Origin of the sequence: Burkholderia sp. S-53 (assembly GCF_025560745.1) — a bacterium.
In the GTDB taxonomy this organism is placed as follows: Bacteria; Pseudomonadota; Gammaproteobacteria; order Burkholderiales; family Burkholderiaceae; genus Burkholderia; species Burkholderia pyrrocinia.
Window position 1 is genome coordinate 516,370 of the sequence record NZ_CP090482.1, and the last position, 230,686, is coordinate 747,055.

Sequence of the window (230,686 nt, forward strand, 5' to 3'; positions counted from 1 at the left end):
GTAGACGGCGCGTATCGGGAGGCGCGCCTTCTCGCGATGCGCGACCAGCAGAATGAATACGATGAAGAGCGAGATCGCCAGGTACGCGAAGATCACCTCGCCGCGCGCCGACCACTCGCGCGCGCCGGGCGACAGAGCCAACGCCGTGTATCCGCGGTACGCCGCTTCGAACAGCGTCGTGCTCAGCGCCATCGCGGCCAGTACGTGGAACACGCTGCTGCGCGAAAAGAACCCGATCAGCAGCGCGCACCATACGAGTGCGAGCAGCCCGCCGAAGAAGCCGAAGTCCCACATCGCGGCGCGCACGTCCTGCGCATGCCATGCTTCGCGGGCGAACGCGGCCGGCGCGAGCCGCATTTCCTTGCGCGACGTGACGCGGATCAGCACGCGGATGCTTTCACCGGCGCGCAGCGTGACGTCGAGTGCCGGGTACCGCGATGGCGGCCGGTTTGCATCGCCGTCGGCCTCGGCGGCGGGGAAGCGGCTGGCGAGCGTCCAGTGCCCGTCCTGGTGGATATAGAAGCCGGCATGGTCGACGCGCGCGTCGCGAATCGCCAGTACCAGCGGGCGCGCCGTGCTGTCGCGGTTGGTCAGCGTTGCGCCGACCCACCATGCCGACCGGGAAAACTCGACGTTGAACGATGGCGTGGTTGCTGCGGAGCTACCGCGTGTCGGATCGGCGAGCCGGGCGTCGACCTGATCGGCGGTCAGCGTCGTGCTGGCGTCTTCGAACACCGACACGGCTTCCAGTTGCGCCGGGTCGGGCGCCGACGCGGCCCGGGCCGTCGCGCAGGTGACGGCCATCGCCATCAGAAGCAGCAGCAACGCGCGACATCCGGCTGCCCATGCCGCGTATTGCCTACGCATCGTGACGGTGCTCCCCGGGCGCGGGCGGCGCATTGACCGCATGGCGCTGGCGGCGCCAGTCGGACGGCGTGATGCCGAAGCGTTCGCGGAACGCCGTCGCGAAATTGCCGGGCGTGGAAAAGCCGATTTCCTCGGCGATGTCGCCGATTCCCATCGACGTCTCCGCGAGAAAGTGCATCGCGGCGCGCAGGCGCGTGTCGCGCAGATACTCGAACACGGTCTGGCCGAGATGGTCGCGGAACACGCGGGACAGGCGCTTTTCGTGCGTGCCGACCTGTCTGGCGAGATCCTCGAGCGCCGGCGGATGGCGCAGGTCGCGCAGCAGCACCTCGGTCGCCGCGCGCACGAGCGCCGCATCGGGTTTGTCGGGCAGTTCGGGCAGGTGCGCAAACGGCTGGCTGCGCCCTGCGCGCTTCAGGTGATTGCGGATCCGCGCAATCACTTCGGCCGGTTCGAACGGTTTGACGATGTAGTCGATCGCGCCGGTTTCGAGCCCGGCGATGCGATCCTCGAGATCGCTCGCGGCCGTCAGGATGATCACCGGAATGGATTGCGTCGACGGCGTCGACGCCAGCAGCCGGCACGCGGCGAACCCGTCCATGCGCGGCATGCGGACGTCCATCAGGATCAGGTCGGGAGAGATGGCCTGCGCGCGGTGATAGGCCTGCAATCCGTCGAACGCGACGCTGATTCGGCACCGCGCGGCACGCAGGATCTCGGTCAGGAGCCGCAGGTCGTTCGGGCGATCGTCGACGACAAGAATATGTGCGTCAGCGAGATCCGGCGTGGAGCGAAGCGATGCCGGACTGGACAAGCGGGATGACATGGTTGCGGGCGGGTAGGGAAGTAGACCTGACAGGCTGAAAGCATCGCTATGTGCACGATTGTTGCGAAAAATTATATGTCGGCAACAGCGACGATTGTGAGGATACCGTGCGGCCCGTGTGGGCATATCCGATGGGGTGCGACGCGTTTCCGGCAGCGGCGCTCCGGGGGACGGAAAAGAAGTGGAAAAACATGCCGAATTACCTTTTAATATCGGTCTTTATTTCCGGTTTATCTGATGGCCAATCTAATTGGCCCGGGCGATGAATCCGGATGCGTTGTGTCGAGGGGGCGATGGCATCCAGAGTAAATCGGGAGTGACAACTAAAGGTTATCGCGATTAATATTTTATTGATGCGCAGTCAATATTTCTTTTGCTGATAATCCCGATTTCGTGCCGGAATGTATGAATGTAAATGCCGTCCGCTCGGGAAAAGGGTTTGTCCGCTCGGGAAAAGGTTTGTTTGGACGAATGCCCGCACACTAGCCCCGGCGCGGCTGGAATCGGTTCTTCGAGGTGACCGGTTTTGCGCAAACATCCTGTCGCCGTCGCATTCCGTGACATGCAATATTCAATGTGACATTGAATGATGGAATTCCCGAAGTATGGGAATGCGGCGGCGGACGAATCACTGGCACGAGGGTAACGCAAACTTCATAATTTTCCGAATGTGTTGATATATAAGATGAAACGGAGAATTGTGGGGTTTGTCGGGGTGTGAAGCATCTGGCAAGAAGAAATCGTCAAGAAAATTCGATCGATTAATTCGGTGCAGGGGTCGTTCGGCAAGCCATCGGCTCTTTTCCGGAAATCCGGAAAGTGCGTTTGACGACCGAACGGGTAGGGGTGAGCGGCTTCGCGTTGGCAGCCTGGCGGTTTGATTCGTCCGGGCGCGATCGTGCGCGGTGCGCTATCGAATCAGGCGGGCACGAAAAATATGAGCACGACAGGCACGACAGGCATGGCAGGCCAACGCATCGGTTCGCACGAACCGGCGGCGCATGCTTCAGACCCGGGGACTACGCAGTGTCATCCTCCACCTGAATGAACCATGACGGGCCGCCCCGAGGCTGGGGCCGGCATCCGTCCATCCGGCGTCCGAACGACGCTTTCCCATGAAATTCGAAGTCGCCGCAGGTTCGGTGCGACGGCGCACGCGCGCGGATTCGCGGTGCGCGGGGCATCGCGAATCCGCCTTTCCTGCGATGTCGGCTTTCGTGAGTCGATAACTGGCGATCGTCGCCGCGTTTCGTGCCGAAGCGCACGTGCGGCGTGCGTTCGCGCGATCGCGATGGCGATCGGGAATGTCGTGCAGTGTTGTTCGAGCATTTATTTAGCTATCCAAAGTGAAGAACGGAGCGTCGCAAGACGGGCGGGAACGCAGCAGGATGCGTCGTCGCTTGTCGATGCGTTCGCTGTTGCGTCATTCAGCACATGAGAACCGAGGGAACACGAGATGAACAAGTCGTTCAAGTCGATCTGGAACGAAGCATTGGGGGCCTGGGTGGCGGCGTCCGAGCTTGACCGTGCGCGCGGCAAGCGCGTCGCGTCGTCGCGTAGCACGGCGGAACGCGCCGCGCTCGGGGGCGCGTCGACACACGCGGGAATGCCTTCCGCTCCGTCGCTACGGCGGCTGGCCGTGCTGATGGCATCGGCGTATCTCGGCTTGTTCCATGGTGCCGCGCATGCGCAGTACGCGCAGGATGGCGGGTCGGCAACCGGCGGCATCAGTTCGATCTCGATCGGCGTCGGTTCGAGTGCCGCGCAGCAGAATTCCACCGCATTGGGCAACCTGGCGACGGCGCAGGGTGTTTCGGCCACTGCGCTCGGCCCGGGTGCTCATGCGATGGGCGACGCTTCGACGTCCGTCGGCATCAACTCGCAGGCGACCGGCGTCAATAGCTCGGCGTTCGGCGTGCAGGCGATCGGCAGCGGCGATTACTCGGTTTCCATCGGCAATCTGTCGAGCGCGACCCAAAGCGGCGCGGTGGCGATCGGCAGCGGCGCAGCCGCGACCGGCGTGTCGGCCGTCGGGCTCGGCAACAATGCGCTGGCGTCCGGCCAGTATGCGGCTGCGCTCGGTCTCGGAGCGAGCGCGGTCGGGGTCCAGAGTATCGCGCTCGGCTACGCGTCGCATGCCACCGATACGGGAACGGTCGCGATCGGCAACCAGTCGACGAGTTCGGGCGCAGCCGGCGTTGCGGTGGGCAGCGGCGCGCTGGCGTCCGGCAATTCGGCCGTCGCGATGGGCGTCAACAGCGGCGCAAAGGGCGGCACGTCGATCGCGATCGGCTGGGGTGGCACGGCCGGCGTGCCCGGATCGGGCACGCAGTCGCTCGGTACCAGCTCGATCGCGCTCGGGTCCGGCACGACGGCCGGCGCCAATCAGTCGATGGCGCTCGGCCTGAGCGCCAATGCGGCGGGCGTCAGTTCGATCGCGGCAGGCGTGCAGGCGACCGCGACGCAGCAGTTCGCGGTCGCGCTCGGCAATCTCGCGCTCGGGAGCGGCATATCGGCGACGGCCCTGGGCCCGGGTGCGACGGCGTCGGCCACGAATGCAACGGCGATCGGCATCAACAGCGTCGCGGCAGCGGGTTCCACCATCGCGATCGGCGACAGCAACTCGGTCGCCGCGGCCGCGGGAGCGGGCTCGATCGCCGGCGGCAACAGCTCGAAGGTGCTGAGCGGTCTCGGCGCCGTTGCGCTCGGCCTGGGCCAGACGGTCAGCGGCAACGGCGCGGTGGCGATCGGCGACCCGAGCACCGCGATCGGCACCGGCGCGGTCACGGCCGGTTCGAACAACACCGCGAACGGCAACGGCGCGGTCGCGATCGGCAATTCGAACAACGCGCAGGGCACCGGCTCGATCGCACTCGGCAACACGTCGACGGCCGCGGCGGCGGGCGCGCTGGCGTTCGGCGCGTCGGCGGTGGCGAACAACGCGGGCGATGTCGCACTCGGCTCGGGTTCGACGACGGCCGCGCCGAATCCGACGGCAAGCGCGGTGATCGGCGGCGTCACGTACAACTTCCAGGGCACGTCGCCGACCAGCGTCGTCAGCGTCGGCGCGGCGGGGAGCGAGCGCCAGATCACCAACGTCGCGGCCGGGCGCATCAGTTCGGCGAGCACGGACGCGATCAACGGGTCGCAGCTCGCTGCGACGAATCAGGCGGTCGATTCGCTGTCGACGTCGACCGCGTCGAGCATTACGTCGTTGTCGACGGGTGTGTCGTCGCTGTCGACCGGATTGAGCTCGACCAACAGCTCGGTGACGTCGCTGTCCACGTCGACGTCGACCGGCATCAGTTCGTTGTCGACCGGATTGAGCTCGACCAATAGTTCGGTGACGTCGCTGTCCACGTCGACGTCGACCGGTATCAGTTCGTTGTCGACGGGGCTGAGTTCGACCAATAGCTCGGTGACGTCGCTGTCTACGTCGACATCGACGGGTATCAGCTCGCTGTCGACCGGCCTGAGTTCGACCAATAGCTCGGTGACGTCGTTGTCGACTTCCACGTCGACCGGCCTGTCGTCCGCGAACAGTTCGATCACATCGCTGTCCACGTCGACATCGACGGTCGTCGGCTCGCTGTCGACGGGCTTGAGTTCGACGAACAGCTCGGTCACGTCGCTGTCGACGTCCACATCGACCGTCGTCGGCTCGCTGTCCACCGGCTTGAGTTCGACGAACAGCACGGTCACGTCGTTGTCGACCTCCACGTCGACGGGTATCAGCTCGTTGTCCACCGGCCTGTCGAGCACGAACAGCGCGGTCACGTCACTGTCGACGTCGACGTCGACGATCGTCGGTTCGCTGTCCACGGGCGTCGCCTCGCTGTCGACCGGCCTGAGCACGACGAACAGCAACGTGACGTCGCTGTCCACGGCAACGTCGACGAGCATCGGTTCGCTGTCCACCGGCCTCAGTTCGACGACGAGCTCGATCTCGTCGCTGTCGACATCCACGTCGACCACCGTCGGCTCGCTGTCCACCGGCCTGTCGAGCACCAACAGCAACCTGACGTCGCTGTCCACCGCGACGTCGACGGGCATCGGTTCGTTGTCGACCAGCCTCAGCTCGATCGGAGCGAACAACACCAATCTCGGCAACAGCACGGCCGGTGCGCTCGGCGGCGGCGCGACCTACAACCCGACGACCGGGACGATCTCGGCGCCGTCGTACGTGACGTACAACAGCGACGGTTCGACGACGATCAACAACAACGTCGGTTCGGCGATCGACAACATCAACGCGCACGGCACCAAGTATTTCCACGCGAACTCGACCGCGCCGGACAGCCAGGCGCTCGGCGTCGACAGCGTCGCGATCGGCCCGAACGCGGTCGCGAAGGTGGACGGCAGCATCGCGTTCGGCGCCGGCTCGGTGGCCGATCGCGCGACGGTGCCGGCTTCCGGCATCATCCGCAACGGCAGCGCGTCGATCCCGTTCAACACGACCGACCAGACGCTGCTGGGCGCGGTATCGGTCGGCGACGCGACGAGCAGGACGTATCGCCAGATCACCAACGTCGCGGACGGCACCGGCCAGCAGGATGCGGTGACCGTGCGGCAGCTGGCCGGCGCGCTGCAGTCGTTTGCGGTCACCACCACGAGGTATTTCCATGCGAACTCGACGGCCGTGGACTCGCTCGCGGTCGGTGCGGATTCGATCGCGGTCGGCCCGACGACGGTCGTCAACGGCGATCACGGCGTGGGCATCGGCAACGGCGCGATCGTCGACGCGACCGCACCGGGCGGCGTCGCGATCGGGCAGGCGGCGAGTTCCGCGCAGGCCGATGCGATCGCGCTCGGCAGCGGCGCGACGGCCACCGGCGCGCAGTCGGTCGCACAGGGCGCCAACGCGGTCGCGGCCAGCGTCGGCAGCGTCGCGCTCGGATCGGGCGCGCGCAGCAACGCGACCGATGCGCTCGCGCTCGGTGCCGGCGCCACGGCGACGCTGGCGAACAGCGTCGCGCTCGGCGCGGGTTCGCTGACCACGGTCGGCGCGCTGACGAACTACATCGCGTACGGGCTGAGCAGCCCGCAGTCGTCATCCGGCGAAGTGAACGTCGGCAACCGGCAGATCACCGGCCTCGCAGCCGGCAAGAGCGGCACCGACGCGGTGAACGTGTCGCAGCTCGATTCGGTCGCCAACCAGCTGACGACGCTGATCACCCAGCGCACGTCCAACCTCGGCGGGTCGTACACGACGAATCCGAGCGGCACGAACGTGACGCCGGGGTCGACCGGTGCGAACTCGTCCGCGGGCGGTTCGGGCGCGGTCGCATCGGGCTCGAACAGCACGGCGGTCGGCAACGGATCGCTGGCGTCCGGCAACGGGGCGACCGCGATCGGGGTCGGGTCGACCGCGTCGGGCAGCAATTCGGCCGCGATCGGCACGGGCAGCAACGACGGCGGGCGCTCGAACGTCGTCGCGGTCGGCTCGGCGGATTCGGCGCGCCAGGTCGTCAACGTCGCGGCCGGTACGCAGGGCACCGATGCGGTCAACGTGAACCAGCTCAACGCCAGCGTCGGCAACACGCTGTCGCAGGCGAACAGCTATACGGACGGCCAGGTCGCCAGCCTGCGCAACAGCCTCGACAGCTACCGCCGCGATGCGGATGGCGGCACGGCGACGGCGATGGCCGTGGCCGGCCTGCCGCAACCGTCCGGGCCCGGCAAGAGCATGGTCGCGCTGGCCGGCAGCGTGTATCGCGGCCAGTCGGGGCAGGCGCTGGGCATTTCGACGATTTCGGAGAACAACCACTGGATCTACAAGGCGGCCGTCTCGACCAACACGCGCGGCACGTATGGCGCGGTGGTCGGTGCCGGGTATCAGTGGTGAGCCGCGGTGCGCGCCGTTTCCCTTTCATTCAGACGATGCCAAACATGAACGCACACATTGCAAAGTTCGCGGCCGCGGCACTGTTCGCCGTCGCCGGCCTGACCGGATGCGCCACGCAGCAGGGCGATCCGCCGTTCCCGTCGCCCGAGTCGGCCACGCTGCCCGAGGGCACGTATCCGAATCTCGCGAACCTCGCGCAGGTCCAGCCGGGCGTGACGAAGAACCAGTTGTACGAACTGCTTGGGCCGCCGCATTTCCACGAGTGGATCTTTCACGTGCGGACGTGGAACTACCTGTTCCAGTTCCGCGACGCCGGAAAGGTCGCGACCTGCCAGTATCAGGTTCAGTTCGATTCGGATAATCGTGTCGTGAAGACGCGGTGGGATAAGGCGGAGTGTGAAGGCTTTGGTGGGAAGGGGGGGGTAAGGAGGGCTGACGCTGTCTGACCGGCCTTCGGGTCGGTTGCGGGCGCCGATGGGCTGAGGCCATCGAGCGCCCGCAACTGCATTGCCGCCTGGTATTGCTGCACGGAAATGGAATGGGTGGGACTGTACGGTTGCTGAATTGCCGAGACTGGCCTGACTGAAGCTGTATGCGCGAGCCCGAAGGGCGGCAACCGAGCCTGAGCGGTCCTTTGAATCCGTAGAAGAATATCGGACGCGCAAACCAACTGCCATGTAGTTGGCGCGCATCCCGGCGCTCAAAGTCTCGAACCGCCGTCGACGCGCAGCGTGTCGCCCGTCACCCAACGTGCGTCGTCCGACGCGAGGAACACCGCGGCTCCGGCGATGTCCTCAGGTTGCGCGACGCGTTTGAGCGCCTGCATACCGAGGGCGAAGTTTCGACCCGCATCGGTTTTGGCGAAGTTCGACATATCGGTTTCGACGATGCCCGGCGCGATCGCATTGACGCGTATGCCGCGCTCACCAAGCGTTGACGCGAAATGCCGCACGAGTGTGTCGATCGCGCCTTTTGTCGCAGCGTAGGCCGACAGGTTATTGACCGAGGCGCGCGCCGCGAGTGACGAAAGCAGAATCACACTGCTGTTCTCGCCGAGCACGGGGAGCAACTGTTGCACGAGGAAATAGGGAGCACGCACGTTCACGGCAAAGAGGTTGTCGAAGTCTTCGATCGTCGTCTCTTCGATGCTAGCCGCCTTCGAGATGCCGGCGTTGGCCACGAGAATGTCCAGCCGGTCTCCGACGAATTCGCAGACCTGCTTTGCGAGTTCGTGCGGACCGTGCGTGGCACGCAAGTCCGCCGCGACCTTGTCGGCATGGCCACCCGCAGCGCGGATCGCTGCAACCACTTCGTCCGCGGCGTTCCCGGCACTGCCGAAATGAATCAGCACCCTCGCGCCAGCCTCGGCGAGCGCGAGAGCGATGGCGCGGCCGATTCCGCGCGATGCGCCCGTGACCAGCGCGGTTTTTCCGTTCAGATGGGTCATGATGAAACGCCTGAAATGATGTTTGGGCGAGCGGTTTCGATTGGGCTCAGCCGCGTGCCGTGACTTCGGAAAGGAACTGCTCCACGTGCGTGACGAATCGCTCGGGGTACTGATACAGCGAGCCGTGATTCGCATCGGGATAGAGGATCAACTGAGCGTCACGAATGTGTTGCTGCAAAATCCACGAGTTGATCGAGTAAATGATCACGTCGTTGTCGCCGTTAATGACAAGTGTCGGCTGGGTAATCGCCTCCAGATAGGCATAGGGGTTCTCGCGCTGGGCGCCCCACTTGGCTAGCGCGGCCAGTTGCGCGGGTGCGACCTGGTCGTTCGCCTCGGGATCGCGGTTTTCCTTGCGCAGGCGGAACCGGTCCAGGAACGCGCGTCCCGCGGCCTGGCTCGTCGCGGAGGGCGCGAAGTGAACGCGCAGCCAGAGATGGTCGGGCTCGTCGTAGCTCGCGCTGAAAATGTCCTGCGCCTCGGGCGTCAGCGACGCCATGCCTTCGCCGGAACGCGGACCCGTACCGACGAGAATCAGCCGGCGCACGAGTTGAGGCCGCGCAATCGCGAGTTCCTGCGCGATGAGACCGCCCATCGAAAAGCCGAGCACGTCGACCTGCTTCAGCCGCAGCGCGTCAATGAACGCGGCCGCGTTGGCCGCCATTTCCTCGATCGATTCCGGAACGGTGCCCGAGCTGCTGGAAATCCCGGCGTTGTTGAAGAGGATCACTTCACGGTCTTGCGCGAGTCCGTCGGTGACGGCCGGATCCCAGTGGTCCATCGTGCCGGTGAAGTGGATGTTCATTACGAGCGGCACGCCTTGCGGGTTGCCGAAGCGGCGGTACGCAAAACGGATGCCGTTCGCTTCGACGTAGTTCGTGGGGGCGGTTTGGTGGGTATCGTGGTTCATGGCTGCAATCCTTCAAATAGAGAAAACCGAAATTCAGGCCGAGACGCGTATTGCCGTTGCGTGTGGAAGTTGCGCCAGCGTGTTGCCTGCTGGATCTCAATGTAGGTGCTGCGGAACTCGGGATAAAAGACTTTCGAGGCACCGGCCCATGCCTGACAGGCATGGTGGTGAGCGCGTGTCTGTTTGTGCGCCGACCGCCAAGCGGTCGACCGCCATGAACGGAGGGCTAGCGTTTCACGCGAGTCGCCGGCAGTTCCGCGATTGCATCCACACGCTCCGGATAAAACGCGAGATAGCCCCGGATCGGTTCGACGGCTGCATACGGGTTTTCATACATCCAGACGGCGTTCTCGCCGCGATCTCCAGCGGACGGGATGGAGAAATACGCGCAGTCCCCTTTGTACGGGCAGTAGGTCGTGTGGTCGGTACGCTCGAGCCGGGTCATGTCGACGTCCGCCTGCGGAATGTAGAACACGGCCGGATAGCGAGCTTCTCGCAACGTCAACGCATCGTGCGTATCGGCGACGACGATGCCGCCCGCCGTGACCACGACGCGCGACGGATTGCGTTCGATTGTGATGGGATGGTCGGAGTCCGGAATCTTGACGGGTTTGTCGTGGGTGAGGTCGTGGTGGGACATGAGCGTGCTCCTCAAACGAAGGGTGAAAATCAGTGAACGACGCGGTCAACCGGTCGTGGTGGCGACAGTCGGAATGCGAGGCGCCAGGCAAGCCTGTTCGCGGGACAGTTCGGCACTGCCATTGATTTGAACGATTTCACCGGTGATCCAGCGCGCAGCGTCCGATGCGAGGAACGTGACGGCACCGCCAAGGCCGTCCGGCACGGTTCTCCCCGCGTTCGCCGGTTGGCCCGTCGCCGGTGCTATCAAGAGTGCATTGACACGGATGTCGCGCTCGCCGAGCGCGAGGGCAAAGTGTCTCGCCATCGTTTGCACGGCGCCGCCGATAGCCGGGACGTTCGCTCCGCGCGTGGCAGCGGCGGGTGCGACGCAGGGCAGCAGAAACACGACGCTACTGCCGTTGCACATGATCGGAAGCAACTGCTGGAAGAGGAAATACGGCGCACGGACATTGAGCGCGAACTGCCGGGTGAAATCCTCGAAGGACGTGTCACCGGCGGCCGCGTGGGTTCGAATTCCAGCGTTTGCAACGAGAATGTCGAGACGGTCGCCCACGATCCCGCGAACGCGTCGGGCGAGCCGACGCGGACCGTCGGGCGACGCAAGGTCTGCGGCAATCGCATCGGACCGGCTGCCGATTCCCCGGATCTCGGCCACCAGCGACTGCGCGTCAATTGCGCGGTGACAATAGTGAACGATGACCTGCGCGCCCGCTTTCGCGAGCGCCAGCGCCGCAGCACGGCCGATACCGCGCGAAGCGCCTGTCACGATTGCGGTCTTTCCGGCGAGCGTATTCATCGCGCCTCCTTCCGGCTTGTGTCGGACGATTGTCAGCGCGCGATTCGCGCGTCGCTGATCGAACGGAAAGATAGTCTTTGCTTGTCGGCGCAAAAAATACTTTATAAGCTGGCCACCATACTCCCGAGGCATGACTGAAAACATGGAACTGCGACACTTGCGTTATTTCATTGCGGTAGCGGAAGAAGGCAGTTTGACGGTCGCGGCTGAACGACGGCTGCACACCTCCCAGCCTTCGCTGAGCCGTCAGATTCGCGATCTCGAGTATCAGGTCGGTGCGCAGCTGCTGGTGCGCAGCGCCCGGGGCATCGAATTGACCAATGCCGGCCGGGCATTCCTCGATCACGCGCGCCTTGCTCTGGCGCAGGTCGATGCCGCACGCGATGCAGCGCGCCGGGCCGCGCGGCCGTTTAAACCTGTGTTCGCTGTCGGCTTCCTGAGCGGCCAGGAAGTGACCTGGCTCGCCGAAGCGAGCCGCGTGCTCGCGGGCGATTTGCAGAATATCGAAATGACCGTATCGAGCGAGCACTCCCCAGAGCTCGCGGAGGGGCTCTCGACCGGCCGGCTCGACGTTGCATTCATGCGGGCCGAGCCCAACCGCCCGGACGTCGAGTACATCACGGTTGCGCGCGAGCCCTTCGTCGTCGTCATGCCGAGCGACCATCGCCTCACGGCGCACAAGAAGGTCGATGTTCATGAACTTGCCAACGAAACGTTCATCGGCGGATCGGATGTCGCCGGGCCGATGCGCCGGGCCATCGAAATGTATCTGGCTGAGAACGATCTCGACATCGAACCCTCTTACCGCGTCCACAACCTGACCATGGCGATGTCTTTGATCGCGTCGACGAGGGGCGTTGCGCTGTTGCCGGCTTATGCGGAGAACTTCCTGCCCTGGTCGGTGACGAGCCGCCCACTCAAAGGCGAAGCACCGACGATCGAACTGGTGGTCGGATATAACCGGACCAATCGCTCGCCAACGCTCGAACTCTTTCTTTCGCGTATCGACCAGATCAAAAAATAAGGTCTCGAGTCAAACCGTTCGCCTCCCACCGATGCCCGGCGTGCCGCTAGCCCTTGCTGGCGGGTATCGCACGGAAGCCATGCCTCGCAGGCATGCATCCCAGCCTGGAAAGTCTTTCAACTTTTCGCCGTGAATCGCTAGATTGCCCATCAGACGGCGTCGCGACGATGAGTCTCCTCCAACGACTGTGGGGTGTTTCGTGTCCCCCATGCCTGGGGTCGATCGTCACGAATGGCGCGTCGCTACCTCCGCAACGCTCCAGGAAAAACCATGACACACTTGTTTACCCCGAAAAAACTCGGCGCATATTCGCTCTCGCATCGCGTCGTTCTGGCACCGATGACCCGCCTGCGCACGATCCAGCCGGGCGATATTCCGAGCCTGATGATGGCCGACTTCTACGGTCAGCGCGCGTCCGCCGGCGGCCTCGAAATCGTCGAAGGCGTCAGCATTTCCATGACGGCCCGTTCGTATCTCGGCGCGGCAAGCTTCTATCACGACGGCCAGGTCGAAGGCTGGAAGGCGATCGCCAACGCGGTTCACGCCAAGGGAGGCCGGGTCTTCATGCAACTGATCCACGGAGGGCGTCAAAGCCACGTCGAAATGACGGGCGGCGTCGCGCCGGTCGCCCCGTCGGTCGTGCCGTTCGAAGGCGTTGCGCTCACCAGGGACGGCTTCGTGCCGGTCTCGCCCCATCGCGCGCTCGGGATCGACGAGATTCCAGGTGTCATCGAGGAATTCCGCGTCGCGGCGCAACGCGCGCTGGATGCCGGATTCGATGGCGTCGAGTTGCACGGCGCGAACGGGTATCTCGTCGACCAGTTCATCCAGGACGGTAGCAACAAGCGCACGGACGCTTACGGCGGCCCGATCGAAAACCGTGTCCGGTTCCTGCGCGAAGCGGTTGACGCGCTGATTTCGGTGTGGGGTGCGGACCGCGTGGGCGTGCGCATCTCGCCATCGGGAGAGTGGGGCGACATCTCCGACAGCAACCCGGAAGCGACATTCGGTTATGTCGCCCGCATGCTCGATGAGTACAAGATCGCTTATCTGCACGTGATCGAACCGCGTATCAAAGGTGACGACACGCTTCATGAAGGGCACGCGCCAGTCGCAGCGAAGTACCTTCGCGAACACTTCTCCGGGCCGATCATCGCGGCCGGCGGCTTCGATGGCGAAAGCGCGGAAACCATCATTGCGTCCGGCGATGCGGATCTCGTCGCGTTCGGCCGGTACTTTTCGTCGAACCCCGACCTGCCTTATCGGCTCCAGCACAAACTGCCGCTGACGCCCTATGTCCGCGCGGCTTTCTGGGGCGGCGACGAAAAGCACTATTCGGATTTCCCCGCTTATCAGCCGGCGCAGCAGCCCGAAACGACCGTGTAATTCGCGTGGTACTCAACGATCAATCGACGCAGGAGAACGTAATGTCTCGAACAGTCAGATTTGCAAACGCAGGTGGCCCGGACGTGCTTCAGTTCGTGGACGAACCGGCACACTCCCCGATGTCCGGTGAAGTCCGCATCAAGGTCAAAGCGATCGGTATCAATCGTGCGGAATCGATGTGGCGCAACGACCAGTACATCGAGCCCGTCAATTTTCCGGCCGGGTTGGGATACGAGGCGGCGGGCATTGTCGATACGGTGGGCGCGGATGTCACCAGCTTCGCGCCAGGCGACGAGGTGAATGTGATTCCGTCGTTCTCGATGAATCAGTACTTCACTTACGGCGAAGTCATCGTGGTGCCGGAATACGCGGTCACCCGGCATCCGAAATCACTGTCGTTCGCCGAGGCCGCGTCGGTGTGGATGATGTTCGTCACCGCGTACGGCGCGCTGATCGAGGATGCAAAGGTCACCCATGGCGATTTCGTTGTCGTGCCGGCCGCGTCGAGCAGTGTCGGGCTGGCCGCGATCCAGATTGCGAATTTCGCCGGGGCGACGTCGATCGCGGTCACGCGTCACGCTGACAAGCGGCAGCCATTGCTCGATGCAGGTGCAGCGCACGTTATCGTGACGGACGAGGCGGATCTTGTCGACGAGATCATGCGCATAACCGGTGGAAAGGGTGCGCGCGTTGCGTTCGATCCCGTTGGCGGTCCCAACTTTTCCAAACTGATCTCGGCGCTGTCTTTCCAGGGCATCGCGTATCTCTACGGCGCGCTCGACGAGCGCGTGACGACGCTGCCCGTGTTGGAGATGATCGCCAAAATGATTTCGGTGAAGGCGCACAATATCTGGCTGACGAGTGGCGACCCGGCACGCCGGAAGGCCGCAATCGAATTTGTGCGAAACGGGCTCGAAAGTGGTGCGCTCAAGCCGGTCATCGACCGTACGTTCGCATTCGACGAGATAGTCGAGGCGCACCGCTACCTTGAAACAAATGGGCAGTTTGGAAAGATCGTGGTAACGGTTTGATCGGCGAGTCGACTCCGGCTGGTGGTGAGACGGGCCCTGATGTTAGCGTCCGTTATGGTGGGAGTTGCAGACGTTCGTTTGGTCAACGATGGACGTCTGCAACTGGCCGAACCCGATCGGTTGCCGTTCCGGCCGCTCGCGACGTGCTCAACCGATTGCGGATTCAACCGGTTGATGCAATAGCGAGAGGGAATCGTTCAGCCGGTGTATCGAAGTTTAGTGTCTTGCGCGGACGTTCGTTGAGCCGCCTGACTCGCAGTGAGGAAGGAACCAACGCCGGGCGCGGCCACCCCCGGGCGTCAGGGCGACACAGGCACGTTCCCCCTTTAGCAGCCTTCCCCATGCGTCGAGTTTATGATTGGCCGTGAAAGCGGCGGTCGCTGGAATCGTCCGATTGGTTGCACAACCCGCCTATTCCCTCGGGCACCGCTTTCCTTTGGGGCGCCGCCTTCCAGGCAATCCGTGAGGAGCTCCATTTATCTTGGTTGAGATGCCTCTACGCTCGCTTGAGTGAACTGCGGATATCCGGATGGCTTCCAGTCATTCAAGAACTTCAAAAAGGTTTGATCTTTTACCTTGATACTTGCCTTCCCGTAGTCAAACGCATTCAGGCGTTCCCTCATATTATTGTTGGTTACCCCATCACCCTTGAGTTCATACCAGGTCACAATATCGGGTGTTACCCAATATCGATAATGATTTTCCGGAAGCTCATTCGGCTTCGCAAAACGGAAGCAATGTGTCAACCCGCCATCCTTGTGGTAAACAAATTTAACATTATTCCCTTGCATCGGTAATTCATTGAATGGCCTTGCGTACATGTTGCCATGACAGCTATGACTCGCATGAGTGATATTTCCATTCAGAGTCCAGATTGCCACAGTCTCCCAGTCATGTCGATGCCCACCAAATGCACCGCTTCCATGCACCACCTGATCTTTTTCAAAATACATATCGTAAACGTGCGCACAATATGTGCCACCCGACCCTGGCAAGCAAGCATATCGATGCAGTGTGTTCGCAAAATTCAGGAACCCCGCGTCGTGACAGCTACCATTAATCGCCCCCGATGTTTTCAGTCCTGGATTTTGTCTGCCATCCCTGCCGATTCCCGCCGCTGGGTAACATCCATCTCCATCAAAATCAAATACCGGCTCCAGGCCATTTATAGCCCCGTTGCTCGGCAATGCCTTATCGAGCCTGGGGAGTTTATCTGCATAAGCAGAACTCAAAACCAATCCAAAAAATATCGCAACTATAATATTTCTCATTCATAACCCCGTGCAAAAAAATCATTAATGCAATCGAATATAAATGACGATCAAACAAAAGCGACAAATATTTTGATTAGTCTATGAATTCCACCTCCTGCGGATAGCTGATTTATTGGGCTCGGCGGTCATCGATGAGGTAGCCGAGGACGTTGCAGCAGAGGCTCAAGGAACGCACCCGCGACGCTGCGGCGGCAGATCCGTTTGCGGAAGCGGAAAGCGCTCGCAAGAAGCGTGTGACGAAGCGGTAGCATTTCTTAGTGAAACTAAAGAAGCCCGTGCGATGGCCGGCGTTTGCTGGCGGCCATCAAACCGTACTACCCGAAGGACAGGCGAGGCCGGCCATCGATTGGCCTCGACGAGTTGCTGTAGCGAATATTTGCAACATCCATGACGACGGATCGACGGAAAAGTCACAATTGGAGCCGGAAATTTCCGAATCTTCGCGAGGCATGCCTGCACGCGTCACCCGGGGGCACCTCGAAAAACCGCGCGGGGCGGACAGATGATCGATGCCGGCATTGTGCCGGTGCCCAGGCAGACGCTGACCAAGGACGAGAAGGACATGGTTCAGCAGGACGCGATGCCGGCCGAGTGGTCGCCATCGAAGCGGCGGTAGAAGGACGTGCAAGCGCGCTGGACCAAGAAGCACTGCAGGAGCTACTTCGGCTGCAAGCTGCTCCAGCAGCGCGGGCCGGCGCCACAAGCTGATCCGCCGTATGCACGCGAGCACGGCAAGCGAGCACGACACCTTGCACTTCGAGCGGGCGCTTGACACCGGCAGCACCAGCCGCGATGTCTGGGCCGACAACGGGTACGTCGACGGCGAGTGCGAGCAGCGCCTGGGCAAAACGGGATGGCGACTGCATATCCAGCGCAAGGGCCAGCCCGGCAAGCCGTTGTCGGAATGCCAAGAGCGGCGCAACCGGCGCATCGCCAAGCCCCGCGCCCGTGTCGAGCATGTGTTCGCCGCCGTGGGGCAGATGGGCGGCAAGATGCTGCGCTCGATGGGCTTGGCGCGGGCGACGCTACACTTGAACTGGAAGGCCGCCGTGTACAACCTGCGGCGCCTGTGCTCGCTGATGGAGGTGGGCCACCGGCCGTTCAATCCACTATCAGTCGCCAGGTGTCTTCATCGCAAAGGCTGACGGTCTTTCGATTTTCATACCACCCGGTCACCATCGGCAGGGATGCAATGACGTCTGGAATTCCCTCTGGAAATTCCACGAGGCAAATCGTTTTCCAGCCGTGCGGCACCTCCCCAAATGGCTTGGCATATTGCTGCGTTACTGCAACGATGGCGCAGCGTGTCTTTGTCACGGACTTCGGGGCGCCCGTCGGAAAGGCAACGTTGAACACCTTGCCTATTGGAATGTCGGCGTAAGCAAACGAAATAAACAGAACCTCGCAGTTTGCGGGCCGTTCCGTTGGAAGTGCGCTCTGCACGTGAAACAGGACTGTCGGTGAGGCGCGCCCCTCAACCGCGAGCACGCGCTCGCTCAAAGGTACGTCGCTTTCCTGGCGCACGCGTGGGCTCCCTGCAGATTGGACTTTTGAGCGACATCTCGTCCGGCATTGTCAACGATTCGAACGGCTGCGTCGAACGTCTCTTCCTGGCCGACCAGAGACTGCTCCCACCTCCGTCAGACTCACGATTGCCGCGTCAAGGCCCGCGCACAGTGCGACAAAACAATAGCCAACCCTTTGATTCCTGAGCATGTCGCAGTCCCACTCCCTCAGGGTCCCTTCGCCCACCTGCCCATGCCGCCCTCAGGGCTTTCATGGAAAACTGTATGAATATACAGTATAGTACCCGTCGAAATCGAGCCGCCCAGGTGCGACCCTGGGCGGCGCGTGCGCCGCGCCTGCGGGCATCCGCCGCAGCGTTCCGGCACCGTGAACTCTGGCTAACTCATTCAGACGGGCAGGCAAATTGTCATCCAGCAATCTGATCCGCATTCGCGGAGCACGTCAGCACAACCTCAAGAATCTCGATCTCGACCTGCGCACCGGCGAAATGACGGTTGTCACCGGCCCGTCGGGCTCCGGCAAGTCGAGTCTCGTGTTCGACACGCTGTACGCGGAAGGCCAGCGGCGTTACGTCGAGACGTTCAGCGCGTACGCGCGGCAGTTCCTCGACCGGATGGACCGCCCGCAGGTCGAGCGCGTCGACGGCGTGCCGCCCGCGATCGCGATCGACCAGACCAACCCGGTGCGCAGCTCGCGCTCGACCGTCGGCACGATGACCGAGCTGAACGATCACCTGAAGCTGCTGTACGCGCGCGCGGCCGAGCTGTTCGACCGCAAGACCGCGCGGCGGGTGCGGCACGACACGCCGGAGACGATCTACGCGGAACTCGTCGCGCGCACGCAGGCGGACGATCCGCGCGTCGTCGTCACGTTCCCGGTCGAGCTGCCGGAAACCGCGTCCGACGACGAAATCACGCAGTGGCTGTCCGCGAGCGGCTACACGCGCGTGCAGGCGCGGCGCGAAGTCGAGTCGCCCACCGGGCCGCGCAAGGTGCTCGACGTGGTGGCCGACCGGTTCCGCGTGCAGCAGGCCGACAAGGTGCGGGTCGTCGAGGCGATCGAGGCGTCGCTGAAGCGCGGCGGCGGGCGCGTGAACGTCTACGTGCTCGCCGCGGAACCGGAAAACGCGGTCGGCGCGGCCGCGGAGCCGCAGGTGTGGCGCTTCTCCACCGGGCTGCATGATCCCGACAGCGACCTGCGCTACGCGGAGCCGCAGGCGGCGCTGTTCTCGTTCAACTCGGCGTATGGCGCGTGCGAAACCTGCCGCGGCTTCGGCCGCGTGATCGGCGTCGATCTCGGCCTCGTGATCCCCGACGCGCGCAAGACGCTGCGCGGCGGCGCGATCAAGCCGATGCAGACGCCCGCATGGAAGGAGTGCCAGGACGACCTGATGCGCTACGCGGCGAAGGCCGACATCCGGCGCGACGTGCCGTGGGCCGAGCTGACGGACGCCGAGCGCGACTGGGTCGTCAACGGTTCGCCGGACTGGAACGGCAAGTGGCAGAGCCAGTGGTACGGCGTGAAGCGCTTCTTCGGCTACCTCGAATCGAAAGCGTACAAGATGCATATCCGCGTGCTGCTGTCGAAATACCGCAGCTACACGCCGTGCGACGTGTGCGGCGGCGCGCGCCTGAAGACGGAATCGCTGCAATGGCGGCTCGGCTCGAAAGAGAATGCCGACGGCGTGCTCGCGCCGGCCCATCGTTTCATGCCGCGCGGCGTCGACTGGAACCGCGCGCAGCTTGAAGCGCTGCCGGGCCTGACCGTGCACGACCTGATGCTGCTGCCGATCGAGCGCATCCGCCGTTTCTTCGACGAGGTCAGCCTGCCGAGCGCGCTGCTCGACGATGCGCTGAAGCTGCTGCTCGCCGAAGTGCGCACGCGCCTGAAATACCTGTGCGACGTGGGGCTCGGCTACCTGACGCTCGACCGGCAGAGCCGCACGCTGTCGGGCGGCGAGGTGCAGCGGATCAACCTGACGACGGCGCTCGGCACGTCGCTCACGAAAACCCTGTTCGTGCTCGACGAACCGAGCATCGGGCTGCATCCGCGCGATCTCACGCGGATCGTCGAGGCGATGCAGCGGCTGCGTGACGCGGGCAATACGCTGGTCGTCGTCGAACACGATCCGTCGGTGATGCTCGCGGCCGACCGGCTGATCGACATGGGCCCCGGCCCGGGCGAGCGCGGCGGCACGATCGTCTACGACGGCACGCCGGGCGACATCCGTTCGGCGCATACGCTGACCGGCGAATACCTCGGCGGCCGCAAGCATGTCGCGCACGCATCGAACTGGGCGCGCCGGCCGGTCGATGCGGATACGCCGCGCATCGTGCTCGACGGCGCGAGCGAACACAACCTGCGCGACGTGACGGTCGAGATTCCGCTGCAGCGCCTCGTCTGCGTGACGGGCGTGTCCGGTTCCGGCAAATCCACGCTGCTGCAGGACGTGCTCTATCCGGCGATGGCGCGGCACCACGGCAAGGCGACCGAGTCGCCGGGCGCGTACCGCAGCCTGACGGGCGCCGACCAGGTGGGCGATGTCGTATTCGTCGACCAGTCGCCGATCGGCAAGACCACGCGTTCGAACCCGGCGAGCTACGTCGGCGCGTTCGACGAAATCCGCAAGCTGTTCGCGAAGGCGCCGCTCGCGCTGCAACGCGGCTATGGCGCCGGCACGTTCAGCTTCAACTCGGGCGACGGCCGTTGCCCGACCTGCGGCGGCTCGGGTTTCGAGCATATCGAGATGCAGTTCCTGAGCGACGTCTACCTGCGCTGCCCGGACTGCGACGGCAGCCGCTACCGCGCCGAGATTCTCGAAGTGCGCATCGAGCGCGACGGCCGCGCGCTGAGCATCGCCGACGTGCTCGACCTGACCGTCAGCGAAGCCGCCGCGTTCTTTGCGACCGATGCCGAGGTGCTGCGCGTGCTGCAGCCGATCGTCGACGTCGGGCTCGAATACGTGAAGCTCGGCCAGCCGGTGCCGACGCTGTCGGGCGGCGAAGCGCAGCGCCTGAAGCTGGCCGGTTTCCTCGCCGAATCCGCGGCGGCGGTCAACGGCCGCCGGGTTGTCACGGAAGAGGCGCGCGTCGCGCGTGCGAAGTTGTTCATGTTCGACGAGCCGACCACCGGGCTGCACTTCGACGACATCGCGAAGCTGATGCTGGCGTTCGGCAAGCTGCTCGCGGCCGGCCATTCGCTGATCGTGATCGAGCACAACCTCGACGTGATCCGCGCGGCCGACTGGCTGATCGATCTCGGCCCGGAAGGCGGCGACGGCGGCGGCCTCGTGCTGTGCGCGGGCACGCCCGCCGACGTGAAGGCCTGCGCCGAGTCGCATACGGGCGTGGCGTTGCTGCAATACGACCGCGCGATGGATGCCGAAGCACCGCTCGCCGACGAAGGCGTGCCGTTGCAGACCGTGCTGAACGCGGCGCGCGAGCGCCGTGCGATCGAAGGCGAGGACGTCGTGCGGATCGTCAACGCGCGCGAGCACAACCTGAAGTCGCTCGACGTCGACATCCCACACGGCAAGTTCAACGTGATCACCGGCGTGTCCGGGTCCGGCAAGTCGACGCTCGCGTTCGACATCCTGTTCCACGAAGGCCAGCGCCGCTACCTCGAATCGCTGAATGCGTATGCGCGCTCGATCGTGCAGCCGGCCGGGCGACCGGAAGTCGACGCGGTGTACGGCATTCCGCCGACCGTCGCGATCGAGCAGCGGCTGTCGCGCGGCGGCCGCAAGAGCACGGTCGCGACGACGTCCGAAGTCTGGCACTTCCTGCGGCTGCTGTACGTGAAGCTCGGCCTGCAGCATTGCATCCACGACGGCACGCCGGTCACGTCGCAATCCGTCGAATCGATCGCCGCGCAGTTGCTGCGCGATCATCGCGGCGAACATGTCGGGCTGCTCGCGCCGCTCGTCGTCAACCGCAAGGGCGTGTATACCGATCTCGCGAAGTGGGCGAAGGCGCGCGGCAGCACGCATCTGCGCGTCGACGGCGAGTTCGTCACGGTCGACCCGTGGCCGAAGCTCGACCGCTTCCGCGAGCACACGATCGAGCTGCCGGTCGCCGACATCGTCGTATCGCCGGACAACGAGGCCGAGTTGCGGCGCGTGCTCGACGAGACGCTCGAACTCGGCAAGGGCGTGATGCACCTGCTCGCGCCGCTCGACGGGCTGCACGATGCGATGCAGAACGATCATTCGACCGCGCGGGTCGGCGCGGTCAAGGTGCTGTCGGTCAAGCGTGCGTGCCCGGTGTGCGGCACGAGTTATCCGGAGCTGGACCCGCGGATGTTCTCGTACAACAGCAAGCACGGCTGGTGCACCACCTGCGTCGGCACCGGCGTCACGCTCACGCGCGAACAGCGCGCCGCGTACGACGACACGGTGCTCGCCGAGGACGGCCGCGGCCGCGAACAGACGCTGCCGTCGGACGAGCAGGAACCGGAAGGCGTCGGCAACGAGCCCTGCCCGGATTGCAACGGCACTCGGCTGAACCCGTCCGCGCGCGCGGTCACGTTCGACGCGCATCCGATCGTCGAGGTCGCGCAGTGGACGGTGTCGGACACGCGGCGCTGGATCGACCAGCTGGAACTCACCGGGCGCGACGCGCAGATCGCGCGCGACATCGTCAGCGAGATCGGCAGCCGCCTCGCGTTTCTCGAGGAGGTCGGGCTCGGCTACCTGAGCCTCGACCGCGCGGCGCCGAGCCTGTCGGGCGGCGAAGCGCAGCGCATCCGGCTCGCCGCGCAGCTCGGCAGCAACCTGCAGGGCGTCTGCTACGTGCTCGACGAGCCGACGATCGGCCTGCATCCGCGCGACAACCAGATCCTGCTGGACGCGCTGCGCAAGCTCGGCGACAAGGGCAATACGCTCGTCGTCGTCGAGCATGACGAGGACACGATCCGCCGCGCCGATCACATCATCGACGTCGGCCCGGGCGCCGGCAAGCGCGGCGGCACGCTGGTCGCGCAGGGCGCGGTCGCGGATCTGGCCGCGCAGTCCGATTCGGTGACGGGGCGCCTGCTCGCGCAGCCGATGACGCATCCGCTGCAGCCGCGCCGCAGCGTGAGCCTGCCGGGCAAGAAGGGCGGTGCCATGATGCCGGAGGCGTGGCTGACCGTGCATGGTGCACGGCTGCACAACCTGCGCGACGTGACGGTCGGCATTCCGCTCGCGCGGCTCGTCGCGGTGACGGGCGTCAGCGGGTCGGGCAAGTCGACGCTCGCGCGCGATGTGCTGATGACGAACCTGCTCGACGCGGTCGGCCGCTCGGTGCTGTCGTCGCCGGCCACGCGGCGTGCGCGCAAGGCCGCGCAGCAGGACGCGCCGGCGGCCAACCGCCGCTCGAGCGTGCTCGCGCGCAGCGCGCCGCGGCCGTCGCTGAACGTCACGCATGCGTGGCAGGGCTGCGAGTCGTTGAGCGGCTGGGAGCAGATCGATCGCGTGCTCGAAGTCGATCAGGCGCCAATCGGCAAGACGCCGCGATCGTGCCCGGCTACCTATATCGGCGTGTGGGACACGATCCGCAAGCTGTTCGCGGATACGCTGGAGGCGCGCGCCCGCGGTTATACGGCGTCGCGTTTCTCGTTCAATACCGGCGACGGGCGCTGCCCCGCGTGCGAAGGGCAAGGCGTGCGTACGATCGGCATGAGCTTCCTGCCCGACGTGAAAGTGCCGTGCGACGTGTGCCACGGGCAGCGCTTCAACCCGGAGACGCTCGCGGTTACGTGGCGCGGCCGGAACATCGGCGACGTGCTGACGATGGAGATCGACGAGGCGGTGGAGTTTTTTGCACCGATCTCGAACATCGCGCATCCGCTGCAGCTGATGAAAGATGTCGGGCTCGGCTACCTGACGCTCGGCCAGCCGTCGCCGACGTTGTCCGGCGGTGAGGCGCAGCGCATCAAGCTCGTCACCGAGCTGACGAAGGTGCGCGACGACATCACGCGGCGCGGCCAGAAGGCGCCGCACACGCTGTACGTGCTCGACGAACCGACGGTCGGCCTGCACATGGCGGACGTCGCGAAGCTGATTCGCGTGCTGCACCGGCTGGTCGATGCGGGGCATAGCGTCGTCGTGATCGAGCATGACCTCGACGTGATCGCGGAAGCCGACTGGATCATCGATCTTGGGCCGGAAGGCGGCGTGGGCGGCGGCACGATCGTCGCGGCCGCGCCACCGGAAGCACTCGTGAAGGTGAGCGCGAGCCATACGGGGCAGGCGCTGAAGCCGGTGCTCGCGCGTACGGGGGCGGATGAGGGTGAAGCCGAGCGACAGGGAGAAGCGCGGGTCGGTTGAATGCGGCGCTTTGAATGAGCGGCCCCGGTGTCGAGTGAGACACCGGGGCCGTTTTTATGTCGGGTCGTTTTCGATCAGGCGGGCGGTGCGACGGATGCGCCGGTGATGCCGTGGCGTCGCAGCGAATCTTCGACGAAGCCTGACGCCTTCATTTCCTCGACGAATTCGTTCAGCACCGCTGCAGCCGCCTCGCCGCGGCTTTTCGGCACGCCCATCGCCTGCCGGATCACCATGAACCGCTCGTCGAGCAGGCGCAAGCCTGCCGTCTTCGCGGCGTCGGCTTCGAGCTGCTGCTTCACGCCGGCCGCCACTTCCAGTTGCTGTTCGACGAACGTCTGCACGACGGCCTGCGACGTCGGCGCGCGCACGATCTGCGCGGCTTTCAGTTCGCGGGTGAGGAACAGGTCGTATGCGCTGCCCTTGCCGACGGTCACGCGGTTGTGCGGCTGGTCGACGTCGGCGTTCGTGCGGATCGGCGAAGCGTCGCGCACGAGATAGAAACCCTCGATCAACACGTACGGCGCGGTGAATGCGACCGTTTCGCCGCGCAGCGGATCGACCGCGAAGAAGCCGAAATCGGCGCGCTCTTCGGTCAGCGCCTGCACCGATTTTCCGGCGGCGTCGAATACCACGAGTTCAAGCTCGGCCGACAGGCGTTCCGCGAACGCGCGCGCCAGGTCGATCGACACACCGAACGGTTCGCCTGTTGCAGGGTCGCGGTTCGCGAGGATCGGGTTGCCGAGATTGATCGACGCGCGCAGCTTGCCGGTCGGGGTGAACGCGGAGAGGATGGCGGGGGCGAGGGGCATGAGGGGGCTCGTTGGGGCGGATTGACGGTCGGGGTTGACGGGTGCACCGACGTTGAGCTTATCACCGGGCCGTTGGGGGCAGTGTGTTGCGGTGTGTGCCTGCTCCATGTCGAGCGTCGGCTGCGCCCAGATGCCGGCTATTGAAACGCAGGTTCGATCCGCCAAGTCGTCGACCCCTGCGATCCTCCGCGCAAGCGTTAGTCCGGCATCCCGTTATGGTCCCCGAGCGGTCTGTCGGGCCAGTCTACCCAGCGGTCCGCGCGGGTAAGTTCATACGCCTGGTTGAGCGGGTAGCGAATACGGTTGTCGTCGCGCGGACGTTCGCCGATCACCATCAGCCTGACTTCGTCCTGCGTATTGTTGATGAAAGTGTGGCAGATTCCGGTGCCTGCAGGAAATGCGACAGAGTCTCCTTCGGCAATGGGGTGAAGCACGCCGTCGATCCACACATCGGGCTTGCCCTCGAGCACGTACACGAACTCCTGCTCGGTACTTTCGGCATGCGGATATGACGTCCGCCGGCCTGGCAGAAGCCTTACGTGATGGATACCAATGCGCGTAATGCCGAGCGCGGCGGAAAGCGGTGCGTCCAGCGCCATGGGCTCGGTATCGCCGCGATAACAATGCGCATCCGGTTCTTCGAGCTCGGTCCAATGCTTGATGAAATCGGGGCGGTTCATCGGTGGTTCTCCTTGGCGTGGCTTTTGCAGTTATGCCTTGTCAGGCGGGCTGCAGGTACTGCTGCATCATTGGAGTGACGCCTGTCGTGCCGGTCGCTGCCGAACTCGCAGGGCTCCGCTCCGCTGATCGAAAAGGGCTGACCCATTGCTTTGATCGATCGCCGGATCCTCCACCGAACAATCGACGACTTGGAACTATACTGGGCAACCTGGAGGATTCAATGACCGATCACGAAAGCCTGCATCCACTACGTCCGTTCCTGAAAAATTGGGTTTGGGAGCATGGTCGAATCGGGACGCGCTATCTGGACTGCGTCGATGGCGAAATCAAGTTTGACGAAGGCAAGAAATCGCATTTCGCAGCCGAGGAATATGTCTACGTGCCCCTGGGCAACGGCGCTGAAGACGATGCATCCGCGGATCGTCCTGCGATCCACGACGCAGGACTTGCCCGGTTTTTGCGGGCTGCTCAGTTGGGTAAGCCAGAGGAAGCCGGTTCCGTGGCGGATGTTCAGCGCGCCGTGCAGGATTGCGTGGAGATTGGCCTGTTCAGCGCATATCAATCGGAGGCTCGAAAGGCCTTTGCTCGCTACACGCAGGAACCGATGTTCGATGACGAGATCCGCGCCGCGGTCGTCGCCGACGTCCGGCGCATTTACGTCGGCATGCGGGAGCAACTGGCGCTGTACGATTTCAGTGTGCTTTACGGCTTGCCCATGCCGCTGCTGATCGGCGACACGCCCTTCATTGACTGGCGCGTGCGCACCAGTCCGGCACTCCCGTTTGTATCGCTACCGCTGGGGCCTTACTGCCTGCTGGTAGGCGCGCCGTCGGGCAGGAAAAGCCGAATCGCCCCGGTGGTCTGGAAGGCCGCTGCCACGATGGGCCCGTTGAAGGACCACAATCGCCAGATCGAGGAGCAGGCGCGTCTGTGGCTGGTGGCGACCACGGATGACCAACTCGTCGCTGCGCAAAGCCGCATTGCTGCGACCATGGGCGCCAGGCAAGGGGATGTGAAGCCGTGACCGAAGTCGACGGAACGCAGACCGTCGGCGGTGGCTGAGTTGTCTTGGCCTTCCGGGCACCGACAGTTGCGTTGCGACGGAGTTGGCACAGGCAGTTTCGTCAATAACAAAAAACCCGCGGCCGGCCCGGAACAGCCCCTTGCCGTGCCAGTTCGAACGTCGGTTTCTGTCGCCTCATATCCCGAACGCGATCCTGCAAAGCATCGCAGTAGCACCGCGCTACTCGATCAACGGTTGTCCGCGCGCCATCGACGAGGTGTGACGCCGGTCAGGCGCGTGAATGTCCTCGTGAAGTGGCTTGGGTCCGCGAAGCCGCACAAATCCGAGATCATGTTCAGAGGCATGGGGGACGTGCGCAGGTACTTTTTGGCCAGCTCGACGCGTTGATTGATCAGCCAGCGATGCGGGGGCAGTCCCGTGGTCTGATGAAAGGATTGGACGAAATGGCTGCGGGACATGCCACAGGCTTTCGCCACATCGACAAGCGAAATTTTTCCGTTGAGGTGTTCGAACAGCAGTCCCTTTGCCTGCCGTTCCTGCCACGGCGTGAGTTTGCCGGTCTGCTTTTCCCGCTGCTCGCCGATGCCGCCGTACCGATGCGCGATATGCGCCTGGAAAGCGAGCGCGACATGGTCGATGAAGAGTTGCGACGCATACTCGGGCTGCGCCAACGCGGGCAGCAATGATTGCCCGAGGTGATGGACGATCGGGTCGGTTGCACTCAGGTGCGGCGGCAAATAAAGCTGCGGACGTCGCCGGCCGCCGATTTCATCGGCTGTCTCCTCCAGCGTTCGGCGAGGCAGATGGAAGTGGAGGCAGTCAAACGTCCCCTTCAGATCCGCCACCCACCTGCGGTCGAGGTCGTGAATCGTCACGGTCCCGGCCTTGTAGGGGACGAAGCGAGCGGCACGTCCGTCAAGCCACAAGTCCTGTTCGCCGAAAGCGCGCAATTGCAACACGATGAGATCGGCGTCTTCGAGGTCATAGGGCGCAGTCCGCCCCATATTTCTCCGCGCCGTCTTCAGCCGGCTGATACCGATCTGCGCGAATGGCAATGTCTGGGTGATGACCGTCTGCCTCACGTCGGCCGGAATGAACTCGGAAGAGGCGTTGTCCGATTGTGCAGCAGCCATAAACTCGGCGAGAAGGTCAGGGATCAGGCCGTGCAGTCTACCAAACGGAAATTCCGCTTGCCGCGACGGTGCAAGCGCTGTGCTGGTATATAGGCAAGGCCGGGATCGGCTGGATTTCGGCGCTTGCGATCGGCCGCTGCCGGCCATAACGGACATCGGGGTAGGATCCTTGAACCGACGCTTCCGCTTCGCCAACCGACATATGCGATCGATATCGCGTCCCGCCCAACGCGTTCAATCCGCCAGCGCCTTACCGGAGGCATCCTTGATTTTCGCTTTCCATTGCTTGCGGATTTCGGACACGACCGGATCCGGAAGCGAGATGTAGTCGAGATCCGTGGCGGCCTGGTTGCCATTGCGGAAGGCCCAGTCGAAGAACTTCAGCGTTTCCTTGCCCTGGTCCGCTTTCTCCTGCTTCGCGTACAGCAGCACGAACGTCGCGCCGACGACTGGCCACGCATCCTTGCCCGGCTCGTCCGTCAGGATCTGGTAGAACGACTTCGACCAGTTCGCGCCGGCGGCAGCGGCCTTGAACGTTTCCGTCTTCGGCTCGACCACCGTGCCCGTCGAGTTCTTCAGCGCGGTGTAGGTCATGTTGTTCTTCTTCGCGTACGCCCACTCGACGTAGCCGATCGCGCCCGGCAGGCGCTGCACGAAGGCCGCGACGCCGTCGTTGCCCTTGCCGCCCGTGCCCGTCGGCCAGTTGACCGCCGTGCCTTCGCCGATCTTCGACTTCCACTCGCCGTTGACCTTCGACAGGTAGTTCGTCCAGATGAAGCTCGTGCCCGAACCGTCAGCGCGGCGAACCACGGCGATGTCCGTATCCGGCAGCTTGACCTTCGGGTTCAGCGCGGCGATCGCCGGGTCGTTCCACTTCTTGATCTTGCCGAGGTAGATGTCGCCGAGCACCGGGCCCGACAGCGTCAGTTCACCGGCCTTCACGCCCGGCACGTTGACGACCGGCACCACGCCGCCGATCACCGTCGGGAACTGGAACAGGCCCGCCTTCGCGAGTTCGTCATCCTTCAGCGGCGCATCCGAACCGGCAAAATCGATCGTCTTCGCGTTGATCTGCTTCAGGCCGCCCGACGAACCGATGCCTTGATAGTTGACCTTGCCGCCGCCCGCCTTCTTGTACGCATCGGCCCATTTTGTGTAAATCGGCGTGGCAAACGTACTCCCTGCACCGGTGATGTCGGCAGCTCGAGTGGAGAGGGCAACAAGCGCGAGGGCGCAGGGAACCAGGATCCGGATGTTCATGTATCACCTCGTGTCTACGATCGGCATGCTGGTCCACGCGCTGGTTCCGATCTAGAAATCTGATTTGTCGAGCTGGATGTGGCGACCGTCGTTCGGTAATGCATGTCGATTGACCGCGACCGTGATCTTCTCGCGATTGCTTTCAAATGCGGTGAGCAACTGCTCGGGTGTCGCCGTGTTTGCGCCGAGCTTGTCGCGAATGATGTCGGCCGGGAGCTTGATCGCAACGTAGCCCCAACCGGTGCCATACGCAGAGAACGACAGGCTCAGGTCGTCGCCGACGATCGGGCATGTCAGACAAGTGGCGGAGTCCGTCATGGCGCGCGGTGAGTGGTCTCGCATCGGAGGGTGATAGGAGTATTGCATCTGGATGTGAAAACTCAAGGAGCGTGCAACTGCCGGAAACGCTCAGTTCCCGTCACTTGCCGCGATGGAGGCCAACGCTCGATCGCCGTCGCGTTGGGCAGTGTCTTCAGCGGAAAAGATGTGCTCGCTGAACGCGATCAGTTTGAAGCCGCTTCCCGTGGAGCGAGGAACCGTGATGCCCCAATGCCAACCGCCGTCTTGTTCGAATACGTGGAGCGCGGGGAGCGTCTGATTCGGTGCTGGTGAAGAAGTCGTCATGGCGTGCTCTCCCGTCATGGGGCGACTGTGGGGCAACTGCATCGAAGGTGCGAACCCAGTCTACGGGCATTTTTGCTGCGCCGCAATATCCGATTCGCGGTAAAAAATCCGAGGCGCCAAGCGTCACAATTTTGAAATACCAATATGCGTCGTGAGAGCTTGCTGGCATATTGGTGTGACGATTGTGATTCCTCGGAGGCTTCATGGACAGCGGTTCGCTTGTTTGGGCCGGAGTGCCGCACAACAGCGATGGAGTGGTCTTTCAGGTTCGCGTGGGGCGCGGGCTTCAGCGCTTTCATATTGCGCGGACGGTTCTTGAGAGGGCGCTCGATCTCGAGCGACTGGCGTCCGATGCGCGACAGCTCGAGTGCTTTTATGAACACCTGGGGCCGATCCTGGGCGCCGCCCGGAAGACGCGCTCGAGTGCCAGGGCGGATACCGTCCCGCTGAACATTTCGGATTTCGTTCGAACGGGCAAGACGCGAGCCGGGCAGGATTCCTTGGCGGCGACGCGATGAGCGCTGTGGAGAGGTTGACGAGCCGCGAGGTCTGAAGCCCGACTATGTCAGCAGCCGACCTGGAAGCACGCCTTGTAAGCATCGCACGTCAATCGACCTGGTTCTGGCCCGCACTTGTTGCTGCCCGTAGTCTGAATCTATCCTCCTGGTGTATCGGGGCCGGGGCGATACGTAACCTCGTGTGGGATGCGCTACACGCGTTTCAGACGCCATCCACACTGTCGGACATCGACGTTGCCCACTTTGACTTGACTGATTTGTCAGCCGCACGGGATGCGAGCCTCCAGCGTCGTTTGATCGACACGCTCCCTTGCGCGCCGTGGGAGGTCACCAATCAAGCGGCCGTGCACGTCTGGTTCGAGCGGACCTTTGGCTACCCGGTCTCGCCGCTCGATTCTCTGAAAGACGCCGTCGCCTCATGGCCGGAATTCGCGACTTCAGTCGGGCTGGTGCTTCGCGACGACGACTCGGTCGGCGTTATTGCGCCGCATGGATTGGACGATCTCTTCTCGATGGTGGTTCGGCGAAACCCGCAGCGGGTTAGTGTCGACACGTATCGGAAGCGTGTTGAAGAAAAACAATACCGAAAGCGCTGGCCTCGGGTAGTCGTTGTGCCGTGCTGATTGCCCCGTGGCAAACCGGCCACGAGCGGTCATGGGTTTGGTTTGACTAGCCGGAAGGCCCCCTACAGCACATCAAAGACCGAGTTTCCGTTCGCTCATCCACTTCACGATCGCCGGATCGCGATGGGAGAAGAAACTGCTCGTGCCGGTCTCCAGCGTTGCGATGGCCTGCATGTCTTCCTCGGACAGTTCGAAGTCGAACACGGCCAGGTTTTCCAGCATCCGCTCCTTTCGCACGGACTTCGCCAGCGCGACGATTCCACGCTGAACCACCCATCGCAGCACGACTTGTCCCACGGTCTTGCCGTGGCGCTGCGCAATCGCCGCGAGTTGCGCATTGTCGAACAGGTTGTTTCGCCCTTCGGCGAAAGGCGCCCAGGCCTCCGGCTGAACGCCGAGCCCGCGCATGAAATCGATGCTTTCGTCCTGCTGGTGGAACGGGTTGATTTCGATCTGGTTCACCGCTGGCACCACTTCGTTGAAACACGTGATGTCCATCAGTGTCAACCTCGGACGTAATTTCCCCAGAAGTGTCGAAGTAAAATTCCCCACCCTGTTCGGACGGTGATCAGCCGGCGACGTGATCGAATGGGTTCCTTCGGGGGCGGCCCGGGCGCCGGCGAGCCGGTTCAGTGGGCACGGGGTTCAGGGAAGACGGACGGTTGCGCAGATGGTCCGGCAGCAAATCGGCGTGTTCTCGCAGGCGGTACGATGTGCCTTCGATCTGCACGACGATCGCGTGGTGCAGCAGCCGATCGAGCAACGCCGCGGCCACCACGCTGTCGCCGAACACTTCGCCCCATTCACCGAAGCTGCGATTGGACGTCAGGATGATCGCGCAGCGCTCGTAGCAGGCGTTGACGAGTTGGAAGAACAGGTTGCCACCGTTGGAGCCGATAGGCAGGTAGCCGATCTCGTCGACGATGAGCAGGCTGTTACGGGCAAGGAAGCGCACGCGCTGCGCCAGGTTGCCTTCCCGTTCAGCCTTGGCCATCGAGTTCACGATCTCGGCTAGCGAGCCGAAGTAGACGCTCTTGCCCGCACGTACGGCTTCCACGCCCAGCGCAATGGACAGGTGCGATTTGCCCGTGCCGGGCGGCCCCAGGAAGTGAACGGTCTGCCGTCGTTCGATGAACTCGAGTTGCGCAAGCGTCATGATGCGATCGCGATCCAGGCTCGGCTGGAAGCTGAAGTCGTAGCCGGCCAGCGTCTTGATCGTGCCGAGCCGCGCGGTCTGCAGCGCCATCCGGATGCGGCGTGTTTCGCGTGTCGTAAACTCCTCGCCCAGCAACGTTTCCAGCACTTCGAGCATTGAACTGTCGCCTTGCTCGAAGCGGTTCAGGATGGCGTCCAGCGTTTCGAGAGCGCGCGGCATGCGCAGGCCGACGAGATAGCGCCGGATGCGCTCCAGTGTCGAGGCAGGCATGCTGTTCATGCGGTCCTCCCGGCTTCTGCGAGACGTCTTGCGACCTGATCATAGAACGACAGGGGCCGGCGAGCCACGGTCGCCGTCACCGATGGCACGGGGTGCCGTGCCGGCTGCTTACGCTGGTTTGCACGCCGATGACCGGGCAGCAGCGAGGTTCGTCGTCGGCCTTCCAGCACGGGATGAGCCGCCAGCAGTTCACCGTCCTCGTAGATACGGATCTCGTGAGCCAGACTGTGAACGTCGAGCACGCGCTTGCGCGTACGATCGGGCACGCTGTAGTAATTGCCACCGACCGAGACGAGACCTTCATGGCTCACGCGCCGCTCAAGCCGGATCACTCCGTTGAAGGTGCCGGCCGGCAACGCCTGCAGCGTAGGACGCTCCTCATTGAAGTGCTGAGCGACGACGCGGTGCGTGGTGCCGTGCACGCGGACATTGGCGACCGTGTCGAGCCACTCGCGCAGTTGGCGGTTCAGGTCGGCGAGGTTCTGGAAACGGCGCGCCAGGAAGAAGTCCTGCCGGATGTAGCGATACGGGCGCTCGACCTTGTCCTTGGTCTTAGCGCGATACGCCTTGCAGGCCCGCGGCGCGAAGCCGTAGTGCTGCGCAAACGCGACCAGCTTCGCGTTGTAGACGATGTGCCTCTCGACTTCGCCGAGCACGGCCGCCTTCATTCGGTCGTACAGAATCTCGCGCGGAGCGCCGCTGACCTGAGTCGGAATTTTGTGACCAATCAAGCAGTGAGTCTCGCGTCGATATTATCGGAATTCAGCCAGGCTCGACGGACCGTGGCGGGAGGTTGATAGCGGTGCGCGCTATGAGGCCGGTGTTCGTTGTAGAACTGCCGCCAGCGTTCGATGAGCACCTTGGCCTCGGCGCGGCTGCGGAACCATTCCCGGTTCAGCAATTCGTCACGTAGCTTGCCGTTGAAGCTCTCGACGAATCCGTTTTGCCACGGACTGCCGGGCGCGATGAAGGCCGGACCGATGGCCGCATCCCGCAGCCAGCGCATGACCCTGGCAGCGGTAAATTCGGCACCGTTGTCAGACCGAACGAACGCGGGCTTGCCGTACAGGCGCATCAGTCGCGACAGCGTCAGAATCACATCCTGCGACCGCAGGCTGGCGCCGACCTCGATCGCCAGGCACTCGCGGGTGTATTCATCGATCACGCATAGCATCTTCAACGCTCGGCCATCCACCAGTTGATCGTGCACGAAGTCATAGCTCCAAACCGAATTGGGCTGCGTGGCGCCTGGCAGGCGTATGTCGTTGCCGCAACGACGTCGGCGAGGACGTCGCCGCGGAATGTTGAGCTGCAGGGCTCGCCACATTCGCCGCACGCGCGATTCGCTCAACGCCAGCCAAGCCGACATCCGGCGATAGCCGAAGCGCGGCACCTCTTGCGCGGCCGCCATCAGCCTCTCGCCCAGACTCCGATCCTTCTCCGGTTGCTTGAGCGTATAGGTCGCCACTCGGCGGCTCAGTCCCAGATAGCGACATGCCTTGCGTTGCGAGAGCCCCCGCCGAGTCAGGACTTCCAGCGCTTCGCGCCGGCCCGTCGGGGTGATCATTTTTTTCGGCTGAACTCCTTCAGGCCGTCGATGACAAGCATCTGCTCGGCGATCAGCCGCTTGAGCCGATCGTTCTCCGATTCCAACTCTTTGAGCCGACGCGCGTCAGCCACGTCCATCCCGCCGAACTTGTTGCGCCAACGATAGAACGTCTGTTCCGAAATGTTGTGGCGCTTGCACAGATCCTTCACCGGCTCGTCCCGGCTCTCGGCCTCGCGCAAGATTCGAATGACTTGCTCGTCGGTAAATCGCTTCTTCATCGAGTTCTCCTTGCCTCTAGGATAAAAGAGAACTCACTTGCCAAATGGCTACAAGAAACGTCTCAGGTCAGATAACCTGTCGCGCTCTTGAATGGGAGATAACTGACGGGAAAATGGATCGCGAAATGGCTTGACTTCCAATACCCCATAGAAGTCTTACTGTGTCAATAAATTCATGCCATTATAGGAACTTCTTCATCCATGGCGTGAGGAATGATGGACTGGGAGACGTCATTCGAGACGTATCTGGAACATTTGTGCGGGGCGCTTGGGCATAACGACCGTGAATCAGGATTGAAGGGCTATTGCCAAGGGCTAATGCTGCCGATTCGGCGCAAGAGCGTTGAGCCGCTGGCCGCACATCTGGAGCCGGAGCATGTGAGCGCGCGGCACCAGTCGCTGCATCATTTCGTGGCGAAATCGGAATGGTCCGATACGGCGCTGCTCGAGCAAGTGCGGCGTTGGGTGCTGCCGCACATGGATCCGGCGGGCGGGTTGTATTGGATCATTGACGACACGGGATTTCCGGTTCTGTCGCAGTAAGTCGGTCTGGTAAGCTTGCGTGATCGGAATTGAGGCGAAGTGAGCGATGCAGCAAGGCATGAATGCGATCCTGAAGCAGGTGTTCCAGCGACTGCATTACCCGTTCGACGTGATCCTGCTGTGCGTGCGCGGGTATGTTGCGTACCCCCTGAGCCTGCGCCACCTCGAGGAAATGATGGCCGAACGGGGCGTGTCGGTGGACCATTCGACGGTGCATCGATGGGCCATCAAGGTGCTGCCGGTGCTGGAACAGGCGTTCCGTCGGCGCAAGCGGCCGGTCGGAAAAAGCTGGCGGATGGACGTGACGTATATCAAGGTCAACGGTGCGTGGAAATATCTCTACCGGGCCGTCGACAAGGACGGCAACACTATCGATTTCCTGCTGCGGGCTCGCCGGGACAAGGCCGCCGCCCGTCGGTATTTCGAAAAATCGATCGAGCAGAACGGTGCACCCGAGACCGTGACGATCGACAAAAGCGGGGCGAACCTGGCGGCGCTCAAGGACATCAACGCTACCCGTGAACCGCCGATCAAGATTCGTCAGCAAAAATATCTGAACAATATCGTCGAGCAGGATCACCGCGCCATCAAGCGCCGAACCCGGCCGATGATGGGCTTCAAAGATTTTCACTGCGCTCGCATCCTGCTCGGTGGTATCGAAGTGATGCACATGATTGCCAAAGGGAAAATGAAGGCAGTTCGCAAGAACCAGACGGCCGCCGAGCAATTCTACTCTTTGGCTGCATAAGGAATCCTATACGTTCCCGAGTTTATGCGTCTGGACATCCTTATCGCGACAGAACCAATGATTGTCGGTAAACCGGCCATGCTGCTTGACGCTATCTAGGCCAAGTTTGATGGCAAATCGTCTGATCATTGCAAATGTTAAAGCGAACGTTTACCCTTATTGACCATATAATTAGATTATTTACGATTAATGCGAAATTCACGATCATGCGGGGCCATTCTTTACAGTTCTGAAATGTTGATTCCCAAGACAAGCATTCGGCTGCCATGCCCCTGATCTGCCACTAAATTACTTTCCGGTTCTTGAGCGATGGCCCATTTGCAAATGGAGAGGAGGTGCTTGATCGTTAGCAACGTGAATAGTTATGTATACCATTAAAAGAAATTGGCAAGGCCAATCGTGCGAGGGAATCATGATCACCAGCTCCTCCTCTGGGATATTCCCGGAAGGTCCGTTTTCTCAAGGGAAAGATTATTTCACAAAGATTCTGGCTGATGCATATCGAGGGAAATTTTTGATAGATGGCCGGATAATGTTTGAGCCAAAGGCTAATGTAATTATTTCCGTCGCGTCGGCGCATGAATTCGTGATTACACCATTGTGCGCCCGACTTCTCATTATTTTTTGTATGCACCCGGGCGAAATTCTTCGCCGAGAGTTTCTTGTGGATGCACTGTGGAATAGTCAAGGAATGGTTGTTTCTGATAACGCATTAAATAAAGCGGTTTCTCATCTTCGAGTCACGATGCTTCAGGCGGACAAGATGAGGGCATACATAAAAACAATAAACAGAATTGGATACATCTTCCTCGGTGACGCATCTTTTACATTATCAGGCCGTTGAAATACTCCTGCCGACCCGTCACGATATAACCATCCGGGTTCTGTCGCGATAAGGATGTCCAGACTACGAAGCGCGTACCTCATCTGCCGCGTCGTTGCAGATACGCCCGATATTCTGCGGCGTGAAATCGACTGGAAGCGTGTCGCCCAGGCGGGTAGCAGTCGCGAGCGGCACCAAATAGGCCGAGATGGGCGGGTGCCCGGACGATGCGGCTCTCGCGACCAATTGCGTTTTTCACGATTCGGCTTGCTGCCGCTTTGAGCGCGAATGACGCTAACTAGCCGGTATGGGTGGCTCCGCCCTCATCGCCACCATTGGTGGTCAGTGACATGTACGACACGTTGAGGGTCTTGATCTCGGAATAGCGCAATACGAAGACGTCAGGTCGAATACTTTGCACAAACAATCGGACCTTGGCCCTACCTTTTCTGTGACGCACAGGCCACAGAGCCGCCACAGAAAGCGTTGGGCGAGCGCTTTCCGCAAAAAACGCCCCGACACGGAATCCTGACGACTGCCAGCGGAATTTAGAATTTGATGCCCACGCCCGCGTAAACCCCGGATGTCTTTACGTTAAAAAGAAAGCCGGATGGCTCATACTTCTGCGTGAGTACCCGGTAACCGAGTTTCGCAACGATTGTTTTCGAAAAATTGTAGTTAAGCCCCCCGTACAGTTGCCACGAATATTTGGTGCCTCCAGTCCCGGCATCCGCATAGCCGATTACCGACCACTTATCTGAAAAAGCGTACGCGGCTCGCACGCCAAGGAAAGCGTCTGCCCAGCTCGTGCTATTGCTCCGGCTGGGGCCGTTTGGCAACAGCACACTTTGCGAGAACGAGAATTCGCCGTACAGATCGGTAATCCGAACGCCAAGTAGTACGTCCACGGGCGTTACCGGAGTATCGAGTACGCGATATGCACCTGCGAGTTGAAAGATCGTCTCATCAAGTTTCAGGTTTGCGTGGCCTAGTGCGCCGCCAAGAAGAGGACGAGAATCCTTTGAGAGCTTCACGAAGACCCCATCGAATAAGACAGCCCAACGTCCGTTGCGGGCTTCAAAGCTACCCATCGCACCGATGTCAAGGTTCCGCCAGACATCGGAAAAGTTGAAGTTGAATTTCACTGTGGGCGTATTGGCGCCGATGCGTGACCATCCGCTAATGCCGGCAGCCCATAGGTACGGCGTGAACTCGAATTGCCACGCGCTCGAGGCGGGCGTTCGTGGCTGAGCGGTTTGTGGCTGAGCGACTTGTGATTGATCTGTTTGCGCGTGAGCGAATAGCGGTGTGCAAACAATGCATGCCGAAATCGCAAGCGTTCCGCTCGGATGTTTCATCATGACGCTCCTATCGACGGGATACTATTCCGGCAACATTCACGCATCGACTCCTGGCGACTCGGGTCACCCGACGATCTGGATGATCGCCGGGCCAATTCCCGTCCTGCAGACTCATGACAACTCAATGATGGGCGACGCCACCCGCATCGTCCAGTTTCCGCATCACGGCGTCGAGATTAAACGACGCAGGCTTTTGCCGCGGGGGAAACGCCTTGAGATTCTCGATCTGCGACGCCACAACCGCTTGCGTCGCGTAGATAACACGTCGTTCCAGCCCGAGAATGGTTGGTTGCCGGTAATCAGAAGGCAAAGACCATCGCCGCTATACCGGCCAAGATGATTGTCACTGTCCACCGAGATATGTGCATATCGCGCACCGGCCAGCACATCGACAGGCACGACCGCGCTGTCGTACACGCGATATGCGCCCGCGAGTTGCAGTATTGTTTCTTTCAGACCCAGTTCGGCCGTTCCCAGGGCTCCGCCGAGCAACGGATCGGTCGTATGCGAAACCTTGATGTAGATGGAATCGAATAGGATTGCCCAACGCCCTTTGCGTGCTTCGAACGAGGCCATTGCACCAAGGTCGAGGTTTCTCCACACTTCTGAAAAGCTCGCATTCAGAGGGACGGTGGGCGTATCGGCACCGATGCGTGCCCACCCGTTGAGGCCGGCGCCCCAGAGGTACGGCGTGACCTCAAACTGCCAGCCGTTCTGAGGAGGTGCTTCCACTTGCGCAGATAGCGACTCCACGGCAACGAACGCTGAAATCGCAACCACTAGCGTCGAGTGTCTCATTTGAGGTAACCGCTCCATTTGGATTCGGCGTGCGTTCGCAATGCGGATACTGTCTCGACTTCCAGTCAATAGCGAGTACAAGTGCCGCAAAGACAACGAGTGTGAATGTGCCGTTTGATATCAATTGCTCAAATGCTAGCTTGCGGGCCGCATCGTGGCGACCGCGACCCGCGTGGGTCATGCCCGAACTGCTTGGCTTCAGAGCCTGCGGACGTTAGTTGCCCGTTGGCAACGGAATCTCAATTCCTTCCTTCTGGAGTTCCTCGCGAAGCCACTGGAACTTCTGATAGTTCGAGATTGTGATTGGCCCCGAGTACGAGGCGCTCTGCAACTTGCGCGGAGGGTACTTTACATAGCTCTTCATCAGATCCTTGATCGCTGCGCTGATTGTCACCAGCGTCCAGGTTCTCTCCGTATAGTTGTTCATGAAGATATCGTAGCGCTCCTGCGGGTCCTGCCAGAGGTCAAAGATCTGCGGAACCGTGGCAACATACTTCTCACCGCCCTTCCACCCCAGGTTGCTATCGACCGCAAGGCCTCCGGTCGCCTGCCCGTCGTCCCCGCGCAGGTTGAACACCGCCTTGTAGTTCCCCACGCGGGCCGCGCCGGGAGACAATTCGTCTTCCGTAAAATAGAACCAGGATGTGCGTGCCGACTTGCCTGTCCCGAACAGGATCGGTGACATATCATAGCTGTCGAAGATAATCGGCTGACCCTCGCGATCCTTCTGCGGTAGTTTCACGCCGGCAAGTGATGCAAACGTTGCCATGAAGTCCAGGCCGCCGACGATATCGTAATTCCTCGAGCCGGCCTTGATATTCGGCCCCAAGGCGATTGCCGGAACGCGGTTTCCGCCTTCACGCACGGTCCCCTTGGTACCGCGGAACGGCGTATAGCCGGCGTCGGGGTAAACATCCTGCCACGCGCCATTGTCAGTGGTCCAGAATATGTAGGTGTTCTTGTCGAGACGAAGCTTGCGGACCTCGTCGATTATCCTGCCGATCCGCGTGTCATTCTCCACAATCGAGTCCGCGTATTTGCTCTTGGACAACGACTTGTGGATGAAGTCAGGGTGCGGCATGTTTGGCTGGTGCACCTTCATGAAGTTGATGCTCATGAAGAAGGGCTTGTTGGACTTTGCCGCCGTATCGAGGTACTCAATCGAAGCCTTCTCGACGTACTCGTCAAAGAAAGGGATGCCAACCACCCCCTTCTCGGGAGTATTCACATATTGACCGTTAATCTTGAAATCCTCTTTCGCCTTCTCACCCGCATTTCCGGACACAGCGCCTTTGGTCACCCGGGCGAACATTGCGCGTAGTTCCGGATCCATGTCAGGGAACCACGTCGGGTCGGCGTAGGTGTAAGCGTTGAGGTGGTAAAGCCCCACATACTTCATCGCGTCGTAGCCTTGGGCGTTGGGTAAAGCGTAGTCAGCCTCGCCTAAATGCCACTTGCCGGTGAAGAAGGTTTGATAGCCCGCCAGTTTCAGCACTGAGCCCAAGGTCCACTCCGCCGCCGGCAGGCCGCCACCCTGACCCTGAAACGCCACGGTGGTCATGCCGCTGCGGTTTGGGATGCGACCCGTCTGCATCGCGGCGCGGCCCGGCGTGCAACTCGGCTGGGCATAGAATGAGAAAAAGGTCATCCCCTGGTCGGCCATACGGTCAAGATTTGGTGTTGGCATGCCGCGTCCCGGGCCTCCGCCGTAGGCACCCGCATCTCCGTAGCCGAAGTCATCAGAGACGATCAGGATGATGTTGGGTTTCTGGGTGCTCGTCTGCGGGAGCGCAGTGATCGGCATTGCGGCAGACACGGCTGCGGTAAGCGCCGCGAGGACCATCTGAAATCTCGATGAATGATTCATAGGAAGGCTTCCTAAGAAATGCGGGCGATACGCCCACGATTTAGCTCACCCCGGGGATTCCTTTGCGACGCTCCACACTTAGAGACGGTTTCAGAAAGGCCCCGTTGGGCTGTTAACTTTCGCGGCAAGCTGTTAACCTCAGGCATCGGAACAACCGAGGCCGAGGAGATGGGCAAGCCGATCATCGACGACGAACTGTGGATATTGATCGAGCCGTTATTGCCGCCACCCAAGCCGCGGCGCGAGAAGAACCCAGGCCGCCTGCCTGTTTCGAATCGCGCCGCGCTGACCGGCATCCTGTTCGTTCTCAAGACGGGATTGCGCTGGCGCGACCTGCCCGCCGAGATGGGCTGCGGCTCGGGCGTGACTTGCTGGCGACGGCTACGCGATTGGCAGGCTGCGGGCGTATGGGATCGCCTGCACGAATTGCTACTCGCGAAGCTGCGAGCAGCAGACCAAATCGACTTCTCGCGAGCCGCAGTCGATTCCTCATCGATTCGCGCCGTTGGGGCGGGCCAAAAACTGGGCCAAACCCCACCGATCGCGCGCGACCCGGTTCCAAGCAGCACATCGTCACCGACGCCAATGGCACGCCGCTCGCGGCGATCCTGACCGGCGCGAACGTTCACGATGTCACGCAGCTGCTGCCGCTGATCGACGCGATTCCGCCAATTCGTGGATTGCGCGGCCACCCACTGCAGAGACCGCGTGTGGTCCACGCCGATCGCGGTTACGACTCCGAGCGACATCGGCAGGCGTTGCGCAATCGCGGTATCGAGCCGGTTATCGCCAAGCGCCGCACCGAACATGGCAGCGGCCTTGGCAAATATCGCTGGGTCGTCGAGCGCACGCATGCCTGGCTGCATCATTTCCGTCGCCTCCGTATTCGTTTCGAGCGCCGCGCTGACATTCACTGCGCGTTCCTCAAACTCGGTTGCTGCCTGATCTGCTGGAATACCCTCCGGCGCACTGAGCTGTCTTTATGAAACCGTCTCTAAGTCACTCGTCCAGAGCGCGGTAGACTCAACTCGTGCGTACGACGCCAACCGTGATCTAAGCGAGGAGACGCGTCGTAGCGAGGGTAAGCAGCCGCCTCTCGCTTTGGAAAATTTATCGATCTGTACGGTCTGTAACGCCGGCCCGCATGAGTGGTGTTCCTTTGAAAGTGGTTCGGATCGGTGGCGACTTCAGCCAGAACCTCTCGTGTCATCCCTCCGTGCGGCGGTTCCGTGGAATGCCATCGGGTGCTCGGGTAGCTGCTGTGCCTGCTTTTGCTTCTGCCACGATTCATCTGACATCGCCAGACGAAAGCCGAGATGAGACATGCTCGTGTAGGGATCGGTCCCGCGCCGCGCGCTCGGACGGTAGCTCAGGCAATACGTTTCGTTGCAGAGGAACGATCCGCCGCGCGTCACGCGCTTCGGAGCATTCGTTGGGACGCCGGGATCGTCTGGGTCGTAGCTGTCGGCTGGACCACGCGGATCCACCGGCGGATCGCCCGCAGCCGCCTCGCGCTGAAACTGGTCGGAACGATACCAGTCTGCAACCCATTGCCAGGCGTTTCCTGTCATATCGGACAGACCATAGCCATTCGGCGGAAACGTACCAACAGGACTCGTGCCCGGTAACGTCCTCGTCTTGCCGCCCGCAACTGGAAACGGCTGCGGCTGCTGTCCTTCCCAGACGTTCGCCATCTGCTTACCGTTCGGCGCAAACTCGTCGCCCCACGCGTACGTCGCCTGCTCAAGACCGCCGCGCGCGGCGAATTCCCATTCGGCCTCGGTCGGCAGGCGCTTGCCGGCCCACTTCGCATAGGCTTCGGCGTCCTCGTACGATACCTGGACGACCGGATGGTCGTCTTTGCCTTCGATCGTGCTGTCGGGGCCAGAAGGGTGCCGCCAGCTAGCCCCGGGAACGAAGCGCCACCACTGCGCGGCATTATCGAGCGCAACCGGTCCGGCCGTGCCTACGAAGACCATGCCGCCCGGTTTAAGCGTGTTGTCTGGTGGGCGGGGCGTACCTGGTGGCAATTGCGCTTTGAGGGTTTCCCAATCGGGTTTGCGCTCGGCGGTTGTTACGTATCCCATAGCATTGACGAACTTGCGGAACTCAGCATTTGTGACGTGGTGCTGATCAATCCAGAAACCGCGTACTTTTACAGGGTGCGCAGGCCGTTCATTAGGTTGAGCTTGCCGGGCATCGCTACCCATCTTGAACGAGCCACCGGCGATCCACACCATACCAGCGGGCCCGTCTTCTCCATTTCCGGCACGGACCACGGCGTACGCTAAGTGAGGTGTAGCGTTGAATAGGTGCATGCCGCCAAGACCAGCGCCAAATCCGAGGACGGCAATCAGCGCGAACATGACCCAACGTGACTTGATGACTCGCAGCATCCTGGCTCCCGAATCTGCATACGCTGGCGCCAGCGCTTCTGCTATCCTCAACCGGCGTAGATTACGGACGGTTAAATCACCACATTGTTTGCCTTGAGCAACTTGTGGATGGCGCGCAGAGCGTTGTGAAAAACTTGAAACCGGTCCGTGTGGCCACACGCTTCACCGGCATAACCTCGATCAGGCGGGAAGATCAAGTGATTTTCACGTCCGAAATGTTATCAACGGTCAGCTGCGATGGATGCGGAAAATCAACGTGCCGAAAACGACTTCTGCAGACCTTCCTTAAACGGACGCTTTCAATTTTCTACGCGCAGACCGATTCGTCGATGTTGTCAAAGCCTAGGTCGAGATGCTTGGTTGATCTATCGGACTTTAGTCTTACTGTGTCGTTCGACGCCGCGTGCAGAATGAGAAATTGAATGGGCCTCCGTGAGCGGATTTTCCAGATCGGCGCAACGACGGTTGCGGATCTTTAGGCGAAACTCTCCGCTGCTGTATCCACCGTCGGAAGAAGGTCTGTTAGCCGAGCGAAAGCCGACGTTCGAATGTCCGCAGGGGAGTGTGGTCGAATGGCTGGAGATGGCCGTTCTGCGACACCCCGGCAGCCACTTGCATCCCGCAGCTTTCGCTGCGCCGCACAATGACAAGTCAACCGCGGAATGCGGATACCCGAATTTCGGTTGATCAAGTGTCAACAAAATCGTGCCGCTCAATGGCCGTTCAAACAGAGTTGTTGACGTTTCTCAGTGACTCGGAAACCGCGATGCCTTCAACTCCCTGTGGATAATTGGGTCAACGGCTCCATTTACGCTTGACAGGTCACCATAAGCTGCACAGGCGCGTATCCGCTTCCCGGGTTCTGTCGCAGTAAGGCGGTCTGGTAAGCTTGCGAGATCGGAATGGAAGCGAATTGAGCGATGCAGCAAGGCATGAATGCGATCCTGGAGCGGGTGTTCCAGCGACTGCACTACCCGTTCGACGTGATCCTGCTGTGCGTACGCTGGTATGTTGCGTACCCGCTGAGCCTGCGCCACCTCGAGGAAGTGATGGCCGAACGGGGCGTGTCGGTTGATCACTCGACGGTACATCGATGGGCCATCAAGCTCCTTCCGGTGCTGGAAAAGGCGTTCCGCCAGCGCAAGCGGCCGGTCGGAAAAAGCTGGCGGATGGACGAGACGTATATCAAGGTCAACGGTGCGTGGAAATACCTCTATCGGGCCGTTGCCAAGGACGGCAACACCATCGATTTCCTGCTGCGGGCTCGCCGGGACAAGGCTGCCGCCCGTCGGTATTTCGAAAGATCGATCGAGCAGAACGGTGCACCCGAGACCGTGACGATCGACAAAAGCGGGGCGAACCTGGCGGCGCTCAAGGACATCAACGCCACCCGTGAACAGCCGATCAAGATTCGCCAGCAAAAATATCTGAACAATATCGTCGAGCAGGATCACCGCGCCATCAAGCGCCGAACCCGGCCGATGATGGGCTTCAAAGATTTTCACTGCGCTCGCATCCTGCTCGGTGGTATCGAAGTGATGCACATGATTGCCAAAGGGCAAATGAAGGTAGTTCACAAGAGCCAGACGGCCGCCGAGCAATTCTACGCGCTGGCTGCATGAGGATTCCTATACATTCTAGAATCGATACGCCAGGCTTGACTTCCTTATCGCGACAGAACCGTTCCAAGCACCACATCGTCACCGACGCCAATGGCACGCCGATCGCGGTTACGACTCCGAGCGACATCGGCAGGCGTTGCGCAATCGCGGTATCGAGCCGGTTATCGCCAAGCGCCGCACCGAACATGGCAGCGGCCTTGGCAAATATCGCTGGGTCGTCGAGCGCACGCATGCCTGGCTGCATCATTTCCGTCGCCTCCGTATTCGTTTCGAGCGCCGCGCTGACATTCACTGCGCGTTCCTCAAACTCGGTTGCTGCCTGATCTGCTGGAATACCCTCCGGCGCACTGAGCTGTCTTTATGAAACCGTCTCTTAGGAAAAATGGACCGGAAATGCGCGAATTGCAATTCCCCAAGGGGCGGTCAAGAAATTTCACTAAATTTCACCTTAATTCACATTGCCGGGTGCCTAGAATTTAGAACGTTGTTTGACCGGGAACTGCCCAATCGCACCGACAGTTCCCAACCATCGAACCGGCCAGCCGTGCGGGCAATGCGCATAGCGGCCCGGTTCGGCGGTTCCATCAGGATTGGTGTGCGCGGGTGCGACACGATTGGCATCGTGAAGACGGATTGCCCCGTGCACTGAGGTCTCGACATCGACCTGAACGATACCCTCCATGAGGTGCTGCCATCATGACGACCGTTTCCGATGCGGCGACCGCGGGCCGCTGCGCGGGCACGCCCACCGTCACCGTGATCGACAACCGCGGCCTGGTCGTGCGCACCGTGCAGTACAACCGCACGGCGGGCGACGATCCGCTCGATGAGCTGATCACGCGCCAGAGCTGGTCCGCGCGCAGCCAGTTGCTCAGCCGCATCGACCCGCGCCTGTTCGACGAACGGCAGCTCGATCCGGCCGTGCCGCCCAACTTCCGCTATGTCCGCGCGCTGTCCGGCCAGCCGCTCGCGATCGCCAGTCAGGACGCCGGCAACCGTACCGCGCTGTATGACGTCGAGGGCGGCGCCGTCTGGCAGCACGACAGTCGCGACCAGCAGCTGCGCCACACCTACGACCTCCGGCACCGCCCGGTGTCGGTCACCGAGCAGGCCGGCGCCGCCACACCGCGCGTGGGCGAGCGCTTCGTGTATGGCGACGCTACCGCCTCCCCCGACGCCAACCGGCGCGGTCAGTTGCGGCAGGCCTGGTCGCCCGCCGGGATGGCCGAGACATCGTCCTATGGCCTCGCCGGCCAACCGCTGGCCACCGTTCAACAGTTCCTGCGCGACGACGTGCTCGACAGCGACTGGGTCGGCGACGATCCGGCCCGCTGGACCAATGCCCTCGCGCCCGACACGTACACCACCCGCTGGGCCTACAACGCGCTCGGTCAGGAGCTCGAGCGCACCGATGCGCGCGGTGTCACGGATCGGCGTAAAGGAGCCGGGGATGATCGGCGTAATGGCGCCAGTAGAACTGGGGTAAAGCGCGGGTTCGAACGGTTTCAAGGTTGCGGTTTTTTACCGTTTTTGGCAACTGTATTTTGGGGCAGATCAGGCATGGGTTTCGGTGCGCGTCGGCTGTCGCCTTCAAGCACGAGCCGGTAGGCGCCGTGGCGTAACCGATCCAGAGTTGCTGTGCCGAGGATGCGGTTGTCGGGGAACGCGGCGCCCCATTCATCGAAGTGCAGATTCGATGTGAGGATCGTCGCCGCGCGCTCGTAGCGGGCATCCACGAGATCGTGGAAGTCCTCATCCTGCGGGGTATGCAGAGGTTTAAGCGCGAAGTCGTCAACGATCAGCAGCGGTACCTTGGCGAACTGCTGGAACCGGCGTTCGTAGGTACCGGTCGCGCGCGCGGCGTTCAGCCGCTTGAACAGCTCGGTCTGCGAGATGAACAGCACGTCGCGCCCCTGTCGGGCCGCGCAATGTCCCAGCGCTTGCGCCAGATGGCTCTTGCCCGTGCCTGTCTGCCCGGCGATCAGGATCGAGACCTTCTCGTCGAGATAGCGGCCGGCCGCGAGATCGTAGACGTAGGCGCGGTTCAAGGCGGGCAGCAGGTCGAAGTCGAAGGACTCGAGCGTCTTGCCGATGGCGAAGCCGGCACGCGAGAGGCGGATGGCGAGCTTGCGGTTCTCGCGGCGGGCAACCTCGTCGTGCAGCAGCATCGCGAGGAACTCGGTGTAGGCAAGTTGTCCGTCGATGGCCTCGCGGTTGCGCTGTTCGAGCGAGTCGAGGATGCCGGACAGGCGAAGCTGCTTGAGGATGGAATTCAGTTCGGGACTCGGATTCATGGATTCAGTGGATCAGCAGGGATTGAAGGTCACGGCCGAAGCGGCCGCCGTCCTGGTAGGTACCGCCCGGCATCGCGGTAGCGCGCGTGGTGGCCTGGCCTTCCAGGCCCTTGTCGAGGATGCCCTTGACGGTGCGATACTTCGGGCTGCTGAAGGCGAGCGCGCGCTCGCAGGCCGCTTCCAGCCGGGCGTCGCCGACCTGCTCGCGCAGCCGGATGAGGCCCTGCGCGCCGCGCAGGTTCACGAGCACCGTGTCGTTGAACAACGCGAGGATCACGCCGTGGCACGACGGCCCGATCTCCTTCGCCCGGGCCAGACACCACTGCGGATCGTGTTCGAGCCAGGCCTGAGCTTCGGGCGGCTGATGGTCCCGGACCGTATGGCGACCACCGGCCCGTTGCCGCGGGTGGGTCGCGACGAGCTGATGCTGGTGGTACAACTGGATGACCGTGTCGGTCGCCTTCAGCCAGAGGGGCTTGCCGACCAGTGCATACGGTGCCGAGTACAGCGCGTTGCGGTAGACGATGTGGCCGTCGCGGTGGACGCTGACTTCCTTCCAGACGGAGATCACCGGCGCCACGTCCGGCAACGCCGCGAGCAGCGGCTTCTCGATCGCGAAGCGCGCGAGCGGTTGCTCGTGGGTCGTGCCGTGCGTGCGTGTGCCGGCTTCCTGCAGGACCCACTCGCGAAGCTGCCGATTCGCATCGGCCAGATCCCGGAACTCGCGCAGCGGCACGAAGGACTTCTTGACGTATTTGACGCCCGACTCGACGACGCCTTTCTTCTGGGGATCGCGTGGCGGACAGGCGTCGATCTTGAAGCCGTAGGCCTCGGCAAGCGCCGCGTAGGAGCGTTGTACGGCCGGATCGTACCGGCAGGCTCGGATGATCGCGCACTTCGCGTTGTCGATGATGATCCGGCTAGGCCGGCCGCCGAACCATTCGAAGGCGCGCCGGTGGCAAGCCAGCCACGTCTCGACGGTTTGATCCAGCACGATCTCGGCGTACTGGTGACGCGACCAGCACAACGTCATCACGAAGATCCACGTCCGAACCTCAATGCTCTCGACGCTCAGCACGGGACCGGCGCCGAAGTCGACCTGCACCGCGTCGGCCGGCGCGAACTCGAGGATCGTCGTGGCAGCCACGCCGCGCTCGGCGGCAAGATGCCCAACCATACGGCGAACTGCCGAGTAGCTACCGGTGTAGCCGTGGTTGCGGCGAAGTGCGGCGTGGATCGTGGTGCCCTGAACGCCAGCCGCGAGCCAGTTGCGAATCTGCTCGCGAAACGGCTCCACAGTCGACACACAGGTACTCGGCAGATGCGGCGTGCGGCCGAAGACCCCTGCAATAACCGTATCGTCCGGCAACGGTTGCGTGGGATCGAGCCAACCCCGCGTCTGTGCTTCGCGGCGTACGCTCGTGAGCTTCTTGCGTCCCATCAGTCCGCCGCGCGCGATGTCGCGGTCGGAGTCGCCCTGCCGCATACGGACAAGGACTTGGCGATACTCAAACAATTCGAACCTCCGATTGGCCATGGACGCTCCGTTCAAAAAGAACAGAGCGTACCGACTAGGAAAGTTCGAACCGCGCCTTTGCCCCGGCGCTGCTGGCGTCTTTACGCCGATCCTGGACTGGCGCCTATGCGCCGATCATCAGGTGGCGCCTATATGCCGATCACGGATTGGCTCCATAACGGCGATCCGTGACACGCGGCAACCGTCAGCGCCAACACTACAACGTCGCCGGCCAGCTCGCCGGCAGCGACCTGCAGCTGGCCGGCCAGTCCACCTGGCAGCCGCTGCTGCGCGCGATCAGCTACAGCGCCGCCGGCCAGGTGCTGCGCGAGGAGGCCGGCAACGGCGTCGTCACCGACTACACCTACGAGCCGCAGACCCAGCGCCTGGCCGAACTCCACACCACCCGTCCGCCCCAGGCCGGGCGCACCACGCTGCTGCAGGCGCTGTCCTATCAGTACGACCCGGTCGGCAACCTGCTGGCGATCGACGACGCGGCCAAGGCCACCCGCCACACCCGCAACCAGCGCGTCGCGCCCGCCAGCCATTACAGCTACGACGCGCTGTACCAGCTCACCCGCGCCACCGGCCGCGAGAACGCCAACGCCGGCCGCCAGAGCCAGGCGCTGCCGCCGCCGATCGTGCCGCTGTTCCAGGAAATCGGTGAGCTGACCCCCTACACGCGCACCTACCGTTACGATCGCGGCGCCAACCTCACGACCCTCCAGCATCAGGGCACCCGCTCCTCCTACACGCAGCAGATGGTGGTCGCGCGCACCTCGAATCGCGCGGTGCCACAGACCGACGGCCTCACGCCCGGCGACGTGGCCAGCTATTTCGACGCCTGCGGCAACCTCAAGGCCCTGGGCGCGAGCCAGCCGCTCGCGTGGGACAGCCGCAACCAGCTGCAGCGCACCACCCAGGTCGTGCGCCGCGGCCTCGACGACGACACCGAGGTGTACTGGTATGACGGCGCCGGCCAGCGGGCCACCAAGCTCGGCACCGCCCGCACCAGCGGCACCACCCGCACCGAGCGGGTGCGCTACCTGCCCGGACTCGAGCTGCGCCAGATCGAGCAGACCCGCACCGGCGAGACCCTGCCGACGCCTGTCGAACGCCTGCAGGTGCTCACGCTCGGCGCGGCCGGCCGCCAGTCGGTGCGTCTGCTGCATTGGGAATTGGGCCAACCCTCGACGATCGAGAACGACCAGCTGCGCGTCAGCCTCGACGACCAGATCGGCTCGTCGATGCTCGAGCTCGACGCGCAGGCGGACCTCCTGACCTGGGAGGAGTACTACCCGTATGGCGGTACCGCCGTGTGGTCCGCCCGCAGCGACACCGAGGCGAAGTACAAGTACGTGCGCTACTCGGGCCAGGAGCGCGACGCCACCGGCCTGTACTACTACGGCTTCCGCTACTACGCGCCGTGGCTTGCCCGCTGGCTCAACCCTGATCCCGCCGGGCCGGTCGACGGGCTCAACCTCTTCTGCATGGTCGGGAATAATCCAGTTTCGAACCAGGACGTAGGTGGGTTGGTATTACTCACCCGTCACGTCAGTGGCAATATGCCCGTGGATGTGCGCGCACGACTTCACGCTAGTGTCCCTCATGCCCCCCACATACCAGCACCCTCATCTGGTGCTATGCCAAGGGCGGGAAACATGGCCTTGGATATCCAATCGTCAGCATTACAAGGCGAGCATTTGTTGAATGACCCAAGTCCTTCAGGTAATTATGCTGTGACGATTGCCAATCCTCTCGTCAACCAGCCCAGTACCACGGGCTCGCCATCGCCAGCGGACCAACGATCGCCGTTCGCGAACTCAAGTGCGGAGCAACAGAGCGATACAAACCGGAAAATTCTCAAATGGAGTTCCATATCCACGGTGTCCAGTGCAAGTGAGCAAGTCAGCGAAAATGCGGGGAATTCCAAAATAATTGAAGTGAAAATGGGCGAATTTGTGGTGGAGAAGATGGGGGCGATTTTGATGACTGATGCCTTGTGGGATTGTTCTGCGCTAGCTGTATTATCAGCCTTGGTAGGCGAAATCTATACCAAACGTACGCTTATCCACTTGAGGGGGAGTAGTTTGGAATTCGGTTTAACCGATGAGGATAGGATGCCTCGCTTGCTTCTCAAGCTTAAAAAACAATTAGAGGGTGGGGGAGTGGTGATTTGGGTGGGTGGAATTAACAGCCAAAGCGATACCGGACTTGAGGCTGCAATAGGGCAGAATTATGGCTCGAATGACCAGCCAATATTAAATCTAATGAAGAACGAAGGGGTTTCGGTGGTGATTGCCGGCTCTAGCGGCATATCGATTTATCCTAACGGAACTTTTACCCTGCGCGAGGGAGTTGGTAGGGGTATTTTGAGCAAGGACGAAAAGAAGCAGCTGTTTGAGGAGCTGGGCGTTGTCTGACCATGCCTCGTTTCGGCTTTGTTCGGAAGGTTAGTCGCCCAGTTGGTTGCGTACGCGACTATACTATCTAGTGACCTTGCCCCTGTTTCACGAATCCCATAGCCGAGGCAATCAGGCCGCTTGCCCTTGCTGAGCGGCGGGGAGTTGTTGCATAAATCAGTCGCGGCGTGGTGACGTTTACGCGCAACGGTCCGGGGTGCAGCCCCTGTTAACAATTCGGGTTCCTGCGTAGATTCTCGATTTTTTCCGAGAAGATGCGCAGGGACACAAGCAAGACGCGTGAGCCGAAGGCGCGCTACCGCGTCAGGAACTGGGCGGCCTATAACGCCGGCCTGATCAACCGAGGTAACGTCACGATGTGGATCGACGAAGCCGCTCTTGCGAGCATGCCCGAGGTTGAGCCGACACGCGGCCGTCCGCGCTTGTACAGCGATGCATTGATTCAGGCGTTGCTTGGCTTGAAAACCGTGTTCCGCTTGCCGTTGCGTGCCCTGCAAGGCTTTGCGCAAAGCCTGCGCGATCTGGCTTTCGCCACCTTGCCCGTGCCGAACTACACGACGCTCTGCCGTCGGGCGCAAACTCTTGCCGTCCAACTGCCGATCTTGCGCGATGGCGCCCCGATTCATCTGGTGGTCGACAGCACGGGCGTGAAGGTCTACGGCGAAGGCGAATGGAAGGTGCGCCAACATGGCTATTCGAAGCGTCGCACGTGGCGCAAAGTGCATATCGCGCTCGACACGAATACCGGTCATGTGCGTGCCACACTGATGACGCACCAGGACGTCGCCGACGGCGACGTCCTGGCCGAATTGCTCGACCAGATTCCAGCCGACGAACGGCTCGGAACCGTGGGCGGCGATGGCGCTTACGACTCCAAGTCGTGCCATGCCGCGATTGCGGTACGCGGCGCGACACCCAGTATTCCGCCGCGCGACGGCGCCGTTCACTGGAAAGCGAGCGCGCCGGGAGCCGCATGGCGTAACGAAGCGGTCGATATGATCGCCCGAGTCGGCCGCCGGGAATGGAAGAAGGGCTGCGGCTATCACCGTCGTTCGCTCGCCGAGAACGCCATGTATCGGTTCAAGACGCTCACGGGTCCATGTTTGTGGGCTCGGCGCACCGACTCGCAAGCGGTGGAAGTCTCCGTCCGTGTAGGCGTGCTCAATCGCATGACTGAGCTCGCGCGCCCGCAGTCCGTCCGCAGCGTCTGAGATCATGAACAAAGGCATTACTTCGTCCCCGTGCCTGATTTATGCAACAACGCCGAGCGGCGGCCCAGTTCTTCTCGAACGTCATGGGGCTGACGTAGTCGGACATGCAAAACGTAGTTGGGCCAAGCCCTGCAAGGGGCAATGTCAAGTTGAGCGCGTGACCGAAGCTCATCCGCTACGTCGAAAACGGCGACTGGCCGATCAGCAACAACCCCTGTGAAAACGCGATTCACCCGTTCTGCGTCGGCCGCCGCGGATGGTTGTTCAGCGATACCGTCGACGGCGCGCACGCGAGTGCCAATCTGTACTCTCTCGTCGAGACCTGCAAGGCGAATGGCATCGACCCATATCGCTATCTCACCTGGCTGTTCCAACACCTACCGCTGGCGAAGAGCGTCGACGACTACGACGCGTTGCTGCCCTGGAAAATGCCGGCCGACCCGCGCTGACGCGCTTCGTTACCACACCTCAATCGCTCCACAGCTTCGCTCTGAAGGACGTCGTTCGTGGATCGCATACACTTAACTCCAGGTAACGACATGCCTTGCGTTGTGACAGCCCCCGCCGGATCAGGACTTCCAGCGCTTCGCGCCGGCCCGTCGGGGTGCTCATTTTTTTCGGCTGAACTCCTTCAGGCCATCGATCACCAGCAGTTGCTCGGCGATCAGGCGTTTCAGCGGTTCGTTTTCCGATTCAAGCTCTTTGAGCCGACGGGCTTCGGCCACATCCATACCGCCGAATTTGTTTCGCCAGCGGTAGAACGTCTGCTCCGTGATGTTGTGCCGCTTGCACAGGTCTTTCACCGGCTCTTCACGGCTCTCGGCTTCCCGCAGAATGCGGCTGATCTGTTCGTCGGTGTGTCGCTTCTTCATCGAGTTCTCCTTGCCTCTAGGATAAGAGAACTCACTTGCCGTTTGGCTACACGATCTGTCTCAAGTCAGGAACTACGATACCTCCGATCACGCTCCACGGGCGAACGGCCGTCCCGAGCCGCTTACAGTAGAGGCTGAACTGGCCTCGCCGCTTCAGGCTCTGATTGTAGGCGCGGGCGTTCGCGATCCGATATGTCGGTTTCGGGCGTTTGCGCGGCGCACCGGATTTCAACTTGGCTTTGTAAGGCACTGAACGTTCACGAAGTGGATAGATCAATTGCCTTTCTACTCGACCTCACGCTGCCGCGCAACTACCCCTTCCGAACAAAGCAATCAGACACCTCTTCATGGCGGCCATTCTCGCCTAAATCAGTGTCCGGATTCATTAGGCCACTACAAAGCCCGCGCATCTGGCCGCCGTAATTTTCACTTTTCGGGTGATGGGTGGAAATAGTCATACTCGTGTGATTCTCCTCCGTAGAACACACCGAACTTGATCTTGCCACGTGAAAGACTGCGAGTCATCCACCGCGCGGATTCTTCTACTTCGCTATATTCGAGAGCGGTCTTGCCTTCGGGAACTGGGCCCGGGTAGTGAGCTAACGCAAATTCGACTGAAACTAATGCCGGATCCGGAAAAGGTATTTCATCTATATCGTCCATTGGGATGTGTGGGGCAAATATTAATGGGGAGGCTCCGAATTTATAGACAATACTAACATCTGGCTCATCCTCGGCTAATTTTTGAGCATTGCTTGTTTGAATGTTGTATTCAATTGCCGTATCCGAAATTAATTCGGATCCTATCGTCTTCGCTGGGAAATGAATTCCGCCCTCAATTTTCTCCATGATGGCAGACCAAACTTCCCCAAAATAATCTGGCTTTGTTAGCGCCATTACGGTGCTTGCCATGGATTCTGGGATGTTTTCCGTTAACTGGGCATCAGTTAAGAGAACTCTATTTAAAGTAACCTGTCGTTTCTCTACTGCGGATTGGAAAGTATCGACGTCCTTTCTCTCAGATACGCTGAGATCTGGAGGGGGGAGAGGCGGAATTGTGTAGAGTCCGGATGACGGTAATCCAGGCAGTGTGATTGACTCTGTTGTAGGCGGCACTAGTTCTCGCTCTTTCAACAAGCGACGAAGCCAGTCGAGCAGTCCCATGCCGAGAGCATCGCGCTGTGTAATCGGATTGTTCTTGACCATGCAGAAGAGGTTGAGCCCGTCGACCGGCCCGGCGGGATCAGGGTTGAGCCAGCGGGCAAGCCACGGCGCGTAGTAGCGGAAGCCGTAGTAGTACAGGCCGGTGGCGTCGCGCTCCTGGCCCGAGTAGCGCACGTACTTGTACTTCGCCTCGGTGTCGCTGCGGGCGGACCACACGGCGGTACCGCCATACGGGTAGTACTCCTCCCAGGTCAGGAGGTCCGCCTGCGCGTCGAGCTCGAGCATCGACGAGCCGATCTGGTCGTCGAGGCTGACGCGCAGCTGGTCGTTCTCGATCGTCGAGGGTTGGCCCAATTCCCAATGCAGCAGACGCACCGACTGGCGGCCGGCCGCGCCGAGCGTGAGCACCTGCAGGCGTTCGACAGGCGTCGGCAGGGTCTCGCCGGTGCGGGTCTGCTCGATCTGGCGCAGCTCGAGTCCGGGCAGGTAGCGCACCCGCTCGGTGCGGGTGGTGCCGCTGGTGCGGGCGGTGCCGAGCTTGGTGGCCCGCTGGCCGGCGCCGTCATACCAGTACACCTCGGTGTCGTCGTCGAGGCCGCGGCGCACGACCTGGGTGGTGCGCTGCAGCTGGTTGCGGCTGTCCCACGCGAGCGGCTGGCTCGCGCCCAGGGCCTTGAGGTTGCCGCAGGCGTCGAAATAGCTGGCCACGTCGCCGGGCGTGAGGCCGTCGGTCTGTGGCACCGCGCGATTCGAGGTGCGCGCGACCACCATCTGCTGCGTGTAGGAGGAGCGGGTGCCCTGATGCTGGAGGGTCGTGAGGTTGGCGCCGCGATCGTAACGGTAGGTGCGCGTGTAGGGGGTCAGCTCACCGATTTCCTGGAACAGCGGCACGATCGGCGGCGGCAGCGCCTGGCTCTGGCGGCCGGCGTTGGCGTTCTCGCGGCCGGTGGCGCGGGTGAGCTGGTACAGCGCGTCGTAGCTGTAATGGCTGGCGGGCGCGACGCGCTGGTTGCGGGTGTGGCGGGTGGCCTTGGCCGCGTCGTCGATCGCCAGCAGGTTGCCGACCGGGTCGTACTGATAGGACAGCGCCTGCAGCAGCGTGGTGCGCCCGGCCTGGGGCGGACGGGTGGTGTGGAGTTCGGCCAGGCGCTGGGTCTGCGGCTCATAGGTGTAGTCGGTGACGACGCCGTTGCCGGCCTCCTCGCGCAGCACCTGGCCGGCGGCGCTGTAGGTGATCGCGCGCAGCAGCGGCTGCCAGGTGGACTGATCGGCTAGCTGCAGTTCGCTGGCGGCAAGCTGGCCGGCCACGTTGAAGTGCTGGCGCTGCCGGTTGTGGCACGCATCGACGCGCTCGAGCTCCTGACCGAGGGCGTTGTAGGCCCAGCGGGTCGTGTAGGTGTCGGGCGCGAGGTCGCGCACCCAGGCGCCCGGGTTGTCGCTGGCCCAGTCGCTGTCGAGCACGTCGTCGCGCAGGAACTGTTGAACGGTGGCCAGCGGTTGGCCGGCGAGGCTGTAGGACGGCGTCTCGGCCATCCCGGCGGGCGACCAGGCCTGCCGCAACTGGCCGCGCAGGTTGGCGTTGTCGGCGGCGGTGGCGTCGCCATAGAGGAGGCGCTCGCTGATGCGCGGTGTGGCGGCGCCGGCCTGCTCGGTGACCGACACCGGGCGGTGCCGGAGGTCGTAGGTGTGGCGCAGCTGCTGGTCGCGACTGTCGTGCTGCCAGACGGCGCCGCCCTCGACGTCATACAGCGCGGTACGGTTGCCGGCGTCCTGACTGGCGATCGCGAGCGGCTGGCCGGACAGCGCGCGGACATAGCGGAAGTTGGGCGGCACGGCCGGATCGAGCTGCCGTTCGTCGAACAGGCGCGGGTCGATGCGGCTGAGCAACTGGCTGCGCGCGGACCAGCTCTGGCGCGTGATCAGCTCATCGAGCGGATCGTCGCCCGCCGTGCGGTTGTACTGCACGGTGCGCACGACCAGGCCGCGGTTGTCGATCACGGTGACGGTGGGCGTGCCCGCGCAGCGCCGCGCGGTTGCCGCATCGGAAACGGTAGCAGCACTCATGATCCTAGTACCTCGTGCAGCGTGTCGTTCAGGTCTTCCGCCACCGTAAACCATGGATAATAGCTACTCCGCTGCACGTAGCCGAGGGACGTGACCATTTCCCGCTCACGTCCCAGCGGATCATAGTACAAGGTGTCGGCATAGCCCCACTGCTGGATCGAGGCGTCGTTCACGTAACACGGTTGGTCGACAAAGTACGGCTGGTAGCGCCGCACCGGCAGTCCCTTGTTGTTGTAGTCCACTCGGCCCGACACCAGCCACCGCGAATTTGGAGCGGTATCACGAACCAGCGGCTGGCCGGTGTCGTCCAGCACGAGTTGACCGTTGTTACCGACGACATAGGCCGGCCCCGGGACGGTCTTTTGCAGGGACTGCAGGGGTCGTCCGAATCCATCGCCATACGCCAGCACGATCTGGATCTGCTGCGTCTCGGGTGTCGACGGAAGGGCGAACTGCTGGGCGGACAGCCCGGCGCCATGCACCGGGCTGCGTGGGGCCGTGTTGAACAGCGTGCGCATTGCCGCGGGGATGCCGGGAAGGTCCGGCCCGCCGCTCGCCCAGCGGCGTCCTTTGGCTAATAGATGCCCAAACGCTGTGATCAAATGATGCGCCTGAAGCGCTTGCCAAAGCGCGGTTACGGCAGACGGGTCGACGTAGGCGTACAGTTGAGCGGCAGAAATCTGCCCCATCCAACTGTACCGATCAACAAGATTGACCGTGGCCGCCTGCTGAAGCGCGCCCACGGGATCAGCCAACGCGGTGGTGATCGAATGCAGCGGCGGGGCGGCGGCGTTAAATTCGCTCACCGGTGCGAACCCGGTGAGAACGGGGGACGAATCGTCAGGTGCCAACTGAGTGCCAAAGAACGCGGTAGCCAACACTCTGCCCAGCGCATCCAGGAGAACCTGTTGCCGGTTCTCGTTCGCATCCGTTACCTCCCAAGGCGTCAAAAAGCGGTAGTCGTAGCGGGCGGTGGTGGCCAGCCCAACGGCATCCGTCACCGACGTGACGACGCAGTAGTGGTTGTCGTAGGTGAAGCTTTGAGGCCCGACAATGAGCGTACTTTTCTGGCCCCTGGGCAGCCAGAACGGCAACGGCTGGCCGTCGGCGACATAGGTGGTGTAGCTGTGCGGGATCGCCCAGACTGTGCCGGGGCTCTCGCCGGGCACCGGCAAGACGAGCGATTGCTGTCGGTAGCCGGCACTGGTCAACTCGGTGGGAAGATCCTGAATGCCTGAGTATACCTGCAGCATTTCTTCGTCGAGTTCCGCCGTTTCGATATGGTGAACCAGTGCCAATGGGGGCGGCAATGCTCCGGCCGGAAGCGCTGCTGTGCCCGCTTCATTGAAGTAGTACGTCACCCCCTGACCGGCCAGGATGCGCGTCTGGTTGGACCCGAGCACGCCATTCGGCAGATGCAAGGCCTCGTAGTCAAGGCCGCGCGCATCGGCCGGATAGCCGGTATATCCGCTCGGATTCGTGATGACATTCTGGCGCTGCTGATACGGGAGACCCAGACGCCATACCTGTGGGTCAATCAGGTTGTACACGCTCTGGCGCGTTTCAATGAGCCGCAAGTCTTGCTGGCTGCTGTCATACGTACTCGACCATTGCTCATTCGGGACAGTGGGAGGGTACGGATTCGTCGTCGGCTGGGGTCGGCGAGCATAGCTGATCGCGACGCTCGAGAGCGGGATGCAGAATGCATCCCGTTGCATAACCACCGTTTGATGAACTTGCGGATCGGATGCAATGCGGTCGTAATTCACCGACAGCTCGGCCAGCGGGCTCGTCACCGCCACGGAATACGGATGCGTCGCGCTGGAACGCTGCACCAGCCGTACCTGATACTGGCTGGTCGTGACGAGATAGGGCACGCCCTTCTGCGGACTATCGTCCACCCCATAGACTTCCATCCGCAGCTGACGCCCTGTCAGTGCACGACATAATTGATAGCGGGTCATCGCATCCACATCCCCCAGCGCGTCGTCCTGCTGCGTTGACGCATTGAAGGTCGTAAACCGCGTCGGCCCAAGCGTGAACATGGCCGGGTCCGTATACGGCGGTGTTGCCGGGTTGACTTCCGCGTCCTCCGCGCCCGTGTGATACCAAATTTTCGTTAGGGCAGGCGCGGTGTTCGGGAGGTTCTCTGCCGTGGACGCCGCCGTATTGTCGGTATCCAACTGCTGCACGAATCCAAAGCCCCGAAATTCCCGATCGGCCCCGGCATAAACGCCTTCCCGATATTCAAAGCGCTGCGTGAGTGTGTTCCCACTGACCTCATCCAGACTGACTATCCCGCTTAACAGCGGTAAGGGAAACGGCAAATGACAGACACTCACGGGATCGGCCTGCTTCTGGTCCAACCATTCCTGCGCTGAACTTCGGTAAGACAGTGTCGTTTGTGCCCCCATGTTGTTGTTAATTTGTTCCAGCAGATAGGGCTTGGTCCGCGAAAACGAATAGCACCAGTGCGACGGAACCATATGCGAGACGGTAAGCACCAGATTCACCGTGCCCGTTCCATCCATATCGGCGAAGCTGACCTGGTCCAGCCGGTCGTAGGTAATTCCGGGGGGCATCGGCAGGATGCATGGCACGGAATCAAAACCGTTGCCGGACTGATTCAGGAAGATCAGAAAGCGGTCCGACTCGGCATAGATCAAATCCGTGGCACCGGATCCGTCGATATCCGCCAGAAACACGCGGGCTGGGTCGAAGGAGCCGGGGTCAAAGGGCAGGGTCGCCAGCACGAGCGGCACCCCGAACCGCCCCCAACCCAGATCGGGCCAGCACGTCAGACTGTCATAGCGGACGCAGACGAGATGCGACTGGCCTGAGCCCAGCACATCGCTGAAGGCAACCAGCACACCCGCATCGGCATCGAATACGGGCAAGGTGTTGTCCCCACCGTGCGCCACGTTCATCGGCGGGCCGAAGCCATCGGCCCGCCGATTGGGGTAGAGTCGCACGCTTCTCGGGCCGATCAGTGCCAGATCGGCCAGCCCGCCGCCCACCAGGTTGGCCAGTTGTGCGGACGGTTGCAGAAACTCGGTCGGGAAAGCCGCGAACGGAATAAAGTGTGACCAGCTCCGATCCGGATTCAGGGTGAAATATCCAGCCAGTCCTGGTTGAGCAATGATCCAGTCCAGGCGGCCATCGCCGGTGAGATCCATCAACCGCTTCTGCTCGGGGGACGCGGATGGGACGATCGGCAGCGATTGCCAGGTGGTGTAGCCAATCGAGTCCGGGCCGTCGTTGCCGCGTTGCGGCGCCAGATAGCGCCAGTCGCCTCCGACCTGATACAGAATACCGGACACCCCTTCACCGTAGAGATCCACCAACTGATACTGGACGCCATTGTTCCAGCCGGGAAAGGCAGGCAGGCTCTGGTAAGCGGTGGTGGAGAAAACCGGATCAAACGCGGTATAGCTCAATTCCAGGGGCGGGATCGACTGCACCGTACCATTCTGCTCGTAAGCCAAACTTTGGGCGGTGACGAGACGACTGAGCCTAGGCGTTTGCTCGTAGCGCAACAACAGTCGACTGACCAGATACTCAGGCGTGCCCAACTCTGCCGGGAAATGATGGAACATCAGCACCTGATGGCACAGCCGGTGCGTGCGGACCTCAAACCCCAGCGCGTAATCGGAAAACGAATCCTTCCGGCACGGCCAAGGTTGCTGAGGGGCGTACGGCGGGGCGATCAAGGCGTTGAGGGTCCGTTCGCCATAGTCGAAGATTAACGTGAACAGCCACGTCGGCGTGTCGGCAACCGGGACGTTTCCCCACGCATAGAGTGGAGCGTAAGGACGGGCATTGCCGTACTGAACCTGTCTCAGGTAGCGATTGGTGGTTTGCGTTCGGTCAGCCTCCTGGCCGGTCATGTCGACATTTGCTTCATTCTCGCGTTGATAGACGTAGCAGATGTGCTCACCGTTTGGCGAGCACGATTCGTCAAGCAGCCATTGGCCAATCTTCGTCGAATCCGAAGGGTCGGCGATTCTGGACAACGGCGTTTTGCCCAGACAGTGCAGTTGGCCATCCACCGAGTGGATCAGCCAGAAATCGCCGCCGTCCCCGGTTCCCTGCCAATGCTCAATGCGATCGAAGCCGCTCATGACGCAAGGAAAGTAGCGGGTAACGGTATAGGTTTGATCGAGTTGCACACCACCATATCGCGCGACTTGGGTCGAAACGACACGGTTGGCGTCATCCAGTTCGGGCGTCATCACCTCATTGTTCGGCGCCAGATAGTCGTCGTTGCCCAGATAGCGGGGCACCCCTTTGCTGGTGCGCCGCCGGATCGTGAGCAACGGCACGTCCCAGCCGACACCGAAACAACCGTTGCCTTGGCCGCTGCTGTACGTCAGTGTCAGGTTCGGCGCATAGCCACGTCCTGGCGAGATCGGCAAGGGAATGGAGAGCGAGGACTGCCCAGTCGGGCCGCCGCTACCGAGTGCTTCCCCCATGCCTTGAATGGAGCCGCCACCTTTGGGTAGGGCGGGTAAGGATATGTTGAGGGGCTCCGACTGCCCGACCATGTTCATCTGCGCTCTCCTGGTTGGCCGCTCGCTTCACCGTCTATGAATCACTCATCTTTGAGCGTATAGCGCAATTGATAGATCACATCGGTCAAGCGCTCCACCAGCGCCCTCTGCGGTTCACCGACCTTGACCTGATAGATATTCAGGATCAGCGTTCCACGCTCCGTCGACATACCTTCAAACGGAAGGTAGCGGGCGCCATTTGCGTCTGAGACGAAAATTCCCATGTCGTCCAGCCCTCGCGACACCGCGATCGTCGCCTCCGGTATCGCCGCCTGTGAATCGCTGGCCAACTCGAGCGTCGCATTCACGTCCTGATACGGGCCGAGCAGCGTAGGCAAGGTGACGCTGATGCTGTAGAAGCGACCAACACTGCCAGTGCTGTTACAGGCCTCGGCAAGTTTCAGTGACGCGATGTCAAGTTCAATGCGCAGCACACCGCTGCTTTGGAATACGACGCTTACGCCGCTGGAGTTGGGAGCGGGAGGTTGGGGTGAACCTGCTGCAGCAAGGGCTTGACTGATGGCCGATGAGAGTGAGCGTGCCGGATTCGACGCGACGAGCAACGTGTTCAAGGACGCTGTTCTCTGAATTTCCAGGCCGCGCGTGTTGAATTTGAGCCACGCATTCTCCATTCTCTGCAGTTCCAGAAGCAGTCCTTCGCCAGCAAGTAGCCCCTGGTACAGATCGTTCCACATGGGCGCGGTGAACATCTGGTCGGCATTCTTTGCACCGATCTCGCGCGCCAACGCGCGTTTTGCCGTGAGGCACAGTTCCAGCGTCACGTCATACAGTTGATAGTACAGCGCCGAAAGCCGCGCCGTCATCCAGTTGTACAGTGGCTGTCCGGTAAAACGGGTGCGAAGGAAGTTGTATACTGTGTCCTGATTGGCCCGTTCAAGGTCGTTGAGTGCGATTTGCTTTCTCGCCATCTCAATTTGTTGGGACTGTGCCGCGATTTGCGCATCGAGTTGTTCGCATTCGAGACTTGAGTTTTCCTTCTGCATCTGCCACTCCTGCGTGCGGCGATCATATGCGGCGACCTGCCCCAAATTACCCGAGGTCATTTGAAGCGATTGGGCCAATGCCTGAAATGAAAAGGCTGCATTCATCATTCCCATGCCGGGCTGCGCCCCTCCATCGGCGAGACCAAAAATAGTTGGGATGTAACAAAGGCCAGTGGCCACACCCAATAATGGTACGGACACGTAGTTTGCTGAAGTTGCGGCATAACTTAAATTAATTGAATTTCTCTCATCGGCAGTCCATCCTTCCTTCAACAGCCCATCATAGTATTCCAAGCGCTTCTGCGCCGCCTCCTTTGCCTTATTTGTAGAGGTAAGCGTGTTCTCCTGGATCGACAGATTGGTGTTCTGAATACTCTGCATTTGCGTCAACACGCTCTTTTGCTGAGTCTGAAGCAACAGCGTCATGGCTTCGTTATTGCCCTTCTCGAGGGTGCCGAGCAGGCTCGCGCCGAATTGCACGACATTGCCTGCGGCGTACTTCGCTTGGTCAAGAAGAAACTGAAACCGGAACTGGCACTCAAATGCTGCCTGCGGCATCGTGTCGACGCCTGGGCCGGTCCCCGCGCTGCTTCGCAATTGCAATTCGGTCGGCGAAAGCGGTTCGGCATACATCGGCAGCGACAACGGCCGGCCATTTATGCTCAGATTGTGGCGAAGGTTATAGAAGCGGAGCTCCAGTGTGTCCCAGCAGTGCAACAGCTCTTCGTTGTACGGTGGCAAAAAATTGCCATTTTGGCCTTCGAGCCACGCGAGCAGGGCCTGACTCATCCAGGTCGACGACGTCGCGTCTGGATCATCGGCATTGAAAACCACCAGCTGTCCCGCTTCGTCACCAATCGTCGGATCGGGCCAGCTGTCGTTGTAGTCAATCGTCGGGCGCGGCCCGAGAAGCTCCGCGGCATTCAGGTAGTACATCCTGGCTCTGGTCAGTGCCTCCCTGTCCAACTGACGGTAGTAATGGTCGCCACACTGGATCAGCATCTCCACGGTTCTGAGAAAGATCGCCATCTTGAATTGCATGGGATCGTTCATTCCGATCGCGTTGGGATCGAGCGTCGGGGGAATGACCTCGTTCCATGAGTCGTCCTGCTGCAGCGGGACCACGTTCCAGTATCGAACCTCGTTGTCGTCGCCGATGGTTTCGAGTTTGCCAGCCTCGTTTCGGTATCCGGCATTGCTGAAAATATATTGGTACCACAACGCCGCGTTATCGTAGTCCTGCTGCACAAGATAGCGATCGGCGATCAAGAAGGGCGCATAGAAAAAGAGTTCCCAGAAATACAGGCCATAGGCGCTATTGAAGTTGATCGACGCTGATGGGCCGGTTGGTCCGTCGGGCGTTTCAATGGGGAACGTTTGAGTCGCATAGCTCAATAGCCGATTGATTCCTCCATTTTCGAGGGTGGCGTAAAAAAATGGGCCCGAGTTGGTTGAGGTTTGTGCTAGTGGTGCGGCTGATGCCCCCACTTTTGGCATAAACTCAAGCAGGTAGCGCGAAAATTTAAAATACGGCGCATCAATTCCAAAATAGCTTCGAAGCCACTTGCTTCTATACGCGGTGACGTTTGGCAACTTGACCCAAATGCGATAGTCCGGGTTGTTTGATCCTGCAAAAGCGATGCCGTAGGTAGGTGGGTCGGACGAATAATCCAAAGCAAAAGAATTTGACGACGACCTCTGCGCTGTTTTGGTGATTATGTTGATAAGGTACTCATTAATCAAAGTGTAGGTCATTGACGATAGCGAAGTAATTATTGTCATAGAGAACTTATCCGGATTGTCGTTCTCCACTTCGCAAAGTGTATTATTTACAAGAAATTTTTCGCCAACTCTGAACAGTTTTGGGGTGGAGTAGCCGACATCGCGAAATATAAATCCATCCGGAATATTGGCTACGTCGCCGGTAATATCTTCCCAGTCAATCTGATCAAATGTGGCGAACAGCTTTTTTCCTGAGCCACCGGAAAGCTCGAGAAACAATGCATAGCTTCCAGCCAAATAGTTTGCGCACCATACGCGATTGGGAAGATATCCGGTCGCCAACGCAGGGATCGGGATTTGGCGATATGAAGACCAGCTTTTGTCGGAACACTGGGCGTAGATATTGATCGAATAAGCCAGCGTGGCGTCGTTCGTTGCCTTGGATTGACCATTAATGGCGCTGGAAATCCAGCAAGCGTGCGGGCGGCTGTTGAACCGCGCGCATGACACAAAGTCGTTAATGGGTGAAGCGATCGGCGCGGATATCTCTTCCCATCCCGACCACGCCGTAGATGATATTTTCTTGTTCTCGCTTCTGGATGCCATATCGCAAGATCGCATATAATATTTGCACGGCTCGCTATTCGTCCTTCCAACGAAATATATCGTATCATGACTCTCTTCCGATACATCAAATCCAGCGAGATAACCACTGATGGTTTGAAGATTGGCCAACTCCTCAAAGCCAGTTACGTAAGTGGTAAATGCTTGCTCTGTCTTTTCAAGATTCATCTTTCCCTGCGAGAGATTCTGGGAAAGGTCGTCGAACAGGGGCGTTTTGTTTTGACGCAGATCAGGGGCGATATAATTCGACGCATAATATTGAAGCCGTTCTTTGGCTGACCACGTGGAATAGGCCTGATTGTATGACTTCCAGTCGTACAGGAATCCGCCAGCTCTCGATTGATCAACCATGGTCGAACCGGGGGCGTTGTTGACCTCGGGTTCGGCGCCGGAAATGCATTCATTGATATACATTTGCAGGCTTGAAATGGTCGCCCCAATCATCGTCGTATCGACTTGAGACGTGTTCATCGGGTCAATGAGCAAATATTCGTATAGCTCGTTGACCGTTTTGATCGTGTCGTTCAGTGAAACGCCATTCACCTTGGTGTCCGGTATACAATATGTGATGTAAGCGGGCACATAGGCGTTGCGCCGCGATTCCATCAGCTGATTGTAGGTTTCGACGTAGTTGGACATGATGGTACGCCTCCTCATGCGAGCTGGAGTGGACTTTGGGTGCTGGCCAGCAGCGCGTCGGCAACCGACTTGAGCAGGGCCGCTTCGTCTTCGTCTTCGTTGTTCAAGGACATCTGGTGGAGCTGGGAGATGCAGCGACTGCCGCACTGAAGTTGCTGGTCCATTGTCATCCAGGTATCCAGCCGGTTCAGTTGCTGGAATGTGCGAGGGAAATCGTGATATATCTTCGCGTTGACAAGCTCCTCGTTCATTTGGAGCGTGGTCTCCAATTTCCAACCTTGGATTGCCGCCAGCAAGGTAAGCGCCTCGACATCGGTCCGCCCCTGCTGGTTTGCGACGCTGAAATAGGTGAAGGCCTCCGCTTCGGTGGTTTTCACGCGTTTTTGCCACGCGGTCAATCGCCGCAGCATCAGCAGGACCGGAAACGACGGCGGTGGCGCTTTCTCCAGTTTTCCATCCTTGCTATCAAAAAACCGTTCAGGCGTTTGAATGAACAGCAACAGATCCTGTTCAGTCAGGCCTGCCCATCTGCTGATCATCGCATGCTGAGCCAACGCATTGCTGTAGCGCACCAGATTGGGGGCATTGAGTGTCTCCGGTGCCGAAGGCGCCCCGGAAGAAAAGACTCGATTGATTTCCGCCCAGAAGTCGTCCAGACCATACGTGCCGTCATCAAAATACATGTCCTGCCAAATAATCAACAGTGACATGACACTAGGCGTCAAGTTAAACGATCCACCAATGATTCTGTATAGCATATCGCGCACCGAATCGCCCATCGGTTTGCCTGCGCGATAACTGATGGCCGTCGAATCGTTGCCCATTGTCGAGTAGATATTGCTTAGGAAGTTGAATATGTCCGGTGTCGGTTCGCTACTATAGACGTTGGCCACCATTGACACTGCCGAAACCATATCCATTTGATTGGCCGTCATCCATGCCAGGACCGCTTCTGTTTGCCGGATAATGGACAGCGTTTCAAGGGTTTGCGTGCGAGCAATCAACTTTGCAAGATCCTGATCGGGATCGAGCAACTGCCAAAGCGTTCTGGCGACCGGGAACGTGATGCCAAGCATTCTCGGAATGAATGCCTGTCGATACAGCTTCGCGTAATCTAGTGGCCCCATGGTTACCTTGCTGGAATCGTCGAATGCGAGCTGCGCCATGGTGTATAGCTCGTTCTGTGAGACTCCGAGCCCGCCGGCAATCAGCGCCGCATTTTTGTCCGAAGTTGTCGGGTGAAAATCTACGGTTGAAAACGAATCGTTCAACGGTGGCGCGGCCCGGGCGGCCGGTGAGACGAAAACCGACTCGAACATGCTGGTTTCGTACTTTCGGGCGTAACAATTCATCGTCCCGATAAAACAGGCAAACATATCGACTGACACCCCGCGGGACGCTTTGAGTCTGCAAAACTCGGCGATCGCGTTGAGAACGGGGGTGTCGACCCGATAGTCACTCGTTGGTCTGGACAGCGCTCGGTTTGCTGATGAAATCAACCAATCAAGCTGGCTATATTCGACAGCCGCTTGGCGTTGCAACCTGATAAATCGCTCGACGCGGTCAAGCTGGTCTACTGCCAACGGGTTATTAAGACTCATCATGTAAATAGATTCGTCATTTACGTCTGGTGTAACAAACAGCAAACCATCTAGATTTCCCTGCGATTGATATCTCAGCCCGTACTCGGTCAATTCGGCCGCCGTGAGTTTTTGATAGAAATAGTACCGACTGAGTCTCTTTGTGAAGTTGTCTTTCTCGAGGTTGAGCTGCGAAGTCATGTCAATGATTTGATTGAATGTCAAATCGGTTCGATTGGAAAACATTAAGGCTGGATGCAGATCGTCAATCCTCTTCACGTGGTACCGGTCCAAAATCATGTCTTCCGTGGCCGGTTCAGAAACGAGGAGCTTGTATGCGCCCGGCATCAGCTCAAGCTGCTCCCTGGCATATGGTGATGGGGTCGAGTCATTTGGGGATGGGTCGGGGGGGCTGTCCGTGTCTTGGTATGCAATTGGGTTAAACATATTCCACTGATAATCGGCCAGGTCGGCCCATACCCGCTGCATGGGCAGCCCGATTGCCGAAAATACGCATCGAATGGTTTGCAAGTCGTCATTGTATGGTAGATTCCATGGATAACTCACCTTATTCAGTGTGACGTTATTTAATTCCAGTCCTTTTATGAGGATGCCATTCAATACTTCAAGCTCCGGAATCGCGTGGGTAAGCGACCGCTCATTGAGCACGGTCAACCGGATATCGGGCCTGCGTTTGTCGATATTTAGTGGACTGCTTGATTTATGAAGATTTTTGGAGATCTTGTACAGCTCGGTGGCATATCGTCCCGGAGAGAATAGGGACTGAATGGAGAATGCCTCGGCATAGAGGGTTGATCGAGGGGGAAATAGCTCGCTGAAATCAGGCGCGCCGTTGATGGCTCGCTGCAGTGCCTCCGATAGGGTTTCGGGCAGAGCACTCGTCTGCAGACTGCGGATGCCTTTCAGGATCGGGGCATTGCGGACCTGAATTGCGTGATACAACTGGGTGAGGGCGCGCACACGGGATGTGGCAAGTGTGTGTATTGACTTGGCGTCCGCCCCGTTCAGGGACGACAGCTTCGTAACAAATGCGCCTCGAGCTTCGGCCGCGATGTCGAAGATGCTCCTGTACCCGAGACCGATCACATCATCGATGACGTGTTGATCGTAAGATGACAGTCCGTGAATTGCCGAATCACCGCTCATGAAATCACCTCGCGAGTTTGTTGATAACGTAGGCTATTGCACCGCCAGCCCCGTATTCGGGACAGCTGGCATCGACCGCGGTCGTCCCGCTCATCCTGCAAAAGTCTCAGCCGCACGACTTTTCCACTGAGTATTGGTGGAGTCCGCAAGCGCATCGTTTCACTGCCAGATGAATCGTCAACGCGGAAATGGCGCACGATGCATGTGCATGAACTCAGCGCAGAACAAGCGAACCGAACACATACACTGTTCAGGATCGCAGTCCTAAACTTTGGCGTGACTGCCCCGTCCATTCAAGACCACGCCTTCCTGAGTGTCGGCCGATCCATGCGCCACGCTTGGTCCGGGCAGGGGGTGCTCGGGATTGCCTCCTGGGTACGCGCCAATACGTTTTAACCTTGCAATTACCCTGACCTCACTTTCAGCGGGTTATCTTCCCGTCTCGCCGTCGACGTATCGTGTTGGCCGAGCCTATTGAAATGGGAGCGGATGCAAATTTTAAGATCCAGTGCGAGAGGAGCGTGTGGTTAGGAAAGATAGGCCGGGAATGCGCGAATCGCAATTCCAAAATAGGCGGTCAAGAAATTTCACTCAACTTCACCTTAATTCACATTACCGGGTGCATAGAATTTAGAGCGACGTTGGATTGGGAATGACCCAATCGCACTGGCATCTTCCAACCATTGAAGCGCTAGCCGCGCAGGGCAAGCGCGTGACGACGCGGTTCTGCCGCTTCACCCGGACCGGTGTGCGCGGCCGCGCCGGGATCGGTAGCGTGAAGGCGGACTGACCCGTGCACGGAAGTCTCGACCTCGAGGAGCATTGAAATGAATGAGAAGACGGGCAAGCACGGCGCGAAGAGCGCCAGGGACGCAGGTTCAAGACCACTGGAACAGCTGGCCGACAGCCCGTCGCAGATCTTCACGCAAGCGGCCGGCATGACGGGGCTGTCGTATATGACCTGAATCCGCGTACCGGCCTGCTGCAGGCGTCGATGGTGCTGGGGCAACTGTCCTACGGGATTCAGGCGCCGGTCGGTTTTGCCTATGTGGTCTATCTGGGGGCGACCAACTACTACCGCTTGTCCGCCAGTGACGCGCAGTCCCCGACGCTGGCGAGGGAGGCATTCGGATTCAACGTTCCGCTGATCAATCCATGGGGCAGCGGCAAGATGCATTTGTCGGACGGGACCGTCGACACGCTCATGAATCTGGCCGGCAATGAGCCGACCCTGCAGTATCACCGGCTCAACGACATGAAGATTCAGCGTGTGAGCGGGGCAGGGCGATCCGGGTTTCAAGTGACCTATAAGAGCGGGGCCGTTGAATATTACAATGCTGATGGGGTCATTCTCCGGCGGTGCATGCCGTCCGGGTTCTGGCTGGACTTCGAGATTGAACAGAGCCCGGCGCAGAACCGGTACCGGCTCAAGTCGGTGAAAAGCAACAACGCATCGTCCAGCGCCCTGAACATCACCCATGGCGATGTCGCCGACATCAGCGGGACGGTCAAGGAGGGGCGCAGCACGATCGATGTCGTGCAAACGCTGGACGGCCAGAGTATGGCGACGCAGTGTGTGCTGCGTCATACGCAGTGGAGTCCCGCGGACAATCAATACCTGAACGCCTACGTCGAAAAGATCAGCTTGCCCAACGATCCGGATCGCTGGATCGAGTTTGCCTATCGTGACTTCGGCAGCGAGTCGAATCGCGGGATGGTGCTGGAAAAGATCGTCGCGCCAACGGGCGAGTACCTGCGCGTCAAGGCATGGGGTACAGCGAAATACTATGACGACCCGAGTGCGACGCCGCCGGTCTCGGTGACGTATCCGGTCGTCACGACGCTGGAAGAGGGCAACCAGAAAGGGACCCAGGAAGCGGATCCGCGTACGATCACGTATACATATTCTCCGGACAGCAACTGTACCGGCTACTATCCCGGGCGCAGCGCGCCGCTGCCGGATCAGGATAACTGCATCCTGATCACGAATGGCGCATACACATACTCGTCCAAGGCCAGCTATCTGGACCGAACCATTGAAACCACCTACAACCGGTTCCATTTACCGGTCAAGCAAACGACGGTGGAAAAGAAACAAGCGGACGGTAGCTGCTACGCCATCGAGGTCAGCTACACGTACCCGCTCAAGGCGGGCGACATCTCCAGCCAGCCCGCCGAGTTTGCGTTGTGGGAGAGGATGACGACCACGTACCTCGAGTACGCCACAGACGGCACCAAGAAGAATGAACGCACGGTGCTCGACCAACGCAGCTTCGATCAGTATGGGAATCCGCTGGAGTTGACTCAGTCGTCGGGTATCCAGCAGATATTCGCCTACTACCCCATCGACTCCACCGAGGCGGTCGGGTGCCCGCCCAGTCCCCTGTTTGTGCGATTTGTGAGGCAAGTGGAGACATTCCCCAATGCGGCATCCGCGATTCAACCGCCGAAGCAGACGACCGAATCGACCTATACGCGAATCAATGGCATTCCGTACACGGATTCGATAACGGGAAACCCTGTATCCCCCTATATGGTCCTGGAGAAGGAGAGCAAGGCCAATGGCGTGGTGATGGGGCAGTATCAGTATCTATCAACCGCTCCATCAAACCCTCCATCAAACCCGATGGATCCCATGCTCATTCTGAATGGTGTGCAGTCACAGAGTTCGGTCACCTCGACGCTCGGCTCGGGGGCGGACAGCGTTACCTTGACCAATACCAGCATTTCTGCTTGGTCGGTGACTTCCCAGGCCGACGGTGGGTTGCGGGTCACCTGCGAGCAACGCTCGATGGCACAAAAAGGAAACGATCCGGTCCAAGCCGCGCTTGGCGGCACGGTTCGCTTCAATCCGTCATTGGGGCGGGTGCTGGAGGAGCGCGCGCCAACCGGCGCGATCACCCGCTATGAATATAATGGCCGGAACTGGCTGATCAAGAAGACCGCCTATGCGGATACGCCGTATCAGGAAATCGAAACCTACGATTTCAAGTATTGGGCTCCGGTTTTTGCGGATGATGCGTCGACACCGGCCGTCGACCTCGGCGTGTGGGCCAACCGGTCCGAGGTGACCTATCCCAATGGCCGCAAGGAATATCAATATCTGGATCGCGATGGCCTGTTGATCTACGTGGGCCATGCCGACAGCAACCAATACAACGAAATCTCGCAGGTGACGCGGTACAACCGGGAGGGGCCGGCGCCGGTGGTCGCGGAAAGTCTGGCGATCGATTATGTCGGCGCCCTCAAAGATCAACCAATACAAAACCGCACCCTCTTTGCATACCGGCTGTTCGGCCTGGTCCGCACGCAATATGCGGATGGTACCGCAGATGTGGTCGAGAACAACCTGGCGGCGACGCCGCCCTATCAGCAGATCCGCAAGGGTGGCCAGACGGTGGATTACAAGACGGAATACAACGACTATGGTGCTGTCAGTCGGACCAGTGTGACCTATCTGGAGGACGAGTCCAAGCCGGACTCAAAGACAACCTCGGCCACGCAGCTGAACGAATATGACGGTTTCGGTCGGCTCGTGAAGACGACACAGCCCGATGCCTATGCGGTTCCGGTCTCGTTCGAGTACGATCAGTTTGACCGGGTGACCCGACAGACCTGTGGCACCGACGTGACCACGTACACGTATAGCGCGCAGATTCCGATCATGAACGAGCTGTCGCGGATCCAGGCGAGCGCGAACGGCGTCAGCGTCATGGACGCGAGCCGTGAATTTGACGGGTTCGGTCGCATCATCCAGCAGACCGAGCCGGGGCTTGACCGGTCTAATAAACCTCAACCGATAACCAAGACGTTGCGGTATCCCGACAACGAGAATCCGCAGCCCGAATCCGTGACCTGCAATATTGGGGTCATCGATTACGAATATCAGCACCTCACCCAGATGTTGCTGGGGACGGATTATACGCGCGGGACGAATGCCGAAGCCGGCCCCACGGCGCGCACGTATTCGTACAACCCTAGCACCAAGCAAATGAGTGCCTGTAACGCGGAGGCGTATGATGCCAGCGGCGCTCAGGATCAGTCTACCGGGTACAACTGGCAATATAATGCTTACGGCGTCGAAACGGAATTCGACGCAACATATAAGGATGCGAGTGAGGGATGTGCTGCGACGATAAAATATGAATATTCAAAATTCTCCAGCTTCCAGGAGAGGGCAAGCGTGCAACGCGATCGTTTTTCTCCAGGTTATACGGGTTATAATGTGGAAAGTTTCTTTGACCCCATGTGCGGGAGAATGGAGCGTCGAATATTTGATTGTAATGCCGACCCAGGATCTGGTCGGGGATTTTATGTTGTTGTGTCTTATATGCAGGATCCGAAAAAACCTGGGGCTGGCGAGGTGGAGCGTATTACGGTCTCGTATAGTCCAGCCGGGGCAATGCTCATGGATGTTGACTTCACATATGATCAATATGGAAACGAGAAATCGAGAGAATTCTTCATTTATGGCCCGAATGGGCGCACGTCTGTCGCGAGCTTCTCAAACAAGATAAGGTTTACATCGCAGATATACAGCGCTGCAAGCAAATGGGGGGTGCCGGTCGAGGGAGGGGGGGATGAAGAACTATCCTACACTTATGAATCGCAATATCAGCAACTGATTGGAGCTAGCCATACGGGGGAAACGGGCGCCGATCATGAATATGCTTTCAGTGACTATGAAATGATTGGATTTTATCGCTTCAAGGATGTGGAATTCAAGAATGCCAATGGTCACGTTGTGCGGTCGTGTGAATACAAATACATAAACGACCAGATTGTCGACGCTTACCATAAAGGAGCTGGCAACCCCACAGATAATTATCTTTCTCGTAAGCCGATTTATGATGGAAGCGGGAACGTTTCGAGCAGCACGGGGTATACCCAAGCCCCATCCTCACTCGCGGAAAGCACGAGCGAGATGTATGCCTTCGATCTGTGCCGATACAGTCCGCTGAACCAGCTGACTGGACTAGTGATCAGCGAGGTGTTCCCTCCTCCGCAGCCATTACGTTATTATGCGTACCGTTACGATGGGTTGGGTCAACTGATTCAGACGGTACCGTCTTCCGTTAACAACCGTGGCGAGGGTACGGTCACGCGGATCTACGATCAGGGCGCGCTCCTCGGCGAATTGGGCGACCCGGCGGCGGATGACGTCGTCCAGACCCTTTACCTCCAAGTCAACGGCATCCTGTTGGGCCGGTTCCTGTTGAAGCGCGACAACCGCGGAGAACTCAGCGAAGAACTCGAGTTGTTCTGCACCGAGGAGTCGGGGACAGTGCGCGCCGTCTATCGATATGTGGCCGGCGAGCCCAGCGTGCCTCTGGCCGGCGCTCGTTACGAATATTCGGACTATGGCGCCCGGTATGTTGTTGCGGCGCTCCCGAGTAGAGATATTGCGCCGTCCGGTGCGATAGCGAACGAATCCCAGAGAGCCGTGCTACCTGCAGGCGCAGAGGTCGACCCGCCGTTGGCTGACCCCGTGTCGGCAGCGGCCAAGACCAGCCTGCTCGACGCGCCGATCGGCTTTAATGGCTACCTGCGGGATCCGGTCACCGGCTGCTATGTGCTGGGCAACGGCTACCGGTTCTATAACCCGTTGCTGCGCGCCTTCCATTCCCCAGACGGGTTGAGCCCGTTTGGCGAGGCCGGCATCAACCGCTACCAGTACTGCAATCTCGATCCGGTCAATAATTCCGATCCGTCCGGGGCGGCTCCAGCAGCTGGGGCGGAATGGCAATGGTATCACTACCTTTACTCTTCGATTGTCTACGCGGCAATGGCTACACCACTCGCTGCGATCGCCGCGCCGTACGCAGTGCGAGAATCCCTTGATATCGCGGCATGGTCGACATCCGAAAGCCATCCGAAACTTTCGAGGACCTTGACGCACACGAGCGAAGGCATTGGCTTAGCCCAGTTCTTTGTGGGAAGTATGGTCGGCGCCGCCGCGGGGCCCATGATGGGGGCGTCTCGTGCAGGTGTCGGCAGCGCTGCCAGGATTGCGATGACCTCATCCCGATCCCCTTCAATGACCTCCCTCCTTTCCCGATCCACTTCAATGACCTCCGTTTCTTCCGCGAGGTCTTCCAGAGGAAGCCCGACGCGAGTACTTGGTAGATTCTTGTCTACTTCGGCTCGCCGCAGCTCGGACTCAGATAGTTTAGTGTTTGCTGGCTATCATGGCTCGACTGCCTCGAATGCTCAATCCTTAAAGGCAGGATTACGTTTGGGACCTATGGGCACGGCCTCAGGGACTGAAAGAGGGCCAGGGTTCTATTTGTCACCAATGCGGAATATGGCTCAGGATTTTGCCGATTCGGCGGCCTACTATAGTGAAGGGGTTGCGAAGGTTTTCGGAGTTTATGTACATAACTATCGTTCTGCTATGACTGGAGTAAATATGAATTGGGGCGCGCTTGGAGGCGGTGGATTTGGGAGACCCTTGGTAATGGAGGAAATTGAGGTGGTTTTAAGGCCGTCGCTATATAGAGGCGTTTCCATCAGAAGCATTCCGGAATTTATGAGAACACGAGGTATGTTGCCAACCAAATCTGTATCGACAATCTGGTAATCTTTTTGGCGGTATTGTCGTGCATGGGCGCCCCCGGTTTGCCAAGCTTTCGGGTTCTGTCGCGATAAGGAAGTCAAGGCGCATCGATTCTAGAATGTATAGGAATCCTTATGCAGCCAGCGCGTAGAATTGCTCGGCGGCCGTCTGGTTCTTGCGAACTGCCTTCATTGGCTCTGTCGCAGTAAGACGGTCTGGTAAGCGTGCGTGATCGAAATGTAGGCGAAGTGAGCGATGCAGCAAGGCATGAATGCGATCCTGAAGCGGGTGTTCCAGCGACTGCATTACCCGTTCGACGTGATCCTGCTGTGCGTGCGCGGGTATGTTGCGTACCCCCTGAGCCTGCGCCACCTCGAGGAGATGATGGCCGAACGGGGCGTGTCGGTGGACCATTCGACGGTACATCGATGGGCCATCAAGTTGCTGCCGGTGCTGGAACAGGCGTTCCGTCGGCGCAAGCGGCCGGTCGGAAAAAGCTGGAGGATGGACGAGACGTATATCAAGGTCAACGGTGCGTGGAAATATCTCTACCGGGCCGTCGACAAGGCGGGCAACACCATCGATTTCCTGCTGCGGGCTCGCCGGGACAAGGCTGCCCGTCGGTATTTCGAAAGATCGATCGAGCAGAACGGTGCACCCGAGACCGTGACGATCGACAAAAGCGGGGCGAACCTGGCGGCGCTCAAGGACATCAACGCCACCCGTGAACAGCCGATCAAGATTCGTCAGCAAAAATATCTGAACAATATCGTCGAGCAGGATCACCGAGCATCAAGCGCCGAACCCGGCCGATGAGTAAGCGCCCGAGCAGTACCGTAGTGCAGGTTGTTGACCGCGGAGCTCTGCGACGCTATCGGATGGGCTCGACGCGAGCAGTAGTAGAGACGAGGAGGCCCGCGCGCGAGCTCTACCGGTATTAGCGGGCGCTCCCGAGCAATTCGCGGTGATTATCGCCGCACTCGAGGCGGCAGCGGACGTACTTTCAGTCGAGGAAGCAGACCGCCTGTGGACCCAATTGAAAGCGATCGCGCGCACATTGAAGCGAGCTGGGCATACGCGGCCACGGGTTGCTCGCCCCCGACCGGCAGCGCTTCCCGGTCAACGAGATTTCTTTGGTGAGATCGAAGCGATCGAGAAACGGGCAGAGCAACGAGAGTCTGCTGAGCTCGAGTAGGCACGTCAGGCAACCCTGTCGCTTGGCCGGTGAAGTCGGGCTGGTTTTTTCGGCTCAGACCCGAGCACTCCTCGGCCATCTACAGCAACGACATTTGGTTCGACAGGCCTTCGGGAACGGCGTAGTCCTTTTCCGTTGCGGTCCCGTCCCGCCGTCCATTGGGGAGCGCATTACCGCTTCGTTCTGCGTTTCCGTAGTCCGGAAGATGCTTGCACAGCCAGGCGGACCCAAGCACATCGGACGAGAACACTGACCTGCCCGGTGATATTCGGACCAGTTGAAACTTGAGAGAATGGCTTCCAACGGAGAAAGGAAGTCATGAAGAAGAGCCGGTTTACCGACGAGCAGATGGTGACGATCCTGCGTGAGGCGGACAAGGCGGTTCTGTCGCAGTAAGTCGGTCTGGTAAGCTTGCGTGATCGGAATTGAGGCGAAGTGAGCGATGCAGCAAGGCATGAATGCGATCCTGAAGCAGGTGTTCCAGCGACTGCATTACCCGTTCGACGTGATCCTGCTGTGCGTGCGCGGGTATGTTGCGTACCCCCTGAGCCTGCGCCACCTCGAGGAAATGATGGCCGAACGGGGCGTGTCGGTGGACCATTCGACGGTGCATCGATGGGCCATCAAGGTGCTGCCGGTGCTGGAACAGGCGTTCCGTCGGCGCAAGCGGCCGGTCGGAAAAAGCTGGCGGATGGACGTGACTGTCACGGATCGCCGTTATGGAGCCAATCCGTGATCGGCATATAGGCGCCACCTGATGATCGGCGCATAGGCGCCAGTCCAGGATCGGCGTAAAGACGCCAGCAGCGCCGGGGCAAAGGCGCGGTTCGAACTTTCCTAGTCGGTACGCTCTGTTCTTTTTGAACGGAGCGTCCATGGCCAATCGGAGGTTCGAATTGTTTGAGTATCGCCAAGTCCTTGTCCGTATGCGGCAGGGCGACTCCGACCGCGACATCGCGCGCGGCGGACTGATGGGACGCAAGAAGCTCACGAGCGTACGCCGCGAAGCACAGACGCGGGGTTGGCTCGATCCCACGCAACCGTTGCCGGACGATACGGTTATTGCAGGGGTCTTCGGCCGCACGCCGCATCTGCCGAGTACCTGTGTGTCGACTGTGGAGCCGTTTCGCGAGCAGATTCGCAACTGGCTCGCGGCTGGCGTTCAGGGCACCACGATCCACGCCGCACTTCGCCGCAACCACGGCTACACCGGTAGCTACTCGGCAGTTCGCCGTATGGTTGGGCATCTTGCCGCCGAGCGCGGCGTGGCTGCCACGACGATCCTCGAGTTCGCGCCGGCCGACGCGGTGCAGGTCGACTTCGGCGCCGGTCCCGTGCTGAGCGTCGAGAGCATTGAGGTTCGGACGTGGATCTTCGTGATGACGTTGTGCTGGTCGCGTCACCAGTACGCCGAGATCGTGCTGGATCAAACCGTCGAGACGTGGCTGGCTTGCCACCGGCGCGCCTTCGAATGGTTCGGCGGCCGGCCTAGCCGGATCATCATCGACAACGCGAAGTGCGCGATCATCCGAGCCTGCCGGTACGATCCGGCCGTACAACGCTCCTACGCGGCGCTTGCCGAGGCCTACGGCTTCAAGATCGACGCCTGTCCGCCACGCGATCCCCAGAAGAAAGGCGTCGTCGAGTCGGGCGTCAAATACGTCAAGAAGTCCTTCGTGCCGCTGCGCGAGTTCCGGGATCTGGCCGATGCGAATCGGCAGCTTCGCGAGTGGGTCCTGCAGGAAGCCGGCACACGCACGCACGGCACGACCCACGAGCAACCGCTCGCGCGCTTCGCGATCGAGAAGCCGCTGCTCGCGGCGTTGCCGGACGTGGCGCCGGTGATCTCCGTCTGGAAGGAAGTCAGCGTCCACCGCGACGGCCACATCGTCTACCGCAACGCGCTGTACTCGGCACCGTATGCACTGGTCGGCAAGCCCCTCTGGCTGAAGGCGACCGACACGGTCATCCAGTTGTACCACCAGCATCAGCTCGTCGCGACCCACCCGCGGCAACGGGCCGGTGGTCGCCATACGGTCCGGGACCATCAGCCGCCCGAAGCTCAGGCCTGGCTCGAACACGATCCGCAGTGGTGTCTGGCCCGGGCGAAGGAGATCGGGCCGTCGTGCCACGGCGTGATCCTCGCGTTGTTCAACGACACGGTGCTCGTGAACCTGCGCGGCGCGCAGGGCCTCATCCGGCTGCGCGAGCAGGTCGGCGACGCCCGGCTGGAAGCGGCCTGCGAGCGCGCGCTCGCCTTCAGCAGCCCGAAGTATCGCACCGTCAAGGGCATCCTCGACAAGGGCCTGGAAGGCCAGGCCACCACGCGCGCTACCGCGATGCCGGGCGGTACCTACCAGGACGGCGGCCGCTTCGGCCGTGACCTTCAATCCCTGCTGATCCACTGAATCCATGAATCCGAGTCCCGAACTGAATTCCATCCTCAAGCAGCTTCGCCTGTCCGGCATCCTCGACTCGCTCGAACAGCGCAACCGCGAGGCCATCGACGGACAACTTGCCTACACCGAGTTCCTCGCGATGCTGCTGCACGACGAGGTTGCCCGCCGCGAGAACCGCAAGCTCGCCATCCGCCTCTCGCGTGCCGGCTTCGCCATCGGCAAGACGCTCGAGTCCTTCGACTTCGACCTGCTGCCCGCCTTGAACCGCGCCTACGTCTACGATCTCGCGGCCGGCCGCTATCTCGACGAGAAGGTCTCGATCCTGATCGCCGGGCAGACAGGCACGGGCAAGAGCCATCTGGCGCAAGCGCTGGGACATTGCGCGGCCCGACAGGGGCGCGACGTGCTGTTCATCTCGCAGACCGAGCTGTTCAAGCGGCTGAACGCCGCGCGCGCGACCGGTACCTACGAACGCCGGTTCCAGCAGTTCGCCAAGGTACCGCTGCTGATCGTTGACGACTTCGCGCTTAAACCTCTGCATACCCCGCAGGATGAGGACTTCCACGATCTCGTGGATGCCCGCTACGAGCGCGCGGCGACGATCCTCACATCGAATCTGCACTTCGATGAATGGGGCGCCGCGTTCCCCGACAACCGCATCCTCGGCACAGCAACTCTGGATCGGTTACGCCACGGCGCCTACCGGCTCGTGCTTGAAGGCGACAGCCGACGCGCACCGAAACCCATGCCTGATCTGCCCCAAAATACAGTTGCCAAAAACGGTAAAAAACCGCAACCTTGAAACCGTTCGAACCCGCGCTTTACCCCAGTTCTACTGGCGCCATTACGCCGATCATCCCCGGCTCCTTTACGCCGATCCGTGACACGAGACGTATATCAAGGTCAACGGTGCGTGGAAATATCTCTACCGGGCCGTCGACAAGGACGGCAACACTATCGATTTCCTGCTGCGGGCTCGCCGGGACAAGGCCGCCGCCCGTCGGTATTTCGAAAAATCGATCGAGCAGAACGGTGCACCCGAGACCGTGACGATCGACAAAAGCGGGGCGAACCTGGCGGCGCTCAAGGACATCAACGCTACCCGTGAACCGCCGATCAAGATTCGTCAGCAAAAATATCTGAACAATATCGTCGAGCAGGATCACCGCGCCATCAAGCGCCGAACCCGGCCGATGATGGGCTTCAAAGATTTTCACTGCGCTCGCATCCTGCTCGGTGGTATCGAAGTGATGCACATGATTGCCAAAGGGAAAATGAAGGTAGTTCACAAGAGCCAGACGGCCGCCGAGCAATTCTACTCTTTGGCTGCATAAGGAATCCTATACGTTCCCGAGTTTATGCGTCTGGACATCCTTATCGCGACAGAACCCTCTCGGGTCGGCCTACCGAATCAGCATGGCTGGCGGGGAAATCCTCGGAATGGACGATGCTGAAATTTGGTCAAGCACAATGAAAAATCTGATTCCTGACAAGGAGGCACGTAAATTTGTCAAATCTCTAGCTCATCAAGGGATGCGAGAATTTGCACTCGAGCAATTTTATCAAGCAACAGGAGATACATACGAGCTTGCACACCGAACAGGAGAATCCGATTTTCTCATTCAGACAAGCGGCAGGTCCGCGAATATTTTTTATCGATATTCCGTATCCTACAGCGGCTTCACCCCTCCGGGATCCGACACCCAAATAAATGCCAGTGGGCGCTTAACGCTCCAATATGCTGTTCAGCCGAATTTCAGAGATATTGAGCATCCGCTTATAGTTGGATCTAGCCAGGAGCATTCCTATGGAATAATGACAGTGCTTACCAGACCAAATTGACGCGCAATCCTCGCAACTTAAGGATGTCTAAGGGTATTGTCAACTTGTTCGATGAACGGACGAGCAGAGGTTCTGTCGCAGTAAGGCGGTCTGGTAAGCTTGTGTGATCGGAGTTGAGGCGAAATGAGCGATGCAACAAGGCATGAATGAGATCCTGAAGCAGGTGTTCCGGCGACTGCGTTACCCGTTCGACGTGATCCTGCTGTGCGTGCGCTGGTATGTTGCGTACCCCCTGAGCCTGCGCCACCTCGAGGAAATGATGGCCGACCGGGGCGTGTCGGTGGACCATTCGACGGTGCATCGATGGGCCATCAAGGTGCTGCCGGTGCTGGAACAGGCGTTCCGTCGGCGCAAGCGGCCGGTCGGAAAAAGCTGGCGGATGGACGAGACGTATATCAAGGTCAACGGTGCGTGGAAATATCTCTACCGGGCCGTCGACAAGGACGGCAACACTATCGATTTCCTGCTGCGGGCTCGCCGGGACAAGGCCGCCGCCCGTCGGTATTTCGAAAAATCGATCGCTCAGAACTGTATGCCCGAAACGGTGACGATCGACAAAAGTGGGGCCAATCTGGCGGCCCTCAAGGACCTCAACGCGACCCGCGAACAGCCGATCAAGATTCGTCAGAGAAAATATCTGAACAACATCGTCGAGCAGGATCACCGCGCCATCAAGCGCCGAACCCGGCCGATGATGGGCTTCAAGGATTTTCACTGTGCCCGCATCCTGCTCGGCGGCATCGAAGTCATGCACATGATCGCCAAAGGGCAAATGAAGGGCGATCGCAAGAACCGGACGCCAGCCGAGCAGTTCTACTCATTGGCTGCATAAGGAATCCTACCCATCTCCGCGTCCTCGCGCCTGTACGTCCTTATTGAGAGGTGGCTGCGCGAATTCGGCGTTCCCCAGTATATTTGCCGAAGTGATCTACTTGATAGGCTTCGCGGATGTTGGTGGAGGAAATCCCGCGAGGGACTGCGATCTCCTTTGCGTATTCATAGAATCGGTAACCTCGGCCATTCCATGAACCATGTTTTCTAAGCTCTGAATTTACGTCTATGCCGGTTTGCGGGTTTTCGGTTACATACACCCATCCGCCACTCCCCATTTGATTGGCATATATCCTTGCTATTTTTTCTTCCGATGTAAATGAGACAAAGATGCTGTCGATGTTTTGTTGGACATAATCGGCGAGTTTATCGGACATTCCTCGCGCCTGAAATCCGGAAGTGAATATTTCGCACGGGGGTCTGGTGTCGCCGCGGAATATGAGCTTTCCGCCTTGCGCCTCGAGTCTTATGAGCTCCTTCGTTGATGAGTGTGCGTTGTACTCGGGGTTGCCGGGATTTTTTGTTGCTGATGGAGAAAGGTTTGCGTCGCTTAGATCCTCGTTGATATTCGTGAATTCTGGGGATTTTTCTGGCGACAAGGAGAATCTATTTTTTGCATCGAAATCAAGTTCGGAGAATTCGCTTTCCGGAATGGATGGAAATAAATCTCTTAATATACTCTTGTAAGCTTCCCATGATTCGGTCGTTTCATAGGCAAGGTGGATGTTTTCTAATGGATGGCCTTCGTTTACGAGGTCGTCCACGGTAAATAATCCGTACTCGTCTAGCATTGAAATTGGATTGTTCGCGACCATGCAGAAGAGGTTGAGCCCGTCGACGAGCCCGGCGGGGTCGGGGTTGATCCATCGGCCGAGCCAGGCCGCGTAGTAGCGCAGGCCGTAGTAGTACAGGCCGGTGGCGTCGCGCTCCTGGCCCGAGTAGCGCACGTACTTGTACTTGGCCTCGGAGTCGCTGCGGGCGGACCACACCGCGGTGCCGCCATACGGGTAGTACTCTTCCCAGGTCAGGACATCCGCCTGCGCATCGAGCTCGAGCATCGACGAACCGATCTGGTCATCGAGGCTGTAACGCTGCTGGTCGTTCTCGATGGTGGGCGGTTTGCCCCTCACCCAGTGCAAGACGCGTACCGACTGGCGGCCGGCGGCGCCGAGGGTGAGCACCTGTAGGAACTCGACGAGGAAAGGTTGCCCGCCGTCGACGTAGGTCTGCTCGGTCTGACGCAACTCCAGCCCCGGCAGGTAACGCACGCGCTCGGTGCGGGTGGTGCCGCTGGTCTTTGTGGTCGCCAGCTTGGTTGCCCGCTGGCCGGCGCCATCGTACCAGTACATCTCGGTGTCGTCGTCATCGCCGCTGCGCACGATCTGGGTGGTGCGCTGCAACTGGTTGCGGCTGTCCCAGCCGAGCAGCTGGCCGGGGCCCAGTTCCTTGAGGTTGCCGCAGGCGTCGAAATAGCCGTTCACGTCGCCGGGCGTGAGGCCATGGGTCTGCGGCACGGCGTGGTTCGAGGTGCGGGCGACCACCATCTGCTGCGTGTAGGGCGTGGCGCCCTGATGGCGCATGGTGGTGAGGTTCGCACCACGATCGTAGGCGTAGGTGCGCGTGTAGTTGGTGAGCTCGCCGATTTCCTGAAAGAGCGGCACGATCGGCGGCGGCAGCGCCTGGCTCTGGCGGCCGGCGTTGGCGTTTTCCCGTCCGGTGGCACGCGTCAGCTGGTACAGCGCATCGTAGGTGTAATGGCTCGCGGGCGCGACGCGCTGATTGCGCGTGTAGCGGGTGGCCTTGGCCGCGTCCTCAATCGCGAGCAGGTTGCCGATCGGGTCGTACTGGTACGACAGCGCCTGCAGGACCGGCGAGCGGCCGGATTGAGTGGGACGGGTAGTGCGCAACTCGGCCAGCCGCTGGGTCTGCGGCTCGTAGGTGTAATCGGTGACGACGCCGTTGCCGGCGGCTTCGTGCAGCACCTGGCCGGCGGCGCTGTAGGTGATGGTGCGCAACAGCGGCTGCCAGGTGGACTGGCCGGCCAACTGCAGGTCGCTCGTGGCGAGCTGGCCGGCGACGTCAAAGCGCTGGCGCTGGCGGTTGCCACGCGCATCGGTGCGCTCAACCACCTGGCCGAGCGCGTTGTAGGCCCAGCGGCTGGTGTAGGTGTCAGGGGCGAGGTCGCCGGCCCAGGCAGCCGGATCGTCATCGGTCCAGTCGCTGTCAAGCACGTCGTCGCGCAGGAACTGCTGGCGGGTGGTCAGCGGTTGGCTGGCGAGGTCATAGGCGGGCGTGACCGTAAGGCCGGCGGGCGACCACGCTTGCAGCAGCTTGCCGCGCAGGTTGGCGTCGGGCGAGGCGGTGGCATCGCCATACACGAAGCGTTCGCTGACGCGCGGCGCGGTGAGGCCGGCCTGCTCGGTGACCGAGACTACGCGGTGCAACTGATCGTAGGTGCGGCGCAACTGCTGGTCGCGGCTGTTGTGCTGCCAGGCGATGCCGCCCATGATGTCGTGGAGCAGGGCGCGTGCGCCGGCGTCCTGGCTGTGGACCGCGAGGGGCTGACCGGAGAGCGAGCGAACGTAGCGGAAGTTGGGCGGTACGGCCGGATCGAGGCGCTGCTCGTCAAACAGGCGGGGATCGATACTGGAATCCAGGTGGCCGCGCACGGACCAGGTCTGGCGCGAGACGAGTTCGTCGATCGGATCGTCGCCGGAGGAACGGTTGTACTGCACCGTACGCACCGTCAAGCCGCGGTTGTCGACTACGGTGACGACCGGAGTGCCCTGGCAGCGATGTGCAGTCGCAGCATCGGATACGGTCGTCATGTTACCAATGCTCCCAATAAAGCGGGCGGTGGTGGTCACGCTTGTCACATACGTGACACATGCGTGACACAAACGTCAATGCAATCCCGCCGGCCACGTTGAAAAGGTAATCATTTGTGCGCTGATGAGCAACTGTCTTACCTGGCAAGCCGTGTGGATGGACTCATTCCACGGCTTTCCCGTTTTCGCGATGGCGTTGAGGATAGTCAGCAGCTTTCGCATGCGGGAAATCAGATTTTTTCATTAAAATCAGTAAATTAGATCGCGATGCGGCGGATTTTTTGGTTCTGTCGCGATAAGGATGTCCAGACGCATAAACTCGGGAACGTATAGGATTCCTTATGCAGCCAAAGAGTAGAATTGCTCGGCGGCCGTCTGGTTCTTGCGAACTGCCTTCATTTGCCCTTTGGCAATCATGTGCATCACTTCGATACCACCGAGCAGGATGCGAGCGCAGTGAAAATCTTTGAAGCCCATCATCGGCCGGGTTCGGCACTTGATGGCGCGGTGATCCTGCTCGACGATATTGTTCAGATATTTTTGCTGGCGAATCTTGATCGGCTGCTCACGGGTGGCGTTGATGTCCTTGAGCGCCGCCAGGTTCGCCCCGCTTTTGTCGATCGTCACGGTCTCGGGTGCACCGTTCTGCTCGATCGATTTTTCGAAATACCGACGGGCGGCGGCCTTGTCCCGGCGAGCCCGCAGCAGGAAATCGATAGTGTTGCCGTCCTTGTCGACGGCCCGGTAGAGATATTTCCACGCACCGTTGACCTTGATATACGTCTCGTCCATCCGCCAGCTTTTTCCGACCGGCCGCTTGCGCCGACGGAACGCCTGTTCCAGCACCGGCAGCACCTTGATGGCCCATCGATGCACCGTCGAATGGTCCACCGACACGCCCCGTTCGGCCATCATTTCCTCGAGGTGGCGCAGGCTCAGGGGGGACACAACATACCAGCGCACGCACAGCAGGATCACGTCGAACGGGTAATGCAGTCGCTGGAACACCTGCTTCAGGATCGCATTCATGCCTGGCTGCATCGCTCACTTCGCCTCAATTCCGATCACGCAAGCTTACCAGACCGACTTACTGCGACAGAACCAGAGCACCCTAGGATAAAAGAGAACTCGCTTGCCAAATGGCTACAAGAAGCGTCTCAGGTCACCCCACGCGCGCGCGAATCGGGAACCGGCCCTGCCGAGCCGCTTATGTAAATCTTTGGGTGGTTGGTTTTTCATTTGCCGGTCAACCCCACTCTGCGCGTCACCCGATTTGACATGAATATTGCTCTTATTTGAAAGAAATTTTGAAATGGTTTCTTCGTGCTCCCCTTCCACCAAGGCAGAATCGGTCTTATTGCGTACGCGCATCGTGTCCTCAATGAACTCTACGCGGCTGCTCTTCGCCGTCTTAATGGCGTTTACGCGCTTACACATCGCGTCCTCAATGCCCCCTAGGCGCATACTCACCACGTCATCAACGATCTCAGTGGCCATGCGGATTGCGGCGCCACTGAACTCTTCTATTGCCGTCAGATAAGAGGTGGCGAGGGCGGAAATTTCACCAAAAATCGCTATCTCTTTCGAGTTATTTTCGAGCAAAATTTGGGCGTCAAGCGCGATGGTTTCTTTGTTAAATGGATAATTGATTGATTTTACTGATTTCTCTGATTCGCTAATCCTTGATTCCAATTCCCCTAGCGCGCCGAGCGTATCTGCGGTGTTTTTCTGAAGAAATTTCAATATTTTTTTGTTGTAGTGGAGCTTTTGGATAACATGGGATCTCATTGGCTTCATGTGATCCTCTGTTATTCGATCTGCGTCAATTTGGAATGCATCCGTTTGCTGATGGGGGCGCAGGCAGCTTGTTACGATATTCGCCATGTTGAGAAATCCGCTATAGTGCTCTCGGCGTTCTGTTGTCAGTTTGGATGATGTCGTGCGTGTAAGCCCCTCTGGGTCGAGTAACACGATCGGATTATTCGCGACCATGCAAAAGAGGTTGAGCCCGTCGACGGGTCCGGCGGGATCGGGGTTGAGCCATCTTCCGAGCCACGGCGCGTAGTAGCGGAACCCGTAGTAGTACAGGCCGGTGGCGTCGCGCTCCTGGCCCGAGTAGCGCACGTACTTGTACTTCGCCTCGGTGTCGCTGCGCGCCGACCACACTGACGTGCCGCCAAACGGGTAGTACTCCTCCCAGGTCAGGATATCCGCCTGCGCGTCGAGCTCGAGCATCGACGAGCCGATCTGGTCGTCGAGGCTGACGCGCAGCTGGTCGTTCTCGATCGTCGAGGGTTGGCCCAATTCCCAATGCAGCAGACGCACCGACTGGCGGCCGGCCGCGCCGAGCGTGAGCACCTGCAGGCGTTCGACAGGCGTCGGCAGGGTCTCGCCGGTGCGGGTCTGCTCGATCTGGCGCAGCTCGAGTCCGGGCAGGTAGCGCACCCGCTCGGTGCGGGTGGTGCCGCTGGTGCGGGCGGTGCCGAGCTTGGTGGCCCGCTGGCCGGCGCCGTCATACCAGTACACCTCGGTGTCGTCGTCGAGGCCGCGGCGCACGACCTGGGTGGTGCGCTGCAGCTGGTTGCGGCTGTCCCACGCGAGCGGCTGGCTCGCGCCCAGGGCCTTGAGGTTGCCGCAGGCGTCGAAATAGCTGGCCACGTCGCCGGGCGTGAGGCCGTCGGTCTGTGGCACCGCGCGATTCGAGGTGCGCGCGACCACCATCTGCTGCGTGTAGGAGGAGCGGGTGCCCTGATGCTGGAGGGTCGTGAGGTTGGCGCCGCGATCGTAACGGTAGGTGCGCGTGTAGGGGGTCAGCTCACCGATTTCCTGGAACAGCGGCACGATCGGCGCCGGCAGCGCCTGGCTCTGGCGGCCGGCGTTGGCGTTCTCGCGGCCGGTGGCGCGGGTGAGCTGGTACAGCGCGTCGTAGCTGTAATGGCTGGCGGGCGCGACGCGCTGGTTGCGGGTGTGGCGGGTGGCCTTGGCCGCGTCGTCGATCGCCAGCAGGTTGCCGACCGGGTCGTACTGATAGGACAGCGCCTGCAGCAGCGTGGTGCGCCCGGCCTGGGGCGGACGGGTGGTGTGGAGTTCGGCCAGGCGCTGGGTCTGCGGCTCGTAGGTGTAGTCGGTGACGACGCCGTTGCCGGCCTCCTCGCGCAGCACCTGGCCGGCGGCGCTGTAGCTGATCGCGCGCAGCAGCGGCTGCCAGGTGGACTGGCCGGCCAGCTGCAGGTCGCTGCCGGCGAGCTGGCCGGCGACGTTGTAGTGTTGGCGCTGACGGTTGCCGCGCGCATCGGTGCGCTCGAGCTCCTGACCGAGCGCGTTGTAGGCCCAGCGGGTGGTGTACGTGTCGGGCGCGAGGGCATTGGTCCAGCGGGCCGGATCGTCGCTGGCCCAGTCGCTGTCGAGCACGTCGTCGCGCAGGAACTGTTGAACGGTGGCCAGCGGTTGGCCGGCGAGGCTGTAGGACGGCGTCTCGGCCATCCCGGCGGGCGACCAGGCCTGCCGCAACTGGCCGCGCAGGTTGGCGTTGTCGGCGGCGGTGGCGTCGCCATAGAGGAGGCGCTCGCTGATGCGCGGTGTGGCGGGGCCGGTCTGCTCGGTGACCGAGACCAGACGATGCAGCGTGTCGTAGGTGCGGCGCAACTGCTGGTCGCGGCTGTCGTGCTGCCAGACGACGCCGCCGTCGGAATCATACAGTGCGGTCTGCTCGCCGGCGTCCTGGCTGGCGATCGTGAGCGGCTGGCCGGACAGCGAGCGCACGTAGCGGAAATTGGGCGGCACGTCCGGGTCAAGGCGTTGCTCGTCGAACAAGCGCGGGTCGATGCGCGTCATGAGGTAGCCGCGCGCGGACCAGCTCTGGCGCGTGATCAGCTCATCCAGCGGATCGTCAATCGCCGTGCGGTTGTACTGCACGGTACGCACGACCAGGCCGCGGTTGTCGATCACGGTGAGCGTCGGGGTGCCCTCGCAGCGCCGCGCGGTGGCGTCGTCGAAAACGGTGGCAGCACTCATGATCTCAGCACCTCATAGAGGCCTTGTTCTGAAGGTTTGTCACCAAATTGGTTGCGTGAGCAACTATGCTGCCTTGACGCAAACCGCTTTGCCGAAGCTGTTCCACAGGTTCGCGAGGTTCGCGATGATCACGCCCTCGCGCTGCTGCGATTCGATTTGGCGCGTCAGCAGTCGCGATCCGATGCAACGCATAATCCGCGAGATCTGCGCCTATGAAGCCGGTGATCTGGCGCATCGCCCAACCGAACAACCGATAGAACGTGTAGATCAACTCGATGTACGCCCGGGTGTAGGTCTGTGCTCGCCCCGACACGCCCCGCACATAAGGCGTGTCGTTGACGAACCGCACTTTCAGATCCCCGTGTGCGCCGTAGAGGTGAGCTGTCCGCGCCACGCGCCACTTCAGGCCGACGTTGTAGGCGCGCGTTCGTAACGCGGTACGTCGGCTTCGGGCGTTTGCACGGCGCGTCGGATTTCAGCATGATTTTGTAAGATACTGAAAGCTCACGGGTTAGATATATCGATTCGTCTTTCTACACGCCCTCAGGCAGTCGCACAAGCACCCTTGGCAAACAAATCTGAACAGCTTCGGAAAAGCGGTTTGCGCCAAGATAGCATAGTTGCGCCAGCAACTAACTTCGCGACCAACTTTCAGAACAAGGCCGCGTTGGCCGAGCCTATTGAAATGGGAGCGGATGCAAATTTTAAAATCCGGCACGAGAGGCGCGTGTGATTAGGAAAAATAGACTGGGAATGCGCGAATCGCAATTCAAAAATCGGTGGTCAGGAAATTTCACTCAACTTCACCTTAATTCACATTACCGGGTGCATAGAATTTAGAGCGACGTTGGATTGGGAATGACCCAATCGCACTGGCATCTTCCAACCATTGAAGCGCTAGCCGCGCAGGGCAAGCGCGTGACGACGCGGTTCTGCCGCTTCACCCGGACCGGTGTGCGCGGCCGCGCCGGGATCGGTAGCGTGAAGGCGGACTGACCCGTGCACGGAAGTCTCGACCTCGAGGAGCATTGAAATGAACGAGAAGACGGGCAAGCACGGCGCGAAGAGCGCCAGGGACGCAGGTTCAAGACCACTGGAACAGCTGGCCGACAGCCCGTCGCAGATCTTCACGCAAGCGGCCGGCATGACGGGGCTGTCGTATGACCTGAATCCGCGTACCGGCCTGCTGCAGGCGTCGATGGTGCTGGGGCAGCTGTCCTACGGGATTCAGGCGCCGGTCGGTTTTGCCTATGTGGTCTATCTGGGGGCGACCAACTACTACCGCTTGTCCGCCAGTGACGCGCAGTCCCCGACGCTGGCGAGGGAGGCATTCGGATTCAACGTTCCGCTGATCAATCCATGGGGCAGCGGCAAGATGCATTTGTCGGACGGGACCGTCGACACGCTCATGAATCTGGCCGGCAATGAGCCGACCCTGCAGTATCACCGGCTCAACGACATGAAGATTCAGCGTGTGAGCGGGGCAGGGCGATCCGGGTTTCAAGTGACTTATAAGAGCGGGGCCGTTGAATATTACAATGCTGATGGGGTCATTCTCCGGCGGTGCATGCCGTCCGGGTTCTGGCTGGACTTCGAGATTGAACAGAGCCCGGCGCAGAACCGGTACCGGCTCAAGTCGGTGAAAAGCAACAACGCATCGTCCAGCGCCCTGAACATCACCCATGGCGATGTCGCCGACATCAGCGGGACGGTCAAGGAGGGGCGCAGCACGATCGATGTCGTGCAAACGCTGGACGGCCAGAGTATGGCGACGCAGTGTGTGCTGCGTCATACGCAGTGGAGTCCCGCGGACAATCAATACCTGAACGCCTACGTCGAAAAGATCAGCTTGCCCAACGATCCGGATCGCTGGATCGAGTTTGCCTATCGTGACTTCGGCAGCGAGTCGAATCGCGGGATGGTGCTGGAAAAGATCGTCGCGCCAACGGGCGAGTACCTGCGCGTCAAGGCATGGGGTACAGCGAAACACTATGACGACCCGAGTGCGACGCCGCCGGTCTCGGTGACGTATCCGGTCGTCACGACGCTGGAAGAGGGCAACCAGAAAGGGACCCAGGAAGCGGATCCGCGTACGATCACGTATACATATTCTCCGGACAGCAACTGTACCGGCTACTATCCCGGGCGCAGCGCGCCGCTGCCGGATCAGGATAACTGCATCCTGATCACGAATGGCGCATACACATACTCGTCCAAGGCCAGCTATCTGGACCGAACCATTGAAACTACCTACAACCGGTTCCATTTGCCGGTCAAGCAAACGACGGTCGAGAGAGCGAGGCAAGCGGACGGAAGCTACTACGCCATCGAGGTCAGCTACACGTACCCGCTCAAGGCGGGCGACATCTCCAGCCAGCCTGCCCAGTTTGCGTTGTGGGAGAGGATGGCGACCACGTACCTCGAGTACGCCACAGACGGCACCAAGAAGAATGAACGCACGGTGCTCGACCAACGCAGCTTCGATCAGTATGGGAATCCGCTGGAGTTGACTCAGTCGTCGGGTATCCAGCAGATATTCGCCTACTACCCCATCGACTCCACCGAGGCGGTCGGGTGCCCGCCCAGTCCCCTGTTTGTGCGATTTGTGAGGCAAGTGGAGACATTCCCCAATGCGGCATCCGCGATTCAACCGCCGAAGCAGACGACCGAATCGACCTATACGCGAATCAATGGCATTCCGTACACGGATTCGATAACGGGAAACCCTGTATCCCCCTATATGGTCCTGGAGAAGGAGAGCAAGGCCAATGGCGTGGTGATGGGGCAGTATCAGTATCTATCAACCGCTCCATCAAACCCTCCATCAAACCCGATGGATCCCATGCTCATTCTGAATGGTGTGCAGTCACAGAGTTCGGTCACCTCGACGCTCGGCTCGGGGGCGGACAGCGTTACCTTGACCAATACCAGCATTTCTGCTTGGTCGGTGACTTCCCAGGCCGACGGTGGGTTGCGGGTCACCTGCGAGCAACGCTCGATGGCACAAAAAGGAAACGATCCGGTCCAAGCCGCGCTTGGCGGCACGGTTCGCTTCAATCCGTCATTGGGGCGGGTGCTGGAGGAGCGCGCGCCAACCGGCGCGATCACCCGCTATGAATATAATGGCCGGAACTGGCTGATCAAGAAGACCGCCTATGCGGATACGCCGTATCAGGAAATCGAAACCTACGATTTCAAGTATTGGGCTCCGGTTTTTGCGGATGATGCGTCGACACCGGCCGTCGACCTCGGCGTGTGGGCCAACCGGTCCGAGGTGACCTATCCCAATGGCCGCAAGGAATATCAATATCTGGATCGCGATGGCCTGTTGATCTACGTGGGCCATGCCGACAGCAACCAATACAACGAAATCTCGCAGGTGACGCGGTACAACCGGGAGGGGCCGGCGCCGGTGGTCGCGGAAAGTCTGGCGATCGATTATGTCGGCGCCCTCAAAGATCAACCAATACAAAACCGCACCCTCTTTGCATACCGGCTGTTCGGCCTGGTCCGCACGCAATATGCGGATGGTACCGCGGATGTGGTCGAGAACAACCTGGCGGCGACGCCGCCCTATCAGCAGATCCGCAAGGGTGGCCAGACGGTGGATTACAAGACGGAATACAACGACTATGGTGCTGTCAGTCGGACCAGTGTGACCTATCTGGAGGACGAGTCCAGGCCGGACTCAAAGACAACCTCGGCCACGCAACTGAACGAATACGACGGTTTCGGTCGGCTCGTGAAGACGACACAGCCCGATGCCTATGCAGTGCCGGTCTCGTTCGAGTACGATCAGTTTGACCGGGTGACCCGGCAGACCTGTGGCACCGACGTGACCACGTACACGTATAGCGCGCAGATTCCGATCATGAACGAGCTGTCGCGGATCCAGGCGAGCGCGAACGGCGTCAGCGTCATGGACGCGAGCCGTGAATTTGACGGGTTCGGTCGCATCATCCAGCAGACCGAGCCGGGGCTTGACCAGTCTAATAAACCTCAACCGATAACCAAGACGTTGCGGTATCCCGACAACGAGAATCCGCAGCCCGAATCCATGACCTGCAATATTGGGGTCGTTGATTACGAATATCAGCACCTCACCCAGATGTTGCTGGGGACGGATTATACGCGCGGGACGAATGCCGAAGCCGGCCCGACGACGCACACGTATTCGTACAACCCTAGCACCAAGCAAATGAGCACCTGTAACGCGGAGGCGTATGATGCCAGCGGCGCTCAGGATCAGTCTACCGGGTACAACTGGCAATATAATGCTTACGGCGTCGAAACGGAATTCGACGCAACATATAAGGATGCGAGTGGGGGCTGTACTGCAACGATAAAATATGAATATTCAAAATTCTCGAGCTTCCAGGAGAGGGCAAGCGTGCAGCGCGATCGTTCTTCTCCAGGTTATACGGGTTATAATGTGGAAACCTTCTTTGACCCCACGTGCGGGAGAATGGAGCGTCGAATATTTGATTGTAATGCCAACCCAGGATCTGGTCGGGGATTTTATGTTGTTGTGTCTTATATGCAGGATCCGAAAAAACCTGGGGCTGGCGAGGTGGAGCGTATTACGGTCTCGTATAGTCCAGCCGGGGCAATGCTCATGGATGTTGACTTCACATATGATCAATATGGAAACGAGAAATCGAGAGAATTTTTCATTTATGGCCCGAATGGGCGCACGTCTGTCGCGCGCTTCTCAAACAAGATATTGTTTACATCGCAGATAACCAGCGCTGCAAGCAAATGGGGGGTGCCGGTCGAAGGAGGGGGGGATGAAGAACTATTCTACATATATGAGTCGCAATATCAGCAACTGATTGGATCTAGCCATAAGGGGGAAACGGGCGCCGATCATGAATATGCTTTCAGTGACTATGAAATGATTGGATTTTATCGCTTCAAGTATGTGGCATTCAAGAATGACAATAGTCAGATTGTGCAGTCGTGTAAATACGAATACGTAAACGACCAGATTGTCGACGCTTACCATAACGGAGCTGGCAACCCCACAGATAATTATCTTTCTCGTAAGCCGATTTATGATGGAAGCGGGAACGTTTCGAGCAGCACGGGGACTTATTCCCCAGCCCCATCCTCACTCGCGGACAACACGAGCGGGATGTATACCGTCGATTGGTGCCGATATAGTCCGCTGAACCAACTGACCGCGCTAACCATCGACGATGTATTTGCGCGGCCGCCGGAAAATCAGCCTCGGCGTTATTCGTACCGTTACGATGGGTTGGGGCAACTGATTCAGACGGTACCGTCTTCCGATAACAACCGTGGCGAGGGTACGGTCACACGGCTCTATGATCAGGGCGCGCTGCTTGGCGAACTGGGCGACCCGGCGGCGGATGACGTCGTCCAGACCCTTTACCTCCAGGTCAACGGCATCCTGTTGGGTCGGTTCCTGCTGAAGCAAGGTGATCGCGAAGAACTGGAGCTGTTCTGCACCGAGGAATCGGGGACGGTGCGCGCCGTCTATCGGTATGCGGCTGGCGAGTCCAGCGTGCCTCTGGCCAGCGCTCGTTACGAATACTCGGACTATGGCGCCAGGTATGTTGTTGCGGAGCTCCCGAGTGGAGATATTGCACCGTCCGGTGCGATTGCGAATGAATCCCAGAGAGCCGCGCTACCTGCAGGCGCAGAGGTCGACCCGCCGTTGGCTGACCCCGTGTCGGCAGCGGCCAAGACCAGCCTGCTCGATGCGCCGATCGGCTTTAATGGCTACCTGCGGGATCCGGCCTCCGGCTGCTATGTGCTGGGCAACGGCTACCGGTTCTATAACCCATTGCTGCGCGCCTTCCATTCCCCAGACGGGTTGAGCCCGTTTGGCAAGGCCGGCATCAACCGCTACCAGTACTGCAATCTCGATCCGGTCAATAATTCCGATCCGTCCGGGGCCTGGTCGTGGGAGGACGTCGACCGCGCAGTTAGAGTGGGTGTTTTTCTTTGGAGTTGGGCGCAGGACCCGCTCAGAATCAATTACTACGCCAGAAATCCTGGTCAGGCATTTAAGGATGTTGGGCAGAGCATAGCGCAATCCGATCCGGCCTATCAGCCGGATCCGAACCAATCGAACTATTACATTCCGAAAGTGGCGCGAGTTTTTCAGCATTTTGGTGAAGGAATCGATTTGGCTGTGTTTTTTGGGGGGAACCTGCTGAGTGCTGGCGCGCCATTGCTGTCGGGATGGGGAGCAAAAGCCGGCGTCGGCGCGGGTCGCGCAGGTTCAATGAGGATGTTGGGAAGCAATGCTTGGCGTACGCCGAGGAATACCGTTACCATTCACCGCTTTGCTTCAGATGGTAGATACGAACGTCTTGCGCGTGAGAGTTTCGTTTACGCCAGGAATGCTTCTGGTAGACGCGTATGGATGTCACGCTTTGAAGTCAGAGGCTCTTATGTTGATGATATAGTTAGGGGCGCGTATAGAAGAGGTCGAGATGTGACAATCCTATCAGGAACTCACGGGGATGAAACTGGATTTCGTTCGGCGGCTCACGTTGAGAGGAAATTTTATCGCGACGATGTTAGAAGATTTAGACCATATCCAAATGTTAGAGTTGTGAATATGGCTGGATTGTCGGAATCTCAAATTGGAAATATCGTTAACGGTCCGGATGAGGTCATAGCATCTTTTTGCTATAGCCGGAATGATAGCGTTTTAAGGAGTTCATTGCAGCTTAATCCAACGGTTTCTTATGTGTCACCGCCTGGGTCTTTCTGAGGAAATCCGCGCAACTTAGGGAGCGGTATTGTCAGGTTGCAGTCGAGGTCGGCGAGTGCAATGGGGCATGAAGAAAGCTTCCGTCTCCGTTCTGCCGTCGGCCGAGGCGCCGGTCTCGTTCAAAGGCTACCGATTTCCGCTGGACGTGATCAGTTGCGCGGTGTGGTTGTATTACCGCTTTCCGCTGGTTCTGTCGCAGTAAGGCGGTCTGGTAAGCTTGCGAGATCGGAATGGAAGCGAATTGAGCGATGCAGCAAGGCATGAATGCGATCCTGAAGCGGGTGTTCCAGCGACTGCACTACCCGTTCGACGTGATCCTGCTGTGCGTACGCGGGTATGTTGCGTACCCGCTGAGCCTGCGCCACCTCGAGGAAGTGATGGCCGAACGGGGCGTGTCGGTTGATCACTCGACGGTACATCGATGGGCCATCAAGCTCCTTCCGGTGCTGGAAAAGGCGTTCGCCAGCGCAAGCGGCCGGTCGGAAAAAGCTGGAGGATGGACGAGACGTATATCAAGGTCAACGGTGCGTGGAAATACCTCTATCGGGCCGTTGACAAAGACGGCAACACCATCGATTTCCTGCTGCGGGCTCGCCGGGACAAGGCTGCTGCCCGTCGGTATTTCGAAAGATCGATCGAGCAGAACGGTGCACCCGAGACCGTGACGATCGACAAAAGCGGGGCGAACCTGGCGGCGCTCAAGGACATCAACGCCACCCGTGAACCGCCGATCAAGATTCGTCAGCAAAAATATCTGAACAATATCGTCGAGCAGGATCACCGCGCCATCAAGCGCCGAACCCGGCCGATGATGGGCTTCAAAGATTTTCACTGCGCTCGCATCCTGCTCGGTGGTATCGAAGTGATGCACATGATTGCCAAAGGGCAAATGAAGGTAGTTCACAAGAGCCAGACGGCCGCCGAGCAATTCTACGCGCTGGCTGCATGATGATTCCTATACATTCTAGAATCGATACGCCTTGACTTCCTTATCGCGACAGAACCGTGAAACTCGCCGCCATCGCTCAACAGCCACGCCGGAATATCGCGCTTGCCGTTGAGCACGCGCCAGACCTCGACGTGGTCCTCGCGCTCAATGTAGAAGATAAGGTGCGGGTAGCGTTCGAGCGGCCACGATCGCAGGCCCGGGATGTCCAGCTCATACCCATAGCGCGGAGACCCGATGTTGGGGTGCTGCGCGAGGCGCGCGTACGCGATTTCGATCTCGTCAATGAATCCGGACGCGGCCTGCTCCGAGCCTTCATCCACAAGGTAGTGGGTCAACTCGTCTTCTACGTCCTGCTTGGCTAACTGGGTTAGGATTACAGGCTTGCCCTTCATTTGCGCGAAGTACGCACGCGGGCGCGGAGCAATTCGAAGTAGTCGGCGTCGACCGGGGCCGTGAGACCGGACGTCGCTCCTTGCAGGATAAGCGCGCGCAAATGCTTGCGCTGCTGATCCTTGCGGATCAGTTCGCGGACGTATTCGCTGCTCGTGCCGTAGCCGCACTCACCAACCTGTTCGTCGACGTAGTCCTTCAGCGAATCGGGGAGGGAAATGTTCATCGTGGTCATGCGGACCAGTCTATCATGACTTGTCAAAATTTGCCAAGATGATGATTGCTCGGCTGCCGTATTGTTATGAGGGTAAACCCCGATAATCTTGGCTTTGTTCGACAGGGTAGGCGGTCAGTTGGTTGCGGACGCAATTAGGCTGTTTTGACGCAAAGCGCTTTGCCGAAGCTGTTCCACCGGTTCACGAGGTTGGCGATGATCACGCCCTCGCGCTGCTGCGATTCGAATCTGCGTGTCAGCAGTCGCGATCCGATGCAACGCTTGATCCGCGAGATCTGCGCCTTGACCCGCGCGCGCTTGCCATACCCGTACTTGTTGTGGAACGCATCGATGCCTTTCTCTTTGATGTAGCCGACAATCTGGTCGTGCCAGCGTGTCGTCGGCTGGTCATGAATCACTGCATTCGCCGGCGGCGGTATCACGGGCAACACGCCGCAGGCCGACCCTGCTTCGGTCTGCGCGATACTGTAGTACGCGCCGTCGGCAATCACGCAGTCGACGGGCGCATCGACCGCCAGCACGGCGTGCAGCCCTGCCGCGTCGGACACCGTGGTTTCGGTGACCGAAATCGCGTGGATGTTCATTTCCGGATCGATCGACAGATGGACCTTGCGCCACGGCGTTCGGCTCGCGGCGCGGCCGTACTTCTGGCGACGCCATTCGCTGGCCCGACCGAAGCTCATGCCGGTGCTGTCGACGATCAGGCTGATCGCTTCGCCGTTGGCCAGACGGTCGGCCACCCGCTGGCAACGCTGCTGCACCGGGACCGGCAGCGTCGCGAACCGCTCGCTGAGCTGCCCGAAGCTTGGCACGGCGATCTCGAGGGTTCTGTCGCGATAAGGAAGTCAAGGCGTATCGATTCTAGAATGTATAGGAATCATCATGCAGCCAGCGCGTAGAATTGCTCGGCGGCCGTCTGGCTCTTGTGAACTACCTTCATTTGCCCTTTGGCAATCATGTGCATCACTTCGATACCACCGAGCAGGATGCGAGCGCAGTGAAAATCTTTGAAGCCCATCATCGGCCGGGTTCGGCGCTTGATGGCGCGGTGATCCTGCTCGACGATATTGTTCAGATATTTTTGCTGACGAATCTTGATCGGCGGTTCACGGGTGGCGTTGATGTCCTTGAGCGCCGCCAGGTTCGCCCCGCTTTTGTCGATCGTCACGGTCTCGGGTGCATCGTTCTGCTCGATCGATCTTTCGAAATACCGACGGGCGGCAGCCTTGTCCCGGCGAGCCCGCAGCAGGAAATCGATGGTGTTGCCGTCCTTGGCAACGGCCCGATAGAGGTATTTCCACGCACCGTTGACCTTGATATACGTCTCGTCCATCCTCCAGCTTTTTCCGACCGGCCGCTTGCGCCGACGGAACGCCTGTTCCAGCACCGGCAGCAACTTGATGGCCCATCGATGTACCGTCGAATGGTCCACCGACACGCCCCGTTCGGCCATCATTTCCTCGAGGTGGCGCAGGCTCAGCGGGTACGCAACATACCCGCGTACGCACAGCAGGATCACGTCGAACGGGTAGTGCAGTCGCTGGAACACCTGCTTCAGGATCGCATTCATGCCTTGCTGCATCGCTCAATTCGCTTCCATTCCGATCTCGCAAGCTTACCAGACCGCCTTACTGCGACAGAACCCCGGTTTCGGGCGTTTGCGCGGCGCACCGGATTTCAGGCTGGCTTTGTATGGCACTGAACGTTCACGAGGCGGATAGATCTATGGCCCTTTCTACTCGACCTCACGCTGCCGCGCAACAACCCCTTCCGAACAAAGCCGCGTTTGATGAGTCATGGGATTTTCATTCCGAGATGAGTCGCCCTTTTTAATGCGCTGGTTTTTCTATCATAAACATTTCGATTTGCCTCGTCTGTCTTCAGATCATACATCCTGCCAGGAGCGGTATATCTTGTTTTGGGGTTGTTAATGGAAAACAGTATGTTGTAAGCAAGTTGCTTTCTATCGTTGGAGGTTACCAAATATTTCTCCAGTTTATTCCCAGGGGGTGGAACGCCTAGCTTTGAAAAAAAAGATACAATATCTTTCAGGTGGGCCGGCTCCGATGCCTCGATTTCCAATGGATCGCTTCCTGGGCTGTGCCATTCTTTTATCGTTGGCATTTCATCTATTAGTGTGTTGTCCGCATCTTTCAGGCGAAAAGCAGTTGGAAAAATAGGCCAGACATCGACAACAACTGTGTCATAGATGGGATCTCTGGGGTCCCCAATAATAACGAAAGCATGATCCTCAATGTTTGACGATGCTCTACCGATGGGTTGGCCTATTTTCTCCGCGCTGAGTAAAGAAAATGCCACATCCGCATGTCCGGAGCAATTTCCCGCTTGACAGTGGATGCTCCATTTTGCGTTTGTTGAAATAGTCCCGGCTCCTTTTGCCATGGCATAGTTTGCTCGAAGAAAACTTTCACCGCCAGACGAAAATAGGTCCGCTGCCTGATTTCCGGCTCCAAATGGAAGAAGTTCGCGTGTTTGAGAGATCGTGCGGCGAGATGCGAGCAGAGCGTTCATTGTATCTTCCGAAACGCTCACTGGATTATCTTGATGTTTGTCGAATAATTTTGCGTATGCATCTTCTTTCGTTACATTAACAATGCTATCTGCTGTTCGATGATTGTTTTTTTTGAAAGGCCAGCCCATCAATCCTTTCCTATCGTTAAACGTTAGTGGATTGTTGGCGACCATGCAAAAGAGATTGAGTCCGTCGACCGGCCCGGCGGGATCGGGGTTGATCCATCGACCGAGCCACGGCGCGTAGTAGCGGAACCCGTAGTAGTACAGGCCGGTGGCATCGCGCTCCTGGCTCGAGTAGTGCACGTACTTGTATTTCGCCTCGGCGTCGCTGCGCGCCGACCACACCGAGGTGCCACCAAACGGGTAGTACTCCTCCCAGGTCAGGATGTCCGCGTGCTGATCCACTTCGAGCGTCGACGAGCCGATCTGGTCGTCGAGACTGACACGCCACTGGTCGTTCTCGATCGTTTCCGGCTTGCCCAGTTCCCAATGCAGCACCCGCACCGACTGGCGGCCGGCCGCGCCGAGCGTGAGCACCTGCAGAATCTCGACAGGCGTCGGCGTGGTGGCGTCGGTGGGGGTCTGCTCGGTCTGGCGCAGCTCCAGTCCGGGCAGGTAGCGCACCCGCTGGGTGCGGGTGGTGCCGCTGGTGCGGGCGGTGCCGAGCTTGGTGGCCCGCTGGCCGGCGCCGTCGTACCAGTACACCTCGCAATCGTCGTCGGCGCCGCGGCGCACGACCTGCGTGGTGCGCTGCAACTGGTTGCGGCTGTCCCACGCGAGCGGCTGGCTCGCGCCCAGGGCCTTGAGGTTGCCGCAGGCGTCGAAATAGCTGGCCACGTCGCCGGGCGTGAGGCCGTCGGTCTGCGGCACCGCGCGGTTCGAGGTGGGGGCGACCACCATCTGCTGCGTGTAGGAGGAGCGGGTACCCTGATGCTGGAGGGTCGTGAGGTTGGCGCCGCGGTCGTAGCGGTAGGTGCGCGTGTAGGGGGTCAGTGCGCCGATTTCCTGGAACAGCGGCACGATCGGCGCCGGCAGCGCCTGGCTCTGGCGGCCGGCGTTGGCGTTCTCGCGGCCGGTGGCGCGGGTGAGCTGGTACAGCGCGTCGTAGCTGTAATGGCTGGCGGGCGCGACGCGCTGGTTGCGGGTGTAGCGGGTGGCCTTGGCCGCGTCGTCGATCGCCAGCAGGTTGCCGACCGGGTCGTACTGATAGGACAGCGCCTGCAGCAGCGTGGTGCGCCCGGCCTGGGGCGGACGGGTGGTGTGGAGTTCGGCCAGGCGCTGGGTCTGCGGCTCGTAGGTGTAGTCGGTGACGACGCCGTTGCCGGCCTCCTCGCGCAGCACCTGGCCGGCGGCACTGTAGCTGATCGCGCGCAGCAGCGGCTGCCAGGTGGACTGATCGGCTAGCTGCAGTTCGCTGGCGGCAAGCTGGCCGGCCACGTTGAAGTGCTGGCGCTGCCGGTTGTGGCACGCATCGACGCGCTCGAGCTCCTGACCGAGGGCGTTGTAGGCCCAGCGGGTCGTGTAGGTGTCGGGCGCGAGGTCGCGCACCCAAGCGCCCGGGTCGTCGCTGGCCCAGTCGCTGTCGAGCACGTCGTCGCGCAGGAACTGTTGAACGGTGGCCAGCGGTTGGCCGGCGAGGCTGTAGGACGGCGTCTCGGCCATCCCGGCGGGCGACCAGGCCTGCCGCAACTGGCCGCGCAGGTTGGCGTTGTCGGCGGCGGTGGCGTCGCCATAGAGGAGGCGCTCGCTGATGCGCGGTGTGGCGGGGCCGGTCTGCTCGGTGACCGAGACCAGACGATGCAGCGTGTCGTAGGTGCGGCGCAACTGCTGGTCGCGGCTGTCGTGCTGCCAGACGACGCCGCCGTCGGAATCATACAGTGCGGTCTGCTCGCCGGCGTCCTGGCTGGCGATCGTGAGCGGCTGGCCGGACAGCGAGCGCACGTAGCGGAAATTGGGCGGCACGTCCGGGTCAAGGCGTTGCTCGTCGAACAAGCGCGGGTCGATGCGCGTCATGAGGTAGCCGCGCGCGGACCAGCTCTGGCGCGTGATCAGCTCATCCAGCGGATCGTCAATCGCCGTGCGGCTGTACTGCACGGTGCGCACGACCAGGCCGCGGTTGTCGACCACGGTGACGGTCGGCGTGCCCGCGCAGCGGCGTGCCGTCGCGGCATCGGAAACAGTCGTCACGATACCAATTCTCCTAACCGAGCGGGCAAAGAGGTGGCCTCACTCGTTCGGACAGTTTTCTGAGATTTTTAAGTGGAACGTCCGAGGCAATCATGCTGCCGATTTGATCGCAGGCAGCGTCGCGAAGTATGCCTCATCCGGCGTCCGATCCGCCAGGCTCGAATGAGGCCGTTTTCGGTTGTACAACTCGATGTAGTCGCCGATGGAGCGCCGGGCATGGCTGACCGACTCGTAAGCTCGCAGGTAAATCTCTTCGTACTTGACGCTGGGTTCTGTCGCGATAAGGAAGTCAAGGCGTATCGATTCTAGAATGTATAGGAATCCTCATGCAGCCAGCGCGTAGAATTGCTCGGCGGCCGTCTGGCTCTTGTGAACTACCTTCATTTGCCCTTTGGCAATCATGTGCATCACTTCGATACCACCGAGCAGGATGCGAGCGCAGTGAAAATCTTTGAAGCCCATCATCGGCCGGGTTCGGCGCTTGATGGCGCGGTGATCCTGCTCGACGATATTGTTCAGATATTTTTGCTGGCGAATCTTGATCGGCGGTTCACGGGTGGCGTTGATGTCCTTGAGCGCCGCCAGGTTCGCCCCGCTTTTGTCGATCGTCACGGTCTCGGGTGCACCGTTCTGCTCGATCGATCTTTCGAAATACCGACGGGCGGCAGCCTTGTCCCGGCGAGCCCGCAGCAGGAAATCGATGGTGTTGCCGTCCTTGGCAACGGCCCGATAGAGGTATTTCCACGCACCGTTGACCTTGATATACGTCTCGTCCATCCTCCAGCTTTTTCCGACCGGCCGCTTGCGCTGGCGGAACGCCTTTTCCAGCACCGGAAGGAGCTTGATGGCCCATCGATGTACCGTCGAGTGATCAACCGACACGCCCCGTTCGGCCATCATCTCCTCGAGGTGGCGCAGGCTCAGGGGGTACGCAACATACCAGCGTACGCACAGCGGGATCACGTCGAACGGGTAATGCAGTCGCTGGAACACCCGCTTCAGGACCGCATTCATGCCTGGCCGCATCGCTCACTTCGCTTCCATTCCGATCTCGCAAGCTTACCAGACCGCCTTACTGCGACAGAACCAGAGTTGGAGCCTCCACAAAACTCGGGGCGGTTCAGACAGAACCAAATTTTAAAATCCGGTACGAGAGGGGCATGTGATTAGGAAAAATAGACTGGAAATTCGCGAATCGCAATTCCAAAATATGCGATCAAGAAATTTCATTAAATTTCACATTTATTCACATTTCCGAGCGCATAGAATTTGGCTCTGTCGCAGTAAGACGGTCTGGTAAGCTTGCGTGATCGAAATGTAGGCGAAGTGAGCGATGCAGCAAGGCATGAATGCGATCCTGAAGCGGGTGTTCCAGCGACTGCATTACCCGTTCGACGTGATCCTGCTGTGCGTGCGCTGGTATGTTGCGTACCCGCTGAGCCTGCGCCACCTCGAGGAGATGATGGCCGAACGGGGCGTGTCGGTTGATCACTCGACGGTACATCGATGGGCCATCAAGCTCCTTCCGGTGCTGGAAAAGGCGTTCCGCCAGCGCAAGCGGCCGGTCGGAAAAAGCTGGAGGATGGACGAGACGTATATCAAGGTCAACGGTGCGTGGAAATACCTCTATCGGGCCGTTGCCAAGGACGGCAACACCATCGATTTCCTGCTGCGGGCTCGCCGGGACAAGGCTGCCGCCCGTCGGTATTTCGAAAGATCGATCGAGCAGAACGGGGTGCCCGAGACCGTGACGATCGACAAAAGCGGAGCGAACCTGGCGGCACTCAAGGACCTCAACGCGACTCGTGAACAGCCGATCAAGATTCGTCAGCAAAAATATCTGAACAATATCGTCGAGCAGGATCACCGCGCCATCAAGCACCGAACCCGACCGATGATGGGCTCCAAAGATTTTCGCTGTGCTCGCATCCTGCTCGGTGGTATCGAAGTGATGCACATGATTGCCAAAAGGCAGTTGAAGGCAGTTCGCAAGAACCAGACGGCCGCCGAGCAATTCTACTCTTTGGCTGCATAAGGAATCCTATGCATTTCCGAATTTATGCGTCTGAACGGCCTTATCGCGACAGAACCAAATAGTCCATCCCGATACGCGCGCTCGCTTCCCAAAGCTCGCCGTGCCGGCGTAGTTGATGTCATGCCTGGCTACCTGGATTCAGGTGTGCACATGTCATCGCGTCATCCTTTGGCGCGTCCATGCCGCGTTCGTGTCGTCAATCGCCCAACTTCGGCGCGGTGGTCATTTGGCACCGCCCCCGATGGCGGATGACGCAACGTATTGATCCCCCACGACACTCGAGGGTTTTGTGCACGACGGTTACTCCATCTCCGATTGCGTAGCGCCCGATCAAACACCGCCCGGCGCCGCCCCCGGCGAAGCCGTTGTGCGGCCGCTCGTCTTGCTTTCGCGTATGCCGGACGCGTCGATCGTCGAGTATTTGCGCGAACGGCACTGGCGTGTACACGTCGCGCGTTCGACTCGCGAGGCCATGCGCAGCATGACACCGAATCAGCCACAGGCGGGCATCGTCGATTTCGACGGGTTCGAGCCGCACGAGCTGCTGGCGCTTGAAGATGTCCTGCAGCAACAGCAGGTCGGTTGGGTTGCGCTCGCCGGCGACGTGCGCCTTAATGACACAAAGGTACGCCAATGGATCCGCCAGTATTGCGCGGACTATACGAAACCCTCGGTGTCGCGCGAGACGATCGAGTATCTGGTGTGCCGCGCATATCGCATGGCCGCACTCGGTGATCTCGATCTCACGATGGATATCCCCGACGTGGCAAGCGACGCCATGCTCGGTACCTGCGACGCGATGCAGCAACTGTTCCGCAGGATTCGCAAGGTCGCGGCAACCGATGCCACCGTGTTTATCGCCGGCGAATCCGGCACGGGCAAGGAACTCACCGCACGCGCGGTCCACGCACAGTCGGCGCGTCGCAACGCGCCGCTGGTCTCGATCAACTGCGGCGCGCTGCCGCCGACCCTGTTGCAGGCCGAGTTGTTCGGCTACGAGCGCGGTGCGTTCACTGGCGCGAACCAGCGCAAGATCGGTCGCGTCGAGGCGGCCAACGGCGGCACGCTGTTTCTGGACGAGATCGGCGACACGCCGCTCGAGAGCCAGGCGAGCCTGCTGCGATTCCTGCAGGAGGGCAAGATTGAGCGGCTCGGTGCACACCAGTCGATTCCGCTCGATGTGCGGATCCTCTCCGCCACGCATGCCGATCTCAACACGATGATGCGCGCCGGCCGCTTCCGCGAGGATCTCTATCACCGACTGTGCGTGCTGAAGCTCGAGGTCCCGCCGCTGCGCGTGCGGGGCAAGGATATCGACATCCTCGCGCATCATATCCTGCGCCGCTTCCAAAGCGATGGCGCTGGCCGGATACGTGGCTTCGCGGCGAGCGCGGTCGAGGCCATGCACACCTATGCCTGGCCGGGCAACGTGCGTGAACTCATCAATCGGATCCGGCGCGCGATCGTGATGTCCAATGGCCGCCTGCTATCGGCCGCCGACCTGGACCTCCGCGCGTTCGCGGCGCATCCGGCGATCACGCTCGCCGAAGCCCGCGAGCAGGCCGAGCGGCAAGCAATCGAGGCGGCGCTGCTACGGCACCCCGATCGGATGAACGCCGTGGCGGCCGAGCTGGGGGTGTCGCGGTCCACCTTGTATCGCTTGATGATCGCGCGGGACGTGGGAGCGTGAATAGTAGAGGTGACCTGCCTGATTTCTTCGGGCCATTTCAATCTTGGAGAACGGCCTTGGTGGTTCTGTCGAGATAAGAGACGGTTTCAGAAAGGCCCCGTTGGGCTGTTAACTTGGTTCTGTCGCAGTAAGGCGGTCTGGTAAGCTTGCGAGATCGGAATGGAAGCGAATTGAGCGATGCAGCAAGGCATGAATGCGATCCTGAAGCGGGTGTTCCAGCGACTGCACTACCCGTTCGACGTGATCCTGCTGTGCGTACGCTGGGGTTCTGTCGCAGTAAGTCGGTCTGGTAAGCTTGCGTGATCGGAATTGAGGCGAAGTGAGCGATGCAGCAAGGCATGAATGCGATCCTGAAGCAGGTGTTCCAGCGACTGCATTACCCGTTCGACGTGATCCTGCTGTGCGTGCGCGGGTATGTTGCGTACCCCCTGAGCCTGCGCCACCTCGAGGAAATGATGGCCGAACGGGGCGTGTCGGTGGACCATTCGATGGTGCATCGATGGGCCATCAAGGTGCTGCCGGTGCTGGAACAGGCGTTCCGTCGGCGCAAGCGGCCGGTCGGAAAAAGCTGGCGGATGGACGAGACGTATATCAAGGTCAACGGTGCGTGGAAATATCTCTACCGGGCCGTCGACAAGGACGGCAACACCATCGATTTCCTGCTGCGGGCTCGCCGGGACAAGGCCGCCGCCCGTCGGTATTTCGAAAAATCGATCGAGCAGAACGGTGCACCCGAGACCGTGACGATCGACAAAAGCGGGGCGAACCTGGCGGCGCTCAAGGACATCAACGCTACCCGTGAACCGCCGATCAAGATTCGTCAGCAAAAATATCTGAACAATATCGTCGAGCAGGATCACCGCGCCATCAAGCGCCGAACCCGGCCGATGATGGGCTTCAAAGATTTTCACTGCGCTCGCATCCTGCTCGGTGGTATCGAAGTGATGCACATGATTGCCAAAGGGCAAATGAAGGCAGTTCGCAAGAACCAGACGGCCGCCGAGCAATTCTACTCTTTGGCTGCATAAGGAATCCTATACGTTCCCGAGTTTATGCGTCTGGACATCCTTATCGCGACAGAACCCCTTGACCAGCCGATCCTGCAGCGTCAGGTGCGCACGCTCGACACGCCCCTTGGCCGAGCTACTGTTCGCGCAGAACGTGTCGATGTTCAGCTCGTACATCGCCCGGCCAAAGTGGGTCACGCTGCTGCCGGTTTTGCTCGCGGTCGTGCTGCGAAATACGCTGGCTTTGTCGCTGTAAAACGCTACCGGCTTGCCGTGGCGCTCGATGTACGCCCGCGTCGCCTCGAAGTAGCTGAAGGTCGATTCGGTTTGCGTGAAGTGCAGCATCATCAGCCGGCTCGTCGCATCGTCAACGTACACCAGCAGCGTGCAGGCCACCGCCCGCTCCTCGAACCACCGATGGTCGCTGCCATCGATCTGGATCAGTTCGCCCAGGCAGGCCCGACGCGCTCGTGGCTGATAAACCTTCGGTGGTCGCTGTCGACGTGGAATCCACAAGCCAGCGTCCGTCATCAGCCTCCTGACCGTTTCCTTGGCCAACTGAATGCCGTGGCATTCCCAGAGCTTCTCGCAGGCCAATGTCGGTCCGAAATCGGTGTAGCGATCGCGGATGATCGTCAGCGCCCGTTGGGCCAACTCCGTATCCAGCCGCCGGTTGCCGGGACCGCCACGCTTGCGCGATGCCAGACCCGCCGCACCAGACTCGCGGTATCGAATCACCAGCCGCTCGATCTGCCGGACCGTCAAGCCCAGCCGTTCTGCCGCGCGGCCAGGCTTCAAGCCCAAATCTGCCACGGCCTGGATTACCTTCAGACGGTCGAGTTCTCGCATGTTCAATGTCACCAGAGCTGTTCGGTGCATCGCCGGCTCCATGATCTGACGGGGAGCCGGCAAGCTTACCGAGGTCCAAACGCGACATTTCTAAATGGCTAGAACACGACATTTCTAAAAAGCTACTACAGTAAAAATTTCGCTAGATTCTCTTAGAGACGGTTTCAGAAAGGCCCCGTTGGGCTGTTAACTTTCGCGGCAAGCTGTTAACCTCAGGCATCGGAACAACCGAGGCCGAGGAGATGGGCAAGCCGATCATCGACGACGAACTGTGGATATTGATCGAGCCGTTATTGCCGCCACCCAAGCCGCGGCGCGAGAAGAACCCAGGCCGCCTGCCTGTTTCGAATCGCGCCGCGCTGACCGGCATCCTGTTCGTTCTCAAGACGGGATTGCGCTGGCGCGACCTGCCCGCCGAGATGGGCTGCGGCTCGGGCGTGACTTGCTGGCGACGGCTACGCGATTGGCAGGCTGCGGGCGTATGGGATCGCCTGCACGAATTGCTGCTCGCGAAGCTGCGAGCAGCAGACCAAATCGACTTCTCGCGAGCCGCAGTCGATTCCTCATCGATTCGCGCCGTTGGGGCGGGCCAAAAACTGGGCCAAACCCCACCGATCGCGCGCGACCCGGTTCCAAGCACCACATCGTCACCGACGCCAATGGCACGCCGCTCGCGGCGATCCTGACCGGCGCGAACGTTCACGATGTCACGCAGCTGCTGCCGCTGATCGACGCGATTCCGCCAATTCGTGGATTGCGCGGCCACCCACTGCAGAGACCGCGTGTGGTCCACGCCGATCGCGGTTACGACTCCGAGCGACATCGGCAGGCGTTGCGCAATCGCGGTATCGAGCCGGTTATCGCCAAGCGCCGCACCGAACATGGCAGCGGCCTTGGCAAATATCGCTGGGTCGTCGAGCGCACGCATGCCTGGCTGCATCATTTCCGTCGCCTCCGTATTCGTTTCGAGCGCCGCGCTGACATTCACTGCGCGTTCCTCAAACTCGGTTGCTGCCTGATCTGCTGGAATACCCTCCGGCGCACTGAGCTGTCTTTATGAAACCGTCTCTTATGTCAAATATTTGAGTTCAGACAGTTTGGGGTAAGCGTTCGATTTGTGCAACATCTGGCAGTTGCCAATACGGGGGCTCGCAGGGAAGGTTCTGTCGCGATAAGGATGTCCAGACGCATAAACTCGGGAACGTATAGGATTCCTTATGCAGCCAAAGAGTAGAATTGCTCGGCGGCCGTCTGGTTCTTGCGAACTGCCTTCATTTGCCCTTTGGCAATCATGTGCATCACTTCGATACCACCGAGCAGGATGCGAGCGCAGTGAAAATCTTTGAAGCCCATCATCGGCCGGGTTCGGCGCTTGATGGCGCGGTGATCCTGCTCGACGATATTGTTCAGATATTTTTGCTGACGAATCTTGATCGGCGGTTCACGGGTAGCGTTGATGTCCTTGAGCGCCGCCAGGTTCGCCCCGCTTTTGTCGATCGTCACGGTCTCGGTGACCTTACCCCGCCGAGTACACCATTCGTAAGTTAGTGGGCTCGCCGGTTTTCGGTTGATGCAGTTGCCGGAATTGGTCCGGCGCCAGTTGCCCCAAGGCACTATGCGGACGCACCGAGTTGTAGTCCGTGCGCCACGCTTCGATACGCCTGCGTGCATCGTCGAGACTGACGAACGCATGCTGATTCAAACACTCTTCGCGCAGTCGGCCGTTGAAGCTCTCAATGTGCGCGTTTTCCACCGGCTTACCCGGACGGATGAACTGCAGTTTGACGCCATGTTCGTGCGCCCATGCATCGAGCGCCTTGCTGACGAACTCCGGCCCGTTATCAACCTGAATCAGATTTGGGCACCGTCCCTGCTGACGTAGCTGCTCAAGCACGCGCGCCACGCGAACACCCGTCAACGAGAAGTCGGCCTCGATGCGCAGACACTCACGATTCCATGCGTCGATGATGGTCAGCATCCTGACGCGCCGGCCATTCGCCAGCGCATCCGCGACTAATGGTATGGTCCACCCGCTTCTTTTATCGTAGTGGCGCTACCACCCATGGAGGTCGCCATGAACTCGGTCACGTTAGGAATCGATCTCGGCAAGCGCTGGTTCCACGTCGTCGGCTGCGACGCGGCTGGCAAAGTCGTGCTGCGCGAGAAGTTGGGGCGCAATCAACTCCTGCTGCTTATGGCACAACATCCACCGTGCCTTGTCGGCATCGAAACATGCTGTGGCTCGCAGTATCTGGCCCGCAAATTTCAGGGCTTCGGCCACGACGTCAAACTTCTACCGGCACAGTACGTCAAGCCGTTCGTCAAATCGCAGAAGAATGACTTTAACGACGCTCAGGCTATTGCCGAAGCTGTCAGACTTCCGACGATGCGGTTTGTGCCGCTCAAGTCAGAGGAGCAGATGGATGTTCAGGCGCTGCACCGCGCCCGCGAACGCATGCTCCAGCAGCGCCTGGCATTGACCAACCAGATTCGCGGACTGCTGCTCGATCGGGGTATCGAGATTGCACAGGGGTTCTATGCGCTTCGCACCGTGTTGCCCTCCCTACTCGAGAAGGAGGACTCCGGCTTAACTCCCATGATGCGCGATCTTGGACGCATGCTGCTCGACATGTGGAACCGCACGGAAGCAACCATTGAACAGATGAACGATCGGCTCAAATGTCTCGCACGCGAGAGTGACCTTTGCCGGCGCCTTCAAACTATTCCAGGTATCGGTGTCCTGCTGTCGACCGCCATCGTCTCCGCAGTCGGCAACGCATCAACGTTCAGGCGGGCACGCGATCTCGCCGCCTGGGTAGGGCTGGTGCCACAACAGCATACAACCGGCGGCAAGCCACGTTTGCTAGGTATTACAAAGAGGGGAAACAGCTATCTGCGTCGCCTGTTCGTGCAGGGCGCCCGCGCGCTATGGGTATGGAAAGACAAGCATCCCAACGATCCGATCCAGCACTGGCTAATCCAACTTGCCGAACGTCGGCATGCGCACATTGCCGTCTGCGCTCTGGCAAACAAACTCGTACGTATTGCATGGGCTGTCATGCGAAGCGGCGCGGAGTTTAACCTGCACTACCACACCTGAGGCATACCAGACCGATAGCTTCCCTCGATCGCTGCTACTTTCCGCAGCTCGCGCAGCCAATCAGCATGGCGCAAACGACCATCCGTCGCTTCCCCAAACCCGTCTGGACTTCCGGCAGACATCATGCCGCGCCACTAATTGGGACGGAAGCGTGCGACTACATCATGCAGGCCAGATCCGGCTTCGATCGGATCGCTATAGGCCGGATAGATAAACGCGAGTCGTCTATCGCCACCAGTCTGCGCTTGCGGTTTGCGGGTGGACCATAGAGAAGTCCATCGCCCAACTCTCATCGGCTGCGCTGGGTGTCGGCATCTGTCACGGATCGCCGTTATGGAGCCAATCCGTGATCGGCATATAGGCACAACCTGACGCCGGCGGAGCTTGATCGATTTCTCGTCGACCGCGCGATATCGAACACCGAGCACCTCACGATGCAGAACCTGGCGCCTGTCGATCTGTTCTCGCAGGCGGCTTGAAGCCCGACACTTTGGAACCCAACCCGGTGCGTCTGCACCGGGTTTTTCTGCCTGTCGCCTCCGTTGTTGTTGGCGATAGGACTCAGTACGTGATGCCCAGCCGTGGCTACACGCCCGCGTATTAGGCGCTTACGCGGACGTCGGCCGGTCGAGGATGGCCGCGAGACTGTCGTCTGCGAGCGTAGGAGTCGCATGCGCGGTCTGCAGGCGGGCCCGGCCGACCACCAGGTCACGGGAATTGATCGAGATGCGCTCAATATGCCGGCCACGTGCGGCCGGCTGTGCGGATCGCTCATACGGATATCCGCGATGAATGTAGTCCTCGAGATCGGCTTCGACGAAGACGATGTGATGTTGGCCGGCCTCGGTCAACGCGACGCAAAGCATGTCGAACGGGACGCCCGTCAGTTCGCGATCGGCGATTCGGTTGAGGATTCCGTCGCGGACGATGTGATCGGTGATCAGGATGTCCTTGTTACCGCCGTGGTTCTCGACCTGAATGACGAGTTGCGTCGGTTCCGGCGCGAGCGCGAGCAGCCGGTAGCGGCAGACGGCGATGCCGCCGTTGGTGGAGTAGACGAGGTCCGTGTAGCGCGATACGTAGTCCATAATGAATGCTCCAATAGCGAAAAGCCAGCGAACTTGCTGGCTTTTTCAGGCTATCGAGACGGACAGGAAGTCAAGTCTGGGGTGCAGATTGAGGCCCGGTCGGGATCGTTGCCCGAATCACAGTCCGCTGGCTCGTCAGGCCCAAGAGATGCATGACGTCGTCGTTGCTTCTGCCGGCGAGCAGCAGGCGTCTGGCGAACGTGTTTCTAAGGGTGCGCGGGCTCATATCGGGGAGCCGAACATCGATCGCGAGGAGTTCGTCTCGAACGATGCGGCCGAGCATCTCGTCGGTCATTGGGCCGCCGGCACGGGGGGACGGGAACAGCAGTGGGCTGTCTGCACCCGCAGACAGATTCCGCCATCGCGCGAGCGCGGGTTCCGCAAACTCGTCAACGTTGATGCGACGTGCTTCGCGTGGGCCGCGCTTCGGTACAAGGAGGTGCGGCCGCGCCGGCGACAGGTCGAGGTCGGCGGCGGCCGCCTGCCGGATTTCCTGCGCGGTGATGCCGGTCGAGAGCAATAAGCCAACGATGGCGCGGTTCCGTAACGCGCGATCGTCGAGCCCGTCGATGGCGCGGATCGACGCCTGCAGGCGACGATCGTCGGCCTCGAGCAGGTACACCGGGACGGGTTCGTCCTCCGGCCACGTCTGCGTCAGCGTATAGGCGGCCGCAGGATTGGTCTTGCGCACGCCGACCTCGATGAGGTGCCGGCCGAGCCGGTCGAGGAGCTTCTGGTACCGCAGGCGTGTCGTGGTGCCGGGTTTGCACCGGCGATCGAGGTCAGCAAAGAATGATTCGAGGTGGTCCGGGCCGAAGGTGGCCAGCGACCGCTGGGCGGACGTGAGGTGGCGCATGAAGCGCTCGAACATGGCTTCGTGCTGGACGATCGACCGTGGCGAGAAGGCGCGCCGATCGGCGCCGGCGGCTTCGGTGCGCTGCCACTGCTGATAGGCTTCGGTCGGTGCCGACAGCCAGAGAGTCAGTTCGTCCATTCGATCTTATATACTGAATATTGGCTGCTCCAAGCATAACGCGAATCTGCGATTCGCGTCCTTTGCCAGCAGAGGGGAGGGGTATTCCTTCCCCCGGATTTGTACATCTGTCTGCCTGGGGCCGCGCCGCGGGCGTCCGCCAGTCTCGACCCACCGGGTTTCGCCATCCCCACGCCGCTGATCGGGCACGCCGCAAATTCGCGGAAGCCTGTCGCTCACGCCACTTCCTCACCAAGCTGGGACGCGGGAGCGGCGAACAGTAACTCCCGGACACATTGGTAGACGATCGGCAGTGATGGATCCGATTGACTCCAATCGATGAGTTCGCTCAGGTCGACACCGGGCATCGTCGCCGGTCCGATGCGCGGAAGGGTAATCCCCCCGTTTTCCACGGGGTTCAGAAGTAGAAACTAAGCGGCCATGGCCAGCCGCTGCTTTGGCGTGAATCCGCCCAGGGCCATGTTCGGGCGGTCGTGGTTGTAAGTCCACATTGTGGCCCGAATATGCCGGTCGGTGACAGCACCGGCAGATGTAAAGACCCAAGCCCATGCTCGAAGACGTTCCGCTTTGCCTGGGCGAGCGGCTTGCCCGCGTCAATCGATCAAAGAGCGTCGGCAGGGCTGAGCTGGCCTCGCCGCTTCAGGCTCTGATTGTAGGCGCGGGCGTTCGCGACCCGATACGCCGGTTTCGGGCGTTTGCGCGGCGCACCGGATTTCAGGCTGGCTTTGTATGGTACTGAACGTTCACGAGGCGGATAGATCAATGGCCCTTTCTACTCGACCTCACGCTGCCGCGCAACAACCCCTTCCGAACAACGCCCGCTCGACCGTCGTACACCACATTTGACATTAGCTCACAAAAAATCACCCTTTCAAGAGGGGCGGCAAGAGTATATATATTGACGCTTGTGTCACGTATGTGGCGGATCTGGACATTGCCCGCTCGATTAGGAGAATTGGTATCGTGACGACTGTTTCCGATGCCGCGACCGCCCGCCGCTGTGCGGGCACACCGACGATCACCGTGGTCGATAACCGCGGGCTGGCGGTGCGCACGGTGCAGTACAACCGCACGGCGGGCGAGGATGCGCTTGACGAACTCATCACGCGCCAGACCTGGTCCGTGCGCGGCGATCTCGCTTCCAGCATCGACCCGCGCCTGTTCGACGCGCAGCAGCTCGATGCGGCCGTGCCACCGAACTTTCGCTACGTCCGCTCGCTGTCCGGCCAGCCGCTCGCGATCGCTAGCCAGGACGCCGGCAACCACACCGCGCTGTACGACGTCGAGGGCGGCCTCGTCCGGCTGCACGACAGCCGTGACCAGCAGCTGCGCCGCGCCTACGATGTGCTGCACCGCCCGGTCTCGGTCACCGAGCAGACCGGCGCCGCCGTGCCGCGCGTCAGCGAGCGCCTCCTCTATGGCGACGCCACCGCCGCCGACAACGCCAACCTGCGCGGCCAGTTGCGGCAGGCCTGGTCGCCCGCCGGGATGGCCGAGACGCCGTCCTACAGCCTCGCCGGCCAACCGCTGGCCACCGTTCAACAGTTCCTGCGCGACGACGTGCTCGACAGCGACTGGGCCAGCGACGATCCGGCCCGCTGGACCAATGCCCTCGCGCCCGACACGTACACCACCCGCTGGGCCTACAACGCGCTCGGTCAGGAGCTCGAGCGCACCGATGCGCGCGGCAACCGTCAGCGCCAACACTACAACGTCGCCGGCCAGCTCGCCGGCAGCGACCTGCAGCTGGCCGGCCAGTCCACCTGGCAGCCGCTGCTGCGCGCGATCAGCTACAGTGCCGCCGGCCAGGTGCTGCGCGAGGAGGCCGGCAACGGCGTCGTCACCGACTACACCTATGAGCCGCAGACCCAGCGCCTGGCCGAACTCCACACCACCCGTCCGCCCCAGGCCGGGCGCACCACGCTGCTGCAGGCGCTGTCCTATCAGTACGACCCGGTCGGCAACCTGCTGGCGATCGACGACGCGGCCAAGGCCACCCGCCACACCCGCAACCAGCGCGTCGCGCCCGCCAGCCATTACAGCTACGACGCGCTGTACCAGCTCACCCGCGCCACCGGCCGCGAGAACGCCAACGCCGGCCGCCAGAGCCAGGCGCTGCCGCCGCCGATCGTGCCGCTGTTCCAGGAAATCGGTGAGCTGACCCCCTACACGCGCACCTACCGTTACGATCGCGGCGCCAACCTCACGACCCTCCAGCATCAGGGCACCCGCTCCTCCTACACGCAGCAGATGGTGGTCGCGCGCACCTCGAATCGCGCGGTGCCACAGACCGACGGCCTCACGCCCGGCGACGTGGCCAGCTATTTCGACGCCTGCGGCAACCTCAAGGCCCTGGGCGCGAGCCAGCCGCTCGCGTGGGACAGCCGCAACCAGCTGCAGCGCACCACCCAGGTCGTGCGCCGCGGCCTCGACGACGACACCGAGGTGTACTGGTATGACGGCGCCGGCCAGCGGGCCACCAAGCTCGGTACCGCTCTCACCAGCGGCACCACCCGCACCGAGCGGGTACGCTACCTACCCGGGCTGGAACTGCGCCAGATCGAGCAGACCCGCACCGGCGAGCCCCTGCCGACGCCGGTCGAACGCCTGCAGGTGCTCACGCTCGGCGCGGCCGGCCGCCAGTCGGTGCGGCTGCTGCATTGGGAATTGGGCAAACCCTCGACGATCGAGAACGACCAGCTGCGCGTCAGCCTCGACGACCAGATCGGCTCGTCGATGCTCGAGCTCGACGCGCAAGCCGACATCCTGACCTGGGAGGAGTACTACCCGTTTGGCGGCACGTCAGTGTGGTCGGCGCGCAGCGACACCGAGGCGAAGTACAAGTACGTGCGCTACTCGGGCCAGGAGCGCGACGCCACCGGCCTGTACTACTACGGTGCCCGCTACTACGCGCCGTGGCTCGGAAGATGGCTCAACCCCGATCCCGCCGGACCGCTCGACGGGCTCAACCTCTTTTGCATGGTCGCCAACAATCCCGTTAACAAGCGCGACGACGCAGGCCTGATGACCGAGGAACAGGCCGCGAGAATACTACAACGATCGTTTCGTCGACTGCTGGGCGAAACCAAAGACGCATATGCTCGCATGTTTGCTCTGGGAACAGCTTGGAAGGATGAGCGTGCGAGCACTATTGGCGAAAAAATCGATATCACCATTCTCTCCGAGGAGCATCTTAGATATACCGCCACCAACTTGGAGTATATCAATCGCTTGTTTCTCAACGAAGGGCTCGACGCGACTGAGGCTGCGTTTGCAGAAAAACTTAAGAGTCAGGATTTTTATGCCGTTCATGCAACAAATGCTTTCCCTTTGATGTCGCTCGATGGAGTTGGCCTTCTATCGAGGGAGATGCTACAACGAAAAAGTGAGCCATTTGACCAGACGCATACTCCGGATTTGGATCTCAAGCGCATCGCTGGCGACAAATTTGTATACTTCTCCTTGGAAATTGGTTCTTGGCTAAGTAAGCCAAAAAGTCGCTTTGGTAAGTATGCATACCGATTCAATATTGACGAGCACCCGATATTTGCCAGCGGAATGATTAGCTTATTCGATCCCGGCACCCATGCAGCCCCTTTGGATCCTAGGGGACACCTTGAGCAGCTATCAGAAGAAGCGGAATATTCCATTGCCCATCGGAGCATCGGCACTCGCACACAAAATATATACGCCCTCAACTCAAAGCAGGGCCGATCAGCGTCAAATGTTATATACCAAGCTTTGGTTGCGAATTTAATTTCAGAATCCAGAAAACTTCCTGACCTCGATAGGATGCGAATTCTACACTCGCGCTCACCAGAGAGCTTGAATAAGGTGATAAATGCATTTTATCGACCGCAAATACTTGTCCCGAGACATTTCTACGCGCCGGCAGGCAGCTATCAAAGATCAATATTTCCGAGGGACCAATTGTTCTGACGGTATTGGGATTTGTTATGCATGGATGCCCTGGATTTGCCACGGTTCTGTCGCGATAAGGAAGTCAAGGGCCGGCCTCAAATCTGAAGTGCAACACTCTCGCTATCCGGTAATGTCCGCGAATGGCAAAGAGAACGTACCAACAACTTCAAGCTGAAGAACGTATGCGAATCGATTTCTGGCGGGACGAGGGCTTGAGCTTGCGGGCGATCGCCCGCAAGCTCAAGCGCGCGCCGTCGACACTGAGTCGCGAGCTGGCACGCAATACGCAGACCAACGGCCTGTACTGCCCGCGTGTCGCCCAAGCGTCCCGCAACACTCGTCGGCAGGCCGCCCGGCCGACGCTGAAGCTTGCACCCGACTCGGTTCTCTGGGATGTCGTTTGCCAGCTTCTGCGCGAACGCCAGTGGTCGCCGCAGGAAATCGCGGCTACCCTGAAGCGGACCTTCCCCGACGATCCGAGCCTGAACGTGTCCCACGAAACGATTTACAACGCCATCTATGCTCAGCCTCGCGGCGAGTTGCGCCGCGAACTGATTGCCTGTCTGCGCCAGCACCGTAACAAACGCCTGCCGCGATCGCGTGGCACCGATCGGCGCGAGACGATTCCTGACATGGTCAGCATCCACGTGCGGCCGCCCGAGATCAACGATCGACTCATGCCGGGTCACTGGGAAGGTGACCTCATCAAGGGGGCGGCCAACAAGTCCTCCGTGGCTGTGCTCGTCGAGCGTATGAGCCGCGCAGTGCTGCTGGCCAAGATGCCGGACGCGACCGCTGCGTCGGCGCTGGCCGCCTTCACGACCAAACTGCAATCGCTCGTCGAGCCACTGCGCCAGACGCTGACCTACGATCAAGGCCGCGAGATGGCGCGGCATGCCGAGCTGACGGCCGCGACCAACGTGCGTGTCTACTTCTGCGATCCGCACAGCCCTTGGCAGCGCGGCACGTGCGAAAACACCAACGGCCTGCTGCGCCAGTACCTGCCCAAGGGTACGGATCTGTCCGTCTACTCTCAAAAAGACCTCGACGCGATTGCTGACAAGCTCAACACACGATCGCGGGCCACGCTGAACTGGCACACGCCTCTGCAAATCCTTGCTCAGATTCTGGCTAACCCCACGGATCGAGTTCCTGTTCAGTAACCCGCGAGGTGTTGCACTTCGCCCTTGAAACCGCCAGGTGCATCGACTCTATAATATATAGGAATCCTTATTCATCCGGCGCGTAGAATTACTCGGCGGCCGTCTGGTTCTTGCGAACTACCTTCATTTGCCCTTTGGCAATCATGTGCATCACTTCGATACCACCGAGCAGCTTAGGTTCAAGGAGTCGTCGCAACACCCATCGTTATGTTGCGGATAACAGTTCGTGGAATGCTTCCGCTGGCGTCTTCCATCCGAGCGTTTTACGTGGTCGACAGTTCAGTGTGTTCGCGACCGCGTCGAGTTCACGCTCGGTATATCGACTCATGTCTGTGCCTTTCGGAAAGTACTGTCGCAGTAGGCCGTTCGTGTTTTCATTCGTCCCGCGTTGCCATGGACTCTGGGGATCACAGAAGTAGATTTCCAGAGTCGTGTCGATTCGTAGCTGTACATGCTGGGCCATCTCTGCGCCTTGATCCCATGTCAGTGATCGGCGCAAATGCTCGGGTAGTAGCGCGATCTTTGTCGCGATAGCGTTGCGAACAGCCTCTGCCCCGTGACCTGCCAGCGCTGGCCCGTTCTTGACACGCACCCCGACTCCATGGGCTTTGTTCGACAGGGTAGGCGGTCAGTTGGTTGCGGACGCAATTAGGCTGTTTTGACGCAAAGCGCTTTGCCGAAGCTGTTCCACCGGTTCACGAGGTTGGCGATGATCACGCCCTCGCGCTGCTGCGATTCGAATCTGCGTGTCAGCAGTCGCGATCCGATGCAACGCTTGATCCGCGAGATCTGCGCCTTGACCCGCGCGCGCTTGCCATACCCGTACTTGTTGTGGAACGCATCGATGCCTTTCTCTTTGATGTAGCCGACAATCTGGTCGTGCCAGCGTGTCGTCGGCTGGTCATGAATCACTGCATTCGCCGGCGGCGGTATCACGGGCAACACGCCGCAGGCCGACCCTGCTTCGGTCTGCGCGATACTGTAGTACGCGCCGTCGGCAATCACGCAGTCGACGGGCGCATCGACCGCCAGCACGGCGTGCAGCCCTGCCGCGTCGGACACCGTGGTTTCGGTGACCGAAATCGCGTGGATGTTCATTTCCGGATCGATCGACAGATGGACCTTGCGCCACGGCGTTCGGCTCGCGGCGCGGCCGTACTTCTGGCGACGCCATTCGCTGGCCCGACCGAAGCTCATGCCGGTGCTGTCGACGATCAGGCTGATCGCTTCGCCGTTGGCCAGACGGTCGGCCACCCGCTGGCAACGCTGCTGCACCGGGACCGGCAGCGTCGCGAACCGCTCGCTGAGCTGCCCGAAGCTTGGCACGGCGATCTCGAGTCGCCAGTACTCTTCCATGAAGCCGGTGATCTGGCGCATCGCCCAACGAAACAGCCGGTAAAACGTATAGATCAGCTCGATGTAGGCGTTCGTGTAGGTCGGGGCACGCCCGGACACACCCGGCACATACGGCCGGGCATTGATGAACAGCGCCTTCAGATCGCCGCCCGGGCAGTAGAGGCTGAGCTGGCCTCGCCGCTTCAGGCTCTGATTGTAGGCGCGGGCGTTCGCGACCCGATACGCCGGTTTCGGGCGTTTGCGCGGCGCACCGGATTTCAGGCTGGCTTGGTATGGCACTGAACGTTCACGAGGCGGATAGATCAATGGCCCTTTCTACTCGACCTCACGCTGCCGCGCAACAACCCCTTCCGAACAACGCCAACATCATCGGGTTTTTGAAAGTACGCAGATCGAAGCGCGGGTCGGCCGCACCGATCGAGATCGTCGCCGCATCGCAAGCGATCGACCGATGCGCCGACGACGGCTACGCACGCGGCGACCAACGCACATCACTCGCTCGAACGTGCTGCGGGCGACCGAGAGCGGAGGGCGTTCGTCGCGAAAAGCCGGGGCCGTGTCGTACGCGTCGCCGTCGATCCACTCTGGCATTCACGCGGCCGCGCTTGCTTATCTCGCCGTCGGCAGTGGCGGCTCGCCCGCCGTCGTTGCGTTGCGCGCCCAGTCGGCGAACTCGGTGTCGTAGCGGCGGCCGATGTACGCGACGTAGTTCTCATAGCCGTCGTAATCGCCCACACGGAAGCGTGACACGATCGTGTCGACATCGGCGCGATGACGCTCGAACATGAAGCGCGTCGCCATGTAGCTCCACCGGTATGCACGCGCGACGTAGTCGCTCGACGAGTAACGCGTCTCGAGCACGTCCGAGAACCGATATGCGCCCGTCTGCGCGGCGTCGATCGATTCCTGATTGTCGTTCCTTCTAGACAGATATTCGGCGACGCCTTCGATCCACCAGACAGTCGCCTTCGCGGTGCTCGCTGTGAAGTCGCCCGCCAAATCGTAGCGCCCGTCAAGATAATGTGTAAATTCGTGCTCGAGGTTCCACACTTTGGAATCGGGTCGAAGCCACGACGCCTCGTGGGCGATGAAACGGGCCTGATCGCCGGGCGCGGACGGATCGCCTTCGAGATAGATTCCGCCGTTGTCGGTACTGATTCCGTAGATTACCGAAGCATACTTGCGATAGTTCGAGTAGTCGTCGAAAACGACGAGCTCGATCGTGTCGTTGCGATCGCCCACGACTGGCTTGCGACCGGTCTTCATCATCCGGTGGAAGTAATCGTCCTGCTGCGCGACCACCGCACATACCGACTGCAGTTGCGGCACCGTCATGTCCTGTGCGAGGATACGCACGCTCGTGTTGCACGCGTAACGATGCGTGAGCACCGCGTCGGTCAGCCACTTCTTGTAGTCGCACGTGCCGTAGTCCGCGCAGTTGCCAGGATCGCCGTAGTCGACCGCTTCCGCCGCCGCGAGCCACAGATCGCTGTCCGCGCCCGTCATGCTCGTCGAAGCGAGCATGTTCTGGATCATCTTCTTCACGCGCGGCTTCTGCGTTGGATATTGGAGAAAGCGGAACGCTTCGCGTGCCGCGTCGGCTAGCTGGTAGGCGGCGCTCGTGTTCGACAGGCTCGCGCGGTTCGCGATGGCGAAGCGATTAAGCGTCTCCGGTAACGTCGCGTCGCTGTCGAGCATTTGCTGCGCGTCGCTGCGCTGATGCGCGTAGAAGAACACCGTCAGCAAACCGGTGAAGCCGCCCGCCGCACTCCGCTGCAGCAGCGGCGCCGCCGCCTGCGGATTCGTCGCGCTCGACGTGTAGAGCGCGACGCGGCGTTGTTGCATAAATCAGGCACGGGGACGAAGTAATGCCTTTGTTCATGATCTCAGACGCTGCGGACGGACTGCGGGCGCGCGAGCTCAGTCATGCGATTGAGCACGCCTACACGGACGGAGACTTCCACCGCTTGCGAGTCGGTGCGCCGAGCCCACAAACATGGACCCGTGAGCGTCTTGAACCGATACATGGCGTTCTCGGCGAGCGAACGACGGTGATAGCCGCAGCCCTTCTTCCATTCCCGGCGGCCGACTCGGGCGATCATATCGACCGCTTCGTTACGCCATGCGGCTCCCGGCGCGCTCGCTTTCCAGTGAACGGCGCCGTCGCGCGGCGGAATACTGGGTGTCGCGCCGCGTACCGCAATCGCGGCATGGCACGACTTGGAGTCGTAAGCGCCATCGCCGCCCACGGTTCCGAGCCGTTCGTCGGCTGGAATCTGGTCGAGCAATTCGGCCAGGACGTCGCCGTCGGCGACGTCCTGGTGCGTCATCAGTGTGGCACGCACATGACCGGTATTCGTGTCGAGCGCGATATGCACTTTGCGCCACGTGCGACGCTTCGAATAGCCATGTTGGCGCACCTTCCATTCGCCTTCGCCGTAGACCTTCACGCCCGTGCTGTCGACCACCAGATGAATCGGGGCGCCATCGCGCAAGATCGGCAGTTGGACGGCAAGAGTTTGCGCCCGACGGCAGAGCGTCGTGTAGTTCGGCACGGGCAAGGTGGCGAAAGCCAGATCGCGCAGGCTTTGCGCAAAGCCTTGCAGGGCACGCAACGGCAAGCGGAACACGGTTTTCAAGCCAAGCAACGCCTGAATCAATGCATCGCTGTACAAGCGCGGACGGCCGCGTGTCGGCTCAACCTCGGGCATGCTCGCAAGAGCGGCTTCGTCGATCCACATCGTGACGTTACCTCGGTTGATCAGGCCGGCGTTATAGGCCGCCCAGTTCCTGACGCGGTAGCGCGCCTTCGGCTCACGCGTCTTGCTTGTGTCCCTGCGCATCTTCTCGGAAAAAATCGAGAATCTACGCAGGAACCCGAATTGTTAACAGGGGCTGCACCCCGGACCGTTGCGCGTAAACGTCACCACGCCGCGACTGATTTATGCAACAACTCCGCGCGACGCGGTTCTTCAGCGTCGGCAGGTAGTACGCCTCGTCCTTCATGTTCGTGATGAGCTTCATCAGCTCGTTCGCGGTGCTTGGTGCACGCGAATTCTCACGGTAGAGTGCAACACCCTCGAGGCTTTGTTTGATATACGGACGCAGCGACACCGCGAGATTCGGAATCGGATCGGCGATGCCCGATACATCATATTGGTAATAGGCGGAACGCAGATAAATCAGCAAATTGACCAGAGTCAAATTGCTCGCGTCATAGCGATATACCTCCTGCACGAAACGACTCGCGACGGCGTGCACGTTCTCGGCATTGAAAATCTGTGCAGCCAACGTTTGGTCGACCGAAAATAGGCCGTAATGGCACTCGTAATCGGGAAGATTCGCGATATATTCGGCTAGTGCCGCGCCGCGATACTCGGTCATCACCGACATGTCGCGACAATCGGCACCCGGTGCGCTGCGTTTACTGCGCTTGGCCGGCTGCATTTGCTGCGAAGGCTTAGTCAACGCCGCGAGGTCTTGCTCGCTTAGCGGCAGGTTGTACTCGGCCTGTTCCGGCGAGACCGGCAGATTCTGCGGCACGCGCGGCATGCGCGCTTGTTTTTGCTGCGCCGGCAGTGTATTGGCCCACGCCGATCCGAGCAAAGTCGCGAATGCTGACATTGCGACGACAGCGGACCAGCGAAAGGTCTTGCGAGACACCTGGGTTATTGGCATTTGACTTGTCTCCGGCTATTTTGGAAAGCCGAAGATATATTACATCGTTATTACTCGTCAATGTCAATTTTCATACATTAGAGGGTGATTCAAAAAACCATGAAGGGGATGTTTACCTTCTCGGGTGTTTTCAAATTGGCGCCGAGGTCGACGAGTATAATGGGGCACGAAGAAAGCATCCGCCTCCGATCGGCGTTGTTCGGAAGGGGTTGTTGCGCGGCAGCGTGAGGTCGAGTAGAAAGGGCCATTGATCTATCCGCCTCGTGAACGTTCAGTGCCATACCAAGCCAGCCTGAAATCCGGTGCGCCGCGCAAACGCCCGAAACCGGCGTATCGGGTCGCGAACGCCCGCGCCTACAATCAGAGCCTGAAGCGGCGAGGCCAGCTCAGCCTCTACTGCCCGGGCGGCGATCTGAAGGCGCTGTTCATCAATGCCCGGCCGTATGTGCCGGGTGTGTCCGGGCGTGCCCCGACCTACACGAACGCCTACATCGAGCTGATCTATACGTTTTACCGGCTGTTTCGTTGGGCGATGCGCCAGATCACCGGCTTCATGGAAGAGTACTGGCGACTCGAGATCGCCGTGCCAAGCTTCGGGCAGCTCAGCGAGCGGTTCGCGACGCTGCCGGTCCCGGTGCAGCAGCGTTGCCAGCGGGTGGCCGACCGTCTGGCCAACGGCGAAGCGATCAGCCTGATCGTCGACAGCACCGGCATGAGCTTCGGTCGGGCCAGCGAATGGCGTCGCCAGAAGTACGGCCGCGCCGCGAGCCGAACGCCGTGGCGCAAGGTCCATCTGTCGATCGATCCGGAAATGAACATCCACGCGATTTCGGTCACCGAAACCACGGTGTCCGACGCGGCAGGGCTGCACGCCGTGCTGGCGGTCGATGCGCCCGTCGACTGCGTGATTGCCGACGGCGCGTACTACAGTATCGCGCAGACCGAAGCAGGGTCGGCCTGCGGCGTGTTGCCCGTGATACCGCCGCCGGCGAATGCAGTGATTCATGACCAGCCGACGACACGCTGGCACGACCAGATTGTCGGCTACATCAAAGAGAAAGGCATCGATGCGTTCCACAACAAGTACGGGTATGGCAAGCGCGCGCGGGTCAAGGCGCAGATCTCGCGGATCAAGCGTTGCATCGGATCGCGACTGCTGACACGCAGATTCGAATCGCAGCAGCGCGAGGGCGTGATCATCGCCAACCTCGTGAACCGGTGGAACAGCTTCGGCAAAGCGCTTTGCGTCAAAACAGCCTAATTGCGTCCGCAACCAACTGACCGCCTACCCTGTCAAACAAAGCCATCGATAGCCCTTGAACGAGATCGACGCGTCGGCCGACGGCAGAACGGAGACGAAAGCCTTCTTCATGACCATTCTACTCGCCGACTTCTGCGACAACCTGACAATACCATTCAAGGTACTCGATGCGCGCGAACCCCGCGAAAGAATAAAGGACCAGTATAAGACCAAAGTCCAATGGCCTTCGACTGACGTGACTGCCAATATTGACACGAGTAGAAGTGAGGTTGCTGCCGCGCGCCAAGGCGCATGCGGATCGGCGAATATGTGCTCGCGCCGGCGAGCAGAACGGAGGGGGGAGGCGATGATGAAGAACATGCGTTCTCTGCTGGTGCTGGCCATGATCGCATTGGCCGCCTGCGCAGTCACAACCCAGCAACCGCTTTCAGACATCGAGAAGGAGCCGAAATCAGGGTTTCTGAGCGATTATTCCCTGCTGCAGCTAGGCAAGGAAGGCCAAGTGCGGCTTCGCTACATCAATCCGAATACAAATTGGAATTCCTACACCGCAATCTTCATCGAACCGGTGGTGTTCATCACCGATGCCGACGCACATGTCGACCCGAAGGACCAGCAGGTATTGTCGAACTATTACTACAACACGTTGAAGACGCACCTATCCGAAGTGCTGCCGATCGTCGAACAGCCAGGCCCGCAAGTTCTGGTCGTCCGCGCCGCCCTGACTAAAGTGACAACCGCGACGCCGGGACTGCGCACCTTCTCCGTGGTCATCCCACAGGCCCGGTTGCTAAATGCGGCGCAGAGCGTCGCGACCGACAGCTATGCCTTCGTCGGGTCGGCGCAGAGCGAAGGCGAGATCAAGGACGGCGGAACCGGGCAGATTCTCGCCGAAGTAGTGGATGGCCGCGCCGGCGGAATGAGCATCAAGAATGCAGGTGTCTGGAAATGGGGCGACGCAGAGAATGTGATGGACTATTGGGCGGAACTGGCGGCCAAACGCCTAAAGGAATTTAGGTCAGGCACCCCGGCCTCGTAATGTGCCATTAGTTTGGGTTCTGTCGCGATAAGGATGTCCAGACGCATAAACTCGGGAACGTATAGGATTCCTTATGCAGCCAAAGAGTAGAATTGCTCGGCGGCCGTCTGGTTCTTGCGAACTGCCTTCATTTTCCCTTTGGCAATCATGTGCATCACTTCGATACCACCGAGCAGGATGCGAGCGCAGTGAAAATCTTTGAAGCCCATCATCGGCCGGGTTCGGCGCTTGATGGCGCGGTGATCCTGCTCGACGATATTGTTCAGATATTTTTGCTGACGAATCTTGATCGGCGGTTCACGGGTAGCGTTGATGTCCTTGAGCGCCGCCAGGTTCGCCCCGCTTTTGTCGATCGTCACGGTCTCGGGTGCACCGTTCTGCTCGATCGATTTTTCGAAATACCGACGGGCGGCGGCCTTGTCCCGGCGAGCCCGCAGCAGGAAATCGATAGTGTTGCCGTCCTTGTCGACGGCCCGGTAGAGATATTTCCACGCACCGTTGACCTTGATATACGTCTCGTCCATCCGCCAGCTTTTTCCGACCGGCCGCTTGCGCCGACGGAACGCCTGTTCCAGCACCGGCAGCACCTTGATGGCCCATCGATGCACCGTCGAATGGTCCACCGACACGCCCCGTTCGGCCATCATTTCCCCGAGGTGGCGCAGGCTCAGGGGGTACGCAACATACCCGCGCACGCACAGCAGGATCACGTCGAACGGGTAATGCAGTCGCTGGAACACCTGCTTCAGGATCGCATTCATGCCTTGCTGCATCGCTCACTTCGCCTCAATTCCGATCACGCAAGCTTACCAGACCGACTTACTGCGACAGAACCCCTCCCTCCGTTTCCGCTCTCGCCCCCCGTACACCAGATCCGACATTAGCTCAAATCGGTCTTGGCGCCAGTGCGACCGCCATCCGGCCATGATGACTGATCGACAACGAATGGAATGCGTACTCGAACCCTCTATGACGCAACGCCGATATGAATCTGGACATGCTCCGGGTCACTCCAAGATTCAAAATCCGTGAGAAAACTGCGTTGCACATGCGGATGCTGTTCAAAGTATGTCCAGATGGCAGTCCATGTCTGAATAACCGCAGCGGGCATTGGCCCACGGGCTTCGAAGACGAGGTATTTGCCTTCGCGGATCTCGATGCTGCCGTAATCGGGATTCGGCGCGGCTACGGACACGCCGGCCGTCAGATCGTAGAAACCGGTAGCATCAGACTCGTAAGCGGAATACACGCCAAAGATCGGTGTGCCGGGTAACCGGTTCGGGACACTATCTGCCAGTCCACTCGAAAAAAACTGTGCCCACAAGCCCGGGATTCTTGCAGTTTCCTGATTGAACTCGTCACGGTTTGTTGTACGGACGGTCAACCCAGATACGCTGAAGTACGAAATATGCGCAACCATTGGTTCCATGCAGAAGCTCCTGTATTGAAGTTGTCAACTTGAAGCATACCCTATCCTGATGTCAGGCCGGCCATGTCACCATTGTCAGGTTAGGATCTGCTTCGGAATTTGCTGACGCCTCTGTTTCAGCGTCATAGATTTCAACCTGACACATCCACCGGAAGGCGGTCATGAACGGGCAACGCGGGGCTACGTTCGAGTCCGCACGTTCGAGCAGAACGCCGAGCGTCAGCTCGACGGCGTGAAGCTGGAGGTTCTGGTGAAAATAGGCAACGTGGTCAAGGTATTCCGTATAGATATCGATACCTTATCGATTGAACAGTACAGCACTCCAGACGGCTGGCGCAGTGGTATCTTTGAGCCCGAGAGCACGGAGATCGAACTGCCCCTTGCGAAGGCGATGCATCAACTCGATGCCTGAAATCGTGGTCGCGGCACTCCTGAACCGTTTGAAGCCGAGCATCACATGCGTTCTCGACTTGATGTTGCGATGATCTTGCTCAATCAGGTTGTTCAGGTACTTCGACGAGCGTACCTTCGTTCCCTCAGGCAACAAGCCATCAGCCATCATCTCCCGCACGGCCCGGTGTGAGGCGGCATACCCATCGAGCGTGATCGTCTCCGGTGGCTGGCCCTGATGTTTGATTGCCTTGCTGAAAAAGCCTTTTGCCGCCGCCACGTCGCGCTTTGCCCTGAGCATGAAGTCCACTGTCTGGCCGGCCCGATCCACCGCCCGATACAGGTACACCCATTTCCCGCGAATCTTCAGATAGGTTTCGTCAACACGCCATGACCGGCCTGCGGGTATGCCAAACCGATTCCAGCGCTTGACGAACTCCGGTGTGAAGCGCTTTACCCAACGCATGATCGTCGTGTGCGCCAGCGACAATCCTCGTTCGGCCATCATCTCGACCAGATCGCGCAGGCTGAGCTTGTAGCGAAGGTACCAGCGCACGCACAGAACAATGATCTCCCGATCAAAATGCCGTCCATCGAACAACCCTTCCACACCTTTCCGCTTGCTCATCACCGGCTACCTGTTCGTTAGAACTGCGACTTTAACCGATTCCAAAAGCCCAGTAACGCTCGACGGTGGATCACACTGACATACGCGGGTTGGTTACCGCATTACAGAGTTCCGTCTCATGAGCCTGCCGCTTTCTTAAAACGCAAGTCGGGGACTGCCCGTCGCGAAGTGGAAACGCGGATTGCTCGAATACCGGGCTACGCCGCCTTCAGGAAACTCTCTGCACGATCAGTTCATCGCTTATCCATATCAACGTGTCACCGGTCTCATGTGGACTGCACGCCACGCGGTGATGCAAGCGCCATCTCGAGTCGGGCGATGTCCCAGATGAAACCGGCCAATTCGCGCGCAACGGCAACGACCGCGATGTTGGCATTCTTGCCGCGGACCACGAGCTTGCGATATCGCCGGCACAGCCGCAACTGTGCATCCCACGCCCGATCGATAATCTCTTTGGGGAGCCCTTCGTGACGCCGCTGAATCTCCGGCGCGACGCGTGCCATGTGCCGATAGCTCCAGGTAGCTTCCACAAGCAGCTTGCGGGCATAGCTGTTGCCAGTCTTGGTGATGCTGCCCTGACGCCGCTTGCGGCCCGACGAATGCTCGGAGGGTGTCACGCCAAGCCACGCCATGAGTTGACGCGGATGCGTGAAACGCGACAGGTCTCCCAATTCTGAAATCATGCCGACAGCCGTAACAAACTGCACTCCGCGCATCGCCTGCAGAGCCAGCACCACTGGGTAAAAGTGCAAGCTGACGACTGCATCGCGCAACGCCGCCTCCAGTCGTCCACACTGCACAAGCCGATCCTCGATCGTGCGTCGATGCTCTTCAAATGCAAGTTGTTGCCATGCATTAGCGAACGAATACTGAGGCCGGTCGGAAAAAATGGAAGCCAACGTTTCGTAAAATCGAGAAACGGAGGCATGGACGAATCGAATTCCAAGAGCGGTCTATACGAAGGAGCTTCGCGACGAAGCGGTCAAGCTGGCGTTGACTGAGGGTGTCGGGGTATCGGAAGCTTCCCGGCGCTTGTCGATCCCAATCAAGACGCTGGCAAACTGGGTGCGCGCGGCGAAGGCCGGCAAGCTGAAAGATGTCGGCCGGCACCAGAGGCCACTGACGGAAATGGAGGCCGAGCTGGCGCAGGTCAAGCGCGAACTGGCCGAGGTCAAAATGGAGCGCGATCTGCTAAAAAAGTTCGCGACGTACTTCGCGAAAGAGTCGCGGTGAAGTACGGCGTGATTGAACAAATGCGACAGGACTATCCCGTGCCGCCGATGTGCCGCGTGCTGGGCGTATCGGTGAGCGGCTACTATGCGTGGCGCAAGCGCAAGCCGTCCGAAAGAACGCAGCAGGAGCCTCGCCTGGAAGCGGAGGTGCTCGCGGCCCACCGGCGAACCCGGGAAAGCTTCGGGCCCGAGCGCCTGCAGCAACATCTCGAGGAACGTGGCGTGCGAATCGGCGTGCACCGGATCAGGCGGCTGCGCAGAAAACTGGGACTGCGCTGCAAGCAGAAGCGCCGGCTCAAGGCCACGACGAATTCGAAGCACGACCTGCCTGTCGCGCCGAATCTGCTGAGACAGGATTTCTCGGCGACGGCGCCTAATCAAGCCTGGTGCGGTGACATCAGTGTGCCGCAGCAAGCGGCGTAGGAGATGAGGGTATGGCCCCTCGCCATCGGCTTGCAGGAGCGGGTGGCAAACCACCATGAGCGGCTTGGGTCAAAAGCCCTGGTCGTGAGCGTCATGGAAAAGGCGTCGAGAAGACGTCAGGTATGAATCAGGAAGACGAACAACCGTGAACTGCCGTTCAAGTGTCGAAACTACTCAGATGACATCAAAACCAGGGAGTGATGTTGCCCTGCGATCAGTCTGGCCGTTACCTGCTTACGGGCCAGGCGGTGTCCGGCATAGAGGCAGCGTCAGTCTGATTCGGGCTCTTACGTTGAACTGCGGGAACCTTCGGTGGCGATGCCAAGCGAAAGGCACAAGCCCGAAAGGCGAGGCCGAAAGTAGCGATGCGCCACCAAGGGGCGGAGCAGCTCGTAGTAGTGTTGAAGCCGCTGTAATGGTGGTGGAGCGAAGGGGCTGCATCATCCCGGTCTGTAGTCGTGCCAACTGCGTGAGCAGGAGGAGCACGGCGGCATGACCAGACCGTTTGACATTCCTAAAGCGTTAATCTGGAAAGCATTCCAATGTGTGAAAGCGAACGGCGGCGCCGCAGGCGTCGACCGTGAATCGATCGAGCAATTCGAAAGTCGTTTGGGCGACAACCTGTACAAGCTATGGAATCGACTCTGTTCCGGCAGTTACTTCCCGCCGCCGGTCAAAGGGGTCCCGATTCCGAAGAAGTCAGGTGGTGTGCGCATGTTGGGCGTGCCCACGGTTGCTGACCGGGTGGCGCAGACGGCGGTCAAGCTCCTGCTGGAGCCTAAGATCGACCCGATGTTCCATCCAAACTCCTATGGCTATCGACCTGGGCGATCTGCCCATGACGCGATTGCCTTGGTGAGGCGGCGAAGCTGGGAGTACGACTGGGTTGTGGAATTCGATATCAAAGGTCTCTTTGACAATATCGACCATGATCTGCTCATGCGCGCGCTCAGGAAGCACTGCCAGACCCCATGGGTTCTCCTGTACGTGGAACGCTGGCTGAAAGCGCCAATGCAGACTGCGGACGGGGTACTTCTGGAACGGACGTGCGGCACGCCGCAAGGCGGTGTCGTGAGCCCGTTGCTAGCCAACCTGTTCCTGCACTATGCCTTTGATGTCTGGGTCACCCGTAACCTCAGAAGCGTGCGGTTCTGCCGCTATGCCGATGACGGGGTGGTTCATTGCAAGAGCTTGGCGCAGGCCAAGCTGGCGTTAGACAGGATCGGCGAGCGGTTCCGCGCATGCGGGCTCGAGTTGCACCCGGGCAAGACGAGGATCGTCTACTGTCGGGACGTCAATCGGCGGGAAGCACATCCTGATGTCCAGTTCACCTTCCTGGGATACACCTTCCGGCCGCGCAAAGCGGTGGACAAGTATCAGCGGGTCTACGTGAACTTCGCCCCGGCGGTCAGCCGTGACGCCCTCAAGGCGATGCGGCAGACTATCCGGGGATGGCATCTGCAACTGATGTGCGACCGCGAATTGGGCGACCTGGCAGCGATGTTCAATCCGATTCTGAGGGGGTGGCAGCAGTACTACGGCCGCTTCCATGGCTCGGCGATGTCGGTGATCTGGAAACACATGAATGACTACCTGATGCGCTGGATGATGCGCAAGTACAAATCTCTCGCTCGCCATAAAACGCGGGCGAGACACGCCCTCGGGCGGTTGGCGCGTCGGTTTCCGACTGCCTTTGTGCACTGGGGAATGGGATGTCTTCCGGCGGTTGGATGATGGGAGCCGGATGAGTCGAGAGGCTCACGTCCGGTTCTGCGAGAGGCTGGGGGTGAAACTCCCCCGGCCTACTCACCCCTATATCGCGACCGACGAGGGCTGGCTGTATCTTGCCGGCCTGAAGGACCTGTACAGCGGTGAAATCGTCGGCTACGCGATGAGCGAACGGATGACGAAACATCTGGTCATGCAGGCGTTGTTTCGCGCAGTCGCGACCCGACGGCCGCATCCGGGTCTGATTCACCACACCGATCGCGGGTCGCAAGGCGCATTCAACCGGTCGTCGCAACACTGCATTTTTGAACAGATTTTAGGTACTCGTCCAGTGCTTCCGCAGGCGTCTTCCAGCCGAGAGTTTTCCGGGGCCTGGTGTTCAGTGTATTGGCAACTGCCTGGATCTCTCGAGCACTCCATCGGGATAGGTCAGTGCCCTTCGGGAAGTATTGTCGTAGAAGGCCATTCGTGTTTTCGTTCGTACCGCGCTGCCATGGACTATGCGGGTCGGCGAAGAAGACTTTCACGCCGGACTCAATCGTGAAGCGGGCGTGATCGGACAGCTCCTTACCGCGATCCCAGGTCAATGATCGCCACAGCTGGGCAGGCAGGTCCGCCACGGTCTTCTTGAGCGCGTTGGCCATCGTGACAGCTCCGTAGCCGGCCAGTGGGGGCCCATTTTCGTGCGCGGAATCTGCCCATAGCCTTTTTCCCGAGGCAGGTGCACGAGCATTGTGAAACGGCTTGATCTTTCCACCAGTGTCCCAATGGCGGATCGGTTCAGGCCGATGAGCAGGTCGCCTTCCCAATGGCCCGGCACAGCACGATCCTCCGCCTCTGCAGGCCGGCTGGAATCATCACATCCTCGCTGACATGCGCCCAAGCCTTCGCACGCGCTCTCGCTCGAGGAACGCGCAACGCGCGCCCGGTGCGCAGACAGCCCACCAACTCACGCTTGAGCGCACCGCGCCCTTGAATATAGAGCGCTTGGTAAATCGCTTCGTGAGAGATGCGCATAGATTCATCGTCAGGGAAATCTACCTGCAGTCGATTGGCAATTTGCTCGGGTGACCAGCCGTTGACCCACGTTCGGTCACCGCGATGCGGTTTATTTCGTCCCTTGAACGGCGCCTGCCTCGGTCCGGCAATTTCACGACCATCAGCGTCATATACTTTGCCCTCCAAGCGTTCCTGTACATATTGACGCAGCCGTGCATTAGTCGCCAGCTTCGATGGCTTTGGTCGTTTGGCGAATCGTTCCGCCTTCCACTGCGCGACTGAAGCACGATACTCGAGGTACCCGCCACGGGTCGCAGCATTGCGCGTGAGTTCTCGCGAAACGGTTGATGGACTGCGTCCGATACGGCGGGCGATTTCGCGCCCCCCGAGGCCTTGGACAGAAAGCAATGCTATCTCTTCTCGCTCAGCGAACGACAAGTATCGACCCGCAATAGGTTTCGACATGAATAGTGGCATACCGCCACGATAGCGGAACCAGCGCGAACCTACCGCTTGAGACACGCTGACCGCCTCCGCTGCTTTCTCACTTGTAATGCCAGTCGCGATCTGTTGCCAGAACCGACGCTCGATCTCATGTCCAAGTGATGGTGCGCCCGGTGAATACATCGCCTCACGTCCTGTCAACCGATACACCTGCTTCGCACTGCGTCTCATGCAACACCTCCTCGATCAAAGGTGTTGCGACGACCGGTTGAATGCGCCCAATATGGGAGCGACGATTGTTGGCGGCGTTTCTGTCGAACCAATCATCTCGAACCCAGCATGAGTCGACGCGGCAATTGCCTGGATAACGCTGTCGCAGAATCTTTTTTCAGCAGTCTGAAGAAAGAGCGTGTGAAGAAGCGGATTTACAAGAATCGATCTGTCGCGGTTGCTGACATTTCGGATTACATTGAAAATTTCTACAATCAGACTCGTCGGCACAGCTATCTTAGCAGCATGAATCCTGTGCAGTACGAAGCCGCTGCAAAGTCACATTGAAACGGTGTCTCCACGAAATCCTGGGAACTCCAGACCGCCTTACTGCGACAGAACCGTCAAGGTCGCCCAAACTTGGCCATGCCACCCAGAGTCTCAGTGTAGTTGCGTGAACCACCCGGTTTCCACGTTTCCTTGATACGCGCGCCTACCCTCGTGTAGAAGGCCTCTAGCTCATTGATGTCACGAATAATCGACCACGTGCCTTGGCTCACCATTGCGATAGGAAATTCACCCGGTTTGGCAATCGTGCCAAGAAATCCATGGCGCGTTCGAACGTCCTCAAGTTCCTTCCTCATCATGTAGCTGGGGAAATTGACCTGCGGCCCATGACGAACGACATGGTGCTCCACATTTCCGAAAGGTCTGTACACATCGACCTCGGAGACCGCGAGGTTCAATCGATCGATAATGTGGTGCTCTTCGCTTGAATCAGCTAGCACGGTACGCGGTCGGCCTGCACCCCGGAACGTAATCATATCGTGCGTATCGTAATCTCCCGTGAGTGGCAGTGCTTCCCAGTTGGGGTGTGCTTTCAGCGCGGATAGCGACTCTTCCAGTCGACTCAAGTCGATTGGGTATATGCGGCCCTGCACCTGCTCGCCGAGCCCGTGATCGTTGCTCATGTAGATGCCTGTCAGACCGTCGCTACTCCAGTGGCCGACGTAGCCTTCAATTCCCGCTGTTTGTACCACCTGGAGTACAGCACTCGCAGTTTGTGGATAAGCCTTAACAATCGAAGTCGGCTTGATGGTCTTTTCTAGGATATCGTGTCCCTTGGCAGCCGCCCCTTTTGACAGCGCCGCGAGAGTCGGAACGCCGGCCGCTCGAAAGCTGACGGCAAATCGCCCTTTACGGGATGCTTCTCCAATAGCTTCGACGTGACACTCCCAGACAAACTCCCGCGTTATCTCCTCCATAGTGGCGGCAGTAACGAGGCGTTTCGGAGCCAAGCCGCTATTGTCCCCATACGTAATGGGATTATTCGCGACCATGCAAAAGAGGTTGAGCCCGTCGACGGGTCCGGCGGGATCGGGGTTGAGCCATCTTCCGAGCCACGGCGCGTAGTAGCGGAACCCGTAGTAGTACAGGCCGGTGGCGTCGCGCTCCTGGCCCGAGTAGCGCACGTACTTGTACTTCGCCTCGGTGTCGCTGCGCGCCGACCACACTGACGTGCCGCCAAACGGGTAGTACTCCTCCCAGGTCAGGATATCCGCCTGCGCGTCGAGCTCGAGCATCGACGAGCCGATCTGGTCGTCGAGGCTGACGCGCAGCTGGTCGTTCTCGATCGTCGAGGGTTGGCCCAATTCCCAATGCAGCAGACGCACCGACTGGCGGCCGGCCGCGCCGAGCGTGAGCACCTGCAGGCGTTCGACAGGCGTCGGCAGGGTCTCGCCGGTGCGGGTCTGCTCGATCTGGCGCAGCTCGAGTCCGGGCAGGTAGCGCACCCGCTCGGTGCGGGTGGTGCCGCTGGTGCGGGCGGTGCCGAGCTTGGTGGCCCGCTGGCCGGCGCCGTCATACCAGTACACCTCGGTGTCGTCGTCGAGGCCGCGGCGCACGACCTGGGTGGTGCGCTGCAGCTGGTTGCGGCTGTCCCACGCGAGCGGCTGGCTCGCGCCCAGGGCCTTGAGGTTGCCGCAGGCGTCGAAATAGCTGGCCACGTCGCCGGGCGTGAGGCCGTCGGTCTGTGGCACCGCGCGATTCGAGGTGCGCGCGACCACCATCTGCTGCGTGTAGGAGGAGCGGGTGCCCTGATGCTGGAGGGTCGTGAGGTTGGCGCCGCGATCGTAACGGTAGGTGCGCGTGTAGGGGGTCAGCTCACCGATTTCCTGGAACAGCGGCACGATCGGCGCCGGCAGCGCCTGGCTCTGGCGGCCGGCGTTGGCGTTCTCGCGGCCGGTGGCGCGGGTGAGCTGGTACAGCGCGTCGTAGCTGTAATGGCTGGCGGGCGCGACGCGCTGGTTGCGGGTGTGGCGGGTGGCCTTGGCCGCGTCGTCGATCGCCAGCAGGTTGCCGACCGGGTCGTACTGATAGGACAGCGCCTGCAGCAGCGTGGTGCGCCCGGCCTGGGGCGGACGGGTGGTGTGGAGTTCGGCCAGGCGCTGGGTCTGCGGCTCGTAGGTGTAGTCGGTGACGACGCCGTTGCCGGCCTCCTCGCGCAGCACCTGGCCGGCGGCGCTGTAGCTGATCGCGCGCAGCAGCGGCTGCCAGGTGGACTGGCCGGCCAGCTGCAGGTCGCTGCCGGCGAGCTGGCCGGCGACGTTGTAGTGTTGGCGCTGACGGTTGCCGCGCGCATCGGTGCGCTCGAGCTCCTGACCGAGCGCGTTGTAGGCCCAGCGGGTGGTGTACGTGTCGGGCGCGAGGGCATTGGTCCAGCGGGCCGGATCGTCGCTGGCCCAGTCGCTGTCGAGCACGTCGTCGCGCAGGAACTGTTGAACGGTGGCCAGCGGTTGGCCGGCGAGGCTGTAGGACGGCGTCTCGGCCATCCCGGCGGGCGACCAGGCCTGCCGCAACTGGCCGCGCAGGTTGGCGTTGTCGGCGGCGGTGGCGTCGCCATAGAGGAGGCGCTCGCTGATGCGCGGTGTGGCGGGGCCGGTCTGCTCGGTGACCGAGACCAGACGATGCAGCGTGTCGTAGGTGCGGCGCAACTGCTGGTCGCGGCTGTCGTGCTGCCAGACGACGCCGCCGTCGGAATCATACAGTGCGGTCTGCTCGCCGGCGTCCTGGCTGGCGATCGTGAGCGGCTGGCCGGACAGCGAGCGCACGTAGCGGAAATTGGGCGGCACGTCCGGGTCAAGGCGTTGCTCGTCGAACAAGCGCGGGTCGATGCGCGTCATGAGGTAGCCGCGCGCGGACCAGCTCTGGCGCGTGATCAGCTCATCCAGCGGATCGTCAATCGCCGTGCGGTTGTACTGCACGGTACGCACGACCAGGCCGCGGTTGTCGATCACGGTGAGCGTCGGGGTGCCCTCGCAGCGCCGCGCGGTGGCGTCGTCGGAAATGGTGCTCATGATTCGATCTCGCAAGAACCATCTGCGCAAACTGAGGCCGGACGGAATTCGTGGAGGCCAACGGGTTAAGCAGCGATCTGATTCAGATAGAAGCGCTGCGTGAACGCGACAGGCGATTGATAGTTCAGACGCGCCTGCGTGCGTTGCCGGTTGTAGAAGATTTCGATGTATTCGCTGATCGAGTGCCGCGCCTGCTCGCGCGTGGCGAAGCGTTGATGATAGACCAGTTCGTTCTTCAACGTTCCCCAGAAGGATTCGATCGGGGCGTTGTCGTAGCAATTGCCGCGGCGGCTCATCGACGCCCGCATATCGAACTGGCTCACGAGCGCTTGATAAGCCAACGCACAATATTGGGCGCATTCAACCGGTGTGGTGAATCAGACCCGGATGCGGCCGTCGGGTCGCGACTGCGCGAAACAACGCCTGCATGACCAGATGTTTCGTCATCCGTTCGCTCATCGCGTAGCCGACGATTTCACCGCTGTACAGGTCCTTCAGGCCGGCAAGATACAGCCAGCCCTCGTCGGTCGCGATATAGGTGATGTCACCGCACCAGGCTTGATTAGGCGCCGTCGCCGAGAAATCCTGTCTCAGCAGATTCGGCGCGACAGGCAGGTCGTGCTTCGAATTCGTCGTGGCCTTGAGCCGGCGCTTCTGCTTGCAGCGCAGTCCCAGTTTTCTGCGCAGCCGCCTGATCCGGTGCACGCCGATTCGCACGCCACGTTCCTCGAGATGTTGCTGCAGGCGCTCGGGCCCGAAGCTTTCCCGGGTTCGCCGGTGGGCCGCGAGCACCTCCGCTTCCAGGCGAGGCTCCTGCTGCGTTCTTTCGGACGGCTTGCGCTTGCGCCACGCATAGTAGCCGCTCACCGATACGCCCAGCACGCGGCACATCGGCGGCACGGGATAGTCCTGTCGCATTTGTTCAATCACGCCGTACTTCACCGCGACTCTTTCGCGAAGTACGTCGCGAACTTTTTTAGCAGATCGCGCTCCATTTTGACCTCGGCCAGTTCGCGCTTGACCTGCGCCAGCTCGGCCTCCATTTCCGTCAGTGGCCTCTGGTGCCGGCCGACATCTTTCAGCTTGCCGGCCTTCGCCGCGCGCACCCAGTTTGCCAGCGTCTTGATTGGGATCGACAAGCGCCGGGAAGCTTCCGATACCCCGACACCCTCAGTCAACGCCAGCTTGACCGCTTCGTCGCGAAGCTCCTTCGTATAGACCGCTCTTGGAATTCGATTCGTCCATGCCTCCGTTTCTCGATTTTACGAAACGTTGGCTTCCATTTTTTCCGACCGGCCTCAGTTCTCGGCGAAGCAGGTCCGCAGCCGGTCTTCGTTCTGCTTGGCGACGATGTTCAACGGCGCGCTGGCCTTGGGGGCCTTCTTCTTGGTAGGCTTCATGTGGCGATTCTCCTTGGGTCCCTGTTCGGGAGGTTGGTCCTGGAAACCCGATTCTCTCGAATTCCCAATGGGAACCGCCGCCTTCAACCGGCGTTGTTGCATAAATCAGGCACGGGGACGAAGTAATGCCTTTGTTCATGATCTCAGACGCTGCGGACGGACTGCGGGCGCGCGAGCTCAGTCATGCGATTGAGCACGCCTACACGGACGGAGACTTCCACCGCTTGCGAGTCGGTGCGCCGAGCCCACAAACATGGACCCGTGAGCGTCTTGAACCGATACATGGCGTTCTCGGCGAGCGAACGACGGTGATAGCCGCAGCCCTTCTTCCATTCCCGGCGGCCGACTCGGGCGATCATATCGACCGCTTCGTTACGCCATGCGGCTCCCGGCGCGCTCGCTTTCCAGTGAACGGCGCCGTCGCGCGGCGGAATACTGGGTGTCGCGCCGCGTACCGCAATCGCGGCATGGCACGACTTGGAGTCGTAAGCGCCATCGCCGCCCACGGTTCCGAGCCGTTCGTCGGCTGGAATCTGGTCGAGCAATTCGGCCAGGACGTCGCCGTCGGCGACGTCCTGGTGCGTCATCAGTGTGGCACGCACATGACCGGTATTCGTGTCGAGCGCGATATGCACTTTGCGCCACGTGCGACGCTTCGAATAGCCATGTTGGCGCACCTTCCATTCGCCTTCGCCGTAGACCTTCACGCCCGTGCTGTCGACCACCAGATGAATCGGGGCGCCATCGCGCAAGATCGGCAGTTGGACGGCAAGAGTTTGCGCCCGACGGCAGAGCGTCGTGTAGTTCGGCACGGGCAAGGTGGCGAAAGCCAGATCGCGCAGGCTTTGCGCAAAGCCTTGCAGGGCACGCAACGGCAAGCGGAACACGGTTTTCAAGCCAAGCAACGCCTGAATCAATGCATCGCTGTACAAGCGCGGACGGCCGCGTGTCGGCTCAACCTCGGGCATGCTCGCAAGAGCGGCTTCGTCGATCCACATCGTGACGTTACCTCGGTTGATCAGGCCGGCGTTATAGGCCGCCCAGTTCCTGACGCGGTAGCGCGCCTTCGGCTCACGCGTCTTGCTTGTGTCCCTGCGCATCTTCTCGGAAAAAATCGAGAATCTACGCAGGAACCCGAATTGTTAACAGGGGCTGCACCCCGGACCGTTGCGCGTAAACGTCACCACGCCGCGACTGATTTATGCAACAACTCCCCTTCAACCTTCAACTACGCCTGGGACATTGCCTGGCTGCAATCATGACCTTCGAAGCATCACGACACGAAAGCTCGGCAAACCGGGGGCGTCCATGCATGACAATACCCTTAAAGTTGCGTTTCGGTATATAGGCGCTTGACGGTTGAGCTGCGAATTTCCACTTTGAAATCCACTTCGGATGCGTCGGTTGAAGTAAAAATTATATCGTCAATGACTTGCATTCTATGGGGCGCCCTGAAACTAGCATGTGCCCCATGGTATCCAGTGACTATCGCATTCTTGAAGCCTTCCGCATCAAATGAATTTTTTAGACGTTGCGCAAAAGGTTGCTTGATTAAAATTCTTCTTGACCCGCCTTGGGCATTAAAAAGTTCTGTGTAGATTGATTCGGCCGCGAGTCTAAGATGTTCGGGGTCAAACGAAGTGGGGCGTATCGTATCCGCGCTGTTGCATGAAAAGACGCGGAAATCGATGAATTCCATGTTTAGTCCTGCTTTTTTTAAATCGCGCGCAATATCGATCGCTCTGCTATATTCTTGTTCCGAGAAAATTCGGGGTTCCCCCGGATTGCCATGGCCGAGTATATAGATCTTATTGAGTCCCGGGTCCAGATTTTCCATGAGCTGGATATCTGCAACTTTGATTTCAATTTGGTCGAGGATGGGCGCGTATAATTGAGCATACATTAAATTTTCGTTCGCATATTCGATTGACCTGGCAGCTTCCCCTCTTGTAACGCGGCCCTGCAATTTGTTTTGCAAATCATTTATTAATTTTCTATGAAGCGACAATTCTACGTTTCTCGCTGCCTCGAGCGCTACCCGGCTCGACTCATCTTTTACGAGAAGCGGATAAAGCGCCGCCCCTTTTGTATACCGAGAAAAATTTATTCCCACAGCAAATTTTAACATTTCCATGTGCGAAAATGGCGTGTATATGTAGCCCTTGCGGGGCCCCAGGCCATTCAGGTCGGCGAGGGTGACCGGATTATTCGCGACCATGCAAAAGAGGTTGAGCCCGTCGACGGGTCCGGCGGGATCGGGGTTGAGCCATCTTCCGAGCCACGGCGCGTAGTAGCGGAACCCGTAGTAGTACAGGCCGGTGGCGTCGCGCTCCTGGCCCGAGTAGCGCACGTACTTGTACTTCGCCTCGGTGTCGCTGCGCGCCGACCACACTGACGTGCCGCCAAACGGGTAGTACTCCTCCCAGGTCAGGATATCCGCCTGCGCGTCGAGCTCGAGCATCGACGAGCCGATCTGGTCGTCGAGGCTGACGCGCAGCTGGTCGTTCTCGATCGTCGAGGGTTGGCCCAATTCCCAATGCAGCAGACGCACCGACTGGCGGCCGGCCGCGCCGAGCGTGAGCACCTGCAGGCGTTCGACCGGCGTCGGCAGGGTCTCGCCGGTGCGGGTCTGCTCGATCTGGCGCAGCTCGAGTCCGGGCAGGTAGCGCACCCGCTCGGTGCGGGTGGTGCCGCTGGTGCGGGCGGTGCCGAGCTTGGTGGCCCGCTGGCCGGCGCCGTCATACCAGTACACCTCGGTGTCGTCGTCGAGGCCGCGGCGCACGACCTGGGTGGTGCGCTGCAGCTGGTTGCGGCTGTCCCACGCGAGCGGCTGGCTCGCGCCCAGGGCCTTGAGGTTGCCGCAGGCGTCGAAATAGCTGGCCACGTCGCCGGGCGTGAGGCCGTCGGTCTGTGGCACCGCGCGATTCGAGGTGCGCGCGACCACCATCTGCTGCGTGTAGGAGGAGCGGGTGCCCTGATGCTGGAGGGTCGTGAGGTTGGCGCCGCGATCGTAACGGTAGGTGCGCGTGTAGGGGGTCAGCTCACCGATTTCCTGGAACAGCGGCACGATCGGCGCCGGCAGCGCCTGGCTCTGGCGGCCGGCGTTGGCGTTCTCGCGGCCGGTGGCGCGGGTGAGCTGGTACAGCGCGTCGTAGCTGTAATGGCTGGCGGGCGCGACGCGCTGGTTGCGGGTGTGGCGGGTGGCCTTGGCCGCGTCGTCGATCGCCAGCAGGTTGCCGACCGGGTCGTACTGATAGGACAGCGCCTGCAGCAGCGTGGTGCGCCCGGCCTGGGGCGGACGGGTGGTGTGGAGTTCGGCCAGGCGCTGGGTCTGCGGCTCGTAGGTGTAGTCGGTGACGACGCCGTTGCCGGCCTCCTCGCGCAGCACCTGGCCGGCGGCGCTGTAGCTGATCGCGCGCAGCAGCGGCTGCCAGGTGGACTGGCCGGCCAGCTGCAGGTCGCTGCCGGCGAGCTGGCCGGCGACGTTGTAGTGTTGGCGCTGACGGTTGCCGCGCGCATCGGTGCGCTCGAGCTCCTGACCGAGCGCGTTGTAGGCCCAGCGGGTGGTGTACGTGTCGGGCGCGAGGGCATTGGTCCAGCGGGCCGGATCGTCGCTGGCCCAGTCGCTGTCGAGCACGTCGTCGCGCAGGAACTGTTGAACGGTGGCCAGCGGTTGGCCGGCGAGGCTGTAGGACGGCGTCTCGGCCATCCCGGCGGGCGACCAGGCCTGCCGCAACTGGCCGCGCAGGTTGGCGTTGTCGGCGGCGGTGGCGTCGCCATAGAGGAGGCGCTCGCTGATGCGCGGTGTGGCGGGGCCGGTCTGCTCGGTGACCGAGACCAGACGATGCAGCGTGTCGTAGGTGCGGCGCAACTGCTGGTCGCGGCTGTCGTGCTGCCAGACGACGCCGCCGTCGGAATCATACAGTGCGGTCTGCTCGCCGGCGTCCTGGCTGGCGATCGTGAGCGGCTGGCCGGACAGCGAGCGCACGTAGCGGAAATTGGGCGGCACGTCCGGGTCAAGGCGTTGCTCGTCGAACAAGCGCGGGTCGATGCGCGTCATGAGGTAGCCGCGCGCGGACCAGCTCTGGCGCGTGATCAGCTCATCCAGCGGATCGTCAATCGCCGTGCGGTTGTACTGCACGGTACGCACGACCAGGCCGCGGTTGTCGATCACGGTGAGCGTCGGGGTGCCCTCGCAGCGCCGCGCGGTGGCGTCGTCGAAAACGGTGGCAGCACTCATGATCTCAGCACCTCATAGAGGCCTTGTTCTGAAGGTTTGTCACCAAATTGGTTGCGTGAGCAACTATGCTGCCTTGACGCAAACCGCTTTGCCGAAGCTGTTCCACAGGTTCGCGAGGTTCGCGATGATCACGCCCTCGCGCTGCTGCGATTCGATTTGGCGCGTCAGCAGTCGCGATCCGATGCAACGCATAATCCGCGAGATCTGCGCCTATGAAGCCGGTGATCTGGCGCATCGCCCAACCGAACAACCGATAGAACGTGTAGATCAACTCGATGTACGCCCGGGTGTAGGTCTGTGCTCGCCCCGACACGCCCCGCACATAAGGCGTGTCGTTGACGAACCGCACTTTCAGATCCCCGTGTGCGCCGTAGAGGTGAGCTGTCCGCGCCACGCGCCACTTCAGGCCGACGTTGTAGGCGCGCGTTCGTGACGCGGTACGTCGGCTTCGGGCGTTTGCACGGCGCGTCGGATTTCAGCATGATTTTGTAAGAGACGGTTTCAGAAAGGCCCCGTTGGGCTGTTAACTTTCGCGGCAAGCTGTTAACCTCAGGCATCGGAACAACCGAGGCCGAGGAGATGGGCAAGCCGATCATCGACGACGAACTGTGGATATTGATCGAGCCGTTATTGCCGCCACCCAAGCCGCGGCGCGAGAAGAACCCAGGCCGCCTGCCTGTTTCGAATCGCGCCGCGCTGACCGGCATCCTGTTCGTTCTCAAGACGGGATTGCGCTGGCGCGACCTGCCCGCCGAGATGGGCTGCGGCTCGGGCGTGACTTGCTGGCGACGGCTACGCGATTGGCAGGCTGCGGGCGTATGGGATCGCCTGCACGAATTGCTGCTCGCGAAGCTGCGAGCAGCAGACCAAATCGACTTCTCGCGAGCCGCAGTCGATTCCTCATCGATTCGCGCCGTTGGGGCGGGCCAAAAACTGGGCCAAACCCCACCGATCGCGCGCGACCCGGTTCCAAGCACCACATCGTCACCGACGCCAATGGCACGCCGCTCGCGGCGATCCTGACCGGCGCGAACGTTCACGATGTCACGCAGCTGCTGCCGCTGATCGACGCGATTCCGCCAATTCGTGGATTGCGCGGCCACCCACTGCAGAGACCGCGTGTGGTCCACGCCGATCGCGGTTACGACTCCGAGCGACATCGGCAGGCGTTGCGCAATCGCGGTATCGAGCCGGTTATCGCCAAGCGCCGCACCGAACATGGCAGCGGCCTTGGCAAATATCGCTGGGTCGTCGAGCGCACGCATGCCTGGCTGCATCATTTCCGTCGCCTCCGTATTCGTTTCGAGCGCCGCGCTGACATTCACTGCGCGTTCCTCAAACTCGGTTGCTGCCTGATCTGCTGGAATACCCTCCGGCGCACTGAGCTGTCTTTATGAAACCGTCTCTAAGATACTGAAAGCTCACGGGTTAGATATATCGATTCGTCTTTCTACACGCCCCCAGGCAGTCGCACAAGCACCCTTGGCAAACAAATCTGAACAGCTTCGGAAAAGCGGTTTGCGCCAAGATAGCATAGTTGCGCCAGCAACTAACTTCGCGACCAACTTTCAGAACAAGGCCGCGTTGGCCGAGCCTATTGAAATGGGAGCGGATGCAAATTTTAAAATCCGGCACGAGAGGCGCGTGTGATTAGGAAAAATAGACTGGGAATGCGCGAATCGCAATTCAAAAATCGGTGGTCAGGAAATTTCACTCAACTTCACCTTAATTCACATTACCGGGTGCATAGAATTTAGAGCGACGTTGGATTGGGAATGACCCAATCGCACTGGCATCTTCCAACCATTGAAGCGCTAGCCGCGCAGGGCAAGCGCGTGACGACGCGGTTCTGCCGCTTCACCCGGACCGGTGTGCGCGGCCGCGCCGGGATCGGTAGCGTGAAGGCGGACTGACCCGTGCACGGAAGTCTCGACCTCGAGGAGCATTGAAATGAACGAGAAGACGGGCAAGCACGGCGCGAAGAGCGCCAGGGACGCAGGTTCAAGACCACTGGAACAGCTGGCCGACAGCCCGTCGCAGATCTTCACGCAAGCGGCCGGCATGACGGGGCTGTCGTATGACCTGAATCCGCGTACCGGCCTGCTGCAGGCGTCGATGGTGCTGGGGCAGCTGTCCTACGGGATTCAGGCGCCGGTCGGTTTTGCCTATGTGGTCTATCTGGGGGCGACCAACTACTACCGCTTGTCCGCCAGTGACGCGCAGTCCCCGACGCTGGCGAGGGAGGCATTCGGATTCAACGTTCCGCTGATCAATCCATGGGGCAGCGGCAAGATGCATTTGTCGGACGGGACCGTCGACACGCTCATGAATCTGGCCGGCAATGAGCCGACCCTGCAGTATCACCGGCTCAACGACATGAAGATTCAGCGTGTGAGCGGGGCAGGGCGATCCGGGTTTCAAGTGACTTATAAGAGCGGGGCCGTTGAATATTACAATGCTGATGGGGTCATTCTCCGGCGGTGCATGCCGTCCGGGTTCTGGCTGGACTTCGAGATTGAACAGAGCCCGGCGCAGAACCGGTACCGGCTCAAGTCGGTGAAAAGCAACAACGCATCGTCCAGCGCCCTGAACATCACCCATGGCGATGTCGCCGACATCAGCGGGACGGTCAAGGAGGGGCGCAGCACGATCGATGTCGTGCAAACGCTGGACGGCCAGAGTATGGCGACGCAGTGTGTGCTGCGTCATACGCAGTGGAGTCCCGCGGACAATCAATACCTGAACGCCTACGTCGAAAAGATCAGCTTGCCCAACGATCCGGATCGCTGGATCGAGTTTGCCTATCGTGACTTCGGCAGCGAGTCGAATCGCGGGATGGTGCTGGAAAAGATCGTCGCGCCAACGGGCGAGTACCTGCGCGTCAAGGCATGGGGTACAGCGAAATACTATGACGACCCGAGTGCGACGCCGCCGGTCTCGGTGACGTATCCGGTCGTCACGACGCTGGAAGAGGGCAACCAGAAAGGGACCCAGGAAGCGGATCCGCGTACGATCACGTATACATATTCTCCGGACAGCAACTGTACCGGCTACTATCCCGGGCGCAGCGCGCCGCTGCCGGATCAGGATAACTGCATCCTGATCACGAATGGCGCATACACATACTCGTCCAAGGCCAGCTATCTGGACCGAACCATTGAAACCACCTACAACCGGTTCCATTTACCGGTCAAGCAAACGACGGTGGAAAAGAAACAAGCGGACGGTAGCTGCTACGCCATCGAGGTCAGCTACACGTACCCGCTCAAGGCGGGCGACATCTCCAGCCAGCCCGCCGAGTTTGCGTTGTGGGAGAGGATGACGACCACGTACCTCGAGTACGCCACAGACGGCACCAAGAAGAATGAACGCACGGTGCTCGACCAACGCAGCTTCGATCAGTATGGGAATCCGCTGGAGTTGACTCAGTCGTCGGGTATCCAGCAGATATTCGCCTACTACCCCATCGACTCCACCGAGGCGGTCGGGTGCCCGCCCAGTCCCCTGTTTGTGCGATTTGTGAGGCAAGTGGAGACATTCCCCAATGCGGCATCCGCGATTCAACCGCCGAAGCAGACGACCGAATCGACCTATACGCGAATCAATGGCATTCCGTACACGGATTCGATAACGGGAAACCCTGTATCCCCCTATATGGTCCTGGAGAAGGAGAGCAAGGCCAATGGCGTGGTGATGGGGCAGTATCAGTATCTATCAACCGCTCCATCAAACCCTCCATCAAACCCGATGGATCCCATGCTCATTCTGAATGGTGTGCAGTCACAGAGTTCGGTCACCTCGACGCTCGGCTCGGGGGCGGACAGCGTTACCTTGACCAATACCAGCATTTCTGCTTGGTCGGTGACTTCCCAGGCCGACGGTGGGTTGCGGGTCACCTGCGAGCAACGCTCGATGGCACAAAAAGGAAACGATCCGGCCCAAGGCGCGCTTGGCGGCACGGTTCGCTTCAATCCGTCATTGGGGCGGGTGCTGGAGGAGCGCGCGCCAACCGGCGCGATCACCCGCTATGAATATAATGGCCGGAACTGGCTGATCAAGAAGACCGCCTATGCGGATACGCCGTATCAGGAAATCGAAACCTACGATTTCAAGTATTGGGCTCCGGTTTTTGCGGATGATGCGTCGACACCGGCCGTCGACCTCGGCGTGTGGGCCAACCGGTCCGAGGTGACCTATCCCAATGGCCGCAAGGAATATCAATATCTGGATCGCGATGGCCTGTTGATCTACGTGGGCCATGCCGACAGCAACCAATACAACGAAATCTCGCAGGTGACGCGGTACAACCGGGAGGGGCCGGCGCCGGTGGTCGCGGAAAGTCTGGCGATCGATTATGTCGGCGCCCTCAAAGATCAACCAATACAAAACCGCACCCTCTTTGCATACCGGCTGTTCGGCCTGGTCCGCACGCAATATGCGGATGGTACCGCGGATGTGGTCGAGAACAACCTGGCGGCGACGCCGCCCTATCAGCAGATCCGCAAGGGTGGCCAGACGGTGGATTACAAGACGGAATACAACGACTATGGTGCTGTCAGTCGGACCAGTGTGACCTATCTGGAGTACGAGTCCAAGCCGGACTCAAAGACAACCTCGGCCACGCAGCTGAACGAATATGACGGTTTCGGTCGGCTCGTGAAGACGACGCAGCCCGATGCCTATGCGGTTCCGGTCTCGTTCGAGTACGATCAGTTTGACCGGGTGACCCGACAGACCTGTGGCACCGACGTGACCACGTACACGTATAGCGCGCAGATTCCGATCATGAACGAGCTGTCGCGGATCCAGGCGAGCGCGAACGGCGTCAGCGTCATGGACGCGAGCCGTGAATTTGACGGGTTCGGTCGCATCATCCAGCAGTCTGAGCCGGGGTTTGAACAGACCAAACCGATAACCAAGACGTTGCGGTATCCCGACAACGAGAATCCGCAGCCCGAATCCGTGACCTGCAATATTGGGGTCATCGATTACGAATATCAGCACCTCACCCAGATGTTGCTGGGGACGGATTATACGCGCGGGACGAATGCCGAAGCCGGCCCCACGGCGCGCACGTATTCGTACAACCCCATCACCAAGCAGATGAGCACCTGTGACGCGGAGGCGTATGATGCCAGCGGCGCTACGGATCAGTCTACCGGGTACAACTGGCAATATAATGCTTACGGCGTCGAAACGGCATTCGACGCAACCTATAAGAGTGGTGCGGACCACAGCGCAAGCATCCAGTATGAATATTCGAAATTCTCCAGCTTCCAGGAGCAGGCCACCGTGCAATGCGACCATCGACCTGCCCCCTATGTAACGGCCGATTTCTTTGGAAGTGACACCGGAAGGTTGGAGCGTCGACGGATTCGCCGTAACACCGATCCAGAATCCAACCGCGCCTTTTATGTCGACGTGGTCTATGAGGATGATACAAACAAGCCTGGGACTGGCGAAATGGAGATTATTTCGCTGTGGTACAACCCGGGCGGGATAATAATCATGCAAGTTGAATTCACATATGATCAATATGGGAACGAGAAATCGAGAGAATTTTTCATTTATGGCCCGAGTGGGCGCACGTCTGTCGTGGTTTTCTCGAATGAGACCTTGTTTACGGGTCTGGAATATACGGCGAGCACTCGTTGGGCAGCGAGTGCCGGAGGCGGGTCGGAATTGCTGTCGTACAATTATATGCCTCAATATCAGCAATTGGCGGAGGCCAGTCACGCTGGCGAATCGGGTGCAGATAAGGAATACGCGCTGAGCGATCACGAGTTTATTGGATTCTATCGTTTCAAGGACATAGAATTCAAGAATTCCAATGGTATCGTGCAGGAACAGGCGCTATACCAATACCAGAACGACCAGATTAGATCGGTTAATCATGTCAAAGAGGATGGCAAATCTGATTACTATCGTACGTTTGCTCCGAGTTATGATGGGAATGGGAATGTCTTGACCAACAGATTCCGCGCCTACCCATTTGCGCTATCAGTCGAGGAAGGCAGGGATGAGGCAAGTACTTACGATTCTTGCGGATACAGTCCGCTGAACCAGTTGACTTCGCTAGCGATCATCGATGGATTTGTGCCGCCGTCGGGAAAAGAGCTCCATTCGTATTCCTACTTTTATGACGGCCTCGGCCAGTTGATTCATACCGGGCCGGCTTCAGGCAGTGGCCTTGGGGCGGGCACGATCACGCGGATCTACGATCAGGGCGCACTCCTCGGCGAACTGGGCGATCCGGCGACGGATGACGTCGTCCAGACACTTTACCTCCAGGTCAACGGCATCTTGTTGGGCCGAGTCCTGTTGAAGAGGGACAACAGCGAAGAACTAGAGTTGTTCTGCACCGATGAGTCGGGGAGCGTGCGCGCCGTCTATCGATATCGAGCCGGCGACGCAAACGTTCCGCTGTCTGGCACCTATTACGAATACTCGGACTATGGGGCTCGGTACGCGGTTCAGCGGGGTGCGACTGACACTGCCGCACCGACCGATGCGGCAATCCGTGAGCCGCTGACAGCCCCGGACAGTGCACCAGTCGACTGTCCGTCGGCTGCCCATGTGACGGCCTCGGCCAAGACCAGCCTGCTTGACGTGCCGATCGGCTTCAAGGGCTACCAGCTGGACCAGCCTTCCGGTTGCTATGTACTGGGCAACGGCTACCGGTTCTATAACCCATTGCTGCGCGCCTTCTATTCCCCGGACGGGTTGAGCCCGTTTGGCAAGGCCGGCATCAACCGCTACCAGTACTGCAATCTCGATCCGGTCAATAATTCCGATCCGTCCGGGGCCTGGTCGTGGGAGGACGTCGACCGCGCAGTTAGAGGGGGTGTTTTTCTTTGGAGTTGGGCGCAGGACCCGCTCAGAATCAATTACTACGCCAGAAATCCTGGTCAGGCATTTAAGGATGTTGGGCAGAGCATAGCGCAATCCGATCCGGCCTATCAGCCGGATCCGAACCAATCGAACTATTACATTCCGAAAGTGGCGCGAGTTTTTCAGCATTTTGGTGAAGGAATCGATTTGGCTGTGTTTTTTGGGGGGAACCTGCTGAGTGCTGGCGCGCCATTGCTGTCGGGATGGGGAGCAAAAGCCGGCGGTCGCGTCCTTGTAAAGGGCGGACCGCAGACCGCCATCGGTGAAGGGCGAGGTATGAAGATTTTTATGGATTTTTGGGGAAAGAGTGGGAATTCTAAAAGGCTGAATATTAGTCCGGCACACGGCGCTAGCGATGCGCCACTCGCATTGACGCGCCGCTCTAACCCGATCAAGCAGTTTATTTTTGGATATAAGGAGCACACGGCTGATGATGTTGTTAATATGCTGCGGTCTCAATATGCGGCGCAACTTAATGATGCAAAAAGTATTAGAATTCTTTCGTGTCACTCCGCCGATTCGTTTAATGGAACCCCTTCTTTTGGCGAGCAAGTGCACAAATTAACTGGTTTGCCGGTGAAGGCATTTAGCGGTACGGTTACTACCAGAAGAGAAGTACTCTATAGTGGTTTGCCATATGAGAGCGTCGTCAAGCCAACTCCGGGCAATCCCGTTAACTGGAAGAAGGTCATTTTTGGAATGAAACCTTACTAGATGCTATGTGGGAGGGCTGTGTCAGGCGGGTACTGTCAACTTGTTCGGCAAGCGGGCGAGTAGAAAGGAGGATGAAGAAAGCTTTCGTCTCCGTTCTGCCGTCGGCCGACGGTAAGCGCTCGACATGTACCGTCTGTTCGTGAGGGCACGGCATAGGCAATCTGACTCCCATCAGATGTAATGGGGATCAGATTGATGAAGCCAGTGGTGCATGGAAGACAGCCGGGATCGGGGAACTACACGAAGGAGTTGCGGGAAGCGGTTGCTGCCGAAGCGAACGATCCGAATCGCTCGATTGCGGAAGTAGCCCGTGCGCATGGTTTGGACGCCAATATGGTCGCGCAGTGGCGGAGGAGCTTAGTACTACAGCCGTAGATTTTTTTGCTATAGCTGATTAGCACTACTACATGAGTCTAAGCCGATGCGGGCAATTGCGAAATCGTGGGAACGTGAACTATACGCATTGCATGAACGTCTCGGACACCTGTTCAGACGCCCTGAACCCCGGCAGCGCGCACTGGCATATATGAAGGGGCTGCTGGGCACAGTGGAGCGCAAGAACGGCTGGCAACTTGCCGAATGGATTGGCGAGGCAACACCGGACGGCGTGCAGCACCTGCTCGAGCGGGCGCAGTGGGACGCCGATGCCGCGCGCGATGTGCTGCGCCAATACGTGGTTGAACGACTCGGCGAGCGTGATGCAGTGCTGATCGTGGACGAAACTGGTTTCGTCAAGAAAGGTGAGCACTCGGCCGGCGTTCAACGCCAATACAGCGGCACGGCGGGCCGAATCGAGAATTGCCAGGTCGGCGTATTCCTCTGCTATGCCGGTCATGGCGGCAGTGCATTCATCGACCGCGAGCTGTATGTGCCGCGGGCATGGACCGATGACCCGGCTCGCTGCAAAGCAGCCGGCATCCCGCCGACGTTGGAGTTCGCAACGAAGCCACGGCTCGCGCGCAGCATGCTTGAGCGTGCGCTGGATGCTGGCCTGCCATGCGGCTGGGTCACAGGTGATGAGGTTTATGGTGGTGACCGTGACCTGCGGTTGTGGCTCGAGTCACGCGGGCAGGCCTTCGTGCTGGCAGTCGCAAAGAATGAGCCGCTATGGTGGCAAGGACCGAAGTACGTTCGCGCAGACAAGATAGCCGAAGCGTTGCCGTCAACGGCATGGGAGCGCCTATCGGCTGGCACGGGCGCCAAAGGCGAACGTCTGTACGATTGGGCAATGACGCCACTATGGAGGCTGCAGATCACCGCCGAGGAATGTAGCTTCGGACATTACTTGCTGGTACGGCGCAGTCTGGATGAAAAGCGCGAGCATGCCTACTATGTCGTCTACGCTCCACGCAGTAAAGCTTCACTGCAGATTCTGGTGAATGTCGCGGGACGCAGGTGGGAAATCGAAACTGGCTTCGAGGCGACCAAGGGGGAGTGCGGCCTGGATCAGTATGAGGTGCGTCGATGGCGCGGGTGGTACCGCCGCATCACCCTGGCACTTCTGGCGCACGCAGTACTCGTCACTCTTCGGATCGCGAGTAAAAAAACTCCTGACGGCATGATGCCCCTCAGCCCACAGGAAATTCGTCGACTGTTGTGCCGTCTGTTATGGCGCGCCGTCCACCCGATCAATCATGTGATTGCATGGTCAATTTGGCGACGTACTCACCAGTGGCGCGCGCAACAGTCCCATTACCGACGCCGTGGTTTTACCCCGCCTGTCGCTTAGTATCTACGGCTGTAGTACTAAATAAAGTGGTTTCTCATCTTCGAGCCACGATGCTTCAGGCAGACAAGGGGGGCATGCATAAAAACAATAAGCAGAATTGGATGCATCTTCCTCGGCGACGCATCTTTTACATTATAAAAATTCGTCTCAATAAGATGGCGTAGATAGCTTTAGGCTTGCATTTTTATTATGAACAAATTCCAATTGAATTTGGAGTCAGATGCTTCAGGTTGGCTGGAATCTTTGGCCGGTTTTGTCGGCGTGGTTGTCGTTGTTGCATAAATTCAGCGTGTGGAAGAAAAGGCGCAGTACCATCAGGCTGGTGCTGAAGTTGGCGAGTAGAATGGGGCATGAAGAAAGCTTCCGTTTCTACTTTGCCATCGGCCGACACGCCGATTTCATTCAAGGACTACGGGTATCCGCCGGACATCATCAGCTATGCGATCTAATTGTATTACCGCTCTCCATCCAATGTTTTCTGAGCCACATTGCCTTACGCATCGTGATTGACAAACTCCCGCAAGCTGACGGTGCCGCACAGACTTCGATCGAACATTCCGGAGATAGTCCTGCCGGGACAGCAAAAAATTGCCGTCGGGACTGGAATCCAGTAGTGGCGTATACCTAGAATTGATTGGTCTGCAACAGTCATTGTGACTTCCGACGCCGGCTTTCAGTCGGTATTCAGCGCGAAGCGGCATCACGCATGCAGATCGGGCGACGGTGTTGCCACATCTTGGAACGCGTGACTGATGCATGAGACTCTTACGCCTCGCCAAGGAGAAGAATAGCCATGTTTCTCCCCACGCTCGGTACCGTGGTCGTGCTTACGGTGATCGTTGCGCTATTCGCGTGGCGGTTGCATAACTTGCGCCCGCAGCGGGCATCGAGGGTCAGCCTGGCCGGTCGGTCTTTGCATCACCTTTCGCATGACCGCGATGGACCGCTTCATATCGACAGGATCGTCGCGCTGCAATGTGCAACAACCCGTCAGGAACCGCACGGCGGAGGCATCTTGTCACAAGTCGGATCGCACATCGCACCGGCGCTGCGCCGTGCGTTGGATGCGGCCGCACGCATTCGGTGGTTCGGCATACGCCTGAAAGCCGGCCGGGATCGAGAAGAAACGGCGACCCCAATGCGAGATGCGCTTGACCGCGTGCCGGTCGCGATCGTCGGTTTCAACGAGCGAACGGAAATCGCCTTTGCCAATGAACAGGCGAGGGCATTGTTCGGCTACGGTGGGGACGCGATGATCGGCGCGTCCGAGCGGCTGCTGTTTCCCGAATGTCCCGCGAGCGTCACGTACAGTGTGCCGGCGCAAGCGGTATCGAGTGCGCCGCCGCCCGGGCAGACGATGCAAGCGATGGTGGCGAAACGCAGCGACGGATCCGAATTTCCGGCCGACGTGCTGACAAGCGCATGCCGCATCGATGGCGCGCCGACCCGGCTCGCGGTGATTGTCGATCGCAGCGAGCGGAACGAGTTGCAGCGGAACCGGCAGGAACTCGCGCATCTCTCACGCATTTCGGCGCTCGGCGAACTCGCAGGATCGCTGGCGCACGAACTCAACCAGCCGTTGACTGCAATTCTGAGCAACGCGCAGGCGGTGCAGCATTTCATCGAAGCGGACTCGATCAACCTACCGGAGGTTCGCGAAATCCTGAAGGACATCGTGGCTGACAATTGCCGCGCGGGTGAAATCATCCGAAAGATGCGTGCGCTCGTCCGGAGGGGCGACGTGGAACTGCAGCCGCTCGACGTCGGTGGCGTCGTTCGCGATGTCGTGTTGCTCGTGCATAGCGATGCGGTCCTGCGCGGGATCACGACGACGCTCGACATCGACGATGAACTGCGTGCCGTGCGCGGCGACCGCGTGCAGCTCCAGCAGGTCGTGCTCAATCTCCTGCTCAACGGATTCGACGCGGTGCACGACGAGGTTGCCGCATACCGTGTCGTCGCCGTGCGCGTATGGGCCGAGCCGGATGGAACGATACGAATCCGCGTGAGCGATTGCGGGCACGGGCTGACGGTCGACCAGCTCGACAAGATCTTCAAGCCGTTCTTCACGTCGAAGCCGCACGGGCTGGGATTGGGTCTGTCGATCAGCCAGACAATCGTCGCCGCGCACGGCGGCCGCCTCTGGGCGGAAAACAATGCGGACCGAGGCGCTTCGTTCCATGTCTCGTTGCCGGCGGAGGGCAGGGCGGAATCGAACCGCGCTCGCCGGCAGCCATGAACGATCCCGCTTCCGTTGTCTTCATCGTGGACGACGACCCTCCGGTACGGCATGCGCTGTCACGGCTCGTCTGGTCAGCCGGCTACCGGGGCGAGTCGTTCGATTCGGCGCGTGCGTTTCTCGCTGCGGCCGATCCTATGAACTACCCTGCGTGCCTGCTGCTGGATCTCCAGTTGCCGGACATGAGCGGGCTCGAACTGCAGCGCGAACTGAACGCGGCGCTGCCGATCATTTTCATTACCGGACACGGCGACATCGGCACGACGGTGGACGCGATGAAGGCCGGTGCGGCCGATTTCCTGCCAAAGCCTGTCTGCGACACGGTACTGCTTGACGCGATCCGGCGTGCGCTCGAACGTTCGGCGCAGATGGGCGAGCGCCGCCGCGAGCTCGCGAGCCTTCAGGTGCGCGTCGATCGCCTGACGCCGCGCGAACGGGAGGTCATGGCGCTCATTGTGACGGGCCGCCTGAACAAGCAGGTTGCCGACGATCTCGGCATCGCCGAAAAGACGATCAAGATTCACCGCGCCCGCGTGATGGAAAAAATGGAAGCAGCTTCGCTGGCCGACCTGGTGCGATTTGCCGACAAGGTCGGTGTCGGCGCGACACAAAACGCCCGCGCGCTTCGCTGAACACACGTGAAGCGCGCGGGCAATCGCAACGGTGGACCAAAGTCGGCGTTGTCACGTTGACGTGGTGTTCGTGTAGCATAGGGTCATGAAGAAAACGAAATCGCTTTATCACGGCCATCAGTTTCCTGCGACGGTCATTAGCCACGCGGTGCGTTGGTACTTCCGTAAGCGGTAGATTTAGCACACCGAATGGAGAATCATTTGCAACTGACCGTCGAGCATAGCCGCATCGCGATGGTCGGGATCGACCGGCGATGTCCGCGACTGGGTCTCGGTAGAACGCGTGGTTCTGTCGCGATAAGGAAGTCAAGGCGTATCGATTCTAGAATGTATAGGAATCATCATGCAGCCAGCGCGTAGAATTGCTCGGCGGCCGTCTGGCTCTTGTGAACTACCTTCATTTGCCCTTTGGCAATCATGTGCATCACTTCGATACCACCGAGCAGGATGCGAGCGCAGTGAAAATCTTTGAAGCCCATCATCGGCCGGGTTCGGCGCTTGATGGCGCGGTGATCCTGCTCGACGATATTGTTCAGATATTTTTTGCTGACGAATCTTGATCGGCGGTTCACGGGTGGCGTTGATGTCCTTGAGCGCCGCCAGGTTCGCCCCGCTTTTGTCGATCGTCACGGTCTCGGGTGCACCGTTCTACTCGATCGATCTTTCGAAATACCGACGGGCAGCAGCCTTGTCCCGGCGAGCCCGCAGCAGGAAATCGATGGTGTTGCCGTCTTTGTCAACGGCTCGATAGAGGTATTTCCACGCACCGTTGACCTTGATATACGTCTCGTCCATCCTCCAGCTTTTTCCGACCGGCCGCTTGCGCTGGCGAACGCCTTTTCCAGCACCGGAAGGAGCTTGATGGCCCATCGATGTACCGTCGAGTGATCAACCGACACGCCCCGTTCGGCCATCATTTCCTCGAGGTGGCGCAGGCTCAGCGGGTACGCAACATACCCGCGTACGCACAGCAGGATCACGTCGAACGGGTAATGCAGTCGCTGGAACACCTGCTTCAGGATCGCATTCATGCCTTGCTGCATCGCTCAATTCGCTTCCATTCCGATCTCGCAAGCTTACCAGACCGCCTTACTGCGACAGAACCCTTACCGAACAAGTTGACAATACCAGGCCGGCTACATGATTATCAGAACCCCTCAGATTTGAGTCCGCCCCTACAGCTGCCAAGTTGAAAAAACCGGTCAAACAAATAGTCGCTTGACCAATGACCTCCGAGCATAGCTATTATTAATTTCCTGGGCCATATGCCCCAACCTGGGAGTCATTTGACCTTCACCGTGGTAACCGGTGACTACCGCCTTAGAGAACCCCAGTTGACGTAGCTCATCAGTATGCACTCGACACGTACCGTCTGTTCATGAGGGCGCGGCACAGGCAATCTGATTCCCATCAGATGTAATGGGAATCAGATTGATGAAGCCAGTGATGCATGGAAGACGACCGGGATCGAGGAACTACACGAAGGAGTTTCGGGGGTTCTGTCGCAGTAAGTCGGTCTGGTAAGCTTGCGTGATCGGAATGGAAGCGAATTGAGCGATGCAGCAAGGCATGAATGCGATCCTGAAGCAGGTGTTCCAGCGACTGCATTACCCGTTCGACGTGATCCTGCTGTGCGTGCGCGGGTATGTTGCGTACCCCCTGAGCCTGCGCCACCTCGAGGAAATGATGGCCGAACGGGGCGTGTCGGTGGACCATTCGACGGTGCATCGATGGGCCATCAAGGTGCTACCGGTGCTGGAACAGGCGTTCCGTCGGCGCAAGCGGCCGGTCGGAAAAAGCTGGCGGATGGACGAGACGTATATCAAGGTCAACGGTGCGTGGAAATATCTCTACCGGGCCGTCGACAAGGACGGCAACACTATCGATTTCCTGCTGCGGGCTCGTCGGGACAAGGCCGCCGCCCGTCGGTATTTCGAAAAATCGATCGAGCAGAACGGTGCACCCGAGACCGTGACGATCGACAAAAGCGGGGCGAACCTGGCGGCGCTCAAGGACATCAACGCTACCCGTGAACCGCCGATCAAGATTCGTCAGCAAAAATATCTGAACAATATCGTCGAGCAGGATCACCGCGCCATCAAGCGCCGAACCCGGCCGATGATGGGCTTCAAAGATTTTCACTGCGCTCGCATCCTGCTCGGTGGTATCGAAGTGATGCACATGATTGCCAAAGGGAAAATGAAGGCAGTTCGCAAGAACCAGACGGCCGCCGAGCAATTCTACTCTTTGGCTGCATAAGGAATCCTATACGTTCCCGAGTTTATGCGTCTGGACATCCTTATCGCGACAGAACCCTTCATGCAGCACTCCAGCAGACTCGTTCTGCCGAAGCCAACAAATCTCAGGACGGTTTACCAGAAGCACTTAAGTAAAAGCATCGACTCACTTCACTTCGTCGAATATATTGTTCGGACGAGCCTTTGATAATAGTCTGCAAATGAGTCGTATCACCGTAATCCAGGTCCGTTCGTGCGTCGCTGGTCAAAGACCGTATGGAATACATTGAACCCGCTCCGTGGTATCCAGTGACTTCCACCTGATTAAAGCCTCGCTTGCGCAGAGCATCGCGGAGAGATTGTGCAAAGGGCTGGCGGTATGTCCCCGTGCCGCGAACGCGTGTCGATTGTGCTGCGCGTGCCAGTTCAGCTGGTTCAAAGGATACAGGCTCCACCGTATTGGCGGAGTAGCAGGATAAGGCCCGGATATCTCGAAAGTCCTTGCTCAGTCCCTTCGTTGCCAGCTCACGGGCGATCCAATCTGCTGATTTACTCGTCGATCCCTCCACGTCGCCACCCAGAAAATCGAAGCCAGCGAATCCATGGCCAAGGACGTAAAGCTTGTCGGCCTCAGGTCTGAGTTTGGCTAGCGCCTTGTGTTCTTGCTGGCTTTCAATCGTCATGTTTTCATATACTTCCACCTCCTCGCGGAACTGGGACCCTTCATGTTTTGTCACGGCATACTCATACTCCTCTGATGCGTTGAAACTCCCCATGGAGAATCTGTCCCGGTGCTGTTGTAAGGCTGTTTCATAGGAAGCCGATTCGACGACAGCCGACTGAAGGAGCTGTGATCTAATCCGCTCCAGAGCCTTCCGTTCTGCTTTGGTTCCGACGATCACCGGATACGGCTCCTTGCCCTGCCTGAACCGGACGAGATTGGACGCCATTGCCAACTCCAGTATCTCCTTTGTCGAGAACGGGGTGTATATATGTCCAGCGCGCTCAGGACTCAAACCGTTAGGATCATGGAAAGTGATCGGATTATTCCCTACCATGCAGAAGAGGTTGAGCCCGTCGACGGGCCCGGCGGGATCGGGGTTGAGCCATCTTCCGAGCCACGGCGTGTAGTAGCGGAAGCCGTAGTAGTAGAGGCCGGTGGCGTCGCGCTCCTGGCCCGAGTAGCGCACGTATTTGTATTTCGCCTCGGTATCGCTGCGCGCCGACCACACTGACGTGCCACCAAACGGGTAGTACTCCTCCCAGGTCAGGATGTCCGCCTGCGCATCGAGCTCGAGCATCGACGAGCCGATCTGGTCGTCGAGGCTGACACGCCACTGGTCGTTCCCGATCGTTTCCGGCTTGCCCAGTTCCCAGTGCAGCACCCGCACCGACTGGCGGCCGGCCGCGCCGAGCGAGAGCACCTGCAGGCGCTCGACCGGTGTGGGGAGGGGCTCGCCGGTGCGGGTCTGCTCGATCTGGCGCAGCTCCAGCCCGGGCAGGTAGCGTACCCGCTCGGTGCGGGTGGTGCCGCTGGTGAGAGCGGTACCGAGCTTGGTGGCACGCTGGCCGGTGCCGTCGTACCAGTACACCTCGGTGTCGTCGCCTGCACCGCCGCGCGCGACCTGGGCGGTGCGCTGCAACTGGTTGCGGCTGTCCCACGCGAGCGGCTGGCCGGGCCCCAGCGCCCTGAGGTTGCCGCAGGCGTCGAAATGGCCGGCCACGTCGCCGGGCGTGAGGCCGTTCGTTTGCTGGACCGCGCGGTTCGAGGTGCGCGCCACCACCATCTGCTGCGTGTAGGAGGAGAGGGTGCCCTGATGCTGGAGGGTCGTGAGGTTGGCGCCGCGGTCGTAGGTGTAGGTGCGCGTGTAGCGGGTCAGCTCGCCGGTTTCCTGGAACAGCGGCACGATCGGCACCGGCAGCCGCTGGCTCTGGCGCCCGGCGTTGGCGTTTTCCCGGCCGGTGGCCCGCGTGAGCTGGTACAGCGCATCGTAGGTGTAGGCGCTGGCGGGTGCGACGCGCTGGTTGCGGGTATAGCGGGTGGCCTTGGCCGCGTCGTCGATCGCCAGCAGGTTGCCGACCGGGTCGTACTGATAGGACAGCGCCTGCAGCAGCGTGGTGCGCCCGGCCTGGGGCGGACGGGTGGTGTGGAGTTCGGCCAGCCGCTGGGTCTGGGGCTCGTAGGTGTAGTCGGTGACGACGCCGTTGCCGGCTGCCTCGTGCAGCACCTGGCCGGCGGCGCTGTAGGTGATCGCGCGCAACAGCGGCTGCCAGGTGGCCTGATCGGCCAGCTGCAGGTCGCTGCCGGCGAGCTGGCCGGCGACGCTGTAGTGCTGACGCTGGCGGTTGCCGCACGCATCGGTGCGCTCGGTTTGCTGGCCGAGCGCGTTGTAGGCCCAGCGGGTGGTGTAGGTGTCGGGCGCGAGGGCATGGGTCCAGCGGGCCGGATCGTCGCCGGCCCAGTCGCTGTCGAGCAGGTCGTCGCGCAGGCACTGCTGCGCGGCGGTCAAGGGCTGGCCGGCGAGGCCATAGGAGGGCATCTCTGCCATCCCGGCGGTCGACCAGGCCTGCCGCAACTGGCCGCGCCGGTTGGCGTCGGGGGAGGCATCGGCGTCGCCATAGAGGAAGCGCTCGCTCACGCGCGGTGTGGCGGGGCCGGCCTGCTCGGAGACCGAGACCGGGCGGTGCAGCGTGTCGTAGGTCCTGCGCAGCTGCTGGTGACGGCTGTCGTGCTGCCAGACGAGGCCGGCCTCGACGTCATACAGCGCGGTATGCTCGCCGGCATCCTGGCTGGCGATCGCGAGCGGCTGGCCGGACAGCGAACGGACATAGCGGAAGTTCGGCGGCACGGTTGGGTTAAGGCGTTGCTCGTCGAACAGGCGCGGGTCGATGCGCGTCATGAGGTGGCCGCGCGCGGACCAGGTCTGGCGCGTGATCAGCTCATCGAGCGGATCGTCGCCCGCCGTGCGGTTGTACTGCACGGTGCGCACGGTCAGGCCGCGGTTGTCGACTACGCTAATGGTCGGCGTGCCCGCGCAGCGCCGCGCGGTCGCGGCATCGGAAACAGTCGTCACGACACCAATTCTCCTAACCCAGCGGGCAATGCTTAGGTCCGCCACATACGTGACACAAACGTCAATATAGTTATACTCTTGCCGGCTCTCTTGAAAGGGTGATTTTTTGTGAGCGTCAGCGCCTCTCCGTTCGAGTCCGACACTCGTTCAGGTGCTGCGCGAGGTTCTGTCGCAATAAAAGCGTCTAGATACTATGGAAGGGCCGCGGAAGTAAGCCTCCTGGAGTAAAACGAGGATTCCAACACCCGTTTTCCGAGAGGAGTACGCAAATGAATGCGCCTCGCACGGCCCTTCATGGGCAGAATACAACCATCACCGGATCGCTGTATGTCGCCTTCGAACTGGGCGACAGGAGCTGGAAGCTCTCGCTGGGCGATGGGGCGCGCGCGCCGAGCCGCTGCACGGTGGCCGCCGGCGATACGGCCGCAGTCTTCACGGCAATTGCGAAGGCCAAGGCGCGCTGTCATCTGGCCGCCGATGCTCCGGTGTGCAGCTGTTATGAAGCCGGACGTGACGGCTTCTGGCTGCACCGCTGTCTGGAGGAACATCACATCACGAATCTGGTGGTGGATTCGGCCAGTATCGAAGTGAACCGGCGCAGGCGCCGCGCCAAGACCGACCGACTCGACAGCGACAAGCTGCTGTCGATGCTGATGCGCTACTACGGTGGCGAACGCAGGGTGTGGGCGGTCGCGCGCATCCCCACCCCCGAACAGGAAGATGAGCGGCGAGTACACCGTGAACTCGGTCGCTTGCGGCAGGAGCATACCGCCCACAGCAACCGGATCCGCTCGCTGCTGATACTCCACAACCTGCGGGTCGAGCACATCGGTGGGCGCGCGTGGACCCACTGGTGGGCGCAGAACGCCGCCCGATTGTTGCCGGGTCTGCGCGCCGAGATCGAGCGCGAATGTGAGCGGCTTTCGCTCGCTGCTAAGCAGATCAGGGCGCTCGAGGCACAGCAGCAGCACGAGGTGCGCAGCGGTGCGCAACCCGCAATTGCGCGCCTCGCGCACCTCGCGGGTATCGGAACCGGCAGTGCCTGGGTCCTGATCAGGGAATTGTTCGGTTGGCGGCAGTTTCACAACCGCCGCGAACTGGCAGGCTGCCTGGGCCTGGCCCCGACACCCTATGCCAGCGGCACCAGTGAAGTTGAGCAGGGCATCAGCAAGATTGGCAACAAGCGAGCCCGATGGCTGATGGTGGAACTGGCGTGGAGCTGGTTGCGCTTCCAGCGCAGCAGCCAGCTAAGCGACTGGTTCAACGAGCGCTTTGCAGGCGGCGGCAAGCGTATTGTCAACCTCGGACGTAATTTCCCCAGAAGTGTCGAAGTAAAATTCCCCACCCTGTTCGGACGGTGATCAGCCGGCGACGTGATCGAATGGGTTCCTTCGGGGGCGGCCCGGGCGCCGGCGAGCCGGTTCAGTGGGCACGGGGTTCAGGGAAGACGGACGGTTGCGCAGATGGTCCGGCAGCAAATCGGCGTGTTCTCGCAGGCGGTACGATGTGCCTTCGATCTGCACGACGATCGCGTGGTGCAGCAGCCGATCGAGCAACGCCGCGGCCACCACGCTGTCGCCGAACACTTCGCCCCATTCACCGAAGCTGCGATTGGACGTCAGGATGATCGCGCAGCGCTCGTAGCAGGCGTTGACGAGTTGGAAGAACAGGTTGCCACCGTTGGAGCCGATAGGCAGGTAGCCGATCTCGTCGACGATGAGCAGGCTGTTACGGGCAAGGAAGCGCACGCGCTGCGCCAGGTTGCCTTCCCGTTCAGCCTTGGCCATCGAGTTCACGATCTCGGCTAGCGAGCCGAAGTAGACGCTCTTGCCCGCACGTACGGCTTCCACGCCCAGCGCAATGGACAGGTGCGATTTGCCCGTGCCGGGCGGCCCCAGGAAGTGAACGGTCTGCCGTCGTTCGATGAACTCGAGTTGCGCAAGCGTCATGATGCGATCGCGATCCAGGCTCGGCTGGAAGCTGAAGTCGTAGCCGGCCAGCGTCTTGATCGTGCCGAGCCGCGCGGTCTGCAGCGCCATCCGGATGCGGCGTGTTTCGCGTGTCGTAAACTCCTCGCCCAGCAACGTTTCCAGCACTTCGAGCATTGAACTGTCGCCTTGCTCGAAGCGGTTCAGGATGGCGTCCAGCGTTTCGAGAGCGCGCGGCATGCGCAGGCCGACGAGATAGCGCCGGATGCGCTCCAGTGTCGAGGCAGGCATGCTGTTCATGCGGTCCTCCCGGCTTCTGCGAGACGTCTTGCGACCTGATCATAGAACGACAGGGGCCGGCGAGCCACGGTCGCCGTCACCGATGGCACGGGGTGCCGTGCCGGCTGCTTACGCTGGTTTGCACGCCGATGACCGGGCAGCAGCGAGGTTCGTCGTCGGCCTTCCAGCACGGGATGAGCCGCCAGCAGTTCACCGTCCTCGTAGATACGGATCTCGTGAGCCAGACTGTGAACGTCGAGCACGCGCTTGCGCGTACGATCGGGCACGCTGTAGTAATTGCCACCGACCGAGACGAGACCTTCATGGCTCACGCGCCGCTCAAGCCGGATCACTCCGTTGAAGGTGCCGGCCGGCAACGCCTGCAGCGTAGGACGCTCCTCATTGAAGTGCTGAGCGACGACGCGGTGCGTGGTGCCGTGCACGCGGACATTGGCGACCGTGTCGAGCCACTCGCGCAGTTGGCGGTTCAGGTCGGCGAGGTTCTGGAAACGGCGCGCCAGGAAGAAGTCCTGCCGGATGTAGCGATACGGGCGCTCGACCTTGTCCTTGGTCTTAGCGCGATACGCCTTGCAGGCCGCGGCGCGAAGCCGTAGTGCTGCGCAAACGCGACCAGCTTCGCGTTGTAGACGATGTGCCTCTCGACTTCGCCGAGCACGGCCGCCTTCATTCGGTCGTACAGAATCTCGCGCGGAGCGCCGCCGAGGTGCTCGAACGCTTCCATGTGGCAGCGCAAGACGGTCTGCAGGTCCTGATGCTCGACGAAGCGTCCCCAGAGATAGCGGCTGTGCCCGAGCACGATCGAGAACAGCCAGATCGAACGCCGCTGGCCGGGCGCGTCGTCGAACTCGACACTGAAGTGCGCGAAGTCCACTTGTGCCTGATGGCCGGCGGGCGTCTCAAAGCGCATCTCGAAGCCGCGCTGGCGGGGCGGCCGGACCTCCCGAACCAGGTCGCCCAGCGCCGTGCGACCGCCCGCGTAACCCATCGCCCGGACCTCGCGCAGCAGACGCTCGATGCTCAGGTCGGGAAACTCGCGTACGCGTTCGGTGATGTAGTGGACGAACGGATCGACCACGCACGGTCGCGGCGCACGTGGACCGTAACTCGGCGCCTGAACGCCATTCCTGATGTATTTGCGAACGGTCTTGCGGTCCATACCCAGTCGAACGGCGATGGCCGAGATACTCAGCCCTTGCCGATGCAATTCCAGAATCGTCATCACTTCCTCCAGCTCGACCACCGACACCCCCACGACGGATCTCAAGGGCAATATGGTCAGCGATCGACAGGACGGCGCCGCTACCGCGGCGCCGTCAGATAAAAAACTGGGGAAAATTACTTCGACGAAAGTGGGGAGTATCTATCCGACGCTGACAATCAGGCGATCCGGGTGGAAGTTGCTCAGGCCGATCGCACGCAGCTTGCCGGCGCGATGCGCGTCCTCCATCGCTCGCCACGCGCCGTGGACGTCCGAGAACGGTTGATGGATCAGGAACAGATCGAGATAGTCGAGGCCCAGACGCTTCAGCGACTTGTCGATGGCCACCCGAGCCTGTTCATGGCCGGCATCCTCGACCCACAGCTTGCTGGTGACGAAAAGCTGGTCACGCGGTACGCCGCAACGTTTGAGGCCACGCCCGACAGCCTCCTCGTTCTTGTAGGACGCCGCAGTGTCGATCAGGCGGTAGCCTGCCTGTACCGCGTCGACGACGCAGCGTTCGCATTCCGCGTCGTCGGCAATCTGAAAGACGCCGTAGCCGACGATCGGCATCTTCATCCCGTTGTTCAGTGTCACATCCTGCATGGCCGTTCCTTTGCGCTGAAAGTCGAGGGCGGCATGAGGCCGGCTCGGGGCGAGCCGGCTACCTTGGCCCCAAGGCGCTACTGTAGAAGGTGCAGTTTCAAGCGAATAGTCGAGTTCATGTTGCACCAGTATCAACTTCAGATTGATACTGGTGCGACGCGAACCCGCCACCCGGCCCCGACCATTCGTGTTTCAACGCAAGCATCGACCATGCCCGGCAACGACTTCAAGGCCATCGCAACCTTTGCCAAAGCCGTGGAACTCGGCAGCATCCGGAAGGCTGCGCTTGCCCAGGGCGTCACCCCTCAGGCCGCGAGTCAAGCCATCGCGCAACTGGAGCAGCGCCTCGGCGTCCGGCTATTGCATCGAACCACGCGCAGCCTCGCGCTGACCGAGGAAGGGCAGCGGTTTCTGGAGAACACGCAGCCCGCACTGGACGCACTGGACCGGGCGCTTGTGATGGCGCGGGAGTCCAAGGACGAGATCGCGGGGCCGTTGCGCATCGTCGGGCCGAAATCGTCGTTCGCGGCCATCCTGATGCCGCTGATCGACGCGTTCTGTCGCGCGCACCCCGGTATTCAGCCGGATGTCCAGTTGGATGATGGAATCGGCAACTGGGTGCTGGATCGCGTCGATGTCGGCTTCAGGATCGGGGCGTCGGCGAGCGAGGGCGTCATCGGTCGGCAGCTCTTCCCGATCCAGATGATCGTGTGCGCGGCGCCTGACTATCTCGACGCACACGGCACGCCATCGACACTGGATGACCTGGCGGCGCACCGTTGCGGCGTGTTCCGGCATCCCGGCACGGGCAAGGTGGCGCCCTGGTACCTGAGCGTCGACGGCAAGCTCGAACATCGGCAGATGTCTCCCGCATTTGCGACGAACGATTCGGAGCTCGAAGTGCAGGCCGTGCTCGCCGGGCAAGTGATGGGGCAGCTCGCGGGTTTCACTGCCGTGTCCCATATCCGGGCGGGACGACTGGTGCCGGTGCTCGTGCAGCATATGAGCACGCACATCGGCCTGCACCTTTACTACGGAAGCCGAACTGCCGTGCCGAAGCGTGTGCGGGCATTCCTGGATCTCGCGTTCGAGCGCCTGCACGACTGCAGCGATTACGTGCTCTCCGACAAAGAGCTCGAGCAGTTCAAGTCGCGGCCGAAGCGGGCTGTCCGCGCGCAGCGGAAATTCTCGTAGTACAGCTTGCCGGCGCGGCGTTCGGCGCCGCCATGTTTTTCCGTGGCGATCGACGCCGATCTTTCCGACCATGGAGGCGCGCGGTGCAATCGGCGCGGTAACCGCTAGAATTGCGGTTTTAGCCCGGAATACGTCCATGTCTTTTGCCTCGCTTGGCCTGATCGATCCCTTGCTGCGTAATGTGCAGGACCTCAATTACCAGACACCTACGCCGGTGCAGGCCAAGGCGATTCCTGCGGTGCTCAGCGGCAAGGACGTCATGGCCGCGGCACAGACCGGCACCGGCAAAACGGCGGGTTTTGCGCTTCCGCTGTTGCAACGGCTGGTGCAACACGGCCCGGCGGTGTCCAGCAACCGCGCGCGTGTTCTGGTGCTGGTGCCCACGCGCGAACTGGCCGAACAGGTGCTGCAAAGCTTCATCGAATACGGCAAGGGCCTCGACCTGCGATTGCTGGCCGCCTACGGCGGTGTGAGCATCAACCCGCAGATGATGAAATTGCGCAAGGGCGTGGACGTGCTCGTTGCCACGCCGGGCCGTTTGCTGGATCTCAATCGCCAGAACGCAGTGCAGTTCGATCAAGTACAAACGCTGGTGCTGGATGAAGCCGACCGGATGCTGGATCTGGGCTTCGCGCGCGAACTCGACGCCGTCTTTGCTGCGTTGCCCGCCCAGCGCCAGACTTTGCTGTTCTCCGCCACGTTTACCGACGAGATCCGCGCGATGGCGGCGGGCATTCTGCGCGGCCCGGTCAATATCAGCGTCAGCCCGCCCAATGTCACGGCCAGCAAGATCAAGCAGTGGGTAGTACCGGTGGATAAAAGGAACAAGCCGGACCTTTTCATGCACCTTGTGGCCGAGAACAACTGGGAGCACGCGCTGGTGTTCGTCAAGACCCGCAAAGGCGTGGATTACCTGGCGGCCATGCTGGACGAAGCGGGCTATGCGATCGACACCATCCACGGCGACAAACCGCAACCCGCGCGCCTGCGTGCGCTGGAGCGCTTCAAGACGGGCGAAGTCAATATGCTGGTCGCCACCGATGTGGCGGCGCGCGGGCTGGATATCGACGATTTGCCGCTGGTGATCAACGTCGATCTGCCGATCGTGGCGCAAGACTACGTGCACCGCATCGGCCGTACCGGCCGCGCGGGCGCCAGCGGCGTGGCGGTGTCCCTCGTGTGTGCCGACGAAGCGCCGCAACTGGCCGCGATCGAAGCGCTGATCCGGCAAACGCTGCCCCGTGAAGAAGAGCCGGGTTTTGAAGCCGAACATCGCGTGCCGGAAACCAGCGCAACGGGCCAGATCATCAAGAAACCCAAAAAGCCGAAGAAGCCCAAGGTGCCGCAAGCTGCATCGGGCGCCATCCAGGCGCCCGGCAAAAAGCCGCGCCCGCAAGGTGGCGAAAACAAACGCAAGCCTGCGGCGCAGCGCGCTGTCGCTGCAGGTAAAGGCACCGGTTTGTCCAGCGGTAACTCGTTCGGCATGCAGAAGCCACGCAGCAAACCCGCCGGCAAGCCAGCCGCGGGTTCACGCAAGCCGGCTGGCAAACCTGCTGGTGGCCGCGGCAAACGTCAACCCTGATCCGTCGGGATGCGTCACGCCTGCGCTGTAAAGCAACAGGCTGGCGGTTTGGGGCCCGCTGGCAGGCAGCGGCGCGGCTTCTCGATTGCGCACGTCAATCGCGCTCGGACGTGCATCCGGACTGCTACGAAATTCGCCTGGCGGCGCTCAGGTGTTGATCCAGACGCGCGCCTGCTCCAGTTCGTCGACGTGGAACACCTTGACTTCGGCCTTCGTAAAGAACCGCGCCAGATGCGTCGAGGCCCGGATCCAGCCTGCATCGGCCACCACGGCGGCGCGCGTGACCTTGCGGCTCACGGGGACGCCGAGCGTTATATCGGTCCACAGCGCCTTCGGCTCGATGCCGGTGAAATGCTCGATGCGTTCGAGCACGCGGGTCTTGCCGTTCAGTTCGAGATCACCACGCATGCGCTCGATGGCCTCGCGCAGTTCGTGGTCGGTGATTTTGCCTTCGACGGAAATTTCGATGACAGGGGAATCGGGCTCGGTGCGATACAGGATCATGGCAAGACCTCCTGACTTGGAGACGTTACACACTCAGGCGCGGCGCGGATGAGTCTGGCGTTCGATGATCTTTTCATCGTACGCCTTTCCATGCAGCCCGGTCAGCACCGTTCAGAGTAGGCTGACGGGCCCCCTCGTCATGGCCGGCCGTTCGGTTGGGGGACGAGCAGGACGCGCGGCCCGACTCCAGTCTCGGGGGGAAACGACAATGGCTTACCGCGTCGCGTAGGCTACGCTACGTTTGAGCACGTTTCGACACCATTGACAGGAGCGTGGCAATGGTCACTATCGAAGGATTTCGCGCACGTTCGCGACACCTGATTTCGCTTGCGCTGATCTTTCTGAGTGCGACGCTGTCACATGTCGGTTACGCGCAGGTCGCTCGAATGGAAGTTCTCCCTCTCCAGTCGACGACTTTGACCGGCCAGGAATTCCTGGTCGGACGCAAAGATGGCAAGCCGGCAAGCCTGGCTGGCGAACTCCGCCTGCCAAGTGCTGGAACCGAGCGCTTTCCCGTGGTGATTCTGCTGCACGGTTCAGGCGGCATCTCGGGCTACGTCACCGACTGGGAGCAGGACTTGCTGGCAATGGGCGTCGCCACGTTCGTCATCGATAGTTTCTCCGGCCGCGGCATCAGTAGTGTCAACAACGACCAATCCCAGATTGGCCGATTGGTGCAAATCGAAGACGCGTACCGGGCGTTTGAGCTTCTGGAGAAACATCCCAGGATTGACCCGGCGCGAATCGTGCTGATGGGTTTTTCGCGAGGCGGCGGCGCCACACTCTACGCCGCACTAGAACGATTCCAACGACTTCACGGCCCCGCATCCGGCCATCAGTTCGCAGCCTATTTGGCGTTCTATCCAACTTGCAACGTGACCTACCGGGAAGACGAGGACATTACCGCCAGGCCTGTCCGCATCTTCCACGGCGAGGCTGATGACTATGCTCCGATTGCACCTTGCCGCGCGTATGTCGAACGACTCGCTGCCACGCAGGGGGCCGATGTCAAGCTGACGGGATATCCGGATGCGTTGCACGTGTTCGATTGGCAGGCCATCAAGAAACCCATGAAGATGCCGCAAGCGCAAACGACGCGAAACTGTCAACTCGCAGAGACGGATAACGGGCAAATCATCAACATCAAAACGAAGCAACCGTTTACCTACAGTGACGCCTGTGTGGAACGGGGGCCATCGATTGGCTACAACCAGAAAGCGTCAATCGAGGTGCGAGCGGCTGTCAGGCAGTTCATCGCTACTGTGTTGAAGACCCGATAGCCCGATGGCCAGGTAGCGATCGGAAAGATGCACTGAATCAGACGAGTTTGCGTACCGAAGAAATGACGTGGGTTTCGGCAAGCTCCGGATTCGCTTCGAGCGCCGCCTCGATATTCATGCCGCTTTGCTCGCTCTGGCTGCCGCCGTCATCTGCTCTAGATTCGTGGATGACTTGTGTTAGCGACTCTAAGCCGGCACACATGGAAGGCTGCGGGAACAGATGAAATCAAGGTGTTGGCGTTCAACGAATCTTGACCGCGCGGGGCGCGGGACGGCAAAAATCTTGGACTGGTATATGCCGCAATTCCGAGACTCTTCCGGTATTCGACCGGGCACCGGCCCTTGTGCCTGTGCCCGGGACAGCCGGCTTTGAATACGCGTTCCTGTCCTTCTAGATTCGACGCTACGCGACGAACCGGATCGCGCTGTTCTCGATGGCAGCCTGGTTGCCGTATTGCCAAGTGATGTTGCGGTGTTCATGTCCGATCGGCAGACCCGAGTAGATCGGCAGGCCGAAGCCGCCCAGCACGTCGACAAGCATCTGCTCGAGCGTGAAATCCGCGCCGTCCGGGATCGGGCAGCGCGTGAATTGCCCGAGCACGAACGCGCGGGCTCCGTCGAACGCGCCGCTCAGACGCAGTTGCGTCAGGCTGCGGTCGAGCCGGTAGCCGAACTCCGTCACGTCCTCCAGCAGTACGATCGCGTCGCGTGAGCGAAGCGACCAGCGCGTACCCGCGACGCTCGCGAGTACCGTCACGTTGCCGCCGCACAGACGTCCCCGCACTGCACCAGGGGCGCCGGACAAATGCCGCAGACTCAGCGCGGCGCGTTCGTCGCCGGTCAGCACAGCGCGAATGTCGGCGCGCGTCGCGTCGTCGACCTTGGTCGCCAGACTGTGAAATGTCGGGCCATGCAGCAAACGCACGCCGGGCCGATCCGCGAGTGCGCAGAACAGTGACGTTGCGTCGGAAAAGCCGATGATTGTCTTTGGTGTTGCGATCTCGTCGGGCAAGTGCTCAAGCAAATGCGCGCAACCGAATCCCCCCCGCGCGAGCCACACGATCTCGATCGACGGATCCATCAGGGTGCGCCGCAGGTCGTCCGCGCGCTCCTCGGCGGTACCGGCGAAATAGCGGTACCGGCTGCCGAGATGCGCGCCCGCCCTGACCTCGAAGCCCCAACTTTCGACGAGCGCAATGCCACGCGCGATGCCTTCCGGATCGGGCACACCCGCAGGCGCGACCACGCCCACTGCCTTGCGTCGTGATTCCATTGAATGGCTACCTTGATGATGGAGAACCTGCTGAATATACCCGACACCGCTTGCTAACGGCTCAGCCTTGTAACGCAGCGTCGTGCGCGCGGGGATGACGATCGCCGGCGTCCGCGAAACCGCTGCGTTATGTGTCGCTTCGATCCGAGCTTGCCTCGGTCCGTCGGGTTGGGGCCGGTTTCTTGGCCCCCCGGGGGCTGGAGATGCTGGCTCCATCTAGGCTCGTACGCTCCCAATCGATCTGGTCGTGCTCTCGCAGTCGACGCAGCATCGCCAAATGCAGTCGATGCCATACGCCGGCCGCTTGCCAGTCTCGCAGACGTCGCCGGCATGTCATGCCACTGCCGAAGCCCAACTCCTGCGGAAGGTCTTCCCACGGAATGCCCGTTTGCAATACATACAAGATACCGTTCAGCGCTGCGCGATCATCGACTGTGCGCCGCCGACCACCCCTGGGCGATGGCGTGAACTCCGGAATCAGCGGCTCCAGCGCCACCCATAATTCGTTACTGATTTTGCGTCTTGCCATGCCGTAGACGATACGATGCCCGCAGCATCATGCCCAGGTTGTGTTAGCCGCTCTAAGAGGCCCGTGTATTGCCAAGTCGAGCTCGGCCATCTCGACCGCGCTGCGGATGAGCCGATGCGCGCGTAGATGGGCGGCGGCCCGGCGCTGTTCGAGGACGAGCACGGCAAGTCCCTGCGATTCCTCGCCACGCGTGCGAAAGGAATCAAGCCCCCTGAAAAGGACGTATTAGCGTTTCCCCCGATACGGAAATCGCCGCACAAAGCCGATGTTGCACGGAGAGAGGATGTAAATAATTAATCCGAGGCCAATTATGACGACATCTGCAACAAACGGGACGAACGCGGCATCGCCTGAAACGCCGGAGACGGCAGCGGCATCCGACGACACGTGTCGCGCACCGTCGATCCTGCTGGTCGACGACGAACCGAACGTGTTGTCGGCGCTCAAGCGCGTGTTCCGGCCCGCGCGCTACGACATCCTGACCGCCGACAGCGGCGAGGCCGCACTTGAAATCCTGGCGTCGACCGAAGTCGACCTGATCGTGTCCGACATGCGAATGCCGCACATGAGCGGTGCGGAATTTCTGGCGCGCGCGCGGGCGCTGTACCCGGACACGATGCGGATCCTGCTGACCGGTTATGCGGAGATCGCGTCGGTCGTGCAGGCCGTCAACGAAGGCGGCGTGTATCGCTACCTGAACAAGCCGTGGGACGATCACGACCTGCTGCTGACCATCGAACAGGCGCTGGAGCAGCGGCATTTGCGTCGCGAGGCGATCCGGCTCGCCGCGCTGACGGACGCGCAGAACGACGCGCTGCGCCGTTTCAACACGGAACTTGAAACGCAGGTGCGCGCGCGCACCGAGGAACTCGGCCAGACCGTGATGTTCCTCGAAGCGGCGCAACGCGACCTGAAAAGCAGTTTCAAGGCGATGGTCCAGGTCTGCGCGAGCATGATCGAATTGCGTTGCGGGACCGCCGGCGGACACGCGATGCGGGTCGGCGAGATTGCGCGCCGGCTCGCGCTGGCGTCGGAGATGAGCGAGCTGCACGCGCAGGACGTCTATTTCGCGGGGCTGCTGCATGGCATCGGCAAGTTGTCGCTGCCCGACGAATTGCTGCACAAGCCGCTCGCGCGAATGACGACGGACGAACACAGGCTGTTCCAGCAGCATCCGCTGCGCGCGCAGATGGTGCTGACGCCGGTCGCGCAATTGCACAAGGTCGCGTCGATCGTGCTTCACCAGTACGAGCGCTTCAACGGACGCGGCACGCCGGATGGGCTGGCCGGCGACGCGATCCCGCTCGGCTCGCGGATCGTTGCGATCGCACGCGATTTCGAGGGGCTGCGCAACGGCGAAATCGGTGTGCCGCATTCGCTCGAGCAGGCGCTCGATGCGTTGCGGTCGCAGGCCGGCGTGCGGTATGACCCGCAGCTCGTCGAGCGCTTCGTCGAGCTGATGCGGGATCCGGCGAGTCTCGGCATCGCGGCGTCCGTCGCGGAGATCAAGTCCGCCCAGCTGCGCGAGGGGATGCAGCTCGCCGACGATCTGCGCACGCATCGCGGCGTGCTGCTGATGACGAAAGGCAGCGTGATGTCGGCGCACCAGATCGAACTCGTGCGCCGCTTCGAGACGCGGGAAGGGACGTCGTTCGACATCCTCGTTCTCGCCGGTGCGGCCGCGTCGAAGCAGACGCCCGCCGCAGGCACGCCGCCCGCCTGACGTCGGATACACGGCCTGATGGCCGCGGTGCGCGCTCGAGCGCGCGTCGCGGCAACGCATTCATACCGATTCGGGCGCTCGATCATGCACGGCACCTATCACCTCCCGCTCGTCCTGCTGTCGCTCGTGATCGCGACGCTGGCCTCCTATACGACGCTCGACCTGGCCGCGTTCATTTCGCTGCTCGACAATCCGAAGCTCAAGCGTGCGTGGCTCGGCGGCGGCGCGGTTGCAATGGGCACCGGGATCTGGTCGATGCATTTCGTCGGCATGCTCGCGTTCTCGCTGCCGATCCCGCTCGGCTATGCACTGCCGGACACGGGCGCATCGCTCGCGATCGCCGTGCTCGTGTCGTATTTCGCACTGAACGTCGTCACGCGCGCACGGCTGGGCTGGCGGCGACTGTTCGCGGGCGGTGCGCTGATGGGCGGCGGGATTGCCGGCATGCACTACGCGGGGATGGCCGCGATGCACATGCAACCCGGCATTCGCTACGATCCCGCGCTGTTCGCCGCATCGATCGGCATCGCGGCGATCGCATCGACTGCCGCGCTATGGATTGCGCAGGCGCTGCGCGCGCAGCAGGCACGTCATGCGACCGCGCAACGCGTCGGCGCGGCCGTCATCATGGGCATCGCCATTACCGGCATGCACTATACGGGGATGGCGGCCGCGCATTTCGCGCCGGACGTTCGATGCGGCGCCGCGAACGGGATCGACACGCCGTGGCTCGCGACGACCGTCGCGCTGTTTACGATGGCGACGCTGATCGTCACGCTGCTGCTCAGCCGCTTCGATGCGCGCACAACCTTTCTGCGCGGGATGGCCGACACGCTCGAGCGGCTCGTGAAAATGCGAACCGCCGAACTCGAACGTGCGTTGCACCGCTACGAGCAGTCGACGGAGATGCTGCAGCGCACGCGCGAGAACATGGCGACCGAGATCGACGAACGCAAGGCGGCACAGGCACGGCTCGAACAGGAGCGGGAGGAGCAGCGGCGCCTGCTGCATGCGCTCGAGGAAACCCACGTCCAGTTGCTGCAGTCGGAAAAACTCGCGTCGATCGGCCAGCTCGCGGCGGGCGTCGCGCACGAGATCAACAATCCGATCGGCTTCGTCAGCGCGAACCTCAATACGTTGAAGACCTGGGTGCGAAGCCTGCTCGATGTGGTCGCGGCGCATGAAGCCGTGCTGCCGCAGCTCGACCCCGCCGCCCGCGACGCGCTGACGGCGATGGGCCGCGCGGCGGATCTGGACTACGTCCGCGACGAGATCGTGACGCTGATCGACGAATCGATCGACGGCGCGGTGCGGGTGCGGCGCATCGTGCAGGACCTGCGCGATTTTTCGCGCCCGGTCAGCGACGAGTGGAGCGTGGTCGATCTCCACGCGGGCCTCGAGAGCACGCTCAACGTCGTTCATAACGAACTCAAGTACAAGGCCGACATCGTGCGCGATTACGGCGACGTGCCGCAGGTCGAATGCCTGCCGTCGCAGTTGAACCAGGTATTCATGAACCTGCTGGTCAACGCGGCGCAGGCGATGCCGGAGCGCGGTGTCATCACGATCCGCACGTCGAGCGATGGCGAACAGGTGTCGATCGCGATCGGCGACACCGGAACGGGCATGACGCCCGATGTCGTCCGGCGGATTTTCGATCCGTTCTTCACGACGAAGCCGGTCGGGCAGGGAACGGGGCTTGGCTTGTCGGTATCGCACGGCATCGTCGAGCGCCATCGCGGTGCAATCGACGTGACGAGCGAACCCGGGCGCGGCACGACGTTCTGCGTGCGGCTGCCGGTCCGGCGGGCACGCGACGACGCGAACGCGGCGGCGCTGGAGCAGCGGGCATGACGACCCCAATGCCAGCCTCCGTCTCGCTCGAATACGTTCAGGACCGCAGGCGTCGGTGGACTGGTGGCCGAGAAGTCGTCATCGCGCATTCTCCCGTCGCGGACCGACTGTGAGATGACCGGGCTGCACCTGCGGATGTGAGTTTCTCGTCGGTTACACCGGTTGCATGACGCGCAGCACGGGTTTTCCGCCGACATTTTTCAGCGGGAAATACGACCGATGCGTTGCCGGATCGACTGCAACGACATGGGCGTTCGGGCCGAGTCGGCTCTCGCCGATCTCGCGGATACTGCCGGTTTCCACCTGGAACATCGATACGACGCCCGCTTCGCCTGCGACATAGAGCGTCGACAGCGCCGAATCGAAGGCGAGCACATCCGGATTCCCGCCGACGTCGAATGACTGGACCGGCCGCATCGAGCGCATATCGAGCACGATCAGTTTGTCGTTTCCTTCGCAAGCGACGAAGGCGAGCCGACTGTGCGGATCGATCAACAGCCCGTGGTTGCCCCGGGCGCCCGGGAGATCGAATCGATTGACGACGCGATCCACGGCCGGGTCGATCTCGACAAGCCGGTCGTGCGTCTGGTCGTTCACGAAGACATGGCGGGATACCGGATCGTATTGCGTATTGCCGGCTTCGCCGCCGAGCGGGATCGTGGCGATGCGTTGGCTGGTCCGAACGTCAATGACCGTCTCGGTTTTCCCGTATTCGTCGGAAACGTACAGCTTGCGCGCATCGGGCACGTAGGCCATTCCGTCCGGGTAATGTCCGCCGGGGATGCGCGCGACGATTTTCTGCGTTCGAGTATCGATCGCGACGACTTCGTCGGTTCCGGTCGCCGATGCGTAGACACGCGACAGATCGGGAACCGCCAGTACGCCATGCACTGACGACACATTGCCGATGCGCGCCACGACCGTTGACGTGCGCAAGTCGAAGACGACGATCTCCGAGTCGCCGAGGTGCGCAATGAACAGGAGATTACGGTTCGGATCGATGCTTGCGTAGTCGAAACGCGTCGTGCCGCCCGGCAGCGGGATATCGGCGACTTGCCTTAACGGCAGCAGAGCAGGTGCAGCGGCGTCGGCCGCACGGGACGGCCGGTGCGCGACAAGCCCGGCGGCAGCGATCGCGACGGCCATCGCAAGCAGCGCGGCGATGCTGGCACGTCGGTTTCTCGATGATTTCATGATGAGATCCTGCAGTGACTTGCGCCGCCATACGCGATGCGCGTTGAGTTCGGCGGCGCTTCGAGGAGAGTCGATGGCCGACGGAATCTCGCGATTCCGCCCGGTTACGGCTTGATCCCTTGATCGGGTTTGATGTGGCGGAACGCGGCAAGCAACGAGAGGTCGTAGGCGATCTTCAACGCGCCGCATGCAACGAGCGGCACGCCGAGCCACCCGAGTCCGAACAGGCTTCCCGCCAGCGTCGGCGCGACAGCGGCCGCGAGACTGCGCGGCACCGACGTGAAGCTGGCCGCGGCCGGGCGTTCCGCCGGCGTGACGACGGCCATGACGTACGCGGTGCGCGTCGGCACGTCCATCTGCGACAACGCGCTGCGCATCAGCAGGAGCGCCAGCGTTGCCGGCAGCGTGGGCGCAAAGGCCGCGCCGATCAGGCAGAGGCTCGACGGGATATGCGTGAAGACCATCGTGTTCAACAGGCCGATCCTGCGTGACAGCGGCGCGGCGACAAGCTGGGAACCGGCGGAGAGCAAGCCGGACCAGAAGAAGAATTGTCCGGCTGCCCCGATCGACAGGCCGAAGCGCTGCATCAGCCAGAGCGACAGCAGTGAATTGACGACCAGTCCGCCCGCGAACGCATCGATGCTGAACAGCAGCGCCAGGCGCGTGACGATCCGCCGTGACGGACCGAGCGGCGGAGCGGCAGTTGCCCGTCGCGACTCCGCGATCGGCAACCGGCGGTACAACGCAGCGACGGAGAGCCCGGTCAGCGCATAGACGACAAACATCGCGCGCAACGCGTCGAGGAGCGAGACGCCTGCGTGCGAAGCGAGCCAGAGCGGCAGTCCCGCCGCGAGCGAACCCAGCGCGGCCGACACCGCGCCGATCAGGCTGTAGCGTGCGAACAATGCGGTGCGCGCATTGCCGTTCGCCGCTTCGGCGAGTCTCGCCTGTTCGAGCGGCAGGAACAGGCTGACATCGCCCGAGCTCGGGTTAAGCGTGCCGACGAAGGCCACGACGAGCAACGGCCACAGCGTCGACAAGCCGGCAAAGCCGATGCCGGTGGCCGCCATCAGAACCGCGGCAAGCGTCAGCATCCGGCGCGGCGGAACGCGGCTGGCGACCACACCTGCGGCGATCGTCGCCACGGCCGAGCCTGCCAGCGTCGCGGTACTGATCAGCCCGACGTCGACTTGCGCAAAGCCGAGCAAGAGCAAGTAGGCAGGCAGCAGGACGGCAATGAAGCCGTCGCAGAAGCCGCGCAGGCCGCGGCTGACGAGAAGAATCCACGCCGTATGCTCCACGCCGGCCGGCATCAGCCAGCGTGACAAGCGAAGCGCGTACGAGACGGCCGGACTCCCGCTAGGCATGTGTATCACGTCGGCACCACGTATAAAGCGCGTCGTACATCACCATCCCGTGCCGTAGCTGCTCGTGATCGTCGGCGAAGTTTCCCGACAGGCCGATCGAAATCGCATAAAGGCCGGTCGCCTCCGGCGTCAGGTCGAGCCGGTTCGTATCCGCACCGCGCACGATTTCGGCAAGCCGGAGCAACGCGGGATCGCGGAGCCGGTACTTGTCGATGAATGCGTCGAAGCTGCAGCGGTCGCCATGGTGGCCGAATTCGACACCGGGCACGTCGTAGGGGATCCCACCCGTTTCCGCAGCGATGCGCATCACATCCGCGCCGGGCACGTAGAGAAATTCAGGTGCGTCGTCGATGAACCGGGCGATGAGCCACGGACAGGCGATGCGATCGATTTTCGGACGTTCCCGCGTAATCCATTTCATGGCGCGTCTCCTGCGTGGCGTTACGGAAACTGCATGGCGACACGGCCGGCGGGTCAGTCGTCGTCTTCGTCGTCGCTGGCCGGGCGGCTACCGACGAGCTTGCCGTCCTCGGCCAGAATCACACGTTGCTCCTGGCCGCCCTGCACGATCGTTACGGCATAGAGTGACTTGCCGTCCTTCACCCGCCGTTGAATCACCCCGACGCTGCCGCCTTGCCGTTGACGCTCGATCATCGTTCTGACCGGCGCCGGCACGTGTTCGAGCGTGACGATCTCGCCGGCCCCCTGATCGGCTCCGCTTCTGTCGCAACCGGCCTGCGCAACGGACAGCGCAATCGCCATCACGACCGGCACCATCCCGAAAGACTTTCGCATCACCTGCTCCTTGTGAATCGACCGCGGCGATTACCAGACCATGTGAACGACGGTCAGCGGGTCGCGTCGGCGAATCGCGCCGCAACGCTGGTCCAGTTGATGTTCTGCATGAACGCGTCGACATAGGCCGCTGCCTTCGCGCCGAAGTCGAGGTGATACGCGTGTTCATACATGTCGAGCGCCAGCAGCGGCGTGCCGTCGGCCAGCGTGTGCGCATGATCCGACGCCCACTGGTTGGTCAGTCGCCCGAGCCGCGGCGACCAGCTCAGCAGCACCCATCCGGAGCCACCGCCGAGCGCCTTGCCCATCGCGGTGAATTCGGTGCGCCAGCGCTCGACGCTGCCGAAGTCGCGTGCGAGCGCGGCCGCGAGTGCGCCATCGGGTGCGCCGTTCGCGCCGAGGCCGTCGAAGTAGATCTCGTGCAGGATCATCGAATTCGCGGCGATCAGTTCCTCGCGCTTCAGGCCGTTCAGTACGAACACGGGCGACGCGGCCGGGTCGATCGACGCCAGTTGATCCGCGATGGCGCCGAGGCGTTTGACGGCGCCGCCGTAGTTGTTCTCGTAGTGACTGACGATGAGCTTTTCCGACAGGCTAACCAGTCGGGAGGGATCGCAGGCAAGGGGTTTCATCTCGCAGTTCATGGCCGCCTCCTGTTGCAATAGGCAAGTGGGCGTCTTCTCGACGCCTAAAGTGGGGATTTGCGACTGCCTTGAGTTTCATGGCAAGCCAGTAGTCCACCGACCACCGGCCGCTGCCGGCTGCCAGCAAATCACCGAGAAGCAGGGCGACGGCAAGGTGCATCGCACCGCAGCTCCAATCTCCATGCGGCACGATGACGTGGTCCTCGGCATCTCGCAGCCATGCGGATGACTTGGCGAAATTGGCCAGCGCCGGAACGGCAAAAATGGCCACCATTGGATAGCCGGCCAGCCTGATACCGAATCCTGAGACGAAGCTGACGCCCGCGAGAACTTCGATCGCGCGAGGGATCATGCCAGCTGCCACCGCACCGAAAGACAAAGCGGATGGATCGCCATGATGGAAGCTGAACCGCTGCTGGATGCTGCCGTCGACGGGAAAAAGCAGCAGCACGCCGAGCGCGAGCCGGGTTGGCACCACCCATCGCGCTCCGTTCGTGCCCACCGCGGCGAGCAACGTCGATCTGGTGATAGGCCGCATGATGCCGTCCCTCGTCTATCGTCATTCATTCAGCTGCTGGAGCGGTGCGCCCGACGTCTTTTATGTCGATCTCCGGGCGGGCCGCGCCGCCTGGAGCCGAAGGGCCGCGTTGTCCCAGTTGATGATGCTGAATAGCTGGTTGACGTATTCGCTGCGCCGGTTCTGGTACTTCAGGTAGTAGGCGTGTTCGAAAACGTCGAGAACCAGAATCGGCTGGATGCCCCAGGCCGTGAGCTTCTGGTGGTTCTCGCACTGCAGGATCATCAGCTTGCCCGTAGCCGGATGGTAGCCAACGACACCCCAGCCGGATGCCTCGATGGCGACCGTTGACGCAATCAACTGGGCCTTGAATTTCGCATATGACCCAAAGTTCTTGTCGATCGCCTTGACCAGCTCGCCCTTCGGCTCGCCGCCTTTTCCCGAGACGCTCGTCCAGTAGACGGTATGCAGGATGTGACTGGACAGCTGGAAAGCGAGCTCTTTCTCGTAGAACTTCACCAGCGCAAAATTGTTCGATTCCCGTGCTTTCGCGAGACCTTCCTCCGCCTTGTTTGCGGCGACCACCGCGGGCTTATGGTGAAAGTTGTAGTGCAGCTCGACCGTGCGTGCATCGATGACCGGTTCAAGCGCGTCGTAGGCAAAGGGCAGCGGTGCCGCCGCATATTTGCCCTCCGCGTCGGTCAGTTTGTCGCTGTAACTGACCTCGTCTGCCGCATACGCGGTTCGCGCCTGGGCGAGCACGATGCCGGCACCCACAGCGGCGGTGTCGTGCAGAAAGGTTCGACGCGTTGCCATGATTGCTTTCCTCGCAGGTATGCGCACGCGCGTGCCGTCAGAAGGCGTGCAAATGGATGAGCGGATAGACGACCAGACCAATGATGGCCGCCGCAGTGACGACCACCGGTTCCTGCAGCTTCTTGAAGCGCCAGAGCAGCAGCACCGTTACGACTGCGAGAAGGGCGGTGGGGATGTCGACAATCGATCGCTTCGCAATGACGAGGACGGAGCCCGTGATCGCGCCAACGGCCGCGGCCGTGATGCCGTCGACAAACGCCTTGACGTCGGGCCGGTGGCCGTACTTCTTCACGTATGGCGCGGGAATGACGGTGAAGAGATAGCAAGGCAGGAACGTGCCGAGCGCGGCGACGCACGCACCGGGCAGGCCGGCCACCAGATACCCGATGAAGCCGACGGTGATCACGACCGGCCCGGGCGTGATCATCGCGACCGCGACGGCGTCGACGAACTGCTTGTCGTTGAGCCAGTGGTGCTCGGTAACGACCCCGCCGTACAGGAACGGCACGATCGCGAGCCCCGAGCCGAACACGAAGGCGCCGGCCTTCGTGAAGAACACGCCGATCTGCACGAGTTGTGGCATGTCGATGCCGCTCAGCCAGCCGCTGGCCGCCGGCAGGTTGGCGGCCGCGACCGCGTTCAATCCCCCCTTGTGCAGCCATTTCGGCGGGGCGCGCCACAGCCACCCGATCAGTCCGGCGGCGATGAACAGCCACGCGATTTCCGATTCCGTGATGAAGGTCACGGCGGCCAGCGTCAGGAAGATGGCCCAGAGGAGTTTGTCGTGGCCGACGGTCTTCGTCGTGAGCTTGTACGCGCTCATCGCGATGATGCCGACCACTGCGGCGCCGACGCCGTAGAACACGGCCTGCATCCACGACAGCCCGCCGAAGTGCGCATACGCGAAGCCGAGCGCGAGCACCATCAGGAACGACGGCAGCACGAACGCAAAGCCGACGAGCGTCGCGCCGAGAATCCGGTAATGGACGAAGCCGAGGTAGATCGCGAGCTGTGCGGCCATCGGCCCCGGCGCGAGCTGGGCCAGCGTGAGTCCTTCCTTGTAGTCGGCCTCGGTGATCCAGCCGCGCCGCTCGACGAGGTCGCGGCGCATGTAGCCCGCAAGCGCGACCGGCCCGCCGAACCCGAACGTGCCGAGACGCAGCATGTAGCCGACCAGTTGGCCTAGCGAATAGGTCGGCTCGGTCGTCGCGATAGCAGTAGTCATGACTTGGCCCCGGTCCCGTTCTTGTCGTTCGACGCGAAATGCACGTACAGCGAGTCGAGCACGGCGCCCATCTGATCGAGCAACTGGTCGTCGCTCTCCGCTCGCTGGCGCGTGCCGGCCATCACGGCCTCGAAGCCGACCGCTTCCGGCGCCGCGGTGCCGCCGACGTCGAGCGCATGCACGATCTCGCCGAGCCGCATCAGCGCCGGGTCCTGGTCGAGCCCGAAACTCGCGAGCAGCACTTCGAACGTCACGCGTTCGCCGACGTGGGTGAACGTCGCACCGTCGAAATCGAAGCCAAGCGCATCGGCCGGACAAGCGGCCGGCGACGCGAGCCAGATGAAACGCGCGCGCGCGTCGATGAACCGGCGGATCAGCCACGCGCTCGCGACGCGGTCGACCCACATGCGCTGCCGTGTCGCCCAGGTGCGACCTTGATACTCGTCGATCGCCAGCAGACGGATGGGGCGGTCCGCGGCATGCGGTTCGCCCGGCGACAGCACGGTGTCGACCAGTGCGACGAAATCCTGCAGCGCGACTTCGGCGCGGGTGGCCGAGTCGCCCGGGAAATAGTCGATCGCACGGAGCGTGTCGAAGTCCTTGTGCAGGCGTCGCAGAAGGCGGGTCAGTTCCGTGGCGGATTGCCCGGCCAGCGTCTTGCGCGCGTCGGCGAGGGCGCGGGTAAAGGCCGCGTAGTCGTCGTCGCGACTGAACAGCGCGCGAAATTCCTGCTCCTGCGACGCGTCGAGGCTCGGTGCGCGCAGCAGGTGGGCCGTGCCGCCGCTTTCGGCGATCCCGTCCGCCAGTTCGCGCAGCGTGCTTTCGTGCGCGGCGGTGTACGGAAGCAGGTAGATGCCGTCGCGCAGCACCGCGCATCCCTTCGCCTTGAGCGCGCGCCAGTACCGCATGCGGGCCGTCGCGTTTTCAGTGGGAAGGGTCAGAACGAGGAGTGACCAGGTCGTAAGAGCATTCATGTAGTGAATGCTACTCACATGTTATTCACTCTACAAGTTAACTTTGAGGGAGCCTGCCGCCCGATCGTGTGGCGACCTTGCTCCCGATCTGGAAGCGGGGCAACCGTGACTATCCACGCATCACACCCGGACATCATGAAGCGGCTCGATCGTGCCGAAGGACACCTGAAAAGCGTGACTGAGTGCATGTCGAGGCTACATCTCATTCGCCGCAATCCGGCTGGGCAGCAAGGATCCGGTACGCTCGAGAATCGGGTACGCGGCCGCGGCCACGATATGCGAATCGATGAGCGTCATGTCACGGAGCAGATCGAGATGCAGCGCGCTCGTCTGGGCCGTATCGAGGCGACCGGAGCGCAACCTGTCGAAGTGAGCCGCGGTCGCTGTCGATTCCGCCTCCCGGAAGGCCACTTTCTCGTCAGCCAGCATCCGTGCGGTACGTGGGTCCCCGGTCATGAACAGCGACGCTGCCGTGCGCAGATTGGCCGTCAGGCGGTCCAGCATGGCCAGTAGTTCGGCTTCCCCTTCCTTCGAGAACGCAAGCCCGCGCTTCAGGCGCTTGGTGGCATGCGGAAGCAGATTCAGATCCACCACATCGCCAGCCTGCTCGAGGTTGATGACGAAAGTCAGGATCTCGTGCAAACGCCGATGATCGTTTTCCGCGAGTTGCTCGGGGTCAAGCGACGTCAGGTAAGTCTTGATCGCGGTATTCAGGCTGTCCAGGATGTCGTCGCGCTGGCGGGTCTCCGCGATCAGCTTGCGATCACCGACCACCAGGACTGCACGGGCACCTGCCAGCATCTCGCCGAGTACGTCGGCCAGTCGAAGCGCCTCACGGGCCGCGTTGCCGAGCGCCACCATCGGAATTTGCAGCGCGGCCGGATCCAGGTACAGCGGCTGCGACGGATCGGTGGGGTCGGTACGTTGCGGCAGCAGCCGCCCCAACAGTCCCGCAAATGGAGTGAGGATCGGCAGGAAAAGGCCGGCAAGAATCAGGTTGAACAGCGTATGAAAATCGGCCACCACCCGCGCATTGTCCGGCTCGATCGCAACCATGAAACGTCCGATCGGCCCCAGCGCCGCGAGTGCCAGCACGACGCCCACTGCCCGCGAGAGCAGGTTGCCTACCGGAAAACGCTTCGATGCGGGGTCGGTTGCCGCCGTCCCCTCCAGCAGCGGGTTGATCGCGGTGCCGAGGTTCGCACCCAGGACCAGTGCAAACGCAGTATCAGGCGGCACCACGTTCTGCGCACAGAGCGACATGATGAGCAGAACGATCGCAACGCTCGAATGCGCGGCCCAGGTCAGCCCCGCCGCCAGCAGCACATCCACCAGCGGCACCGTGGATGCGGCACCGAGCAGCATGCGGAAACTGGGCGCATCCTCGTAGTCCGTCATCAGGCCAAGCAACTGGTGCAGCGCGAGCAGCATCAGGCCCAGACCGATCAGCACGCGGCCCAAGTCATGTGCACGCGTGTTCGACACCTTGCGGAACATCAGCACCCCAACGAGTATCAGCGCCGGCGAGACCGCTGCAACATCGAACGACAACACCTGCACGATCAGCGTCGTGCCGACATTTGCGCCGAGCATGACAGCGAGCGCGGGGACCAGCTTGACCAGCCCGCCTGCGGCAAAGCCGGCCGTCATGAGTCCGGTCGCCGTACTGCTCTGCAATACCGCCGTGACGCCCAGTCCGGCCAGGAAGGCGCGAAGTCGTCCGTGCAGGGCTCGCCCGAGAATTGAACGTAAACCGGCACCGAAGGCGCGCTGAATGCCGGTTTGAACCATATGGGTGCCCCACAACAGCAGCGCAACGGATCCGGCCAGATCGATCAGCGTGAACGTAAATGTCATGGTCCAGAGCCCTCAATGCCGCGCGGTTGCTCATAGGACGTTCACCAGGGGCGTGCCCGCTATTACCGGCTCTTGAGTCCTTGCGGGTCTTGTTCGGTGTTCCTTGCTGCCCGGTGCTCAATCACGCAGGGCTTCACGCTCAAGTTGCTCCCAGGAGAGGTGGCGGACATCCGTGCCCTTGGCGACATAAATGACGAGCTCCGCCAGATTCGTTGCATGGTCCCCGATACGCTCGATGGCCGATGCGATCGACAGATAGTCCAGCGCAGACGCGATGCTGCGGGGATGTTCGGGCATATACGTCGCCAGCTTGCGCATGAAAGCGCGGTATTGCTCGTCGATCGCTTCGTCCTCGCGGACAATCCGGGCTGCAGCGACGACATCGAGTCGAGCGAATGCATCGAGTGCACGATGGAGGATGTTTGACGCCAGCTGGCCGGACAACTGGATTTCCGCCATGTCGACGGTCTTGCCTGCATCGTCATTCGCGATTCGTCGAGTCCGCTTCGCGATCTTGTGTGCTTCGTCGCCAGCCCGCTCGAGATTGGTGGTCGCTTTCGAGATCGCCATCAGCAGGCGTAGATCGGATGCGGCCGGCTGCCGCCGCGCGATGATGTTGCCGCACTCCGCATCAATTTCGACTTCCATCGTATTGAGTCGATGTTCGACGGCAATGACTTGATCGACCAATTCGAGGTCGAAGCAGCTGAGGGCCTGCATCGCATTGGTCAATTGTGACTCTACGAGCCCGCCCATCTCGAATACCTTGGACGAAATGTGGTGAAGGTCCGTGTCGAATCGGCTCGTTATGTGTTTGTCTGACACGAGAATATCCTCCTAAACCAGGAGCCGGGTAGGTGCGCTTCGCGAGCCCCTGCACCGGCAATCGCAAGACCGACCCAACGCGATTTCGTTTGCAGTCCGGTGTTTCATAGCGGCCCGCGATCCTGACCATGCCATAAAAAAAGTATAGCGATTTTTACATCAAGCGGTCGTGGCCTGTCCGGGGGGCAGATCCCGCTTGCGGCAAAGCGTGTCAATCTTGAAACATATTCGGTTGATTTTTGCCGTCGTCACGACCTGCTTAACCTCGTATATCCCCACAAATCAATGAATTACTTAAGCGGGAACGATACTTGCATGGCCAGCGCTGTCGACGACTTGCGACCGAACGTATCAGACCAGTAGAACGTGTTTCTCTTGCGGCTGCGCTTTCCGTGCCGCAACAACACGCATTCGAACTCGCGTGTCTTTCAGGACCAACAGCGCGTGCGAGTGGATCGCGCGACAGAAAACGTTGCAAGTACAACCGGTCGGCGTCGGGGAACCGGAATCATGACATTCACGTTCACACTGATCGATCTTGCCGGATCGATCGCGTTGGTGTTGCTCGGCACGCAGATGCTTCAGACCGGCATGCAGCGCGCATTCGGTGCGGGCCTTCGGTCGCTCCTGGAGCGGGCGCTTGATGGGCGAGTCCCTGCCTTCTTCGGTGGCATGGGCGTGACGGCAGTGCTGCAGGGCGGCGCGACGACCGCGGTCATGACGGGGGAACTCACCGCGCAGGGGCGCGCCGGCCTTGTCCCGGCGCTGGCCGTCATGCTCGGCGCGAACGTCGGCACGACGTTGATCGTGCAGGCGCTTTCGTTTCAGGTCGACAGCGTGTCGCCTGCCCTGGTACTCGTCGGCATGCTGATGTTCCGCAAGGTGTCGAACGCGCGCGCACATGAGCTGGGGCGTATGCTCATCGGTCTGGGCCTGCTGCTGCTCGCACTGCACCATCTGCAGGAACTGATGACGGACTACGAGGATGCGCCGAGCCTTCGGATGTTGCTGGGCGACGTATCCACGGTGCCGCTGATCGACGTCTTGCTGGCAGCCGGTCTGACCTGGGCCGCCGATTCGAACGTCGCAGTCGTTCTCCTGATCATGTCGCTCTGCGCGCAGAACGTCATTCCGCCCGATACCGCGTTCGCACTGGTAATGGGCGCAAACCTGGGCGCGGCAATCCACCCGGTGCTGGAGGGGACGGTAACGCACGATCCGGCCTCGAGGCGCGTGCCGGTCGGCAATCTGCTCATTCTGTCGATCGGCGTGGTGCTTGCACTTGCAGCACTCACGCCGATCGGTCGCATCATGGTCAGGATCGAACCGGACAATGGGCGGGTGGTGGCCGATTTTCATACGCTGTTCAACCTGTCGCTAGCCTGCGTGATCCTGCCATTGTTGACCCCGTACGCAGACCTGTTGACCCGGCTGCTTCCTTCGCTCGTCAAGGTCTCGGACGCACCGCGGCCGCAGCACATCGATCCGCTCGCGGGGCAGGTGCCCGAGATAACACCCGGCATCGCCCACGCTGTGCTTCCTGTCGCCGATACGCAATACGGCATGTTCTCGCGAACCCGTCCTGTATCGATCGACCGCGCCGGAATGCTCGTCGCGGATATCCATACCCACGACGACGTTCTCGATAACGTCAGGATTGCGCCCCGGACGTCCGTGACATTTCCCGACGCCGGGCAACTTGCCGGTTACGATGGACGGCATCGGCATGAAGGCGGCGACAGCGTGTACGAGGACGCGCAAAAACGCATCGAAATCCGGGAGTGCGCCGGCCACGCGCTCGAGCACATCGGTACGGATGGCACCGTACAGACGTACTACCCGGCGAAGTCGCTGTGGCTCACGCTGCAGGACATCCAGGTCGTCAGACGGCTGGAGCCTGCGGGCGGGACAACGCATTCGACGCTTTCGACCTATGTGCAGGGGACTTCAAGTCCGGATGATTGCTGCTTGTCGATCATCGGTGACGTGCAGAACAGCACGCGCACGGTGCATATCACCTTCGCGGCCCGCGAGATCGGTGCGACTGAACGGCACGGCCTTCGCGACTTGCAGGACGAACTGGGTATCGCGTTTTCCGACGATCCGCTCGGCACGGCCAGGCTCGGCTATAACCACCCGGACGATGAGATGCAGGAGCCGGCTCAGTGGTGGGCATTGTGCGACGTGCCGGCCAGCAGCATGCAGGCACTTGCCGACGGCATCGAGGCGGGACGGGTGACCGCTGTCAAGGTAGGACTGTGCCTGCGGGGCGTCTATACGTCGGTTCCGTCCGGCGCCGCGCAGGCCGGCGGGTTGCCCGTGTTCCTGAGACCCGCCCAGGACGGCAGCATGCTGGAATCTCCGGCAACCGCCAGCGGATATGTCGTGTATCTCGCCATCGATCTCCCGAAAGTCAACCTGCCCGGAGATGGCCGGACGGCGCAGGTGCCGGTGCGCGCGGGCGACGGGAATGCCATCGGGGCGCTGACGGAAAGGCTCGACAAGGTGTTTGCCGGCTTGAAGTGGCTCGCGGCGCTGGTCGCGATCCTTGTTGTCGTTCTTCTGATCAAGGGGCGGTGACGACCCTGGCGCCCAAGTGGGCAGATCGAGTTCCGGCGACTGCAGCAAACGGCTTTGGTCGCCGCATTGCCCATAAGCATTGCCTGCGGTAGGCGATCGCCCTCGTGTCCGTGCATACAAGGGCCGCTTGAAGAATGGCATCGCACCGTGTGCTCAGATGAACGCGTCACTGTCTGTCGCGACATGACTTCACTTTTGCAACCGACCAGCGGGTGGAAATTTGATGCGTGTGCCGTCGTTTCCAGTACGCCGGTTGGCTTGCAAAGGCGGCACACTCGGCGTTGGCGATCGCCGCATGCGGACGCGTGATCGGCCCGATCCGTACCATCGCTGAAACACTTTCACCATCTCGAAGCAGCGTTTCATGTCGTCGCTGCTGTCGGTGGATCTCGATTACGGCTATGGTTCGCCGTCGTCGTTGCTGACTTGCCCCCTGCAATCCGGGCCAGGCCGAACCTAGTACAGGTCGTTTTTCGAGAAGAAGACGAACATGAAGAAGCACTTGATGGAAAGCGAAATTCAAGACCCGGCAACTGCAGCGCCCATCCAGGCCTCAATCGGAAATTGCGGGCAGGTGGCTTACCGCAAATCACTGCCGAGCCTGTAGACGATCGCCGGAATTACCCCGGCGTTTTGTTGCAAAAGACTCTCGGGCGAACCCGCGAGATTCTGCACGAAAAGGATGATTACTCGTCTCGTCGCGCCGGCGTGCAGTTCGGGCGGCGGAGACAAGCATCAGTGATGCCGGAGCACGACGCGCTATCCGGCCGCTGTCGGCTGCCGGACGTCGCCGCTATCGGTCGACAAACCCGGCTTCTCCGCCACATCCTGCGCGGCCGGCAACGCGACACGCACATAAAGAAACGCGCGCCGTTCGCGATCCGGCAACACTTGCGGCCCGTAACTGATCGCAACCGAGCCGTCGTCGATCTCGCCCGCCTGCGCGAAACGCCACGCGCCCGGATCGCTGTCGAGCAGGAATTCGGCGCGCGCATACGCGTGCGGCTCGAACAGTTCGGGGATCGCCACCGTCCGCCCGTCGAGCTTGAGCGCGTCGGCGTTGCCTACTGCGACGGCCGCATGCATGTCACGAATCGGCCGCCGCGCATCGAGCGAGAACCGATCGATGATCCGGGTGAGGACGTCGGGCGGAAAGTGGCCGCTTCTATATAGCGTGCGTTGAATGTATATACAAGTCAGGCGAGTAAGGTGAAGGCTATTTGCAAAGCTCGATCGCCAGACAATTTGTGAACCAGGTGTGGCGGAAGCTGATGAGATTTTGTCGTTTTTAGTCGGTAATTTCATTTTGTTTTATTTTTGGTATTTCATTTACAATTGACGTGAAAAGGGGCGTTTCGTGAAATTTGAGTTAAAAATAATTGCCATATTTTTTGGATGAGCGGCTATTTCAAAGAAATATGAGAGAGTCCGGTTGGACAGAGGATCCCCAAGCTGATCGGGCTATGCGGTGAAGGAGTGGAGTTCCAAACGGATCGCCGTGTCGTACTTGAAAACCGGCTCGGAACGCGCTTTCGAATACTGCGACGCTTGGATTGGTCGGCAAGCGCGCAATGCCGGCCCCGTATAGCCGATTGCAGTGATCGGCGCGTTATTCAACAATGCGTGTCAATGTGTCTGACCATCCGCGGCATTGATCTTTCGAACGTTTTTTGAGCGCTGCAGATTTCTGGACTTATACGGGAAACACCCTATATTCTCACGGTGCGTCAACGTTTTTTAAACAATAGGGATTTATGATTATGAAAAATTCCGAAATTCAGATGAAAAATACAAAATAATTGCCGGCGTCGCATTTCGAAGGGTTGCCGATGACGCTGATGGAAGCGATGGGAAGCGGGTGCGCGGCAGTGAGTTTCGACTGCGACGTGGGGCCGCGAGACATCATTCGTGACGGCATCGACGGTTTGCCGGTGTGTCCGGCCGGTGACGTCGGTGCGCTCGCCGACGCTTTGCTGACGTTGATGGTCGACACTCGGGAGCGGGAGCGAATGGCGAGCATGGCGAACGACGTGGCTGCGAGATTCGCACCGTCGCGCATCCTTCCGCTTTGGGAGCAACTTTTCTCGAGCATGGGCCTGAGCAGTGCCGATCATGAGCGTCCGCCGCAGCGGGTGACATGTGAAACGGATTCCCGTGCGGCTGAACATTCCCACGACAAGACACGGCTGCGATGAAACTCTTCATCTCGCACGAAAAAATCTCCATCTCGATCGACAAAAGATGGATGCGGCCGTTGGCATTCGCTTTTGTCGGACTGGCTGGCGTGGTCCTGAGCATCATGGTTGTTGGCGACAGAAGCCAGCTTCTCGATCAGGACAATTACATCAATTACTTCCGCCTGACCGACATCGGCTGGTTCATGAACATATGGACCGACAGATCGTCGTTCCTGAGCTTTGCCATCAGCATGATGAAGGAGGAACTCGGCTGGCGAGCCTGGGTATTGGCGATCAATGCGCTGGGTGTGATCGCCATCCTGTTTCCCGAGACAAAGATGAAGCAGCCACTCGGGTCGTTGCTGTCGTCCGCAGTCGTGATGATGGTCATGTACGACGCCATCAAGAATTATTTCGTCGGGGTCTACGTCCCTTTCCTTTAGCGGAATCGGGCGACAACTTGCGGAGTCCGTCGCGACAAGTCGGGCTTGATGGGCAAGCCGCGAGACGATTCTGAGTGTTTACATTTTCAGCGCTGAAATATTTCCTGTTCCCTCAAGAAATCCCTGGCCAAGCGAATCGAGCTGATCCAGACAACGCGGAAATCGGCGAATGGCCGAGCGAAGACGTGGACGTTGCGCATTCTCCGTGCCGCAACGAGCGGCGCACAGGTGTGACGAGCGTGGAGATTGCATCGTGAATGGCGATGAGACGGGCGAGGCCAACAAGATGGATTTGATGCCCAGGGCGGCGCTTCGGTTGCATTGTTGCAGTCGGGATGCTTGCGGCCGCGAGCGATACGAGCGCCTCGGCGGTGCGCGTCTACGTTCGGCGATGTTGGGTGTCGCGACACGATACGGACAACCAAGGACACAACCAATGACAGTCAAGTTGCGTGCGAAGGTGGCCACGAACAAGCCGACGGCCGTTGCCCTTGGGGCAGCGTTGGCATTTTCCCTGCCGGCCGGTGCGGCGGGCTCGCCGGTGCTGACGTCGATGGGTGTGTCCGGCGGGCTCGTGATTCCATACGGATTCACGTTGCCTGAAGGGACATTCGAGGGGCAATACAACAACTACATCGATCCGCGGTACGGGAAGAACACGACGAGTTCCGACATCGTCTGGGGCGCGGTCGGCCTGTTTCCGTACGTGGAGGTATCGGGCGGCCTGGCGGACTACCCCGGCAACGTGCGCACGACGGTGCCGGGCTACGACCATTTCGTGCTTCGGCACCTGATGGCGAACGCGAAGGTTTCGATTCCGAAGTTCTTCACCTACCAGCCCGATATCGCGATCGGCATCAACGACGTCGGCGGGCAGACGCATTTCTTCCGGTCCACCTACGGCGTCGTGTCGCAGGCGCTTGGGCCCGCGACGCTGACGGTCGGCTATGGGCACGGTGACCGGCTCGACGGTGTGTTCGGCGGCGCCGAGCTTCGGCTGTGGCAAACGGGGCTGTCGCTGCTGGCGGAACACGATTCGAAAACACCGTATGCGGGGATACGTTACCAGTCGCCGCCGATCAGGTGGCTCGCCGACGCGAGCCTCGTCGGCACCGTGACACGCTCGCTCAAGCATACGGACGGAGTCGCGCCGCGCACGTCGTTTTCGATCGGCGTGCAGATTCCGCTCGGCAAGCGGTTCGATGCGACGCGTTGCAGCAAGGGCTTGTGCGACGGCGCGCCGGATGCGGCGGCGAATGCGGCATCGTCCGGCGACGTTCACGCCGCGGACGGCGATGTGCTGCAACCGGCCGCCGTGCTCGCGCCGCTGGGCACGTTCACGCGCGTCGAGCCGACCGCATCGATGCCCGCAACGGCAGATGCAGCACGCGGTGACGTGGCCATGGCGTCGCTTCGCTCGGCGCCCGCAATCGTGCGGACCGCCGCGCCGGCAATCCAGGCGGTGCCCGATCCAGCGGCGCTCGACACGATCGTGGGCGTGTTGACGGACGCCGGGCTCGAGCGCGTGCGGGCCGGCGTTGCGGGCACGGATCTCGTCGTCGAATACGAAAACCACCGCTACAACCAGAACGAGGCGGACGCGCTGGGCATCGCGCTCGGCGCGGCGGCGCAGTACGCGCCAAAGGGCATCGAGACCGTGCGCGTCGTGATCAAGAAGTCGAACGAGCCGGTGGGCGAGGTGAGCGTCGACCGGACGGACTACGCGCAATTTGTCGCGGGCGGCGCATCGACTGTGGCCGGCGCGTCGTTGTCGATGCGCGTGCGGCCGACGCATGACGCGGATTCGATCGCATGGTCGGGCAACGCGCACAAGCATGGACTCGTGCGGATCCAGATCGCACCCGTCACGACCTACCTGTACGGCACGGAGTACGGCAACTTCGACTACTCGATCGGCGCGAACCTTCAGGGATTCGTGCCGCTGTGGCGCGGTGCGGAACTGTATTCGAGCGTGATCGTGCCGATCGCGAACAGCAAGAACATGGACAACGGCCATGTGTACGACCGGTATCGCCTGCGCGGCGGACTGTCGACGGTCGCGCTCGTGCAGAGCTTCTGGATCGCGCCGCGCGTGTTCAACGTGACCGCGCTCGGCAAGTTCGACCACCAGTACCTCGGCATCGAGAACGAGACGACGGCATTCGTGCCGGGCCGCCCCGACGTCGTGCGGCTGAAGCTCGCGTATCTGCATCACGAGCCGGGCAAGGATGCGCTGCCGGCGGAGAAGAACGCGCTGCTCACGTACCGGTGGGTCGAGCCCGCGTGGAAGATGTGGATCGAGGCGGGCGTCGCGCGCTATGTGGGCGGCGACAAGGGACCGCTGATCACGTTGACGCGCTGGTTCGACGACGTTTCGTTCAGCGTGCAGGGCTGGCACAGCGGGCGCGGTTCGTTCGCGGGGGCATCGGTCAGCTTCCCGCTGACGCCGCGCCAGGGCATGAAGCCGGGGATCGCGCAGGTCAACGGCGCCGAGCAGTTCTCGCTCAATTTCCGCACGCGCATCGGATCGACGAACTACCTGTCGCAGGACGGTGCCGAGAACCTCGGCTTTGCCTACAACACGCAGCAATTCCTGCTCAACCAGGGCCGCTTCAGCGCCGAATATTTTGCGACACAGCTTTACCGGATGCGCGACGCGTACAAGCGCTATGCACAATCCGCAAGCGCTGCGCCGCCCGCCACGCAGGCGGCGCAGCTACCGGGAAATGCCCCACAGCCCCGGACGGGGCTGTGACGCGGGCATTCAACGAGCGAGGGACCGGGGTGTGCCCTGGCAGATCGAGTCGACCTACTGGAGAAAATCGATGAAGACGATGAAGAAGGTGGCACTGAGAGCATGGCAGACCGGGATGTTTGCGCTCGCGGCGGGCACGCTCGCGGGATGTGGCGGGGGCAACGACAGCACGACGCCTTCAAATGCATCGATGGCCACGATCAGCGGCACGGCCGCGACCGGTGCACCAATGGCGAACGCCGCGATCACGATCGCCTGCAAGAGCGGCAACGGTTCGGGGACGGCCGACGCGAACGGTGCCTTCTCGATCTCGTTCGTGCTCGCGGGACCGTGCGCGATCACGGGGACGAACGGGACGACCACGCAGCACTCGTTCGCGAGCGGCGGCGGCACGTTCAACGTGACGCCGCTGACCGAAATGCTGCTGACCTACATGGCGGCGCAACTCGGCACGGACCTGAACGGGCTGCTGACGGGTCTCACGGCCAATCCGACGTATCAGGGCGCGTTGACGAGTCCATCGGCCGTCGCGTCGGCGCAGAACGGGGTCATCCAGACCGTCAAGAACGAAACGGGCGTCACGGTGTCGGCGTCCTCGTTTCTGACGACGCCGTTCAAGCCCGGCCAGGCCGGCCAGGATGCGGACCTCGAGACCTTGAAGTCCAACGGCGCGCTCACGAGCACCGGCCAGCCGTCCCCGACGTTGCTCGACAAGGTGAAGACGGCCGGCGCGGCAGCCGGCAAGCCGACCGGCGGCACCGGAGGCAGCGGCAACCCGGCGTAACGACCGGCGGCGCCAATCTGCAGGAGCCCTCGCTTTACGTAGGCACGCCCGGACTTCATGAACGTCTGGTCCGGGCACGGGCTTTCCCGTTTCAGGCCGATGCTGTATTCGCGCAATATCGCGACGATCTGGCCTTCGCGAAGCCGGCCGGCGGGTGGAAGCGCACGCTTGCGGAAGTCGGCGTCGAGCTCGATAAACTTGTAGTACCCGACGCCGGCATCTTCCGGGAGGCGTGACGTGGACACGTCAGCGGTGGGGGCATGCGCGAGCGCCCACACGTATCGGCGCGGATAGAAATGCCACTGACTTTCGACGAATTCCCCAGGGCACACGAGTGCTGCCCGGATAAGCCGAGGTGGCGTAAGCGCTGTGCGCAAGCTTCGCGGCTTGCCCGATGACGCTCTTCGAGATTTCCTCGCCGTAATGGTCTGCCAGTATCGCAGTTGCCGCCTGCCGATCGATGCCCCGTTGTCCTCGGTCAAGTCCAAGCTCGCGGAGCTTCTGCGTGCATGCGCAGACGAGTGCCGAGAGGGAATAGGCGACGGGGGCGGCGGCCCCGCTGATACCGTCGACGTCTCGCGCAGCTCATCGCGGACGGCGTCGGGCGCAAGCTGAAGATCGTGCCGCTCGCGTGGGCCGGCTGGCCGCGCACCGCGGACATCGCGATCACGACGCGCAAGGGCAGCGGCCTCGCCGATCCGCTGACGCTCGCGATCAATGCGCTGATCGCGAACGGCAGCTACCGGAAAGTGCTCGGCCGCTGGAGCCTCGACGCCGAAGCGATCGACCGGTCGCAGACCAATCCGCCGGGGCTGCCGCGCACCTGAGCGCGGCACGTGGCGATGACGCCGGGACGCTCAGGTGATCGGCCACTGGAGGATGACGATCCCGTCGTTGTAGTCGCTGTCGGCGCCGTCCTCGGCGCCGAGCCAGCCGAGCCACACCGTGTCGCCCGCGGACAGCGGCGCGAGGCGCGCATCGGTCGCGGATTTCCTGCCGTTGGCCGATGCGTCGATGCGGATCCTGCCGCCCTTCGAGTTCAGCGTGAACTGCCTGATGCCGTCGTTGTCGTTGCCGACGAACGACGCGGCCGGTTCCGGCGCGTCGTCGATGAACAGCTTCAGGTCCTGCCGGTCGGCGGCATTCGCGTAGAAGGTCGCCTTGAATTCGGTATTCGGCGGCAGGTTGAAGTTGCCGTTGCGGTCCGACGACGGCTTGAAGCCGGGCTGTTTCGTATCCGGCCGGCTGCCGGCGATCTCGACCGACGTTTCCCAGCGGAAATAGCCCAATACGGCGCCGTCGCGGTCGAGCACGGCGAAGTCGGCCGTACACGTGGTGGTGCCCGCGGCCAGCACGTCGCTGCGCCAGTAGTGGTCTTTCATCGGCCGGCACGGCGGATGAAGCAGGTCGTCGGCATTCGGTACAGGCGTCGTGGCGTCGCGCACTTCCGGTTCGATCGGCGCGACGATGCCGGCGTCCTTCAACGCAAACCGGACGAACAGCACGCTCACCTCTGCGCGCAGCGCGAGCGCGGTTTCGCGCAGGTGGAGCTGGTCGCCCGGCGACAGGCCGGCGAAGAGCCGGCTGTCGTTGTGGCCGAGCGGCCCGGCGTCGCCAGGGCTCACCACGTAGATGTGCCGGCCGTCGATCACGGTCGGCGCATCGGCGTTCCCGCTCGCATCGGGGTAGGCCGACAGCAGCGTGACGGCATCGACGATCGCGAGCACATCGCAACGAAGACCAGACATGGGCGCTTCCTCCGCAACAAGGGAATGACGCGGGCGACCGCCGCGCGGCCGCCCGCCGCTGCGATCAGTTGTGGATCGAGATGAACGGATCCCACTGGTAGCAGCCCAGCGACTGGCAGTTGCGGTCGATGATCTGGAAGTAGAAGTGGTAGGTGACGCGCCCTTCCGACAGCGTTTCCGACGACCAGTAATAGTTGTCGATCTTCTGGCAGGTCGGCGTCGACGGCGAGCTCGGGTTCGGAATCGGAACCGATGCGGTGGCCTTGCGCGGCGTGGGCGTCGAAATCAGATCCCTGCCCTGGTTGGCGATGAAGCCGTAGAAGACCACCTGTTTCTCGAAGCCCAGCGACAGGCTCGTTTCGCGCCAGCGGATCAGGTCGCCGACCTGCGCCTTCAGGTCGAGTTCGCCGCCCGCCTGCCCGGAAACCACGTTGTCCTGGTTCGTGACCATGTACACGTGTTTCCAGTCGATCAGCGTCGGACTATTCGGATTCCTGCTGGGATTCGGATAATTCTTGAGAATGGTTTCGGTATCGATCGAGACGAGCACATCGGTAACGCGTGACATAGAGGCTCCCGTTTGAAGTAATGGGACTTATCGTTGCGCGAATTGCTTCGTGCAGCCGCCATCGCCTTGTCCTGCAAGGCTTCGTGCGTGATGTGACACGTACAGGCGCGACAGCGAATGCAGATTATCCCGTTCGAATGATTATGAAAGCTGTAAAGGTAAACAGGGTCGAGAAAATAATTATCGGTGATTAATTGTGAAATCGGATTCAATCAAATCGATGCGTTACATAAATATAAATACATTGAATCTGTTAATTGATGCGCCGATTATTTTCGGGCGGAGGAAAGGGGCGGATGACGGGCGCGATCGCGAACGATCGCCGCCGCGGCGGCGTGACGATGCGGGAGCGGGAAGGGGGCGATTCGCGGCAGGTATCGGGCCGCCGGGCGGCCGGCGATCCAATGCTTACCGGTAGGTCCAGAGCCGGTGCAGCACGAACGTCGTCGGCGGGATCAGCAGCGCGATCGTGACGATGCTCGTCGCGCGCGACACGTCGAGCGCTTCGGCGGCTCGCGCGAGCAGCAGCGTCTCGACGAAGCCGGCCAGCGTGACGACGAGAAAACGCAGCGCGTTGCGCGTATGCACCGTCGACGAGAAACTCCACAGCGTATTCGCGAGATACGAGAACGCGGTGGCGCAGAGAAACGCGACCGCGTTCGCGGCGACCAGCGTCGCGTCGAACAGCGCGAACAGCGCCGACGCGACCAGCGTATGGATCGCGGTCGAACAGAGTCCGGACAGGCCGAAGCGCACGAGCCGCGTGCGCTCCGCATACAGGAGATCGATCATGGCTGCTTGCGCGCGTCAGCGAACGTCGATCCGCGCCCGGATCGGCTGCGCGCGCCTACGTGCGATCTGGCGGCGCGCATCGCGCGCGACCGGGAGCTCGATCACCTTGCCGTGCGCCTGGTAGCGGCGGCGGATCAGGTAGACGGGCCGTTGCTTCGATTCGTCGTAGATCCGCCCGATGTATTCGCCGACGACACCGATCCCGATCAGCTCGATGCCGCCGATGAACAGCGTGACCGAGATCAGCGACGCGTAACCGAGCACCGGATTGCCGAACAGCAGCGTGCGGAAGATGATGAACGCGCCGTACAGGAACGCGAGCGCGGCGATGCCGACGCCGATATAGGTCCAGCTGCGCAGCGGCACCGTGCTGAAGCTGGTGATCCCTTCCAGCGCGAAATTCCACAGCTTCCAGCCGGAGAACTTCGAGTGCCCGGCGCTGCGCGGGTCGCGCTGGTATTCGACGATCACGGTCTTGTAGCCGACCCACGCAAACAGCCCCTTCATGAAGCGATGCCGCTCGGGCAGGCTGCGCAGCGCGTTCACGACCTTGCGGTCCATCAGCCGGAAATCGCCGACGTTCTCGGGCAGCTTCACGTCCGACAGCAGGTTGTGCACGCGGTAGTAGATCGCGGCTGCGGTGCGCTTCGCGAACGAATCGCACGCGCGGTTGCTGCGCTTCGCCGCCACGACTTCCGCGCCGTCGCGCCAGTGTTCGATCATCACGGGAATCAGGCTCGGCGGGTCCTGCAGGTCGGCGTCGAGCGGGATCACCGCGTCGCCGGTGGCTTCGTCGAGGCCGGCCGTCAGCGCGGCCTCCTTGCCGAAGTTGCGGGTGAGATCGATGACGCGCACGCGCCGCTCGCCGGTGCTGATCCGGATCAGGCGTTCGAGCGTGTCGTCGCGGCTGCCGTCGTTGACGCAGACGATCTCGAAGCGGATCGCATCGATGGCCGTCAGCAGCGGAATCACGACGTCGAAGAAACGCTCGACGGCTTCGCCTTCGTTATAAAACGGCACGACCAGCGAGACGAGCGGCTTGTAGAGTGATTCCCGCATGATGATTCCCCTTGTGATGTCGCGTCACCGGTCGGCGCCGATGATCGGGCGGCCGGTGCGGCGCATTCCGTACGCCGGGTGGTGGTGGTGCCGGACCGGATGCGTGAAGCCGGTCCCGGTCGATTCGTCGCGTGCGTCGGGCATCGACGGCACGTCGTGTCGTTCCTGCGCGATCCGGCTGACGAGCAGCGCGAGCGACGCGAGCGTCACGAGCGGCATGAACTGGAACGACAGATGCGGCACGACCACGAGGCCCGCGAGCGGCATCGGCCACAGCAGCATCAGCCATTCGCGATCGAAGCGCCGCCAGCCGTGCGTCCATGCATAGCGCGCGTACCACGCGATCAAGATGCCGTACCAGGTCAGGTCGTAGTCGTACAGATAAGGGCTGACGAGCAGGCACGCGCATGCGAGCGTCGCGGCGCGCAGCGCGTACGAACATGTGCCGCGCCATGCGTAGACGACGGCGATCGTGGCGGCCGCGGCCGACAGCAGCTGAAGGCCGCGCGCGACGATCGCGGGCCAGCCGGCCATCGTCGCGAGCGCGAACACGGTCGGCATGCGGGCGAGCTTGGCCTGGCCGGCGCCGACGATCGCGTAGACGTTGCCGATCACATGCGCGAACGTGATCCACGGGCCGATACCGAATGCGAGTGTCGCGAGCGCCGCGCTACCGGCGATCGTCGCCGCCCACGCGGCCAGCGCGCGCCACTGGCCCGCGCACAGCAGCGCGAGCGGGAACAGCACCGCGAGCTGCGGCTTCATCGTCAGCAAGCCGAAGCAGATTCCGGCGTACACGGGTCGGCGGTTCAGCGCGAGCAGGCCGACGCCGGCGAGTGTCGCGGTAAAGAGGCTGGTCTGGCCGACGATCACGGTGAGGAACGCGCCGGGAAAGGCGAGCGCGCACAGCCATGCGGCATCGCGCTGCACGGTCGCGCGGATCGTCGCGGCGAACAACGCGTAGGTGACGCCGAGGCACAGCACGAGCGCGAACATGTACGGCAGCCAGCCGAGCGGCAACACGAACAGCAAGGTGGTGGGCGGATAGAGCCACGGCAACGTGCCGTCCGCGATGCTTATCGTCGGGATCGCGAGCTTCTGGATCGCGAACAACGCGGGGAAATGCCATGCGTCGGCGCCATGCCCGTGTGCGGCGAGCCATGCGGCGCTCCAGATCGGCGAGAAATCCTGCGACAGCTGTACCAGTGCATCGTTGTGCAACAGGACCATGCGGGTCAAGTAGATGCCGATGAACAGCAGTTCCGCCAGCAGCACGGCGGCCGCATAGAGGCGCACGCGATCGCGGTTGAGCCAGTGCGGATAGCGGCGCGGGCCTGCGATCGGGAGTTCCGGATGCAGATCGACGGCGGAATGCGCATGGCGGGCGAACGAAGGCGCTTTCATTGCATGCTCCGTGACGCGAGTGCCGTGCGGCGCACGACGACGAACAGCATTGCGAGCAGCACGACCGGCCCGATCTGCGGCAGCTTCATCAGCCGGTTCAGCATCTCGAAGATCGGCAGCAGCCACGCGAGCACGAGGATGCCTTGATCGCCGGGCAGCCAGCCTTCATCGAGACCGTGCGCGATCAGGCAGAAGATCGCGATGCCGAGCCACGTCAGTTCGTAATGCCACAGATAGGGCGTCGTCAGCAGCGTGGCGACCGCCAGCACCGCGCCGCGCAGGCGCATGTCGCGCGTGCGGCGCCACACGTCGACGGCCGCGGCGATCGCAAGCAGCGCGACTGCCGCTTGCGCGACCAGCGCGGCCGCGACCGGCGCGCCTGCGAGCCGCAGCGCGGCGAACGGCGTCGGCGACGCGAGCCAGTACGACGGGAGCATGAAATGCTGGTCGCGTACAGTCGACATTGCGTCGGTCAGTCCGTGCAGCGCGCCGGGGCCGGCCAGCGCGATCCCGGCCGCCGCGAACAGCGTCGCGCTGATCGCCGCCGCCGCGAACGTGCGCCACGCCCGCGCTGCGATCAGCACGAACGGAAACACGATGGCGAGTTGCGGCTTGATCGCGAGCAGCCCGATCAGCACGCCGGCGACGACGGGGCGCTTGCCGAGCAGATGCAGCGCGAGCGCGGCGAGGCCGGCGGTCAGGACGCTGTTCTGGCCGAACAGCGCGGACATGCACACCGCCGAATACGCGACCACGACGAGCGCCGCCGCGCGCGGGTGGGGAAGATGCGCGCGCAATCCCGACAAGCGCGAGACGGCGAACGCGTAGCATAAAAGACTGCCCGCGAAAAAGAGGAAATATGCGGGCAGGAAAGGCACGAGGGCAACCGGCGTGATGAACAGCAACATCGTCGGCGGATAGAGCCAGGGAAGCGGCCGATGCTGAAGATATGCACCGAAGTGCGCGGACTCGGCCTGCAGGAATGACGAAGGGTCGTAGGCCGCTGCGGCATGGCCTTGCAACACCAGATGCGATGCGGTCCAGAAGACCGAGAAGTCGAGGCCCGGGCGGGCGGCGGCACTCGACGTGAAGCCGTCCGTCACGACGCCCCAGACGGCCAGCAGCGCGGCGAAGAGCATCAGCATGATGCAGCTGTACGGAATGATCCGGTCGGCTGTCAGCCATTGAGCACAGCGTATTGCGCGATCGCGCGTTCCACGATTGGCTGTGTACATGATGCCCCGTCTGTGGTGAAGGCTGCTTGGTCTGTCGCAGCCGTTTCATGTTGTCTTGCATCCGGATCGAGTCGCTCTGAATGGCGTTGTCCGGTGAACTCATTGTTGAAGAAAAAATCGCGCGATGCAAACCACGCACCGAAAGCCGGGATTCCGATCAATCGGTGACAGGCGCAAAAGCCGCGTTTTCAGGTATGAGAAAACGACCCGGCCGGGTTTCATGTTTCTGGCTTGAAACATTCCGCGTTTTCGAGTGGTGTCGAGTCCCGCCGATCCAGTGGGGAGCAACCGGCTGCCCGCGTTCGGGAAAGTCCCGAGAAAATTTTTTGGACCCTTTGTGCAGCGCGGTGACGAGCGTTCCGGCGTACCCCGCTCGCGGGGAAACATATATCAAGATTGAAACATTTCGACCGTCGCGCCCTCGGGCAGCGCCCCATGGGATCGCCGAAACCCTTGATACGCCTCGATTTCACTCGAGATGGTCCGCTCTTTGCGTAAGCGTTGGCACGGCAGTCGACGGCGTGACGACCGGGCGGTTCCAGGAACAGACAGACGGAACCGGCTTCGGAATCACCAGCGGAAAAGAAGGCCGGAGCGCGTCGGGGAACACGCAGCTCCAGGTCGATGAACCGCGAGAACCTTCGTCGATCGACCGATGAGACCCGGTAGCGTCAGGGCAACAAGAAAATCGGCATCGCAGCACTTGGGGAATAAAAATGAAAGACCACAGCACAACGCGGCCGGCTGGCAGCGTTAAAAGCGAATTACCGCATCGCCGGGAGTCTGCCTCCCATTCAACCGATTTCCATGCGCCGAACGGCAGTCGCGCCGTTCAGGTCGATCCGCCTGCCCGGTTTATCCGGCCGATCGAACCGTACGCGCATCTCTTGCGTTCCCTCTTTCTGAAATCCGTTCGCACGGCCAGGTGTGCGCATCCCTGTCCTCGCAGCTGAGCGTCGCGTTTCGATTTTCTTGTAGTGCCGGTGGTGCCCGTCCCCGACGTCATGATCGACGAAGGGTATTTAATAGCAGTCCGAAAGGAGAATGCTCATGAAAAGAGTCATCGAGAAGATCGCCTGGTTCGCTCGGGACCAGGGCGGCGTGACGGCCATTGAATACGGCCTGATCGCAGCGCTGATCGCGCTCGGCATAGTCGTCGCGTTGACGACGATCGGTACGGATCTGTCGACCGTGTTCAGCACGGTCGCCGCGACTCTGGACTCGGCAGTAACAGCCATCTGATGAATGGTACGGTGAACGGCTCTTCCGGATCGTTTGCCGCCACCACACGGCATTAGCAACTTTCCTCGACGTATCGAAGCCAGATCGATCGATCCAGCCGGTACGCGGGGGCTTTGAAAGTAACCACGAAAGGAGATCATCATGTCCAAGTTCATTCAACAAGCAAGCCGCTTCGTTCGCGATGAAGACGGTGTAACGGCCATCGAATACGGCCTGATTGCCGCATTGATCGCGGTGGGCATCATCGTGGCAGTGACGGCGGTCGGCTCGAAACTCCAGACCGTGTTCACCACGATCGCCGCCGATCTGACTGCTGCCGTTTGATGCCTTCGAGAAGCAGACCGCGCGGACGGCTCGGCCGGTGCAGTGCTCGAGCCGTCCCCGGTCAACTGATCAACCGGAACCGGAGACCATCATGCAAGCCAGGGTGCGTGTCGCATGTCGCCGCTGGGTCGGCGACGAGCAGGGCGTGACGTCGATCGAATATGCGTCGCTCGGGGCGATGTTCGCCGTCGCGGCGCTGGGCAGCGTCGTCACGCTGAACGGCTCTCTGGCCGATACGTACGAGGTGATCGCAACGGCCGTGATGGCTGCCGTGACCACCGTGCTGGCCATGGTTTCCTGATCCATCGATTCGATCCGCGAGGTTCGCGATGTTACCTGTTGCGCCGCCTTACCCGGTTCCGTTGTGCGTGACGCTGCTCGCGGTCGCCGCGGCCAGCACGGACATCGCGGCCCGCCGCATTCCGAACCGCCTCGTCGCGGTCGGCCTTGCGGGCGCGCTGGTCGCCCAGTGCATGTTGCACGGCGTCCTGGCAGGCGCACTCGGCTGGCTTGCGGGCGCAGCGACCGGCTTCGGCCTGCTGCTGCCGTTCTACCTGTTGCGCGGGATGGCGGCCGGCGACGTGAAGCTGATGCTCGCGATCGGCGCATGGGTCGGTGCGGAAATGACGTTTTACATCGTGCTGGCCACCTTCGTGGCCGGCGGGATCGGCGCCATCGCGTTCGCGCTGTTGCGCGGGCGGATGCGCCAGATGTGGGCGAACGTCCACGCGCTGATCGCGCGCCGTTCGCAAGGGGCGCGCGCAGGGGCAGCCGACGGCCCCGCGGACATCGCGTCGGTCGGCACGCTGCCGTACGGCGTGGCAATCGCAGCCGGCACGCTGGGCATGCTGTTCGCGACGTGCGCATAGCGCGACGAGCCCGCAACGAGGACGAAACGAACATGAACACGATCCACACCGAACCGAGACGCGACGCGCAGGTGTCCAAACTGCCCGATCCGTTGCCGTCGCGGGAAGCCAATACGAAGAAGGGCGCGCAGTTGCCGGCGGCGCCGCGCTCGCTCGACGAAACCGGGCTGAGCATGGCGTTCGTCGCCGGGCTCGTGCTGAAGTCGACGCTGGTGCTCGGCCGCCCGTCGTACGGCGACCTGGTCGAGCGGCATTGCCTGCCGCTCGCGGTGCTCGACGACGTCTTCGCGTTCCTGGTGCGCGAGCATCTCGTCGAGCTCACCCATCGCGGCGCGACCGATCTCGACGTGACGTTCCGCCTGACCGACGCGGGCCGCGTGCTCGCGCTCGAGGAACGCGCACGCTGCGGCTACAGCGGGCCCGCGCCGGTCACGCTCGACGCGTATCTCGAATGCTTGAACACGCATTCGGTGCGCAAGCTGCACATCGGCCAGAGCGAAGTGTGGGCCGCGTTCGAAGGCATCGTGATCGACACGTCGCTTCTCGACGCGGCTGCCGCGGCACTGAACGCGGGCCGTCCGCTGCTGATCTACGGCCCGGCCGGCAGCGGCAAGACCTTCCTCGCCGAGCGGCTCGGCACGCTGATGCACGGCCGCGTGCCGGTGCCGCACGCGATCTGGGCGGCCGGTGAAGTGATCCAGATCTACGACCCGCTCGTGCACGTCGACGCGGAACAGCAATCCGGCGGCCAGTCGGTCGATCGCCGCTGGCGCCTGTGCAAGCGGCCGGTCGTGATGTCGGGCGGCGAACTGACGCTCGACGAGCTCGACCTGCGCCGCGACGAGGCCGCCGGCTTCTACCAGGCGCCGCCGCACATGAAGGCGAACATGGGCATGTACATCATCGACGATCTCGGCCGCCAGCGCGTCGAGCCGCGCGACCTGCTCAATCGCTGGCTGCGCCCGCTCGATCGCGGCGTCGATTTCCTGACGCTCGAATCCGGCAACCGCTTCGTGCTGCCGTTCGACGTGTGGCCGGTGTTCTCGAGCAACCTGTCGCCGGAGCAGTTCTGCGACGAAGCGTTCCTGCGCCGCCTCGGCTCGAAGCTCCATGTCGGTGCGATGTCGATCGACGCCTACCGTGCCGTGTACGACGCGGCCTGCGCATCGCTCGGCCTCGTATCGGCACACGATGCGTTCGAGTTCCTGCTGCACCGGCTGCATCTGCCGACCGGCAAGGCGTTTCTCGCGTGCTTTCCGGCGGACCTGCTGCGCCTCGTGGCCGCCGGCGCGCGTTACCGCGGCGATCCGCTCGAGGTGACGCACGATGCGTTGTACGACGCATGGGCGAGTTATTTCGGCGCAGCGCCCGAACGGGACGGCAGCCATCCGCCGCCCATTGAGCGGGGTGGACGTACGTTCATTGCAGGTTGAGCCGTTTCTTTCACGAATCGTCGAGGAGCATTGCCATGAAAAACAGTCGAGCGCTCATGATGCTGGTCGTCGCGATGGTCGCGGGTCTTGCCGCGGTCGTGTTCGCGTCCCACTGGCTGGTGCAGACATCCACGAGTTCGGTCACGCCTGTCGCGGTGGCCGCCACCGACCTGAACCTGGGCGAGCCGCTCGGGCAGAACCAGATCCACATGGTGAGCTGGCCGTCGGGCAGCGTGCCGACCGGCGCATTCACCGATACGAAGGCGCTCGAAGGACGCGTCGTTCGGACCAGCCTGGCACGCGGCGAGCCGGTGATCGAGTCGAAGCTCGCGCCGCTCGGCACGAAGGGCGGGCTGTCCGCGGTGATTGCCGACGGCAGCCGCGCGATCACGGTGCGCGTGAACGACGTGGTCGGCGTCGCGGGTTTCGCGCTGCCGGGCACCTACGTCGACGTGATCGTCAACACGCAGGAGCAACAGGGCAAGACCGACGGGCAGAGCATCTCCAAGATCGTGCTCGAGCACATCCTCGTGCTCGCCGTCGCGCAGCAGGTCAGCCGCGACGACACCGCACCGAAGGTCGTCAACGCGGTCACGCTGGAAGTCACGCCCGACCAGGCCGAACGGCTCGACCTCGCGCGCAGCGTCGGCACGCTGTCGCTGGTGCTGCGCAACCAGGTCGACCAGAAGACGCTGAACACGGATGGCGCGACCAAGATGACGCTGCTCGGCAAGCCGCCCGTACCCGACCTGCCGCCGCTTCCCGTTGCCACACGCGTGCGGACGGTGCACGTGGCGTCGCACGCGGCGCCGCAAGCGCGGCGCGACTGCGTCGGCGTGCTGTCGGGTGTGAAGGGCAGCGTCGAATGTTTCTGAAGCAGATCAACACAGCCAGATAAACAGATCGGCCGCCAGCAGGGCACGGCGGCGTTGGAAGTCGACAACCGGCATGGCGCCGGTCTCTCGGGGGATCAGACAAAATGAAGATCAAACCGCAACGTACAGGTACCGGCCCACTGCGGACGCGCGTCGCACGGGGCACGATGATGGCCGCGATCCTCTGTTCGGGATGGCTGACCGTCTACGGCGCACTGGCCCAGGAAGGCATCGAGGCGGGCGTGCTGACGAAGGGCGGCGCCAGCGCGCCGGCAGCAGTCGGCAAGGGGCCCGTGCAGATGACGATCAGCATGGCGCCGGCGCCGGTCGCCGCGGCCGCCGCAACGGCTGGACCGCTGCGCGGGCCGAACTGCATCGGCGCCGTGCGCGAGTCGACCAGCGTCAGCGTGCCGCTCGGCAAGTCGCTGCTGGTGCCGATGCCGGAGCCGGTCCGCAATCGGACGATCGGCAATCCGGCCGTCGCGCAGGCGACGATGGTGTCGCCGCAGACGCTGTACATCCTCGGGCTGTCGGTCGGCACGACCAACATGATCGTGCAGGGCAAGAGCGGCGCCTGCCGCGTGATCGACGTTGCGGTCGGCGCGGATGCCGGCGGCCTGCAGGCATCGCTGCAGCAGCTGATGCCGGGCGAGCGCGACATCCATGTGTCGACCGCCGCCGGCACGATCGTGCTGGCGGGCAGCGTGTCGAGCTCGCAGGCCGCGCAGCAGGCCGTGCAGATCGCGCACGCCTACGGCGACAGCGCGGGCGACCCCGCCGGGGGCGGCAAGCCGGGCGGCGGCGTGCTGAACATGCTGAGCGTCACGTCGCCGCAGCAGGTGATGCTCGAGGTGAAGGTCGCCGAGGTGTCGAAGACGCTGATCAACCAGATGGGCAGCGCGCTCAACATCCAGGGCGGGTTCGGCTCGTGGAGCGGCGCGCTGGTCAGCAGCCTGCTGGCGGGCGTCTCGAGCGCGGTCGCCTTCAGCAAGGCGAACAACAAGCCGTTCAGCATCGCGGCCGACGCGCAGAACACCGACAACCTCGTCAAGATCCTCGCGGAGCCGAATCTCGTGACGATCAGCGGCCAGGAAGCGACGTTCCTCGCCGGCGGCAAGATCTTCATCCCGATCCCGCAAAGCAGCGGCAACGGCGTCTCGACGATCACGCTGCAGGAAGAGGAGTTCGGCGTCGCGCTGAAGTTCACGCCGACGGTGCTGGCGAACGGCCGGATCAGCCTGAAGGTCGCACCGGAAGTGTCGGAGCTGTCGCAGACGGGCGTCACGCTGAGCGCGTCCAACATCGGCGGCACGTCGATCCTGCCGCTGATCACGACGCGGCGTGCGTCGACGACGGTCCAGATGAGCGACGGCGAATCGTTCGCGATCGGCGGGCTGATCAAGGACAGCGCGAGCGGCGCACTGAAGGCGATCCCGGGTGTCGGCGAAGTGCCGGTGCTCGGCGCGCTGTTCCGCAGCACGTCGTTCCAGCAGGACCGCACCGAGCTGATCTTCCTGATCACGCCGCACCTCGTGAAGCCGCTGCAGATGCAGACCGCGGACGTGCCGCTGCCGACCGACAGCTTCTCGAAGCCGAACGAAGCCGACGTGTATGCGACGGGCAACATGGAAGGCCGCCGCGGGGTCCGCAAGCCGGGCGCACAACCCGACAGCGGCGCGGCAGCTGCACCGCAGGCACCGGCCCAGGCACCTGCCCAGGCACCGGCGCAGGGGCCGGCTCCGGCACCGCAATCGGACGCGCCGGCCGCATCCGCCGCGCTGCCCGCGCCGCGCGCGCCGCAAGGCACGGACGCACAGCCGCCGGTGCCGGCCGAGCCGCAGAAGACGCCCGCACCGGTAGCGGCGACCGCGCCACGGCCCGACGCGGCAAACGCGGCCCGTATCGCGCGTATCGAAGCCACCGCCGCGCGCCTCGCGGCGGCCGGCCCCGACGCGCCGGCCACGCCGGCGGCGCAACCGAAGCACCGGGTGCCCGCGGTTGCCCGCGCGCAGGTCGCGCGCTCGGAACCCCATTCCACCGAACGTTGAAGCCATCCAAGGGGAAGCTCATGAAATCCGCCTACCTCGTATTCGTGCGCCGCGCGGCGCTTGCCGCACCGCTCGCGTTCGCGCTTGCCGGCTGCATGTCGTCGACCCCGGTGTGGGACAGCCGCTTCGGCGACTCGGTCCGCACCGTGATGCAGGCCCAGATCATCGACCCGCATGCCGCCGAACACGCGACGTCGGCGTCCGGCGTCGACGGCAGTGCCGCCGCGGCCGCGCTCGACAACTACGACAAGTCGTTCAAGCAGATCCAGCCGCCTGCCAATGCGTTCGTCATCGGTATCGGCAAGTCCAGCCAGTAACGCCGGCACGCTCAGGGAGAACGCCATGTCCAGCGCAGCTCGCCATCCGAAAGTCACGCGTCGCGGCCTCGATCGCCAGCGCGGCGCCGTCGCGGTCATCGTCGGTCTCGCACTGGCGGTGATGATCGGGTTCGTCGGTCTCGCGCTGGACCTCGGCAAGCTGTACGTCACGCGCAGCGAACTGCAGAACAGCGCCGATGCGTGCGCGCTGTCGGCTGCGCGCGACCTGACTTCGGCCATCAGCCTTTCGGTCGCCGAGGCCGACGGCATCGCCGCCGGCCACCTGAATTTCGTGTTTTTCCAGAACAAGTCGGTGCAGATGGCGACGAATTCGAACGTCACGTTCAGCGACTCGCTGACCAATCCGTTCCTGACGAAGAACTCGGTCACGACGCCGGCGAACATCAAGTACGTGCAGTGCACCGCGACGTTGAGCGGCATCGCGCACTGGTTCATCGAGGTGCTGAACGTGCTGCCGGGCACCAAGCTCGCGAATGCGGCCACAGTGTCGGCGAGCGCGATCGCGACGGTCGGCGGCGGGCAGACTGCCTGCGCGATTCCGGTGTTCGTGTGCCGCGCGCCGAGCGCGTCGCCCTACAAGGTCGGCGACTGGATCACGTCGCCGTCCGGTTCGACCTACGGGCCCGGCAACTTCGGCTGGGCGGCGCTCGACGGCTCGACGAACGAACCGACCATCGCGAGCGAGCTGTCGGGCAACACCTGCAATATCACGAGCCCGCCCGATCTCGGCAGCACCGGCCTGAAGTCGGCGTCGCTGCGCGCCTGGAATACGCGCTTCGGCATCTATACGAACGGCTCGAACGGCTCGAGCGGCCAGCCCGACTTCACCGGTTACGCGTATGTCGGCCCGAACTACGGGCCGCCCGGAACGGCGGGCATCAAGGGTGACGCGTACACGCAATTCGTGACCGACCGCACGACCTTCAAGTCCTACCAGGGCGACGGCGCGCCGCCGGGGGGCAGCGGGATCACCACCAACGGCACCGCGACGGCGAGCAACTACCAGACCTTTGGCGGCGACCGCCGTGTCGCGCTCGCGCCGGAAGGCGACTGCTCGACGCTGCAGGGAAGCAGCCACAAGCTGCACGTCACGCAATGGGATTGCGTGCTGATGCTCGATCCGTTGCCGTTCAGCGCCGGCAGCGGCCCCGTCATAGCGCACCTCGAATACCTCGGCTCGTCCGTCTCCGGCAACAATCCGTGCGCGACGCACGGCTTGCCCGGCGACGGCAGCGCGTCCGGGGTCCAGGTGCCGATGCTCGTTCAATAGGGAGAAGCGACCATGAAAAGGCCCCCGTTTCGCCGTTCGCGCACCCGTGGCGTGGCCGCCGTCGAGTTCGCGCTCGTGCTGATTCCGATGATCGTGCTCGCGACCGGCGTGGCCGAGTTCGGCCGCGCGATCTACCAGTACGAGACGCTGACCAAGGCGACGCGCGACGCGGCGCGCTACCTGTCGATCTGGCTGCCGACCGACAGCGCGTATCCGGTGTCGGCGGCGCAGTGCCTCGTCGTCTACGGCAGCACGACGTGCGGCTCGGCCGGCACCGAGCTGGTGCCGGGGCTCACGACCTCGATGGTGACCATCTGCGACGCGCAGCATACGACCGGTTGCAGCGATGCGTCCGACCCGGCGCAGTTCGCGAGCCTGCCGACCTACGACGCGAACAACAACGCGGCGAGCGGCACGGCGACAGGCGCGATCAACATCGTCGAAGTGAAGGTCAAGGGCTACACGTACCAGCCGATCCCCGCGTATCCGGGGCTGACGTCGATCACGTTCGGCAACATCGTCACCGTGATGAGGCAAGTGTCATGAGCGCGCGCCGTGTTCCCCTGTCGCGCCGGCGCGCCCAACGCGGCGCGACGGTCGTCGAGTTCGCGCTCATCGCGTCGGTGCTGATCATGCTGCTGCTCGGCATCTTCGAATTCGGCCGGGTGCTGTTCTACTGGAATACCGCGAGCGAGGCCGTGCGCCTCGGCGCACGCACGGCGGTGGTCTGCGACGTGAATGCCGCCGGCGTCGCGAAGCGCGTGACGGCGCTGCTGCCGCTGCTGTCGAGCGCGAACGTGTCGGTGAACTACTCGCCGGCGAGCTGCGACATAAACACCTGCTCGTTCGTGACGGTGAGCGTCACGAACGTCACGGTCAAGACAATGATTCCGTTCATGAACGTCACGGTCAGGATGCCGCCGTTCACGACCACGCTGCCGCGCGAAAGCCTGAACTCCGCGACCGGCGGCGCCGCCTGCAACTAATCGAACAGACGAGGCACACGACATGATCAACATCCTCGTAGCTTCCGACGATACCGCGCGACTCACGCAGATCGCGCGCCTCGTGGCCGACTGCGGACGCTATCGCGCGACACGCGCGACCGGCCGCCCGTCGCAGATCGAGCATCGCACCGACGGGCTCGACGCGTTCGACATCCTGCTGGTCGACGGCACGTCGCCCGACCCGTCCGAGCTGTCGGCGATCGAGCGGATCTGCCGCGCTCACGCGGGCCTGACCTGCATCCTCGTGACGGCGGACGCGTCGCCGCACGTGCTGCTGGATGCGATGCGCGCGGGCGCGCGCGACGTGCTGCAGTGGCCGCTCGATTCGCAGGCGCTCGGCAACGCGCTCGAACGCGCCGCCGCGCAAAGCACGCGCAGCGACACCGAAGATACGCGGATCGTGTCGTTCATGTCGTGCAAGGGCGGCGCCGGTACGAGCTTCGCGGCCAGCAACATCGCGTTCGAGATCGCCGAAGGCTTCAAGCGCCGCGTGCTGCTGATCGACCTGAACCAGCAGTTCGCCGACGCCGCGTTCCTCGTCAGCGACGAAACCCCGCCGTCGACGCTGCCGCAGCTTTGCGCGCAGATCGAGCGGCTCGACAGCGCGTTTCTCGACGCGAGCGTCGCGCATGTGACCGAGAACTTCCACGTACTCGCGGGCGCCGGCGATCCGGTCAAGGCCGCCGAGATGCGCGAGGACGCGCTCGAATGGATCCTCGGTGTCGCCGCGCCGCGCTACGACTTCGTGATCTTCGACGTCGGCGTCGGCATCAATCCGCTGTCGATGGTCGCGCTCGATCGCAGCGACCAGATCCAGATCGTGCTGCAGCCGGCGATGCCGCACGTGCGCGCCGGCCGCCGGCTGCTGGAGATGCTCGTGTCGCTCGGCTACTCGACCGACCAGCTCCGTCTGATCGTGAACCGCGCCACGCGCGCGAGCGACCGGACCCGCACCGCGCTCGAGGAGGTGCTCGGCCTGCAGGCCGCATGCACGATTCCCGACGACGCCGACACCGTGCTCGAAGCGATCAACCAGGGGCATCCGGTGTCGCGGCTCGCGCGCGGCACCGCGGTCGCGCGTGCGTTGCAGGGCTGCGCGAAGCGGCTCGTCGAGGGCGAAGTGCGCGCGGGACACAGCGCGACGCGCAGCGAACCGCTGATGTCCCGGCTGTTTGGCCGCAAGGCCACGCCGAAGCTCAAATCCATGTAACTCTCTCGGGGAACCATCATGTCATTGCGCGAACAGATGTCGTTGCACCGGGCCCAGCCGCTGTCGGCGGGCAGCGAACCGGCCGGCCCGGCGCATTCGTCGGTACGCGACGCATACCAGAAGCTACGCCGCCAGATTCACCAGGCCGTGCTCGAACGCGTCGAACTGGAGCGCCTGTCGCGGCTGCCGCAGGAGCAGGTCCGCCAGGAAATCTCCTCGCTGATCTCGCGCATCCTCGACGACGAGCGGATGCCCGCGAACGATATCGAGCGGCGGCAGCTCGCGATCGACGTGTACGACGAGATGTTCGGCTTCGGCCCGCTCGAAGCGCTGCTGCGCGACCCCGGCATCTCCGACATCCTGGTGAACACGCACCGGCAGGTCTATGTCGAGCGCTGCGGCCAGCTCGAACTGACCGACGTGACGTTCTACGACGACGCACACCTGATGAAGGTGATCGAGAAGATCGTGTCGCGCGTCGGGCGCCGCATCGACGAATCGTGCCCGATGGTCGATGCGCGGCTGCCGGACGGCTCGCGCGTGAACGCGATCATCCCGCCGTCGGCAATCGACGGGCCGCTGATGTCGATTCGGCGCTTCTCGGTCAACCCGCTGAAGATGGACGACCTGGTGCGCTACCAGAGCCTGACGCCGCCGATGGCCGAGCTGCTCGACGCGCTGTCGCGCGCGAAGGTGAACGTGCTCGTGTCGGGCGGCACGGGCAGCGGCAAGACGACGCTGCTCAACATCCTGTCTGGTTACATTCCGCGCAACGAGCGGATCGTGACGATCGAGGACGCCGCCGAGCTGCAGCTCCAGCAGCCGCACGTGCTGCGGCTCGAGACGCGCCCGCCGAACATCGAGGGCAAGGGCGAGATCACGCAGCGCACGCTGGTGCGCAACGCGCTGCGGATGCGGCCGGACCGGATCATCCTCGGCGAAGTGCGGGGCGGCGAAGCGCTCGACATGCTGAACGCGATGAACACCGGCCACGAAGGCTCGCTCGCGACGATCCACGCGAACACGCCGCGCGATGCGCTGACGCGGCTCGAGAACATGATCAGCGTCTCCGGCCTGACGCTGCCGCCGAAGACGATGCGCCAGCAGATCGCGTCGGCGATCTCGGTGGTCGTGCAGGCGGCGCGGCTGACGGACGGCAAGCGCAAGATCGTCAGCATCCAGGAGCTGACCGGGATGGAAGGCGACATCATCAACATGCAGGAGATCTTCACGTTCAAGCGCACGGGCATGGACCGCGACGGCACGGTGCGCGGCCACTTCTGTGCGACCGGCGTGCGGCCGAAGTTCGTCGAGCGGCTGCAGGCGTTCGGCATCAACCTGCCGGATTCGCTGTACGACCCGTCCCAGCGTTACGAGACGAACTGACGACATGGCGCCGTTTGCTGCCGGGGAGGCTTCATGAACACGATCTTTTACGGTTTTGTGATTCTCACCTTCGTCGCGGTCGTGCTCGCGATCGAAGGCGTCTATCAATGGTGGAACGTGCGGCACGGCGCCGCCGCGCGTCGGATCGAATCGCGCATTCGCGCGATGTCGGCCGGCGGCAACGTGCAGCAGGAGCGGCTGTCGATCCTGAAGAAACGGATGCTCGACGAATCGAAGCCGTTCGACCGGCTGCTGCTGCGCATGCCGCGCGTGCACTCGCTCGATCTCGTGCTCCAGCAATCGGGCCTCGACTGGACGCTGCCGAAGCTGATCGTGCTCAGCCTGGTGTTCGCGGCAATCGCGTGGCTCGCGCTGAGCTTCGCCACGTTGCCGCAGCTCGCCGCGCTGCCGGTCGCGCTGTTTGCCGCGTGCTTGCCGACGCTGCGCGTGATGCGCCGCCGTGCGCGCCGGATGCTCAGGCTCGAGCGGCAGTTGCCGGACGTCTGCGACACGATCGCGCGCGCGCTGCGTTCCGGTCATTCGTTCACGGGCACGCTCGGGATGGTCGGCGAAGAGTTTCCCGATCCGATGGGCGGCGAGTTCCGGATCGCGTTCGACGAAGTCAACTACGGCGTGTCGCTGCACGACGCGCTGATGAACCTCGCGACGCGCGTGCCGGTGCAGGACCTGCGCTACTTCGTGATCGCGGTGCTGATCCAGCGCGAGACGGGCGGCAACCTGGCCGAGCTGCTCGACAGTATCGCCGCGCTGATCCGCGAGCGCTTCAAGCTGTTCGACAAGGTGCGCGTGCTGTCGGCGGAAGGGCGGCTGTCGGCGTGGATTCTCGGGCTGCTGCCGTTCGGCACCGCCGCGGTGATGGCGATGGCGAACCGCGAGTTCCTGTCCGTGCTCTGGGAGGATCCTGCAGGGATCAGGATGGTCGGCGTCATGCTGGTGTCGATGTTCTTCGGGATGCTCTGGATCCGCCGTATTGTCCGGATTCGCGTCTGACGCGCGAATCGAATAACGAACCGTTGCGAGGCTGTCATGCAAAACCTGACCGTAGTCCAGGCCGTGATGCTGGGCGGCTTGTTCATCTTCGTGGCCGGCGGCGTGCTCATCGCGATGCTGCTGTTCGCGCCGCGCAGCATCCAGCGCCGGCTCCAGCAGGCCGGGGGGGCCGTTGGGAGCGCGGGTGCCGCCCCGGGCGACGGCGACGACCTGGCGTCGCGCTGGGTCGCGAAGCTGGCCGAGCTGTCCACCCCGATCTCGAAGCTGTCGGTGCCGAAGGACGGCTGGGAGAATTCGCCGCTGCGCATCCGGCTCATGAATGCCGGATGGCGCAACCAGAGCGCGGCCGCGCTGTATTTCACCGCGAAGACGGTGCTCGCGCTCGCGTTGCCGTGCGCGGCGCTGGTGGTGCTGATCACGACCAAGCTCGGCGACGAGCGCGCGCTGTTGTCGGTCATCCTCGTGGCGCTCGCCGGGATCGGCTACTACATCCCGAACATCGTGCTGTCGCAACGGATCAAGGTGCGCCAGCAGAAGATCTTCGAGGATTTTCCGGACGCGCTCGACCTGCTGACGGTGTGCGTCGAAGCGGGGCTCGGGCTCGACGCGGCGCTGATGAAGGTGAGCGAGGAACTGCGGTTCCGCAGCGAGGTGGTCTCGAGCGAACTCGACCTGCTGCTGCTCGAGATGCGTTCCGGCTTCACGAAGGAGACGGCGCTGCGCAATTTCGCGCTGCGCACCGGTACCGAGGACGTCGAGTCGTTCTGCGCGATGCTGATCCAGGCCGACCGCTTCGGCACGAGCATCAGCGAATCGCTGCGCGTGCTGTCGGACATGCTGCGCACGCGGCGGCGCATGCGCGCGGAGGAGCGGGCGGCGAAGATCGCGCTGAAGCTGCTGTTCCCGCTGATCTTCTGCATCTTCCCGGCGCTGATGACGGTGCTGCTCGGGCCGGCCATGATTCACGTCTATCGCGTGCTGCTGCCGACGTTCGCCGGCATGGCCCCGTGAGCGGCGGACGCGCGCCGATTCGCATGCGTCGACAAGGTTCTTGCGTGCCGGCCCTGACCTGCGCGTCGGCCGGCACGGCAACAGGCTTCATGGAGGCTCCCTCCCCAGGCGGTGCCGCGAGACAGGTTGACCATAGCGGCGTCAACGCATCCTGGACCCATGGTCGGCCATGGAACAAGCCGTAGTCCACCGCCTTCATCGGCTGCCCCCTACTGCTAACGCTGTAGGCCGTTGCCGGCATCGCGCCGGCGCGGTTGAAAACGACGGAAAAACGACGAGCGCCCGCAACCGAATTAACAGGCCGTTGAAATACCTCGGTGGAGATGACCCGCTTTCGTGGACACGATCTATCCTGACAAGGAGGAGGTACGGATCATGTCCAAATACCGAGCGCCCTATGCACCGGAATTTCGGCAACAGATCGTGGACTTGGTACACGCCGGCTCTGCTGGATTTCAGCTTGCCGTCGATCCATTCCTCGACGTAGAGCGGTTCTGGGTCGTAGTCATCCGACCACACAACAATTGCCGAACTCAGCGTATGGCGCTCCAATTCGACACGCCGCTCGAATGGCATTTCGCGCCAGTACCGCTGTCGGGTACCGTACGTCGCGATGCACCAGTTCAGGCCGATCCAGGCTGCGATGAAGAGAGCCGTCGCCCATATTGCGGGCACGGCTGCCTGGACGACCGCACGATCAATATCAAAGGTCGGATCGAACATCCCACGGTACGCAAGAATACTCAGCATATACGCGAACATCGGAACCCAGGGCCCGAATGCAAGCGGCATGAGCAGAATGGCGAGCCAATTGCGGACATGCACTGTCGCAGCCGACTTGGCGCGCGCCTGCTCCTCATCGCTCATCGCCGCGACTTCCCTCGAGGCAACTTCGTCGCTCGGGGTGTGGAATCTCTCATGAATGTGCTCGAGGTTAGACATACGAGGGGGCGTTTGGCGAAAGGAGCAATAACGTAGGGAGTATCAAAAGACTGATTCTTGCATACGTCGGGTATGAACCGAGGTGGCGGCGCAAAATGCGCAGACCGACAAGAGCGAGCGGTTCAACGACTTCGCGCAGCGGCTGATGTTCGGCGGAAATGGCGTGATCGCCGAAAACGTCCGGCACGAGCAGCACAAGATCGTCAAGTACAACCACCTCGTGGCGAACATGGTGATCCTGTACAACGTCCAGTGGATGTCGTGCAAGCTGAAGGAACTGCAGGAAAAGGGGCTCCGATCGACGCCGAGGTTCTCAAAGCACTGTCCCCGTACCGGCGCGACCACATCGATCGGCTCGGCGACTACCTGCTGGACTTGCTGCGGCCGTTTTTTCCGCTCGATCCGACCATATATTTCTCGTTTGAATCATCAGCTCAGTCCGAGATGTGGTGGATTTTTTACGAATCCCGGCCAACCATCTACGTGCCGCTCGCCGCCGGGTTGCTGCCGCCGCCGAAAGGCGGCAACCGGCTCGCGAGCAGCTATCCGCTGACGCACTGGATGCCGATCGACAACAACCGGAGCCGCGACGAATGGAATGCGGCCGACGCGAAGCCGGTGCGCGACTTGCTCGAGTGCTGCTCGGCGCGGGGCAGCGCGATACGACGTGCTCGTTCACGCCGGCGGCGAAGCAGGTCAGGGCCGCGTTACCGCGTCACGGCCGTCCCTCGCTCGGCACTTCCGCCGCCTTGCTGAGCTCGCCCATCACGATCTGCGCGATCACGTTGGCCGGCGCGCGCCCGTCGGGCGCGGCAGCCGTGGTCGCCCACGCGACGATCGTCGTTTTCGTTGCCGGGTCGTAGCCCATGAAGGTATTGAAGCCCGGTATCTCGCCCGTGTGCCCGTAGAACGTGCCGAATTTGGCCAGGCCCATGCAGTAGCTGGCCGACCTCGGGTCGGACGGATCGAGCGGCGTGCAGCTGGCGAGCCGTTGCGCCTGCAGTTCGGCGTTCAGGTAGCCGCCGCCGACCAGCCGCTGTACGTAGGCGGCCAGCTCCGTCACGGTTGATATGCCGGAGCCGGCCGTCCACGCCCACGACGTATTGACGGTGGTCACGTTCGTCGGTTGCAGCGTGCCGTTTTTCGCGGCCGCCTGGCGGTCGGGCGACAGCGCGTCGCCGTTGGTCGTCTCCGCATTGGTGCCCCATTGATAGCCCTGCGGCGCGGGCGCCGGCAACGCCGTATTCTGCTGCGGCGGGAGGAACGTATTGGCCAGGCCGAGCGGCACGAACAGACGCGCGTTCATCGCATCGGCCGCGGGCATGCCGGTGAGTTTCTCGATGATCAGCCCAAGCAGCACCGTGTTCGTGTTCGAGTAGCGAAAATCGGCGCCCGGCGCGAAATAGACCGGCTGGCCTTCGGCGATATTCAGCAGTTCCGCCGTGCTCCACACCCTGTCCGGCTGCGAATCGAGCGTCTGGTTGAACGCGAGATTGGTCGTGTAGTTGTAGAGGCCGCTGCGCATCGTCAGCAACTGCTCGATCGTGATCGTATTGCCGTTGGGCACGTTGGCGACGTACTTGCCGACGGTGTCGTTCAGGCTCAGCCTGCCTTCCTGTACGAGTTGCAGGATCACCGTGGCTGTCCACGTCTTCGTCACGCTGCCGACGCGAAAGTGCGCGTTCGTCGGTATCGGCGTGTTCGTGCCTCGCACGGCCGTTCCAAACGATTCGAGCCAGTTGCCCTGCGGCGATTGCACAAAGACGACCGCGCCGGACGTCATCGTGTCCGCGAGCAATGCGTTGATCTGCGGGCGTGCCGCGTTGGCGAACGCGGGCCCGCCGGACGTCGGCGAATTGTCGCCGCCGCACGAGGACAGCGCGATGCCGACGATCGCGGCCGGTGCGTAGGCAACCATGCCGTGCACCAGCCGTTTCGCCGTGCTCGACACGAACCGGGAGAGTGTTGAAGTAACCATCGCGCGGTCCCTCCGTGTTCGTGACGGACTTCTTTCGTTGCCTTCTCCAAAACTATAGGACAGGCGCGTCCATGCCGGCAGCACGCATTGCTTTCGTCTGATGATAACGATACGGCCCGTTCATCGGGTCGCGTGCATCACTGGAAGTGATGCACATAACGCAGCACCATCCGCGTCCCCTGCGGCCGGTTGCGCGCGTGGACCTCGAAGTACGTGTTGAACAGCAGGTGATCGTGCGGCGAGAAGCTATACATGGCGCCCGGGCCGATCGCCAGCACGGCCTCGCGCGTGCCGGGCACATCCTGGCCGTTTTCCTTCATGTCGGTGGTCTGGCGCAGCCAGTAGCCGTTGAGCCCCAGCCGCAGGCCCGGGCGCACTTCATACTCGGTCGCGAAGTTCGCATGGATCGCCTGGCCGGCCTGGGTCGACGTCACGTCGGGGCCGAGCGACGTGGCCGGCTGATGGTTGGTCGCGTTCCACAGATAGTGCAGGCGCCACGACACGGTCCATTTCGGCGTCAGCCACAGCGTCGCCGCCCAGTACGGGTCGAACGACCAGAAATGACTGCCCGGGTTGATCGCGCGCGACGGATCGTACGCGCCGGTCGGTGCGATGAACTGGAATTCCACGCGCTGCGCGAAGCGCGGGCCCTGTGCGCCCATCACCGGGTCGAACTGGATGAACGGACCGATCAGCAGGTCGCCGAAACCGGCCCGCGCATTCAGCGCGACGTTGCCGATGCCGTCGTCGGTACGCGCGGACGCGATCCACGGCAGGATCACGTCGACGCCCGGATGCATCCCGGCGAACGTCAGCGGCGACTGATAGACGAGCTGGCTCAAGCCCGCGAACAGGTCGATGTCCTGCTTCGGCAGGCCGACCTTGTTGCCGGCATTGTCGTTGATGCGGCCGGCCGTGTAGTACTGCAGGTACTGCGTGCCGTACCAGCCGGAGCCGGCCGGCGGCATCCCGTCGAGGAAACTGGTCATGCCGAGGTTGACCGGCGGCAGGTCGGCCGCGTTGGCCGGCGCGTGACCGGCCATGCCGGCGATCGCGAGGCCTGCGACGACGAGCAGGCGAGAGCCGAATTTCATGTTCACCACCTCCTGGATATTTATTTGTATAACTAATCAAATGGCGCGTGAAAGATCGGGGTGATCGGCGATCGCACGATACTGGCCGGCGTGGAACACCAGCGGCGCCTTGCCGAACGCGTCGAACTGCTCGATCTCGCCGATGAAGAGCAGGTGATCGCCGCCTTCGTAATGACCGACGTTGCGGCACACGAAGCGCGCGCTCGCGCCGTCGAGGCAGGGCACGCCGCCGCTGTCCGAATCCACGTGAAGCACGCCGTCGAACTTGTCGACGCAGGGCGTCGCGAAGCGGCGCGACAGGTCGATCTGGTCGTGCGCGAGGATATTGATCGCGAAGTGGGTGGCCGCGACGAAATCCGGCCGGCTCGGCGCGACCTTGCGCAGGCTCCACAGCACGAGCGGCGGATCCAGCGACAGCGACGAGAACGAATTGGCGGTGAGGCCCACCTTGCGCCCGTCTGCCGCGCACGTGGTGATCACGGTGACGCCGGTCGGGAACTGCCCGAACGCGGCACGCAACTGCTTCGGGTCGAGGGTTGGGCTGCAGGTAACGGTCGTTTCCATGTCGGTTACTCCGAACGCGTACTGTGTTCGCGGATCAGCGCCGCGCACGCCGACGGCTCGAACCACCACGGCGAGAACCGGCGCGGATCGTCGAAGCCGTCGACGAGTTCGGCGGCGAGCGACGGCAGCTGACCGGCCGCGCCGAGCAGTTCGAGAATGTGCGGCGGCGGCGGCGTGAGCAGCGAGTTGGTCCAGCGCACGACATGCTGCGCGTAGGCCCAGTAGCCTTCGAACGTCTGCTGCATCCAGTCCTCGCCGAACGGCGCGGCATCGCGCGCGACGATCGCGTCGAAATAGGCGTTCGCGCATTTCGCGGCGTTGTTCGATCCTTGCCCGGTGATCGGATCGTTGACCACCACCGCGTCGGCCATCCCGAAGATCGTGCGGCCCGACGGAAGCCGGAAGAACGGCTTGCGCACCGTCGGCGTAAAGCGCCCGGACAGCGTGCCGTTCGGATCGGTGAGCTCGACGTCGCGGCAGCGCTCGAATTCCCACGGCACATACTGCTGCAGGAACGACAGGCCCCTGTCGAGATGCTGCTCGGGCGTCTTCACGTCGGCCCAGCAGTCGAGCGGGCCGCCCGGAATGCCTTCGAACACCATGATTTCGCACGGGCCCGTCGTGGTCAGCGCGGGGAACACGAAGTACTCGCCGATGCCGGGCAGCAGGTTGAAGCGCACGCGCGAATACGGCTGGCTCGGCGTCATCCCTTTCACGTAGGTGAGGGCCAGCGCGCGTTGCGGGCGGTCGAACGCGCTGCGCGCGTCGTCGCGGCCGAGCAGGTTGACGATCTCGCCCTTGCCGGCCGCGAGCAGCACGAGATCGTGGCTGCGTGCCAGTTCCTCGAGTTCGGGCACGCCGACGTCGCAGATGCGCACGTCCGCGCCGCGGCGCTGAACGCCTTCGAGCCAGTCGGCCATCTTCACGCGCTGGTCGACGGACTGCGCATAGCGGGTCAGCCGCGACGACCAGTCGATCGCCTTGCGGCCGTTGCCGTCCGGGTGCGGCACCGCGATGCCGATGCCTTCGACGGACGGGCACGCTTCCTCCCACATGTTCAGGCCGAGATCGCGCTCGATCTGCAGCGCGGTATGGAACATGCACTGGCTCGACATGACCTTGCCGGCGCGGATCTGCTCTGCGTCGCGGTTGGTCGCGAGCGTGACGTGGTAGCCCTGGTCGAGCAGGGCGAAGGCGAGTTGCAGGCCGGACTGGCCGGCGCCGACGATAGCGATGCGTCTCATGAGAGTGTCCTCGGGTGGCCGGATTCCGGCCGGAATGGTTGCGGGGAGCGGCGGCGGGCGGTCATTCCGCCAGGCGCGGAATGGCCGGCACCGCCTGTTCGGGGCCCATCGCGGCATAGCCGCCGTCCACCGCGTAGTCGGCGCCCGTCACGAAACTCGCCGCGTCGCTGCACAGGAACGTCACGACCTGCGCGACCTCCGACGGATCGCCGACACGGCCGAGCAGGTGGAACGGCGCGGCGACGCGATCGGTCTTCGCGCGGTCGCCGTGCGTCATCTCGTCCATTACGCGCGACCACGTCCACCCCGGCGACACCGAGTTGACGCGAATGCGGTCGGGCGCGAGATCCATCGCCATGCTGCGCGTGAGCTGGCGGATCGCCGCCTTGGACGTCGGATACAGCCAGCGGCCGGTTTGCGCGCACTGGGCCGAGATCGAGCTGAAGTTCACGATCGCGCCGCCGCCGCGCCGGACCATGTGCGGGTGAACGGCCTTCGCCAGCATCGCCGCCGACACGACGTTCACGTCCATCGCGGCGAGCCAGTCGTTGCGGGTCGCGTGGATGCCGTTATCGACGTAGCTGCACGCGAGGTTGACCAGCACGTCGATCGCGCCGAACTGTTCGGCGATCGCCGATACCGCGCGCTCGATCGCGCGGTCGTCGGTGATGTCGATCGCGACGAACATCGCACGTTCGCCGAGCGAATCGGCGACGCGCGCGCCGTTCTCCGTATCGAGATCGAGGATCGCGACGCACGCGCCGGCGCGGGCCAGGTCCTGCGCGACCGCGGCGCCGATCAGCGTGGCGCCGCCGGTGACGATCGCGACTTTGCCAGCAAGGGCAGTCATGGGGTATCTCCCGGTATCTATCGTTAGGTGAGGAAAGGGCCGCGTCAACGCGCGCCCGTCGACGGCTCGCTGTCCTGCCAGCGGCGCATCAGGCCGTTCGACGGCACGGTCTCGTCGAGCAGCTTGCGGGCCGTTTCGACGCCTGCGACCGGCAGGCCGGCCGGATCGAGCAGGCCGACCTGCACGAGCACGCTCGCCTGATCCCAATAGATGTGTTCGTGGTAGAGCTTGTCGCCGCGAAACTTCACGATCGCGACGAGCGGGATCTCGACGCGCTTGCCGGTCGGCGCGACGCCCGGCAGCATCCAGTCGATCTCGGTGGTGTGCGTGAAGCAGAACAGCAGCTCGTCGACGATCTGGTTCGCGCCGACCGTGCGCGAGATCGGCGTGATCGTGGTGTCGGGCGGATTCGCATGCACGAAGTGATGCGTGTAGAAGCGCTTGAGCTCGTCGTAGCCGACACCGCCCGTCAGCGTCGGAATATGGTTGACGTACGGTTCGGCGACCATCGTGGCCATCGTCGCGTCGACGTTGCGCGTGTCGAATTCATGCCGGATATGGGTCTCCCACAGCGCGGAGAGGTCGTAGTGCGGGCCGAGCGCGGCGCGGAACGCGGCGATCGATCGCTGATGCGCGATGATCGCGGCGGCCTTGTCGAAATGGTCGCCGCCGATGCGCGCGAACGCATGATCGACGCCCGGATAGACATACACTTCGACGCCGTCGCGCCCGGACAGCGCGTCGGCGATACGCTGCTGCGCGTCGGGCGGGCAGAAGCGGTCCTGCCCCGCGATCTGCAGCACGAGCCGCCCGCGCAGGTGCGCGGCCTCGTCCAGCGCGTGCTCGATGCCGACGCCGTAATAGCTGACCGCGGCGGCCACGCCGGGCAGCCGGCACGCGGCGAGATACGCGAGCTTGCCGCCGAGGCAGTAGCCGAGCACGCCGGCTTCGCCCGTGCATTCCGGCCGTTGCGTGAGCACGCACAGCGCGGCGCCGATGTCCTCGACGCCCTTGTCCTCGTCGAATTCGCGATACAGCGCCATCGCGCGCTCGGCATCGGCCGCGGCGTAGCCGAGCTCGATCCCCGGCGACTGGCGCCAGAACAGGTCGGGCACGAGCACCGTATAGCCTTCCTCCGCATAGTAGTCGGCCGTTGCCCGCATCGTCGCGTTCGCGCCGAAGATCTCGTGACACAGCACGATGCCCGGCCCGTTGCCGCCGGCCGGCGTGCTCAGGTAGCCGCGAAACGTTCCGCCGTCCGGCGACGGAATCTCGATGTGACGTCCTTTCATCTGTCCCTCCATGCTGTTCGTATCAGTGACGGGCCCAGTATTGGCGGACGAAACGTGCGCTTCTATCCGCTTTCTTCGGCCGGTATCCGCGAATTCCGGAAACCTGACGATCCGGCCGCCGCGCGTGGGCGGGCGCGCGGCCGACTGCGGGTATGTGCGGATACGGCAGCCCCGCACAGTTTTCTACGATGCGCGAACGGTCCGATTCTTGCGTCGTTTGCGCGGGACTTGCGTGTTCCGATGGCCGGACTGTCCGGATACTCCGGGCGCTATCCGGATCGTGCAACGGGATTCCCCAATACCGGGAACGCATGCACGGCGCGAGTGCGATCGAGCATGACGGGAGAACTTCGATGGCGCAATTTTCCGAAACCGGCTGGCTTGCCGACGCCGCCTGTTTCAATCACGGCAACCTGATGCTGCAGTCGGACGATGTCGACGAGGTGCGCGCACGCGTCGCCGACGTGTTCAAGCCGCACCGGCTCACGCCGACCGGCCAGTCGCGCGCGCTGCACAGCTGCATGCATCACGCGCGCTGGGGCAACCTGTCGTTGAACCTGCTCGATTACGGCGGCGGCGTCAGCATCGAGCCGGGGCCGCTCGAGCACTTCTTCCTGTTGCAGATCCCGCTGCGCGGCGATGCCGAAATCGAGTGCGGCGCGACGCGCTTCGTGTCGTCGCCGGGCACCGCGTCGCTGATTTCGCCGACGCTGTCGCTCAAGATGCGGTGGGGCGATGCATGCCCGCAAGTCATCCTGCGCATCGAGCGCGAGGTGATGGAGCGCCACGCGCAGCGGCATTTCGGCGACGACCGGCGCGCGCCGGTCGAATTCGAACCGGAATTCAGCTTGTCGTCGCAGCAGGGGACGTGTCTCGCCCAGATGCTGCCGATCCTCGCCGGCGCGATCGCGACGGATACGCATCCGCTGCGTCACCCGCTCGCGTTCGAGCAGCTCGAATCGACGTTGCTCAACCTGCTGCTGCACGGCCAGCCGAACAGCGCGCGCAACGGCACGCGGCACCTGCCGATGGCGCTCGCGCCGTTCTACGTGCGGCGTGTCGAGGAATACATCCGTGCGCATGTCGACGAGCCGCTGACGATCGAACGGCTCGCCGAGCTCGCCGGTGTCAGCCCGAGCACGCTGTTCGCCGGCTTCCGCAATCGCCACGGAATCACGCCGATGGGCTTCGTGCGGCAGTTGCGGCTGCAACATGTGCGCGAGGAGCTGCAGGCCGACGATACGCCGGGGCTCGCGTCGGTCACCGACATCGCGCTGAAATGGGGCTTCGCGCACCTCGGGCGCTTCGCGATCGAGTACAAGCGGGCGTTCGGGGAGTCGCCGTCGGCGACGCTGAGGATGCGGCGGGTGCGGGGTTGATGGAGGAAACGGCGGGCCCGCATTCAGCGCGCCCGTCCGCCGATCATCGAGCCGGCGCCGTAGTGGTCGACTCGCGCACGACGAGCTCCGGCGCACCGATCGTATGCACGGTCGCGGTCGGCTCGATTCCGTCGATCATGTCGAGTGTCAGCGCGATCGCGCGCTCGGCGACCAATGATTTCGGGAATCGGACCGTCGTCAGCGCGGGGCGGAACTGGTGGGCGAGCTGGATATCGGTCATGCCGACGATCGACAGGTCGTCCGGCACGCGCCGGCCCAGATCGGCCGCCGCCTGCATCGCGCCGATCGCCATCAGGTCGTTGGTCGCGAACAGCGCGGTGAGGACGGGCTTCGCGCGCAGCAGCGCGGCGGCCGCCTCGTAGCCGTCCTCGATCGAATCGTATGCGGACACGGTCGTCACCTCGTCCGGCGCATGGCCGCGAGCCGCGAGTTCGTCGGTGAAGCCGCGCAGCCGCATCGATTGCAGGCCGCCCGAACCCTTGCCGACGATTGCGCCGAACGAGCGATGCCGCAGCCCGGACAGGTGCGCGGCGGCGAGCGCGCCCGCCGCTGCGAAATCGACGGTTACGCAGGGCAGTGTGTGCGACGCATGCACGTGCTCCCACATGCACAGCACGATCGCCGCGCCATGGCGCGCGATGTCGGCAAGTTCGGCCTCGGCGAGATCGGTGTTCATCACGATCACGCCGGCCGCAAGCGTGCCGGCGATCCGCTCCAGGTAGTTGCGCGTGATCGCCGGGTCGTCGTGGGTGTTGGACACCAGCAGGTAATGGCCGCGCTTGCGCGCCTCGCATTCGGCGGCGAGCACGAACTCCGGATAGAACGGGTTCGTGATGTTCGACAGCATCAGCGCGAGCGTCGACGTGCGGCCCTCGGCGAGTGCACGCGCGGTGAGGTTCGGGCGATAGCCGAGTTCGCGAATCGCCGCCATCACGCGTTCGACGGTTGCCGGCTTCACTTTTTGAGGATTCCGTAACACGTTCGAGACCGTCGCCGCGGTGACGTTCGCGCGTCGCGCGACTTCCGCGAGCGTCACCATGCGCGGCCCCCGGCCGGTCGGGCAGCGTCGTGCGGGAAGGGCGAAGTACAGGTGTTTTTGCTCATATTCTGGGAGTGCGTCCCACAAGTTGCGCAGGGACAGGCGATACGCTAATTTCTCGACACATCACATGAAGGAGACGACATGCTACGGCGAACCGGGCCAATCGCGCCATCAAAATTTAAGCGTTTAAATTTTCCGATTCGACGCGCGTGATTCAGGAGAGGAGGGCGCGATGACCGCCATTTCATTGAAGGATGTCTCGAAGCGCTACGGCGACCATGCGCCGGTGCTGCGCAACGTGAACCTCGAGATCGCGTCGCACGAGTTCTGCGTGTTTCTCGGTCCGTCGGGCTGCGGCAAATCCACGTTGTTGCGGATGATCGCAGGGCTCGAGGACGTGAGTGAAGGCGAACTGCGGATCGGCGGCGCACGCATGAACGACACGCCGCCCGCCGAGCGCGGCGTCGCGATGGTGTTCCAGAGCTATGCGCTGTTTCCGCACATGACCGTGTTCGACAACATCGGCTTCGGGTTGCGCATCGCCGGCACGCCGAAGGACGAGATCCGCCGCCGCGTGACCGAGGCCGCGCGCGTGCTGCAGCTCGACGCGCTGCTCGAGCGCAAGCCGAAGGCGCTGTCGGGCGGCCAGCGGCAGCGCGTCGCGATCGGCCGCGCGATCGTGCGCGAGCCGCGCGTATTCCTGTTCGACGAGCCGCTGTCGAATCTCGACGCGACGCTGCGCGGGCAGACGCGTGTCGAGATTGCGCGGCTGCATGCGCGCTTCACGCAATCCAGCTCCGTCTACGTGACGCACGACCAGATCGAGGCGATGACGCTGGCCGACCGGATCGTGCTGCTGCACGCGGGCGACGACGTCGCGCGCTTCGGCAGCATTGCACAGGCGGGGGCGCCGCTCGAGTTGTATCACCGGCCGGCCAACCGCTTCGTCGCCGGCTTCATCGGCTCGCCGCGAATGAACTTCCTGCCGGCGGCCGTCGTATCGAGCGATGCACACGGATGCCGCCTGCGCGTCGACGGCACGGACGAGGTGCTGACGTTGCACGACCGTCCGTTGCCGTCCGGCATCGGCCCCGGCGCGCGCATGACGCTCGGCATCCGTCCCGAGCATCTGTCCGCCGGCCCGGCCGGCGACGCCGGGCTGCCCGCGATCGTGCGCGATGTCGTGCTGGTCGAGCAACTCGGCGAGGCCGCCTACGTGCATCTCGACCACCCCGGCGGCGTGCCGCTGCTCGCGAAGCTGCCGGGGCAGGCCACGCTGCGGCGCGGCGAGCGCCATGCGTTTCGCGTGCCGCCGTCGTGTTGCCACCTGTTCGACGAGGCCGGCATCGCAGTGCCGGCCGTTCGTGCCGAGGCGATGTTCGCGTAGCGGCGCGGCGCCGATCCGCCGCGCGCGACGCGGCATCCATCACACCAATACCAGGAGACAACGATGAGATTTCGTGCGAGCCGACTGCTGCTTGCCCTGACGACCGCCGCCGCGCTGACGGCGGGTACGGTCGACGCGGGCACGCTCAAGGTGAACGTAGCTTCGCGCGGCAACCAGCGCGCGACGTGGCAAGCGGTGTTCGACCAGTTCCGCAACGCGAATCCGGACATCGACCTGAAGGTCAGCTACGTCGCCGAGGAGGCGTACAAGGTGCAGATGTCCGGCTGGCTCGCGACCGATCCGCCCGACGTGCTGAGCTGGAACAACGGCGAGCGGCTCGCCTATTTCGCGAAGCGCGGGCTGATCGAGGATCTGGGTCAGGACTGGCAGAAGAACGGCTGGAACGATACGTATGCGGCCGTGAAGCAGTCGTCGACTTACGGTGGCAAGGTCTACAGCCTGCCGCTCGGTTACGACGCCTATGGCCTGTTCTACCGCAAGGACCTGTTCGAGAAGGCGGGCATTCACGGCGAACCGGCCGACTGGCCGCAGTTTCTCGACGCATGCCGCAAGCTGAAGGCGGCAGGCATTGCGCCGATCGCGGTGGCCGCGCGCGATGCGTGGACGCTTGCCGCATGGTTCGACTACCTCGACCTGCGGATCAACGGCTACGCGTTCCACCAGAAGCTGATGGCGGGCGACGTCGCTTATACCGATCCGCGCGTGCGTGCCGTGTACGCGGCGTGGAAGAAGCTGATCGACGACAAGTACTTCATCGACAACGCGTTGTCCTACGACGTCGATGCGCTGAGCCCGCTGATCGTCAACGGTCAGGCCGCGATGACGCTGATGGGCACCTGGTATTCGGCGGGCCTGCTGAGCGCGACGCACAACCCGATCGGCTTTTTCCGTTTCCCGGTGATCGATGCGTCGGTGCCGCTCGCGGAGGACGGCCCGGTCAACGTGATGGTCGTCCCGGCCAAGGCGCACAACAAGGCGGACGCGCGCCGCCTGCTCGCGTTCATCGGGCAGCCTGCGATCAACGGCGAGTTTGCGAAGGGCATGGGTCAGTTGCCGTCGAACAACCGGGCGCCCGAGCCGCAGGACCCGATCTCGAAGATCGGCTTCCACACGCTGGCCACGACGCAGGGCGGCATCGCGCAGTTCTACGACCGCGACATGACGAAGGAAATGGCGGACGAGGGGATGAAGGCGATGCAGCAGTTCCTGTCCGACCCGACGCAACTCGACGCGGTCCTCCAGCGCCTCGAACAGACCCGCAAGCGAATCTACCGGAAGTAGCGTGCCGACCGGATCGGCCCCGGCCGGTCCGGCGCTCCGTTGTCGTCGTCATGTTCGTTTCGTCGAAGGTCACATCATGTCAACCAGCCTGTCCGAAGGCGTCGCGCGTCGCGACGCCGGCCCGCAGCGGCATGCGCGCGCGTCGCTTGCGCGCCGGCGCAACCGTGCCGCACTGCTGTTCGTGCTGCCGGGTTTCGCGCTCTTCACCGTGTTCGTGCTGTATCCGATCGTCAGCAGCATCTGGCTGAGCTTCCATCACTGGGACGGGATGACGCCGATGACTTATGCGGGGCTCGACAACTATCGCGAGCTGCTGCAGTCCGACACGTTCTACGTCGCGCTGAAGAACAACGTGCTGTGGCTCGCGCTGTTCCTCGCCGCACCGCCGCTCGGCCTCGCGCTCGCGCTGTACCTGAACCAGAACGTGTTCGGGATCCGGCTCGTGAAGTCGCTGTTCTTCGCGCCGTTCGTGCTGCCGGGCGTCGTCGTCGGCCTGGTGTTCTCGTGGTTCTACGACCCGACGTTCGGGCTGCTGAAGCTGATCGTCGGGCACGGCATCCCGGTGCTCGGCGATCCGCGCTACGCGACCTACGGTGTGATCGTCGCGGCGCTGTGGCCGCAGATCCCGTTCTGCATGATCCTCTACCTGACCGGGCTCACGGGCATCAACAGCGAAATCGTCGAGGCCGCACGGATGGAAGGCGCGCGCGGCTTCACGCTGCTGTGGCACGTGATCCTGCCGCAGTTGCGCCCCGCGACCTTCATGGCGGTGGTGCTGACCGTGATCGGCGCGCTGCGCAGCTTCGACCTGATCTCCGTGATGACGGGCGGCGGCCCGTTCGACAGCTCGACCGTGCTCGCGTATTTCATGGTCGACCAGGCGATCAAGTATTACCGCGAAGGCTATTCGGCCGCGATCGCGGTGGTGCTGTTCGCGATCATGCTCGTCTATATCGTGTGGCAGCTGCGCAAGCTGGTGCGCGTCGAATCATAAGGATTACGATTCATGTACCCGATGCCCGTATCACGCTGGGGGCGTTCGTCCCGCTGGCTGTACCGCCTGTCGCTGCCGTGCGCGCTCGTGCTGTGGCTCGTGCCGCTGCTCGCGGTGCTCGCCACGTCGGTTCGTTCGACCGACGAGGTCATGGCCGGCAACTACTGGGGCTGGCCGAAGCAGTTCGCATTCGTCGACAACTACGGCGCTGCGCTCACGCAGACGCCGATGCTCCACTACTTCGCGAACAGCATGCTGATCACGCTGCCGTCGGTCGCCGCATCGATCCTGCTCGCGTCGCTTGCAGGCCATGCGCTCGCGAACTACCGGTTCCGCGGCAACGTCGTGCTGCTCGGGCTGTTCGTCGCCGGCAATTTCGTGCCGATCCAGATCCTGATGATTCCGGTGCGCCAGATCATGCTCGGCATCGGGCTCTACAACACCGTGTGGGCGCTCGTGTTGTTCCATACCGCGTTTCAGACCGGGTTCTGCACGCTGTTCCTGCGCAACTTCATCCGCGAGCTGCCGTTCGAGCTGATCGAAGCCGCGCGCGTCGAGGGTGCGTCCGAGTGGACGATCTACTGGCGCGTCGTGCTGCCGCTCGTGCGGCCGGCGCTCGCGGCGCTCGCGGTCCTCGTGTTCACGTTCGTGTGGAACGACTACTTCTGGGCGTTGTGCCTCACGCAAGGCGACGATGCGGCGCCGATCACCGTCGGCGTCGCCGCGCTCAAGGGGCAGTGGACCACCGCATGGAACCTCGTGTCGGCCGGTTCGGTGCTCGCCGCGCTGCCGTCGGTCGCGATGTTCTTCGCGATGCAGAAGCACTTCGTCGCGGGGCTCACGTTCGGCGCGACAAAAGGCTGAATCCGTCCAACCCTTCCTCTTCCTGCCAGGAATCCACGATGCACCTCGGCGTTTGCTACTACCCCGAACACTGGCCGCGCGAACAATGGGATCGCGACGCGCGGCGGATGGCCGAACTCGGCCTGACCCGCGTGCGGATCGCCGAATTCGCGTGGAGCCGGATGGAGCCGGAGCCGGGCCGCTACGACTGGGCGTGGCTCGACGAAGCGATCGACACGCTCGCGCGCCAGCACCTGAAGATCGCGCTCGGCACGCCGACCGCGGCGCCGCCGAAATGGCTCGTCGACCGTCATCCGGAGATCCTGCCGGTCGGCGCGGACGGCGCCGCCCGGCAGTTCGGATCGCGTCGCCACTACGATATCTCCAGCCCCGTCTATCGAGATCACTGCGTGCGGATCGCCGACGCGATGGCGCGGCGCTACGGCACGCATCCGGCCGTGATCGCGTGGCAGACCGACAACGAACTCGGCTGCCACAACACGCTGCCGAGCTACACGCGCGCGGCGCTGACGGGTTTTCGCGCGTGGCTCGCCGCGCGCTACGGCGATGTCGGCGCGTTGAACCGCGCGTGGGGCAACGTGTTCTGGAGCATGGAATATCGCGGCTTCGACGAGATCGAACTGCCGCGCCATACGCCGACCGACGCGAATCCCGCGCACCTGCTCGACTTCCGGCGTTTTCAGTCGGACGAGGTTGCGCGCTTTCATGCGGTGCAGGTCGATGCGATCCGTGCGCACGCGCCGGGGCGCGACGTGCTGCACAACTTCATGGGCTTTTTCACCGAATTCGATCACTACGCGTTCGCGCGCAGTGGCCTCGATGTCGCCGCGTGGGACAGCTATCCGGTGCCGCGCACCGAAGTGCTGCCGCTCGACGAGCAGGACAAGCATCGCTGGGCCCGCACGGGCCACCCGGACGTGTCGGCGTTCTCGCACGACCTGTATCGCGGGGTCGGCAACGGCCGGATGTGGGTGATGGAGCAACAGGCGGGGCCCGTCAACTGGGGGCCGCACAACCCGGTACCGCATGCCGGCGCGGTGCGGCTGTGGACGTGGGAAGCGTTCGCGCACGGCGCGGAGCTGGTGTCGTATTTCCGCTGGCGGCAGTATCCGCACGCGCAGGAACAACTGCATTCGGGCCTGAATGCACCCGACGACCGGCTGTCGCAGGGCGGACATGAAGCGGCGCGCGTTGCCCGCGAGCTTGCCGCGTTCGACCGCACGCTCGTCGAGGGCACGGCCGCTCCGGCACGCGTTGCGCTGCTGTTCGACTACGAGGCCGACTGGATGATCCGGATCCAGCCGCACGGCGTCGATTTCGACTATCAACAGCACGCGTTCGACTGGTATCGCGCGCTGCGCGAACTGGGGCTCGACGTCGACATCGTCGCGGCCGATGCCGACGTGTCGCGCTATGCGCTGGTCGTTGCGCCGACGCTGCCGGTTGTCCCGGACCGTGTCGTCGAGCAGGTCGCCGGCAGCGGCCCGCACTGGCTGTTCGGGCCGCGCACGGGTTCGCGCACGGCCGACTTCGCGATCGTGCCGGGCCTGGCGCCCGGCAAGCTGCGCGACGTGTTGCCAGTGCGGATCGCGCAGGTCGAATCGTTGCGGCCGTCGCTCGCGCCGCGTGTCGCATTCGACGGCGTGGAAGGACACGCGGTGAAATGGCGCGATCACGTCGACACGGACGCGGTAGCCGGAATCGACGTGCTCGCGGCGTTCGACGACGGCGTGCCCGCGCTGGTGCGGCGCGCTCACGTGACGATGGCGACCGCGTGCTTCGATCGCGCGCTGTTGCGTGCGATCGTCGGCCGCTGCGCACGCGACGCCGGATTGCCCGTGGCGGCGCTGCCCGACGGCCTGCGATTGCGCCGGCGCGGGCGTGTCGTGTTCGCGTTGAACTACGGTGACACGCCGTGCACGCTGCCCGCGCCGGCCGGCGCGAGCTTCGTGCTCGGCCGCCCGGAACTCGGTGCGGTCGACGTGGCCGCATGGGTCGAGCCGGACTGACGCGATGCGATTGCTGCGATCGCATTTCGCGGGCCTGGCCGGGATCGCGCATTTCGTTCCGCTGTCCGCCGCGGCGCTGATGCTTGGCGTTGCGATGTCGTTTACCGCGCCATACCTGGCGCTGTTCGGCGTCGAGGCGGTCGCGATGTCGCCGTTGCTCGCGGGTGTGTTCATGACGCTGATCGCGGCGAGCGGCGTCGTTGCAAGCACGTGGGCCGGCCGCTGGTCCGATCGGCACGACCGGCACCGGCCGCTGCTCGTCGTGTCGCTCGCGGCCGCCGCGCTCGGGTTCGCGCTGCTGTGCGTGCTCCGTGCGCGCGTGCCCGTGATCGCGGCCGGCACGATCCTGCTCGGCGCGGGCGCCGTGTCGCTGTCGCAGATCTTCTCGTTCGCGCGTGCGGTGCTGCCGGTCGACAGCAGCGCGCAGCGCGAGCTGGCGTCGGCCGCGCTGCGCACGATGCTGTCGGTCGCATGGGTATTCGGCCCCGCGCTCGGCGCGCTGATACTCGCGCAGACGGGCTTCACCGGGCTTTTTCTCGCAGCATCCGCGGGCTTTGTCGCGTGCGCGGCGATCGTCGCGCGCATTCCGGAACCCGCGCGCCGGCCGGCGGCGGCCGATGCGGGCAGGTCCGCCGCGGCGAGTGCGTCCGGCGGCGATCCGGTGCCGCCGGGCGAGTCCGCGCCGGCCGTCGCCGCACCGCGTGCGGTCGTGCTGCGCACGCTTGCCGCGCTGATGCTGATCGGGCTCGCGGCGAACGCGACGATGATCGTGCTGCCGCTGTATATCGTGCGCGGGCTGGGCGGCACGCCGGTGAACGTGTCGGCCGCGCTCGGCCTCGCCGCGTTGCTCGAGATCCCGATGATGCTGTGGCTCGGCATCCGTTCGGCGCGGCTGAACAAGGCGCGCTGGCTGACGGGCAGTGCGGCCGTGCATGCCGCGTACTTCGCCGGGCTCGCGGCGGTGACGCACGTCGATGCGATCCTGCCGCTGCAGTTGCTGAGCGCGTGCGTGGTCGCGATCACGTCGTGCCTCGGCATGACGCGCGTGTGCGACCTGATGCCGACGCGTCCCGGCACCGCGACCGCGATGTTCTTCAGCACGGCGCGCGTCGGCTCGATCGTGTCGGGCGTGCTGTCGGGCGCGTGCGTCGACCTGTTCGGCTATCGCGCGACGTTCGCGGGTTGCGGCGCGCTCGCACTCGTGGCGCTTGTGCTGCTCGCTCACGATGCGCGCGATTCGCGGGCCGGCATGACACGTTCGACACGCGCGTCGAAGCAGCCGCGCAGCCGCTTCGACGCGCCGCACTGACGCACAGCGCGCCAGTGCGGCTGGTAGGTCAGCGTTGCCGGAACGCGTCGAGCGACGACAGCGCGTGGCCGTGGAAATCGAACAGCGTGTTGTTGTCCCACTGGTCGCCCGCGCCGAGCTTCCAGCCGACGCCGGGCGTCGGGATCCATTCGGGTTCCCACCAGAACACGCCCTTGCCGCGATTACCCGGCACGCCCTTCACGATGTCGGTCACGGCCGCGAGGAACTGCGCCTGTCCGGCCGGCGACGGCGGGAAGGTCGTCGATCCGGTGTTCGTCATCGCGTTCGGCTCCGAATCGCCGTCGCTCGTGGTCCACGGATACGCGGTCTCCACGACGATCAGTTCCTTGTCGTAGCGCACCGCGAGATCGTTCGCGTTGTTGCGCAGATCGTCGAGCGCGCCTTGCCATTGCGGGTAGTAGGACAGGCCGATCACGTCGAACGGGACACCGCGCTGCGTTGCGCTGTCGAACCACCAGCGGCTCTTCCCATTGTCGCCGCCGCTGTCGATGTGCAGCATCACCTTGATGCGCGGATCGACTGCCTTCACCGCGTCGTGGCCCGTCTTCAGCAATTGCGCGAGGTTGTCCCACTGATCGTATCGGCCGAGCGGCCACAGCATGCCGCCGGTGATCTCGTTGCCGATCTGCACCCACTCGGGCCGAACACCGGCGCGTGCCAGCCGGCGCAGCACGTCGGTCGTATACGCGGACAGCAGCGCGCAGGTGTCGGCCAGGTTCTTGCCGGCCCACGCATGCGGCGGGTATTGCTTGCCCGGGTCGGCCCACCAGTCGCTGTAGTGGAAGTCGATCAGGATGCGCATTCCGAGCGCGGCCGCGCGTCGCGCGAGCGCAATCGCGTGCGCGGCGTCGTTGTAGCCGGCCGCTGCGCTCTGGTTGGCAGGGAAGAAGTCCGGGTTGCCGGGATCGTTCCAGACCTTGATGCGGATCGCGTCGACGCCGTGCGCGCGCAGGATCTTCAGGCAGTCGCGCGGGGTGCCGCCGCGGTCGAAGAAGGCCGCCCCATGGGCTTCGAGTTCCGGCAGCGTCGAGACGTCGGCGCCCATCGCGAACGGGCTCGCCGCCGTGTCGCGCGCGGTGCGTTGCGCGAAGGCCGGCAGCGGGCCGGCCAGGTCGAGGCACGCGAGCGCCGCGGTTGAGACGCTCCAGCGCAACATCGATCGTCTGTTCATCGTCATCCTCCATGTGCGGACCCCGTCGGGCACGGGATCGTTGGTTTCGAATTTTAAGCGCTTAAATTTCGGGCCCCGATGCGAGGCCGGATCGAGCGTAGCGCACCCGCTGTCGCACACGCAAAGAACGCATGCGTTGCCTACTATCTGGCGAGGCACGCAAGGGCGCGCCTTCCTGGCGTCATGCCACGCGCGCGAGACAGGTACTTGGCGTACGTCAGGAATCCGGACGATGCCGCCCCGGTCCGCAGCGAAACGGTCCATCGGCTCGCGTCGCGGTGCCAGGATGAATGACGGATCCTCGATTGCCGGCGACGCGCATGAAAATCAGCGGCGCCCGCTCGGCGCCCGACACGCTTCCGTTGCCGCGGCTCGGCCTGCGGCCGTTCTGCCTGGCCGGCGCGCCGTTCGCGCGCGTCGCGATCGCCCGGTGGCTGGCGGCCTGGCACGGCGTGCGGTGCGCCGTACGCACGGCGTCGATGGCCGGGCTCCTGCGGCACGTGCGCGGCAGCGTTCGTCGACAGCGTCGCTTGGCGCGGATCACGCTCGCTGCGCGAGCGCCTTCACCTGGTCGGCCGACATCGCGCCGCGATAGATGCGGAACTCGTCGATCGCGCCGCTGAAGAACGGATCGCCCGGATACTGCGAACGTCCGATCCAGTTCTGCGCGGTGTGCCCGATGCGCCATGGCGCGAAGATGACGTCGCCCGCCGTGCCGATCGCGTTGCCGTTCAGATAGAGCGTCGCGGTCGTTGCCGCGAGCGTGACGGCCACGTGCGC

General features: G+C 61.9%; 158 protein-coding genes and 30 pseudogenes (2 of these 188 running past the window's edge). 94 read left to right on the forward strand and 94 right to left on the reverse strand.

Features of this window, described 5'->3' with window-relative positions:
• Both LXM88_RS02095 and LXM88_RS02100 read right to left on the reverse strand, forming a co-directional pair.
• Positions 1 to 867: the 5' portion of a sensor histidine kinase gene (locus LXM88_RS02095; RefSeq protein WP_262531553.1), read on the reverse strand. It extends 1,482 nt beyond the left edge of the window; the window shows 867 of its 2,349 coding nt (coding positions 1-867); the start codon lies at positions 865 to 867; its stop codon lies off the left edge, out of view.
• Positions 860 to 1,693 (reverse strand): response regulator transcription factor, encoded by an 834-nt coding sequence (locus LXM88_RS02100; protein WP_262531554.1) that lies wholly within the window; start codon positions 1,691 to 1,693, stop codon positions 860 to 862. Before LXM88_RS02100 ends, LXM88_RS02095 begins: the two co-directional genes overlap by 8 nt.
• Before the next feature lie 1,456 nt (positions 1,694 to 3,149).
• On the opposite strand from LXM88_RS02100, the gene LXM88_RS02105 reads away from it, so the two are divergent.
• Together LXM88_RS02105 and LXM88_RS02110 are read left to right on the forward strand one after the other, a co-directional pair.
• Complete coding sequence (locus tag LXM88_RS02105; protein WP_262531555.1) at positions 3,150 to 7,538, forward strand: YadA-like family protein; 4,389 nt, start codon at positions 3,150 to 3,152, stop codon at positions 7,536 to 7,538.
• Positions 7,539 to 7,582: 44 nt separating this feature from the next.
• On the forward strand, positions 7,583 to 7,984 hold the full coding sequence (locus tag LXM88_RS02110) for an outer membrane protein assembly factor BamE (protein WP_262531556.1): 402 nt from the start codon (positions 7,583 to 7,585) through the stop codon (positions 7,982 to 7,984).
• A 254-nt stretch (positions 7,985 to 8,238) separates the two neighbouring features.
• Here the strand turns inward: LXM88_RS02110 and LXM88_RS02115 are convergent, their stop codons facing one another.
• The 4 genes from LXM88_RS02115 to LXM88_RS02130 form a co-directional block, all read right to left on the reverse strand.
• Positions 8,239 to 8,985: an SDR family NAD(P)-dependent oxidoreductase gene (locus LXM88_RS02115; protein WP_262531557.1), complete on the reverse strand. Its 747-nt coding sequence runs from the start codon at positions 8,983 to 8,985 to the stop codon at positions 8,239 to 8,241.
• A gap of 46 nt (positions 8,986 to 9,031) precedes the next feature.
• Positions 9,032 to 9,895: an alpha/beta fold hydrolase gene (locus LXM88_RS02120; RefSeq protein ID WP_262531559.1), complete on the reverse strand. Its 864-nt coding sequence runs from the start codon at positions 9,893 to 9,895 to the stop codon at positions 9,032 to 9,034.
• Between the two features lie 226 nt (positions 9,896 to 10,121).
• Positions 10,122 to 10,535 (reverse strand): DUF427 domain-containing protein, encoded by a 414-nt coding sequence (locus tag LXM88_RS02125; protein WP_262531560.1) that lies wholly within the window; start codon positions 10,533 to 10,535, stop codon positions 10,122 to 10,124.
• A 45-nt stretch (positions 10,536 to 10,580) separates the two neighbouring features.
• Positions 10,581 to 11,333: an SDR family NAD(P)-dependent oxidoreductase gene (locus tag LXM88_RS02130; protein ID WP_262531562.1), complete on the reverse strand. Its 753-nt coding sequence runs from the start codon at positions 11,331 to 11,333 to the stop codon at positions 10,581 to 10,583.
• Positions 11,334 to 11,475: 142 nt separating this feature from the next.
• Between LXM88_RS02130 and LXM88_RS02135 the strand changes: the two genes are divergently transcribed.
• The 3 genes from LXM88_RS02135 (at position 11,476) to LXM88_RS02145 (ending at position 14,774) form a co-directional block, all read left to right on the forward strand.
• Positions 11,476 to 12,357 carry a LysR family transcriptional regulator gene (locus LXM88_RS02135; RefSeq protein ID WP_262531564.1) on the forward strand — a complete coding sequence of 294 codons (882 nt, stop codon included), beginning with the start codon at positions 11,476 to 11,478 and terminating at the stop codon, positions 12,355 to 12,357.
• A gap of 270 nt (positions 12,358 to 12,627) precedes the next feature.
• Positions 12,628 to 13,743: an alkene reductase gene (locus tag LXM88_RS02140; protein ID WP_262531622.1), complete on the forward strand. Its 1,116-nt coding sequence runs from the start codon at positions 12,628 to 12,630 to the stop codon at positions 13,741 to 13,743.
• Between the two features lie 41 nt (positions 13,744 to 13,784).
• Positions 13,785 to 14,774, forward strand: a complete 990-nt coding sequence (locus LXM88_RS02145) for a zinc-dependent alcohol dehydrogenase family protein (RefSeq protein ID WP_262531565.1) — start codon at positions 13,785 to 13,787, stop codon at positions 14,772 to 14,774.
• Between the two features lie 476 nt (positions 14,775 to 15,250).
• On the opposite strand, the gene LXM88_RS02150 is transcribed toward LXM88_RS02145, so the two are convergent.
• Complete coding sequence (locus LXM88_RS02150; protein ID WP_262531567.1) at positions 15,251 to 16,045, reverse strand: NPP1 family protein; 795 nt, start codon at positions 16,043 to 16,045, stop codon at positions 15,251 to 15,253.
• Between the two features lie 152 nt (positions 16,046 to 16,197).
• Between LXM88_RS02150 and LXM88_RS02155 the strand changes: the two are divergent.
• Together LXM88_RS02155 and LXM88_RS02160 are read left to right on the forward strand one after the other, a co-directional pair.
• Positions 16,198 to 16,414: pseudogene (locus tag LXM88_RS02155) on the forward strand (hypothetical protein); the annotation flags it as partial.
• A 350-nt stretch (positions 16,415 to 16,764) separates the two neighbouring features.
• Entirely contained in the window at positions 16,765 to 17,193 is a 429-nt protein-coding gene (locus LXM88_RS02160; protein WP_262531569.1) for a transposase, read from the forward strand.
• On the opposite strand, the gene LXM88_RS02165 is transcribed toward LXM88_RS02160, so the two are convergent.
• Positions 17,150 to 17,572 carry a hypothetical protein gene (locus tag LXM88_RS02165; protein ID WP_262531571.1) on the reverse strand — a complete coding sequence of 141 codons (423 nt, stop codon included), beginning with the start codon at positions 17,570 to 17,572 and terminating at the stop codon, positions 17,150 to 17,152. The genes LXM88_RS02160 and LXM88_RS02165 overlap by 44 nt on opposite strands.
• Positions 17,573 to 17,978: 406 nt before the next feature.
• On the opposite strand from LXM88_RS02165, the gene uvrA reads away from it, so the two are divergent.
• Positions 17,979 to 23,882: an excinuclease ABC subunit UvrA gene (gene uvrA / locus LXM88_RS02170; RefSeq protein WP_262531572.1), complete on the forward strand. Its 5,904-nt coding sequence runs from the start codon at positions 17,979 to 17,981 to the stop codon at positions 23,880 to 23,882.
• A gap of 74 nt (positions 23,883 to 23,956) precedes the next feature.
• Here uvrA and LXM88_RS02175 read toward each other — a convergent pair whose 3' ends face one another.
• Positions 23,957 to 24,691, reverse strand: a complete 735-nt coding sequence (locus LXM88_RS02175; RefSeq protein ID WP_262531573.1) for an ABC transporter substrate-binding protein — start codon at positions 24,689 to 24,691, stop codon at positions 23,957 to 23,959.
• A 197-nt stretch (positions 24,692 to 24,888) separates the two neighbouring features.
• On the reverse strand, positions 24,889 to 25,371 hold the full coding sequence (locus tag LXM88_RS02180) for a cupin domain-containing protein (RefSeq protein ID WP_047904344.1): 483 nt from the start codon (positions 25,369 to 25,371) through the stop codon (positions 24,889 to 24,891).
• Positions 25,372 to 25,592: 221 nt separating this feature from the next.
• Here LXM88_RS02180 and LXM88_RS02185 point away from each other — a divergent pair, with 221 nt between their 5' ends.
• The gene (locus tag LXM88_RS02185) at positions 25,593 to 26,396 is read left to right on the forward strand and encodes a hypothetical protein (protein WP_262531575.1); all 804 of its coding nucleotides are present in this window, start codon (positions 25,593 to 25,595) and stop codon (positions 26,394 to 26,396) included.
• Between the two features lie 227 nt (positions 26,397 to 26,623).
• Here LXM88_RS02185 and LXM88_RS02190 read toward each other — a convergent pair whose 3' ends face one another.
• The 4 genes from LXM88_RS02190 to LXM88_RS02205 all read right to left on the reverse strand — a co-directional run bounded on the left by LXM88_RS02190 (position 26,624) and on the right by LXM88_RS02205 (position 29,413).
• Positions 26,624 to 27,529 (reverse strand): helix-turn-helix transcriptional regulator, encoded by a 906-nt coding sequence (locus LXM88_RS02190; protein WP_262531576.1) that lies wholly within the window; start codon positions 27,527 to 27,529, stop codon positions 26,624 to 26,626.
• Positions 27,530 to 27,763: 234 nt separating this feature from the next.
• Positions 27,764 to 28,789 carry a phosphate ABC transporter substrate-binding protein PstS gene (gene pstS, locus LXM88_RS02195; RefSeq protein WP_262531578.1) on the reverse strand — a complete coding sequence of 342 codons (1,026 nt, stop codon included), beginning with the start codon at positions 28,787 to 28,789 and terminating at the stop codon, positions 27,764 to 27,766.
• Positions 28,790 to 28,840: 51 nt separating this feature from the next.
• Positions 28,841 to 29,107 (reverse strand): DUF1488 domain-containing protein, encoded by a 267-nt coding sequence (locus LXM88_RS02200; RefSeq protein WP_262531579.1) that lies wholly within the window; start codon positions 29,105 to 29,107, stop codon positions 28,841 to 28,843.
• A gap of 90 nt (positions 29,108 to 29,197) precedes the next feature.
• Positions 29,198 to 29,413, reverse strand: coding sequence for a hypothetical protein (locus LXM88_RS02205; protein ID WP_262531580.1), 216 nt, complete (start codon positions 29,411 to 29,413; stop codon positions 29,198 to 29,200).
• A gap of 203 nt (positions 29,414 to 29,616) precedes the next feature.
• On the opposite strand from LXM88_RS02205, the gene LXM88_RS02210 reads away from it, so the two are divergent.
• Together LXM88_RS02210 and LXM88_RS02215 are read left to right on the forward strand one after the other, a co-directional pair.
• Positions 29,617 to 29,931 (forward strand): hypothetical protein, encoded by a 315-nt coding sequence (locus tag LXM88_RS02210; protein ID WP_262531581.1) that lies wholly within the window; start codon positions 29,617 to 29,619, stop codon positions 29,929 to 29,931.
• 44 nt (positions 29,932 to 29,975) lie between these two features.
• Positions 29,976 to 30,554, forward strand: a complete 579-nt coding sequence (locus tag LXM88_RS02215) for a nucleotidyltransferase family protein (RefSeq protein ID WP_262531582.1) — start codon at positions 29,976 to 29,978, stop codon at positions 30,552 to 30,554.
• A gap of 72 nt (positions 30,555 to 30,626) precedes the next feature.
• On the opposite strand, the pseudogene LXM88_RS02220 reads toward LXM88_RS02215, so the two are convergent.
• The 4 genes and pseudogenes from LXM88_RS02220 to LXM88_RS02235 all read right to left on the reverse strand — a co-directional run.
• Positions 30,627 to 31,055: pseudogene (locus tag LXM88_RS02220) on the reverse strand (aldo/keto reductase); the annotation flags it as partial.
• Positions 31,056 to 31,122: 67 nt separating this feature from the next.
• Positions 31,123 to 31,989 (reverse strand): IS21-like element ISBcen28 family helper ATPase IstB, encoded by an 867-nt coding sequence (gene istB, locus LXM88_RS02225; protein WP_262530407.1) that lies wholly within the window; start codon positions 31,987 to 31,989, stop codon positions 31,123 to 31,125.
• Positions 31,986 to 32,693 (reverse strand): annotated as a pseudogene (locus LXM88_RS02230) (Mu transposase domain-containing protein); the annotation flags it as partial. The pseudogene LXM88_RS02230 and the gene istB (LXM88_RS02225), both read right to left, overlap by 4 nt.
• Before the next feature lie 23 nt (positions 32,694 to 32,716).
• Positions 32,717 to 33,816, reverse strand: a protein-coding gene (locus LXM88_RS02235; protein ID WP_262531583.1) for an IS3 family transposase whose coding sequence is annotated in 2 segments (ribosomal slippage) — positions 32,717 to 33,564 and positions 33,564 to 33,816 — 1,101 coding nt in all. Because the reading frame shifts where the segments join, the coding sequence is not laid out codon by codon here.
• Between the two features lie 216 nt (positions 33,817 to 34,032).
• Between LXM88_RS02235 and LXM88_RS02240 the strand changes: the two are divergent.
• The 3 genes and pseudogenes from LXM88_RS02240 to LXM88_RS02250 form a co-directional block, all read left to right on the forward strand.
• Positions 34,033 to 34,344 (forward strand): annotated as a pseudogene (locus tag LXM88_RS02240) (transposase); the annotation flags it as partial.
• Positions 34,345 to 34,417: 73 nt separating this feature from the next.
• Positions 34,418 to 35,107 (forward strand): IS6 family transposase, encoded by a 690-nt coding sequence (locus LXM88_RS02245; protein WP_412524091.1) that lies wholly within the window; start codon positions 34,418 to 34,420, stop codon positions 35,105 to 35,107.
• 412 nt (positions 35,108 to 35,519) lie between these two features.
• The gene (locus LXM88_RS02250; RefSeq protein ID WP_262531586.1) at positions 35,520 to 35,951 is read left to right on the forward strand and encodes a winged helix-turn-helix domain-containing protein; all 432 of its coding nucleotides are present in this window, start codon (positions 35,520 to 35,522) and stop codon (positions 35,949 to 35,951) included.
• A gap of 527 nt (positions 35,952 to 36,478) precedes the next feature.
• On the opposite strand, the gene LXM88_RS02255 is transcribed toward LXM88_RS02250, so the two are convergent.
• From LXM88_RS02255 to LXM88_RS02265, 3 genes are all read right to left on the reverse strand, one after another.
• The gene (locus LXM88_RS02255) at positions 36,479 to 37,291 is read right to left on the reverse strand and encodes an outer membrane protein (RefSeq protein ID WP_262531587.1); all 813 of its coding nucleotides are present in this window, start codon (positions 37,289 to 37,291) and stop codon (positions 36,479 to 36,481) included.
• 162 nt (positions 37,292 to 37,453) lie between these two features.
• Positions 37,454 to 38,089: a hypothetical protein gene (locus LXM88_RS02260; RefSeq protein ID WP_262531588.1), complete on the reverse strand. Its 636-nt coding sequence runs from the start codon at positions 38,087 to 38,089 to the stop codon at positions 37,454 to 37,456.
• Between the two features lie 214 nt (positions 38,090 to 38,303).
• Positions 38,304 to 39,956 carry an arylsulfatase gene (locus tag LXM88_RS02265; RefSeq protein WP_262531589.1) on the reverse strand — a complete coding sequence of 551 codons (1,653 nt, stop codon included), beginning with the start codon at positions 39,954 to 39,956 and terminating at the stop codon, positions 38,304 to 38,306.
• Positions 39,957 to 40,124: 168 nt separating this feature from the next.
• On the opposite strand from LXM88_RS02265, the gene LXM88_RS02270 reads away from it, so the two are divergent.
• Positions 40,125 to 40,942, forward strand: a protein-coding gene (locus LXM88_RS02270) for an IS5 family transposase (protein WP_262531590.1) whose coding sequence is annotated in 2 segments (ribosomal slippage) — positions 40,125 to 40,473 and positions 40,473 to 40,942 — 819 coding nt in all. Because the reading frame shifts where the segments join, the coding sequence is not laid out codon by codon here.
• Between the two features lie 201 nt (positions 40,943 to 41,143).
• Here the strand turns inward: LXM88_RS02270 and LXM88_RS02275 are convergent.
• Complete coding sequence (locus tag LXM88_RS02275; protein ID WP_412524092.1) at positions 41,144 to 42,352, reverse strand: formylglycine-generating enzyme family protein; 1,209 nt, start codon at positions 42,350 to 42,352, stop codon at positions 41,144 to 41,146.
• A 932-nt stretch (positions 42,353 to 43,284) separates the two neighbouring features.
• On the opposite strand from LXM88_RS02275, the gene LXM88_RS02280 reads away from it, so the two are divergent.
• The 3 genes and pseudogenes from LXM88_RS02280 to LXM88_RS02290 all read left to right on the forward strand — a co-directional run bounded on the left by LXM88_RS02280 (position 43,285) and on the right by LXM88_RS02290 (position 45,582).
• Complete coding sequence (locus tag LXM88_RS02280) at positions 43,285 to 43,974, forward strand: IS6 family transposase (protein ID WP_262531591.1); 690 nt, start codon at positions 43,285 to 43,287, stop codon at positions 43,972 to 43,974.
• A 94-nt stretch (positions 43,975 to 44,068) separates the two neighbouring features.
• Positions 44,069 to 44,338, forward strand: a pseudogene (locus LXM88_RS02285) (transposase); the annotation flags it as partial.
• 332 nt (positions 44,339 to 44,670) lie between these two features.
• Complete coding sequence (locus LXM88_RS02290; RefSeq protein WP_262531592.1) at positions 44,671 to 45,582, forward strand: hypothetical protein; 912 nt, start codon at positions 44,671 to 44,673, stop codon at positions 45,580 to 45,582.
• Here the strand turns inward: LXM88_RS02290 and istB (LXM88_RS02295) are convergent.
• Together istB (LXM88_RS02295) and istA (LXM88_RS02300) are read right to left on the reverse strand one after the other, a co-directional pair.
• Entirely contained in the window at positions 45,480 to 46,268 is a 789-nt protein-coding gene (istB, locus tag LXM88_RS02295) for an IS21-like element helper ATPase IstB (RefSeq protein WP_262531593.1), read from the reverse strand. The genes LXM88_RS02290 and istB (LXM88_RS02295) overlap by 103 nt on opposite strands.
• 4 nt (positions 46,269 to 46,272) lie before the next feature.
• The gene (gene istA, locus LXM88_RS02300; RefSeq protein WP_262531624.1) at positions 46,273 to 47,784 is read right to left on the reverse strand and encodes an IS21 family transposase; all 1,512 of its coding nucleotides are present in this window, start codon (positions 47,782 to 47,784) and stop codon (positions 46,273 to 46,275) included.
• Positions 47,785 to 47,972: 188 nt separating this feature from the next.
• Here istA (LXM88_RS02300) and LXM88_RS02305 point away from each other — a divergent pair, with 188 nt between their 5' ends.
• From LXM88_RS02305 to LXM88_RS02315, 3 genes and pseudogenes are all read left to right on the forward strand, one after another.
• Positions 47,973 to 50,207, forward strand: coding sequence for an RHS repeat-associated core domain-containing protein (locus LXM88_RS02305; RefSeq protein WP_262531594.1), 2,235 nt, complete (start codon positions 47,973 to 47,975; stop codon positions 50,205 to 50,207).
• Positions 50,208 to 50,461: 254 nt separating this feature from the next.
• Positions 50,462 to 51,418 (forward strand): IS5 family transposase, encoded by a 957-nt coding sequence (locus LXM88_RS02310; RefSeq protein ID WP_262530390.1) that lies wholly within the window; start codon positions 50,462 to 50,464, stop codon positions 51,416 to 51,418.
• Between the two features lie 161 nt (positions 51,419 to 51,579).
• A pseudogene (locus tag LXM88_RS02315) lies at positions 51,580 to 51,867 on the forward strand (transposase domain-containing protein); the annotation flags it as partial.
• A gap of 70 nt (positions 51,868 to 51,937) precedes the next feature.
• On the opposite strand, the pseudogene LXM88_RS02320 reads toward LXM88_RS02315, so the two are convergent.
• The 5 genes and pseudogenes from LXM88_RS02320 to LXM88_RS02340 form a co-directional block, all read right to left on the reverse strand.
• Positions 51,938 to 52,290 (reverse strand): annotated as a pseudogene (locus LXM88_RS02320) (transposase); the annotation flags it as partial.
• Between the two features lie 426 nt (positions 52,291 to 52,716).
• Positions 52,717 to 55,518, reverse strand: a complete 2,802-nt coding sequence (locus LXM88_RS02325) for an RHS repeat-associated core domain-containing protein (protein ID WP_262531595.1) — start codon at positions 55,516 to 55,518, stop codon at positions 52,717 to 52,719.
• Positions 55,515 to 60,068, reverse strand: coding sequence for a SpvB/TcaC N-terminal domain-containing protein (locus LXM88_RS02330; RefSeq protein ID WP_262531596.1), 4,554 nt, complete (start codon positions 60,066 to 60,068; stop codon positions 55,515 to 55,517). The genes LXM88_RS02325 and LXM88_RS02330 overlap by 4 nt, the downstream gene beginning before the upstream one ends.
• A 41-nt stretch (positions 60,069 to 60,109) precedes the next feature.
• Positions 60,110 to 64,057, reverse strand: a complete 3,948-nt coding sequence (locus LXM88_RS02335) for a neuraminidase-like domain-containing protein (RefSeq protein WP_262531597.1) — start codon at positions 64,055 to 64,057, stop codon at positions 60,110 to 60,112.
• A 14-nt stretch (positions 64,058 to 64,071) separates the two neighbouring features.
• On the reverse strand, positions 64,072 to 66,804 hold the full coding sequence (locus tag LXM88_RS02340; protein ID WP_262531598.1) for a Tc toxin subunit A: 2,733 nt from the start codon (positions 66,802 to 66,804) through the stop codon (positions 64,072 to 64,074).
• Positions 66,805 to 67,456: 652 nt separating this feature from the next.
• Here LXM88_RS02340 and LXM88_RS02345 point away from each other — a divergent pair.
• The 10 genes and pseudogenes from LXM88_RS02345 (at position 67,457) to LXM88_RS02390 (ending at position 79,628) form a co-directional block, all read left to right on the forward strand.
• On the forward strand, positions 67,457 to 67,594 hold the full coding sequence (locus LXM88_RS02345) for a hypothetical protein (RefSeq protein WP_262530373.1): 138 nt from the start codon (positions 67,457 to 67,459) through the stop codon (positions 67,592 to 67,594).
• A 37-nt stretch (positions 67,595 to 67,631) separates the two neighbouring features.
• A complete protein-coding gene (locus LXM88_RS02350; RefSeq protein ID WP_262531599.1) occupies positions 67,632 to 67,769 on the forward strand; it encodes a hypothetical protein in 138 nt (45 codons plus the stop codon).
• Positions 67,770 to 67,798: 29 nt separating this feature from the next.
• Positions 67,799 to 73,384: an RHS repeat-associated core domain-containing protein gene (locus LXM88_RS02355; RefSeq protein ID WP_262531600.1), complete on the forward strand. Its 5,586-nt coding sequence runs from the start codon at positions 67,799 to 67,801 to the stop codon at positions 73,382 to 73,384.
• A 243-nt stretch (positions 73,385 to 73,627) separates the two neighbouring features.
• Positions 73,628 to 74,175 (forward strand): annotated as a pseudogene (locus tag LXM88_RS02360) (IS6 family transposase); the annotation flags it as partial.
• Between the two features lie 834 nt (positions 74,176 to 75,009).
• A pseudogene (locus LXM88_RS02365) lies at positions 75,010 to 75,258 on the forward strand (IS6 family transposase); the annotation flags it as partial.
• Positions 75,259 to 75,451: 193 nt separating this feature from the next.
• Positions 75,452 to 76,963: an IS21 family transposase gene (gene istA, locus LXM88_RS02370; RefSeq protein WP_262531624.1), complete on the forward strand. Its 1,512-nt coding sequence runs from the start codon at positions 75,452 to 75,454 to the stop codon at positions 76,961 to 76,963.
• Positions 76,964 to 76,967: 4 nt separating this feature from the next.
• Entirely contained in the window at positions 76,968 to 77,756 is a 789-nt protein-coding gene (istB, locus tag LXM88_RS02375; RefSeq protein ID WP_262531593.1) for an IS21-like element helper ATPase IstB, read from the forward strand.
• A gap of 85 nt (positions 77,757 to 77,841) precedes the next feature.
• Positions 77,842 to 78,288, forward strand: a pseudogene (locus tag LXM88_RS02380) (IS6 family transposase); the annotation flags it as partial.
• Between the two features lie 106 nt (positions 78,289 to 78,394).
• Positions 78,395 to 78,796, forward strand: a complete 402-nt coding sequence (locus tag LXM88_RS02385) for a hypothetical protein (RefSeq protein ID WP_262531601.1) — start codon at positions 78,395 to 78,397, stop codon at positions 78,794 to 78,796.
• Between the two features lie 142 nt (positions 78,797 to 78,938).
• A complete protein-coding gene (locus LXM88_RS02390) occupies positions 78,939 to 79,628 on the forward strand; it encodes an IS6 family transposase (protein WP_412524095.1) in 690 nt (229 codons plus the stop codon).
• 40 nt (positions 79,629 to 79,668) lie between these two features.
• On the opposite strand, the gene LXM88_RS02395 is transcribed toward LXM88_RS02390, so the two are convergent.
• From LXM88_RS02395 to LXM88_RS02405, 3 genes are all read right to left on the reverse strand, one after another.
• Entirely contained in the window at positions 79,669 to 82,494 is a 2,826-nt protein-coding gene (locus LXM88_RS02395; protein ID WP_262531603.1) for an RHS repeat-associated core domain-containing protein, read from the reverse strand.
• 300 nt (positions 82,495 to 82,794) lie between these two features.
• Positions 82,795 to 83,484 carry an IS6 family transposase gene (locus LXM88_RS02400; protein WP_412524066.1) on the reverse strand — a complete coding sequence of 230 codons (690 nt, stop codon included), beginning with the start codon at positions 83,482 to 83,484 and terminating at the stop codon, positions 82,795 to 82,797.
• Positions 83,485 to 83,598: 114 nt separating this feature from the next.
• The gene (locus LXM88_RS02405) at positions 83,599 to 86,469 is read right to left on the reverse strand and encodes an RHS repeat-associated core domain-containing protein (protein WP_262530372.1); all 2,871 of its coding nucleotides are present in this window, start codon (positions 86,467 to 86,469) and stop codon (positions 83,599 to 83,601) included.
• Positions 86,470 to 87,327: 858 nt separating this feature from the next.
• Here LXM88_RS02405 and LXM88_RS02410 point away from each other — a divergent pair.
• The 4 genes and pseudogenes from LXM88_RS02410 (at position 87,328) to LXM88_RS02425 (ending at position 94,166) form a co-directional block, all read left to right on the forward strand.
• Positions 87,328 to 87,465 carry a hypothetical protein gene (locus LXM88_RS02410; protein WP_262530373.1) on the forward strand — a complete coding sequence of 46 codons (138 nt, stop codon included), beginning with the start codon at positions 87,328 to 87,330 and terminating at the stop codon, positions 87,463 to 87,465.
• Between the two features lie 37 nt (positions 87,466 to 87,502).
• Positions 87,503 to 93,217 carry an RHS repeat-associated core domain-containing protein gene (locus LXM88_RS02415; protein ID WP_262530374.1) on the forward strand — a complete coding sequence of 1,905 codons (5,715 nt, stop codon included), beginning with the start codon at positions 87,503 to 87,505 and terminating at the stop codon, positions 93,215 to 93,217.
• Positions 93,218 to 93,284: 67 nt separating this feature from the next.
• A pseudogene (locus LXM88_RS02420) lies at positions 93,285 to 93,410 on the forward strand (IS6 family transposase); the annotation flags it as partial.
• A gap of 67 nt (positions 93,411 to 93,477) precedes the next feature.
• Positions 93,478 to 94,166, forward strand: a protein-coding gene (locus LXM88_RS02425; RefSeq protein ID WP_412524068.1) for an IS6 family transposase whose coding sequence is annotated in 2 segments (ribosomal slippage) — positions 93,478 to 93,679 and positions 93,679 to 94,166 — 690 coding nt in all. Because the reading frame shifts where the segments join, the coding sequence is not laid out codon by codon here.
• Here LXM88_RS02425 and LXM88_RS02430 read toward each other — a convergent pair.
• From LXM88_RS02430 to LXM88_RS02460, 7 genes and pseudogenes are all read right to left on the reverse strand, one after another.
• Positions 94,148 to 94,558, reverse strand: a complete 411-nt coding sequence (locus tag LXM88_RS02430) for a type II toxin-antitoxin system RelE/ParE family toxin (protein ID WP_441301332.1) — start codon at positions 94,556 to 94,558, stop codon at positions 94,148 to 94,150. The two genes, LXM88_RS02425 and LXM88_RS02430, sit on opposite strands and share 19 nt — an antisense overlap.
• Positions 94,555 to 94,791, reverse strand: coding sequence for a type II toxin-antitoxin system ParD family antitoxin (locus LXM88_RS02435; protein ID WP_262530376.1), 237 nt, complete (start codon positions 94,789 to 94,791; stop codon positions 94,555 to 94,557). Before LXM88_RS02435 ends, LXM88_RS02430 begins: the two co-directional genes overlap by 4 nt.
• 134 nt (positions 94,792 to 94,925) lie before the next feature.
• Positions 94,926 to 95,603 (reverse strand): transposase, encoded by a 678-nt coding sequence (locus tag LXM88_RS02440; RefSeq protein ID WP_262530377.1) that lies wholly within the window; start codon positions 95,601 to 95,603, stop codon positions 94,926 to 94,928.
• A gap of 68 nt (positions 95,604 to 95,671) precedes the next feature.
• On the reverse strand, positions 95,672 to 96,361 hold the full coding sequence (locus tag LXM88_RS02445) for an IS6 family transposase (RefSeq protein WP_412524069.1): 690 nt from the start codon (positions 96,359 to 96,361) through the stop codon (positions 95,672 to 95,674).
• 224 nt (positions 96,362 to 96,585) lie between these two features.
• Entirely contained in the window at positions 96,586 to 99,513 is a 2,928-nt protein-coding gene (locus tag LXM88_RS02450) for an RHS repeat-associated core domain-containing protein (RefSeq protein WP_262530379.1), read from the reverse strand.
• A 90-nt stretch (positions 99,514 to 99,603) separates the two neighbouring features.
• Positions 99,604 to 99,780, reverse strand: a pseudogene (locus tag LXM88_RS02455) (integrase core domain-containing protein); the annotation flags it as partial.
• Positions 99,781 to 99,837: 57 nt separating this feature from the next.
• A complete protein-coding gene (locus tag LXM88_RS02460) occupies positions 99,838 to 100,527 on the reverse strand; it encodes an IS6 family transposase (protein ID WP_412524070.1) in 690 nt (229 codons plus the stop codon).
• 331 nt (positions 100,528 to 100,858) lie between these two features.
• On the opposite strand from LXM88_RS02460, the gene LXM88_RS02465 reads away from it, so the two are divergent.
• From LXM88_RS02465 to LXM88_RS02475, 3 genes are all read left to right on the forward strand, one after another.
• Positions 100,859 to 101,548, forward strand: coding sequence for an IS6 family transposase (locus LXM88_RS02465; RefSeq protein ID WP_412524071.1), 690 nt, complete (start codon positions 100,859 to 100,861; stop codon positions 101,546 to 101,548).
• A gap of 289 nt (positions 101,549 to 101,837) precedes the next feature.
• Positions 101,838 to 103,238, forward strand: coding sequence for a sigma-54 dependent transcriptional regulator (locus LXM88_RS02470; RefSeq protein ID WP_412524072.1), 1,401 nt, complete (start codon positions 101,838 to 101,840; stop codon positions 103,236 to 103,238).
• Between the two features lie 338 nt (positions 103,239 to 103,576).
• The gene (locus LXM88_RS02475; protein ID WP_412524073.1) at positions 103,577 to 104,266 is read left to right on the forward strand and encodes an IS6 family transposase; all 690 of its coding nucleotides are present in this window, start codon (positions 103,577 to 103,579) and stop codon (positions 104,264 to 104,266) included.
• 6 nt (positions 104,267 to 104,272) lie between these two features.
• On the opposite strand, the gene LXM88_RS02480 is transcribed toward LXM88_RS02475, so the two are convergent.
• Entirely contained in the window at positions 104,273 to 105,124 is an 852-nt protein-coding gene (locus LXM88_RS02480) for an ISNCY family transposase (RefSeq protein ID WP_441301333.1), read from the reverse strand.
• A gap of 212 nt (positions 105,125 to 105,336) precedes the next feature.
• Here LXM88_RS02480 and LXM88_RS02485 point away from each other — a divergent pair.
• A protein-coding gene (locus LXM88_RS02485) for an IS5 family transposase (RefSeq protein WP_262530383.1) occupies positions 105,337 to 106,154 on the forward strand; the annotation gives its coding sequence in 2 pieces (ribosomal slippage) (positions 105,337 to 105,685 and positions 105,685 to 106,154; 819 coding nt in all).
• Between the two features lie 155 nt (positions 106,155 to 106,309).
• Here LXM88_RS02485 and LXM88_RS02490 read toward each other — a convergent pair.
• Positions 106,310 to 106,609 (reverse strand): annotated as a pseudogene (locus LXM88_RS02490) (DDE-type integrase/transposase/recombinase); the annotation flags it as partial.
• Position 106,610: 1 nt separating this feature from the next.
• Complete coding sequence (locus LXM88_RS02495) at positions 106,611 to 107,117, reverse strand: integrase core domain-containing protein (protein ID WP_441301336.1); 507 nt, start codon at positions 107,115 to 107,117, stop codon at positions 106,611 to 106,613.
• Between the two features lie 51 nt (positions 107,118 to 107,168).
• On the opposite strand from LXM88_RS02495, the gene LXM88_RS02500 reads away from it, so the two are divergent.
• Complete coding sequence (locus LXM88_RS02500) at positions 107,169 to 108,194, forward strand: IS110 family transposase (RefSeq protein ID WP_262530384.1); 1,026 nt, start codon at positions 107,169 to 107,171, stop codon at positions 108,192 to 108,194.
• A 608-nt stretch (positions 108,195 to 108,802) separates the two neighbouring features.
• Here LXM88_RS02500 and LXM88_RS02505 read toward each other — a convergent pair.
• Both LXM88_RS02505 and LXM88_RS02510 read right to left on the reverse strand, forming a co-directional pair.
• Entirely contained in the window at positions 108,803 to 109,282 is a 480-nt protein-coding gene (locus LXM88_RS02505; RefSeq protein ID WP_262530385.1) for a hypothetical protein, read from the reverse strand.
• A gap of 70 nt (positions 109,283 to 109,352) precedes the next feature.
• Positions 109,353 to 110,276 carry a tyrosine-type recombinase/integrase gene (locus tag LXM88_RS02510; protein WP_262530386.1) on the reverse strand — a complete coding sequence of 308 codons (924 nt, stop codon included), beginning with the start codon at positions 110,274 to 110,276 and terminating at the stop codon, positions 109,353 to 109,355.
• A 963-nt stretch (positions 110,277 to 111,239) separates the two neighbouring features.
• On the opposite strand from LXM88_RS02510, the gene LXM88_RS02515 reads away from it, so the two are divergent.
• On the forward strand, positions 111,240 to 114,215 hold the full coding sequence (locus tag LXM88_RS02515; protein WP_262530387.1) for an RHS repeat-associated core domain-containing protein: 2,976 nt from the start codon (positions 111,240 to 111,242) through the stop codon (positions 114,213 to 114,215).
• Between the two features lie 122 nt (positions 114,216 to 114,337).
• Positions 114,338 to 115,360, forward strand: a complete 1,023-nt coding sequence (locus LXM88_RS02520) for an IS30 family transposase (protein WP_412524075.1) — start codon at positions 114,338 to 114,340, stop codon at positions 115,358 to 115,360.
• 179 nt (positions 115,361 to 115,539) lie between these two features.
• Here LXM88_RS02520 and LXM88_RS02530 read toward each other — a convergent pair.
• From LXM88_RS02530 to LXM88_RS02550, 5 genes and pseudogenes are all read right to left on the reverse strand, one after another.
• Positions 115,540 to 115,946: pseudogene (locus tag LXM88_RS02530) on the reverse strand (IS30 family transposase); the annotation flags it as partial.
• Between the two features lie 62 nt (positions 115,947 to 116,008).
• Positions 116,009 to 117,022 (reverse strand): IS5 family transposase, encoded by a 1,014-nt coding sequence (locus tag LXM88_RS02535; RefSeq protein ID WP_262530389.1) that lies wholly within the window; start codon positions 117,020 to 117,022, stop codon positions 116,009 to 116,011.
• Positions 117,023 to 117,325: 303 nt separating this feature from the next.
• A pseudogene (locus LXM88_RS02540) lies at positions 117,326 to 118,549 on the reverse strand (collagenase); the annotation flags it as partial.
• A gap of 53 nt (positions 118,550 to 118,602) precedes the next feature.
• Positions 118,603 to 119,559 (reverse strand): IS5 family transposase, encoded by a 957-nt coding sequence (locus LXM88_RS02545; RefSeq protein WP_262530390.1) that lies wholly within the window; start codon positions 119,557 to 119,559, stop codon positions 118,603 to 118,605.
• Positions 119,560 to 119,674: 115 nt separating this feature from the next.
• Positions 119,675 to 120,394, reverse strand: a pseudogene (locus LXM88_RS02550) (M9 family metallopeptidase N-terminal domain-containing protein); the annotation flags it as partial.
• A 247-nt stretch (positions 120,395 to 120,641) separates the two neighbouring features.
• Between LXM88_RS02550 and LXM88_RS02555 the strand changes: the two are divergent.
• Together LXM88_RS02555 and LXM88_RS02560 are read left to right on the forward strand one after the other, a co-directional pair.
• The gene (locus tag LXM88_RS02555; RefSeq protein ID WP_262530389.1) at positions 120,642 to 121,655 is read left to right on the forward strand and encodes an IS5 family transposase; all 1,014 of its coding nucleotides are present in this window, start codon (positions 120,642 to 120,644) and stop codon (positions 121,653 to 121,655) included.
• Between the two features lie 55 nt (positions 121,656 to 121,710).
• A complete protein-coding gene (locus LXM88_RS02560; protein ID WP_262530391.1) occupies positions 121,711 to 122,694 on the forward strand; it encodes a DUF3313 domain-containing protein in 984 nt (327 codons plus the stop codon).
• 71 nt (positions 122,695 to 122,765) lie between these two features.
• Here the strand turns inward: LXM88_RS02560 and LXM88_RS02565 are convergent, their stop codons facing one another.
• From LXM88_RS02565 to LXM88_RS02580, 4 genes and pseudogenes are all read right to left on the reverse strand, one after another.
• Positions 122,766 to 123,455 (reverse strand): IS6 family transposase, encoded by a 690-nt coding sequence (locus tag LXM88_RS02565; RefSeq protein WP_412524076.1) that lies wholly within the window; start codon positions 123,453 to 123,455, stop codon positions 122,766 to 122,768.
• Between the two features lie 206 nt (positions 123,456 to 123,661).
• Positions 123,662 to 124,123: a GyrI-like domain-containing protein gene (locus LXM88_RS02570; protein ID WP_262530393.1), complete on the reverse strand. Its 462-nt coding sequence runs from the start codon at positions 124,121 to 124,123 to the stop codon at positions 123,662 to 123,664.
• A gap of 298 nt (positions 124,124 to 124,421) precedes the next feature.
• Positions 124,422 to 125,141: an IS6 family transposase gene (locus LXM88_RS02575; protein WP_262530394.1), complete on the reverse strand. Its 720-nt coding sequence runs from the start codon at positions 125,139 to 125,141 to the stop codon at positions 124,422 to 124,424.
• 266 nt (positions 125,142 to 125,407) lie between these two features.
• Positions 125,408 to 126,013 (reverse strand): annotated as a pseudogene (locus LXM88_RS02580) (transposase); the annotation flags it as partial.
• Positions 126,014 to 126,080: 67 nt separating this feature from the next.
• Here LXM88_RS02580 and LXM88_RS02585 point away from each other — a divergent pair.
• From LXM88_RS02585 to LXM88_RS02595, 3 genes and pseudogenes are all read left to right on the forward strand, one after another.
• Positions 126,081 to 126,775: pseudogene (locus tag LXM88_RS02585) on the forward strand (IS3 family transposase); the annotation flags it as partial.
• 513 nt (positions 126,776 to 127,288) lie between these two features.
• Positions 127,289 to 128,530, forward strand: a complete 1,242-nt coding sequence (gene ltrA / locus LXM88_RS02590; RefSeq protein WP_262530395.1) for a group II intron reverse transcriptase/maturase — start codon at positions 127,289 to 127,291, stop codon at positions 128,528 to 128,530.
• 79 nt (positions 128,531 to 128,609) lie between these two features.
• Positions 128,610 to 128,795: pseudogene (locus tag LXM88_RS02595) on the forward strand (DDE-type integrase/transposase/recombinase); the annotation flags it as partial.
• Between the two features lie 7 nt (positions 128,796 to 128,802).
• On the opposite strand, the pseudogene LXM88_RS02600 reads toward LXM88_RS02595, so the two are convergent.
• Positions 128,803 to 130,198, reverse strand: a pseudogene (locus LXM88_RS02600) (IS30 family transposase).
• Between the two features lie 9 nt (positions 130,199 to 130,207).
• Here LXM88_RS02600 and LXM88_RS02605 point away from each other — a divergent pair.
• Positions 130,208 to 130,525 (forward strand): annotated as a pseudogene (locus LXM88_RS02605) (IS3 family transposase); the annotation flags it as partial.
• A 56-nt stretch (positions 130,526 to 130,581) separates the two neighbouring features.
• On the opposite strand, the gene LXM88_RS02610 reads toward LXM88_RS02605, so the two are convergent.
• The 4 genes and pseudogenes from LXM88_RS02610 to LXM88_RS02625 all read right to left on the reverse strand — a co-directional run bounded on the left by LXM88_RS02610 (position 130,582) and on the right by LXM88_RS02625 (position 139,173).
• Positions 130,582 to 133,533, reverse strand: coding sequence for an RHS repeat-associated core domain-containing protein (locus tag LXM88_RS02610; protein ID WP_262530396.1), 2,952 nt, complete (start codon positions 133,531 to 133,533; stop codon positions 130,582 to 130,584).
• A gap of 65 nt (positions 133,534 to 133,598) precedes the next feature.
• A pseudogene (locus LXM88_RS02615) lies at positions 133,599 to 134,765 on the reverse strand (IS3 family transposase).
• 311 nt (positions 134,766 to 135,076) lie between these two features.
• Positions 135,077 to 136,033, reverse strand: a complete 957-nt coding sequence (locus LXM88_RS02620; protein ID WP_262530390.1) for an IS5 family transposase — start codon at positions 136,031 to 136,033, stop codon at positions 135,077 to 135,079.
• A gap of 224 nt (positions 136,034 to 136,257) precedes the next feature.
• Positions 136,258 to 139,173, reverse strand: a complete 2,916-nt coding sequence (locus LXM88_RS02625; protein ID WP_262530397.1) for an RHS repeat-associated core domain-containing protein — start codon at positions 139,171 to 139,173, stop codon at positions 136,258 to 136,260.
• A gap of 579 nt (positions 139,174 to 139,752) precedes the next feature.
• Here LXM88_RS02625 and LXM88_RS02630 point away from each other — a divergent pair.
• The 9 genes and pseudogenes from LXM88_RS02630 to LXM88_RS02670 all read left to right on the forward strand — a co-directional run.
• Positions 139,753 to 140,570 (forward strand): IS5 family transposase gene (locus LXM88_RS02630; RefSeq protein ID WP_262530383.1). Its coding sequence is split into 2 segments (ribosomal slippage): positions 139,753 to 140,101 and positions 140,101 to 140,570, totalling 819 coding nucleotides; the frame shifts between segments, so codons are not numbered across the junction.
• 378 nt (positions 140,571 to 140,948) lie between these two features.
• The gene (locus tag LXM88_RS02635) at positions 140,949 to 141,086 is read left to right on the forward strand and encodes a hypothetical protein (RefSeq protein WP_262530373.1); all 138 of its coding nucleotides are present in this window, start codon (positions 140,949 to 140,951) and stop codon (positions 141,084 to 141,086) included.
• A 37-nt stretch (positions 141,087 to 141,123) separates the two neighbouring features.
• Positions 141,124 to 146,778, forward strand: coding sequence for an RHS repeat-associated core domain-containing protein (locus tag LXM88_RS02640; RefSeq protein ID WP_262530398.1), 5,655 nt, complete (start codon positions 141,124 to 141,126; stop codon positions 146,776 to 146,778).
• 195 nt (positions 146,779 to 146,973) lie between these two features.
• Positions 146,974 to 147,153: a transposase gene (locus LXM88_RS02645; protein WP_262530399.1), complete on the forward strand. Its 180-nt coding sequence runs from the start codon at positions 146,974 to 146,976 to the stop codon at positions 147,151 to 147,153.
• Between the two features lie 46 nt (positions 147,154 to 147,199).
• On the forward strand, positions 147,200 to 148,507 hold the full coding sequence (locus LXM88_RS02650; RefSeq protein ID WP_262530400.1) for an IS701 family transposase: 1,308 nt from the start codon (positions 147,200 to 147,202) through the stop codon (positions 148,505 to 148,507).
• A gap of 220 nt (positions 148,508 to 148,727) precedes the next feature.
• Positions 148,728 to 149,135: a hypothetical protein gene (locus LXM88_RS02655; protein ID WP_262530401.1), complete on the forward strand. Its 408-nt coding sequence runs from the start codon at positions 148,728 to 148,730 to the stop codon at positions 149,133 to 149,135.
• A gap of 165 nt (positions 149,136 to 149,300) precedes the next feature.
• Positions 149,301 to 150,746, forward strand: a complete 1,446-nt coding sequence (locus LXM88_RS02660; RefSeq protein ID WP_262530402.1) for an ATP-binding protein — start codon at positions 149,301 to 149,303, stop codon at positions 150,744 to 150,746.
• Positions 150,743 to 151,378, forward strand: coding sequence for a response regulator transcription factor (locus LXM88_RS02665; RefSeq protein ID WP_262530403.1), 636 nt, complete (start codon positions 150,743 to 150,745; stop codon positions 151,376 to 151,378). Before LXM88_RS02660 ends, LXM88_RS02665 begins: the two co-directional genes overlap by 4 nt.
• Before the next feature lie 85 nt (positions 151,379 to 151,463).
• A pseudogene (locus tag LXM88_RS02670) lies at positions 151,464 to 151,544 on the forward strand (IS6 family transposase); the annotation flags it as partial.
• 175 nt (positions 151,545 to 151,719) lie between these two features.
• Here the strand turns inward: LXM88_RS02670 and LXM88_RS02675 are convergent.
• A pseudogene (locus LXM88_RS02675) lies at positions 151,720 to 152,397 on the reverse strand (IS6 family transposase).
• Between the two features lie 550 nt (positions 152,398 to 152,947).
• Between LXM88_RS02675 and LXM88_RS02680 the strand changes: the two are divergent.
• Positions 152,948 to 153,637 carry an IS6 family transposase gene (locus tag LXM88_RS02680; protein WP_412524077.1) on the forward strand — a complete coding sequence of 230 codons (690 nt, stop codon included), beginning with the start codon at positions 152,948 to 152,950 and terminating at the stop codon, positions 153,635 to 153,637.
• A 103-nt stretch (positions 153,638 to 153,740) separates the two neighbouring features.
• Here LXM88_RS02680 and LXM88_RS02685 read toward each other — a convergent pair whose 3' ends face one another.
• Positions 153,741 to 156,689 (reverse strand): RHS repeat-associated core domain-containing protein, encoded by a 2,949-nt coding sequence (locus LXM88_RS02685; protein ID WP_262530405.1) that lies wholly within the window; start codon positions 156,687 to 156,689, stop codon positions 153,741 to 153,743.
• Positions 156,690 to 156,958: 269 nt separating this feature from the next.
• Here LXM88_RS02685 and LXM88_RS02690 point away from each other — a divergent pair, with 269 nt between their 5' ends.
• Entirely contained in the window at positions 156,959 to 158,050 is a 1,092-nt protein-coding gene (locus LXM88_RS02690) for an IS110 family transposase (RefSeq protein ID WP_262530406.1), read from the forward strand.
• On the opposite strand, the gene istB (LXM88_RS02695) is transcribed toward LXM88_RS02690, so the two are convergent.
• From istB (LXM88_RS02695) to LXM88_RS02705, 3 genes and pseudogenes are all read right to left on the reverse strand, one after another.
• Positions 158,051 to 158,917 carry an IS21-like element ISBcen28 family helper ATPase IstB gene (gene istB / locus LXM88_RS02695; protein WP_262530407.1) on the reverse strand — a complete coding sequence of 289 codons (867 nt, stop codon included), beginning with the start codon at positions 158,915 to 158,917 and terminating at the stop codon, positions 158,051 to 158,053.
• Positions 158,914 to 160,169: pseudogene (istA, locus tag LXM88_RS02700) on the reverse strand (IS21 family transposase). The gene istB (LXM88_RS02695) and the pseudogene istA (LXM88_RS02700) overlap by 4 nt, the downstream one beginning before the upstream one ends.
• Before the next feature lie 123 nt (positions 160,170 to 160,292).
• Positions 160,293 to 160,721 (reverse strand): annotated as a pseudogene (locus LXM88_RS02705) (aldo/keto reductase); the annotation flags it as partial.
• 210 nt (positions 160,722 to 160,931) lie between these two features.
• On the opposite strand from LXM88_RS02705, the gene LXM88_RS02710 reads away from it, so the two are divergent.
• Positions 160,932 to 161,915, forward strand: coding sequence for a LysR family transcriptional regulator (locus LXM88_RS02710; RefSeq protein ID WP_262530408.1), 984 nt, complete (start codon positions 160,932 to 160,934; stop codon positions 161,913 to 161,915).
• Positions 161,916 to 162,051: 136 nt separating this feature from the next.
• On the forward strand, positions 162,052 to 163,497 hold the full coding sequence (locus tag LXM88_RS02715) for a DEAD/DEAH box helicase (protein ID WP_262530409.1): 1,446 nt from the start codon (positions 162,052 to 162,054) through the stop codon (positions 163,495 to 163,497).
• A gap of 147 nt (positions 163,498 to 163,644) precedes the next feature.
• On the opposite strand, the gene LXM88_RS02720 is transcribed toward LXM88_RS02715, so the two are convergent.
• The gene (locus LXM88_RS02720) at positions 163,645 to 164,001 is read right to left on the reverse strand and encodes an STAS/SEC14 domain-containing protein (protein ID WP_096476136.1); all 357 of its coding nucleotides are present in this window, start codon (positions 163,999 to 164,001) and stop codon (positions 163,645 to 163,647) included.
• Between the two features lie 278 nt (positions 164,002 to 164,279).
• On the opposite strand from LXM88_RS02720, the gene LXM88_RS02725 reads away from it, so the two are divergent.
• Entirely contained in the window at positions 164,280 to 165,281 is a 1,002-nt protein-coding gene (locus LXM88_RS02725) for a dienelactone hydrolase family protein (protein ID WP_262530410.1), read from the forward strand.
• 70 nt (positions 165,282 to 165,351) lie between these two features.
• Positions 165,352 to 165,462 (forward strand): annotated as a pseudogene (locus tag LXM88_RS02730) (IS5/IS1182 family transposase); the annotation flags it as partial.
• A 222-nt stretch (positions 165,463 to 165,684) separates the two neighbouring features.
• Here the strand turns inward: LXM88_RS02730 and LXM88_RS02735 are convergent.
• Both LXM88_RS02735 and LXM88_RS02740 read right to left on the reverse strand, forming a co-directional pair.
• Positions 165,685 to 166,533 carry a S66 peptidase family protein gene (locus LXM88_RS02735; protein ID WP_318654661.1) on the reverse strand — a complete coding sequence of 283 codons (849 nt, stop codon included), beginning with the start codon at positions 166,531 to 166,533 and terminating at the stop codon, positions 165,685 to 165,687.
• 131 nt (positions 166,534 to 166,664) lie between these two features.
• A pseudogene (locus LXM88_RS02740) lies at positions 166,665 to 167,083 on the reverse strand (IS5 family transposase); the annotation flags it as partial.
• A 310-nt stretch (positions 167,084 to 167,393) separates the two neighbouring features.
• Here LXM88_RS02740 and LXM88_RS02745 point away from each other — a divergent pair.
• The gene (locus LXM88_RS02745; protein WP_262530412.1) at positions 167,394 to 168,806 is read left to right on the forward strand and encodes an HD domain-containing phosphohydrolase; all 1,413 of its coding nucleotides are present in this window, start codon (positions 167,394 to 167,396) and stop codon (positions 168,804 to 168,806) included.
• A gap of 84 nt (positions 168,807 to 168,890) precedes the next feature.
• On the forward strand, positions 168,891 to 170,660 hold the full coding sequence (locus LXM88_RS02750; RefSeq protein ID WP_262530413.1) for a histidine kinase: 1,770 nt from the start codon (positions 168,891 to 168,893) through the stop codon (positions 170,658 to 170,660).
• A gap of 153 nt (positions 170,661 to 170,813) precedes the next feature.
• On the opposite strand, the gene LXM88_RS02755 is transcribed toward LXM88_RS02750, so the two are convergent.
• The 11 genes from LXM88_RS02755 to phoU all read right to left on the reverse strand — a co-directional run bounded on the left by LXM88_RS02755 (position 170,814) and on the right by phoU (position 180,874).
• The gene (locus LXM88_RS02755) at positions 170,814 to 171,854 is read right to left on the reverse strand and encodes a YncE family protein (protein WP_262531625.1); all 1,041 of its coding nucleotides are present in this window, start codon (positions 171,852 to 171,854) and stop codon (positions 170,814 to 170,816) included.
• Between the two features lie 104 nt (positions 171,855 to 171,958).
• A complete protein-coding gene (locus LXM88_RS02760; RefSeq protein ID WP_412524096.1) occupies positions 171,959 to 173,167 on the reverse strand; it encodes an MFS transporter in 1,209 nt (402 codons plus the stop codon).
• A 46-nt stretch (positions 173,168 to 173,213) separates the two neighbouring features.
• Positions 173,214 to 173,642 (reverse strand): chromate resistance protein, encoded by a 429-nt coding sequence (locus tag LXM88_RS02765; protein ID WP_262530414.1) that lies wholly within the window; start codon positions 173,640 to 173,642, stop codon positions 173,214 to 173,216.
• A 53-nt stretch (positions 173,643 to 173,695) separates the two neighbouring features.
• Positions 173,696 to 174,016, reverse strand: coding sequence for a hypothetical protein (locus LXM88_RS02770; RefSeq protein WP_262530415.1), 321 nt, complete (start codon positions 174,014 to 174,016; stop codon positions 173,696 to 173,698).
• Positions 174,017 to 174,069: 53 nt separating this feature from the next.
• The gene (locus LXM88_RS02775; protein WP_262530416.1) at positions 174,070 to 174,660 is read right to left on the reverse strand and encodes a superoxide dismutase; all 591 of its coding nucleotides are present in this window, start codon (positions 174,658 to 174,660) and stop codon (positions 174,070 to 174,072) included.
• Positions 174,611 to 175,198: a hypothetical protein gene (locus LXM88_RS02780; RefSeq protein WP_262530417.1), complete on the reverse strand. Its 588-nt coding sequence runs from the start codon at positions 175,196 to 175,198 to the stop codon at positions 174,611 to 174,613. The genes LXM88_RS02775 and LXM88_RS02780 overlap by 50 nt, the downstream gene beginning before the upstream one ends.
• A 60-nt stretch (positions 175,199 to 175,258) precedes the next feature.
• Positions 175,259 to 175,993, reverse strand: a complete 735-nt coding sequence (locus LXM88_RS02785) for a superoxide dismutase (protein ID WP_262530418.1) — start codon at positions 175,991 to 175,993, stop codon at positions 175,259 to 175,261.
• A 37-nt stretch (positions 175,994 to 176,030) separates the two neighbouring features.
• Complete coding sequence (locus LXM88_RS02790; protein ID WP_262530419.1) at positions 176,031 to 177,218, reverse strand: chromate transporter; 1,188 nt, start codon at positions 177,216 to 177,218, stop codon at positions 176,031 to 176,033.
• A complete protein-coding gene (locus LXM88_RS02795) occupies positions 177,215 to 178,192 on the reverse strand; it encodes a chromate resistance protein (RefSeq protein WP_262530420.1) in 978 nt (325 codons plus the stop codon). Before LXM88_RS02795 ends, LXM88_RS02790 begins: the two co-directional genes overlap by 4 nt.
• A 195-nt stretch (positions 178,193 to 178,387) precedes the next feature.
• Entirely contained in the window at positions 178,388 to 180,049 is a 1,662-nt protein-coding gene (locus LXM88_RS02800; RefSeq protein ID WP_262530421.1) for a Na/Pi cotransporter family protein, read from the reverse strand.
• Between the two features lie 117 nt (positions 180,050 to 180,166).
• Positions 180,167 to 180,874 carry a phosphate signaling complex protein PhoU gene (gene phoU, locus LXM88_RS02805; protein ID WP_262530422.1) on the reverse strand — a complete coding sequence of 236 codons (708 nt, stop codon included), beginning with the start codon at positions 180,872 to 180,874 and terminating at the stop codon, positions 180,167 to 180,169.
• Positions 180,875 to 181,384: 510 nt separating this feature from the next.
• Between phoU and LXM88_RS02810 the strand changes: the two genes are divergently transcribed.
• Positions 181,385 to 183,454, forward strand: a complete 2,070-nt coding sequence (locus LXM88_RS02810; protein WP_262530423.1) for a Na/Pi cotransporter family protein — start codon at positions 181,385 to 181,387, stop codon at positions 183,452 to 183,454.
• Positions 183,455 to 184,213: 759 nt separating this feature from the next.
• On the opposite strand, the gene LXM88_RS02815 is transcribed toward LXM88_RS02810, so the two are convergent.
• Positions 184,214 to 184,759, reverse strand: coding sequence for a hypothetical protein (locus tag LXM88_RS02815; protein ID WP_262530424.1), 546 nt, complete (start codon positions 184,757 to 184,759; stop codon positions 184,214 to 184,216).
• A gap of 494 nt (positions 184,760 to 185,253) precedes the next feature.
• Between LXM88_RS02815 and LXM88_RS02820 the strand changes: the two genes are divergently transcribed.
• From LXM88_RS02820 to LXM88_RS02840, 5 genes and pseudogenes are all read left to right on the forward strand, one after another.
• Positions 185,254 to 185,649, forward strand: coding sequence for a glycosyltransferase (locus LXM88_RS02820; RefSeq protein WP_441301334.1), 396 nt, complete (start codon positions 185,254 to 185,256; stop codon positions 185,647 to 185,649).
• Entirely contained in the window at positions 185,646 to 186,074 is a 429-nt protein-coding gene (locus tag LXM88_RS02825) for a hypothetical protein (protein WP_262530426.1), read from the forward strand. Before LXM88_RS02820 ends, LXM88_RS02825 begins: the two co-directional genes overlap by 4 nt.
• Before the next feature lie 436 nt (positions 186,075 to 186,510).
• On the forward strand, positions 186,511 to 188,829 hold the full coding sequence (locus tag LXM88_RS02830) for a YjbH domain-containing protein (protein ID WP_262530427.1): 2,319 nt from the start codon (positions 186,511 to 186,513) through the stop codon (positions 188,827 to 188,829).
• A 70-nt stretch (positions 188,830 to 188,899) separates the two neighbouring features.
• Positions 188,900 to 189,613 (forward strand): carboxypeptidase-like regulatory domain-containing protein, encoded by a 714-nt coding sequence (locus tag LXM88_RS02835; protein ID WP_262530428.1) that lies wholly within the window; start codon positions 188,900 to 188,902, stop codon positions 189,611 to 189,613.
• Between the two features lie 635 nt (positions 189,614 to 190,248).
• Positions 190,249 to 190,440, forward strand: a pseudogene (locus tag LXM88_RS02840) (ABC transporter substrate-binding protein); the annotation flags it as partial.
• A gap of 30 nt (positions 190,441 to 190,470) precedes the next feature.
• Here the strand turns inward: LXM88_RS02840 and LXM88_RS02845 are convergent.
• The 6 genes from LXM88_RS02845 to LXM88_RS02870 form a co-directional block, all read right to left on the reverse strand.
• Positions 190,471 to 191,361, reverse strand: coding sequence for an AidA/PixA family protein (locus tag LXM88_RS02845; protein ID WP_262530429.1), 891 nt, complete (start codon positions 191,359 to 191,361; stop codon positions 190,471 to 190,473).
• Between the two features lie 64 nt (positions 191,362 to 191,425).
• Positions 191,426 to 191,929 carry an inclusion body family protein gene (locus tag LXM88_RS02850; RefSeq protein ID WP_096476119.1) on the reverse strand — a complete coding sequence of 168 codons (504 nt, stop codon included), beginning with the start codon at positions 191,927 to 191,929 and terminating at the stop codon, positions 191,426 to 191,428.
• A 408-nt stretch (positions 191,930 to 192,337) separates the two neighbouring features.
• Positions 192,338 to 192,721, reverse strand: a complete 384-nt coding sequence (locus tag LXM88_RS02855) for a GtrA family protein (protein ID WP_262530430.1) — start codon at positions 192,719 to 192,721, stop codon at positions 192,338 to 192,340.
• A gap of 15 nt (positions 192,722 to 192,736) precedes the next feature.
• Entirely contained in the window at positions 192,737 to 193,780 is a 1,044-nt protein-coding gene (locus LXM88_RS02860) for a glycosyltransferase family 2 protein (protein WP_262530431.1), read from the reverse strand.
• Between the two features lie 24 nt (positions 193,781 to 193,804).
• Entirely contained in the window at positions 193,805 to 195,184 is a 1,380-nt protein-coding gene (locus tag LXM88_RS02865) for a glycosyltransferase family 87 protein (protein ID WP_262530432.1), read from the reverse strand.
• On the reverse strand, positions 195,181 to 196,419 hold the full coding sequence (locus tag LXM88_RS02870) for a glycosyltransferase family 87 protein (protein WP_262530433.1): 1,239 nt from the start codon (positions 196,417 to 196,419) through the stop codon (positions 195,181 to 195,183). The genes LXM88_RS02865 and LXM88_RS02870 overlap by 4 nt, the downstream gene beginning before the upstream one ends.
• A gap of 1,050 nt (positions 196,420 to 197,469) precedes the next feature.
• Here LXM88_RS02870 and LXM88_RS02875 point away from each other — a divergent pair.
• The 15 genes from LXM88_RS02875 (at position 197,470) to LXM88_RS02945 (ending at position 210,443) form a co-directional block, all read left to right on the forward strand.
• Entirely contained in the window at positions 197,470 to 197,661 is a 192-nt protein-coding gene (locus LXM88_RS02875) for a Flp family type IVb pilin (RefSeq protein ID WP_096476430.1), read from the forward strand.
• A 141-nt stretch (positions 197,662 to 197,802) separates the two neighbouring features.
• A complete protein-coding gene (locus tag LXM88_RS02880; RefSeq protein WP_262530434.1) occupies positions 197,803 to 197,985 on the forward strand; it encodes a Flp family type IVb pilin in 183 nt (60 codons plus the stop codon).
• Between the two features lie 91 nt (positions 197,986 to 198,076).
• Positions 198,077 to 198,286: a Flp family type IVb pilin gene (locus tag LXM88_RS02885; RefSeq protein WP_262530435.1), complete on the forward strand. Its 210-nt coding sequence runs from the start codon at positions 198,077 to 198,079 to the stop codon at positions 198,284 to 198,286.
• Between the two features lie 28 nt (positions 198,287 to 198,314).
• Positions 198,315 to 198,854: an A24 family peptidase gene (locus LXM88_RS02890; RefSeq protein WP_262530436.1), complete on the forward strand. Its 540-nt coding sequence runs from the start codon at positions 198,315 to 198,317 to the stop codon at positions 198,852 to 198,854.
• A 32-nt stretch (positions 198,855 to 198,886) separates the two neighbouring features.
• Positions 198,887 to 200,287: an ATP-binding protein gene (locus tag LXM88_RS02895; RefSeq protein WP_262530437.1), complete on the forward strand. Its 1,401-nt coding sequence runs from the start codon at positions 198,887 to 198,889 to the stop codon at positions 200,285 to 200,287.
• Between the two features lie 35 nt (positions 200,288 to 200,322).
• Positions 200,323 to 201,162: a Flp pilus assembly protein CpaB gene (cpaB, locus tag LXM88_RS02900; RefSeq protein ID WP_262530438.1), complete on the forward strand. Its 840-nt coding sequence runs from the start codon at positions 200,323 to 200,325 to the stop codon at positions 201,160 to 201,162.
• A 104-nt stretch (positions 201,163 to 201,266) separates the two neighbouring features.
• Positions 201,267 to 203,210: a type II and III secretion system protein family protein gene (locus LXM88_RS02905; RefSeq protein ID WP_262530439.1), complete on the forward strand. Its 1,944-nt coding sequence runs from the start codon at positions 201,267 to 201,269 to the stop codon at positions 203,208 to 203,210.
• A gap of 20 nt (positions 203,211 to 203,230) precedes the next feature.
• Positions 203,231 to 203,527, forward strand: a complete 297-nt coding sequence (locus tag LXM88_RS02910; RefSeq protein ID WP_262530440.1) for a hypothetical protein — start codon at positions 203,231 to 203,233, stop codon at positions 203,525 to 203,527.
• Positions 203,528 to 203,552: 25 nt separating this feature from the next.
• A complete protein-coding gene (locus tag LXM88_RS02915; protein WP_262530441.1) occupies positions 203,553 to 204,818 on the forward strand; it encodes a pilus assembly protein TadG-related protein in 1,266 nt (421 codons plus the stop codon).
• 12 nt (positions 204,819 to 204,830) lie between these two features.
• Complete coding sequence (locus LXM88_RS02920) at positions 204,831 to 205,364, forward strand: TadE/TadG family type IV pilus assembly protein (protein ID WP_262530442.1); 534 nt, start codon at positions 204,831 to 204,833, stop codon at positions 205,362 to 205,364.
• Complete coding sequence (locus LXM88_RS02925) at positions 205,361 to 205,804, forward strand: TadE/TadG family type IV pilus assembly protein (RefSeq protein WP_262530443.1); 444 nt, start codon at positions 205,361 to 205,363, stop codon at positions 205,802 to 205,804. Before LXM88_RS02920 ends, LXM88_RS02925 begins: the two co-directional genes overlap by 4 nt.
• Before the next feature lie 22 nt (positions 205,805 to 205,826).
• Entirely contained in the window at positions 205,827 to 207,035 is a 1,209-nt protein-coding gene (locus LXM88_RS02930) for an AAA family ATPase (RefSeq protein WP_262530444.1), read from the forward strand.
• 18 nt (positions 207,036 to 207,053) lie between these two features.
• Positions 207,054 to 208,421, forward strand: a complete 1,368-nt coding sequence (locus tag LXM88_RS02935; protein WP_262530445.1) for a CpaF family protein — start codon at positions 207,054 to 207,056, stop codon at positions 208,419 to 208,421.
• Between the two features lie 33 nt (positions 208,422 to 208,454).
• On the forward strand, positions 208,455 to 209,432 hold the full coding sequence (locus LXM88_RS02940; RefSeq protein WP_262530446.1) for a type II secretion system F family protein: 978 nt from the start codon (positions 208,455 to 208,457) through the stop codon (positions 209,430 to 209,432).
• Between the two features lie 36 nt (positions 209,433 to 209,468).
• Positions 209,469 to 210,443, forward strand: coding sequence for a type II secretion system F family protein (locus LXM88_RS02945; RefSeq protein WP_262530447.1), 975 nt, complete (start codon positions 209,469 to 209,471; stop codon positions 210,441 to 210,443).
• 195 nt (positions 210,444 to 210,638) lie between these two features.
• On the opposite strand, the gene LXM88_RS02950 is transcribed toward LXM88_RS02945, so the two are convergent.
• A complete protein-coding gene (locus LXM88_RS02950; RefSeq protein ID WP_262530448.1) occupies positions 210,639 to 211,385 on the reverse strand; it encodes a hypothetical protein in 747 nt (248 codons plus the stop codon).
• Positions 211,386 to 211,479: 94 nt separating this feature from the next.
• On the opposite strand from LXM88_RS02950, the pseudogene LXM88_RS02955 reads away from it, so the two are divergent.
• A pseudogene (locus tag LXM88_RS02955) lies at positions 211,480 to 211,820 on the forward strand (Tn3 family transposase); the annotation flags it as partial.
• Positions 211,821 to 212,100: 280 nt separating this feature from the next.
• Here LXM88_RS02955 and LXM88_RS02960 read toward each other — a convergent pair.
• From LXM88_RS02960 to LXM88_RS02985, 6 genes are all read right to left on the reverse strand, one after another.
• Positions 212,101 to 213,363 (reverse strand): serine hydrolase domain-containing protein, encoded by a 1,263-nt coding sequence (locus tag LXM88_RS02960; protein ID WP_262530449.1) that lies wholly within the window; start codon positions 213,361 to 213,363, stop codon positions 212,101 to 212,103.
• A gap of 137 nt (positions 213,364 to 213,500) precedes the next feature.
• Positions 213,501 to 214,457 (reverse strand): SphA family protein, encoded by a 957-nt coding sequence (locus LXM88_RS02965; RefSeq protein ID WP_262530450.1) that lies wholly within the window; start codon positions 214,455 to 214,457, stop codon positions 213,501 to 213,503.
• A 36-nt stretch (positions 214,458 to 214,493) separates the two neighbouring features.
• Positions 214,494 to 215,021, reverse strand: coding sequence for a flavin reductase family protein (locus tag LXM88_RS02970; protein WP_262530451.1), 528 nt, complete (start codon positions 215,019 to 215,021; stop codon positions 214,494 to 214,496).
• Positions 215,022 to 215,026: 5 nt separating this feature from the next.
• Entirely contained in the window at positions 215,027 to 216,265 is a 1,239-nt protein-coding gene (locus LXM88_RS02975; RefSeq protein WP_262530452.1) for a styrene monooxygenase/indole monooxygenase family protein, read from the reverse strand.
• Positions 216,266 to 216,326: 61 nt separating this feature from the next.
• Complete coding sequence (locus LXM88_RS02980; RefSeq protein ID WP_262530453.1) at positions 216,327 to 217,115, reverse strand: SDR family oxidoreductase; 789 nt, start codon at positions 217,113 to 217,115, stop codon at positions 216,327 to 216,329.
• A 44-nt stretch (positions 217,116 to 217,159) separates the two neighbouring features.
• Positions 217,160 to 218,407, reverse strand: a complete 1,248-nt coding sequence (locus LXM88_RS02985; RefSeq protein ID WP_262530454.1) for a dienelactone hydrolase family protein — start codon at positions 218,405 to 218,407, stop codon at positions 217,160 to 217,162.
• Between the two features lie 353 nt (positions 218,408 to 218,760).
• Here LXM88_RS02985 and LXM88_RS02990 point away from each other — a divergent pair, with 353 nt between their 5' ends.
• On the forward strand, positions 218,761 to 219,786 hold the full coding sequence (locus LXM88_RS02990) for an AraC family transcriptional regulator (RefSeq protein WP_262530455.1): 1,026 nt from the start codon (positions 218,761 to 218,763) through the stop codon (positions 219,784 to 219,786).
• 43 nt (positions 219,787 to 219,829) lie between these two features.
• Here LXM88_RS02990 and LXM88_RS02995 read toward each other — a convergent pair whose 3' ends face one another.
• Entirely contained in the window at positions 219,830 to 220,846 is a 1,017-nt protein-coding gene (locus LXM88_RS02995) for a LacI family DNA-binding transcriptional regulator (RefSeq protein WP_262530456.1), read from the reverse strand.
• Positions 220,847 to 221,081: 235 nt separating this feature from the next.
• Here LXM88_RS02995 and LXM88_RS03000 point away from each other — a divergent pair, with 235 nt between their 5' ends.
• From LXM88_RS03000 to LXM88_RS03025, 6 genes are all read left to right on the forward strand, one after another.
• Entirely contained in the window at positions 221,082 to 222,236 is a 1,155-nt protein-coding gene (locus LXM88_RS03000; RefSeq protein ID WP_262530457.1) for an ABC transporter ATP-binding protein, read from the forward strand.
• A 63-nt stretch (positions 222,237 to 222,299) separates the two neighbouring features.
• Positions 222,300 to 223,538 (forward strand): ABC transporter substrate-binding protein, encoded by a 1,239-nt coding sequence (locus LXM88_RS03005; RefSeq protein ID WP_262530458.1) that lies wholly within the window; start codon positions 222,300 to 222,302, stop codon positions 223,536 to 223,538.
• A 76-nt stretch (positions 223,539 to 223,614) separates the two neighbouring features.
• Positions 223,615 to 224,532 (forward strand): carbohydrate ABC transporter permease, encoded by a 918-nt coding sequence (locus tag LXM88_RS03010; protein ID WP_262530459.1) that lies wholly within the window; start codon positions 223,615 to 223,617, stop codon positions 224,530 to 224,532.
• A 12-nt stretch (positions 224,533 to 224,544) separates the two neighbouring features.
• On the forward strand, positions 224,545 to 225,396 hold the full coding sequence (locus LXM88_RS03015; RefSeq protein WP_262530460.1) for a carbohydrate ABC transporter permease: 852 nt from the start codon (positions 224,545 to 224,547) through the stop codon (positions 225,394 to 225,396).
• A gap of 38 nt (positions 225,397 to 225,434) precedes the next feature.
• Positions 225,435 to 227,405 carry a beta-galactosidase gene (locus tag LXM88_RS03020; RefSeq protein WP_262530461.1) on the forward strand — a complete coding sequence of 657 codons (1,971 nt, stop codon included), beginning with the start codon at positions 225,435 to 225,437 and terminating at the stop codon, positions 227,403 to 227,405.
• A gap of 4 nt (positions 227,406 to 227,409) precedes the next feature.
• Positions 227,410 to 228,714: an MFS transporter gene (locus LXM88_RS03025; RefSeq protein WP_262530462.1), complete on the forward strand. Its 1,305-nt coding sequence runs from the start codon at positions 227,410 to 227,412 to the stop codon at positions 228,712 to 228,714.
• A 28-nt stretch (positions 228,715 to 228,742) separates the two neighbouring features.
• Here LXM88_RS03025 and LXM88_RS03030 read toward each other — a convergent pair whose 3' ends face one another.
• Both LXM88_RS03030 and LXM88_RS03035 read right to left on the reverse strand, forming a co-directional pair.
• On the reverse strand, positions 228,743 to 229,906 hold the full coding sequence (locus LXM88_RS03030) for a glycoside hydrolase family 53 protein (RefSeq protein ID WP_262530463.1): 1,164 nt from the start codon (positions 229,904 to 229,906) through the stop codon (positions 228,743 to 228,745).
• A 540-nt stretch (positions 229,907 to 230,446) separates the two neighbouring features.
• Positions 230,447 to 230,686 carry the 3' end of a LamG-like jellyroll fold domain-containing protein gene (locus LXM88_RS03035; RefSeq protein WP_262530464.1) on the reverse strand. Its footprint extends 1,974 nt past the window's final position, so 240 of the gene's 2,214 nt are visible here — the last part of the coding sequence; its start codon lies off the right edge, out of view; it ends in the stop codon at positions 230,447 to 230,449.

What these genes read in the sequence shown, in the direction of transcription:
- istB (WP_262531593.1), top strand. Translation starts at nt 76,968, where the DNA reads ATGAATCCGAGTCCCGAACTGAATTCCATCCTCAAGCAGCTTCGCCTG.
- pstS (WP_262531578.1), bottom strand. Translation starts at nt 28,789, where the DNA reads ATGAACATCCGGATCCTGGTTCCCTGCGCCCTCGCGCTTGTTGCCCTC.
- LXM88_RS02415 (WP_262530374.1), top strand. Translation starts at nt 87,503, where the DNA reads ATGAACGAGAAGACGGGCAAGCACGGCGCGAAGAGCGCCAGGGACGCA.
- LXM88_RS02750 (WP_262530413.1), top strand. Translation starts at nt 168,891, where the DNA reads ATGCACGGCACCTATCACCTCCCGCTCGTCCTGCTGTCGCTCGTGATC.
- LXM88_RS02340 (WP_262531598.1), bottom strand. Translation starts at nt 66,804, where the DNA reads ATGAGCGGTGATTCGGCAATTCACGGACTGTCATCTTACGATCAACAC.
- LXM88_RS03030 (WP_262530463.1), bottom strand. Translation starts at nt 229,906, where the DNA reads ATGAACAGACGATCGATGTTGCGCTGGAGCGTCTCAACCGCGGCGCTC.
- LXM88_RS02935 (WP_262530445.1), top strand. Translation starts at nt 207,054, where the DNA reads ATGTCATTGCGCGAACAGATGTCGTTGCACCGGGCCCAGCCGCTGTCG.
- LXM88_RS02855 (WP_262530430.1), bottom strand. Translation starts at nt 192,721, where the DNA reads ATGATCGATCTCCTGTATGCGGAGCGCACGCGGCTCGTGCGCTTCGGC.
- LXM88_RS02970 (WP_262530451.1), bottom strand. Translation starts at nt 215,021, where the DNA reads ATGGAAACGACCGTTACCTGCAGCCCAACCCTCGACCCGAAGCAGTTG.
- LXM88_RS03005 (WP_262530458.1), top strand. Translation starts at nt 222,300, where the DNA reads ATGAGATTTCGTGCGAGCCGACTGCTGCTTGCCCTGACGACCGCCGCC.
- LXM88_RS02565 (WP_412524076.1), bottom strand. Translation starts at nt 123,455, where the DNA reads ATGAATGCGATCCTGAAGCAGGTGTTCCAGCGACTGCATTACCCGTTC.
- LXM88_RS02980 (WP_262530453.1), bottom strand. Translation starts at nt 217,115, where the DNA reads ATGACTGCCCTTGCTGGCAAAGTCGCGATCGTCACCGGCGGCGCCACG.
- LXM88_RS02880 (WP_262530434.1), top strand. Translation starts at nt 197,803, where the DNA reads ATGTCCAAGTTCATTCAACAAGCAAGCCGCTTCGTTCGCGATGAAGAC.
- LXM88_RS02545 (WP_262530390.1), bottom strand. Translation starts at nt 119,559, where the DNA reads ATGCGCAGGGACACAAGCAAGACGCGTGAGCCGAAGGCGCGCTACCGC.
- LXM88_RS02915 (WP_262530441.1), top strand. Translation starts at nt 203,553, where the DNA reads ATGTCCAGCGCAGCTCGCCATCCGAAAGTCACGCGTCGCGGCCTCGAT.
- LXM88_RS02355 (WP_262531600.1), top strand. Translation starts at nt 67,799, where the DNA reads ATGGTGCTGGGGCAACTGTCCTACGGGATTCAGGCGCCGGTCGGTTTT.
- LXM88_RS02815 (WP_262530424.1), bottom strand. Translation starts at nt 184,759, where the DNA reads ATGAAATTACCGACTAAAAACGACAAAATCTCATCAGCTTCCGCCACA.
- LXM88_RS02850 (WP_096476119.1), bottom strand. Translation starts at nt 191,929, where the DNA reads ATGTCACGCGTTACCGATGTGCTCGTCTCGATCGATACCGAAACCATT.
- LXM88_RS02650 (WP_262530400.1), top strand. Translation starts at nt 147,200, where the DNA reads ATGCGGGCAATTGCGAAATCGTGGGAACGTGAACTATACGCATTGCAT.
- LXM88_RS02645 (WP_262530399.1), top strand. Translation starts at nt 146,974, where the DNA reads ATGAAGCCAGTGGTGCATGGAAGACAGCCGGGATCGGGGAACTACACG.
- LXM88_RS02985 (WP_262530454.1), bottom strand. Translation starts at nt 218,407, where the DNA reads ATGAAAGGACGTCACATCGAGATTCCGTCGCCGGACGGCGGAACGTTT.
- LXM88_RS02710 (WP_262530408.1), top strand. Translation starts at nt 160,932, where the DNA reads ATGCCCGGCAACGACTTCAAGGCCATCGCAACCTTTGCCAAAGCCGTG.
- LXM88_RS02430 (WP_441301332.1), bottom strand. Translation starts at nt 94,558, where the DNA reads ATGAAGGGCAAGCCTGTAATCCTAACCCAGTTAGCCAAGCAGGACGTA.
- LXM88_RS02620 (WP_262530390.1), bottom strand. Translation starts at nt 136,033, where the DNA reads ATGCGCAGGGACACAAGCAAGACGCGTGAGCCGAAGGCGCGCTACCGC.
- LXM88_RS02660 (WP_262530402.1), top strand. Translation starts at nt 149,301, where the DNA reads ATGTTTCTCCCCACGCTCGGTACCGTGGTCGTGCTTACGGTGATCGTT.
- LXM88_RS02330 (WP_262531596.1), bottom strand. Translation starts at nt 60,068, where the DNA reads ATGAACATGGTCGGGCAGTCGGAGCCCCTCAACATATCCTTACCCGCC.
- LXM88_RS02965 (WP_262530450.1), bottom strand. Translation starts at nt 214,457, where the DNA reads ATGAAATTCGGCTCTCGCCTGCTCGTCGTCGCAGGCCTCGCGATCGCC.
- LXM88_RS02445 (WP_412524069.1), bottom strand. Translation starts at nt 96,361, where the DNA reads ATGAATGCGATCCTGAAGCAGGTGTTCCAGCGACTGCACTACCCGTTC.
- LXM88_RS02995 (WP_262530456.1), bottom strand. Translation starts at nt 220,846, where the DNA reads ATGGTGACGCTCGCGGAAGTCGCGCGACGCGCGAACGTCACCGCGGCG.
- LXM88_RS02865 (WP_262530432.1), bottom strand. Translation starts at nt 195,184, where the DNA reads ATGAAAGCGCCTTCGTTCGCCCGCCATGCGCATTCCGCCGTCGATCTG.
- LXM88_RS02185 (WP_262531575.1), top strand. Translation starts at nt 25,593, where the DNA reads ATGACCGATCACGAAAGCCTGCATCCACTACGTCCGTTCCTGAAAAAT.
- LXM88_RS02830 (WP_262530427.1), top strand. Translation starts at nt 186,511, where the DNA reads ATGACAGTCAAGTTGCGTGCGAAGGTGGCCACGAACAAGCCGACGGCC.
- LXM88_RS02790 (WP_262530419.1), bottom strand. Translation starts at nt 177,218, where the DNA reads ATGACTACTGCTATCGCGACGACCGAGCCGACCTATTCGCTAGGCCAA.
- LXM88_RS02825 (WP_262530426.1), top strand. Translation starts at nt 185,646, where the DNA reads ATGAAACTCTTCATCTCGCACGAAAAAATCTCCATCTCGATCGACAAA.
- LXM88_RS02625 (WP_262530397.1), bottom strand. Translation starts at nt 139,173, where the DNA reads ATGAGTGCTGCCACCGTTTTCGACGACGCCACCGCGCGGCGCTGCGAG.
- LXM88_RS02500 (WP_262530384.1), top strand. Translation starts at nt 107,169, where the DNA reads ATGAACTCGGTCACGTTAGGAATCGATCTCGGCAAGCGCTGGTTCCAC.
- LXM88_RS02180 (WP_047904344.1), bottom strand. Translation starts at nt 25,371, where the DNA reads ATGAACCGCCCCGATTTCATCAAGCATTGGACCGAGCTCGAAGAACCG.
- LXM88_RS02175 (WP_262531573.1), bottom strand. Translation starts at nt 24,691, where the DNA reads ATGCCCCTCGCCCCCGCCATCCTCTCCGCGTTCACCCCGACCGGCAAG.
- LXM88_RS02390 (WP_412524095.1), top strand. Translation starts at nt 78,939, where the DNA reads ATGAATGAGATCCTGAAGCAGGTGTTCCGGCGACTGCGTTACCCGTTC.
- LXM88_RS02745 (WP_262530412.1), top strand. Translation starts at nt 167,394, where the DNA reads ATGACGACATCTGCAACAAACGGGACGAACGCGGCATCGCCTGAAACG.
- LXM88_RS02720 (WP_096476136.1), bottom strand. Translation starts at nt 164,001, where the DNA reads ATGATCCTGTATCGCACCGAGCCCGATTCCCCTGTCATCGAAATTTCC.
- LXM88_RS02715 (WP_262530409.1), top strand. Translation starts at nt 162,052, where the DNA reads ATGTCTTTTGCCTCGCTTGGCCTGATCGATCCCTTGCTGCGTAATGTG.
- LXM88_RS02110 (WP_262531556.1), top strand. Translation starts at nt 7,583, where the DNA reads ATGAACGCACACATTGCAAAGTTCGCGGCCGCGGCACTGTTCGCCGTC.
- LXM88_RS02635 (WP_262530373.1), top strand. Translation starts at nt 140,949, where the DNA reads ATGACCCAATCGCACTGGCATCTTCCAACCATTGAAGCGCTAGCCGCG.
- LXM88_RS02885 (WP_262530435.1), top strand. Translation starts at nt 198,077, where the DNA reads ATGCAAGCCAGGGTGCGTGTCGCATGTCGCCGCTGGGTCGGCGACGAG.
- LXM88_RS02215 (WP_262531582.1), top strand. Translation starts at nt 29,976, where the DNA reads ATGTCAGCAGCCGACCTGGAAGCACGCCTTGTAAGCATCGCACGTCAA.
- LXM88_RS02725 (WP_262530410.1), top strand. Translation starts at nt 164,280, where the DNA reads ATGGTCACTATCGAAGGATTTCGCGCACGTTCGCGACACCTGATTTCG.
- LXM88_RS03020 (WP_262530461.1), top strand. Translation starts at nt 225,435, where the DNA reads ATGCACCTCGGCGTTTGCTACTACCCCGAACACTGGCCGCGCGAACAA.
- LXM88_RS02925 (WP_262530443.1), top strand. Translation starts at nt 205,361, where the DNA reads ATGAGCGCGCGCCGTGTTCCCCTGTCGCGCCGGCGCGCCCAACGCGGC.
- LXM88_RS02400 (WP_412524066.1), bottom strand. Translation starts at nt 83,484, where the DNA reads ATGAATGCGATCCTGAAGCAGGTGTTCCAGCGACTGCATTACCCGTTC.
- LXM88_RS02200 (WP_262531579.1), bottom strand. Translation starts at nt 29,107, where the DNA reads ATGACGGACTCCGCCACTTGTCTGACATGCCCGATCGTCGGCGACGAC.
- LXM88_RS02975 (WP_262530452.1), bottom strand. Translation starts at nt 216,265, where the DNA reads ATGAGACGCATCGCTATCGTCGGCGCCGGCCAGTCCGGCCTGCAACTC.
- cpaB (WP_262530438.1), top strand. Translation starts at nt 200,323, where the DNA reads ATGAAAAACAGTCGAGCGCTCATGATGCTGGTCGTCGCGATGGTCGCG.
- LXM88_RS02100 (WP_262531554.1), bottom strand. Translation starts at nt 1,693, where the DNA reads ATGTCATCCCGCTTGTCCAGTCCGGCATCGCTTCGCTCCACGCCGGAT.
- LXM88_RS02345 (WP_262530373.1), top strand. Translation starts at nt 67,457, where the DNA reads ATGACCCAATCGCACTGGCATCTTCCAACCATTGAAGCGCTAGCCGCG.
- ltrA (WP_262530395.1), top strand. Translation starts at nt 127,289, where the DNA reads ATGACCAGACCGTTTGACATTCCTAAAGCGTTAATCTGGAAAGCATTC.
- LXM88_RS02350 (WP_262531599.1), top strand. Translation starts at nt 67,632, where the DNA reads ATGAATGAGAAGACGGGCAAGCACGGCGCGAAGAGCGCCAGGGACGCA.
- LXM88_RS02125 (WP_262531560.1), bottom strand. Translation starts at nt 10,535, where the DNA reads ATGTCCCACCACGACCTCACCCACGACAAACCCGTCAAGATTCCGGAC.
- LXM88_RS02755 (WP_262531625.1), bottom strand. Translation starts at nt 171,854, where the DNA reads ATGAAATCATCGAGAAACCGACGTGCCAGCATCGCCGCGCTGCTTGCG.
- LXM88_RS02570 (WP_262530393.1), bottom strand. Translation starts at nt 124,123, where the DNA reads ATGGAACCAATGGTTGCGCATATTTCGTACTTCAGCGTATCTGGGTTG.
- LXM88_RS02575 (WP_262530394.1), bottom strand. Translation starts at nt 125,141, where the DNA reads ATGAGCAAGCGGAAAGGTGTGGAAGGGTTGTTCGATGGACGGCATTTT.
- LXM88_RS02950 (WP_262530448.1), bottom strand. Translation starts at nt 211,385, where the DNA reads ATGTCTAACCTCGAGCACATTCATGAGAGATTCCACACCCCGAGCGAC.
- LXM88_RS02145 (WP_262531565.1), top strand. Translation starts at nt 13,785, where the DNA reads ATGTCTCGAACAGTCAGATTTGCAAACGCAGGTGGCCCGGACGTGCTT.
- LXM88_RS02760 (WP_412524096.1), bottom strand. Translation starts at nt 173,167, where the DNA reads ATGCCGGCCGGCGTGGAGCATACGGCGTGGATTCTTCTCGTCAGCCGC.
- LXM88_RS02475 (WP_412524073.1), top strand. Translation starts at nt 103,577, where the DNA reads ATGAATGCGATCCTGAAGCAGGTGTTCCAGCGACTGCATTACCCGTTC.
- LXM88_RS02795 (WP_262530420.1), bottom strand. Translation starts at nt 178,192, where the DNA reads ATGAATGCTCTTACGACCTGGTCACTCCTCGTTCTGACCCTTCCCACT.
- LXM88_RS02310 (WP_262530390.1), top strand. Translation starts at nt 50,462, where the DNA reads ATGCGCAGGGACACAAGCAAGACGCGTGAGCCGAAGGCGCGCTACCGC.
- LXM88_RS02780 (WP_262530417.1), bottom strand. Translation starts at nt 175,198, where the DNA reads ATGCGGCCTATCACCAGATCGACGTTGCTCGCCGCGGTGGGCACGAAC.
- LXM88_RS02405 (WP_262530372.1), bottom strand. Translation starts at nt 86,469, where the DNA reads ATGAGTGCTGCCACCGTTTTCGACGACGCCACCGCGCGGCGCTGCGAG.
- LXM88_RS02770 (WP_262530415.1), bottom strand. Translation starts at nt 174,016, where the DNA reads ATGCGAAAGTCTTTCGGGATGGTGCCGGTCGTGATGGCGATTGCGCTG.
- LXM88_RS02835 (WP_262530428.1), top strand. Translation starts at nt 188,900, where the DNA reads ATGAAGACGATGAAGAAGGTGGCACTGAGAGCATGGCAGACCGGGATG.
- LXM88_RS02860 (WP_262530431.1), bottom strand. Translation starts at nt 193,780, where the DNA reads ATGCGGGAATCACTCTACAAGCCGCTCGTCTCGCTGGTCGTGCCGTTT.
- LXM88_RS02890 (WP_262530436.1), top strand. Translation starts at nt 198,315, where the DNA reads ATGTTACCTGTTGCGCCGCCTTACCCGGTTCCGTTGTGCGTGACGCTG.
- LXM88_RS02205 (WP_262531580.1), bottom strand. Translation starts at nt 29,413, where the DNA reads ATGACGACTTCTTCACCAGCACCGAATCAGACGCTCCCCGCGCTCCAC.
- LXM88_RS02115 (WP_262531557.1), bottom strand. Translation starts at nt 8,985, where the DNA reads ATGACCCATCTGAACGGAAAAACCGCGCTGGTCACGGGCGCATCGCGC.
- LXM88_RS02290 (WP_262531592.1), top strand. Translation starts at nt 44,671, where the DNA reads ATGACGACCGTTTCCGATGCGGCGACCGCGGGCCGCTGCGCGGGCACG.
- LXM88_RS02690 (WP_262530406.1), top strand. Translation starts at nt 156,959, where the DNA reads ATGAATGCGCCTCGCACGGCCCTTCATGGGCAGAATACAACCATCACC.
- LXM88_RS02255 (WP_262531587.1), bottom strand. Translation starts at nt 37,291, where the DNA reads ATGATGAAACATCCGAGCGGAACGCTTGCGATTTCGGCATGCATTGTT.
- LXM88_RS02895 (WP_262530437.1), top strand. Translation starts at nt 198,887, where the DNA reads ATGAACACGATCCACACCGAACCGAGACGCGACGCGCAGGTGTCCAAA.
- LXM88_RS02505 (WP_262530385.1), bottom strand. Translation starts at nt 109,282, where the DNA reads ATGGACTACGTATCGCGCTACACGGACCTCGTCTACTCCACCAACGGC.
- LXM88_RS02105 (WP_262531555.1), top strand. Translation starts at nt 3,150, where the DNA reads ATGAACAAGTCGTTCAAGTCGATCTGGAACGAAGCATTGGGGGCCTGG.
- istB (WP_262531593.1), bottom strand. Translation starts at nt 46,268, where the DNA reads ATGAATCCGAGTCCCGAACTGAATTCCATCCTCAAGCAGCTTCGCCTG.
- LXM88_RS02465 (WP_412524071.1), top strand. Translation starts at nt 100,859, where the DNA reads ATGAATGCGATCCTGAAGCGGGTGTTCCAGCGACTGCATTACCCGTTC.
- LXM88_RS02610 (WP_262530396.1), bottom strand. Translation starts at nt 133,533, where the DNA reads ATGAGCACCATTTCCGACGACGCCACCGCGCGGCGCTGCGAGGGCACC.
- LXM88_RS02435 (WP_262530376.1), bottom strand. Translation starts at nt 94,791, where the DNA reads ATGACCACGATGAACATTTCCCTCCCCGATTCGCTGAAGGACTACGTC.
- LXM88_RS02410 (WP_262530373.1), top strand. Translation starts at nt 87,328, where the DNA reads ATGACCCAATCGCACTGGCATCTTCCAACCATTGAAGCGCTAGCCGCG.
- LXM88_RS02245 (WP_412524091.1), top strand. Translation starts at nt 34,418, where the DNA reads ATGAATGCGATCCTGAAGCAGGTGTTCCAGCGACTGCATTACCCGTTC.
- LXM88_RS02480 (WP_441301333.1), bottom strand. Translation starts at nt 105,124, where the DNA reads ATGCACCGAACAGCTCTGGTGACATTGAACATGCGAGAACTCGACCGT.
- LXM88_RS02940 (WP_262530446.1), top strand. Translation starts at nt 208,455, where the DNA reads ATGAACACGATCTTTTACGGTTTTGTGATTCTCACCTTCGTCGCGGTC.
- LXM88_RS02280 (WP_262531591.1), top strand. Translation starts at nt 43,285, where the DNA reads ATGAATGCGATCCTGGAGCGGGTGTTCCAGCGACTGCACTACCCGTTC.
- LXM88_RS02930 (WP_262530444.1), top strand. Translation starts at nt 205,827, where the DNA reads ATGATCAACATCCTCGTAGCTTCCGACGATACCGCGCGACTCACGCAG.
- LXM88_RS02460 (WP_412524070.1), bottom strand. Translation starts at nt 100,527, where the DNA reads ATGAATGCGGTCCTGAAGCGGGTGTTCCAGCGACTGCATTACCCGTTC.
- LXM88_RS02920 (WP_262530442.1), top strand. Translation starts at nt 204,831, where the DNA reads ATGAAAAGGCCCCCGTTTCGCCGTTCGCGCACCCGTGGCGTGGCCGCC.
- LXM88_RS03010 (WP_262530459.1), top strand. Translation starts at nt 223,615, where the DNA reads ATGTCAACCAGCCTGTCCGAAGGCGTCGCGCGTCGCGACGCCGGCCCG.
- LXM88_RS02765 (WP_262530414.1), bottom strand. Translation starts at nt 173,642, where the DNA reads ATGAAATGGATTACGCGGGAACGTCCGAAAATCGATCGCATCGCCTGT.
- LXM88_RS02810 (WP_262530423.1), top strand. Translation starts at nt 181,385, where the DNA reads ATGACATTCACGTTCACACTGATCGATCTTGCCGGATCGATCGCGTTG.
- LXM88_RS02120 (WP_262531559.1), bottom strand. Translation starts at nt 9,895, where the DNA reads ATGAACCACGATACCCACCAAACCGCCCCCACGAACTACGTCGAAGCG.
- LXM88_RS02260 (WP_262531588.1), bottom strand. Translation starts at nt 38,089, where the DNA reads ATGAGACACTCGACGCTAGTGGTTGCGATTTCAGCGTTCGTTGCCGTG.
- LXM88_RS02775 (WP_262530416.1), bottom strand. Translation starts at nt 174,660, where the DNA reads ATGAACTGCGAGATGAAACCCCTTGCCTGCGATCCCTCCCGACTGGTT.
- LXM88_RS02190 (WP_262531576.1), bottom strand. Translation starts at nt 27,529, where the DNA reads ATGGCTGCTGCACAATCGGACAACGCCTCTTCCGAGTTCATTCCGGCC.
- istB (WP_262530407.1), bottom strand. Translation starts at nt 31,989, where the DNA reads ATGAACAGCATGCCTGCCTCGACACTGGAGCGCATCCGGCGCTATCTC.
- LXM88_RS02785 (WP_262530418.1), bottom strand. Translation starts at nt 175,993, where the DNA reads ATGGCAACGCGTCGAACCTTTCTGCACGACACCGCCGCTGTGGGTGCC.
- LXM88_RS02655 (WP_262530401.1), top strand. Translation starts at nt 148,728, where the DNA reads ATGCTTCAGGTTGGCTGGAATCTTTGGCCGGTTTTGTCGGCGTGGTTG.
- LXM88_RS03015 (WP_262530460.1), top strand. Translation starts at nt 224,545, where the DNA reads ATGTACCCGATGCCCGTATCACGCTGGGGGCGTTCGTCCCGCTGGCTG.
- LXM88_RS02150 (WP_262531567.1), bottom strand. Translation starts at nt 16,045, where the DNA reads ATGAGAAATATTATAGTTGCGATATTTTTTGGATTGGTTTTGAGTTCT.
- LXM88_RS02275 (WP_412524092.1), bottom strand. Translation starts at nt 42,352, where the DNA reads ATGCTGCGAGTCATCAAGTCACGTTGGGTCATGTTCGCGCTGATTGCC.
- LXM88_RS02140 (WP_262531622.1), top strand. Translation starts at nt 12,628, where the DNA reads ATGACACACTTGTTTACCCCGAAAAAACTCGGCGCATATTCGCTCTCG.
- LXM88_RS02640 (WP_262530398.1), top strand. Translation starts at nt 141,124, where the DNA reads ATGAACGAGAAGACGGGCAAGCACGGCGCGAAGAGCGCCAGGGACGCA.
- LXM88_RS02520 (WP_412524075.1), top strand. Translation starts at nt 114,338, where the DNA reads ATGGCAAAGAGAACGTACCAACAACTTCAAGCTGAAGAACGTATGCGA.
- LXM88_RS02905 (WP_262530439.1), top strand. Translation starts at nt 201,267, where the DNA reads ATGAAGATCAAACCGCAACGTACAGGTACCGGCCCACTGCGGACGCGC.
- LXM88_RS02990 (WP_262530455.1), top strand. Translation starts at nt 218,761, where the DNA reads ATGGCGCAATTTTCCGAAACCGGCTGGCTTGCCGACGCCGCCTGTTTC.
- LXM88_RS02135 (WP_262531564.1), top strand. Translation starts at nt 11,476, where the DNA reads ATGGAACTGCGACACTTGCGTTATTTCATTGCGGTAGCGGAAGAAGGC.
- LXM88_RS02870 (WP_262530433.1), bottom strand. Translation starts at nt 196,419, where the DNA reads ATGTACACAGCCAATCGTGGAACGCGCGATCGCGCAATACGCTGTGCT.
- LXM88_RS03000 (WP_262530457.1), top strand. Translation starts at nt 221,082, where the DNA reads ATGACCGCCATTTCATTGAAGGATGTCTCGAAGCGCTACGGCGACCAT.
- LXM88_RS02800 (WP_262530421.1), bottom strand. Translation starts at nt 180,049, where the DNA reads ATGACATTTACGTTCACGCTGATCGATCTGGCCGGATCCGTTGCGCTG.
- LXM88_RS03025 (WP_262530462.1), top strand. Translation starts at nt 227,410, where the DNA reads ATGCGATTGCTGCGATCGCATTTCGCGGGCCTGGCCGGGATCGCGCAT.
- LXM88_RS02910 (WP_262530440.1), top strand. Translation starts at nt 203,231, where the DNA reads ATGAAATCCGCCTACCTCGTATTCGTGCGCCGCGCGGCGCTTGCCGCA.
- LXM88_RS02680 (WP_412524077.1), top strand. Translation starts at nt 152,948, where the DNA reads ATGAATGCGATCCTGAAGCAGGTGTTCCAGCGACTGCATTACCCGTTC.
- LXM88_RS02385 (WP_262531601.1), top strand. Translation starts at nt 78,395, where the DNA reads ATGGACGATGCTGAAATTTGGTCAAGCACAATGAAAAATCTGATTCCT.
- LXM88_RS02250 (WP_262531586.1), top strand. Translation starts at nt 35,520, where the DNA reads ATGATCACCAGCTCCTCCTCTGGGATATTCCCGGAAGGTCCGTTTTCT.
- LXM88_RS02130 (WP_262531562.1), bottom strand. Translation starts at nt 11,333, where the DNA reads ATGAATACGCTCGCCGGAAAGACCGCAATCGTGACAGGCGCTTCGCGC.
- LXM88_RS02325 (WP_262531595.1), bottom strand. Translation starts at nt 55,518, where the DNA reads ATGAGTGCTGCTACCGTTTCCGATGCGGCAACCGCGCGGCGCTGCGCG.
- LXM88_RS02335 (WP_262531597.1), bottom strand. Translation starts at nt 64,057, where the DNA reads ATGTCCAACTACGTCGAAACCTACAATCAGCTGATGGAATCGCGGCGC.
- LXM88_RS02265 (WP_262531589.1), bottom strand. Translation starts at nt 39,956, where the DNA reads ATGAATCATTCATCGAGATTTCAGATGGTCCTCGCGGCGCTTACCGCA.
- LXM88_RS02945 (WP_262530447.1), top strand. Translation starts at nt 209,469, where the DNA reads ATGCAAAACCTGACCGTAGTCCAGGCCGTGATGCTGGGCGGCTTGTTC.
- LXM88_RS02665 (WP_262530403.1), top strand. Translation starts at nt 150,743, where the DNA reads ATGAACGATCCCGCTTCCGTTGTCTTCATCGTGGACGACGACCCTCCG.
- LXM88_RS02960 (WP_262530449.1), bottom strand. Translation starts at nt 213,363, where the DNA reads ATGGTTACTTCAACACTCTCCCGGTTCGTGTCGAGCACGGCGAAACGG.
- LXM88_RS02510 (WP_262530386.1), bottom strand. Translation starts at nt 110,276, where the DNA reads ATGGACGAACTGACTCTCTGGCTGTCGGCACCGACCGAAGCCTATCAG.
- LXM88_RS02160 (WP_262531569.1), top strand. Translation starts at nt 16,765, where the DNA reads ATGCACGCGAGCACGGCAAGCGAGCACGACACCTTGCACTTCGAGCGG.
- istB (WP_262530407.1), bottom strand. Translation starts at nt 158,917, where the DNA reads ATGAACAGCATGCCTGCCTCGACACTGGAGCGCATCCGGCGCTATCTC.
- LXM88_RS02875 (WP_096476430.1), top strand. Translation starts at nt 197,470, where the DNA reads ATGAAAAGAGTCATCGAGAAGATCGCCTGGTTCGCTCGGGACCAGGGC.
- LXM88_RS02210 (WP_262531581.1), top strand. Translation starts at nt 29,617, where the DNA reads ATGGACAGCGGTTCGCTTGTTTGGGCCGGAGTGCCGCACAACAGCGAT.
- LXM88_RS02845 (WP_262530429.1), bottom strand. Translation starts at nt 191,361, where the DNA reads ATGTCTGGTCTTCGTTGCGATGTGCTCGCGATCGTCGATGCCGTCACG.